Source organism: Micromonospora sp. NPDC023956 (assembly GCF_040639195.1).
Classification (GTDB): domain Bacteria; phylum Actinomycetota; class Actinomycetes; order Mycobacteriales; family Micromonosporaceae; genus Micromonospora.
The window spans coordinates 451,522-658,954 of record NZ_JBEZZN010000002.1 but is presented as its reverse complement, the minus strand read 5'-3'; the positions used below and the strand labels follow the sequence as shown (position 1 = coordinate 658,954).

General features: G+C 72.5%; 186 protein-coding genes, 4 tRNA genes, 3 pseudogenes and 1 riboswitch (1 of these 194 cut by a window edge). Of the genes and pseudogenes, 113 read left to right on the top strand and 80 right to left on the bottom strand.

What is annotated here, in order from left to right:
• Positions 1-199 precede the first annotated feature (199 nt).
• The 8 genes from AB0F58_RS05545 to rpmH form a co-directional block, all read right to left on the bottom strand.
• Complete coding sequence (locus AB0F58_RS05545; RefSeq protein ID WP_357138260.1) at positions 200-1,255, bottom strand: ParB/RepB/Spo0J family partition protein; 1,056 nt, start codon at positions 1,253-1,255, stop codon at positions 200-202.
• A 27-nt stretch (positions 1,256-1,282) separates the two neighbouring features.
• Positions 1,283-2,659, bottom strand: a complete 1,377-nt coding sequence (locus tag AB0F58_RS05540; protein WP_357138257.1) for a ParA family protein — start codon at positions 2,657-2,659, stop codon at positions 1,283-1,285.
• 375 nt (positions 2,660-3,034) lie between these two features.
• Positions 3,035-3,742 carry a 16S rRNA (guanine(527)-N(7))-methyltransferase RsmG gene (gene rsmG, locus AB0F58_RS05535; RefSeq protein WP_357138752.1) on the bottom strand — a complete coding sequence of 236 codons (708 nt, stop codon included), beginning with the start codon at positions 3,740-3,742 and terminating at the stop codon, positions 3,035-3,037.
• Positions 3,743-3,854: 112 nt separating this feature from the next.
• Entirely contained in the window at positions 3,855-4,433 is a 579-nt protein-coding gene (locus tag AB0F58_RS05530) for a R3H domain-containing nucleic acid-binding protein (protein ID WP_357138254.1), read from the bottom strand.
• Between the two features lie 213 nt (positions 4,434-4,646).
• Positions 4,647-5,627, bottom strand: a complete 981-nt coding sequence (gene yidC / locus AB0F58_RS05525; protein ID WP_357138252.1) for a membrane protein insertase YidC — start codon at positions 5,625-5,627, stop codon at positions 4,647-4,649.
• 3 nt (positions 5,628-5,630) lie between these two features.
• Entirely contained in the window at positions 5,631-5,870 is a 240-nt protein-coding gene (yidD, locus tag AB0F58_RS05520) for a membrane protein insertion efficiency factor YidD (protein ID WP_357138749.1), read from the bottom strand.
• 44 nt (positions 5,871-5,914) lie between these two features.
• Entirely contained in the window at positions 5,915-6,331 is a 417-nt protein-coding gene (gene rnpA, locus AB0F58_RS05515; RefSeq protein ID WP_357138249.1) for a ribonuclease P protein component, read from the bottom strand.
• A 35-nt stretch (positions 6,332-6,366) separates the two neighbouring features.
• Positions 6,367-6,504 (bottom strand): 50S ribosomal protein L34, encoded by a 138-nt coding sequence (rpmH, locus tag AB0F58_RS05510; RefSeq protein WP_357138246.1) that lies wholly within the window; start codon positions 6,502-6,504, stop codon positions 6,367-6,369.
• Between the two features lie 678 nt (positions 6,505-7,182).
• On the opposite strand from rpmH, the gene dnaA reads away from it, so the two are divergent.
• The 5 genes from dnaA (at position 7,183) to AB0F58_RS05485 (ending at position 13,815) form a co-directional block, all read left to right on the top strand.
• On the top strand, positions 7,183-8,982 hold the full coding sequence (gene dnaA / locus AB0F58_RS05505) for a chromosomal replication initiator protein DnaA (RefSeq protein ID WP_357138243.1): 1,800 nt from the start codon (positions 7,183-7,185) through the stop codon (positions 8,980-8,982).
• An 848-nt stretch (positions 8,983-9,830) separates the two neighbouring features.
• Positions 9,831-10,964, top strand: coding sequence for a DNA polymerase III subunit beta (gene dnaN, locus AB0F58_RS05500; RefSeq protein ID WP_357138240.1), 1,134 nt, complete (start codon positions 9,831-9,833; stop codon positions 10,962-10,964).
• Positions 10,965-11,007: 43 nt separating this feature from the next.
• Positions 11,008-11,880, top strand: coding sequence for a phosphogluconate dehydrogenase (NAD(+)-dependent, decarboxylating) (gnd, locus tag AB0F58_RS05495; RefSeq protein ID WP_357138238.1), 873 nt, complete (start codon positions 11,008-11,010; stop codon positions 11,878-11,880).
• Positions 11,881-11,897: 17 nt separating this feature from the next.
• Entirely contained in the window at positions 11,898-13,031 is a 1,134-nt protein-coding gene (gene recF, locus AB0F58_RS05490) for a DNA replication/repair protein RecF (protein WP_357138235.1), read from the top strand.
• A gap of 271 nt (positions 13,032-13,302) precedes the next feature.
• Complete coding sequence (locus tag AB0F58_RS05485) at positions 13,303-13,815, top strand: DciA family protein (protein ID WP_357138746.1); 513 nt, start codon at positions 13,303-13,305, stop codon at positions 13,813-13,815.
• Positions 13,816-13,885: 70 nt separating this feature from the next.
• On the opposite strand, the gene AB0F58_RS05480 is transcribed toward AB0F58_RS05485, so the two are convergent.
• Positions 13,886-14,440, bottom strand: a complete 555-nt coding sequence (locus tag AB0F58_RS05480; RefSeq protein WP_357138233.1) for a hypothetical protein — start codon at positions 14,438-14,440, stop codon at positions 13,886-13,888.
• Positions 14,441-14,973: 533 nt separating this feature from the next.
• Here AB0F58_RS05480 and gyrB point away from each other — a divergent pair.
• The 7 genes from gyrB to AB0F58_RS05445 all read left to right on the top strand — a co-directional run bounded on the left by gyrB (position 14,974) and on the right by AB0F58_RS05445 (position 21,860).
• Positions 14,974-16,920 (top strand): DNA topoisomerase (ATP-hydrolyzing) subunit B, encoded by a 1,947-nt coding sequence (gene gyrB, locus AB0F58_RS05475; protein ID WP_357138230.1) that lies wholly within the window; start codon positions 14,974-14,976, stop codon positions 16,918-16,920.
• A gap of 128 nt (positions 16,921-17,048) precedes the next feature.
• Positions 17,049-19,571 (top strand): DNA gyrase subunit A, encoded by a 2,523-nt coding sequence (gyrA, locus tag AB0F58_RS05470; protein ID WP_357138227.1) that lies wholly within the window; start codon positions 17,049-17,051, stop codon positions 19,569-19,571.
• Between the two features lie 3 nt (positions 19,572-19,574).
• Positions 19,575-20,459: a DUF3566 domain-containing protein gene (locus AB0F58_RS05465; RefSeq protein WP_357138224.1), complete on the top strand. Its 885-nt coding sequence runs from the start codon at positions 19,575-19,577 to the stop codon at positions 20,457-20,459.
• Positions 20,460-20,610: 151 nt separating this feature from the next.
• Positions 20,611-20,684: transfer RNA gene (locus AB0F58_RS05460), tRNA-Ile, on the top strand.
• 40 nt (positions 20,685-20,724) lie between these two features.
• Positions 20,725-20,853, top strand: a complete 129-nt coding sequence (locus AB0F58_RS05455; RefSeq protein ID WP_211296303.1) for a DLW-39 family protein — start codon at positions 20,725-20,727, stop codon at positions 20,851-20,853.
• Positions 20,854-20,887: 34 nt separating this feature from the next.
• A tRNA-Ala gene (locus AB0F58_RS05450) sits at positions 20,888-20,960 on the top strand.
• Between the two features lie 90 nt (positions 20,961-21,050).
• Positions 21,051-21,860 (top strand): GNAT family N-acetyltransferase, encoded by an 810-nt coding sequence (locus tag AB0F58_RS05445; protein ID WP_357138221.1) that lies wholly within the window; start codon positions 21,051-21,053, stop codon positions 21,858-21,860.
• Positions 21,861-21,939: 79 nt separating this feature from the next.
• On the opposite strand, the gene AB0F58_RS05440 is transcribed toward AB0F58_RS05445, so the two are convergent.
• The 3 genes from AB0F58_RS05440 to AB0F58_RS05430 all read right to left on the bottom strand — a co-directional run bounded on the left by AB0F58_RS05440 (position 21,940) and on the right by AB0F58_RS05430 (position 28,378).
• Positions 21,940-23,001: a phosphotransferase gene (locus AB0F58_RS05440; protein ID WP_357138219.1), complete on the bottom strand. Its 1,062-nt coding sequence runs from the start codon at positions 22,999-23,001 to the stop codon at positions 21,940-21,942.
• 92 nt (positions 23,002-23,093) lie between these two features.
• Positions 23,094-23,885: an MBL fold metallo-hydrolase gene (locus AB0F58_RS05435; RefSeq protein WP_357138215.1), complete on the bottom strand. Its 792-nt coding sequence runs from the start codon at positions 23,883-23,885 to the stop codon at positions 23,094-23,096.
• Positions 23,886-23,962: 77 nt separating this feature from the next.
• Positions 23,963-28,378 carry an HAD-IC family P-type ATPase gene (locus tag AB0F58_RS05430; RefSeq protein ID WP_357138213.1) on the bottom strand — a complete coding sequence of 1,472 codons (4,416 nt, stop codon included), beginning with the start codon at positions 28,376-28,378 and terminating at the stop codon, positions 23,963-23,965.
• 361 nt (positions 28,379-28,739) lie between these two features.
• Here AB0F58_RS05430 and AB0F58_RS05425 point away from each other — a divergent pair, with 361 nt between their 5' ends.
• The 3 genes from AB0F58_RS05425 (at position 28,740) to AB0F58_RS05415 (ending at position 30,985) form a co-directional block, all read left to right on the top strand.
• Positions 28,740-30,110 (top strand): MFS transporter, encoded by a 1,371-nt coding sequence (locus tag AB0F58_RS05425; protein WP_357138210.1) that lies wholly within the window; start codon positions 28,740-28,742, stop codon positions 30,108-30,110.
• Positions 30,111-30,176: 66 nt separating this feature from the next.
• Positions 30,177-30,359: a hypothetical protein gene (locus AB0F58_RS05420; protein WP_357138207.1), complete on the top strand. Its 183-nt coding sequence runs from the start codon at positions 30,177-30,179 to the stop codon at positions 30,357-30,359.
• Between the two features lie 74 nt (positions 30,360-30,433).
• The gene (locus AB0F58_RS05415; protein ID WP_357138204.1) at positions 30,434-30,985 is read left to right on the top strand and encodes a YbaK/EbsC family protein; all 552 of its coding nucleotides are present in this window, start codon (positions 30,434-30,436) and stop codon (positions 30,983-30,985) included.
• 77 nt (positions 30,986-31,062) lie between these two features.
• On the opposite strand, the gene AB0F58_RS05410 is transcribed toward AB0F58_RS05415, so the two are convergent.
• From AB0F58_RS05410 to AB0F58_RS05395, 4 genes are all read right to left on the bottom strand, one after another.
• Complete coding sequence (locus AB0F58_RS05410) at positions 31,063-31,698, bottom strand: DsbA family oxidoreductase (protein ID WP_357138744.1); 636 nt, start codon at positions 31,696-31,698, stop codon at positions 31,063-31,065.
• A 79-nt stretch (positions 31,699-31,777) separates the two neighbouring features.
• Entirely contained in the window at positions 31,778-32,206 is a 429-nt protein-coding gene (locus tag AB0F58_RS05405) for a SufE family protein (protein ID WP_357138201.1), read from the bottom strand.
• Between the two features lie 76 nt (positions 32,207-32,282).
• Positions 32,283-32,708, bottom strand: coding sequence for a CBS domain-containing protein (locus tag AB0F58_RS05400; protein ID WP_357138199.1), 426 nt, complete (start codon positions 32,706-32,708; stop codon positions 32,283-32,285).
• Between the two features lie 58 nt (positions 32,709-32,766).
• Complete coding sequence (locus AB0F58_RS05395; RefSeq protein ID WP_357138196.1) at positions 32,767-34,533, bottom strand: proline--tRNA ligase; 1,767 nt, start codon at positions 34,531-34,533, stop codon at positions 32,767-32,769.
• Between the two features lie 162 nt (positions 34,534-34,695).
• On the opposite strand from AB0F58_RS05395, the gene AB0F58_RS05390 reads away from it, so the two are divergent.
• The 5 genes from AB0F58_RS05390 to AB0F58_RS05370 all read left to right on the top strand — a co-directional run bounded on the left by AB0F58_RS05390 (position 34,696) and on the right by AB0F58_RS05370 (position 39,059).
• Positions 34,696-35,463: an SGNH/GDSL hydrolase family protein gene (locus AB0F58_RS05390; protein ID WP_357138193.1), complete on the top strand. Its 768-nt coding sequence runs from the start codon at positions 34,696-34,698 to the stop codon at positions 35,461-35,463.
• 4 nt (positions 35,464-35,467) lie between these two features.
• Positions 35,468-35,917, top strand: coding sequence for a hypothetical protein (locus tag AB0F58_RS05385; protein ID WP_357138190.1), 450 nt, complete (start codon positions 35,468-35,470; stop codon positions 35,915-35,917).
• A gap of 46 nt (positions 35,918-35,963) precedes the next feature.
• The gene (locus AB0F58_RS05380) at positions 35,964-36,866 is read left to right on the top strand and encodes a sulfurtransferase (protein WP_357138187.1); all 903 of its coding nucleotides are present in this window, start codon (positions 35,964-35,966) and stop codon (positions 36,864-36,866) included.
• Positions 36,867-37,005: 139 nt separating this feature from the next.
• Positions 37,006-37,635 (top strand): TetR/AcrR family transcriptional regulator, encoded by a 630-nt coding sequence (locus AB0F58_RS05375; RefSeq protein WP_357138742.1) that lies wholly within the window; start codon positions 37,006-37,008, stop codon positions 37,633-37,635.
• 59 nt (positions 37,636-37,694) lie between these two features.
• Complete coding sequence (locus tag AB0F58_RS05370) at positions 37,695-39,059, top strand: biotin carboxylase N-terminal domain-containing protein (protein ID WP_357138184.1); 1,365 nt, start codon at positions 37,695-37,697, stop codon at positions 39,057-39,059.
• 75 nt (positions 39,060-39,134) lie between these two features.
• Here the strand turns inward: AB0F58_RS05370 and AB0F58_RS05365 are convergent, their stop codons facing one another.
• Positions 39,135-40,079 (bottom strand): hypothetical protein, encoded by a 945-nt coding sequence (locus AB0F58_RS05365; protein WP_357138181.1) that lies wholly within the window; start codon positions 40,077-40,079, stop codon positions 39,135-39,137.
• A gap of 1,120 nt (positions 40,080-41,199) precedes the next feature.
• On the opposite strand from AB0F58_RS05365, the gene AB0F58_RS05360 reads away from it, so the two are divergent.
• The 4 genes from AB0F58_RS05360 to AB0F58_RS05345 all read left to right on the top strand — a co-directional run bounded on the left by AB0F58_RS05360 (position 41,200) and on the right by AB0F58_RS05345 (position 47,859).
• Positions 41,200-42,111: a hydroxymethylglutaryl-CoA lyase gene (locus AB0F58_RS05360; RefSeq protein ID WP_357138740.1), complete on the top strand. Its 912-nt coding sequence runs from the start codon at positions 41,200-41,202 to the stop codon at positions 42,109-42,111.
• A gap of 227 nt (positions 42,112-42,338) precedes the next feature.
• A complete protein-coding gene (locus tag AB0F58_RS05355) occupies positions 42,339-43,871 on the top strand; it encodes an acyl-CoA carboxylase subunit beta (protein WP_357138179.1) in 1,533 nt (510 codons plus the stop codon).
• Between the two features lie 79 nt (positions 43,872-43,950).
• Positions 43,951-45,105 (top strand): acyl-CoA dehydrogenase family protein, encoded by a 1,155-nt coding sequence (locus AB0F58_RS05350; RefSeq protein ID WP_357138176.1) that lies wholly within the window; start codon positions 43,951-43,953, stop codon positions 45,103-45,105.
• A 171-nt stretch (positions 45,106-45,276) separates the two neighbouring features.
• A complete protein-coding gene (locus AB0F58_RS05345) occupies positions 45,277-47,859 on the top strand; it encodes a helix-turn-helix domain-containing protein (RefSeq protein ID WP_357138173.1) in 2,583 nt (860 codons plus the stop codon).
• Positions 47,860-48,233: 374 nt separating this feature from the next.
• On the opposite strand, the gene AB0F58_RS05340 is transcribed toward AB0F58_RS05345, so the two are convergent.
• Entirely contained in the window at positions 48,234-48,773 is a 540-nt protein-coding gene (locus AB0F58_RS05340; protein WP_357138170.1) for a MarR family transcriptional regulator, read from the bottom strand.
• A 520-nt stretch (positions 48,774-49,293) separates the two neighbouring features.
• Between AB0F58_RS05340 and AB0F58_RS05335 the strand changes: the two genes are divergently transcribed.
• On the top strand, positions 49,294-50,772 hold the full coding sequence (locus AB0F58_RS05335) for a glutamate--cysteine ligase (protein WP_357138167.1): 1,479 nt from the start codon (positions 49,294-49,296) through the stop codon (positions 50,770-50,772).
• Positions 50,773-50,781: 9 nt separating this feature from the next.
• Here AB0F58_RS05335 and AB0F58_RS05330 read toward each other — a convergent pair whose 3' ends face one another.
• Positions 50,782-52,242, bottom strand: a complete 1,461-nt coding sequence (locus tag AB0F58_RS05330) for a hypothetical protein (RefSeq protein WP_357138164.1) — start codon at positions 52,240-52,242, stop codon at positions 50,782-50,784.
• A gap of 203 nt (positions 52,243-52,445) precedes the next feature.
• On the opposite strand from AB0F58_RS05330, the gene AB0F58_RS05325 reads away from it, so the two are divergent.
• On the top strand, positions 52,446-53,210 hold the full coding sequence (locus AB0F58_RS05325) for a PASTA domain-containing protein (RefSeq protein ID WP_357138161.1): 765 nt from the start codon (positions 52,446-52,448) through the stop codon (positions 53,208-53,210).
• Here the strand turns inward: AB0F58_RS05325 and AB0F58_RS05320 are convergent.
• Both AB0F58_RS05320 and AB0F58_RS05315 read right to left on the bottom strand, forming a co-directional pair.
• A complete protein-coding gene (locus AB0F58_RS05320) occupies positions 53,179-53,604 on the bottom strand; it encodes a hypothetical protein (protein ID WP_357138158.1) in 426 nt (141 codons plus the stop codon). The genes AB0F58_RS05325 and AB0F58_RS05320 overlap by 32 nt on opposite strands.
• Before the next feature lie 137 nt (positions 53,605-53,741).
• Positions 53,742-54,029 (bottom strand): hypothetical protein, encoded by a 288-nt coding sequence (locus AB0F58_RS05315; RefSeq protein WP_357138737.1) that lies wholly within the window; start codon positions 54,027-54,029, stop codon positions 53,742-53,744.
• Positions 54,030-54,727: 698 nt separating this feature from the next.
• Between AB0F58_RS05315 and AB0F58_RS05310 the strand changes: the two genes are divergently transcribed.
• From AB0F58_RS05310 to AB0F58_RS05300, 3 genes are all read left to right on the top strand, one after another.
• Positions 54,728-55,609, top strand: a complete 882-nt coding sequence (locus tag AB0F58_RS05310; protein ID WP_357138156.1) for a helix-turn-helix transcriptional regulator — start codon at positions 54,728-54,730, stop codon at positions 55,607-55,609.
• Positions 55,579-55,800 (top strand): DUF397 domain-containing protein, encoded by a 222-nt coding sequence (locus tag AB0F58_RS05305; protein WP_357138734.1) that lies wholly within the window; start codon positions 55,579-55,581, stop codon positions 55,798-55,800. The genes AB0F58_RS05310 and AB0F58_RS05305 overlap by 31 nt, the downstream gene beginning before the upstream one ends.
• 324 nt (positions 55,801-56,124) lie before the next feature.
• Positions 56,125-56,535, top strand: coding sequence for a hypothetical protein (locus AB0F58_RS05300; protein WP_357138153.1), 411 nt, complete (start codon positions 56,125-56,127; stop codon positions 56,533-56,535).
• Here the strand turns inward: AB0F58_RS05300 and AB0F58_RS05295 are convergent.
• The gene (locus AB0F58_RS05295; protein ID WP_357138149.1) at positions 56,500-56,724 is read right to left on the bottom strand and encodes a hypothetical protein; all 225 of its coding nucleotides are present in this window, start codon (positions 56,722-56,724) and stop codon (positions 56,500-56,502) included. The genes AB0F58_RS05300 and AB0F58_RS05295 overlap by 36 nt on opposite strands.
• Positions 56,725-57,192: 468 nt before the next feature.
• On the opposite strand from AB0F58_RS05295, the gene AB0F58_RS05290 reads away from it, so the two are divergent.
• Entirely contained in the window at positions 57,193-59,049 is a 1,857-nt protein-coding gene (locus AB0F58_RS05290) for a S8 family serine peptidase (RefSeq protein WP_357138147.1), read from the top strand.
• Between the two features lie 52 nt (positions 59,050-59,101).
• Here the strand turns inward: AB0F58_RS05290 and AB0F58_RS05285 are convergent, their stop codons facing one another.
• The 3 genes from AB0F58_RS05285 to AB0F58_RS05275 form a co-directional block, all read right to left on the bottom strand.
• A complete protein-coding gene (locus tag AB0F58_RS05285) occupies positions 59,102-59,905 on the bottom strand; it encodes a WecB/TagA/CpsF family glycosyltransferase (protein WP_357138144.1) in 804 nt (267 codons plus the stop codon).
• Entirely contained in the window at positions 59,902-60,975 is a 1,074-nt protein-coding gene (locus tag AB0F58_RS05280) for an NAD-dependent epimerase/dehydratase family protein (protein WP_357138141.1), read from the bottom strand. The genes AB0F58_RS05285 and AB0F58_RS05280 overlap by 4 nt, the downstream gene beginning before the upstream one ends.
• Positions 60,976-61,086: 111 nt before the next feature.
• Positions 61,087-61,172: transfer RNA gene (locus tag AB0F58_RS05275), tRNA-Leu, on the bottom strand.
• Positions 61,173-61,382: 210 nt separating this feature from the next.
• On the opposite strand from AB0F58_RS05275, the pseudogene AB0F58_RS05270 reads away from it, so the two are divergent.
• The 7 genes and pseudogenes from AB0F58_RS05270 to pknB all read left to right on the top strand — a co-directional run bounded on the left by AB0F58_RS05270 (position 61,383) and on the right by pknB (position 70,361).
• Positions 61,383-62,170: pseudogene (locus AB0F58_RS05270) on the top strand (DUF3662 and FHA domain-containing protein).
• A 6-nt stretch (positions 62,171-62,176) separates the two neighbouring features.
• The gene (locus tag AB0F58_RS05265) at positions 62,177-62,665 is read left to right on the top strand and encodes an FHA domain-containing protein (protein WP_088981322.1); all 489 of its coding nucleotides are present in this window, start codon (positions 62,177-62,179) and stop codon (positions 62,663-62,665) included.
• Complete coding sequence (locus AB0F58_RS05260; RefSeq protein ID WP_357138139.1) at positions 62,662-64,080, top strand: BofC C-terminal domain-containing protein; 1,419 nt, start codon at positions 62,662-62,664, stop codon at positions 64,078-64,080. The genes AB0F58_RS05265 and AB0F58_RS05260 overlap by 4 nt, the downstream gene beginning before the upstream one ends.
• Positions 64,081-64,165: 85 nt before the next feature.
• On the top strand, positions 64,166-65,596 hold the full coding sequence (locus AB0F58_RS05255) for an FtsW/RodA/SpoVE family cell cycle protein (protein ID WP_357138733.1): 1,431 nt from the start codon (positions 64,166-64,168) through the stop codon (positions 65,594-65,596).
• Positions 65,593-67,104, top strand: a complete 1,512-nt coding sequence (locus AB0F58_RS05250) for a penicillin-binding protein 2 (RefSeq protein WP_357138136.1) — start codon at positions 65,593-65,595, stop codon at positions 67,102-67,104. Before AB0F58_RS05255 ends, AB0F58_RS05250 begins: the two co-directional genes overlap by 4 nt.
• Before the next feature lie 3 nt (positions 67,105-67,107).
• Positions 67,108-68,544: a protein kinase gene (locus AB0F58_RS05245; RefSeq protein WP_357138134.1), complete on the top strand. Its 1,437-nt coding sequence runs from the start codon at positions 67,108-67,110 to the stop codon at positions 68,542-68,544.
• Positions 68,541-70,361: a Stk1 family PASTA domain-containing Ser/Thr kinase gene (gene pknB / locus AB0F58_RS05240; RefSeq protein WP_357138131.1), complete on the top strand. Its 1,821-nt coding sequence runs from the start codon at positions 68,541-68,543 to the stop codon at positions 70,359-70,361. The genes AB0F58_RS05245 and pknB overlap by 4 nt, the downstream gene beginning before the upstream one ends.
• Before the next feature lie 12 nt (positions 70,362-70,373).
• Here pknB and AB0F58_RS05235 read toward each other — a convergent pair whose 3' ends face one another.
• Genes AB0F58_RS05235 through AB0F58_RS05220 form a run of 4 tightly spaced genes read right to left on the bottom strand, consistent with a single transcriptional unit; the run spans position 70,374 to position 73,614 of the window.
• Complete coding sequence (locus tag AB0F58_RS05235; RefSeq protein WP_357138129.1) at positions 70,374-71,024, bottom strand: aminodeoxychorismate/anthranilate synthase component II; 651 nt, start codon at positions 71,022-71,024, stop codon at positions 70,374-70,376.
• Positions 71,025-71,028: 4 nt separating this feature from the next.
• The gene (locus AB0F58_RS05230; RefSeq protein ID WP_357138126.1) at positions 71,029-71,304 is read right to left on the bottom strand and encodes a hypothetical protein; all 276 of its coding nucleotides are present in this window, start codon (positions 71,302-71,304) and stop codon (positions 71,029-71,031) included.
• Positions 71,305-71,308: 4 nt separating this feature from the next.
• Entirely contained in the window at positions 71,309-72,817 is a 1,509-nt protein-coding gene (locus AB0F58_RS05225; protein ID WP_357138123.1) for a class E sortase, read from the bottom strand.
• Positions 72,814-73,614 carry a DUF881 domain-containing protein gene (locus AB0F58_RS05220; protein ID WP_357138120.1) on the bottom strand — a complete coding sequence of 267 codons (801 nt, stop codon included), beginning with the start codon at positions 73,612-73,614 and terminating at the stop codon, positions 72,814-72,816. Before AB0F58_RS05220 ends, AB0F58_RS05225 begins: the two co-directional genes overlap by 4 nt.
• 216 nt (positions 73,615-73,830) lie before the next feature.
• Here AB0F58_RS05220 and AB0F58_RS05215 point away from each other — a divergent pair, with 216 nt between their 5' ends.
• Positions 73,831-74,094, top strand: a complete 264-nt coding sequence (locus tag AB0F58_RS05215) for a cell division protein CrgA (protein ID WP_357138117.1) — start codon at positions 73,831-73,833, stop codon at positions 74,092-74,094.
• A 367-nt stretch (positions 74,095-74,461) separates the two neighbouring features.
• On the top strand, positions 74,462-76,618 hold the full coding sequence (locus tag AB0F58_RS05210) for a (Fe-S)-binding protein (protein WP_357138115.1): 2,157 nt from the start codon (positions 74,462-74,464) through the stop codon (positions 76,616-76,618).
• 93 nt (positions 76,619-76,711) lie between these two features.
• Here the strand turns inward: AB0F58_RS05210 and AB0F58_RS05205 are convergent, their stop codons facing one another.
• Positions 76,712-77,386, bottom strand: a complete 675-nt coding sequence (locus AB0F58_RS05205; protein WP_357138112.1) for a GPP34 family phosphoprotein — start codon at positions 77,384-77,386, stop codon at positions 76,712-76,714.
• Between the two features lie 64 nt (positions 77,387-77,450).
• On the opposite strand from AB0F58_RS05205, the gene AB0F58_RS05200 reads away from it, so the two are divergent.
• The 4 genes from AB0F58_RS05200 (at position 77,451) to AB0F58_RS05185 (ending at position 82,421) form a co-directional block, all read left to right on the top strand.
• The gene (locus tag AB0F58_RS05200; RefSeq protein WP_357138109.1) at positions 77,451-78,821 is read left to right on the top strand and encodes a hemolysin family protein; all 1,371 of its coding nucleotides are present in this window, start codon (positions 77,451-77,453) and stop codon (positions 78,819-78,821) included.
• Complete coding sequence (locus tag AB0F58_RS05195; RefSeq protein WP_357138106.1) at positions 78,814-79,854, top strand: hemolysin family protein; 1,041 nt, start codon at positions 78,814-78,816, stop codon at positions 79,852-79,854. Before AB0F58_RS05200 ends, AB0F58_RS05195 begins: the two co-directional genes overlap by 8 nt.
• 129 nt (positions 79,855-79,983) lie before the next feature.
• Entirely contained in the window at positions 79,984-81,000 is a 1,017-nt protein-coding gene (locus AB0F58_RS05190; RefSeq protein ID WP_357138104.1) for an NlpC/P60 family protein, read from the top strand.
• 235 nt (positions 81,001-81,235) lie between these two features.
• A riboswitch (cyclic di-AMP (ydaO/yuaA leader) is annotated at positions 81,236-81,368 on the top strand.
• A 159-nt stretch (positions 81,369-81,527) separates the two neighbouring features.
• Entirely contained in the window at positions 81,528-82,421 is an 894-nt protein-coding gene (locus AB0F58_RS05185; RefSeq protein WP_357138101.1) for an NlpC/P60 family protein, read from the top strand.
• A gap of 82 nt (positions 82,422-82,503) precedes the next feature.
• On the opposite strand, the gene dcd is transcribed toward AB0F58_RS05185, so the two are convergent.
• Positions 82,504-83,082: a dCTP deaminase gene (dcd, locus tag AB0F58_RS05180; RefSeq protein WP_357138098.1), complete on the bottom strand. Its 579-nt coding sequence runs from the start codon at positions 83,080-83,082 to the stop codon at positions 82,504-82,506.
• Between the two features lie 95 nt (positions 83,083-83,177).
• Between dcd and AB0F58_RS05175 the strand changes: the two genes are divergently transcribed.
• Positions 83,178-83,735 carry a pyridoxamine 5'-phosphate oxidase family protein gene (locus tag AB0F58_RS05175; RefSeq protein ID WP_357138095.1) on the top strand — a complete coding sequence of 186 codons (558 nt, stop codon included), beginning with the start codon at positions 83,178-83,180 and terminating at the stop codon, positions 83,733-83,735.
• A gap of 64 nt (positions 83,736-83,799) precedes the next feature.
• On the opposite strand, the gene AB0F58_RS05170 is transcribed toward AB0F58_RS05175, so the two are convergent.
• Entirely contained in the window at positions 83,800-84,783 is a 984-nt protein-coding gene (locus AB0F58_RS05170; RefSeq protein WP_357138093.1) for a zinc metalloprotease, read from the bottom strand.
• A gap of 288 nt (positions 84,784-85,071) precedes the next feature.
• On the opposite strand from AB0F58_RS05170, the gene AB0F58_RS05165 reads away from it, so the two are divergent.
• Positions 85,072-85,145, top strand: a tRNA-Gly gene (locus AB0F58_RS05165).
• Between the two features lie 200 nt (positions 85,146-85,345).
• On the opposite strand, the gene AB0F58_RS05160 is transcribed toward AB0F58_RS05165, so the two are convergent.
• Complete coding sequence (locus AB0F58_RS05160) at positions 85,346-85,822, bottom strand: hypothetical protein (protein WP_357138730.1); 477 nt, start codon at positions 85,820-85,822, stop codon at positions 85,346-85,348.
• 86 nt (positions 85,823-85,908) lie between these two features.
• Between AB0F58_RS05160 and AB0F58_RS05155 the strand changes: the two genes are divergently transcribed.
• Positions 85,909-86,337, top strand: a complete 429-nt coding sequence (locus AB0F58_RS05155) for a hypothetical protein (RefSeq protein ID WP_357138090.1) — start codon at positions 85,909-85,911, stop codon at positions 86,335-86,337.
• Between the two features lie 108 nt (positions 86,338-86,445).
• On the opposite strand, the gene AB0F58_RS05150 is transcribed toward AB0F58_RS05155, so the two are convergent.
• Positions 86,446-88,440, bottom strand: coding sequence for a cell wall-binding repeat-containing protein (locus AB0F58_RS05150; RefSeq protein ID WP_357138088.1), 1,995 nt, complete (start codon positions 88,438-88,440; stop codon positions 86,446-86,448).
• A 358-nt stretch (positions 88,441-88,798) separates the two neighbouring features.
• On the opposite strand from AB0F58_RS05150, the gene AB0F58_RS05145 reads away from it, so the two are divergent.
• The 4 genes from AB0F58_RS05145 to AB0F58_RS05130 all read left to right on the top strand — a co-directional run bounded on the left by AB0F58_RS05145 (position 88,799) and on the right by AB0F58_RS05130 (position 95,958).
• A complete protein-coding gene (locus tag AB0F58_RS05145; RefSeq protein ID WP_357138085.1) occupies positions 88,799-90,811 on the top strand; it encodes a cell wall-binding repeat-containing protein in 2,013 nt (670 codons plus the stop codon).
• 227 nt (positions 90,812-91,038) lie between these two features.
• Positions 91,039-92,916: a cell wall-binding repeat-containing protein gene (locus AB0F58_RS05140; protein ID WP_357138082.1), complete on the top strand. Its 1,878-nt coding sequence runs from the start codon at positions 91,039-91,041 to the stop codon at positions 92,914-92,916.
• Positions 92,917-92,991: 75 nt separating this feature from the next.
• Entirely contained in the window at positions 92,992-94,968 is a 1,977-nt protein-coding gene (locus AB0F58_RS05135) for a cell wall-binding repeat-containing protein (protein WP_357138080.1), read from the top strand.
• 105 nt (positions 94,969-95,073) lie between these two features.
• Positions 95,074-95,958 (top strand): LLM class flavin-dependent oxidoreductase, encoded by an 885-nt coding sequence (locus AB0F58_RS05130; RefSeq protein ID WP_357138077.1) that lies wholly within the window; start codon positions 95,074-95,076, stop codon positions 95,956-95,958.
• 19 nt (positions 95,959-95,977) lie between these two features.
• On the opposite strand, the gene AB0F58_RS05125 is transcribed toward AB0F58_RS05130, so the two are convergent.
• Together AB0F58_RS05125 and AB0F58_RS05120 are read right to left on the bottom strand one after the other, a co-directional pair.
• On the bottom strand, positions 95,978-96,379 hold the full coding sequence (locus AB0F58_RS05125; RefSeq protein ID WP_357138075.1) for an ASCH domain-containing protein: 402 nt from the start codon (positions 96,377-96,379) through the stop codon (positions 95,978-95,980).
• A gap of 244 nt (positions 96,380-96,623) precedes the next feature.
• Entirely contained in the window at positions 96,624-97,175 is a 552-nt protein-coding gene (locus AB0F58_RS05120) for a phosphoribosyltransferase family protein (protein WP_357138072.1), read from the bottom strand.
• A gap of 170 nt (positions 97,176-97,345) precedes the next feature.
• Here AB0F58_RS05120 and AB0F58_RS05115 point away from each other — a divergent pair, with 170 nt between their 5' ends.
• The 4 genes from AB0F58_RS05115 to AB0F58_RS05100 all read left to right on the top strand — a co-directional run bounded on the left by AB0F58_RS05115 (position 97,346) and on the right by AB0F58_RS05100 (position 101,790).
• Entirely contained in the window at positions 97,346-97,993 is a 648-nt protein-coding gene (locus tag AB0F58_RS05115; RefSeq protein ID WP_357138069.1) for a septal ring lytic transglycosylase RlpA family protein, read from the top strand.
• 95 nt (positions 97,994-98,088) lie between these two features.
• Positions 98,089-99,216, top strand: a complete 1,128-nt coding sequence (locus AB0F58_RS05110) for a PP2C family protein-serine/threonine phosphatase (protein ID WP_357138066.1) — start codon at positions 98,089-98,091, stop codon at positions 99,214-99,216.
• A 116-nt stretch (positions 99,217-99,332) separates the two neighbouring features.
• Positions 99,333-101,189, top strand: coding sequence for an acyl-CoA dehydrogenase (locus AB0F58_RS05105; RefSeq protein ID WP_357138062.1), 1,857 nt, complete (start codon positions 99,333-99,335; stop codon positions 101,187-101,189).
• A gap of 331 nt (positions 101,190-101,520) precedes the next feature.
• Positions 101,521-101,790, top strand: coding sequence for a DUF6458 family protein (locus AB0F58_RS05100; RefSeq protein WP_088981302.1), 270 nt, complete (start codon positions 101,521-101,523; stop codon positions 101,788-101,790).
• Positions 101,791-101,899: 109 nt separating this feature from the next.
• On the opposite strand, the gene AB0F58_RS05095 is transcribed toward AB0F58_RS05100, so the two are convergent.
• Positions 101,900-102,427 (bottom strand): histidine phosphatase family protein, encoded by a 528-nt coding sequence (locus AB0F58_RS05095; protein ID WP_357138059.1) that lies wholly within the window; start codon positions 102,425-102,427, stop codon positions 101,900-101,902.
• Between the two features lie 115 nt (positions 102,428-102,542).
• On the opposite strand from AB0F58_RS05095, the gene AB0F58_RS05090 reads away from it, so the two are divergent.
• Positions 102,543-102,824 carry a DUF6458 family protein gene (locus tag AB0F58_RS05090; RefSeq protein ID WP_357138726.1) on the top strand — a complete coding sequence of 94 codons (282 nt, stop codon included), beginning with the start codon at positions 102,543-102,545 and terminating at the stop codon, positions 102,822-102,824.
• A gap of 61 nt (positions 102,825-102,885) precedes the next feature.
• Here AB0F58_RS05090 and AB0F58_RS05085 read toward each other — a convergent pair whose 3' ends face one another.
• The gene (locus AB0F58_RS05085; RefSeq protein WP_357138723.1) at positions 102,886-103,509 is read right to left on the bottom strand and encodes a hemolysin III family protein; all 624 of its coding nucleotides are present in this window, start codon (positions 103,507-103,509) and stop codon (positions 102,886-102,888) included.
• 153 nt (positions 103,510-103,662) lie between these two features.
• Between AB0F58_RS05085 and AB0F58_RS05080 the strand changes: the two genes are divergently transcribed.
• Genes AB0F58_RS05080 through AB0F58_RS05070 form a run of 3 tightly spaced genes read left to right on the top strand, consistent with a single transcriptional unit; the run spans position 103,663 to position 105,960 of the window.
• Positions 103,663-104,373 carry an allophanate hydrolase subunit 1 gene (locus AB0F58_RS05080; RefSeq protein WP_357138056.1) on the top strand — a complete coding sequence of 237 codons (711 nt, stop codon included), beginning with the start codon at positions 103,663-103,665 and terminating at the stop codon, positions 104,371-104,373.
• Positions 104,370-105,218: a biotin-dependent carboxyltransferase family protein gene (locus tag AB0F58_RS05075; protein WP_357138053.1), complete on the top strand. Its 849-nt coding sequence runs from the start codon at positions 104,370-104,372 to the stop codon at positions 105,216-105,218. The genes AB0F58_RS05080 and AB0F58_RS05075 overlap by 4 nt, the downstream gene beginning before the upstream one ends.
• Positions 105,202-105,960 carry a 5-oxoprolinase subunit PxpA gene (locus tag AB0F58_RS05070; protein WP_357138050.1) on the top strand — a complete coding sequence of 253 codons (759 nt, stop codon included), beginning with the start codon at positions 105,202-105,204 and terminating at the stop codon, positions 105,958-105,960. Before AB0F58_RS05075 ends, AB0F58_RS05070 begins: the two co-directional genes overlap by 17 nt.
• Before the next feature lie 130 nt (positions 105,961-106,090).
• Here AB0F58_RS05070 and AB0F58_RS05065 read toward each other — a convergent pair whose 3' ends face one another.
• Positions 106,091-106,528, bottom strand: coding sequence for a VOC family protein (locus AB0F58_RS05065; protein ID WP_357138047.1), 438 nt, complete (start codon positions 106,526-106,528; stop codon positions 106,091-106,093).
• 1 nt (position 106,529) lies between these two features.
• Positions 106,530-107,114 carry a DinB family protein gene (locus tag AB0F58_RS05060; protein ID WP_357138044.1) on the bottom strand — a complete coding sequence of 195 codons (585 nt, stop codon included), beginning with the start codon at positions 107,112-107,114 and terminating at the stop codon, positions 106,530-106,532.
• 61 nt (positions 107,115-107,175) lie between these two features.
• Between AB0F58_RS05060 and AB0F58_RS05055 the strand changes: the two genes are divergently transcribed.
• A complete protein-coding gene (locus tag AB0F58_RS05055) occupies positions 107,176-108,135 on the top strand; it encodes a YafY family protein (protein ID WP_357138042.1) in 960 nt (319 codons plus the stop codon).
• Positions 108,136-108,160: 25 nt separating this feature from the next.
• On the opposite strand, the gene AB0F58_RS05050 is transcribed toward AB0F58_RS05055, so the two are convergent.
• Positions 108,161-109,999, bottom strand: coding sequence for an NHL domain-containing thioredoxin family protein (locus tag AB0F58_RS05050; protein WP_357138039.1), 1,839 nt, complete (start codon positions 109,997-109,999; stop codon positions 108,161-108,163).
• A gap of 704 nt (positions 110,000-110,703) precedes the next feature.
• Here AB0F58_RS05050 and AB0F58_RS05045 point away from each other — a divergent pair.
• Positions 110,704-112,320: an RICIN domain-containing protein gene (locus tag AB0F58_RS05045; protein WP_357138036.1), complete on the top strand. Its 1,617-nt coding sequence runs from the start codon at positions 110,704-110,706 to the stop codon at positions 112,318-112,320.
• 88 nt (positions 112,321-112,408) lie between these two features.
• Here the strand turns inward: AB0F58_RS05045 and AB0F58_RS05040 are convergent, their stop codons facing one another.
• The 6 genes from AB0F58_RS05040 to AB0F58_RS05015 form a co-directional block, all read right to left on the bottom strand.
• A complete protein-coding gene (locus AB0F58_RS05040) occupies positions 112,409-115,111 on the bottom strand; it encodes a hypothetical protein (RefSeq protein ID WP_357138033.1) in 2,703 nt (900 codons plus the stop codon).
• 343 nt (positions 115,112-115,454) lie between these two features.
• Positions 115,455-115,598, bottom strand: coding sequence for a hypothetical protein (locus AB0F58_RS05035; protein WP_357138030.1), 144 nt, complete (start codon positions 115,596-115,598; stop codon positions 115,455-115,457).
• A 216-nt stretch (positions 115,599-115,814) separates the two neighbouring features.
• Complete coding sequence (locus tag AB0F58_RS05030; RefSeq protein WP_357138720.1) at positions 115,815-117,281, bottom strand: dihydrolipoamide acetyltransferase family protein; 1,467 nt, start codon at positions 117,279-117,281, stop codon at positions 115,815-115,817.
• 5 nt (positions 117,282-117,286) lie between these two features.
• Positions 117,287-118,276, bottom strand: a complete 990-nt coding sequence (locus AB0F58_RS05025) for an alpha-ketoacid dehydrogenase subunit beta (protein ID WP_357138027.1) — start codon at positions 118,274-118,276, stop codon at positions 117,287-117,289.
• The gene (gene pdhA / locus AB0F58_RS05020) at positions 118,276-119,457 is read right to left on the bottom strand and encodes a pyruvate dehydrogenase (acetyl-transferring) E1 component subunit alpha (protein ID WP_357138025.1); all 1,182 of its coding nucleotides are present in this window, start codon (positions 119,455-119,457) and stop codon (positions 118,276-118,278) included. Before pdhA ends, AB0F58_RS05025 begins: the two co-directional genes overlap by 1 nt.
• Positions 119,458-120,056: 599 nt before the next feature.
• Positions 120,057-120,632 (bottom strand): hypothetical protein, encoded by a 576-nt coding sequence (locus tag AB0F58_RS05015; protein WP_357138023.1) that lies wholly within the window; start codon positions 120,630-120,632, stop codon positions 120,057-120,059.
• 145 nt (positions 120,633-120,777) lie between these two features.
• Here AB0F58_RS05015 and AB0F58_RS05010 point away from each other — a divergent pair, with 145 nt between their 5' ends.
• Positions 120,778-121,386, top strand: coding sequence for a phosphatase PAP2 family protein (locus AB0F58_RS05010; RefSeq protein ID WP_357138020.1), 609 nt, complete (start codon positions 120,778-120,780; stop codon positions 121,384-121,386).
• 45 nt (positions 121,387-121,431) lie between these two features.
• Here the strand turns inward: AB0F58_RS05010 and AB0F58_RS05005 are convergent, their stop codons facing one another.
• Positions 121,432-122,118: an NUDIX domain-containing protein gene (locus AB0F58_RS05005; protein ID WP_357138017.1), complete on the bottom strand. Its 687-nt coding sequence runs from the start codon at positions 122,116-122,118 to the stop codon at positions 121,432-121,434.
• A 72-nt stretch (positions 122,119-122,190) separates the two neighbouring features.
• On the opposite strand from AB0F58_RS05005, the gene AB0F58_RS05000 reads away from it, so the two are divergent.
• Both AB0F58_RS05000 and AB0F58_RS04995 read left to right on the top strand, forming a co-directional pair.
• Positions 122,191-123,255 (top strand): SPFH domain-containing protein, encoded by a 1,065-nt coding sequence (locus AB0F58_RS05000; RefSeq protein WP_357138015.1) that lies wholly within the window; start codon positions 122,191-122,193, stop codon positions 123,253-123,255.
• Positions 123,252-124,169 carry a hypothetical protein gene (locus tag AB0F58_RS04995; RefSeq protein ID WP_357138012.1) on the top strand — a complete coding sequence of 306 codons (918 nt, stop codon included), beginning with the start codon at positions 123,252-123,254 and terminating at the stop codon, positions 124,167-124,169. The genes AB0F58_RS05000 and AB0F58_RS04995 overlap by 4 nt, the downstream gene beginning before the upstream one ends.
• Positions 124,170-124,268: 99 nt before the next feature.
• On the opposite strand, the gene AB0F58_RS04990 is transcribed toward AB0F58_RS04995, so the two are convergent.
• The 3 genes from AB0F58_RS04990 to AB0F58_RS04980 are packed head-to-tail and all read right to left on the bottom strand — an operon-like array spanning position 124,269 to position 129,014.
• Positions 124,269-125,480, bottom strand: a complete 1,212-nt coding sequence (locus AB0F58_RS04990; RefSeq protein ID WP_357138008.1) for a hypothetical protein — start codon at positions 125,478-125,480, stop codon at positions 124,269-124,271.
• A gap of 46 nt (positions 125,481-125,526) precedes the next feature.
• Positions 125,527-127,206 carry a GTPase gene (locus tag AB0F58_RS04985; protein WP_357138717.1) on the bottom strand — a complete coding sequence of 560 codons (1,680 nt, stop codon included), beginning with the start codon at positions 127,204-127,206 and terminating at the stop codon, positions 125,527-125,529.
• Positions 127,207-127,211: 5 nt separating this feature from the next.
• Entirely contained in the window at positions 127,212-129,014 is a 1,803-nt protein-coding gene (locus AB0F58_RS04980) for a GTPase domain-containing protein (protein ID WP_357138005.1), read from the bottom strand.
• 196 nt (positions 129,015-129,210) lie between these two features.
• Between AB0F58_RS04980 and dnaK the strand changes: the two genes are divergently transcribed.
• The 5 genes from dnaK (at position 129,211) to AB0F58_RS04955 (ending at position 133,955) form a co-directional block, all read left to right on the top strand.
• Positions 129,211-131,067, top strand: coding sequence for a molecular chaperone DnaK (dnaK, locus tag AB0F58_RS04975; protein WP_357138002.1), 1,857 nt, complete (start codon positions 129,211-129,213; stop codon positions 131,065-131,067).
• Positions 131,068-131,114: 47 nt separating this feature from the next.
• The gene (gene grpE, locus AB0F58_RS04970; RefSeq protein ID WP_357137999.1) at positions 131,115-131,786 is read left to right on the top strand and encodes a nucleotide exchange factor GrpE; all 672 of its coding nucleotides are present in this window, start codon (positions 131,115-131,117) and stop codon (positions 131,784-131,786) included.
• Positions 131,787-131,871: 85 nt separating this feature from the next.
• Positions 131,872-133,050: a molecular chaperone DnaJ gene (gene dnaJ, locus AB0F58_RS04965; protein ID WP_357137996.1), complete on the top strand. Its 1,179-nt coding sequence runs from the start codon at positions 131,872-131,874 to the stop codon at positions 133,048-133,050.
• 50 nt (positions 133,051-133,100) lie between these two features.
• Positions 133,101-133,541: a MerR family transcriptional regulator gene (locus tag AB0F58_RS04960; RefSeq protein ID WP_357137993.1), complete on the top strand. Its 441-nt coding sequence runs from the start codon at positions 133,101-133,103 to the stop codon at positions 133,539-133,541.
• Positions 133,542-133,727: 186 nt separating this feature from the next.
• Positions 133,728-133,955, top strand: coding sequence for a hypothetical protein (locus AB0F58_RS04955; protein ID WP_357137991.1), 228 nt, complete (start codon positions 133,728-133,730; stop codon positions 133,953-133,955).
• 156 nt (positions 133,956-134,111) lie between these two features.
• Here the strand turns inward: AB0F58_RS04955 and AB0F58_RS04950 are convergent, their stop codons facing one another.
• The 3 genes from AB0F58_RS04950 to AB0F58_RS04940 form a co-directional block, all read right to left on the bottom strand.
• The gene (locus tag AB0F58_RS04950; RefSeq protein ID WP_357137988.1) at positions 134,112-134,537 is read right to left on the bottom strand and encodes a hypothetical protein; all 426 of its coding nucleotides are present in this window, start codon (positions 134,535-134,537) and stop codon (positions 134,112-134,114) included.
• Positions 134,538-134,714: 177 nt separating this feature from the next.
• Positions 134,715-135,920, bottom strand: a complete 1,206-nt coding sequence (locus tag AB0F58_RS04945) for a cation:proton antiporter (RefSeq protein ID WP_357137986.1) — start codon at positions 135,918-135,920, stop codon at positions 134,715-134,717.
• A gap of 7 nt (positions 135,921-135,927) precedes the next feature.
• The gene (locus tag AB0F58_RS04940) at positions 135,928-136,428 is read right to left on the bottom strand and encodes a TrkA C-terminal domain-containing protein (RefSeq protein ID WP_357137983.1); all 501 of its coding nucleotides are present in this window, start codon (positions 136,426-136,428) and stop codon (positions 135,928-135,930) included.
• A 36-nt stretch (positions 136,429-136,464) separates the two neighbouring features.
• Here AB0F58_RS04940 and AB0F58_RS04935 point away from each other — a divergent pair, with 36 nt between their 5' ends.
• The 14 genes from AB0F58_RS04935 (at position 136,465) to AB0F58_RS04870 (ending at position 149,327) form a co-directional block, all read left to right on the top strand.
• The gene (locus AB0F58_RS04935) at positions 136,465-137,553 is read left to right on the top strand and encodes a hypothetical protein (protein ID WP_357137980.1); all 1,089 of its coding nucleotides are present in this window, start codon (positions 136,465-136,467) and stop codon (positions 137,551-137,553) included.
• 98 nt (positions 137,554-137,651) lie between these two features.
• On the top strand, positions 137,652-140,246 hold the full coding sequence (gene clpB, locus AB0F58_RS04930; RefSeq protein ID WP_357137977.1) for an ATP-dependent chaperone ClpB: 2,595 nt from the start codon (positions 137,652-137,654) through the stop codon (positions 140,244-140,246).
• Between the two features lie 43 nt (positions 140,247-140,289).
• Positions 140,290-141,183 (top strand): hypothetical protein, encoded by an 894-nt coding sequence (locus tag AB0F58_RS04925; protein ID WP_357137974.1) that lies wholly within the window; start codon positions 140,290-140,292, stop codon positions 141,181-141,183.
• Positions 141,184-141,267: 84 nt separating this feature from the next.
• On the top strand, positions 141,268-141,897 hold the full coding sequence (locus tag AB0F58_RS04920) for a DUF4178 domain-containing protein (RefSeq protein WP_357137973.1): 630 nt from the start codon (positions 141,268-141,270) through the stop codon (positions 141,895-141,897).
• Between the two features lie 2 nt (positions 141,898-141,899).
• The gene (locus tag AB0F58_RS04915) at positions 141,900-142,424 is read left to right on the top strand and encodes a DUF2617 family protein (protein WP_357137971.1); all 525 of its coding nucleotides are present in this window, start codon (positions 141,900-141,902) and stop codon (positions 142,422-142,424) included.
• A complete protein-coding gene (locus AB0F58_RS04910) occupies positions 142,421-142,846 on the top strand; it encodes a DUF4247 domain-containing protein (RefSeq protein WP_357137968.1) in 426 nt (141 codons plus the stop codon). Before AB0F58_RS04915 ends, AB0F58_RS04910 begins: the two co-directional genes overlap by 4 nt.
• A gap of 126 nt (positions 142,847-142,972) precedes the next feature.
• On the top strand, positions 142,973-143,395 hold the full coding sequence (locus tag AB0F58_RS04905) for a DUF350 domain-containing protein (RefSeq protein ID WP_357137965.1): 423 nt from the start codon (positions 142,973-142,975) through the stop codon (positions 143,393-143,395).
• Positions 143,395-144,159, top strand: a complete 765-nt coding sequence (locus tag AB0F58_RS04900) for a hypothetical protein (RefSeq protein ID WP_357137962.1) — start codon at positions 143,395-143,397, stop codon at positions 144,157-144,159. The genes AB0F58_RS04905 and AB0F58_RS04900 overlap by 1 nt, the downstream gene beginning before the upstream one ends.
• Positions 144,156-145,727: a polyamine aminopropyltransferase gene (locus tag AB0F58_RS04895; protein ID WP_357137960.1), complete on the top strand. Its 1,572-nt coding sequence runs from the start codon at positions 144,156-144,158 to the stop codon at positions 145,725-145,727. Before AB0F58_RS04900 ends, AB0F58_RS04895 begins: the two co-directional genes overlap by 4 nt.
• Positions 145,728-145,853: 126 nt before the next feature.
• Complete coding sequence (locus AB0F58_RS04890; protein WP_357137957.1) at positions 145,854-146,669, top strand: hypothetical protein; 816 nt, start codon at positions 145,854-145,856, stop codon at positions 146,667-146,669.
• A 74-nt stretch (positions 146,670-146,743) separates the two neighbouring features.
• Positions 146,744-147,352 (top strand): hypothetical protein, encoded by a 609-nt coding sequence (locus tag AB0F58_RS04885; protein ID WP_357137954.1) that lies wholly within the window; start codon positions 146,744-146,746, stop codon positions 147,350-147,352.
• A gap of 10 nt (positions 147,353-147,362) precedes the next feature.
• On the top strand, positions 147,363-148,187 hold the full coding sequence (locus AB0F58_RS04880; RefSeq protein ID WP_357137951.1) for an SDR family oxidoreductase: 825 nt from the start codon (positions 147,363-147,365) through the stop codon (positions 148,185-148,187).
• A 166-nt stretch (positions 148,188-148,353) separates the two neighbouring features.
• Positions 148,354-148,893, top strand: a complete 540-nt coding sequence (gene pyrE / locus AB0F58_RS04875; protein WP_357137949.1) for an orotate phosphoribosyltransferase — start codon at positions 148,354-148,356, stop codon at positions 148,891-148,893.
• 56 nt (positions 148,894-148,949) lie between these two features.
• On the top strand, positions 148,950-149,327 hold the full coding sequence (locus AB0F58_RS04870) for a metalloregulator ArsR/SmtB family transcription factor (protein ID WP_076468717.1): 378 nt from the start codon (positions 148,950-148,952) through the stop codon (positions 149,325-149,327).
• A gap of 1,366 nt (positions 149,328-150,693) precedes the next feature.
• On the opposite strand, the pseudogene AB0F58_RS04865 reads toward AB0F58_RS04870, so the two are convergent.
• Positions 150,694-151,395 (bottom strand): annotated as a pseudogene (locus AB0F58_RS04865) (VTT domain-containing protein); the annotation flags it as partial.
• Between the two features lie 229 nt (positions 151,396-151,624).
• Positions 151,625-151,837 (bottom strand): hypothetical protein, encoded by a 213-nt coding sequence (locus AB0F58_RS04860; RefSeq protein ID WP_357137946.1) that lies wholly within the window; start codon positions 151,835-151,837, stop codon positions 151,625-151,627.
• Positions 151,838-152,024: 187 nt separating this feature from the next.
• Between AB0F58_RS04860 and AB0F58_RS04855 the strand changes: the two genes are divergently transcribed.
• The gene (locus AB0F58_RS04855; RefSeq protein ID WP_357137943.1) at positions 152,025-152,396 is read left to right on the top strand and encodes a phage holin family protein; all 372 of its coding nucleotides are present in this window, start codon (positions 152,025-152,027) and stop codon (positions 152,394-152,396) included.
• 250 nt (positions 152,397-152,646) lie between these two features.
• Positions 152,647-153,672: a class II fructose-bisphosphate aldolase gene (gene fbaA / locus AB0F58_RS04850; protein ID WP_357137940.1), complete on the top strand. Its 1,026-nt coding sequence runs from the start codon at positions 152,647-152,649 to the stop codon at positions 153,670-153,672.
• 77 nt (positions 153,673-153,749) lie between these two features.
• Here fbaA and AB0F58_RS04845 read toward each other — a convergent pair whose 3' ends face one another.
• Complete coding sequence (locus tag AB0F58_RS04845) at positions 153,750-154,967, bottom strand: hypothetical protein (RefSeq protein ID WP_357137937.1); 1,218 nt, start codon at positions 154,965-154,967, stop codon at positions 153,750-153,752.
• A 287-nt stretch (positions 154,968-155,254) separates the two neighbouring features.
• Between AB0F58_RS04845 and AB0F58_RS04840 the strand changes: the two genes are divergently transcribed.
• Positions 155,255-155,686: a DUF3151 domain-containing protein gene (locus tag AB0F58_RS04840; protein WP_357137934.1), complete on the top strand. Its 432-nt coding sequence runs from the start codon at positions 155,255-155,257 to the stop codon at positions 155,684-155,686.
• A gap of 177 nt (positions 155,687-155,863) precedes the next feature.
• Here the strand turns inward: AB0F58_RS04840 and AB0F58_RS04835 are convergent, their stop codons facing one another.
• The gene (locus AB0F58_RS04835; protein ID WP_357137932.1) at positions 155,864-157,642 is read right to left on the bottom strand and encodes a chromosome partitioning protein; all 1,779 of its coding nucleotides are present in this window, start codon (positions 157,640-157,642) and stop codon (positions 155,864-155,866) included.
• A 39-nt stretch (positions 157,643-157,681) separates the two neighbouring features.
• On the opposite strand from AB0F58_RS04835, the gene AB0F58_RS04830 reads away from it, so the two are divergent.
• Positions 157,682-157,846, top strand: a complete 165-nt coding sequence (locus tag AB0F58_RS04830; protein WP_357137929.1) for a hypothetical protein — start codon at positions 157,682-157,684, stop codon at positions 157,844-157,846.
• Positions 157,847-158,377: 531 nt separating this feature from the next.
• On the opposite strand, the gene AB0F58_RS04825 is transcribed toward AB0F58_RS04830, so the two are convergent.
• A complete protein-coding gene (locus AB0F58_RS04825) occupies positions 158,378-159,394 on the bottom strand; it encodes a hypothetical protein (protein ID WP_357137926.1) in 1,017 nt (338 codons plus the stop codon).
• Positions 159,395-159,519: 125 nt separating this feature from the next.
• Between AB0F58_RS04825 and AB0F58_RS04820 the strand changes: the two genes are divergently transcribed.
• Together AB0F58_RS04820 and purD are read left to right on the top strand one after the other, a co-directional pair.
• Entirely contained in the window at positions 159,520-160,809 is a 1,290-nt protein-coding gene (locus AB0F58_RS04820; RefSeq protein WP_357137923.1) for an adenylosuccinate synthase, read from the top strand.
• Between the two features lie 180 nt (positions 160,810-160,989).
• Complete coding sequence (gene purD, locus AB0F58_RS04815; protein WP_357137919.1) at positions 160,990-162,240, top strand: phosphoribosylamine--glycine ligase; 1,251 nt, start codon at positions 160,990-160,992, stop codon at positions 162,238-162,240.
• Between the two features lie 87 nt (positions 162,241-162,327).
• Here purD and AB0F58_RS04810 read toward each other — a convergent pair whose 3' ends face one another.
• The 4 genes from AB0F58_RS04810 to AB0F58_RS04795 all read right to left on the bottom strand — a co-directional run bounded on the left by AB0F58_RS04810 (position 162,328) and on the right by AB0F58_RS04795 (position 167,285).
• Positions 162,328-163,890, bottom strand: coding sequence for a N,N-dimethylformamidase beta subunit family domain-containing protein (locus AB0F58_RS04810; RefSeq protein ID WP_357137916.1), 1,563 nt, complete (start codon positions 163,888-163,890; stop codon positions 162,328-162,330).
• A gap of 72 nt (positions 163,891-163,962) precedes the next feature.
• Complete coding sequence (locus AB0F58_RS04805; RefSeq protein WP_357137915.1) at positions 163,963-165,558, bottom strand: AMP-binding protein; 1,596 nt, start codon at positions 165,556-165,558, stop codon at positions 163,963-163,965.
• 58 nt (positions 165,559-165,616) lie between these two features.
• Positions 165,617-166,831 (bottom strand): acyl-CoA dehydrogenase family protein, encoded by a 1,215-nt coding sequence (locus tag AB0F58_RS04800; RefSeq protein WP_357137912.1) that lies wholly within the window; start codon positions 166,829-166,831, stop codon positions 165,617-165,619.
• 1 nt (position 166,832) lies between these two features.
• Positions 166,833-167,285 carry an SCP2 sterol-binding domain-containing protein gene (locus tag AB0F58_RS04795; RefSeq protein ID WP_357137909.1) on the bottom strand — a complete coding sequence of 151 codons (453 nt, stop codon included), beginning with the start codon at positions 167,283-167,285 and terminating at the stop codon, positions 166,833-166,835.
• Between the two features lie 118 nt (positions 167,286-167,403).
• Between AB0F58_RS04795 and AB0F58_RS04790 the strand changes: the two genes are divergently transcribed.
• The gene (locus AB0F58_RS04790) at positions 167,404-168,042 is read left to right on the top strand and encodes a TetR/AcrR family transcriptional regulator (RefSeq protein WP_357137906.1); all 639 of its coding nucleotides are present in this window, start codon (positions 167,404-167,406) and stop codon (positions 168,040-168,042) included.
• A 3-nt stretch (positions 168,043-168,045) separates the two neighbouring features.
• Here the strand turns inward: AB0F58_RS04790 and AB0F58_RS04785 are convergent, their stop codons facing one another.
• From AB0F58_RS04785 to AB0F58_RS04770, 4 genes are read right to left on the bottom strand one after another with little or no spacing between them, the layout of a single operon-like run.
• Positions 168,046-169,419: an adenylosuccinate synthetase gene (locus tag AB0F58_RS04785; RefSeq protein WP_357137903.1), complete on the bottom strand. Its 1,374-nt coding sequence runs from the start codon at positions 169,417-169,419 to the stop codon at positions 168,046-168,048.
• The gene (locus tag AB0F58_RS04780; RefSeq protein ID WP_357137900.1) at positions 169,416-170,396 is read right to left on the bottom strand and encodes a hypothetical protein; all 981 of its coding nucleotides are present in this window, start codon (positions 170,394-170,396) and stop codon (positions 169,416-169,418) included. The genes AB0F58_RS04785 and AB0F58_RS04780 overlap by 4 nt, the downstream gene beginning before the upstream one ends.
• Positions 170,397-170,406: 10 nt before the next feature.
• A complete protein-coding gene (locus AB0F58_RS04775) occupies positions 170,407-171,390 on the bottom strand; it encodes a serine/threonine protein kinase (RefSeq protein ID WP_357137899.1) in 984 nt (327 codons plus the stop codon).
• Complete coding sequence (locus AB0F58_RS04770; protein ID WP_357137896.1) at positions 171,387-172,139, bottom strand: NUDIX domain-containing protein; 753 nt, start codon at positions 172,137-172,139, stop codon at positions 171,387-171,389. Before AB0F58_RS04770 ends, AB0F58_RS04775 begins: the two co-directional genes overlap by 4 nt.
• A 146-nt stretch (positions 172,140-172,285) precedes the next feature.
• On the opposite strand from AB0F58_RS04770, the gene AB0F58_RS04765 reads away from it, so the two are divergent.
• On the top strand, positions 172,286-173,380 hold the full coding sequence (locus tag AB0F58_RS04765; protein WP_357137893.1) for a helix-turn-helix transcriptional regulator: 1,095 nt from the start codon (positions 172,286-172,288) through the stop codon (positions 173,378-173,380).
• Complete coding sequence (locus AB0F58_RS04760) at positions 173,377-173,925, top strand: hypothetical protein (RefSeq protein WP_357137890.1); 549 nt, start codon at positions 173,377-173,379, stop codon at positions 173,923-173,925. Before AB0F58_RS04765 ends, AB0F58_RS04760 begins: the two co-directional genes overlap by 4 nt.
• Positions 173,926-173,971: 46 nt before the next feature.
• On the opposite strand, the gene AB0F58_RS04755 is transcribed toward AB0F58_RS04760, so the two are convergent.
• Positions 173,972-174,823 carry a MaoC/PaaZ C-terminal domain-containing protein gene (locus AB0F58_RS04755; protein ID WP_357138714.1) on the bottom strand — a complete coding sequence of 284 codons (852 nt, stop codon included), beginning with the start codon at positions 174,821-174,823 and terminating at the stop codon, positions 173,972-173,974.
• Positions 174,823-176,202: a 3-oxoacyl-ACP reductase gene (locus AB0F58_RS04750; RefSeq protein WP_357137887.1), complete on the bottom strand. Its 1,380-nt coding sequence runs from the start codon at positions 176,200-176,202 to the stop codon at positions 174,823-174,825. The genes AB0F58_RS04755 and AB0F58_RS04750 overlap by 1 nt, the downstream gene beginning before the upstream one ends.
• A 55-nt stretch (positions 176,203-176,257) precedes the next feature.
• On the opposite strand from AB0F58_RS04750, the gene AB0F58_RS04745 reads away from it, so the two are divergent.
• The 6 genes from AB0F58_RS04745 (at position 176,258) to AB0F58_RS04720 (ending at position 182,326) form a co-directional block, all read left to right on the top strand.
• A complete protein-coding gene (locus tag AB0F58_RS04745; RefSeq protein ID WP_357137884.1) occupies positions 176,258-177,550 on the top strand; it encodes an acetyl-CoA C-acetyltransferase in 1,293 nt (430 codons plus the stop codon).
• Positions 177,551-177,720: 170 nt separating this feature from the next.
• A complete protein-coding gene (locus AB0F58_RS04740) occupies positions 177,721-178,569 on the top strand; it encodes a glycohydrolase toxin TNT-related protein (RefSeq protein ID WP_357137881.1) in 849 nt (282 codons plus the stop codon).
• Positions 178,570-178,647: 78 nt separating this feature from the next.
• A complete protein-coding gene (locus AB0F58_RS04735) occupies positions 178,648-178,899 on the top strand; it encodes a hypothetical protein (protein ID WP_357137878.1) in 252 nt (83 codons plus the stop codon).
• Positions 178,900-179,028: 129 nt separating this feature from the next.
• Positions 179,029-179,544, top strand: coding sequence for a SigE family RNA polymerase sigma factor (locus AB0F58_RS04730; protein ID WP_357137876.1), 516 nt, complete (start codon positions 179,029-179,031; stop codon positions 179,542-179,544).
• Positions 179,541-180,860 carry a hypothetical protein gene (locus tag AB0F58_RS04725; protein WP_357137873.1) on the top strand — a complete coding sequence of 440 codons (1,320 nt, stop codon included), beginning with the start codon at positions 179,541-179,543 and terminating at the stop codon, positions 180,858-180,860. Before AB0F58_RS04730 ends, AB0F58_RS04725 begins: the two co-directional genes overlap by 4 nt.
• A gap of 173 nt (positions 180,861-181,033) precedes the next feature.
• Positions 181,034-182,326, top strand: a complete 1,293-nt coding sequence (locus AB0F58_RS04720) for an MFS transporter (RefSeq protein WP_357137870.1) — start codon at positions 181,034-181,036, stop codon at positions 182,324-182,326.
• Between the two features lie 56 nt (positions 182,327-182,382).
• Here the strand turns inward: AB0F58_RS04720 and AB0F58_RS04715 are convergent, their stop codons facing one another.
• The gene (locus AB0F58_RS04715) at positions 182,383-183,111 is read right to left on the bottom strand and encodes a VOC family protein (RefSeq protein WP_357137867.1); all 729 of its coding nucleotides are present in this window, start codon (positions 183,109-183,111) and stop codon (positions 182,383-182,385) included.
• A gap of 188 nt (positions 183,112-183,299) precedes the next feature.
• Here AB0F58_RS04715 and AB0F58_RS04710 point away from each other — a divergent pair, with 188 nt between their 5' ends.
• A complete protein-coding gene (locus tag AB0F58_RS04710) occupies positions 183,300-183,764 on the top strand; it encodes a GNAT family N-acetyltransferase (protein WP_357137864.1) in 465 nt (154 codons plus the stop codon).
• A 29-nt stretch (positions 183,765-183,793) separates the two neighbouring features.
• On the opposite strand, the gene AB0F58_RS04705 is transcribed toward AB0F58_RS04710, so the two are convergent.
• The 3 genes from AB0F58_RS04705 to AB0F58_RS04695 are packed head-to-tail and all read right to left on the bottom strand — an operon-like array spanning position 183,794 to position 185,964.
• A complete protein-coding gene (locus AB0F58_RS04705) occupies positions 183,794-184,981 on the bottom strand; it encodes an MAB_1171c family putative transporter (protein WP_357137861.1) in 1,188 nt (395 codons plus the stop codon).
• 3 nt (positions 184,982-184,984) lie between these two features.
• Complete coding sequence (locus AB0F58_RS04700; RefSeq protein WP_357137858.1) at positions 184,985-185,503, bottom strand: hypothetical protein; 519 nt, start codon at positions 185,501-185,503, stop codon at positions 184,985-184,987.
• Positions 185,500-185,964, bottom strand: coding sequence for a helix-turn-helix domain-containing protein (locus tag AB0F58_RS04695; protein ID WP_357137855.1), 465 nt, complete (start codon positions 185,962-185,964; stop codon positions 185,500-185,502). The genes AB0F58_RS04700 and AB0F58_RS04695 overlap by 4 nt, the downstream gene beginning before the upstream one ends.
• Positions 185,965-186,377: 413 nt before the next feature.
• Here AB0F58_RS04695 and purB point away from each other — a divergent pair, with 413 nt between their 5' ends.
• Positions 186,378-187,802 (top strand): adenylosuccinate lyase, encoded by a 1,425-nt coding sequence (purB, locus tag AB0F58_RS04690; protein WP_357137853.1) that lies wholly within the window; start codon positions 186,378-186,380, stop codon positions 187,800-187,802.
• A 28-nt stretch (positions 187,803-187,830) separates the two neighbouring features.
• On the opposite strand, the pseudogene AB0F58_RS04685 reads toward purB, so the two are convergent.
• Positions 187,831-188,386: pseudogene (locus tag AB0F58_RS04685) on the bottom strand (YbjQ family protein).
• An 80-nt stretch (positions 188,387-188,466) separates the two neighbouring features.
• Positions 188,467-189,153, bottom strand: a complete 687-nt coding sequence (locus AB0F58_RS04680) for a DUF1986 domain-containing protein (protein WP_357137850.1) — start codon at positions 189,151-189,153, stop codon at positions 188,467-188,469.
• 372 nt (positions 189,154-189,525) lie between these two features.
• Here AB0F58_RS04680 and purS point away from each other — a divergent pair, with 372 nt between their 5' ends.
• From purS to AB0F58_RS04660, 4 genes are all read left to right on the top strand, one after another.
• Complete coding sequence (purS, locus tag AB0F58_RS04675; protein ID WP_357137848.1) at positions 189,526-189,789, top strand: phosphoribosylformylglycinamidine synthase subunit PurS; 264 nt, start codon at positions 189,526-189,528, stop codon at positions 189,787-189,789.
• Entirely contained in the window at positions 189,786-190,469 is a 684-nt protein-coding gene (gene purQ / locus AB0F58_RS04670) for a phosphoribosylformylglycinamidine synthase subunit PurQ (RefSeq protein ID WP_357137845.1), read from the top strand. Before purS ends, purQ begins: the two co-directional genes overlap by 4 nt.
• Before the next feature lie 73 nt (positions 190,470-190,542).
• Positions 190,543-193,242, top strand: a complete 2,700-nt coding sequence (gene purL / locus AB0F58_RS04665) for a phosphoribosylformylglycinamidine synthase subunit PurL (protein WP_357137843.1) — start codon at positions 190,543-190,545, stop codon at positions 193,240-193,242.
• Between the two features lie 4 nt (positions 193,243-193,246).
• Positions 193,247-194,002 (top strand): 2-phosphosulfolactate phosphatase, encoded by a 756-nt coding sequence (locus AB0F58_RS04660; protein WP_357137841.1) that lies wholly within the window; start codon positions 193,247-193,249, stop codon positions 194,000-194,002.
• A 187-nt stretch (positions 194,003-194,189) separates the two neighbouring features.
• Here AB0F58_RS04660 and AB0F58_RS04655 read toward each other — a convergent pair whose 3' ends face one another.
• On the bottom strand, positions 194,190-196,121 hold the full coding sequence (locus AB0F58_RS04655; RefSeq protein ID WP_357137837.1) for a carboxypeptidase regulatory-like domain-containing protein: 1,932 nt from the start codon (positions 196,119-196,121) through the stop codon (positions 194,190-194,192).
• Between the two features lie 201 nt (positions 196,122-196,322).
• Between AB0F58_RS04655 and AB0F58_RS04650 the strand changes: the two genes are divergently transcribed.
• The 5 genes from AB0F58_RS04650 (at position 196,323) to amcA (ending at position 201,097) form a co-directional block, all read left to right on the top strand.
• The gene (locus AB0F58_RS04650) at positions 196,323-196,685 is read left to right on the top strand and encodes a sterol carrier family protein (protein WP_357137835.1); all 363 of its coding nucleotides are present in this window, start codon (positions 196,323-196,325) and stop codon (positions 196,683-196,685) included.
• A gap of 153 nt (positions 196,686-196,838) precedes the next feature.
• Positions 196,839-198,404: an amidophosphoribosyltransferase gene (gene purF / locus AB0F58_RS04645; RefSeq protein WP_357137832.1), complete on the top strand. Its 1,566-nt coding sequence runs from the start codon at positions 196,839-196,841 to the stop codon at positions 198,402-198,404.
• Positions 198,405-198,497: 93 nt separating this feature from the next.
• Positions 198,498-199,655 (top strand): phosphoribosylformylglycinamidine cyclo-ligase, encoded by a 1,158-nt coding sequence (gene purM, locus AB0F58_RS04640; protein ID WP_357137829.1) that lies wholly within the window; start codon positions 198,498-198,500, stop codon positions 199,653-199,655.
• A gap of 133 nt (positions 199,656-199,788) precedes the next feature.
• On the top strand, positions 199,789-200,892 hold the full coding sequence (gene amcB, locus AB0F58_RS04635; protein WP_357138711.1) for a cyclophane-forming radical SAM peptide maturase AmcB: 1,104 nt from the start codon (positions 199,789-199,791) through the stop codon (positions 200,890-200,892).
• Positions 200,861-201,097 carry a multiple cyclophane-containing RiPP AmcA gene (amcA, locus tag AB0F58_RS04630; protein ID WP_357137826.1) on the top strand — a complete coding sequence of 79 codons (237 nt, stop codon included), beginning with the start codon at positions 200,861-200,863 and terminating at the stop codon, positions 201,095-201,097. The genes amcB and amcA overlap by 32 nt, the downstream gene beginning before the upstream one ends.
• Positions 201,098-201,241: 144 nt before the next feature.
• On the opposite strand, the gene AB0F58_RS04625 is transcribed toward amcA, so the two are convergent.
• A complete protein-coding gene (locus tag AB0F58_RS04625) occupies positions 201,242-201,457 on the bottom strand; it encodes a DUF3073 domain-containing protein (RefSeq protein WP_357137823.1) in 216 nt (71 codons plus the stop codon).
• Positions 201,458-201,797: 340 nt separating this feature from the next.
• Positions 201,798-202,880: a Glu/Leu/Phe/Val dehydrogenase gene (locus AB0F58_RS04620; protein WP_357137820.1), complete on the bottom strand. Its 1,083-nt coding sequence runs from the start codon at positions 202,878-202,880 to the stop codon at positions 201,798-201,800.
• Positions 202,881-203,055: 175 nt separating this feature from the next.
• On the opposite strand from AB0F58_RS04620, the gene AB0F58_RS04615 reads away from it, so the two are divergent.
• Positions 203,056-203,895, top strand: coding sequence for a hypothetical protein (locus AB0F58_RS04615; RefSeq protein ID WP_357137817.1), 840 nt, complete (start codon positions 203,056-203,058; stop codon positions 203,893-203,895).
• 251 nt (positions 203,896-204,146) lie between these two features.
• Positions 204,147-204,356, top strand: coding sequence for a BldC family transcriptional regulator (locus tag AB0F58_RS04610; protein ID WP_007073996.1), 210 nt, complete (start codon positions 204,147-204,149; stop codon positions 204,354-204,356).
• 97 nt (positions 204,357-204,453) lie between these two features.
• On the opposite strand, the gene AB0F58_RS04605 is transcribed toward AB0F58_RS04610, so the two are convergent.
• The gene (locus AB0F58_RS04605; protein ID WP_357137815.1) at positions 204,454-204,831 is read right to left on the bottom strand and encodes a PPOX class F420-dependent oxidoreductase; all 378 of its coding nucleotides are present in this window, start codon (positions 204,829-204,831) and stop codon (positions 204,454-204,456) included.
• A gap of 54 nt (positions 204,832-204,885) precedes the next feature.
• Here AB0F58_RS04605 and AB0F58_RS04600 point away from each other — a divergent pair, with 54 nt between their 5' ends.
• Entirely contained in the window at positions 204,886-205,665 is a 780-nt protein-coding gene (locus AB0F58_RS04600; RefSeq protein ID WP_357137812.1) for a class I SAM-dependent methyltransferase, read from the top strand.
• A 60-nt stretch (positions 205,666-205,725) separates the two neighbouring features.
• Here the strand turns inward: AB0F58_RS04600 and AB0F58_RS04595 are convergent, their stop codons facing one another.
• Positions 205,726-206,007, bottom strand: a complete 282-nt coding sequence (locus AB0F58_RS04595; protein ID WP_357137809.1) for a hypothetical protein — start codon at positions 206,005-206,007, stop codon at positions 205,726-205,728.
• A gap of 91 nt (positions 206,008-206,098) precedes the next feature.
• On the opposite strand from AB0F58_RS04595, the gene AB0F58_RS04590 reads away from it, so the two are divergent.
• Both AB0F58_RS04590 and AB0F58_RS04585 read left to right on the top strand, forming a co-directional pair.
• Positions 206,099-206,956, top strand: coding sequence for a 3-hydroxyacyl-CoA dehydrogenase family protein (locus AB0F58_RS04590; protein WP_357137806.1), 858 nt, complete (start codon positions 206,099-206,101; stop codon positions 206,954-206,956).
• 85 nt (positions 206,957-207,041) lie between these two features.
• Positions 207,042-207,433, top strand: partial view of an enoyl-CoA hydratase/isomerase family protein gene (locus tag AB0F58_RS04585; RefSeq protein ID WP_357137803.1) — the 5' portion only. Its footprint extends 349 nt past the window's final position; 392 of the gene's 741 nt are visible here — the first part of the coding sequence; the start codon lies at positions 207,042-207,044; the stop codon falls past the right edge of the window.

Here is a 207,433-nt window from a genome sequence, read left to right as displayed (position 1 = left end):
GCGGCGGGCGGCGGGCGGCGGGCGGCGGGCGGCGGGCGGCGGGCGGCGGGCGGCGGGCGGCGGGCGGCGGGCGGCGGGCGGCGGGCGGCGGGCGGCGGGCGGCGAATAGAAAACGACCGCGAGCCGGGTGAGGTTCCGGGTCGCGGTCGTTTTCTGCTCGCGGAGGACGAGGTGTCTCCGCTTCTCTTCGTCACGAGGCTCAGGCCTCGGGGTCCTCCTCCTGCCCGACCCCGATGAGTCCGACGATCCGTTCCAGGTCGTCCACCGTGGCGAACTCGATCGTGATCTTGCCCTTGTTCCGGCCAATGTCCACCTTGACGCGGGTGTCGAAGCGGTCGGAGAGGCGGTCGGCGAGATCGGTCAGGGCGGGTGCGTGTGCTTTCGGTCGACGCCGAGCTGCCGGCGTCTTGGTCGTACCCTCCTCGCTGAGCGCGAGAGAGACGATCTCCTCGGTCGCCCGCACCGAGAGCCCTTCGGCCACGATGCGCAGCGCGAGCTGTTCCTGGGCCTCGGACTCGTCGAGGCTCAGGAGAGCGCGGGCATGCCCGGCGGAGAGCACCCCGGCCGCCACCCGCCGTTGCACCTGGGGCGGCAGGTTGAGCAGTCGGATGGTGTTGGAGATCTGCGGACGGCTCCGGCCGATCCGCCGGGCCAACTCCTCGTGGGTCGCCCCGAACTCCTCCAGCAACTGCTGGTACGCAGCCGCCTCTTCGAGCGGGTTGAGGTTCGCCCGGTGGATGTTCTCCAGCAGGGCGTCCCGCAGCATCGCGTCGTCGCGGGTGTCCCGGACGATCGCGGGGATGCTCTCGCGGCCGACGGCCTGAGCGGCCCGCCACCGCCGCTCGCCCATCACCAGCTCGTACTTCTCGCCGTCGAGCTGGCGGACCACGATGGGCTGGAGGAAGCCGACCTCCTCGATCGAGGTCTTCAACTCCTCCAGCGCCTCCTCGTCGAAGACCTGCCGGGGCTGCTTCGGGTTGGGAAGGATCGAGTCGACCGGAATCTCGGCGAACCGGGCTCCCGGCACCGGCGAGAGCGGAATCGCTGCGGGCAGCGCCTCCGGTACCGCAGCGGTCACCGACGGGGTGGCAGTGGCCGGTGCCCCGTCGTCGGTGGGGATGAGCGCAGCCGTGCCCATGGCAGGAACGGCCTCCGGTGCGGGTGTGGGTGTCGCGGTCTCCGGCGTCTCCACGGGACCGGTGGGGATCAGTGCCCCCAGCCCTCGGCCCAGCCCGCCACGCGGACGGTTCTTCATGCGACGCCTCCCAGCGACTTGCCCGCACTACCCATTCCGGCTCACCGGCTCCTTCACCCCGCGCTCGGCGATCTCCTGCGCGGCTGCGAAGTAACTGGTGGCACCTCGTGAACCGGGATCGTAGGTCATCACCGACTGGCCGTAACTCGGGGCCTCGGAGACCCGCACGTTACGGGGGATGACCGCCTGGAGCACCTTGTCCCCGAAATGGTTCCGGACGTCCTGCTCGACCGCATCCGCCAGACGGGTACGCCGGTCGTACATGGTGAGCAGGATCGTGGAAACCTCAAGGGTCGGGTTCAGGTGCTTACGAACCAGGTTGATGTTGTTGATGAGCTGGTTCAGTCCCTCCAGCGCGTAGTACTCGCACTGGATCGGGATGAGCACCTCCTGCGCGGCCACCAACGCGTTCACCGTGAGCAGACCGAGCGACGGCGGGCAGTCGATGAAGACGTAGTCGAAGTGTCCCGGATAGCCGGCGATGGCTCGGGCCAGCCTCGATTCCCGGGCCACCACCGAGACCAGCTCGATCTCGGCGCCCGCGAGGTCGATGGTGGCCGGCACGCACCACAGGTTCGGGATGCCCTCGACCCCTTGGGCGACCTCCTCCAAGGGCACGCTGTCGATCAGACAGTCATAGACGTCCGGCACACCGGTGTGGTGCGGGACGTTCAGTCCGGTCGAGGCGTTGCCCTGTGGGTCCAGGTCGACCACCAGGACCCGGTTCCCGTGCAGGGCGAGCGCCACCGCCAGGTTCACCGTGGTCGTGGTCTTCCCCACGCCACCCTTCTGGTTCGCGACGCACATCACCCGGGTCCGCTCGGGGCGCGGCATGGTGACCTCGCCACTGGGATTCAGGATCTGCACGGCGCGCATAGCCTCCATAGCCAACGGTGGGTCATCCTCTTCGCGCGTCGGGGTTTCACGTGAAACGTACGCGTCGCCGGCCGATTCCCCGTACGGAGAGCCGGTCGGCGACGTGGGCGTGTCGATGGTGCCGAGTGGCGGCCCGGAGACCGCCGCCGGACCGGGTTGCAGCGGTACCGCAGGCACCGGAACGGGTTCGGGGGGATTGAGGGCACCCACGACCGGGTGGACCGGATCGTGGCCTCCCGCAGGATCGGATCCCCGGTATGGCCGGCCGCGTACGCTCTCCGGCCGGCGCGTCACGGGGTCATGGTCGGCCGTGGACTGTCCACCGTCGTAGCCGGACCTCAGCCGCCCTCCGTAGACCGTTCCGTCCCGGGAAGGGGGCGGGGCCGGGTCCGAGGGTCCGACGCCGTCGTGGCGGCGGGGACCCGACCGGGCCACCCCGGTTTCACGTGAAACAGGGGCGACCGAGGCGGATTCCGCCCGTTGACCGGTCACCCCGGGATCGTCGTCGTACCTGCCGTCGTCATGCACCTGTCATCCCTGCCCGCTCCGGATGGTCGGCCCGCATACCGTCGCTGCCGCATGTGCCCGCTCCACGAAGCGTACGGCCCGGCGGGGGCGGCCGGGACCCGGCGACACCGGCCGTCGTCCGCCCCACACTATCGACGCGCGGCCAGCCTACGGCGGACGGGCGGAGAAGGTCCATGCCGAGAAGCTCGGCTGTCGAAGGTCCCGCACAGGTTCAACGAACCAACCGGGTGGCCGGACCCCGGTCGGCCCGGTTGGTGTTGCCGCCCATTCCCCGAGGGTGCGGCACCGGAGTTGGCGTCCGTTCGGTCGCTCCACCACACGCGGCGGTCCAGGCCGCTCGTCGGGCCCGTCGGCCGGGCCCGGGTTTCGTCCGCCTCAGCGTCCCCGGGGCCGGCCGCCGCGGCGCTTCGCCCGGCGCGCTTTGCTCACCGGGCCGACCACCCGCTCCCGCACGATCTCCACAACGGTCGTCGGGGGGTCGATCACGTCGACACCGCACCGGTACACGGCAGGTTCCCCACCGCCGAGCCGCTCCACGCTGGCCGCGTGCTCAGCGATCTCGTCCGCGACGGAGGAGCCCTTGAGCGCGAGAATCCGTCCACCCCGGACGGTCAGCGGCAGGCACCAGAGGGCCAGCCGGTCGAGAGGAGCCACCGCCCGAGCGGTGACCACGTCGGCGCTGAACGGGTCGACGTCACCGCCACCGGAGGCGGCCTCGGCGCGGCCCCGGAACACCCGGACCATCCGGGTCAGTCCGAGTCCTTCCACCGCCTCGATCAGGAACGCGGTCCGACGGGCGAGCGGTTCGACCAGCGTCACGCGCAGATCCGGACGAGCGATGGCGAGCACCAGGCCGGGCAGCCCCGCCCCGGAGCCGACGTCGATGACCGTCGCGCCCTCGGGAATCCGCTCGGCCACCGCCGCACAGTTGAGCAGGTGCCGGTCCCAGATCCGGGGTGCCTCCCGGGGACCGATCAGGCCGCGCACCACGCCGTCGGTGACGAGCAGCTCGGCGTACGCGGCGGCCAGGTCGAGCCGGTCACCGAAGAGGGTCCGCGCCGCATCCGCCAGCTCCGGAGGCAGTACCGCGTCCCCGGCGGAGGGGAGGGTGGACGTTCGGGGGTCGACCGGCGACGGCCCGGGTGCGGTGTCACCCGGGCCGGGAACGCCAGCCGTGGCGTCGGAGGTCACCCGGTCAGTCCGCCGGCCGGACGATGATCCGCCGGTTGGGCTCGACACCCTCGGACTCACTCTCCACCCCGTCCATGGCGTTCACCACGTCGTGCACGCACTTGCGCTCGAACGCGGACATCGGCTCCAGCCGCACCGGCTCGCCGTACTCCTTGACCTTCTCCACCGCGTTCTTGGCGACGGCGGCCAGTTCCTTGCGGCGGTTGGCCCGGTAGCCGCCGACGTCCAGCAGCAGCCGGCTCGGCGTACCGGTCTGCCGGAACACGGCCAGCCGGGTCAGCTCCTGGAGCGCCTCCAGGGTCGCCCCGCGCTGCCCGACCAGGTTCTGTAGGCGCGCCCCGACCACCTCGACGACCGGCCTGCCACCTGACACCAGCTCGTCGATGTCCCCGTCGTAGTCGAGGATGTCGAGCAGACCTTCGACGTAGTCCGCCGCGATCTCGCTCTGCCGGAACAGATCGCTGTCGGCCGGAGCCTTCTTCCCACGCACCTCGGGCTCGGTCACCTCCGCCCCGGTCTCCGCGATCGGAGCAGCGTCCTCGTCCGGGGACTTGTCAGTGCGGGGGATGCTGGTGTCGGTCACGGTTCATCTCCGTACTTCGTTCGGGCGGACCGTCGGGTCCGTTGGTTTCCCGGCGGCGGCGCAGGGTCTCGCCGGTGCCACCGGGCACGTCTGTACGGGCAGTGTCGCCCGTGACCGCGCGGTCGCGCGGGAGATCCGTCCCGGCGGCGGCGGTGAGCCCGTGGTACGGATCCGGCCGCCGCCGGGCGGACCCGGCGGCGGCGCGTGGACCAGTCAGCCCTGCCGCTTGGCGGGCCGGTTCTTCTTCGGGTTGACCGGCTTGGCGCCCGGCTTCGGACCGGCGACCTTGGGGGTGGTGGGCTTCACCGGAGCCGGCGCGGGCTTGGCCCGACCCAGAAGGCCCCCGGCCTTGGCCGGCTGCGCCGTGCTACGGCCGCTGGCACCCGCCTTGGCGGTCACGCTCGGCGGCGGCGGGTACTTGCGGAGTACCCACTGCTGCTGGCCGAGGGTGAACAGGTTGTTGGTGACCCAGTAGATGATCACACCGATCGGGAAGATCGCACCGGAGATCAACAGCGAGAGCGGGATGCCGTAGAGCATGAGTCGCTGGATCATGCGCTGCTGCGGGTCCTCCGCCCAGCCGGTCTTGAGGATCATCTGACGGCTGGTCAGGTAGGTGGTGCCCATCATCACCAGGACCAGGACGCCGGCGATGACCTTGACCGTGGTGCCGTTGGCACCGAGCCGGGACAACTCCTCGGCGGTCGAGCCGAACTTGCCGGCGATCGGGGCGGTGAAGATCGACGCCGCGGACGCGCTCTCGAACTGCTGGACCGTCCAGCCGTACAGGGTCTTGCCCTGGTTGGCGGGGTCGAGGCGGCGGAGCACGTGGAAGAGGCCCAGGAAGACGGGAATCTGGAGGAACATCGGAAGGCAGCCCATGAGCGGGTTGGCCTTTTCCTTCCGATAGAGCTCCATCATCTCCTTCTGGAGCGTCTCCCGGTCACCCTTGTGCTTCTCCTGGAGCGCCTTGACCTGCGGCTGCAACGCCTGCATGGCCCGCTGCGACTTGATCTGCTTGACGAAGACCGGGAAGAGGATCACCCGGACGGTGACCACCAGGAAGACGATGGCCAGGATCCAGGCCCAGTTCGTGCCCGCCACCGGGCCGTCCGCCACCCCGATGGCGTCCCACGCCGAGTGCCAGGCCAGCAGGATCCACGAGATCGCGAGGTAGATCCAGTCGAGACTCAATTCTCAGGCTCCAGTCTCATCGGCGCGGCGGCGGCCGCCCGGCTCCGGCACCGGGTCATACCCACCGGGGTGAAAGGGATGGCAGCGCAGCAGCCGCCGGATCGTCAGCACGGTCCCCCGGAACGCGCCGTGCCGGGTGACGGACTCCAGACCGTACGCACTGCACGACGGGTGGAACCGACAGCGGGCCGGCAGTGCCGGGCTTATCCAACGACGGTACGCGATGATGGGTCCGACCAGGATCCGGGCACCGAGTGTGGTGGGCCGGGGCGTGGCGGAACCGCTGCTCACCGGGACCGCCGGCTACGGGGCGCCCGTGCCGAGGCGACGGCCGCGTCCAGGTCGGCGCCGAGCTGGACGTAGCTCGCCCCGGCCGCTGCGGGGAGTGCGCGTACCACGACGGTGCTGCCGGGTGGCAGCGTGGCGAGCCGTTCCCGGACGAGATGCCGCAACCGGCGACGGACCCGGTTGCGGACCACCGCCGGCCCGACCGCCTTGGACACGACGAAGCCGGCGCGGGTCGGTGCGGAGGACTCCTCCACACCCGCTGCCCGCGCCGGCTCCGGCGAAGACGGTGCCCCGGCTCCGGGTGTCAGAGGCAGAGCCAGGTGGACGACCACCGCGCCACGGCCGGCGCGACGCCCACCACGGATCGCTGCGGCGAAGTCAGTGCTGCGCCGCAGTCGCTGCGCGGCGGCCAGCACGACTGCCCACGTCCTCCGAACGGACCCGGCCGCCGTCAGGCCGACAGGCGGGCGCGGCCCTTGGTGCGACGGGTCGAGATAATGGCGCGGCCGGCGCGGGTACGCATGCGCAGCCGGAAGCCGTGGGTCTTCGCGCGCCGGCGGTTGTTCGGCTGGAAGGTGCGCTTGCTCACGTCAGGCTCTCCGTTTTCCGTACGCCCCGCGCGGGGGATCGCTCGGGGTGTGTGGTGGTCCAGGCCGGTTGGTGGCCTACGATCGGCGCTGCCCGATGATGCGGGACCTCGACGATGCGGGCACCACGACCGCGGACAGCAGGCACCCATCACCCTAGCAGGAGGGCGACAGAGCAGCCGTTCCACCCTACGCAGGGCAGCAACGACGGTCAAACACGCCCCGACCCGTCGCCCGGCACCCCTCGAAGGGCGTCGGACGGCGCGACGCGCCCGGGTGCGAGCGGGGGTTTTCACTGATACCGACAAGGGGCACACCGCCCCGCCGGTTGAAGCGGTACCGACAACGCTGTTAGCGTGCGCGCTTGCGGTCCGCGTCGTGATCGAGGTCGGAATCCGGTCGGGATCCCACACCACTGACAGGCAAGACCGGACCGGGCGGTGGATCGTTCGGCACGGTGAACCCGCTTCAGCACCCGTTCAGGCAGGGGGCAGGTCCCACCCGCATCTGGCGGACGGCCACAATCGGTCGGTACACAGGCTGTGGATAACCTGTGGATGGCGACCGTCCAGCCGTCCGGGCGGATGGTGTTCCAGCCGCTCAGACGCGGTGGCGGGCCCGGGACGGCCGACTGGGAGAGCAGCGGCGGCCGGGAGCAGAGGCGAGGGGGTGGCACGACGGTGGCCGGAACGACCGACCTTGCCGCGGTGTGGACCGCGACGACGGACGAGCTCGCCGACGAGATCATCTCGGCTCAGCAACGTGCCTACCTGCGGCTGACCCGGCTGCGCGCGATCGTCGAGGACACCGCGCTGCTCTCCGTGCCCGACGCCTTCACCCGGGACGTGATCGAGTCCCGGCTCCGCCCGGCGATCACCGAGGCACTCAGCCGTCGACTCGGCCGACCGATCCAGGTGGCGGTCACCGTCCGGGTCGCCGAGGACGGCACGGGCCGTCCGGCGGGCACCGTGTACCGCAGCGTGCCCGAGGCCGACGCACCCGAGCTGCCCTTCCCCGGCTACGACGCCAACCCCGGCCACGCCGAGGTGCCGGCCCCGTTCCGGGAGGTTCCGCCGCCGGCGTTCCACCCGGACGAGGAGGACGGCCCCGACCCGCAGACCGACCCGTCCCGGGGCGGACCGGCCGGCGACGACGCCCGACGGCTGATCCCCACCAGCCGGGGCGGTCAGGAGGCCCTCTTCACCGCCAGCTTCGCCGAGTCGCTGCGCGGCGGACCGCCCGGGGCGGACCGGCGGGGCTACGACGACCGTGCTGACCGCGGCCCCGACCAGGGGCGCCCGTACGACCAGCGGTACCGCGACGACACCGGTCCGGTACGCGACCGGCTGCCCCGCGACGGCGGCACCGACAGCGGGCCGGGGCGTGGTGGCGTGGACCACCGGCCGGGCGGCCGGGACGACCGGCGGCTCCCCGGTGGGGCGGAGAGCGGCGGGAACCGGCTGAACCCGAAGTACATGTTCGAGACGTTCGTCATCGGCTCGTCCAACCGGTTCGCCCACGCGGCGAGCGTGGCGGTGGCCGAGTCGCCGGCCAAGGCGTACAACCCGCTGTTCATCTACGGCAGCTCGGGGCTGGGCAAGACCCACCTGTTGCACGCGATCGGGCACTACGCCACGACGCTGGGCAACGCCCGGTCGGTCCGGTACGTCTCGACCGAGGAGTTCACCAACGACTTCATCAACTCGCTGCGGGACGACAAGACCAGCGCGTTCCAGCGCCGCTACCGGGACGTCGACATCCTCCTGATCGACGACATCCAGTTCCTGGAGAACCGGGAGCGGACCCAGGAGGAGTTCTTCCACACCTTCAACACCCTGCACAACGCCAACAAGCAGATCGTGATCACCTCGGACCGGTCGCCGAAGCAGCTCGCCACCCTGGAGGACCGGTTGCGGACCCGGTTCGAGTGGGGGCTGCTGGCCGACATCCAGCCGCCGGACCTGGAGACCCGGATCGCGATCCTGCAGAAGAAGGCCGCCCAGGAGCGCCTGTACGCGCCCCCGGACGTGCTGGAGTTCATCGCGTCGCGGGTGTCGAACTCGATTCGGGAACTGGAGGGCGCGCTGATCCGGGTGACCGCGTTCGCCAGCCTGACCCGGTCCACGGTCGAACTCTCGCTCGCCGAGGAGGTGCTGCGGGACTTCATCCCGGACGGCGCCGGCCCGGAGATCACCGCAGACCAGATCATGGTCTCCACCGCCGACTACTTCGGCGTCAGCCTTGAGGATCTGCGCGGCCACTCCCGGTCCCGGGTGCTGGTCAACGCCCGCCAGGTGGCCATGTACCTCTGCCGCGAGCTGACCGACCTCTCGCTGCCCCGGATCGGCCAGGCGTTCGGTGGACGGGACCACACCACGGTCATGCACGCGGACCGGAAGATCCGTCAACAGATGGCCGAACGCCGGTCGCTCTACAACCAGATCGCCGAGCTGACCAACCGGATCAAGCAGACCTCCTGAGCCCTCGCTGCGGCCGGTACGCCGCAGTTGCTCCGCTACGTCGGCCGCCCGCCGGTCGACGAACGGCACCGTCATCGACGCCCGGCCCGACGGCCGGGCGTTTCCGTCTCCACCGTCGGTCGCCCCGCCCCGGTTTCCACCCCGCCCCGGGCTGTGCAGCCACGTCCCGGAGGGCTGCGACGTCCCCACAGCCCCTCGGGTTGTCCACAGCGGAGCCGACTTGTCCACAGCAAGTTATCCACAGGCAGTGGATAACTACCGTCCGCCCCGGAGCAGTTACCCACAGGTTGTGGAAAAACCCTGGGGACGAGCCTGTGGACGAGTGTGGACAGGCCGATGGTTGTCCACCGGTCGCGGGCTGCCTGTGGACAGCCTGTTGAAGGTTCTGGGGACAACGGCTGTGGAAGCTGGTCCGCTCGTCCACAGGGCTGGGGAGAAAGTCGGTGGATAACCGGTGGATAACCGGTGGACAACGGTGGACAACTCCGCGCCGAACGAGGCCTGTGGACAAGTAGCTGAGTTTTACCCACGGTTCTCCACAGGTAAACCACCGGTGGATAACGCGTCTGAGCTGGGAAAACGCGACTTATCCACAGTTTGCACAGGTGCTACGAAGACGATGGGTTATCTCTTTGAAGAGAACAAAAACCAATCATCACCGTTGGACTTCCTGTGGATCGTTGCCTGCCGGCCCCCGACCCGAGCAGGTTGGCAGCAGAAGCACGGGGTCGGACGCACAGCCGATGCCCCCGCGCCCTAAGGTGCGATGGGTACCCGCACGGTCGGGCGGGACGGTGGGCAGCGGTCGGCATGAGAGAGTTGTCGCTGACGTCGACGCGGAGGCATTAATGAAGTTCCGAGTGGAGCGCGACGCGCTCGCCGAGGCTGTGGCGTGGACCGCGAAGAGCCTCCCCAACCGGCCGTCCGTACCGGTGCTCGCCGGGGTGATGCTCCGGGTGACCGACGGCAACCTGCAGGTCTCCGGCTTCGACTACGAGGTCTCCAGCCAGGTCACGGTCGAGGTGCAGGGCGACGCCGACGGTGCCGCGCTGGTCTCCGGGCGCCTGCTGGCCGAGATCACCAAGGCCCTGCCCGGTAAGCCGGTCGACATCGCCGCCGTCGGTGCGCACCTCGAACTGGTCTGCGGCAGCGCCCGGTTCACCCTGCCCACCATGCCGGTCGAGGACTACCCGAGCCTGCCGGACATGCCGGAGAGCGCCGGCACCGTGGACGCCGCCGCCTTCGCCGCAGCGGTCGCCCAGGTCGCGGTGGCGGCGGGCCGGGACGAGACCCTGCCGATGATGACCGGCGTCCGGCTGGAGCTGAACGGCGACACCCTCGCCATGCTCGCCACCGACCGCTACCGTCTCGCGCTGCGCGAGATGCAGTGGCGGCCGGACGACGCCGGGATCAGCATCAACGCCCTGGTCCCCGCCCGGACGCTGCACGACACCGCCAAGGCGCTCGGTCCGCTCGGCGGCGAGGTGACCCTGGCCCTGTCCCAGGGCGCGGCCGGCGAGGGCATGATCGGCTTCTCCGGTGGCACCCGCCGGACCACCAGCCGGCTGCTCGACGGCGCGAACTACCCGCCGGTCCGGTCGCTCTTCCCGCCGAGCCACAACGCCGAGGCCCGGGTGTCGGTGAGCACCCTGATCGAGGTCGTCAAGCGGGTCGCCCTGGTCGCCGAACGGACCACCCCGGTGCTGCTCAGCTTCAGCTCCGACGGGCTGGTCGTGGAGGCAGGCGGTACCGAGGAGGCCCGGGCCAGCGAGGCCATGGACGCGACCTTCACCGGCGACGCGCTGACCGTCGGCTTCAACCCGCAGTACCTGATCGACGGTCTGACGAACCTGGGTGCCCAGACCGCGATGCTCTCCTTCGTCGACGCGCTGAAGCCCGCCGTCATTTCCCCGGCCGGTGAGGATGGTGAGGTCATTCCGGGGTACCGGTACCTGATCATGCCGATCCGGGTTTCCCGCTGATCGCGCACACACCCCGAACCAGAACCACCGGAGGTAGGTACAGATGCAGCTCGGCCTGGTAGGACTCGGCCGCATGGGCGGCAACATGCGCGAGCGGCTGCGCGCCGCCGGGCACGAGGTGGTCGGCTTCGACCACAACGCGGAGCTGAGCGACGTCGCCTCCCTGACGGAGCTGGTCGAGAAGCTGGCGGCGCCCCGCGCGGTCTGGGTGATGGTGCCCGTCGGCGTCACCGACGCCACCATCGACGAGCTCGCCGGCCTGCTCGACTCCGGCGACATCATCATCGACGGCGGCAACTCGCGCTTCAGCGACGACGCCCCGCGCGCCGAGCGGCTGAACGAGCGCGGCATCGGTTACCTCGACGTCGGCGTCTCCGGCGGGGTGTGGGGCCGGCAGAACGGCTACGCGCTGATGGTCGGCGGCGCCGAGGAGCACGTCGGGCAGCTGATGCCGATCTTCGAGGCGCTCAAGCCCGAGGGCGAGTTCGGCTTCGTGCACGCCGGGCCGGTCGGGGCCGGGCACTACGCCAAGATGGTGCACAACGGCATCGAGTACGGCCTGATGCACGCCTACGCCGAGGGCTACGAGCTGCTCGCCGCCTCCGAGCTGGTGACCAACGTGCCGGGGGTCTTCAAGTCCTGGCGTGAGGGCACGGTGGTCCGCTCCTGGCTGCTGGACCTGCTCGACCGGGCCCTCGACGAGGACCCGGAGCTGGCCGAGCTGAGCGGCTACACCGAGGACACCGGCGAGGGCCGCTGGACGGTCGACGAGGCGGTCCGGCTGGCCGTGCCGCTGAACGTCATCACCGCCTCGCTCTTCGCCCGGTTCGCCTCCCGCCAGGACGACTCGCCCGCGATGAAGGCCGTCGCCGCGCTGCGCCAGCAGTTCGGCGGGCACGCCGTCCGCAAGCGCTGACCGGCGTCCGCCCCACCGTGTACGTCCGCCGGCTCGAACTCGTCGACTTCCGCTCCTACGAGCGGGTCGACGTCGACCTCGAACCGGGGCCGAACGTCCTGGTCGGGGCGAACGGGGTCGGCAAGACCAACCTCGCCGAGGCGCTCGGCTACGTGGCGACCCTGGACAGCCACCGGGTCGCCACCGACGCGCCGCTGGTCCGGCTCGGCGCCGAGTCGGCGGTGATCCGCTGCGCGGTGGTGCACGAGGGCCGGGAACTCCTGGTCGAGCTGGAGATCGTCCCCGGCAAGGCCAACCGGGCCCGGCTGGGGCGGTCCCCGGCGCGCCGGGCGCGGGACGTGCTCGGCGCGCTGCGGCTGGTGCTGTTCGCCCCGGAGGACCTCGAACTCGTCCGGGGCGACCCGGCCGAACGCCGTCGTTACCTCGACGACCTGCTGGTGCTCCGCCAACCCCGGTACGCCGGGGTGCGGGCCGACTACGAGCGGGTGGTCAAGCAGCGCAACGCCCTGCTGCGGACCGCGTACCTGGCGCGCAAGACCGGCGGGTCCCGGGGCGGGGACCTCTCCACCCTGGCGGTGTGGGACACCCACCTGGCCCGGCACGGGGCGGAACTGCTCGCCGGGCGGCTGGAGCTGGTCGCCGCGCTCACCCCGCACGTCACCAAGGCCTACGACGCGGTCGCCGCCGGGCGGGCGTCCGCCGGGATCACCTACCGACCGTCGGTGGAACTGGGCGAGGCGGTGCCGGACCGGACGGCCCTCACCGAGGCGTTGACCACCGCGCTGGCCGAGTCCCGGACCGCCGAGGTGGATCGCGGGACCACCCTGGTCGGCCCGCACCGCGACGATCTCGCGCTTACCCTCGGCCCGCTCCCCGCCAAGGGGTACGCCAGCCACGGCGAGTCCTGGTCGTTCGCGCTCGCCCTGCGGCTGGCCGCGTACGACCTGCTCCGCTCGGACGGGATCGAGCCGGTGCTGGTGCTCGACGACGTCTTCGCCGAGCTGGACGCCGGCCGCCGGGAGCGGCTGGCGGACCTGGTCGGCGGAGCCGCACAGCTCCTGGTGACCTGTGCCGTCGACGACGACGTGCCGGTGACCCTGCGGGGCGCCCGCTTCCAGGTCGGCGAAGGGACGGTACGCCGTGTCGGATGACCCGATCCCGCCCCGTCCCGCCGCCGGTCCGGCCCGTTCCCCCGCCCGGGACGCCGGGACCGGCAGCCGGCGGGCGGCCGGCTCCGGCGACCGGTCCGGCGGGCCCCGACCGTCCGGTGGCCGGCGGGCGGCCGGCTCCGGGGACGGGACCGGTGGGCCCCGGCCGACCGGCTCCGCGTCCGACCGGGCCGGTCGGGACGCAGGCGACGGTGGGACCGGCACCACGTCCGGCGGACGTCCGCCGGGAACCGGCGGGAGTACCGGTGCCGACCTGCCGGCCGAGTCGTCCGGTCCGCAGCTGGCCCGTGCGGTGCTGGACGCGGCGAAGGCCCGGCGCGCGGCGACCGCCCCCAGGCGGCGCAGCGCGCTCGGCGGGGGTGACGACGGCCAGCGGCGACTGCGCGGCTACTCCGGTCCGGGACCGGATCCCCGGGACCCGCAGTTGCTCGGCGTGGTGCTCGGCCGGCTGATGAAGGCCCGGGGTTGGGAACAGCCGGCGGCGGAGGCCACCGTCTTCGGCGCCTGGGAACGGGTGGTCGGCCCGGAGATCGCCCAGCACAGCCGGCCGGTGAAGCTGGAGAACGGGGAACTCACCGTCGAGGCCAGGTCGACGGCCTGGGCCACCCAGCTCCGCCTGCTGGCCGGTTCCCTGCTCCAGCAGATCGCCCGTGAGGTGGGCCACAACGTCGTCCGCAGACTGCACATCCACGGTCCGGCCGCGCCGTCCTGGTCCCGGGGGCCCCGACGCGTGCGTGGCCGGGGGCCCCGGGACACCTACGGCTGAGCTGCCCCGACCGACCCGGGCGGCACCGACTCCGGTGCCGGCAGGTGGTCCGGAACCGGGGACGGGCCGGTCAGGTGGCGGCGTAGACGGCGAAGCTGCGGTCGGCGCAGCGGCGGTAGAACGCGGCCAGGACGGCCAGCTCGGCGCAGGTGAAGTTCCACTGCGGCGGGTCGCCGGCCTCGTCGCGGAGTCCGTCGAGCCGGCTGTCGAGCCACCGGAGCTGCTGCTCGGCGAGTCGGCCGTCGGCCAGCAGGTCCCGCAGGACGGCGCTGACCGAGTCGAAGGTGACCGACTCCCCGTGCTCGCGGTGCCGGGCGACGAACCGCTCCAGCCCGTCGGCGATCCAGGCGCAGCCGTCCGGATCGATCACCGGATCCTCGTCCTCGGCGGCGTTCTCCGTGGCGTAGAGCACATTTTCCAGGCCGAGCAGGAGGTCCACCAGCTCGGTGTACGCGGTCGCCCGCACCGTGCCGGTCTTGGCGATCAGCTCGGCGAGAGCCGCGGTCGGCGCGGAGATGCGGGGCATCTCGACGATCTCGCCGAAGTCCACGAACTCGGCCGGTGCCACCGGGTCGTAGAACCGGCCGGTCCGCGGCCAGACCACCGCGACGTTGTCCAGCCCCATCGGGCGTCACCTCTTAAGTGCACGTGTCGAAGCCAGTCGGTCCGATCGTCCGATTCTGCCGTCTGGAGATCAAGAGCGGCACCCCGGGTGGCGCCGCCAAGGTACGACACCGTGCGTGCTCCGCGCGACCCCGGGGCGTACTCGTCGCGGGTGGTGGCGGTGAGCCGACCGTCGGCAACCGCGCCCGCGATCAGGGCCGCTCGTGTAGGGGGAGTCGCAGGAGGCGCGATTCGGGCCGCAGCGGAGGTCTGAGCCGCCTTCAAGGGGTGCCGAGTGGTGGTTCTGTCGGCTGCGCACAGTAGGATTGGAGGCGAGACGAAGATCTGACGCGGAGCGACGCCACGGACCCGGCCGGGCCCCGACGCGCCGCGTCGCATCGAGTTGATCGCGATCCGCGGGCAACCGCGGCGACCGGCGTTCGGCCCGTACCCCGGAATATATCTGGTGCCGGTCCGCGCGCCCGACGTCGCGTCCCGCCGAACCCGCGTCCGACGCGCCCTCCCGGCGCGGCCGGCGCGAGAAAGTGGCCGAGGGTGGCAGCGCAGAACAAGCAGGAGTACGGCGCCGAGTCGATCACCGTCCTCGAAGGGCTGGAGGCGGTCCGGAAGCGGCCCGGCATGTACATCGGGTCCACCGGGGAACGTGGTCTGCACCACCTGGTCTGGGAGGTCGTCGACAACGCGGTCGACGAGGCGCTGGCGGGTCACTGCGACACCATCGACGTGGTGCTGCTGGCCGACGGTGGCGTCCGGGTCACCGACAACGGCCGTGGCTTCCCGGTCGACCTGCACCCCAAGCTCAAGAAGCCCGGCGTCGAGGTCGCGCTGACCGTGCTGCACGCCGGTGGCAAGTTCGACGGCAAGGCGTACGCGGTCTCCGGTGGTCTGCACGGCGTCGGCGTGTCCGTCGTGAACGCGCTCTCCACCCGGATGGCCGTGGAGATCCACAAGTCCGGTTTCGTCTGGCGGCAGCAGTACCACAACTCCAAGCCGAGTCCGCTGGACAAGGGCGAGACCACCGACCGCACCGGTTCGACGGTCTGCTTCTGGCCCGACCCGGACGTCTTCGAGACGGTCGACTTCGACTTCCAGACCATCTACCGCCGGATTCAGGAGATGGCCTTCCTCAACCGGGGCCTCACCATCCACCTTCTCGACGAGCGGGTGCCCGAGGAGGAGGACGGCCGCCAGCGCGAGGTCACCTTCTGCTACAAGGGCGGCATCGCCGACTTCGTCCGCCACCTCAACGCCTCGAAGACCCCGATCCACAAGACGGTGGTCGAGTTCGCCGGCGAGGAGGAGGGCATGTCCCTCGAGATCGCCATGCAGTGGAACGAGTCCTACGGCGAGTCGGTCTACACCTTCGCGAACACCATCAACACGCACGAGGGTGGCACCCACGAGGAGGGTTTCCGCGCCGCGTTGACCAGCCTGGTCAACAAGTACGGCGCCGAGAAGAAGCTGCTCAAGTCGGACGAGAAGCTCTCCGGTGAGGACATCCGCGAGGGGCTCGCCGCGATCATCTCGGTCAAGCTGGCGAACCCGCAGTTCGAGGGGCAGACCAAGACCAAGCTCGGCAACACCCCGGTGAAGAGCTTCGTCCAGCGGGTCTGCAACGAGTGGCTGGTCGACTGGTTCGACCGGAACCCGGCCGAGGCGAAGGTCATCATCACCAAGGCGTCGCAGGCCGCCCGGGCCCGGATCGCCGCCCAGCAGGCCCGGAAGCTGGCCCGCCGCAAGTCGCTGCTGGAGTCCGGCTCGATGCCGGGCAAGCTCGCCGACTGTCAGTCCACCGACCCGCGCGAGTCCGAGGTCTTCATCGTCGAGGGTGACTCGGCCGGTGGCTCGGCCAAGCAGGGTCGTGACCCGCGTACCCAGGCGATCCTGCCGATCCGGGGCAAGATCCTGAACGTGGAGAAGGCCCGGATCGACCGGGTGCTGAAGAACAACGAGGTCCAGGCGCTGATCACCGCGCTGGGCACCGGCATCCACGACGACTTCGACATGGAGAAGCTGCGCTACCACAAGGTGGTGCTGATGGCCGACGCCGACGTCGACGGCCAGCACATCCAGACCCTGCTGCTCACCCTGCTGTTCCGCTTCATGCGTCCGCTGGTGGAGCTGGGGCACGTCTACCTGGCCGCCCCGCCGCTCTACAAGATCAAGTGGAACAAGAAGGGCGACGACGCCCAGTACGCCTACTCCGACCGGGAGCGGGACGGGCTGATCGCGCTGCGCCAGCAGAAGAAGGCGAACGCCAAGCCGGACGACATCCAGCGGTTCAAGGGCCTCGGCGAGATGAACTACCCGGAGCTGTGGGAGACCACGATGAACCCGGCGACCCGAACCCTGCGTCAGGTCACGCTCGACGACGCGGCGACCGCCGACGAGCTGTTCAGCGTCCTGATGGGTGAGGACGTCGAGGCGCGCCGCTCGTTCATCCAACGGAACGCCAAGGACGTGCGCTTCCTGGACATCTGACGGATGCCGGTGGGCCGCCGGGAAGCTCCCGGGGGTTCACCCGTCCACAGAGTTATCCACAGCTTCGACGGTATCCACAGCCGTTATCCACAGCACGAAAACGACTCTGAGTCTGATAAGGGTTAACAGTGACCGATACTCCCGAGTCCACCCCTAACGAACCGGAAACCCCGGAGGCCGCCGCCGCGGTCGTGGCGCAGCACGACCGGATCGAGCCGGTCGGCCTCGAGGTGGAGATGCAGCGCTCCTACCTCGACTACGCGATGAGCGTCATCGTCGGGCGGGCGCTGCCGGACGTCCGGGACGGGCTCAAGCCGGTCCACCGCAAGATCCTCTACGCCATGTTCGACTCCGGCTACCGGCCGGACCGCGGCTACGTGAAGTGTTCCCGGGTCGTCGGTGACGTGATGGGGCAGTTCCACCCGCACGGCGACTCGGCGATCTACGACGCGCTGGTCCGGATGGCGCAGCCCTGGTCGCTGCGGTACCCGCTGGTCGACGGAAACGGCAACTTCGGCTCGCCCGGCAACGACCCGGCCGCCGCGATGCGCTACACCGAGTGCAAGCTCGACCCGCTGGCGATGGAGATGCTGCGGGACATCGACGAGGACACCGTCGACCTCCAGGACAACTACGACGGCCGGGCCAAGGAGCCCACCATCCTGCCGTCGCGGATCCCGAACCTGCTGGTCAACGGGTCCGAGGGAATCGCGGTCGGCATGGCCACCAAGATCCCTCCGCACAACCTGCGCGAGATCGGCGCGGCCGTCCAGTGGTGCCTGGAGCATCCGGAGGAGGACGAGGCCACCACGCTCGACGCGCTGCTGGAGATCGTCAAGGGCCCGGACTTCCCGACTCACGGCCTGATCGTCGGTACCACCGCGATCCAGGACGCCTACCGGACCGGCCGCGGCTCGATCAGGATGCGCGCGGTGGTCGAGGTCGAGGAGGACAAGCGGGGCCGGCCCTGCCTGGTCGTCAGCGAGCTGCCCTACCAGGTGAACCCGGACAACCTGGCCGAGCGGATCGCCGAGCTGATCAAGGAGGGGAAGCTCGGCGGCATCGCCGACATCCGGGACGAGTCCTCCGGGCGTACCGGTATGCGGATCGTGCTGGTGCTCAAGCGCGACGCGGTCGCCAAGGTGGTGCTGAACAACCTCTACAAGCACACCCAGCTCCAGGAGACCTTCGGCGCCAACATGCTGGCGCTGGTCGACGGGGTGCCGCGCACGCTCAACCTGGCCCAGTTCATCCGTTACTACGTCGAGCACCAGATCGAGGTGATCCGGCGGCGGACGGCGTTCCGGCTGCGCAAGGCCGAGGAGCGGGCGCACATCCTGCGGGGTCTGTCCAAGGCGCTCGACGCGCTGGACGAGGTGATCGCCCTGATCCGGCGCTCGCCCACCGTCGAGGACGCCCGGCAGGGCCTGATCCGGCTGCTGACGATCGACGAGATCCAGGCGACCGCGATCCTCGACATGCAGCTGCGCCGTCTCGCCGCCCTGGAGCGGCAGCGGATCCTGGACGACCTGGCGAAGCTCGAGATCGAGATCGCCGACCTGAAGGACATCCTGGCGAAGCCGGAGCGGCAGCGGCGGATCGTCTCCGAGGAGCTGGGCGAGATCGTCGCCAAGTGGGGCGACGAGCGGCGGACGAAGATCGTGCCGTTCGACGGCGAGGTCTCGATGGAGGACCTGATCGCCCGCGAGGACGTCGTGGTCACCATCACCCGCACCGGGTACGCCAAGCGGACCAAGGTCGACCTCTACCGTTCCCAGCGGCGCGGCGGCAAGGGCGTCAGCGGTGCCACGCTGCGGCAGGACGACATCGTGAGTCACTTTTTCGTCTGCTCGACCCACGACTGGATCCTGTTCTTCACCAACAAGGGGCGGGTGTACCGGGCCAAGGCGTACGAGCTTCCGGAGGCCAGTAGGGTGGCCAAGGGCCAACACGTGGCCAATCTGCTCGCCTTCCAACCGGAGGAGCAGATCGCACAGATCATCGAAATCCCGAACTACCAGGTAGCCCCCTATCTGGTACTGGCCACGAAGAACGGCCTGGTGAAGAAGACGAAGCTCGAGGAGTTCGACTCCAACCGCTCGGGCGGAATCATCGCGATCAACCTGCGCGACGAGGACGAGCTGGTTGGCGCGGCCCTGTGCGCGCCGCACGACGACCTGCTGCTGGTGTCGAAGAACGCCCAGGCGATCCGGTTCAACGCGAGCGACGACGCGCTGCGACCGATGGGACGGGCCACCACGGGTGTGATCGGCATGCGCTTCAGTGACGAGGACGAACTACTGGCCATGGAGGTCGTCCGGGAGGGCATGGACGTCCTGGTGGCCACGAACGGGGGATACGCGAAGCGGACCCCCATCGAGGAATACCCGGTGCAGGGCCGGGGAGGTAAGGGCGTGTTGACCGCGAAGATCACAGAGCGCCGTGGGGGACTCGTCGGCGCCGCCGTGATCAGCCCGGACGACGAGCTCTTCGCGATCACCAGCAACGGTGGCGTCATCCGGACTCCGGTGAAGCCTGTACGCCGTACGCGGGATCGGAACACAATGGGGGTCAAGCTGATGGACCTCCCGGACGGCGTAACTATCGTGGCGATTGCTCGCAATGCCGACGAGCCTGACGAACAGGACTAGTTGATGACGGAGACACAGGCGAAGTCGGGGAACAAGGGGACCTCGGCCAAACCGGTCGACGAGGATGCCGCGAAGGGCGGTGCGCCCGCGTCCGGCCGCGCCGCCGTGGGCCGGGCCACGGTCCCCGCCGACGCGCCTGCCCCGAAGTTCACCCGGGCTCCGGGGATGGCACCGCCGCCGGACAAGCCCGCCGCCGCGGAAGACGCGGAGAAGGGTGACCGGACCGAGGCGATCACCATCGACGCGCCGACATCGGCCGGCACGACACCGACCTCCGGTGCGGCCCGTCCGGCCGGGACGACACAGCCGATCCCCACGAAGGCCGCCCAGACGGCGACCACCGGCACCCAGCCGCGGATCGGCGGCGGTCCCCAGCCGGACTCCGCGCGACCGGGCGTCGCCCGGCCCAACGGCGGGGGACTGCCGGCCGGGGTCGGCGGTGCCGCGGCGGTCGGAGCGGCCCGGGTCAACGACGCGGTACGCGCCGCGCGCAGCTCGGTCAGTTCCGCGGCCTCGCGCGGCCCCCGTCGGGCCCGGCTGAACCTCAAGCGGATCGACCCGTGGTCGGTGATGAAGTTCGCCTTCGCGGTCTCCGTGGTGCTCTTCATCGTCGTGGTGGTCGCCACATCGGTGCTCTACCTCGCCCTCGATGCGATGGGCGTGTTCCAGAGCGTCAACGAGAGCCTGACCGACCTGGTCAGTGCCGGCGGTGGGCAGGGCGCCGACGGCTTCCAGATCACCGCCAAGGGCGTGATCCTCAGCTCGGCGCTGCTCGGGCTGGTCAACGTCGTCCTGTTCACGGCGCTCGCCACGCTGGGGGCGTTCGTCTACAACGTCTGCGCCGACCTGGTCGGCGGGGTCGAGCTCACTCTCGCCGAGCGGGACTGAACCGGTCCGGGAGACAGCTGACGCCGGGGCACCGCGTAAAGCGGTCGCCCCGGCGTTGGCCGTCGGGGTACGTTCGTCAGCGACGGTGCGCGAGGCCCGACCCCGATTTTGGGCGGGACGAGCGGATGGGTTAATGTTGCTCGTCGCACACGGGGCTATAGCTCAGTCGGTTAGAGCGCAGAGCTGATAACTCTGAGGTCGCTGGTTCGATTCCAGCTAGCCCCACCGCACACCGTCCGACGGCAGTCGAGCGAGGGGACGCCCCATGGTGAAGAAGCTTCTGTTGCTGGTCGGCGTGGTTGGCGTGGCGGTTGTCGTTGCCCAGCGGATCAAGGCGTCGAACGACGAGCGCGCCCTGTGGCACGAGGCGACCACCGCTCCCGACCTCCGATAAGGTCCGGCCCGGGCGGGTTCTCTCCCGCCCTTCCGGGGCCCTAGCTCAACTGGCAGAGCACTGCCTTTGCAAGGCAGGGGTTAGGGGTTCGAGTCCCCTGGGCTCCACCCAGCTCCCGTGCTGATCACGGGTCTTGATCTTCTCAGCGACTCGCTTTCCGGTGGAACGTCGACCGAACGAGCCATTACGCTCGCGCGATGCCGGTACGCCCCCATCCAGAAGACCTCGCGGACTCGCTGCTCGTCGCCGATGATGGCACGGCACTGGCCCGGATGACCATCCGTGACGAGGCGGGGAACCGGATCGCGGCCAAGGTCAGCCCGCTGCCCGGGACGGTACGGAGCCGACTGGCCGAGCAGGCCCGCCGTGATCTCGCTGGCTTCCGGCTGGAAACCTCCGACGAGGGCCTGGTGGCGGCATTGACAGCCGACGGTCTCCAGTTGCGCAAGGCCGCGACCGAGATGCGTCACGGACTGGACCAGCTCCCCGATCCGGCCGTGCTGCCTGCCGGGTGGTCCCTGGGCAGTCCCGGTTGGGACGACGACCTGGCTGGAGAACTGGCGGCCACGTATGGCCCGGATCATCCGGACGGGCGCTGGCGGGACGGTCACTCCGAGCAGATCCGGGCCATGTTCGACCACGGTGATCCGGTAAGACCGCTGCTGGCAGCCTCGGCCCGGCTGGTGGACCCGGACGGACGCAGCACCGGCCACGTCCTGTGTGCCGGGCCGGTGCCGTGGACCGACGATGCCTGCGCCTGGATCCTGAACCTCGCCGTGGCGCCTCGCGCACAGGGCTGCGGGTTCGGCCGCGCACTGCTCACGCACGCGTTGCGCGGGGCGCGCGAGGCGGGGCTGCCGGCCGTCGGCCTGTCGGTGACGGACGGGAACCCGGCCCGCCGCAGCTACGACAGCGCGGGGTTCCGCCCGCTCGCCCGGGTGCTCTCGGTGTGTCTGCCCGCCGCCTCCGATCCGCCGCTTTCCGTCCCGGCCGGGCGCCCGTCGTAAGAACACGGGATCCGGGCAGCGCGAGCAGGCGGCAGCGGCAGGAGGGGCGACCGGACCGGAGCACCGGTGGACCGGCGGGTCAGGACGGCGAGGTATCGCCCCGGCCACCGAGATGCCGGACCAGCCTCTGCAGGATCTTCCAGCACGCCTCGTCGTCGGCGCTGCCGGTGTGGGGTCGGCGGAACCGGTCCACGTCCACCGCGAGGTCCTTGAGGTCCCACTGGATCCGGTACAGCTCCAACAGCGAGGGCTCGGGGGGTACGCCGGTCGCGTCGGCGTACGCGGCGAGGACGGACCCGTCGCCGGGGTCGAGGTTCCACAGGTCCCGCTCGCGGGGTGCGACCAGAGCGGTCTCCCAGTCGATCAGTAGCCAGCCGTCCGCGTCCCGCATGGTGTTGCCGGGGTGGGGCTCGCCGTGGGTGAGCACCGCCCGGTCGCCGTACCCGCGCGCCTCGGTGGCCAGGGTGTCGTACCGGTCGAGCAGCCGCCGGATCGGGGCGGCGTGCACGGCGAGCAGGTCGGCGACGGGACGGGCGTACGGCCCGCAGCCGGGGACGGGGCCGGCCCGCAGCGCGTCGTCCAGCGCGTCCCGGTGCGCGACGGTGAGGTCGTCGACGGCGGCCTGCCGGCGTACGTGCGCCGGGGCGGTGTGCACCGCGACCAGCATGTCCAGGACAGCCCGGCGGTGCTCGGCGCTGGGAAAATCACCCCAGGTGAAGCTCTCGCCGGCGACGTGCGGGTAGAGCGCCAGGCCGAACCGCTCGCCGACGCGGGTCAGCGGTTCACCGTCCACCGTGGGTACCGGAGCCACCACGAAGCTGCGCCCCCGGCCTCGACGCGCGACGGAACCGGTCCGGTCGGCTTCGGTCCCGCCGAGGGCGGCGTGCAGGGCGACGGTCGTGCCGAGGGCGGCCCGGAGCCGGTCGTATGCCCGGTCCAGTGGCTCGTCCTGTCGGTGCCGCCGCAGCTCCAACTCGTCGACGGTGGCGAACCACCGGTCGCCCTGGACGGTGCCGACCTCCCAGTGGTGGCTGCCGAACCCGACCGGTCGGTACGTGATCGTCTCGACGTCGACCCGCCAGGCGCTTCCCAGGGCGGCGACCAGGGTTTCCTCGGTGAGGCCGGCGGGCGCGCTGAACATCCCGTCACGGTACGAGCGGTGGCCGACCCGGCCAACCGGATTGTGTCCGGGCAGGCCCGGTACGCCGTGCCTGTCCCGTCGGGACCGGGCCGTCAGCGCAGCGACGTGCGTTCACCCCGGACCACCGTGCGGACCTGGTGGGCGAAACCCCGGCGGCGGGCCTCCGCCAGGAAGTGCCGCAGCGGGGACCGGAACACCCCGTAGTCGTCGTAGTGGATCGGGACGGTGAGCGCGGGCCGGATCAGCTCGACCGTGTCGGCGCCCTGCTTCGCGTCCATGGTGAGCAGGATCCCGGCGATCCGGGTGCCGCCGAGGTGGATGAGCATGGCGTCGATGCCGGGGAAGCGGGCCGGTATCTCGGCGAGCACCGGCCGGTGCAGCGTGTCGCCGGTGACGTAGAGCCGGAACTCCCGACGGCCGTCGCGTTCCAGGTCGATGACCGTGCCCATGACGTCGGGCAGCAGCCGGTCGAGCAGCCCCGGGCCGTGTCGCCCCGGCACGGCGGTCAGCCGCAGGGTGGCCCCGTCCCGGGTGAGCTCCCGGGATGCCCAGGTGGGCAGGCCGTCCGCCGCCCGGAACCCCCAGCGACGCAGCCTCCGCTCCGCCTCCGGCGTGGTGATGATCGGCAGTCGTCGGTCGAGTTCCCGGCGGGCGACCCGGTCGAAGTGGTCACCGTGCAGGTGGGAGAGGACCACCGCGTCCAGGGTCGGCAGCTGGGCGATCCCCAGCGCCGGGTCGGTACGCCGTTTCGACCAGAGCCCGTGACCGAGGTACGCCCGCTGTCCCCGGTGCAGGAAGTTCGGGTCGGTCAGCAGGGTGAACCCTCCGATGTCGAGCACCGTGGTCGCGGTGCCGACGAACGTGACGCTCGCGTCCGTGGTCATCCGTGTCACCTCCTGGGTGGCCGTACCCCGGCAGGGCGGGGGCAACCGTGCCACCGCTGTCGGTGGCCGGACGACCGTCAGGACGGCGGTCGGGGCAGGCGGTCCACCAGCCGACTGAGCGCGCCGTTGCCGAGGGTGGCACCGACGGCGGAGCCGGCGGCGATGGTCCAGCCGACCGGTCCCAGTGGCGTGCAACCGAAGAACTGGCTGACCCCGGGGGTCTGCACCACCGCGACCAGGGCGCCGACCGAGGCGGCGGTGGAGACGAGCACCATCGGGCTGGTGCCTCCGGCGAGCACGGTCTGCCCGAGCTGGGTGCCGACCAGGGAGGCGAGGGCCACCGTGCCGGCCCGCCGTTCGCTGCCCGTCCACCGGGCGAGCGTCCAGCCGGCGGTCGCCCCGACGGTGGTGGCGGCGGCCCGTAGCCCGATCTCCCGGGTCAGGGTCTCCCCGAGGGAGGTGTCCGGGCCCTCGCGCAGCAGCTGGTCGCCGTGGTGGTCGCCGGGCGGCCGGACCGCGATGGCCATCGCCGGCACCAGGTCGGTGAGGAGGTTGACCAGGAGCAGTTGCCGGCCGGTGAGTGCCGAGCGGCCGGTCGCGGCGGCGGTGAGCACGCTGAACGCGATCTCCCCGAGGTTGCCACCGACCAGGATGCTCAGGGCGTGGCGGACCGACGACCACATGGCCCGTCCCTCGACCAGGGTGGCGATGATGGTCTCCAGCCGGTCGTCGGTGACCACCAGGTCGGCGGCGGCCCTGGCGGCGGGCGTGCCCCGCTGGCCGAGGGCGATCCCGACGTCGGCCAGGCGGATCGCGGGTGCGTCGTTCGCGCCGTCCCCGGTCATCGCGACGACCCGGCCGCACTTCTGGAGCGCCTGGATGATCCGGACCTTGTGGGTCGGGGTGCAGCGGGCGACCACGTCGGTGCGGGCGAGCCGTTCGGCGAGTGCCTCGTCGTCGAGCTGGTCCAGCTCGGTGGCGGTGACCACCCGCTGATCGGTGTCGGTGCTGATGATCGAGGCGATCGCCTCGGCGGTCGCCGGATGGTCACCGGTGATCATGATCGTGTGCACCCCGGCCTGCCGGATCCGGTGCACGGCCGGCGCGGCACTCTCCCGCACCCCGTCGGCGAGGGTCAGGTAACCCACGAAGGCGAGGTCGCGTACCTCGTCGTCGGTGACCTCCCGGTCGGTCATCCGCCGTTCGGCGACCGCGAGCACCCGGTGCCCGGCCCCGGCCCGCTCGGCCAGGGCGTCCTGCAACCGGGTCCGGTCGGCGTCGGTCAGGGGCCGCTCGGCACCGTCGGCGTCCCGGCGGCGGGTGCAGCGCGGCAGCACCCGCTCCGGGGCACCCTTCACGCTGAGCAGCAGGCCGTCGTCGATCTCGCCGAGGGTGGCGTGGTACCCCCGGGACGGCTCGAACGGCAGTCCACCGACGGATCGCCAGCCGCCGGCGCCGACCCGTTCGGTGACCCCGTCGGCGGTCCGGGCGCCGGTGCGGATCGCCCGGTCGGTCTGCTCCGACAGTTCCGCCGGATCGGCCGCCTCCGGGGTGGCCCGCAGCGCCGTCGCGAGCGCCGCCCGCAGGGAACGCGTCCCGTCCAGCCGGTCCACCGGGGCGTACCGCTCGCCGTCACCGATCCCGGCCAGGCGGAGTTGCCCCTCGGTCAGGGTGCCGGTCTTGTCGAAGCAGAGCACGTCCACCCGGCCCAGCGCCTCGATGGTGCGTGGATTGCGCACCAGCGCGCCGTGCTCGGCGAGCCGCCGGGCCGCCGCGAGCTGCGCCGCACTGACCAGGAACGGAAGACCCTCCGGCACCGAGGCGACGGCCAGGTTCGCGGCGGTCGCCGCGGTTTCCGCCAGGGGTACGCCCCGCAGCAGTCCCGCCCCGGCCACCGAGATCGCCGAGACGGCGGCCAGCGGAAGCGCCGCCTTGGTCAGGGTGCCGAGTCGGGCCTCCACCCCGCCGGCCGTCGGCGCCTGGCGGGCCATGGCCAGACTCCGTCCCGCCTCGGTGTCCTCGCCGGTGGCGACCACCACGGCGGTGCCGTGCCCGGCGGCCACGGTGCTGCCCTCGTAGAGCATCGAGCGTCGGTCGGCGACCTCGGCGGCCACCACCGGTCGGTCGGTCTTGGCGACCGGCAGCGACTCGCCGGTGAGCGACGACTCGTCGGCCTCCAGCCCCACCGACTCCAGCACCCGGCAGTCGGCGGGCACCGCGTCGCCCGGATCGAGCAGGATCACGTCGCCGGCCACCAGGTCCTCGGCGGCGACCACCTGCTCGCTTCCGTCGCGCCGGACCCGGGCGGTGACCGCCGTACGGGCGAGCAACGTCGCCAGGGACCGTTCGGTGTTGCGCTGGTGGACCGCCCCGATCAGGGCTGACCCGCCGACCACCCCGCCGACCAGGGCCGCGTCGACGACCGAGCCGAACGCGGCGGAGAGAGCCGCCCCGGCGGCGAGGACCGGGGTGAGCGGGTTGGCGAGTTCGTCGAGCAGCGCCCGGAGCAGGCTGCCGTCCTCGGAACCGCCGCCGGTGCCCCGGCTCCGCCGGCTGGCCGCCTGGCTTGCGCTCAGTCCCTCCGGTCCGGTGTCGAGCCGATCGAGGACCGCGTCGACCGGCATCAGGTGCCAGGCGGTGACGGGTGGGGCCGGGGTGTCCGTCGGGGCGGGCAGCCGCCGGGCCCGCCAGACGCCGTGCGCGAAGGCCAGCGCCGCCGCACCGTTCACGGCGGAGAGGGCCTGGTTGGGCAGTCGCTTCCGATCGGCGGTGAACGCCGCCAGCGCGCCGAGCCCGACACCCATCTCGGTGAGCCGGATGTTCTGCTTGGCCATCCGGCGGGCCACCCCGGCCGCCTCGACGACCAGCGCACAGGTTCGCAGGTCGGTGCCGACGAGCAGGTGCGCGCCCCACGGGGGCGGGTCGTCGGGCCCTCCGACGCCGAGGCCGCAGTCGGAGACGCCGAGCGCCGCCCGGTCGGTGGAGACCAGCATCACCACCGCGCCGTCGAACTGGAGGGCCCGCACCGTCTCGGCGACGCGGGGACCGCCGGGCAGGACGGCGTCGGCGAAGTCGTACCGCCGGTCGGCGTCACCGGCCACCACCAGCCGCAGTCCGGCCCTCCGGGCGGCGGCCGACAGGGCGTCGACGCCCGGCGCCGGCTCGGGCTCGGCCCGCAGCACCGCCGCCAGGGACTCCCCGTCGGCCAGCCCGAGCAGCAGGCCACCGGTGTCCCGCAGCCGCCGGCTGGCGTCGGTGTCCCCGGGGTCGCGCGCGTCGAGCCGGTCCAGCGGGGCGAGCCGCCAACCCCCGGCCTCCCGGCACCGCCGTGGTGCGGCCGGGTCGAAGAGGGCGAAGGCGTGGGCGGCGATCTCCTCGGCGTCCGTGTCGGCCAGCGGGGCCAGGTCGACCAGGGCGCCCCGGGTCGAGCCGAGCACGGTGGCGTCCAGGACCAGCGTGTCGATCCGGTCGAGTTCCCGCAGCACCGCACGGTCCATCGCGATGACGCCCCGGCGGGCCAGGATCCGGCCCAGTTGGGCGGCGTACCCCTCACGGCCGGAGCCGGGGGCCTTCGGGAGGGTGGAGAGGGCCAGCGCGGCGGCCCGTTTCGCGCCCACCACGGGCAGCGCCGCCGCACCGGCGGCGGCGCCGGCGAGGAGGATCCGGTTGAGGTAGCGCTCGACCGGCCCGTCCGGCTTGGCGCGTGGTCGGCCCAGCGTGGGCGCGCGGGCGACGGCCCGGTCCGGGTCGCCGGTCAGCTGTGGCTCGGCCCGCTTCCAGGCGGTCTGCTGGGCGTGGGCCTCACCCCACTGCACGATCCGCTGTGCCCCGTCGAGCACCAGGCCGGTCCAGCCGCCGGCGAGGCCCTGGAGGACTGCCTCGGCGAGCGGGAAGAGCAGGTCGGCCCGGGGGTCCGCGCGCAGCCCCCGGTTGGCCAGGGCGTGCAGTTTCGGGTGCATGTCGATGGCGCCGAGGAGTCCGGGGACCTCTCCGGGCAGCGGGGTGAGCGGCAGGATCCGGGTGGCGGCGGAGAGGGTCAGACCGAGGACGTCGGAGGCGAGCGCGCCGAGCGTGCGCGGGGTCCGCGGACCCTCCTCGGGCGGGTGGGGCGGGGGGATGTCCGGGTCCGGTTCGTGGTCGCAGCGGCGCTCGACGCGTTCGATCGTCCGGACCAGATCACGGAGCCGGGGCTCCGGCGGCTCGACGGCCACCACCACCCGGCCGGACGGGGCGTTGACCCGGGCCCAGTGCACCCCGGGCAGCTTCTCCAACGCCGTCTCGACCTGGCGGGCCAGGGAGTCGCCGCCGTCCTGGCAGACCCCGTGCACCTCGATGTGGTGCCGTCCCGGCCGGGACCAGACCCGCCGGGAGGTGAGCCCGGCGTTCCGGGCCAGGTGGACGGCGGCCGCGCCCGCGCTCCGGGACACGTCGCCCACCAGCCGCGGTACGGCGGACGGGACGACCCGGTCGGCGATCCTGCCCAGCGGGATCATCCGACGGTACGACCGGCCACGAGCCGGTCCGGGCCTCCGCCGTCGTCGTGCAGGTCGTACGCCATCTCGCCTCCCACGCCTCGCTCCGCGCGGACTGGCTTCCCGAGCTTCGGCCCGTCATGCCCGGCGACGGGTGATTTTTCGGGTCGAACCGGTTCCCGGCGGAGTTGGCAGCACCAGCCCGGCCCCGGGCACACGAGCAGGCCCGCCGGACGAGCGGCGGGTGGACGTCGCGCTGCTCAGGGAGGTGACGCCACCGTCGGACAGGTCGCCCACCACGAGCCGCGGCGCGGGATGGAGGGCGAGATCCGGGTCACGGTGGGATTGACCTGAAGTCGGGTTGAGGGCTCAGGGTGGGCGGATGGTCGTCGATTCGGCGCCGCCCGTCGTGGCGGATCGGCTGCTCGCCGCGCCCCTGCGGGCGATAACGGTGGGCAGCGTGGCGTTGATCTCGCTGCTCGCCTTCGAGGCGCTGGCGGTCGGGACCGCCATGCCCACGGTCGCCCGTAGCCTCGACGGCCTGGCACTCTACGGGCTGGCCTTCGGCGGGGCGTTCGCCTCGGGGGTGCTCGCCATGGTGCTCTCCGGCATCTGGTGCGACGCCCGTGGGCCTGGGGTGCCGATGTGGCACGGGGTCGCCTGGTTCGTCACCGGGCTGCTGCTCGCCGGCACCGCGCCGGTGATGGAGATGCTGGTCGTCGGGCGGGTGGTGCAGGGCTTCGGCTCGGGGCTGCTCTCGGTCGCGCTCTACGTGATCGTCGGCCGGGTGTACCCGGAGGCACTGCACCGGCGGATATTCGCGGCGTTCGCCGCCGCGTGGGTCGTACCGTCGCTGGTCGGACCGGCCCTGGCCGGACTGGTCGTGGAACACGTCGGCTGGCGCTGGGTCTTCCTGGCGGTCCCGGCCGTCGCCGTTCCGGCGGTGCTGCTCGTCCACCCGGGATTGCGGTCGCTCGGCGTGCCGGTCGGCACCCGGGCGCCCCGGGACGCCGGGGCCCGGATCGGCTGGGCCTGCGGGGCTGCGGCGAGCGCCGCACTGCTGCACTACGGGGGGCAGCAGCGCGGTCCGCTCGCCGTCGGTCTCGTGGCCGCCGCGTTGGTCGGGCTGGCCGGGTGCGCGCCACGCCTGCTACCGGCCGGTGTCCTGCGCGCCGGTCGGGGGCTGCCCACCGTCGTCGGGCTGCGGGGGCTGGCGTCGGCGGCGTTCGTCGGGGCGGAGGTGGTGATGCCGCTGCTGCTGTCCCGGGAGCGGGGGCTCTCCCCGACCGCCGCCGGGATCGCCCTGACCGTCGGGGCGATCGCCTGGTCGGCGGGCTCCTGGTTGCAGGGACGGCTGCCCGAACCACGTTCCCGGGCGACGCTGCCGCGCGCCGGGCTGGTCTGCATCGCTGCCGGCATCACGGGTTTCGCCCTCACGGTGTGGCCGGCCGTCCCGGTGCCGGTCGGTCTTCTCGGCTGGGCCCTGGCCGGGCTCGGCATGGGGCTGACCTACCCGTCGCTGTCGGTGCTCACCCTGGAGTTGTCCGCCCCCGGTGAACAGGGACGCAACAGCTCCTCCCTGCAACTCGGCGACGCGCTCTGCGCCGCCGCCGTGCTGGCGCTGACCGGCGCGCTGCTCGCCGCCGGTTCGGGGCCGGACCCGGCGACCTACGTCGTCGCCCTGGCGGTCTCCGCCGGGCTGGCGCTGCTCGGCGCGGTGGTCGCCGGACGGGTCGTGCCGGCCGCCGGCTGACACCCGTCCGGGGGACGCTGGTCGGATGAACCCGTCCCCGGCTCACGTTCGCCCTACCGTGGCCGCATGCTCACCTTGGCCTTCGTCACGATCCTGTACGTCGCCGGATTCGTCTTCCTCTACGGCGTGATCCGGCTGGCCGTCCGGCACGCCCTGGAGGACCTGGACGCCCGCCGGGCGGAGGCGCTGCGACCCGGCCCGCCGCAGGAGCGGCCCTTCGTGCCGGAGAGCTTCCTCGCCGGTAGCTGACCGGGACCGGCGGAGCCCGGCCGGAGGTCCCCGACGGGTGTTTCCGCTGGCCGGATGCGAGGATCGCCGGTGTGATGGGAACGCTGGAGACGCAGCCCGCAGGTGACCGGCCGGACCTGCTCGCGCCGCCGGTCGCCGCCGCGCTCGGACGGTGGCCCGCCGACGCCCCGGTCGACGTGGCGCAGGTGCTGGTCGCGCCGATCGACGCCACGCTCGCCGACACCGCCGCCTTCTGCGCCGCGTACGGGGTGGGGTTGGCCGAGTCGGCCAACTGCGTGGTGGTGGCCGGCAAACGGGAAGGCAGCGTCCGCTACGCGGCGTGTGTCGTCCTCGCCACCACGCGGGTCGACGTCAACGGAACAGCCCGACGGGCGCTGGACGTCCGGAAGGCGAGCTTCGCCCCGATGGCCGACGCGGTCGAGTCGACCGGGATGGAGTACGGCGGCATCACCCCGATCGGCCTGCCCGACGGGTGGCCGGTCCTGGTGGACAGTCGGGTGGTCGCCGTGCCGTACGTGATCGTCGGGTCCGGCGTGCGGCAGAGCAAGATCGCGTTGCCGGGAGCGGCGCTCGCTGCGCTGCCCCACGCGCAGGTGGTCGAAGGGCTGGCCACGCCGGTCAAGTGATCGACCCGCGCCGATGTTGTTGCACGTGAAACATCGGGCGGCCCTGTGCAGTGGCATCGGGCGTCGCGCCCGTGCGGTCAGTCGGCCGAGGATTCCCGGCGCTCCACTTCGGCCAGGGCGGCGAGGAGCGTCTCCGGCTCCTGGGCACCGCTGACCACGTACCTGCCGGCGAGGACGAAGGTCGGCACGCTGGTCACCCCGATGTTCCGGGCCTCCGTCAGTGCCGCCCGCAGTTCGGCGACCCCGGTGTCCGAGTCGAGGAGATCGCGGACCTCGGTGGCGTCCAGGCCGACCGTGCCGGCGAGCGTGGCGAGGTCAGCGCGCGAGCCGATGTCGACGCCGTCGGTGAAGTGCGCCCGGAAGAGCGCCTCGATCATGTCTGCCGCTCGCCCCCGTCCGTCCGCGAACCGGATCACCCGGTGTGCGTCGAAGGTGTTCGCGGTGAGCGCCCGGTCGAAGTCCAACGTCAGCCCCATCCCGGCGGCCACCCCGGTGACGTGGTCCGCCATCTGCCGGGCTCGTTCCACCCCGCCGAACTTCGCGCCCAACCCCTCGATCAGCGGTCGGGGTCCGGACACCGGGCTCGGATCCAGCTGGAACGGCCGGTAGCGGAGGGTGACCTCTCCCTGGTAAGCCGCCAGGGCCTGCTCCAGCCGGCGCTTCCCCACGTAGCACCAGGGGCAGACCACGTCGGCGTAGACCTCGATCTCCATGCCCCGGGTCAACCCGCCGCCCGGCGCATCTGTTCCCGGTGCCGGTCCGGCGGTCACGCCCTGCTCCGTCGGCGTCGCCTCAGCCGGCCTGTTCGCGGACCTGGCGCTTGAGTCGGGCCAGGATCGCCGTGCCGCCGCGCACCCGCAACGGGCTGATCGCCTGGGCGAGCCCCATCCGCTGGTACAGGTCGTCCGGGACGGCGAGCACCTCGTCGGCACTGGCCCCGGCCAAACCCTCGGCCAGGATGCCGGCGAAGGCCCGGGTGGTGGGCGCCTCCGGCGGACAGTCGAAGAGAGTCGTCACCGTCCGGTCCGGGGCGACCCGGGCGCGGAGGAAGAACGCCGTCTGGCACTCGGGCACCTGCTCCATGCCCTCGTGGCCCACCTGCTCCGGCGGGAGCGGAGGAATGACGTCGGCGAACTCCAGCAGCATCTCGAGCACCACCTCGCGCGGGGCGGCGGCGAAGTCGTCGACGATCTCGGCAAGCTTGACCGGCATCTCGGGCATCCCGCCAGGCTACCGGGGTGGTTGCCGAGGTCCCCTCCTGCCGTTCTCCGTCGAGGAGAGGGCCCCGGCAACCACCTCACACCACCGGTGCCTTCTCGCTGATCTCGCTGAGCGCGGAGTTCGGATCCAGCTGCATCGCCAGGTCGCCGAGGGAGACGATCCCGACCAGTTTGCGGTCGACGTCGCAGACCAGGATCCGCCGGACGCCGCGCTCGCGCATCAGGGTCGCCGCCTCGGAGGCGGCACAGTGCTGCTCGATCATGACCACCTCACGGGTGATGATCGAGCCGATCGTGGTGGTGGCCGGATCGAGGCGTTCGGCCACCGCGCGGACCACGATGTCCCGGTCGGTGAGCATGCCGGCGAGAGTGGCGCCGTCGGTGACCACGACGTCGCCGATGTCCGCCTCCTTCATCACCCTGGCCGCCTCGTCCAGGGGCGTCTCCGTCGACAGGTAGACCACCTGTCGGGTCATCACGTCACTGACCCGGTAACCGGACATCGAGAGCCTCCGAGAATTGACCCAGCAAATATGTCAGCCGTACCCAGTGGTGGCATTGCTACACCAGGTCGGCCGGCATCCCGCACGATTCGGTGAGCGTGCTGACCAGTTCGGCCACCGGCAGCTCCGTACGGTCGCCGCGGAGGCGGTCGCGCAGTTCCACGTACCCGTCGGCGAGACGGCGGCCGACCACGACGGTGCGCGGGATGCCGACCAGCTCGGCGTCGGTGAACTTCACCCCGGCCGAGACGTGCGTCCGGTCGTCGACCAGCACCCGCAGGCCGGCGGCGGCGAGACGTCCGCCGAGGTCGAGCGCCGCGTCGAGCTGCGGCCCCTTCCCCGCCGCCACGAGGTGTACGTCACACGGGGCGACCGCCACCGGCCAGCACAGTCCCCGCTCGTCGTGGTGCTGTTCGGCGATGGTGGCGACCAGCCGGGAGATCCCGATGCCGTAGCAGCCCATCAGCGGCCGGACCGGCTTGCCGGCCGGACCGAGCACGTCCACCGCGAACGCGTCGGTGAACCGGCGGCCGAGTTGGAAGACGTGCCCGACCTCGATGCCCCGGCGCATGGTCAGTTCTCCGTCGGGGCAGGCCGGGCAGGGGTCGCCGGGGCGTACGTCGGCTGCCTCGATCGTGCCGTCGGGGACGAAGTCGCGTCCACAGACGACGTCGACCGCGTGCCGCCCCGGCTCGTTGGCCCCGGTCAGCCAGGCGGTGCCGTCCACCACCCGGGGGTCGACCAGGTAACGGATGCCGAGCTTCGCCATGACCTGCGGGCCGAGGTAGCCCCGGACCAGCTCCGGCCGGTCGGTGAACCCGTCGAAGACGGTGACCGTCGCCGGGTGCAGGGCTGCGCCGATCCGCCGCAGGTCCACCTCCCGGTCGCCGGGCACCCCGACCACCAGCAGCTCCGCCTCGTCCGCGCCGGGCCGACGGAGCGAGAGCACGACGTTCTTCAACGTGTCGGCGGCGCGCCAGTCGTCCCGCCCGCCGAGGCGGCGGGTGTTGGCCAGGTCGACCAGGGCGGCGATGGTCGGGGTGTCCGGGGTGTCGTGGACGGTGGCCGGCGGGTGCGCGGCCGGGTCGCCGGCCGGCGGGGCGGGCGTGGTCACCGCCTCGGTGTTGGCGGCGTAGTCGCAGGCGGTGCAGGCGACGTAGCTGTCCTCGCCGACCGCAGTGGTGGCGAGGAACTCCTCCGAGGCCGAACCGCCCATCGCCCCGGACATCGCGCTGACCACGGTGTACTCCAGTCCCAACCGGTCGAAGATCCGCCGGTACGCCGCCCGGTGCCGGCCGTACGCCTCGCGCAGGCCCGCCTCGTCCAGGTCGAACGAGTAGGCGTCCTTCATCAGGAACTCGCGCCCGCGCAGCAGGCCGGCCCGGGGCCGGGCCTCGTCGCGGAACTTGGTCTGGATCTGGAAGAGCGTCACCGGGAGGTCCCGGTACGAGGTGAACAGATCCTTGACCAGCAGGGCGGCCAGTTCCTCGTGGGTCGGGCCGAGTAGGTGCGGCGCGCCGCGCCGGTCGGTCAGGGTGAAGATGTCGTCGCCGTACTCGGTCCACCGCCCGCTGGCCTGGTACGGCTCGGCCGGCAGCAGCGCCGGGAAGTGCACCTCCTGGCCGCCGATCGCGGTCATCTCCGACCGGACGATCTCGGTCACCCGGTCCAGCACGAGTTTGCCCAGGGGCAGCCAGGTGTAGCCGCCCGGCGCTGCCCGGCGTACGTAGCCGGCGCGCAGCAGGAGCCGGTGGCTCGGCACCTCCGCGTCCGCCGGGTCCTCCCGCAGGGTCCGCAGCAGCAGGGTCGACATCCGCAACATCATGGGCGCAGCGTACGGCGGAGGACCGGCCCGACCATCCGAATTGTCGGGTGCGGTGGCCCACGTTCGACCCCACGCCGACGCCGGGCCGGTGGTGGTCGGTGCGAGACTGGTTCCCGCTGTGACACCGGGACTCGACGGCACCGGACGACGGGGAGGGACGACGTGCGCTGGCGCAGCTTCGTGGCGTTGGGGGACAGCTTCACCGAGGGTATGGACGACGCGTACCCGGACGGCACCTACCGGGGCTGGGCCGATCTGGTGGCCACCCGGCTCGCCGCCGAGGCCGGCCCCGATTTCCGGTACGCCAATCTCGCCGTCCGGGGCAAACTCTTCCCGCAGGTGGCGGCCGACCAGGTGCCCGCCGCGCTGGCGATGCGCCCGGACCTGGTCAGTCTCGCGGCCGGCGGCAACGACGCGCTGCGCCGCGGGTTCGACCCGGAGGCGCTGGTCAGCCGCTTCGACGACACGGTCCGGCAGTTGCGGGCCGGGGGTGCGGACGTGCTGCTGTTCCGGTTCGCCGACGTGATGGCCCGCCTGCCCGGTCAGCGCATGGTCGCGCCCCGGACGCAACTGCTCAACCGAGCGGTCGGCGAGACCGCCGAGCGGCACGGCGCGATCCTGGTCGACCTGTACGCCGACGACACCTACCTCAATCCGCTGCTCTGGAGCACCGACCGGTTGCACCTGTCGGCAGCCGGGCACCGGCGGGTGGCCGGGCAGGTGCTGACCGCGCTCGGGGTGGGCTGTGACGAGGAGTGGCTGCTCGTCCCCCCGCACCCGGAGCCGACGCCCTGGCTGGCCGCCCGCGCGGCCGACCTGCGCTGGGCCGGCCGGCACCTGGCCCCGTGGGTGAAACGGCGGTTGACCGGCCGGTCCTCCGGCGACCTCGTCACGGCGAAGCGGCCGCAACTCGGCCCGGTCCCGGACTAGCGCCGTGGCGACCACCGTCCACGCGGCCACCCGGCTGCGGCACGGGTCCGACGGCGAACCGGTGGCCGGATGGGCCGTGGTGGTGAACGGCGACCGGATCGCCGCCGTCGGGCCGGTCGACGAGCTGCGCGGGGCGTATCCGGGGGCCCGAGTGCGGTGGTGGGTCGGCACGCTCGGCCCGGGGCGGGTACACGCCGGCCCGCTCCCGCCGGCCCCGACCCCCCGGGAGCGGGTGCACGTGTTGTTCCGACTCGGTGCGACCGCCGTGTTGGCGGACCATCTCGACGAGCCCGGCCTGCGGGCCGTGGTCGAGCGGAGCGACGTGGCCGTGCTGGCCGCTCCCGGACCGGTGACGCTCGCCCCGGGTGGGCGGGCCGACCTGACCGTGCTGGCCGACGACGGCCGCTGCGTCGCCACCGTGGTCGCCGGCCGGCTGGTGCACCGCCGGGCCTGAACCGGTTCCCGCGCCGACTGTCCGGATCGGGCGTACCTTGGGGCTCATGGCCGTGCCGAGCGATCCGAACCCCCGTCTCCAGTCGTACGCCGACCCGCAGCGTCTCGTCACCACCGAGTGGTTGGCCGGGCACCTCGGCACCGAGGGCCTGGTCGTGGTGGAGTGCGACGAGGACGTGCTCCTCTACGACACCGGCCACCTTCCCGGGGCAGTCAAGATCGACTGGCACCTGGAGCTGAACGACCAGGTCACCCGGGACTACCTCGACGCGAAGAGCTTCGCCGAACTGTGCGCCGCCAAGGGCATCGGCCGGGACGACACGGTGGTCTTCTACGGGGACAACTTCAACTGGTGGGCCGCGTACGCCCTCTGGGTCTTCACGCTCTTCGGTCACCGTGACGTCCGCCTGCTCGACGGTGGACGGCAGAAGTGGATCGCCGAGGGACGCGAGACGACCCGGGAGAAGGTGGCCCGCCCGCGCGCCGAGTACCCGGTGCCCACCCGGGACGACGCGCCGGTCCGGGCGTTCCGCGAGCAGGTGATGGCGCACGTGGCGGCCGGTCTGCCACTGGTCGACGTCCGGTCCCCCGGCGAGTACACCGGCGAGATGCTGCACATGCCGGACTACCCGCAGGAGGGTGCGCTGCGCGGCGGGCACATTCCCGGCGCGGTGAACAAGCCGTGGAAGTCGGCGGCGAACGAGGACGGGACGTTCCGCGCCCCGGAGGAACTGCGCGCGATCTACGCCGACCAACTGGGGCTGAGCCCGGACGACGACGTGATCGCGTACTGCCGGATCGGCGAGCGGTCCAGCCACACCTGGTTCGTGCTGCGGCACCTGCTCGGCTATCCGCAGGTGCGCAACTACGACGGCTCGTGGACCGAGTGGGGCAACCTGGTCCGGGCCCCCGTCGTCCAGGGCGACCAGCCCGGCGGCCTCAACCCGTGACGGCAGCCGGCCGCCGGGCCGGGCCGGGTCGCCCCGCCCGGCCAGCCGCACCGAGCGGGTTCGCCGGGGTCGTGCCGGCCCCGGCGGGCAAACCATTGGCGGCGGGCGGTTGACATCGGATTACGCTTGCCGGGTGACGGTGGAGCAACAGGCGGTACGGGGCCGGACGAACGGGACGAACGGTACGACGGGTACGGGCCGGCGACGGTCCCGCCGGGACGAGATCCTGGACATCGCGGTCGGCCTCTTCGCCGCCCGGGGGTACCACGGCGTCTCCATGGACGACATCGGCGCGGCGGCCGGCGTGACCGGGCCGGCCCTCTACCACCACTTCGCCGGCAAGGAGGCGATGCTGGCCGCCGCTCTGATCCCGGTCAGCGAGGGGCTGCTCGCCGGTGGCCGGGAGCGGGCCGGCGGTCACCCCGGTGATCCGCGTGCCGTGCTGGAGTCGTTGATCGACTTCCACGTCGACTTCGCGCTGGCGCACCCGGCGGTGATCGCGCTGCACCTCAACGAGCTGGACCGCCTCCCCGACGAGCCCCGACGGACGATCCGCCGGTTGCAGCGGCTCTACGTGGAGGAGTGGGTGAACGTGCTGACCGCGCTCCACCCCGGCCTGCCGGACGGGGAGGCCCGGGTGCTCGCCCACGCCGCGTTCGGTCTGATGAACTCGACCCCGTTCCTCGGCGGTGAGGTGGACCGGCGTCGCCGGGCTGAGCTGCTGCGCGGCGCGACGCTCGGCGCCCTGCTGGCGCGGACCGAGTCGTAGCGGACGGCCGACACGTGGTTTCCTGACATCGTCCACCACCCCAGGACGATGGAGGAAACATGATCGAGTCGCTGCTGGTCGCCAACCGCGGCGAGATCGCCCGCCGGATCATCCGTACCGCCAAGCGGCTCGGGATCCGGACGGTGGCGGTCCACTCGGAGGCGGACGCGGGACTCCCGTTCGTCACCGAGGCAGACGAGGCGGTGTGCGTGGGACCGGCCAACCCGGCCCAGAGCTACCGCAACGCCGAGGCGATCATCGCCGCCGCCAAGTCCACCGGCGCCCAGGCGATCCACCCCGGCTACGGCTTCCTCTCCGAGAACGCCGACTTCGCCCGTACCGTCGAGGCGAACGGGCTGATCTGGGTCGGACCCGGCGCGGATGCGATCACCGCGATGGGCGACAAGATCAATGCCCGGAACCTGATGGCGGCGGCCGGCGTTCCGGTCGCGCCCGGGACCACCGAGCCGGCAGCCGGGCTGGACGCGGCGGTGACCGCGGCGGCGCAGATCGGCTACCCGGTGATGGTCAAGGCGGCGGCCGGGGGCGGCGGCATGGGCATGGGCGTGGCCGTCGACGAGGCCGCGCTGCGGACCGAGTACGACAAGGTGCGCAGCTTCGCCGAGCGGATGTTCGGTGACGGCTCGGTGCTCATCGAGCGGTACTTCCCCCGGGTACGTCACGTCGAGGTACAGATCCTCGGCCTGGCCGACGGCCGGGTGGTGGCCCTGGGCGAGCGGGAGTGCTCGGTGCAGCGGCGCAACCAGAAGCTGGTCGAGGAGTCGCCCTCCCCGGCGGTCTCGCCGGAACTGCGGGAACGACTCCTCGCCGCGGCGGTCCGGGCCGGCGAGGCGGTCGGCTACCGCAACGCGGGCACGGTCGAGTGTCTCCTGGTGCCGCGTCAGCACGGCGTCGAGGGGGACGCCGGAGCCGAGGAGTTCTTCTTCCTGGAGATGAACACCCGGCTCCAGGTGGAGCACCCGGTCACCGAGCTGGTCTACGGGGTCGACCTGGTCGAGGAGCAGCTCCGGGTCGCCGCCGGCCTCGCGCCGACCTTCGACCCGGACGCGCTCGCCCCGACCGGACACGCCATCGAGCTGCGGATCAACGCGGAGGACCCGAAGCGGTTCCTGCCCGGCCCGGGTGCGGTCAGCACCTGGACCGAGCCGACCGGTGCGGGTGTCCGCGTCGACTCCGGCTACGTCGCCGGCAACACGGTCACCCCGTTCTACGACTCCCTGATGGCGAAGCTGATCGTCTCCGGTGCGGACCGGGCCGAGGCGATCGAGCGGGCCCGGACGGCGGTGGCCGGTTTCGAGATCGTCGGCCCGAAGTGCAACCTGCCCTTCTTCGCCGAACTGCTGGAGAACGCCGAGTTCGTCTCCGGCGACTACGACACCGGCATCGTCGGCCGGATGCGCTGACCGCTGCCGGTCGCGCGGATGTGCTGACGGGTACCGGTCCCCGGTCGGGTGGCCCGACCGGGGACCGGGCGTTCGTCAACCCGGTGGCCGCCGCCAGGCCGTGTTCGGCGCGGCGGACCCGGCCCCCGGCTGCGGGAACCGGTCGACCGGACGTGCCGACGGGGTGTGGCGATCGACCGGACCGGCGGTGGTCCGGAGCCTGCCGTGCCCGAACTCGTCCATCCGGAAGGTCACCCCGGCGGGGCCGGACGACCGGGGGGCCACCAGGTCGGCCCGGCCAGAGCGTCGGGGTACCGGACCCTCGTCCAGCCTGCTCAGGCGTCCGAAGTGTCCTTCGTTCCGACCGGTACGGGGCGGCGGGGAGCCGTCGTCGTTCACCCCGTCCGACGGCGGCTCGGCCCGCTGTGGGGGGCCGGTCAGCTGCGCGAGGTCGGCCCGGAGCCGCAGGACCTCCGCCTGGCTGGCGTCCAGCCGGTCCCTGAGTTCGGTCTGCTGTCGCTGGAGCATCTCGACGAGGGGGGCCTCGCCGGCTCCGGGGGCCGGTGCCGGGACCGGGTCGGGGGCATCCGGGAGGAAACCCTTCGGGTAACGGCCCCGGGCCGCCCGGTAGAGGGTGGCCAGCCGACGCCGGGTCACCCGCTGCTCGTCGGCCGGAACCAGGTGCCGGACCAGCAGTTCCACCATGAGCCAGCGCGGACCCCGGCTGCGTACGCCGAAGTTCCAGGACAGCTTCTTCCGTAGCCGCCGCAGGTTGCCCTCGTCCTTCCTGGCCCGCCGGACCGCCTGCTCGCCCTGCGGTCGGGCCTGGGCGCACGCGATCTCGACGGCGGCCCGCCGCCAGGTGTCGACCGGCCCGATCCCGGCGTGCTGTTCCACCAGGTCCCTCACCGCCAGGGCGTAGGTCGCCACCTCGCTGTCGCCCCAGTACCGGGTGAGCTGCTCGGCGAGCCGATCACGGTCGGTCAGCCGGTGTCGGGTCCGCCGCCGGTGCCCGGACGGCACAGCGTTGTCGTTGGTCATGTCGGTCCTTCCACAGAGCACATGACTCGGACCCGTATTTGTACATCTTCCGATCAAAGACCGTGGCCGATAGCTCCGGTCGTCGCGGAACGACCGCCGCGCCGCCGTCCGGATAGGACACCTGACGTTCCCACGGTAACCGGATCAGCCGTGCTGCCAACGAATCCGGCCAGAAAAGCCGGCCAGAAAAGTCCTCGTCATCCGGCTGTCCGCCGGGCACCGCCCGGCCTGTTGATCGTTGGAGAAGCGGGCAGGGAACGGTGGCGGTCGAGTGGTTCCCGGCCCGTCGGAAATGGTCCGCCGGACACCGGCCCGGCAACGAAAGATCAACGAAAGGACGGTGGATGAACGACGACGCGGGACGTTGCCCGATGACCCGGCGCCGGACGGTCCGAGGGCTGCGGATGGCCTCCCTGGGGACCGACGCCGCACTGGTGGTCGCGACACTGTCGGGCCGAGAGGACATCAGCGCCTGCGCCGGTGCCCTCTCGGCCGCATTCCGGTGCGCTGCTGAGCTCTTGGAAGGACCGTCGCAGCGCTGATCCCGGACGGCGTACGGATGGTCGGCGCCGGACTCCGGCGCCGACCGTCACGCCGTGACCCAACCTATCGACCATCGCCGGGGCGATCCATCACGTCGGATCAGCATGGACGTTGGGGTGGACCGATCCGGCAGGGCGGCGGACAGGACGCCACGGACGGGCTAATCCGATCGGGTGAGCGACGCACCTGTGGTGCGATCCGGGGCCGGCGACCTCGGCTAAGCGCGCGCTGCGGCGGCAGTTCCCTGCGTCGTCTGCGACTCCGTGGGTCGTCTGCGACTCCGTGGGTCGTCTGCGGCTCCGTGGGTCGTCTGCGACGACCCGGCGCGGCCGGGCGGGCGGACAGCCGGTGCGGCTGCCCGGGAGAGCGAGCGAACCGTGGCTCCGGCGCTTCCGACGTCCGGGCGGCTGGCATCGGCCACCCCGGCTCTGCTTCCCTGGGAGGGACGTCGTCCCGTTGCCGGCCGACCCCCGCCCCGCGCGGGGCGGTGACGGGCACCGGGCGACGCCGCAGCCCGGCCGATGCGGGCGCCGGAGGGACCAGAGACCACGTCACAGTGAGGTGACCGATGAGCCAGATGCCAGACTCCGTGTCGATCCGCGAGGTCGGACCGCGCGACGGGCTCCAGAACGAGGAGCCGATCCCGACCGACGCCAAGGTGCGGCTGCTCGACGCCCTCTCCGGCACCGGCGTACGGCGGATCGAGGCGGTGTCGTTCGTGCACCCGAAGGCGATTCCGCAGATGGCCGACGCCGACGAGGTGTGGCGGCGGGCGACGAGGACGCCGGGGGTGCGCTACTCCGCGCTGGTACCGAACACCCGGGGCGCGCAGCGGGCTCTCGCCGCCGGGTTCGACGAGATCGAGGTGGTGGTCTCCGCGAGCGACACGCACAACCGGCGCAACGTCAACCGCTCGACGGAGGAGTCGCTGGACGACATCGCCGAGTTGATCGACCTGCTGCACGGCGCGGGCGCGCAGGCCGAGGTGATCGTGGCGACCAGCTTCGGCTGCCCGTACGAGGGGGACACCGACCCGCGCCGGGTCGCCGGCATCGTCGACCGGGTGGTCCGCGACGGCGCGGACCGGGTGGCCTTCGGTGACACCACCGGCATGGCGACCCCGCGCCGGGTCCGGGAACTGCTGACCGAGGTACGCGACCGCAACGCGCACGTCCCGGTGCTGCTGCACTTCCACAACACCCGGGGCACCGCGCTGGCGAACATGCTGACCGCGCTGGAACTCGGGGTCACCGAGTTCGACGCCAGCGTCGGCGGTCTCGGCGGCTGCCCGTACGCGCCGGGAGCGAGTGGCAACCTGGCCACCGAGGAGGCCGTGCACATGCTGCACGACATGGGCGTCGACACGGGGATCGACCTGGACGCGCTGCTCGAGGTGGCGGAGCTGGCCGAGCGACTGGTCGGCCGGCAACTCCCCTCCGGCGTCCTCCGCGCCGGCCCCCGATCCCGGCTCACCCCGCTCCCCAGCTGACCCCGAACCCGGGCCCCGCCACGATCCACTCCATTCCGCCGATATCGCGCCGTCCGGCGCCACCGGACACCCCTGTTTCGGCGCAATGGAGTGGATCGTGGCGGCCGGTGTGCCGGACTCGCCCGTGCCGGTGTGCCGGACTCGCCGGGAAGGGCGAGGATCGGATAGCCTAACGATCGTTCAGTTCGGTGGGGCCGGGCGGCCCGCAAGGCGGCGAGGGGGTCGGCGTGACGCTCGACGGTGAGGCACTGGAGCAGCTCCGTAAGCGGGTCCGGGCCGGCGGCGCGGACAAGTACCACGCGGCCAACGCGGCCAAGGGCAAGCTCTTCGCCCGGGAGCGGGTCGCGCTCCTGGTGGACGAGGGCTCCTTCGTCGAGGACGGCCTCTACGCCAACGCGCTGGCCGAGGGCCTGCCGGCGGACGGCGTGGTCACCGGCACGGCCACCATCGACGGGCGGCAGGTCTGCCTGATGGCGAACGACTCCACGGTCAAGGCCGGGAGTTGGGGCGCGCGGACCGTCGAGAAGATCATCCGGATCATCGAGCGGGCCTACGACACCGGCGTGCCCATGGTCTACCTGGTCGACTCGGCCGGCGCGCGGATCACCGACCAGGTCGAACTCTTCCCCGGCCGGCGGGGCGCCGGCAAGATCTTCTGGAACCAGGTCCGCGCCTCCGGCTCGATCCCGCAGGTGTGCGCGCTGTTCGGGCCGAGCGCCGCCGGTGGGGCGTACATCCCGGCGTTCTGCGACGTGGTCGCGATGGTCGAGGGCAACGCCAGCATGTACCTCGGCTCCGACCGGATGGTCGAGATGGTCACCGGGGAGAAGACCACGCTGGAGGCGATGGGCGGGGCCAAGGTGCACTGCGCCGAGTCCGGCGTGGGCCACTTCCTCTGCAAGACCGAGGCCGAGGCGCTCGACGTGGTCAGGCGCTACCTGTCGTACCTGCCGGCGAACTGGACGCAGGCGCCGCCGGCCGCCCCCGCCGTCGCGGCGTCGGCCAAGGTCGACCTGGCCGCGCTGGTGCCGGCGAGCGAGCGCCAGGCGTTCGACATGCGCCGGTACGTCAAGGGCCTGCTCGACGACGACTCCTTCTTCGAGATCCAGGCGCTCTGGGCCAAGGAGCTGACCATCGGCTTCGGCCGGCTGGACGGCGAGGTCGTCGGGGTCGTCGGCAACAACTCGATGTTCAAGGGCGGGGTGCTCTTCGTCGACTCGGCCGACAAGGCCACCCGGTTCGTGCAGCTCTGCGACGCGTTCAACGTGCCGCTGCTCTTCCTCTCCGACGTGCCCGGGTTCATGGTCGGCAGCGCGGTGGAGAAGCAGGGCATCATCCGGCACGGCGCGAAGATGATCACGGCGATCTCCGAGGCGACCGTACCGAAGATCTGCGTGGTGGTGCGCAAGGCGTACGGCGCGGGTCTCTACGCGATGGCCGGCCCCGGCTTCGAGCCGGACGCGACGATCGCCCTGCCCACCGCGAAGATCGCGGTGATGGGCGCGGAGGCCGCGGTGAACGCGGTCTACGCCAACAAGATCGCCGCGATCGAGGACGAGGCCGAGCGGGCCGCCTTCGTGGCCGCGAAGCGCGAGGAGTACGAGCGGGACATCGACGTCGTCCGGCTCGCCAGCGAACTCGTCGTCGACACGATCGTCGAGCCGCACGAACTGCGGGCCGAGCTGATCCGCCGGTTCACCGCCGCGCGGAGCAAGGACCGCCACTTCTCCCGGCGCCGGCACGGCGTCACCCCGGTCTGACCCCAGGGCGTCGGTACGACCCCGCTGCGTCCGGCGTCACGAGCGTCCGGCGGCAGCCTGTCCCACACAGGAGGAATCCATGGACTTCCGGCTCACCGAGGAGCAAGAGGCGCTGCGGGAGAGCGTCCGGGACTTCGCCCGGGACGTGGTCGCGCCGGTCATCGCCGAGCACTACGAGCGGCACACCTTTCCGTACGAGGTGATCCGCCAGATGGGCAAGATGGGACTCTTCGGGCTCCCCTTCCCGGAGGAGCACGGCGGCATGGGCGGCGACTACTTCGCGCTCTGCCTCGCCCTGGAGGAACTGGCCCGGGTGGACTCCAGTGTGGCGATCACCCTGGAGGCGGCGGTCTCGCTCGGCGCGATGCCGATCTTCCGGTTCGGCACCGAGGAGCAGCAGCGCAGGTGGCTGCCGAAGCTGCTCAGCGGTGAGGCGCTGGCCGGCTTCGGGCTGACCGAGCCGGGCACCGGTTCGGACGCCGGGGGCACCCAGACCCGGGCGGTCCTGGACGAGAGCACCGACGAGTGGGTGATCAACGGTTCGAAGGCGTTCATCACCAACTCGGGCACCGACATCACCGCGCTGGTCACCGTCACCGCGGTCACCGGCCGCCGGCCGGACGGCACGAAGGAACTGTCCACGATCATCGTGCCCTCCGGGACGCCGGGGTTCACGGTCGCGCCCGGATACTCCAAGGTCGGCTGGAACGCCTCGGACACCCACGAGTTGACCTTCGACGACTGCCGGGTGCCGGCGGAGAACCTGCTCGGCGAGCGGGGCCGGGGCTTCGCCCAGTTCCTGCGGATCCTCGACGAGGGGCGGATCGCCATCGCCGCGCTCGCCGTCGGCCTCGCCCAGGGCTGCGTCGACGAGTCGATCAAGTACGCGAAGGAGCGCCACGCGTTCGGCCAGCCGATCGGCAACTACCAGGCGATCCAGTTCAAGATCGCCGACATGGAGATGAAGGCGCACACCGCCCGGCTGGCGTACTACGACGCCGCGGCGCGGATGCTCGCCGGTGAGCCGTTCAAGCGCCAGGCTGCCATCGCGAAGCTGCACGCCAGCACCGTCGCGGTGGACAACGCCCGGGAGGCCACCCAGATCCACGGCGGGTACGGGTTCATGAACGAGTACCCGGTGGCCCGGTTCTGGCGGGACAGCAAGATCCTGGAGATCGGCGAGGGCACCAGCGAGGTCCAGCGCATGATCATCGCCCGCGACCTGGGTATGTGAGAGACGACCACGAGCAGGATCCCGGGTACGCCGGAAGCGGTGATCGACAGGTGGTCGGTCCGGGACCTTCGCTGATCAGACCGGCTCTACTGTCGGATATCCTGTGGCGCTCGGTCGGCAGCACGACGGTCGACTGTCGAACGTCGTACCGGGTCCGTACGCTTCCTGCCCATGGCTCCCGATCATGGTCGTTCGCGGAGTTCGGCCGGTGGTGCCGTCCTGCCGGCACTGCTGCGCGGGCACCGGCTCGCCGCCGGCCTCACCCAGGCCGAGCTGGCGACCCGGGCCGGAATCGGCGTACGCACCGTCCGTGACCTGGAGCGGGGCCGCTCGTCCCGACCCCAACGGACCACCGTCGACCTGCTCGCCGACGCGCTGGGGCTGAGCGGTCCGGACCGGGCCGCCTTCCGGGCTGTCGCCCGGGGCCGGACGCCGACCGAACCGCCCGAGGGAACGGCCCCGCCGGTCGCCGTGCGCCCGCCGGCCGGGATCGCTCCGCCCGCCGGCGCCCCGACGCCCGCCGTGCCCGTGGCGCGGTCCGGGGTCGAGGAAACCGACCCGTTCCGCCGACTGTCCGCGGACCTGCCGCCCCCGGTCGACCTGATCGGCCGGGACCACGACCTCACCGAGCTGACCCGGCTGCTCCGGCGCGACCGTGGCACGCCCGTGGTGAGTCTGGTGGGGCTGGCCGGGGTCGGGAAGTCGGCCCTGGCCATGGCGGTCACCCGTCGGGTGGCGGACCGGTACCCCGGCGGGGTCGCGGGCGTGCTGGTCGGTGAGGGCTCCGACGCCGGGTGCGTGCTCTCCGCGGCGGCGGCGGTCTTCGGTGCCACCGGCCCGGCCGAACTCGTCACCCGGCTCACCGGCGTTCCGGCGCTGCTGCTGGTGGACGCGGTGGAGCGGGCGCCGGAGGCGGTGGCCGAGGCCCTGGACCAACTGACCCGGATCCTGCCCGAGCTGCGGGTGCTCGCCACCGGCCGGCACCCGGTCGGCCTGCCCACCGAGCGGGTCTGGCCGGTGCCGCCGCTCGACGTGCCACCGGAGGACAAGCCCGGAGCGGACCCCTCGGGCCTGGCCGGGTACCCGGCGGTGCGGCTCTTCACCGCCCGCCTGGCACAGGTACGCCGGGAGCCGCCCGCCCCGGCGGAACTGCCCGCCCTCGCCGCGCTGGTCCGTCGACTGGGCGGTCTGCCACTGGCCATCGAGCTGATGGCGGCCCGGGGCCGGATCCTCGACCTGAACGAGTTGCTCGACCGGTACGGCGACCGGGTCCTCGACCTGGCTCCACCGTCCCCCCGTGGAGTGGCGGTGACGGTGACCCTGCGCGAGGCGGTCGCCACCAGCTACCGCCTGCTCGCGCCGGACGAGCGGACGGCGCTGCGCCGCCTCGCCGCCTTCCGCAACCGGTGGTCCGTCGGCATGGCCGAGGAGATGCTCGCCGGGGAGGGGGCGGAGGCGACGGCCGACCCGGTGCCGCTGCTCGACCGTCTCCTCGAACTCGGCCTGCTGAGTGTCCGGGGCACCGGGTCGTTCCGGTTCCGGCTGCTGGACGCGGTGCGCGACTTCGCCACCGAGCAACTGGTGGCGGCCGGTGAGGAGGCAGCCGTACGACGTCGGCACGCGCAGATCGTCCTGCGGCTGGTGGTCCGGGCCGAGCCCGAGCTGACCGGTCCCCGCATGATCGGTGCCCTGCACCGGCTGGACGAGCTGACCAGCGACGTCGTGGCCGCCCTCGGCCACGCCTCCGGCGACGATCCGCACACCGCCCTGCGCATGGCGGCGGGACTGTCCCGGTGGTTGCGGCTGCGCGGACGGGACGGGGCGGGGCGGCAGTGGCTTCGCCGGCTCCTGGCCGATCCGCGTACCGCCGACGCGGATCCGGCGGTACGGGCGTCGGCCACGCTCGGGCTGGCCCGGCTCACCGCCGTGCACGGCGTCGAACCGGTGGACGTCCCGGCGGCCCGGGACGCGCTCGCGGTCTTCCGGAGCCTCGGGGACGTCGCCGGGGAACTCGACGCGCAGGGTGTCCTCTGCACGCTCCTGATCTGCGCCGGCGCGCACGACGAGGCACGCGAGCAGGCGGAGGCCACGCTGGCGATGGCCCGCCGGCACGACCGGACCCGCGACATGGCGATCGCCCAGCGCAGCCTGACCTGGCACGACGTCCGGGCCGGCGACCTGGCTGCGGCGCGGCGTCGGCTGGCCGCGGTCGACCGGTTGGCGAGCCAGTGCGGGGAGCAGCGGATCCGGGTGCTGGCCCGGACGGACCTGGCCGAGGTGGCCCGCCTGGAGGGGCGGTACGCCGACGCGGTCGAGCACGGGCGCCGGGCTCTCGCGGCACTCGTGGAACTCGGTGAGCCGGGACACCGCCGTCGGGCCTTGGGCACGGTGGGTCTCGCGCTCGCCCAGGACGGACGGTTCGTCGAGGCGGGCGAGGTGCTGGCGGAACTCCGGGCGACCGTGCCGGCGCAGTGGGGGCCGGACCGCGTCGAGGACGGCTTCTCCGCACTGCTGGAGGCGACCATCGCCCTGCACCGGGGGGACCGGGACGTGGCGGCGGAGTGGTTCGCGGCGGCGGCGGAGGCGGTCGGCCGGGCCCGGCGTGGTGCCGTGGAGGCGTTGGTCGGACTGGCTGCGAGCACCGGTGACGGCACGCTGCTCGACCGGCTGGACAAGGTCTGCCGGGAGAACGGGATCCGGCTGCTGCCGCAGGAGGAGGCGTTGCTCTACGTCCTGACGGCGGCCCGCCCCTGAGTAAGTGCCGGCCAGTCGGTCGGTGGAGACCGGGCCAGCTGATGTCGGGTGCCGACGGATACCGGTGCAGCGGAGGCGTCGGATCGGCAGAACATCGGGCGGCGGGACACCGGTAACGGTGGTCGTGCGGTCTGCCACGGACCGTCGTCTGTTCCGGGAAGGCGCGAGCGAAGAAGCCCCCTTTGTGGTGCTACCCCTCGCTCATCGCTCGCGCCCTCACCCCCCGGTATCCCCGCTGAAAGAAGGTTAGCGGGGCCCCTTCGACGCTGTTGTCCATTTCCTCCGGGATGATGGTGGGCGTCGGCCAATTCTGCCGGTCGTTCTGCCGGTGCGCGCCCCCGCTGCCACCGACCGGGCGACCTGTCGAGGTCCGGCTATCGCCGCCGCCCGGAACGGACACCGGAATGCTCCGGTTCCATCGTTTCCGCATTACCGGGATCGGTGGCCTGGCTGCCTGCGGTGGCGCCCGGGTGCACCGCGTCGCGAACCTTGCGGAGTGCGTGCAGCAGCGCGGCCAGCTCCTGCGGTTCGAGCTGGCCGGTGAACCACTGCTCGATGATCCTCAAGTGTCCGGGCAGGGTCTCGTTGAGCCGGTCCAGGCCCGACCGGGTCACCACCGCATACGAGCTGCGACGGTCGGAGGGGCAGGCCCGGCGGCAGAGCAGCCCGTCCCGTTCCATCCGGTCCACCACCCGGGTGACCCCGCTGGTGGAGAGGGAGGTCTGTGCGGCCAGATCGGTCATCCGTAGCTGGTTTCCCGGTGACCGGGCGAGTCGGGTGAGTACTTCGAATTCGACAGCGGAAAGGCCGTTTTCCTCGTATTGCGTGGCGAATCGGGTCGACAGGCCGGCATGTGCCTCGACGAGAAGGCCGACGGCGGTGATCCGGGGGTCGTCGAAGACGTTCTTGGTCACTCGGGCATCCTATCAGTCATTGACGAGGAAGATTTTGCACAGTGGATAGCTGCTAATGCAATTAACTGTCGGGTGGCCGGGGTGGCGATCCGGGTGTCCGGCACTTGTTGGACGCCCGAGGGTGGCCATTTCGTCGCGTGGCACCACCATGCTGGCCCAGGGTCACAAGTGGATCGGGTTTCACTGGTCGGGCGAGGTCGGGCGGAACACCCCGGGCGACTCCAAGGCATCAACGAACGTGGATAAAAGGTAGGGTGACCGTACCGGAGGGGTGGGTCGTCTGCGGCGGGGCGGGTGCGATTTGTCACGGGTTGCTCGTTGATCGTGCTGTGCCGTGCCGGCCCCGATCGGGTAGGGATACGGCGGGCGCCTTCCCGCCGGACCATGGCCGCGGCCCGTGTCGAACACGGGGTCGTGACCGCTGGTCCCGGCGAGGGCGGTGCTCCTAACGTGGAAGTTCGGAACGCGCCGTCGCCGGTCCCCCGGACCGTGTCGACCGCGCCTCGCGCCGGGAGGACAGATGGGCAGGGACGTCGCGCAGGGCGCCTTCTCCCGAGAGGACCGGGTCCGCTACCGGCAGAAGGTCCGACGGTGTCTGGACGTGTTCGCACTGATGCTCGACGACTTCGGCTTCGACGCGGACCGTCCGATGACCGGACTGGAGATCGAACTCAACCTGGTCGACTCGGCGGCGGAGCCGGCGATGCGGAACGACGAGATCCTCGCCGACATCGCCGACCCGCTCTTCCAGACCGAGTTGGGCCGGTTCAACCTGGAACTCAACGCCAACCCCCGGCTGATCGGCGGCCGGGGCTTCACCGAGTACGAGGAGGACCTGCGGGGCAGCCTGAACCGGGCCGGTGAGCGGGCGGCGGACTCCGACGCCACGATCGTCATGGTCGGGATCCTGCCGACCCTGACCGAGCGGCACCTGGTGGCCGAGAACCTCTCCACCGACGAGCGCTACCGGGCGCTCAACGACCAGATCGTGGGTGCCCGGGGCGAGGACATCGAACTCGACATCCGGGGGGTGGAGCGGCTACAGACGCACACCGACTCGATCGCCCCGGAGGCGGCCTGCACCAGTCTCCAGTTCCACCTCCAGGTCGCCCCGGACAGCTTCGCCGACTACTGGAACGCCTCCCAGGCCATCGCCGGGGTCCAGGTCGCGGTCGGGGCGAACTCCCCCTACCTGTACGGCCGTCAGCTCTGGGCGGAGACCCGGATCGCCCTCTTCGAGCAGGCCACCGACACCCGACCGGACGAACTGAAGGCCCAGGGGGTACGCCCCCGGGTGTGGTTCGGTGAACGGTGGGTGACCTCCATCTTCGACCTGTTCGAGGAGAACGTCCGGTACTTTCCGCCGCTGCTGCCGATCTGCGACGACGAGGACCCGGTCGACGTGCTGCACAGCGGTGGGGTTCCCGAGCTGAGCGAACTGCGCCTGCACAACGGCACCGTCTACCGCTGGAACCGGCCGGTCTACGACGTCAAGAACGGCCGTCCGCACCTGCGGGTCGAGAACCGGGTGCTGCCCGCCGGCCCCACCGTGGTGGACATGCTGGCCAACGCGGCCTTCTACTTCGGGCTCGCCCGTGGTCTCGCCGAGTCCGACCGCCCCATCTGGAGCCAGCTCACCTTCAGCTCGGCCGAGGAGAACTTCCACGCCGCCGCCCGGCGCGGCATGGGCGCGGTGCTGCACTGGCCCCGACTGGGCGACGTGCCGGTCACCCAACTGGTGCTCGACGTCCTGCTGCCGAAGGCGGCGACCGGGTTGGACCGGTTCGGCGTCGACCCGGCCGAGCGGGACCGGTTGCTCGGCATCATCGAGCAGCGCTGCCGGACCGGCCGCAACGGCGCGGTCTGGCAGACCGAGACGGTCTGGGCGGCGGAGCGGCACCGGGGGATGGACCGCGGCGCGGCACTGCACCACATGGTCCGGCGCTACGCCGAGTTGCAGGGCACCAACGAGCCGGTGCACACCTGGCCGGTCGACTGAGACCGGCAATCAGTCCCGGGCCCGGCGGGCCCCGGTCCGGCCCCGTGGGCGGGGCTCCGCCGTCGGCCCGGCGGTGGAGGGGGTGCCGGGCCCGTCGTCCGGTCCGTCCGGGTCCGCTACGGGGGCGGGCTCGTCGCTGCTGCCGCCCGGGGCGCTGGCCGGCACGCTGTCGGCGAGCGGCTCCGCCCGGCGCGGCCGGGGTACCTTCGGCGTCGCCCTGCCGGCCCGACGTCGCCCGGTGCCGGCGTCGGTGGCGGTGGCTGCCCCGCCGGGGTCGGCCGCTGCGGTGTCGGCGGTGTCCGGAGCACCGCCGGTCGGACCGGAACCGGCAGCGGGGAAAACGGCACCGGCCGGCTCCGGGCCGACGTCCACCACCCGGGGCGTCCCGGTGGCGTCGCGCGCTACGGCACCGACGTCGGCGGTGGCGCTGACGTCCGCCTCCTGATCCGGACCGGACGCGGCCGGTGCTGAGGTTTCCCCCTCGGCCGCCCCGATGGTGGCACCGGTCCCGGTCCCGGGCGCGTCGGTGTCGGCCGGTGCCTCGGCGTCGGGACGGAGAGCTGCGGTGGCCGCGTCCCGTCGCTGGGCCAGCGCGGCGACGAGGACCGAGCCGGCGAGCCCGTTGACCACCGCGTACGCGGCGACGAGTTGCGCGGTGACCTGCTCGGCGCGGAGCTCGGGCAACCGGGGGAGGGTCAGCAGGTAGGCGACGGCGACCAGGAACGGCCCCGCCGCGCCGGAGGCCGCCGCCCCGACGCGTCGGTACGTCGACCGGGCGGCCCGACGCGCTGTCAGCGCGCCGATGACCAGGGCCGAACCCAGCGGCAGCACTACCGCCAGCCAGGAGAGGTGGTCAGCGGCCCGGAACCCCGGTCGGTCGGTGGCGAGTTGCCAGAACCCGAGTTGGACACCGGTCATCCCACGGCCCGCGAGGACTCCGTCCACGACCGCGACCACCGCGAGCGACCAGAGCCAGCCGATGCTGGCGACGATGTTGGTGGCGGCCGGGGGCGAGCGTTGCGCCCAGACCGCGACGAGGAAGCCGGCCAGCAGGCCCGCCCCGGTGTAGGCGGCGGCCATGGCCTGTGGCGCGGCGGTGTCGGTCGGGACGGCCGCGCGGGCCGGGACCGCCACGAGAAGCACGGTCACCAGCGCGCCGAGTGCCCCGGCCAGGGCGCACAGGACACCGCCCGGACCGGTGCCTGCGCGGTCCCCGGGAGTGGCGCGGGTTCCGGTGGCGGCCAGGCGCTGCGCACCCACCGCCCCGGCGATGGTCGAGGTGGCCGCGATCCAGGTGGCCCAGCCCAGGCTCGCCGCCCAGAGCGTCCCGGACGATCCGCCGACCCCGGACTCCGGGGGCGTCCAGCTGACGATGCCCAGCCCGTACCCGATGCCGAGTTGGGCGGCACCCGCACCGGCGGCGATACCGAACGCGGTCGCCGACGTTCCTCCCCAGCCCCGTACGGCCATGCCGGGCAGCGTAACGCCCTGCGGCCCGTACGGCGACCTGGTGACCGGGGACAGTGGCAGGTCGCCGACGGTGGAGCCGTCACCCGGCCGCCGGTCACCGGGGCGGAGGACGGTCCGCACCCACCTTTCCGGGGCCAGCACCGTTGAGTAGGTAGTTCGGGGTGTTGCGGGCCGGTGGTCCGTCCGGTCGGGAAGGACGTGCCATGAGCGACGACCGTCACGAGTCGTGGACCGGAGAGGTCCCCGGGAACGGTCCGGGACGGATCCCGCCGTCGGACGGTTCTCCACCGCCCCGGGGGCGGGACGGCGCCGGGCGCGCGGAGTCGGCGGCGGCCGGGGACCCGACCCGGGTACGACCCGCCGCCGTCTGGTCGGGTCGGGCGGAGGTCCCGCCGCCGAGGTCGCTCCGGCAGCCGGAAACCCCGACCGATTGGTACGACGAGGAGCACGGCGACCGACGGTGGTGGATGCCGATCCTGGTGGCCTCGGTGGCGCTGGCCGTCCTCGCCGTCTTGGGGCTCGGCCTGTGGCTGGTCGTCCGCAGCGGACCGGGCGGTACGCCGTCCGCGCCCCTGCCCTCGCCCAGTGCCGAGCCGCCGACGGCCGGACCGTCGACCCCGCCGGGCACCGGGGTGGCGACCACGCCGGCCCGGGTGCCCATGCCGGACCTGGTGGGGCTGCCCCGGTCGGTGGCCGAGGCCACGCTGGACCGGCTGGGGCTGGGGTACCGGTCGGAGTTGCGCACCTCGGGCCGGCCGGCCGGGACGGTGATCGGGACCGAGCCGCAGGCGGGCGAGCGGGTTCCGCTCGGCACCGACGTCACCCTGGTCGTCTCCGAGGGCGGCGACCCGGTCCGTCCGTCGACGGCCGTTCCGACGCCGAGCCCCACGCCGGCGCCCACCCGCACCCCGACCACCGGTGCGACCGGTCGGGCGGTCACCACATCCGGCGGCGCGACCCCACGATGACCAGGCCGGTCAGGGAGATGGCCATCCCGAGCAGACCGGAGAGGACCAGGGACCGGTGGAGGTTCTCGGCCGGGTCGCCCGATCCGGTAGTCGGCGGCCGAGCGAGGTGGCCGGCTGCGGGGCCGGGCGGTGGCTCCGACCCCGTCCGCGGGGACGGTGCGTCGCCCGACCGCCCTGCGGCTGCCCCGACCGGCGGGTCCGCACGGCCGGACGCGGCCGGCTCCGGGCGTCCGCCGCCGGCGGCCGGGGACTCGTCGTACGCCGACGGGCCCGGTCGGGGCGGCGGGACGGGAAGCTGGGTGGTGGAGTGGGCCGGCACCCGGACCACGACCACGAGTGCGGTCGCGGCGCCGATCAGGACGAGAAGGCCGATGGCGTAGCTGGTACGGGACACGGAACGTGAACGGGCGGCGGTGCGGTTGAGCATGGTCATCCCAGGGTCTGGGTCCGGGACGCGCGGGGTTTCACCTGCCGGGGTGGGCCCACCCAGTCTATGGACACCGCCCACCCGGTATCGGGGAAACGCCCAGCTCAGCTCACGCGGACCGGGGTTCTGGCCGCCGGCCGCCGGGTGGTCCGGACGGTGTGCGGCCGGGGTTCGGGGGCGGCCTGCACCCGCACCAGCCCGGCACGTTGCACGAAGATGGATCGTCGGCTGACCGCGTCTCCCGCCGCGTTCAGCTCGTAGCCGTCGAGCCAGAGCCAGCCGTCGAAGGCCGGCCAGTCCAGCACACGGATCACACGGAACAGAATCGACCGGCGAAACTGCACACTCGCCGCACGAGTCACGTGCATTACGTCACCAGAGCGGGGAAGCACATTGGCTCCTGTCAAGATCGGCCGGCGGACGGGCCGGCGAAGGTGTGAACAGGGAGCCGGCCCGGACGCGGTGGTGCCGCTCGGGCGGACCGGCATGGTGAGGCGGGGCTGGCCGGGTCGTACCCGCGGTGGCGCGTAGCGCCCGACCAGCACCCGGTGCTTCCGGTTACCGCTCCCGTCGCCGAAGCCGACAGGCGTCCAGCGGCGAGGTCCTTACCCCGGAGGCGATGTTGTTTGTCCTGGTCGGGTGGAATCTGTCCTGGTCGTCCGGGACGCGGCGACCGCGTTCCGGAACCAGATCAGAACGGTGAGTGACCCGAGCCATGCCGACAGACTGCACGAGTAGGGGAGCACATGCAAGTTGCACGTCGACTTTTGCCGATACCTGAACGGCAGACCCGCGGGATGCCCTCGATCGTCGGCGCTTGATGCCGTGGTCAGGGAACCGGCACACTGGACGCCGGTTTTTTGCCGCCGCGGCCGGCTGATGACCGCGACCATCCCCCGCCGCGAACGATCGCCCGCCGGTCGACGGTCGCGCCCTCGGCGGGCGAGCCAGTGCGGGCGCGATCGACCGGAGGTACCCCGGTGAGCGCGAGAAGTGCTTACCAGCTCCACCACCGTACGAACGGGGCTGGGACATGGTGTGGAAGAAGCGTGCCGGCGGAGCGTGAAGCCGTGGGCAGGGGGTCGATCCGGTGAGTGAGCGCCGGAGCCCGACGATCCGGCGTCGCCGGCTCGGCGCGGAACTGCGCCGGCTGCGGGAGGGCGCCGGGATCACCATCGAGGCCGTGGCCGAGCGGCTGGAGTGCTCGGCGTCGAAGGTTTCGCGCATCGAGACCGGGCACACCTCGGTGACCCCACGCGACGTGCGGGACATGCTCGCGATCTACGGGGTGTCCGAGGTCGAGAGCGAGGAACTGGTCCAGATCGCCCGGGAGGCGCGTCAGCGGGGCTGGTGGCACCCGTACAGTTCGGTGCTCTCCGGGGCGTACGTCGGGCTGGAGGACGCCGCCGGGTCGATGCGGGCGTACGAGCAGCAGGTGGTGCCGGGACTGCTCCAGACCGCCGACTACGCCCGAGCCATGATCGAACTCGCCCGCCCGGACATGCCCGCCGACGAGGTGGACCAACGGGTGCGTGTCCGTTCCAACCGCCAGTCGTTACTGACCCGGGATACTCCGATCGATCTTTGGGTGGTGCTCGATGAGGCGGTGGTGAGCCGGCCGGTGGGTAGTGACGAGGTGATGCGGGCGCAGATGGCCCGGCTGGTGGAACTGGCCGAGCTGCCGAACATCACCATCCAGGTGCTGCCCTTCCACGTCGGGGCTCATGCGGCCATGGACGGGTCGTTCACGATCCTCGACTTCCCCGAGCCCGGTGATCCGGATGTCGTGTACGCGGAGAATGCCACGGGTGGGCTCTTCCTCGAGAAGAGCGACGAGCTTCAGCGTTACAACTACATCTTCGACCAGATTCGAACCCAGGCCATGCGACCGGAGGCGTCCATCGCACACATCGCAGAACTGGCAGAGGAGCCGTTGTGGAAATGGCGACCAAGAGGGTCCCCGCGGACCTGACGCACGCATCGTGGTTCAAGAGCTCGCGCAGCGGGCCGAACTGCGACAACTGCGTGGAGGTGGCGTTCGTTACCGGGGCGGTCGGAGTCCGTGACTCGAAGGACCCGACCGGGCCTGCCCTGGTGTTCGCCCCGGGTGACTGGCTCGCCTTCGTCGGCGGCACCAGGCGTGTGGCGTTCGGCCGAGGCTGACCGCCCGACAGACCGGCCGACGTGACGGCGGTGGGACCCGGCTCCGGACCGGATCCCACCGCCGCCCGGTGTGACAGTGTGGCGCGGTTTCCCGCCCCGGCAGCCAGCCCGGGGCGAGGGCCGCGCCCTCGTCGTGCCCGTCGTCGGTCCGGGCCCGCGCGGCACCGGGAACAGCCCCGCGCGGGCGGCCCGTCGGCCCGGACGGGGGTCCCGCGCGGCGGCCCCGGCACCCGTCGCCACTTCCGTCCCATCTCGTTGTACCTCTCGTCATCGGCCGAGCGGTCGGCCAGGACGGATCCGCAACCGAGCGAGGCAGGTGGACGGATGACGACGATCGGATCTGACAACCTCACCAACGGGCCGGGCAAGCCGGAGCGGTTCGGCGGCAAGTACCGGGGTGCCCGCCGGGACACCGTCCTGACCGAGGTGGTCTCCACCGACCCCGATCTCGGGGGTCGGGAGGGCGGCAGCGTGGGCGCGCCCGACCAGGCCGGGCCGCTGTCCCTGCCGTCGCTGGACACGAACCCGCTCACCGAGCCGTCGTTCCCGCCGGCCGGCTGGCCGGTCGAGCCCAGCGAGGAGTTGGCGGACCATCCGCTCCTGCGCGGCCTGCTGCTGGAACTGCCGCCCCGGGGCAGCGTGCCGCCGCCCGGCTGGCTGGACCGCTGGTTCGAGGCGACCCGGGCGATTCTGGAGCTGCTATACGTGCAGGGCGGCGGGCGCGGCGGACGGTGAACCCACCGCCGTCTCCGGGCCGGCCGGTCCACCGCTGCCGGGTGCCGTCCGGACGACGAGTCGACCGTGTCGCAGCGCGTGCCGTACCCCGATCACCGCGATGCCGAACAGGCCCAGGGCGAGAGCCGGTCCGGCGAGCGGGGTGCCGGCGTCCGGGCCGAAACCACCGGTGGCGACCACGGCCGGCACCAACGCCAGGCCGGTGAGCTGGACGGGGAGCCCGACCAGCGGATGAGCCGCGTGGGCCCGTAGGCCGGGCGGGACGGGTACCTGGGGCGCCGGCGAGCACGACCGCCGCCATCAGGCCGAGGCCGGTCAGACTCAGGACGATCAACCATCCGGTACGCCGCCGGAGGGCGCGTACCCGGTCCAGCCGGGGCAGCCCGTCGGCGACCACGCCAGCGGCGAGCCAGACCGTCAGGACGGGCAGCAGGGCGACCAGGTGGCTGTCCATAGCGGACACCTTTCCCGTTCGGCGGCCCGCCGAATCCGGGCGGCCCCGGTTCGTCGACGGTTCCCGTCGGGACCATCCCCCCGAGTTATTGATAGTTCGATATGTTTCGTTGTACGTAGGTAGCGGCCTAGCCTCAGCTTGATCGGCGATCTTCTATCTCCCTGAGTGGGGGGACGGCGTGCCGGTCGGAGGGAGGTAGGGAGATGCGTCTCCCACGCAGGTCGATTCTGGTCGGGGTGGCTGCCATGTCGATGGCGGCGACCGCCGCACCGGCCCTGGCAGCCGAGCCGGTCGGCGCGATCCTGAAGGCCGGCGGCGCCACCGCCGTGGCCGACAGCTACATCGTCGTGTTCAAGGACACCACGGTTGCCCGGACCACGGTGAGCGACACCGCCAAGCGGCTGGTCGGCAAGCACGGTGGTCAGGTCGCCCGGACCTACAGCGCCGCGCTGCGCGGCTTCGAGGTCCGCGTCGACGCGAAGACCGCGGCGCGGATCGCGGCGGACCCCGCCGTCGCGTACGTCGAGCAGAACCACACGGTCAGCATCGCGGCCACCCAGAACCCGACGCCGTCCTGGGGGCTGGACCGGTCCGACCAGCGGGCGCTGCCGCTGGACAACTCGTACACGTACCCCGGTACGGCGAGCAACGTCACCGCCTACATCGTCGACACCGGCATCCGGACCACCCACACCGACTTCGGTGGCCGGGCGGTCTGGGGCACCAACACGGTCGACACCAACAACACCGACTGCAACGGGCACGGCACGCACGTCGCCGGCACCGTCGGCGGTACGGCGTACGGCATCGCCAAGGGCGTCAAGCTGGTCGCCGTCAAGGTGCTCAACTGCCAGGGCAGCGGCACCAACGCCGGCGTCATCGGCGGCGTGGACTGGGTGACCGCGAACGCGCAGAAGCCGGCCGTGGCCAACATGAGCCTCGGCGGCGGCGCCAACGCGACGCTCGACACCGCGGTCCGCAACTCGATCGCCTCGGGCGTGACCTACGGTCTGGCCGCCGGCAACAGCAACAACGACGCCTGCACCGGCTCGCCGGGCCGTACCGCCGAGGGCATCACGGTCGGCTCGACGACCAACACCGACGCCCGGTCGTCCTTCTCGAGCTTCGGCGCCTGCCTGGACATCTTCGCGCCGGGCTCGTCGATCGTCTCGGCCTGGAACACCAACGACACCGCGACCAACAACATCAGCGGCACCTCGATGGCCACGCCGCACGTGGTCGGCGCGGCGGCCCTGGTGGTCGGTGCCAACCCGACCTGGACCCCGCAGCAGGTCCGCGACAGCCTGGTCAACAACGCCACCAACGGCGTGGTGACCAACCCCGGAGCGGGTTCGCCGAACAAGCTGCTCTACGTCGTCAACGGTGACACCCCGCCGCCGACCAACGACTTCTCCGTCTCGGTCTCGCCGACCTCCGGCTCGACCGCGCCGGGCGGCTCGGTGACCGCCACGGTCAACACCGCCACCACCAACGGTTCCGCCCAGTCGGTGAGCCTCTCGGCCAGCGGGCTGCCGTCCGGGGCGACCGCCTCGTTCGTCCCGGCGACCGTCACCTCGGGTGCCTCCTCGGCGCTGACCATCAGCACCTCGGCGAGCACCCCGCCCGGCACCTACACGGTGACCGTCACCGGCACCGCGACCTCGGGCAGCAAGACCGCGACCTACTCGCTGACGGTGACCGGCAACGGCGGCGGCAGCTGCACCGGCACCAACGACACCGACGTGGCCATCCCGGACCCGGGCACGGCGACCAGCTCGATCACCATCTCCGGCTGCGGCCGGGCCGCCTCGGCCACCTCGACCGTCGCGGTGAACATCTCGCACACCTTCCGTGGTGACCTGGTCATCGACCTGATCGCCCCGGACGGCACCGCCTACCGCCTGAAGAACAGCAGCTTCTTCGACGGTGCGGACAACGTCATCGCCACCTACACCGCCAACCTGGCCGGTGAGGCTGCCGACGGCACCTGGAAGCTCCAGGTGCGCGACGCCTTCCGCAACGACAGCGGCACCATCAACACCTGGACGCTGACCCTCTAGGCGTCACCACCGCAGGGGCCCCTCCGGCCGGAGGGGCCCCTGCGCGTGCCGGTCAGACCGCGAAGCTCGACGGGCGCTCGTTGGCCGGGGCCGGCGGGCGGGCCTTCCACAGGCCGGTCTTCTGGGCGGCCAGCCGGCCGAGGTAGGCCGGGTTGAGGATGACGTACCGCTTCCAGAGCCGCTTCGGCTCCAGCCCGAGCCGCCAGAACCACTCCAGCCCGGCGCGCTGCATCCACGGCGGTGGCGTACGCAGCAGCCCGGCGTGGTAGTCGAAGGCCGCGCCGACCGCCATCAACGGCATGTCCAGCAGCGGACGCATGGCGTACGTGAAGATCTCCTGACGCGGGCAGCCCAGCCCGACCAAGACGAGCCGGGCCCCGCTGGCCCGGATCCGGTCGGCGATCTCGACGTCCTCGCCCGGCTGGACCTGGCGGAACTTCGACGGCTCCACCCCGGCGATCTTCAGGTCGGGGAACATCCGCTCCAGCGCCGGGATCAGCCGGCCGAGGGTCTCCTCGGTGGAGCCGTACAGGTAGACCGGCAGCCCCTCGGTCGCGAACCGGGCGAGCACGTGCAGGGTGAGCTGCGGGCCGTAGACCCGGTCGGTGAGACCGGCGGAGTGCAGCAGGTTGAGCGCCCAGCGCACCGGCTGGCCGTCCGGGGTGACCACGTCGAAGGAGTTCAGCCGGGCGTTGTGCGCCGGGTCGAGGACACCGGTCATCACGCCGTGCACGGCCAGCGCGGTGAGCGCCAGCGGGCGCCGGTCGTGGGCGGCCCGGACCACCTCCTCGGTGGCGGCGGCGTAGTCGGTGGCGTCCACCAGGACGCCGAGCACGTTGCGCTTGCGCGAGGTCATGACTGCGGCACCCACTTCTCGACGTTGGCCTCGTGGATCTCGCGGAGGATCATCGGTACGTCGTAGACCTGCTTCCAGTCCGGGTAGTCCCGCTGGAACGCCTCGTTCGACCCGATCCACCACTTGTGGTCGCCGACCCGGTTCGCCTCGACGTACTCGGTGATCATCTCCTGGCCGGTGATCTCCTCGGCCAGCGCGAACGCCTCCCGGTTGGAGGTGTTCGAGTGTCGGCCGCCGCCGAGGTTGTACACCGCCGCCGAGCGCGGGTTACGGAAGAACGCCTCGAACGCCGAGACCACGTCCGAGCTGTGGATGGCGTCCCGGACCTGCTTGCCCTGGTAACCGAAGATCTTGTACGTCCGGCGTTCCATGTTGCAGCGCATCACGTACGCCAGGAAGCCGTGCAGTTCGGTGGCGGAGTGCGCCGGGCCGGTCAGCGTGCCGCCCCGGAAGCAGGCGGTCCGCATGTCGAAGTAGCGGCCGTACTCCTGCACCATCACGTCGGCGGCGACCTTGGAGGCCCCGAAGATCGAGTGCAGGCAGGCGTCGATCGACATGTCCTCCCGGATGCCCTGCTCGTACGGGTGGCCCGGCTCGATCTCCCAGCGCGTCTCCCGCTCGACCAGGGGCAGGCTGTTCGGCCGGTCCCCGTAGACCTTGTTGGTCGAGCAGTGGATCACGGGGGCGTCGATGCAGTGCTCCCGGACGTTCTGCAGCACGTTGAGCGTGCCCGCCGCGTTGACGTCGAAGTCGGTGAAGGGGTCCCGCACCGCCCAGTCGTGCGAGGGCTGCGCGGCGGTGTGGATCACCACCGCCACGTCGCGGCCGTACCGCCGGAAGAGCGCCGCCAGCGCGTCCCGGTCCCGGATGTCGATGCCGTGGTGCGAGTACGCCGCGCCCAGCTCGTCGGCGAGACGGCGCACGTTCCACGCGGTGGACGCCTCCGCGCCGAAGAACTCCTGCCGCATGTCGTTGTCGATGCCGACCACCTGGAGACCGAGACCGGCGAAGTGCCGAACCGCCTCCGAGCCGATCAGACCGCCCGAACCGGTCACCACCGCGACACTCACACGTCACTCCACGGGTCATAGGGGGCAGAAGAACCACCGGAGCATAACGTGACGGTTCGGGCCGTCCTGTAGACGCGACGAGGGCCCCGCTGCTGCGGAGCCCTCGGCTTCTGGTGGGGAAGGAGGGAGTTGAACCCTCACACCCTTTCGGGTACACGGACCTGAACCGTGCGCGTCTGCCATTCCGCCACTTCCCCGTGGCATGACCCGAATCACTCTAATGCGTGCCGCCCTCGCCATCGCTGGTGGGGTGGCCCGAACATCGTACGTGCTCCCGGCCGTTGCCACGATCGGTTACCGTTCGTGGCGGGGAGAAGAGTAGCACGGCGATCAGGGCCCGTCCGAACGGGCCGACAGCAGGCGGCCGAGCGGCGTGTGAGCTGCGCGAGCGATGGCCGGATACCATCATGTCCTCGGGACCCGAGGAGGAGCCGTGAGCGTGCTGCAACGCTTCGAGAAGCGTCTGGAAGGCCTGGTCGAGGGAGCCTTTGCCAAGGTCTTCAAGGGTGTAGTCCACCCCGTGGAGATCCTCAACGCCATGCAGCGGGAGGCTGAGGCGCACAAGGCGATCCTCGCCGGTGGGCGCACCCTGGTGCCCAACCGCTACGTGATCGATCTCTCGCCGTACGACCACAGCCGGCTGGCACCGTACGCCGCCGCGCTCGCCCAGGAGCTGGCCCAGTCGCAGGCCGAGTTCATCGGTGAGCAGGCGTGGACGGTCTACGGCGACGTGATCGTCGAGATCGAGCGGGGCGAGGGGCTGGACACGGGGATGTTCCGGGTCACGGCCGAGGTGTACACCGGCGGCGAGGTGGCCCCGGTCTCGGCACCCGGCTACGACGCCGGCCCGCCCGGATACCCGGCGTACGACCAGGGCGGCGGCTACGGCCCGCCCCCCGGCCACGGCGGCGCGCGCAACGTCCGGCTGGTCTCCGGCGACGGACGGACCTACCCGCTCCAGATGGGCTCCACCGTGATCGGCCGGGGTGACCAGGCCAACCTGCGCCTGCCCGACGTCGGCATCTCCCGGCGACACGCCCGGCTGGACTTCGACGGTGGTCAGGTCGTACTCACCGACCTCGGCTCGACCAACGGCACGATGGTCAACGGCCAGCGCGTCTCCGCCGTCGCGCTGAACCCGGGTGACATGATCCAGCTCGGCACCACCACCCTGACCTTCCGCGTGGACGGCTGACCCGCCTTGCCCGAGCTCGTCATCACCGTCGCCCGGTTCGGATTCCTCATCCTCCTGTGGATCTTCGTGTTCACGGTGGTGGGGGTGATCCGGCGGGACCTCTTCGCAGGTGCTCGGTCCGGCCGGTTGGTGGCCGCCCCCCGTGCGGTCGGCGCCGCCACCAACCAGGCAGCGGCGAAACCGGCCAAGGTCAAGCGGGGACGGGCCGCCCACCAGCTCGTGGTCACCGCCGGGCAGCTCGCCGGCACCCGGATCACCCTGGGCGAAGCGCCCATCACCATCGGCCGGGCGGAGGATTCCACCCTGGTCATCACCGACGACTACGCCTCCGCACGGCACGCCCGGCTGCTGCCCCGTGACGGGCAGTGGTTCGTGGAGGACCTCGGCTCGACTAACGGCACCTACCTGGATCGCGCTAAGGTCACCGGACCAACCCCCGTCCCCCTCGGCGTGCCGATCCGGATCGGCCGCACTTCTCTCGAATTACGGCCATGACTCTGACCCTGCGCTATGCGGCCCACAGCGACCGCGGTCTGATCCGAGACGGTAACCAGGATTCCGTCTACGCCGGACCGCGGCTTCTCGCCGTCGCCGACGGCATGGGCGGCATGGCCGCCGGTGACGTCGCCAGCAACATCGTCATCGGTGCCATGGCGCCGCTCGACGAGGACGTCCCCGGGGACGCGCTCGTCGACGCGTTGCGACAGGCCGTGGACACCGCCAACCAGCAGCTCCGCGACACCGTGGACGCCAATCCCCAGCTCGAGGGGATGGGCACGACACTCACCGCGATCCTCTTCTCCGGCACCAAGCTCGGCATGGTCCACATCGGCGACTCCCGGGCCTACCTCCTCCGCAACGGGGAGTTCGCCCAGGTCACCAAGGACGACACCTACGTCCAGATGCTCGTCGACGAGGGACGGATCAGCGCCGAGGAGGCGAGCAGCCACCCCCAGCGCTCGTTGCTCACCCGGGCCCTGGACGGCCGCGACATCGACCCGGAGTACAGCGTCCGCCAGGTCCTCGCCGGCGACCGGTACCTCATCTGTAGCGACGGCCTCTCCGGCGTGGTCAGCGCGGAGACCATCGCGGACTCCATGCGTGAGTACACCGACCCGCAGCAGTGTGTCGAGCGACTGGTGCAGCTGGCGCTCCGCGGCGGCGGGCCGGACAACATCACCGTGATCATCGCCGACGCGACCGACCACGACATCGTCGAGGCCAGCCCGATCGTCGGCGGCGCGGCGGCCCGTGACCGGGGCATGGCCACCTCGGCGGACGTCTCCACCCCGGCGGCCCGCGCCTCGGCCCTGAACGCGCCCCGGCCGTCGGCTCCCGAGGAGCCCCCGGCGAACCGCGACGACGAGCCGGAGCGCCGCCGGCACCGGCCGGTACGCACCGCGCTGCTGCTGGTCGTCCTGCTCGCCATCCTCGGCGGCGGCCTCTTCGCCGGCTGGAGCTACACCCAGCGGCAGTACTACGTCGGCGCCACGGACGACGGGCAGCTCGCCGTCTTCCAAGGCGTGCCCGGCCAGATCGCCGGTCTCGACCTCTCCAACGTGCACCGCACCAGTGCCGCCGACCTGGAGGATCTCACCCCGGCCGCGCAGGAGCGGGTCAAGCAGGGTATCCAGGCCAAGAACGAGTCGGACGCCACCCGGCGGCTGGCCGAGCTGACCGACGACGACCCGGCCAACCCCAACCTGAAGCCGGTCTGCCCGCCGAGCCCCACCGCCACCCCCGGCGTGACCACGGCGGCGCCCTCGACGACTCCGGCCAGCCCGCCCGTCGGTGGCCGGGTCACCCCGACGCCGTCGGCCGTGCCGAGCGTCACTCCCACCCCGGACGCCCTGCCCACCGATGCGGTTCCGCCGGTCCTCGAACCGGCGGGATGTCGGTCGCCCGAGTGAGCGCCGGCCCGACCCCGAGGACCCGCCCGTGACCGCCCAGGCCACCCCGGCAGTCTCGCCCGGCACGACGGGCGAGCAGCCCGGCCTGCGCCTGGCCCGTGCCCGACGCAACGCCGAGCTGTCCCTGCTCGCGGTCGCCATGGTGCTGGTCGCCGCGTACGGGGGCATGGTCGAGGCGAACCTGCTCGACGAGATCACCGGGGACTTCTGGATCCCGGCCGTCGCGCTCAGCGCGGTCTTCCTCGGCCTGCACGTGGTCATCCGCTACCTCGCCCCCTTCGCCGACCCGGCCCTGCTGCCCGCCGTGGCCCTGCTCAACGGCCTCGGCGTCGGCTTCCTGCGCCGGCTCGACCTGGCCGACGCGCCGGCCACCGAGCGGGCCGACCTGGCGATCTTCGCCGGTACCGGCGGACGACAGTTGGCCTGGACCCTGGTCTCGGTGATCCTCGCGGCGGGGCTTCTGGTGATCATGCGTGACCACCGCTCGGTCTCCCGGTACGCGTACACGCTGGGGCTCGCCGGCATCGTGCTGGTGATGATCCCGGCCGTGCTCCCCAACCGGTTCTCCGAGATCAACGGTGCCAAGCTCTGGATCCGGATCGGCAGCTTCTCCATCCAGCCCGGTGAGTTCGCCAAGCTCGCCCTGCTGGTCTTCTTCGCCTACTACCTGGTGCGTAAGCGCGAGGTGCTCTCGTTGGCCAGCCGGCGCTTCCTCGGCATCGACTTCCCTCGCGGCCGGGACCTCGGCCCGGTGGTCGTGGTCTGGCTGATCAGCCTCCTCGTGCTCGTCTTCGAGAAGGACCTGGGCACCTCGCTGCTGTACTTCGGCATGTTCGTGGTCACGCTCTACATCGCCACCGAACGGGTGAGCTGGCTGCTCATCGGTCTGCTGCTCTTCTTCGGCGGCGCGTACCTCGCCTACTTCCTGGGCAGCGCGGTCGGGGGACCGTTCGCCAACTTCTACCTGCGCGCCGAGATCTGGCTGGACCCGTTCGCCGATCCGCTCAACGACGGCTACCAGTTGGTGCAGGGGCTGCTCGCCCTCGGTACCGGCGGCCTCTTCGGGGCCGGTCCGGGCGGCGGCGCCCCGGACGTGCTGCCCGAGGTGCAGAACGACTTCATCTTCGCCGGCATCGGTGAGGAGATCGGCCTCTTCGGCCTCTCCGCCCTGCTGGTGGTCTACCTGCTGATCGTCCAGCGCGGTCTGCGGGCCGCGCTCACCGTCCGGGACTCGTTCGGCAAGCTGGTCGCCGGTGGCCTGGCCTTCACCCTCGGCCTCCAGGTCTTCGTGATCGTCGGTGGGATCAGCGGGCTCATCCCGCTGACCGGCCAGACCACGCCGTTCCTCTCCGCCGGTGGTTCCTCGCTGATGGCGAACTGGCTGCTCATCGCCACCCTGCTGCGGATCTCGGATGCCGGCCGGCGTCCGGTCTCCGGTGGGTCGGCCGCCCGACCGGGCAGCAACAACCCGCCCGAGCAGCTCCACGGTGCTCCTACGGAGGTGATCCGCCCGTGAACGCACCGCTCCGCCGGGTCGGCGTGGTCGTCCTGGTTCTCTTCGGCCTGCTCTTCCTCAACCTGAACTGGATCCAGGCCTACAAGGCCGACGAGTACCGCACCAGCGACTACAACGGCCGGGTCCAGGTCGCCGAGTACGACCGCAAGCGCGGCAACATCGAGGCCGGCGGCACCCCGGTGGCCACCAGCAAGGAAACCAACGGCAGCCTGAAGTACCTGCGGACCTACCCGGCCGGGGCGAAGTACGCGCACGTGCTCGGCTACAAGCCGGTCAACCTTGGGAACACCGGCATCGAGCGGGCCGAGAACGACTTCCTCGCCGGCACCAGCGACCAGCTCTTCGCCGACCGGTTCCGGGACATGCTCCGGGTCACCGGCGAACCGTCCGGCGGCGGCAACGTGCTGCTCTCCATCTCCAAGCGGGCGCAGGACACCGCGTTCACCCAGCTGGCCGACAACAAGGTGGGTGCGACCCGGGGCGCGGCGATCGCGCTGGACCCGCGCACCGGTGCGGTCCAGGCCCTGGTCTCCATGCCCAGCTTCGACCCGAACCCGCTGGCCAGCCACAACGGTGGCGAGGCGTCGGGGGCGTACAACAAGCTGGAGGGCGACCCGAACGGGCCGCTGAAGAACCGCGCGTTCGGGGAGACGCTGCCGCCCGGCTCGACCTTCAAGATCGTGGTCGCCGCCGCGGCGCTGGAGAGCGGGGTCACCAAGGAGACCGCCATTCCGGCCGGCCCCAGCTACACCGCTCCGACCTCCGGTACGCCGATCCGCAACGCCCACCCGTCGATCTGCCCGGAGGACGAGGTGACCCTGATCAACGCGGTCACCGAGTCGTGCAACACCGGTTTCGCGAAGCTGGGCGTCCGGCTCGGGGCTGACACGATCAAGGAAAAGGCCCGGCAGTTCGGCTTCGAGCAGGAGGACCTGACCGTCGGCCACCTCGACGAGGCCGGCCTCCCGGTCGCCGCCAGCCGTACCGGGGACATGAAGAACCCGGACGGTGGTGACGACCCGGCCGGTCTGGCCCAGTCGTCGATCGGTCAGTTCGACGTCCGGATGACCCCGTTGCAGGGCGCCCTGATCGCCGCCACGGTGGCGAACAACGGCAGCCAGATGCGGCCCTACCTGGTCCAGCAGCGGCTCGGCCCGGACCGGACGACCAACTACTACACCGCCGACCCGAAGCAGCTCCGGCAGCCGGTCAGTGGCCAGGTCGCCAACGACCTGCGGGACATGATGGTCAACGTGGTGAGCGAGGGCAGCGGTCGCAACGCCCGGATCAGCGGGTACACCGTCGGCGGCAAGACCGGCACCGCGCAGGCCGGGGAGAACACCGACGACCACGGCTGGTTCATCGGCTTCGCCCTCGACAAGGACGGCAAGCCGCTTTCCGCCGTCTGCGTCATGCTGGAGTCGGCCGGCGAAGGCGGCAGCGCCGAGGCGGCCCGGATCGCCGGGCGGATCATGCAGGCGGCCATCGCGGACCCTGGAGGGCGGTGACACATGCTCAGCCCCGGCGTCCAGCTCGGCAACCGCTACCGTCTCGACGAGCGGATCGCCAGTGGTGGCATGGGCGACGTCTGGCGCGGCACCGATCAGGTGCTCGGCCGGGTCGTCGCGGTCAAGAGCCTGCTTCCCGCGTTGCTGGACGAGCCGGGGTTCGCCGAGCGCTTCCGCGGCGAGGCACGCACCATGGCGACCATCAACCATCCCGGTGTGGTCGACATCTACGACTTCGGCAGCGACCAGCAGATCGCCTTCCTGATCATGGAGTACGTCGAGGGGGACGCCCTCTCGGCGACGCTCAACCGGGTCGGCCGGCTCACTCCGGCGCGGACGATGGCGCTGGTGGCCCAAGCCGCGGACGCCCTGCACGCCGCGCACGGCAAGGGCATCGTGCACCGTGACGTGAAGCCCGGCAACCTGCTGGTCCGGCCGAACGGCACGCTGGTGCTGACCGACTTCGGCATCGCCCGTTCCGAACTGGTCGGCCAGCTCACGGCCGCCGGGTCGGTGCTCGGCACCGCCTCGTACATCTCCCCGGAGCAGGCGGCGGGCGCGGTGGCCACCCCGGCCTCGGACGTCTACGCCCTCGGGGTGGTCGCCTACCAGTGCCTCGCCGGTCGCCGGCCGTTCGAGGGGGACAACCCCCTGGAGATCGCGATGCGGCACGTCCGGGAGACCCCGCGTCCGCTCCCGGCGGACATTCCCCCGACGGTCCGCGCCCTCGTCGACCGGGCCATGGCCAAGGATCCGGCGGCCCGTTGGGCGAGCGCCGCCGCCCTGGCCGGCGCGGCCCGGCAGGTCAAGGCAGCGCTCGCCCACCAGAACCGCCCCGGCGGACGGGCGCGGCCGGTTTCCGTCGCCCCCTCGTCCCCGGCGACCCCGCCGGCCCGGGCACAGGTTCCGCCGCCGCAGCGACAGCAGCCCAGGCCGCCGGTGGGGCCGCCGCCGCAGGCCCGGCCGCCGACAGTGTCGCGTCCGGTCGCCTCGGTGCCGGTGTCCCCGCCCCGCAACGCGCCGCCGATGGCGCACCGCCCGGTCGCCCCGCAGCCGGTCAACCAGTCGCGTCCACCGATGGCGCCGCCCGGCTACCCCCGGGGCGCGGCCCCCGTCCCGTCGGCTCCGCCGCGCCAGGTCGGGTACGCACACCAGCCCGGTCCGCCGCTCGCGTCGGAGAGCGGGCCGCGGGCCCGTGCGGTTCTGGTCGTCATCGCGCTCGCCGTACTGGTCCTGATCTGTTCCGGCGTGATTTCCTACAGGTTGCAGGACGATTCGAAGGCCAGCTCGGCCGGCCTTCTCCGGTCACCGAACGTGATGTCCGGGGTGCCGACAGCCAGCGGAGATGACGACGGGATCCCGTCGTCGTACCGTCGGGTGGGACTGCCCGTGCCGGGTGGCGACGGGACGACGACGAGCGAAGGACGACAGACGCGATGACTGCGCAGGCCCGCCTGCTGGGTGGCAGGTACCAGGTCGGCGAGCTCCTCGGCTACGGCGGCATGGCCGAGGTGCACCGCGGTCGCGATCTGCGGCTCGGCCGGGATGTCGCGATCAAGATGCTCCGGACCGACCTGGCCCGGGACGAGACCTTCCAGATGCGGTTCCGCCGGGAGGCGCAGAACGCCGCCTCGCTCAACCATCCCGCCATCGTCGCCGTCTACGACACCGGCGAGGAGAAGGCCCCGACCGGCGAGACCCTGCCCTTCATCGTCATGGAGTTCGTCAACGGACGGACCCTGAAGGAGGTCCTCGGCGCGGAGGGCCGCCTCCAGCCCCGGCGTGCGCTGGAGATCACCGCCGACATGTGCGCGGCGCTGGAGTTCAGCCACCGGCACGGGATCATCCACCGGGACATCAAGCCCGGCAACGTGATGCTCACCCTGACCGGCCAGGTCAAGGTGATGGACTTCGGCATCGCCCGGGCGCTGGCCAGTGGCGCGACCACGATGACGCAGACCAGCGCCGTGATCGGCACTGCCCAGTACCTCTCCCCCGAGCAGGCCCGGGGCGAGGCGGTCGACGCCCGCTCCGACGTCTACGCCGCCGGCTGCGTCCTGTTCGAGCTGCTCTGCGGCCACCCGCCGTTCGTCGGTGACAGTCCGGTCAGCGTCGCGTACCAGCATGTCCGGGAGGCTCCGCCGACGCCGAGCGACATCAACCCGGACGTCACCCCGTCGATCGACGCGATCGTGCTCAAGGCGCTGTCGAAGAACCCGCTCAACCGGTACCAGAGTGCCGGGGAGATGCGGGCCGACCTCCTCCGGGCCGCCGCCGGGCGTCCGGTGGCCGCCACCCCCGTGCTCCGCGAGGACGACACGGCAGCGATGGGACCGGCACCCGCGGCGGCTGCCTTCCCGGCTGCGGCGACCGCTCCGCAGACCCGGCAGATCCCCGCCCGGGTGGGGGATCCGCGTCGACGCCGCGCCTCCTCCTGGGTGATCGCCACCCTGGCCGGTCTGGGCGTGCTCGCGGTCATCGCCCTGGTCGCCGGTCTGCTCCTGCTCCAGAACCGGGAGACCACCGTCCAGGTCCCCACCCTGCTCGGCAAGACCCGGGACGTGGCGACCGCCGAGCTGACCAACGCCAAGTTGCGTCCCCAGGTGGGCGAGCCGGTGCTCAGCAGCGACTGCAAGAAGGACACCGTCGCCCGGCAGGAGCCGCCGGCCGGCGAGGCGGTCGAGGAGAACGGGACGGTCACGCTGCACATGTGCGGCGGCAAGCCGGTGGTCACCATCCCGGGCAACCTGGTCGGGTCCCGGTTCGAGAACGTCGAGGCGCAGCTCAAGGCGCTGAAGCTCGTCGTGGACCGGAAGGACGTCAACAGCGACGAGCCGGAGGGCCTGGTCGTCAAGCTGACCCCGGCGTCCGGCAAGACCGTCGAGGAGGGCGGCAAGGTCGTCGTCGAGGTCTCCCGGGGCAACGTCCGCCAGGTGCCGGACGTGGTCGGCGAGAGCCAGGAGGACGCCGAGGAGGAGCTCAAGGAGGCCGGCTACCAGGTCAAGATCCGTGAGGGCGGTGAGGTGCCGAAGGATCGGGCCGGGCGGGTGACCAGCCAGAGTCCGGGCGGCGGGACGTCGCTGGCCCGGGGACAGACGGTGACCATCACGGTCAGCCAGCCGGAGCCCGAGCCGGACCCGAGCACGCCCCCGACGGAGGGGCCGACCCCGACCCCGACGCCGACCGACGGTGGCCGCGGTGGCAGCCTGCCGTTCCCGACCGCGCCGCCCCGCGACGACGTCTCCCGCCAGAACTGACCCCGGCGCCGGTCAGGCGGTGGCGAAGGCGGCCAGGCGGCGGGCGTCGACCTCGGCGGCCAGTTCGGGAGCCCGCTCCCGGGCCGCTGGGAAGCCGCACGTGGCGAGCCAGTTGGCCAGCATCAGGTGACCGCCCTCGGTGAGGACGGACTCCGGGTGGAACTGGACCCCCTCGATGGGCAGGGTGCGGTGACGCATCGCCATCACCACGCCGGTGCCGGTCCAGCCGGTCACCTCCAGCTCGTCCGGCAGCGTCTCGGGCAGCACCGCCAGGGAGTGGTACCGCGTGGCGGTGAACGGGTCGGGCAGCCCGGCCAGGACACCGGCCGAGGAGTGCCGCACCAGCGAGGTCTTGCCGTGCAGCAGCTCCGGGGCGCGGGCCACGGTGGCACCGAAAGCCTCACCGATCGCCTGGTGGCCGAGGCAGACGCCGAAGATCGGCAACTCGCCGGCGTACCGGTGGACGACATCGAGACAGATGCCGGCCCGGTCCGGACTGCCCGGACCGGGGGAGAGCAGGATGCCGGCCGCGCCGACCCGACCCACCTCGTCGACGTCGATCTCGTCGTTGCGGCGTACCTCGCACTCCACCCCGAGCTGGCCGAGGTACTGCACGAGGTTGAAGACGAACGAGTCGTAGTTGTCGATCACCAGTACGCGCATCGACTCACCTGTCCGGAGAGGGGGGCGGGGTGTTGTTCTGCTCCGTGTCGTACGGCAGGTCGTGATCGTCGCCGGAGGGCTCGTCGCCGGTGACCCCGGAGTCCCCACCGGGTACCTCGGCGTCCTGGGTGACCTGCACGTCGTCGAAGGGGAGCAGCGGCTCGGCCCAGGGGAAGACGACGTACCAGAGCAGCGCCACCGTCGCCGTGGTGAGCAGCACCGAGCCGATCAGCTTGCCGGGGAGCCCGAAGGGCAGCTTCCGCCAGATCCATCCGTACACGACCTCAACCCTCCAGCTCGGCCGGGCTGCCCGCCGACTTGTCCTGTGAGCGTTCCAGCTCCGCGTGGATGATCAGCCGCTGGTAGTTGTCGAACTTCGGGTTGCAGGTGGTGAGGGTGAGCATCCGCCGGGTCGGCTTGGCCCCGAGCTGACCGGGGACCGGGGCGACCACCTCGACCTGCGAGGGCTTGACGATCCGCGACTGGGAGACGCGGTAGACGTACCACGTGTCCTTGGTCTCGACCACGATCGCGTCGCCGTCGTCCAGCTCGTCCAACCGCCAGAAGGTGGCCCGGTTGCGGTGCCCGGCGACGGAGAAGTTGCCCAGTTCACCGGGCATGGCGCTGTCCGGGTAGTGCCCCGGGGCGTACCGGATGTCCTTCTGGTTGACGCCCTCCACCACGACCCAGTTCTTGTCGATGCCGGGGATGTGCAGCCCGGCGATCGGTTTGCCGTGCACCGGCGGCGCCGGTGTGCTGCGGGAAGCCGGGGGCGCGGACGGCGCGACGGTGGGGTCGCCGGTCGGGCCCCACACCTGTTCCAGTTGCTGGCTGAGGTCGTTCTGGTGAGCGTCGACGATGGCGGACTTGCCCCACACCTCGTACCCGGCGAAGAGGAGTACCACCAGGCCGAAGGTGATGAGGACCTCACCGCTGACCCGGATGCCGGTGCGCAGCCGGGACCAGAACGTCGGACGGGTCAGCTCGGAGTAGACGCTGCGGTAGCCCTTCTCGGTCTGCTCCGGGCGTAGCTGCACCACCCGCTCGCCCCGGCGGGGCTGGGGCGGCGGACCGGCCTCCGGTCGGGCGGCGGCCGGTTCGTCGTCGCGGGCCGGGAGACGGGGGACCGCACCCATCAGGGCCGTCGTGTCGAGAGCCGGCGTGGGTGCGTTCGGCCGGACGGCCTGCGGGCCACCCGCCCCGGGCGTCCGGTCGGGTCGACCCACCGGGTTCCGGTCGTCGAGCGGCCGGGCGGGGCTAGGGTCGTCGAGCGGCCGGGTGGGGCTGCGGTCGGCGGCGGGCCGTGTCGTCGCCGGTACGGCCGGGATCTGCGCGGTGGGCTCCTCACCGCGCGGGCCGAGCGCCGCGATGACCACGGTCGGCCCCTCGATGTCGTCGCCCGATCGTTGGCCGCCGGCCGCCCCGGCGGGGCCGCCCGGGGCCGGGTGCCGGGCCGGGCCGTGGCCGGTCGGGGGGCCGGTCGGATCCGGCCGCCGGGCCGGGCCGGGCGTGGCGGGACGGATGCTGTCCGCACCGGCAGCCGCCGGTGGTCCCGGCGGCTGCGTCGACGGACGCGGAGCGGTCGGGGGTGCCCACGGTGGCGGCGCGGGGCGGGCCGGTGCGGCCGGCGGCGGACCGGGACGCGGCGGCACCGGGTCCGGCCAGCGCCCGGCGGCGGGCGGTCGCGGCTCGACGGCGCGGTCCACCCGGGGAAGGACGGCGGTGGGTTCCTCCGGATGACCGGCGTGGTGCCAGCCCTGGCGGGTTTCGCGGTCGTCGGAGGTCCCGGTCACCGGGGAACCTTCGCCGAACGGAGCGCTGTCGAACCCTCGAACGCCGGCACGCTGACCGTGGAGACGGTTTCGCGGTAGCCGAGCTGGTAGTGGTCGACCGCGTCCTTGAACAACCGGACTCCCTCGGAAGCGGCGAGGGCCCGCTGGAGGGCAGCGGGGTCGCCGATCGCTACGATCTTGAACGGAGGGGAGTACACCCGGCCGTGCAGCAGCAGGGTGTTACCTACGCAGCGTACCGCGCTGGTGCTGAGGACGCGGACGTTCATGATTGACATGGCCTCCGCTCCGCCGGCCCAGAGCGCGTTCACCACCGCCTGGACGTCACTCTGGTGGACGACCAGGTCGTCGTTGCTGGCTCCCCCGGGCAGGCTCTCGAGCCGCCGGGCGTCGTCGAGTTCGACGGTGACCCCCGAGCCGGTGAGTGCGGTGAACCCGGCGGACTGCCGGCTGGCCGCCGCGCGACCCCGTTCCGCGGCGATCGGCTGGTCGGTGTCGGCGAGTTCCTCGGTCTGCCGTTCCACGTCCGCCCGGAGCCCTGCCGCCTGCGACTCCCGCGCCTCCACCCGTTGCCGGGTGTCGTCGATGAGCTGGGTGAGCTGCGGCCGGCGGTCCTCCCGGAGGGCGGTGCCCCCGGCGGTGGTGGCGGTGGTGGTGAAGAGCAGGCCCGCCGCGGCGGCGATCAGCGGTACGCCGAGCGACCACCCCGGGCGTCGTTGGCGCGGTCGTCGGGGCAGCAGTCCGGCTACTGCCCGCCGGAGCACCTTCTGCCAGGACGCCGCGCCGGACGTGTACTCCACCGAGCGCTCCTTTCCCTGGTGTCACCCGTCAGAACGGGTTCGGCACCCGACCAGTTCCGCTCTTTTCGGTCACTACCCGCATTCGATCGACCCCGTTCATGGCCTGAACGGTCGTCTCGGACTACGCTAGCTGTCGAAACATTATTGGCCATGGACCGTCGCCCTCGCGCCCGGTTGTCAGGCCGGACGAGGTCGTATCCCCTCTTGGAGAGCGTCGTGCCCAAGTCACAGGTCCGCAAGAAGAAGGTGTACACCCCGCCCACGGACGTGCGTCCGACGGCGACGGCAGCGACGCGGAAGCCCAGCCCGGTCTGGTTGCCGATCCTGGCGGTCGCGCTGATCGTGTTCGGTATCGGCTGGCTGGTGGTCTACTACCTCTCCGAGCAGGCCTATCCGGTCGCCGCGTGGGGTTACTGGAACCTGGCGGTCGGCTTCGGTGCCATGGTCGCCTCGCTGGCGGTGCTCTCCCGCTGGCGCTGAGCGCCGACGGTCACCGTGGTCCCGGTCCGGCCCCCGACCTCTACGGGGTGGCCGGGCCCCGGCATGCCCTGGCCGTGGCGGTCGTCGCCGTGGCTGGCCGAGGGCGCGTCATGCCGGGACGTCACCATGCGGAACCCCTGATCGGCGCAGGTCGGCCAACCCTTCTAAGGTGTCCGCAGGGCGGCGTGGCCCGATGCGAGGTTCCTCACGTTACTACTGGGTAACCTTGCGCGTAGGCTGCACTGCATGACCGAGCGGAGCGAGGTCATCGGCCGGTCAGGGAGTCGCGGTGGTCAGCCGGCCACGTGACGCCCCGACACCGGTCGCCGAACCGCTCGCCAGGCAGTAGACCGGGGAGGCCAACGCTATGGGCAGCGTCCAGCTCGTCACGACGATCCTCGCCGCCGCCATCACCGCACTGGCGGTGTGGCTGGCCGTCCAGGCGGTGTTGCGGATCGTGGCTGTCGTCCGGCTCGGGCAGCCGGATCCCACGCGGCTCGGCGACCCGCTCACCCGGACCAGGACGATGCTGGCCGAGACGGTCGGGCACACCCGCATGCTGCGCTGGAGCGTGGTGGGGGCGGCGCACTGGTTCGTCATGGTCGCCTTCGTCGTGCTGTCGCTGTTGGTCCTCGAGGCGTACTTCGAGGTGGTCTCGCCCACCGGCGGCCTGCCGTTGATCGGCGGTTGGGCGGCGTACGGTCTGGTCACCGAGCTGATCGCCATCCTCGGTGTGGTCGGCATCGTGGTGCTGATCGCGATCCGGATCCGCAACCGCCCCAGCCGGCCGGGCAACCGTTCCCGGTTCACCGGCTCGACCATGTGGCAGGGCTACTTCGTCGAGGCGGTGGTCCTCGCCGTTCTGGTCATGGGCTTCCTGATCCGGGGTTTCAAGGTCGCCACCGACCACTTCGAGTACCCGGTCTGGGCCACCCCGGTCAGCCACGCGGTCGGCGCGGTGCTGCCGAACTGGGAGGCCGGGGTCAGCATCGCCGCCCTCGTCAAGATCATGATTTCGATGACCTGGCTCATCGTGATCGCGCTCAACGTGACCATGGGCGTGGCCTGGCACCGCTTCCTGGCCTTCTTCAACATCTTCTTCAAGCGTGACCCGGGCCGGGCCGGCTCCGGTCTCGGCGCGCTCCGCCCCATGACGAGCAACGGCAAGCCGCTCGACTTCGAGGAGGCCGACCCCGAGTCCGACCAGTTCGGGGTGGCCCAGGTCGAGCAGTTCACCTGGAAGGGCCTGCTGGACTTCAGCACCTGCACCGAGTGCGGTCGCTGCCAGTCGCAGTGCCCGGCCTGGAACACCGGCAAGCCCCTCTCGCCGAAGCTGCTCGTGCTCAGTCTGCGCGACCACGCGTACGCCAAGGCCCCGTACCTGCTGGCCGGGGGCGGCAAGGACCTCACCGGCGAGGAGAAGGCCACCGCGGCCCAACTCGCCCACGTGGACGTGCTCGCGCTCGCCGAGGCGGAGAAGCCGTTGATCGGTGGGGCCGAGGAGGGCGGGGTCATCGACCCGGACGTGCTCTGGTCCTGCACCACCTGCGGCGCCTGCGTGGAGCAGTGCCCGGTCGACATCGAGCACGTCGACCACATCGTCGACATGCGGCGCTACCAGGTGCTGATCGAGTCGAGCTTCCCCTCCGAGGCCGGCGTGATGCTGCGCAACCTGGAGAACAAGGGCAACCCGTGGGGTGCTCCGCAGAACACCCGGGAGGACTGGACCAAGGGCCTCGACTTCGAGGTGCCCCGGGTCGGCGAGGTGGAGGACTTCGAGTACCTCTTCTGGGTCGGCTGCGCCGGGGCGTTCGAGGACCGGGCAAAGAAGACCACCCGGGCGGTCGCCACCCTGCTGCACGAGGCCGGTGTGAGCTTCGCCATCCTCGGCGAGGGAGAGACCTGCACCGGTGACCCGGCCCGCCGGATCGGCAACGAGTTCGTCTTCCAGATGCTCGCCCAGCAGAACGTGGAGACCCTGAACGAGGCGTTCGAGGGTCGGGAGAAGGCCAAGCGCAAGATCGTCGCGACCTGCCCGCACTGCTTCAACACCCTCGGCAACGAGTACGGCCAGCTCGGCGGCGAGTTCGAGGTGGTGCACCACACTCAGCTCCTGGCGCACCTGGTGTCGACCGGCAAGCTCACCCCGGTCCAGCCCGTCGACGGCGGCGTCACCTACCACGACCCCTGCTACCTGGGCCGGCACAACCGGGTCTTCGCCCCGCCGCGTGAGGTGCTCGGCTCCTCCGTGCAGGAGGCCGTCACCGAGATGCCCCGCAACAGCGAGCGCTCCTTCTGCTGCGGTGCCGGCGGCGCCCGGATGTGGATGGAGGAGAAGATCGGCAAGCGGATCAACGTGGACCGGGTCGAGGAGGCGATGGCCACCGGCGCGAAGACCATCGCGGTCGGCTGTCCGTTTTGCTCGACGATGCTCAGCGACGGGGTCAACGGCAAGGGGGCCGGCGAGCAGGTCGAGGTCGTCGACGTCGCCAGCGTGCTGCTCCGCTCGGTCAAGCCGTCGTAGCACCGCGCCGCGACCGTCGGCAGACCGCGACCGTCGGCAGTGCCGAACCGCCAGCAGACCGGACGGTCGCCGGCTGAGCCGGCCTGCCGGGCCTCAGGAGGCCGTGGTGGTGGAGATGACCGCGGCGGTCGCGGTGGCCGCGATGAGGGCGGCCTGGGTCTCCTCGACGGCCCGGCGGGTCGCGGCGGAGGCCCAGCTGCCCTCGCCGATCTCCTTCAACCGCCGCTTGACCTGGTCCTTCGGCAGGTCCCGGAAGAGCTTCCGGTCCAGGCCCACCGCCCGGGTGAGACTGACCAGCGCGGCGGTCCGCGCCGGTACCGGCCCGTCGGTCGCCACCGCGAGGTGCATCCGCTGCCGGGCCGAGGCCTCGGCCGCCGGCTCCACTCCGGTCGTGGACGGGAACCGGGTACGCGGGAAGAGCCCCAGCACCCGGCCCGCCTCGCGGCGCAGCACCCCGGCCTCGACCAGCTCGTCGAGGACCGGTCCGCGCAGGTCGCCGCTGAGCCGGGTGATCCAGTCCTTCGGCCGCCGCCGTTTCGCCTCGGCACCGATGCGGGTGAGTGCGGCGTCCAGCGTCGGCTGCCCGAGCGGGCTCGGGTCGACCACCACCACCCGGTCGTCGGCCACCTCGATCCGGCCGGCGAGAGTCAGGTCCAGCAGTACCGCCCCGGCGAGGCCGTAGCCGAGATTCGGGGTCCCGACGCGGTCCACCCCCTCGTCGTCGTACGCCAGCAGGGCCAGTTCGTGTGCCAGGGTCAGATCGGCCATGGCTCGACGGTAACGGGAAGCCGCGATCCGGGCAGTGTGCGTACTCGTCCGGTAGCACTCGGTCATGGGAGAATCTGGCCGAGGTGAGACGGTCATCGACGGTCTGGTGCTGGCCACGCTGCTACCCCTGCTCGGCTTCCTGCTGCTGACCGGGGGCAACGCGTTCTTCGTCGCGGCCGAGTTCTCCCTGGTCACGGTGGATCGCGTGGAGATCGACCGCCGGGCGGACGCCGGCGACGGTCGGGCCGGGACGGTCCGACGGGCACTCCGGGAACTCTCCTTCCAGCTCTCCGGGGCGCAGCTCGGCATCACCATCACCGCGCTGCTCACCGGGTACCTCGCCGAACCGGCGCTCGCCCGGCTCGTCGCGCCGCTGCTACGTCCACTCGCGGGGGACGCCACCGACCGGTTCACCCCGCTGCTCGCCCTGGCGCTGGCGACCCTCGTCTCCATGCTCGTCGGCGAGCTGATTCCGAAGAACGTCGCGCTGGCCCGGCCGATGCCCGCCGCGCTCGCCACGGCGGCCGGAATGCGGGCCTTCTCCCGGTCGCTGGGCTGGCTCGTCCGGGGGCTGAACGGTTCGGCCAACTGGTTGGTCCGCCGGTTGGGCGTGGAGCCGCAGGAGGAGCTGGCCAGCGCCCGCAGCCCGGACGAACTCGGGCTGCTCGCGGCCATCTCGGCGCGGGCGGGGGCGCTGCCGTCGGAGACGGCGACGCTGATGCGGCGCACCATCCGCTTCGCGGACAAGCGGGCCGCCGAGGCGATGACGCCCCGGGTCGACGTGGTCGCGCTGCGGGCCACGGCCACCGTGGCCGAGCTGCTCGCGTTGGCCCAGCGGACCGGGCGTACCCGGTTCCCGGTCTACGAGGAGACCCTGGATCTGGTGACCGGGGTGGCCGCCGTGCCGGACGCCCTCGGCGTCCCCCTGATCCGCCGCGCGGTGACCGAGGTCGGGCAGATCGCCCGTGACCCGGTGTACGTGCCGGAGAGCCTGGACCTCGACGGGGTGCTGGCCGCGCTGAAGGCCGCCGGGGCGGACCTGGCCATCGTGGTCGACGAGTACGGCGGCACTGACGGGGTGGTGACCGTCGAGGACCTGGTCGAGGAGCTGGTCGGCGAGATCGCCGACGAGTTCGACCCGGCCGCCACGCCGGAGGCCGGGCCGGCGGAGCCGCCCGTGCCGGGCGGAGCCCGGACCCTCGTGGTGGACGGGGTGCTCCGCGCCGACGAGCTGGCCGAGCGGACCGGCTTCCGGCTCCCCGAGGGGCCGTACGAGACGCTCGGCGGCTTCCTGATGGCCCGGCTCGGGCGCATCCCGGCGGCCGGCGAGACGGTCGCGGAGGACGGGTACGAGTTCGCCGTGATCCAGGTCGACCGGCACCGGGTCGAGCAGGTGCGCGTGCTCCGCACCGAGGCGGCCGGTAACCGTGGCTGAGCTGTTGGTCGGCGCCGTCCTGCTGCTCGGCAACGGCTTCTTCGTGGGCAGCGAGTTCGCGCTGATCGCGTCCCGCCGTACCGTGATCGAACCGCTCGCCGCCACCTCGGTGCGGGCCCGGTGGGCGCTGTCGGCGATGAACCAGATCCCGTTGATGATCGCGGGCGCCCAGCTGGGCATCACCGTCTGCTCGCTGGGGCTCGGCGCGATCGCCGAGCCCGCCCTGGCCCACCTGCTGGAGCCGGTCTTCCACGCGGTCGGTCTGCCCGCGCGGGCGGTACACCCGGTGGCCTTCGTGATCGCCCTCGGCGTGGTGGTGTTCCTGCACACCGTGGTCGGCGAGATGGTGCCGAAGAACCTCACCCTGGCCGGGCCGGAGCCGTCCGCGCTCTGGCTGGGACCGGCGATGCTGGCCTTCTGCCTCGCCACCAAGCCACTGCTGCTGGCGATGAAGTGGGCGTCCCGGCGGGTGCTGCGACTCTGGCGGATCGAGGCGGCGGACGCGGTGAAGACCGTCTTCACCGCCGAGGAACTGGCCGGTCTGGTGTCGCAGGCCCGCACCGAGGGGCTGCTCGGTTCCACTGCACACGCCCGGATCACCGGTGCGCTCGCCCTGCACACCCGTACCGCCGCCGACGCGTTGCAGCCCTGGGCCACGGTGACCACGGTGGCCGACGACGTCTCACCGGCCGCGCTGGAGGTGCTGGCCACCCGTACCGGACGGTCGCGCTTCCCGGTGGTGCAGCGCGCCACCCGTCGGGTGCTCGGTTTCGTGCACGTCAAGGACGTGCTCGGGTACGTCGGCGCGAGCCGTCGTGCGCCGGTGCCGGCCGAGGTGTACCGGCCGTTGGCCGCGGTGCCGCCGGACCGTACGCTGGCCGACCTGCTGCTCTCGATGCGCCGGGAGCGACGGCACATGGTGTTGGTCACCGACGGGCGGCGCCCGCTCGGCGTGGTGACCCTCGACGATGTCCTGACCGCCATCGTCGGCGGTTCCGGTACGGTCGGTGTCCGCGTGACGAGCGGAGCGTGATGTGCGGACCCCTCGCCTTGATATCGCCCCGTAGCTTCCCTAATGTGGGGCACCGGCCGCTGTGGATCGTCTGCCCCGCCATCCTCTCCCTCGCGGGGCGCCCGGTGGTCTGGTCGCCAAAGGAGTTCGGTGCCGGTGGCAACCCTGCCCCCTCAGCGTCACGCACCGGATCGGCTCCCCACTCGTCCGGGTGGGCTGCGCCGGTTCGTTCGCACCCTGGTCACCCTGTCCGCCGTCGCCATGGTCGGCGTCGGCCTCCTCGCCGCTCCCGCGCACGCCGCGCCCACTCCCGAGGAGATCGAGGCGCAGATCGACAAGCAGTGGGAGCAGCTGGAGCCCACGATCGAGAAGTACAACGAGGTTCGTAGCCAACTCAAGGTCAACCAGAAGAAGTCGGCCGACCTGCAGAAGAAGATCGAGCCGCTCGCACTGCAGAGCGACATGGCCATGAACCGGATCGGTGCGCTGGCCTCCCGGCACTACATGACCGGCCCGTCCCAGGAGATCGGGGCGCTGCTGGTCAGCGCCAAGCCGGGCACCCTGGCCGAGCAGATCGGCATGCTCGACCGGCTCGCCGCCCACCAGCGCAAGGAACTTCAGGGCGTGGTGGAGATCCGGACCCGGTACGAGACCGAGAAGCAGAAGCTGGACACCCTGATCACCAGCCAGGTCCAGCAGCAGAAGGATCTGGCGACCAAGAAGACCAAGATCGACGCGGAGATCAAGCGGCTCCGGGCCTCCATGCCGAAGACCGTGGTCAGCGCCCCCGGCTGCCCGCTGATCAAGGGCGTGATCAGCAGCGCCGCCAACACTGCCATCAAGACCGCCTGCGCGCAGGTCGGCGACCCCTATGTCTGGGGCGCCACCGGGCCGAACTCCTTCGACTGCTCCGGGCTGACCCAGTACGCCTACAAGGCCGCGGGTATCCACCTGACGCACTTCACCGGCGCGCAGTGGCGCGAGACCAAGACGATCAGCCGCTCCGAGGCCCGCCCCGGTGACCTGGTCTTCTTCTTCAGCGACCTGCACCACGTCGGGCTCTACCTGGGCAACGGCATCATGGTGCACGCCCCCCGGGCCGGGAAGCCGGTGCAGGTGGCCAGCATCAGCCACATGCCGGTCGCGGGCTTCCGCCGCCCCTACTGACCGATTCCGACGAAGGGGTCCCCGGCCGCCGGCCGGGGACCCCTTCGCGTTCGGGCGAACGAATGGCGCCCACAGTGGTTACTGTCGGAAATCAGCAGGTGGCACTCCCGCCAAGCGTGTTGCGGTTCGACGGGGGTCGTCTCTAGCCTCGGCACTTGCCGAGCCGGTGACAGGTCCGCCAATCGGAGGCGGCAACGGCTCGACACCGCCGAGTCGCACGACGTACGTCGCCACAGGAGAAACCTCGCCACACCAGAGCGAGCCGGGGAACCACCAGCACCATCGGGGTGAATCCGTACCCACGGTAGGGCGCTCCCTTCCCGCCCGAACCCGTCAGCTAACCCGGTAGGCGGTCAACGGAAGAAGGAGTACGGAGCCCGGTGGCACACCATGCCCCGCGGCCACCGTCCGTCCGGTCGGCTCCGGCTGCCCGGTCGACGGCTGCGCCGCGTCCATGCTGGTCCCGCTTCAACACCGTCGTCACCGTCCTCGTCGGAGCCGCCGTCCTCGTGACGGGTGGCGCCGGCGTGGCCCACGCCGAACCCTCGGTCGCCGAGATCGAACGCCAGATCGACCGGGAGTGGAACGCCCTCGAACCGGTCATCGAACAGCACAACGCCACCCGCCAGGCCCTCGCCGTCAAACGGCGGCAGGCGCAGGCGCTCGCCGACCGGATCGAGCCGCTGAGCCGCCAGGTCGACCAGGCGATGAGCAAGGTCGGCGGGCTCGCGGTACGGGCGTACAAGGGTGAGAACGCCTCCGCCCTCAACGCCATGCTCGCCAACCCGTCCCCGGCCACCGTCGTCCACCAACTCGAACTGCTCGACCAGTTCGCCCGTCGGCAGCAGGCCGACATCCGGCACGTGGTCGAGCTGCGGAACCAGCTCAGCGCCCGCAAGGACCCGCTGGACCGGCTCATCGCCCAGCTCAGCCAGACCGATCGCCAGCTGGACGCGAAACGACGGCAGATCGACGCCGCCATCACCCGGCTCCAGAAGGTGCGCCTGAAGGCGTACGACAACGGCGCCGGCACCAGCCTGCGCCCCGCTGCCTGCCCGACCGCCTACCCGGGCGGTGCCGCCGGACGCGCCGTCACCTTCGCCTGCGCCCAGATCGGCAAGCCCTACGTCTGGGGAGCCGAGGGACCCGACGCGTACGACTGCTCCGGGCTCACGCTCGCCGCCTGGGCGCGCGCCGGGGTCGCCCTGCCGCACAACGCCGCCCAGCAGCGGCGGGCGACCGCTCCGGTGGGCCGGCGCGAGCTACGCCCCGGCGATCTCGTCTTCTACTACTCCGACCTGCACCACGTCGGCATGTACGTCGGCGACGGCTGGCTGGTGCACGCCTCCCGGGCCGGCGCACCGGTCAAGATGAAACGGGTCGACGACGGTCCCGTGCACAGCTACGGCCGCCCCGGCTGAGGTGGTGACAGGGGTCCCCTGTTGCCGCTCTCCCGGGCAGCAGGGGACCCGGGCGCGCGCGACCGCAGGCCGGGGGTGCCGGTCAGCGGGTGGGCCAGGTGCGCCAGTTCCGCCAGGCCCGGCTCGGGGTGGGGCCGCGCTGCCCCTGGTAGCGGGAGCCGTAGACGGCGGAGCCGTACGGGTGCTCGGCCGGCGAGGAGAGCCGGAAGATGCAGAGCTGACCGATCTTCATGCCGGGCCAGAGCGTGATCGGCAGGTTGGCCACGTTGGAGAGTTCCAGCGTCACGTGACCGGAGAACCCCGGGTCGATGAAGCCGGCGGTCGAGTGGGTGAGCAGCCCGAGCCGGCCCAGGCTCGACTTGCCCTCCAGCCGACCCGCGAGCTGGTCACCCAGCGAGATCACCTCCAGCGTGGAGGCGAGCACGAACTCGCCGGGATGCAGCACGAAGGGCTCCCCCTCGGGCACCTCCACCAGCGAGGTGAGGTCGTCCTGCTGCAACGACGGGTCGATGTGGGTGTAGAGGTGGTTGTTGAAGACCCGGAAGAGCCGGTCCAGGCGTACGTCGATGCTGGAGGGCTGTACCAGACTCGCGTCGAACGGTTCCAGCGCCAGCGTGCCAGCCTTGATCTCGCTGACGAGGTCCCGGTCGGAGAGCAGCATCGCACCACCCTATCCAGTGCCGAGGTTGCCACGATCCTGCGGGTGACCAGCGCGTCGGAGTGCTTTTTCGTACGCGTGTTCGATAGAATGCCGGTATGGCTTCCTGGTCCGAGTTCGCCTCCGACGAGCCCCGCCTCGCCGACGCGATCCGCCTCCTCATGCAGCAGTACGGCCCGGGCTTCGGCTACCTGGCCACGGTCCGGTCAGACGGTGGCCCCCGGGTCCACCCGGTCTCCCCGGTCATCACCGACGAGGGGCTCTTCTGCTTCGTCATCGACTCGCCCAAGCGACGTGACCTGGAACGCGACGGGCGGTACGCGCTGCACTCGTTCCCGCCGGAGGAGAGCGACGACGAGGCGTACGTGGCCGGGCACGCGCGTCCGGTCACCGACCAGGCACGGGTGGCCCGGCTGGCGGAGTGCTTCCGGGCCGAGCCCCGGGCGGACTGGCGGTTGTTCGAGTTCACCGTCGACGTGGCGATGCTCGCCCGGCGCGATCACGTCGGGCCGGAGGTTCTCGGCGCCGGGCCGGGCGGCGACCCGGCGGTGCAGGTCTGGCTGGATCCCCGGGCGAGTGACCCGGCGGCCGGCCAGCCGTCCGTACCAGGGCCACGGGCCGGGCGGCGACGGGCCGCGCACCGGGCCGCGGCCTGAACCCCGACACGCCGATGCCGGCTCCGCGGGGCGGAGCCGGCATCGGAACGTTACGTCGGGTACGTCAGGCGGCGCGATAGGCGTTCCACGCGGTCAGCATCCGGCTGGCCTGCCCGGTGGTGAACTGGTACATGCACGAGTCGTACGTGTAGTCCATGAAGTTGGTGATCGGGTCCAGGCCGGCGGTGGCGCAGGTGTCCCGGCCGGTCGGGCACTCGAACGCCGGCTCGGCCTCCGCCGGGGTGTCCGAGACGCTGTCGCCGGAGCCGGAGCAGCCGCCCTGGAAGGTGTGGTACAGGTTCAGCCAGTGGCCGACCTCGTGCGTGCCGGTGTCGCCCAGGTTGTAGCTGGTCGCGGTGCCGCCCGGCAGCGACTCGCCGAGCACGACGACGCCGTCCATGCTGCTGAGCCGGCGGGTCGGGAAGGTCGCCCAGCCGAGCAGGTCGTCGCTCAGCTCGCCGAGGTAGAAGTTCAGGGTGCCCTTACCGCCCTCGCGCAGCGAGGTCTTCATCGAGCGCTCGGCCGAGGAACCCTGCACGATCGGGTACCACGCCGGGTTGATGACCCGGTTGATCTCCTGCAACTGGAAGGCGAACGCGGTGCCCGTGCCGCCGGTCGCGCCGCTGAAGGACTGGTTCAGCACGTTGATCTGCGAGTTGATCATCGAGTCCGGGATGTTGCCCCCGGCCCGGGTGCTGTCCCGCTGGATCACGTGCACCACGACCGGGATCGTGATCGAGGCCATCGCCGTCGGCGCCTGCTGGAGGTCGGTCCGCTTGGCCCGTGCGGCCAGCACGGAGGCGAGGTCCGCCTCGCGCTCACGGACCTGCTGCGGGGTCAGCTCGTTCGGCTCGTGCTTGGCGACACCACCGACCTTGACCTTCGAGTGGGCGTGGGTGTCGGCTGGCGCGACGCAGGCCTCATCCGCGTGGTCGGCGTGCGCTGCCGCCGGAGCGACACCGATCGCCCCCGTGCTGAGCAGCAGGGCGAGGGTCGTGGTCGCGACACCGGCCACACGCCGGGTCAGCAGGTTGGGACGACGTCCCATGTGTCCACCTCTTTCTGCCGGCGTGACGGGAGGTGCGTCACACCGCGGCTGAGAACGTTGGGCAGAGGTTACAGCCCATAGACACATTTGAGAATGGGCATGCGTTACCGCGCGGTAACTTCTCGTCATCTCCGGTCGTCGAAGCTCCCCTCGGCGCCCCGCCGGGCACCCGTCCCGGCGGGTCGAGGCCCGGCGCGGCTCTCCTCGGCTCTCCCCGGCGGCGCGGGCAGACCAAGACGGGGTACCTTGGTGCGGACGGTCAGCCGCTCAGGTACAGTGGTGCCGCCTGCGGGTGTAGTTCAATGGCAGAACATCAGCTTCCCAAGCTGACAGTGCGGGTTCGATTCCCGTCACCCGCTCCACCACGAAGGCCCTGGTCGGGACGCAAGTCCAGCCAGGGCCTTCGATGTTCCTCGGGCCGTGAGCATCCGGCGGGCCATCCACGGGCCACGGGCACGCTTCCTGCCCGCCTTCTTGCCCTTGGCCTCCAGCCTGTCCGAGGTGCCGGCCGCCGCCTTCTCTTGGCCTTCGGACACCGAGCGGGCGCCGCAGTCCTTGGCACCTAACGGGGGGATGGGGGCAGACTGGCGGCCACCGCCTCGCGAACCGCGCGCTCGTACTGGTCTCGACGGAACACGAACGGACCGAAGTCCCCATAGTCGCGCTGGGGGCGGTGGGGCTGTGAGAAGTTGCGCCACATCACCGAGTCCTCGGTAGTAGTCACCTGGGCTTCCAGAGGCCAGCAGCCGACCTCGCCGCAGTCGCAACCGAGTAGGGCGATCACGCCTTGCCTGGACCGGTAGGCGGAGTCCGATCGTCCGGTGAGGTAGGCAGCCAGGTCACCGGAATTGAAGTGATCGAGAACGATCCCGGCATACGCGCCGGGCACATCGTGGCCAGCGGCGTGCTCGAAGCCCGAAACCAGGTCCACCAAGCTCACGGTGTCGACGTACGGCAATAACTCGCGCGCCGGGTCGGGACCCTGGCCCCACGGACGGATCTCAAAGTGAACCTTGCGAATCAGCGGCTGAGTTGGCACAAGGTCCAAGTCTGCCGCAGGGTCGCCGTGTGGCCGTACCGCCCGCATCCAGTCCGCATGAGGCCGGCGGACAGCAGGCGAGTGGCGTGAGACGAACTCCCCTCGCCGCCGATGCAGCAGCCCTCGGCCGCCTGATCACGCAGGATCACGGCCTCGCCGAGGTTTCGTACATCGACGCCGCCTACGCTGTCGCGGTGAATGCGGGCATGGTGTGGCGGTTGTACCACCAGGGCGAGCTGGTAGGCGAGATCGACGAGCAGAGTCACGACTTCCCGTGGACGTACGGCCGGTTCCGCCCGCTGCCGGGGTTCGAGCCGCTGCGTCCGCTCTTCGTCGCGTGGAACGTCGCCGTCGACGCGGAGGACGACGAGGCCATGGAACGGGCCTACGAGGCCGTACGGGCGGCCGTCACGTTGACCCACCCGGACGGCCATCAGGTTGCCGAGTTCCTGCTGAGCATTGAGGACGACGAGGTCGGCTTCCGCTGGCACGACGAGCCGGTGGGGTCCGGCTGAGGCACTGGCCGAGGCCGCCGAGCGCCTCGTCGCCGTCCCGCCACTGTCGCTTCGAATAACAGGGGCCCCGCCGAACGGCGGGGCCCCTGTCGCGGATGTGGCGTGGCGTTACTTCTTCAGCCGCTCCTTGGCCGCCTTGACAGCGGCCTCCAGCTCAGCCCGGGTACGCGGACCGTCGACCGGCGCTGCGGCCCCGGTCGCCCGCTGGCCGGACGTCGCCGTCGTACCGGCGGTGCCGCGGTAGACGTCGGTGGTGTTGGACTGCGAGGTGTAGCCGGCGGGACCGCTGATGACGGTGCCGAGGCCCTGCGCCTGGATCGTGTTGACCACCGGCGCCGAGCCGAAGACCAGACCGGTGTGCACCGAGCCGCTCGTCTCGTCCCCGAGGTACCACGGCTCGAAGCCGAAGTAGTCGGCGGTGCCCAGGGTGAGGATCAGCGGACCGTCGAGCGAGGCCATGAGCGCCCCGCCGGCCAGGGCGTCCGGCCAGTTCATGCCGGTGGCGAGCCCGATGTGGTTCTGACCGCCGAAGAACGCCCACGCGGTCAGCAGGGCGGTCTCGAAGCGGCTGTCGCCGTAGAGCGGCACGGAGCCGTACGGCTTGGTCGCGGTCGCGCCCTGGAGGCCCACGCCGACCACCACCGACGACCCCGGCAGGGCGTCGAGGTAGCTCTTGGTGGCTACCGGCAGGAGGTTGTCGTTGGTCAGCACGACCACCGCCGACGTCCCCTTGCCGGGCAGGTTCTGCGCTCCGGCGGCGGCACCGGCGGACAGCGCGTCCGGGAAGTTCATCCCGGTGGCCACCAGCACGGTGTCGGGCGTCGGGTCGATGGCGTTGGCGATCGCCACCGACGTCGAGAAGCGGTCGGTGCCGGCGAGCCGGACGGTGCTGAAACCGAGCGCCTTGACCTGCCGCTCCACCTCCGCCGAGATCGCGCCGGCCGCGCTGCCCAGAAGGTAGACGGTCTTGCCGGGGGCGAGGATGCGCGTGATCTCGTCGGCGGCGAGCGGGTCGAGGCTGGTCCGCGGGGTCATCAGCAGCGGACCCTGCTTGGCGGCGGCCAGCGCCGAGCCGCCGAGCGCGTCGGCGAAGGTGTCCGATCGGGACAGCACCACGGAGTCGGCCTTGGCCCGCTTGTCGCCGGCCACACCGACGGTGGCCCAGTGCGAGCGGGCGATGGCGGCGGCGGTGCTGTACCGGTCGGTGCCGGCGAGCCGGACCACCCGGTCCTGCCTGCGCGGCTGCACGTCCGGTTCGCCGGTGAGGCCGCTGACGAGCGCCGGGTTGGGCTGGCTGCCGTTGGCCGGCGCGGTGGCGACCCCGGTGCCCTTACGGAAGGCCAGGGTGGTGCCGTTCGGGTACCAGACCGGGTCGCCGTGGGTGGCGGGGTTGTCGGTGACCTGGACGAGGTTGCCGCCCGAGGTGTTGGAAACCCAGATCTGACCACCCCGGACGAACGCCACCTTCGTGCCGTCCGGCGAGAGCGTCGGGCTGGCGGCGTTCGAGACGATCAGCGTGTACGTGCCGCCGTCCAGGAAGCCGATCTCCGGCGTACCGGTCGGGTTGCCGCTGCCGTCGTTGGCCTGCCGCTGCACCACGATCCGCTGGCTGCCGTTGGTGTCGGGTTGGCTGTAGTGGTGGCCGTCGTTCGGCGAGCGCCGGACCACGTCCCAGCCGTACGTGCTGACGGTTTCCTCGAGACGCCAGGGCTCGCCGGCCGGCTTGGCGGCCCACACCACCGTGGACCCGTCGCCGACCCATTCCGGATCGGCCCGCTGTACGCCCGGGTCGGGGTCGGCGATGGGGTAGACGCTCTCGCCGTCGTCCCCACGGATGGTGGCGATGTCGCCGGAATCGGCGACGAAGACCGCCCGGCTGGCGTCCGGCGACCAGGCGGCGTCCGAGATCGTGTACTCGTCGGTGCCGACCAGGCGGCCGTTGGTGGTGGTGATGTAGTGCGTGCCGTTGCTGGCGGTGAGCAGATGGCCGGGGGCCGCGTGCGTGGCGTGGGCCGTGCCGGCGCCGCCGAAGAGGGTGGTCGCGCCGATGGCGAGCACGGTCGCGCTGACCGTGGAACGACGCAGAAGACTGGTTCGGGGCAAGAAGGCTCCTCGAATGGGGTGTGCCGCGCGGCGGCGATGCCGCTCAGGGACGACGGGCCCACTGTAGAGGTGCCCTGCGACAGATGGTTGGCCCGGCCGGGCTCGGACGGGCCGCCTCCGCCGACCCCGGCCCGGTTCGGACCGGGACGCGGATCGGGGCCCGGCGGAAGATACGGCCGGCACCGAACGGACGTCGGGCCCGGTCAACCGTTCGGCCAGACCGTGTCACCGGTGGTGCTCCGGGGCAGCGCGAAGGCAGGAAGATCCTTAAGGTTCTGCACAGATGCGCCGCCCCGTGCCGGATCAGCCGGCGAGCGGGTGAACCCACCACGGCGCACTTCTTCAGCGGGGAGTTCCCTTGCCAGCATTCTTTCGCAGGTCCGTCGCGCTCGCGTCGGTCCTCGCGGTGGGCCCCGGTGCCCTGGCGATCGGCGGGACAGGTGCCGCCGCCAGCCTGCCGGGCAGCAACAACGTCCTGACCACCAGCAATGGTGGTACCTCGATCACCGTCTTCAACCCGGCGGGCGTGGTGCGCAACCCGGTCCCGGAGGCGATGAAGGAGGTGAGCTGGTCGCCGGACGGCAGCATGGCGTCGTACGTCGACCCGGAGAACGGCATCAGCATGGTCCGCTGGAACGGGGCCAGCGCGTGGTACCAGGTTCCGCCCGCGCCCGGCGTGGTCCGGAGCAGCCCCGTCTGGCGGGGCACCGGCGGCAGCGTCGTCTGGGCCGAGAAGCAGAGCGGCTCCCGGTGGCGGATCCGGCACACCACCAGCACCTCCGGCGTCGACTTCGGCGCGCAGCTCTCTCCGGAGGACGGGAAGCACTACCTGAACCCGGACACCGGACCCGACCTGCGGGTGGTGTTCCAGCGGCAGGACGACACCAACGGTCAGCCCGGCGGGGTGTCGTCGGTGGTCCTCTACGACCCGTCGAAGCCGCAGGCCGAGCGGGTCACGGTCGTCGACGGCAACGGCTCGAACCCGGCGTTCTCGCCGGACGGCACGAAGGTGGCGTTCGTCCGCAGTGGCCAGATCGTCGTCTCCGACCTGGCCGGCGAGAACGAGGTCGCGGTGACCGCCAACGCTGCCGCGCACGACCACCCCACCTGGTCACCGGACGGGAAGACGATCGCCTTCCGGCAGGGCACCGGGGTGGCGCAGGCGGCGGCCGACGGGTCGCAGGCCGCCCAGCCCGCCTGGGTCGCCACCAGCGGTTCCGGGATTCCGGCGTACCGGCCGCAGCGGAAGGACCGGGCGGCGCGGCTCGCCGGCACCAGCCGGTTCACCACGGCCGTCCGGGTGTCCCAGTCGCACTGGAAGACCGCTACCGACGCGGCGGACCAGCGGGAGCAGGCCGGTGCGGTGGTGCTGTCCCGGTCGGACACCTTCGCCGACGCGCTGAGCGGTTCGGCGCTGGCCGCGGCGAAGCGGGGGCCGTTGCTGATGACGCCGCCGACCAGCCTGGACGCGGACACCCGTTCGGAGATCGAGCGGGTGCTCGTCCCCGGTGGCACGGTGTACCTGCTCGGTAGCCCCGGCGCCATCTCGACCGGCGTGGAGAACGCCGTCCGCGCGCTCGGCTTCACCGTCAAGCGGGTGGCGGGCCAGGACCGGTTCAGCACCTCGGTGGCGATCGCCAAGGAGATCGACCCGACGCCGGACCTGGTGCTGCTGTCGACCGGCATGAACTTCCCGGACGCGCTCGCGGCCGGGGCCGCGGCCGGCTCCTACAACACGCCGGGCTCCACCACCTCCGCCGTGGTGCTGCTCACCAACGAGGCGGTGCTGCCGGCATCCACCAAGGCGTTCCTGGACACCCTCCCGGCGGGCGACCGCACCATCTTCGGCATCGGCCGGTTCGCGGCCCAGGCGGCGACCAGGTACGACGGGGACGCCGTACCGGTCTGGGGCGAGAACCGGTACGAGACGGCCGCGGTGACCGGCTGGACGTTCTTCGGCGGCCAGCACCACGCCGGGATCGCCACCGGCGTCAACTGGCCGGACGCGCTCTCCGGCGGGGCGCTGATGGGTGTGCTCAACGGTCCGCTGCTGCTGACCCCGGGCACCGCCCCGGACCTGGGACTGGACGCGGAGATCCTGCTGGACCACTCCAGCGGCTCGATCCGTACCGCGCTGGTCTTCGGATCCGCGCCGGTGGTCAGTGACCGGCAGCTCCAGCAGGCCGGCCACTGGATCAGCGGCCCGCTCGGCGCGTCTGTCGTGGTCAACCCGACCGACGTGGGCCTGGGCTCCCGTACCGGAGCGGACTCCCGCGCGGCGGCTCCCGCCGGGCAGCGGTTCGTGCGTACGCCGGAGGAGGCCGCGGCTGCGGCCCGCTCGGTCCCCGAGCGGCTGGGCGCTGCCCGCTGACCGATCGGTGGTGACGACAGGGGCCCGGTCCGGATGGACCGGGCCCCTGTCGTTCCGGGCGTCGATGCTGGTCAACTGCCGAAAATGGGGGCGGCGGATCGGCGCTCGGCGCTCTATCGTGATCTTCGCTGCGACCTGACCGGATCGGCCGGTCCCGTGGTCGCGGCGCTCTCGGGGGTTCTCGCGTGTCCTTCTCCAGTTCTCCTTTCATCCGTAGCCCGCTGGCGATGGTCTCGGCCCTCACCCTCGGCGCGGGGGTACTCGTCGGCGCCGGGCCCGCCGTGGCCAGCCTGCCCGGCCTCGGCAACGTCCTGACCACCAGCAACGGCGGGACGTCGATCCGGTTCCACTTCGACCCCGACCGGACCGCCGTCAATCCGCACGACGAGCCGGTGCGCCACGTCTCCTGGTCGCCGGACGGCAGCGTCGCGGCCTACGTGGACCCGAGGGGCGGCATCGCCACCTTCCGCCTCACCGGCGAGGGGGTCTTCCCCCGGTTCCTGCCCGAAGGGAACGCCCTCCGGGAGAGCCCGACCTGGCAGGGGGACGGAGCCAGCCTGTACTGGGCGCAGAAGCCGGTCGGTGAGCCCTGGCAGATCCGTACCGCGCCCAGCACGGCGTTCGACGGCGACCGGCAGGTCAGCCCGGACGACGACCGGCACTACCGCAACCCGGACGCCGGCCCGGATCACCGGGTGGTGTTCCAGCGCCAGGCGGACGACGGCACGGGCCAACCGACCGGACCGGCCAGCGTGGTGCTCTACGACCCGGCGAAGCCGGCAGCGGAACGGGTCACCGTGGTCGACGAGAACGGCAGCAATCCGGCGTTCTCGCCGGACGGCACGAGGGTGGCGTTCGTCCGGGCGGGTCAGATCGTCGTGGCCGACCTCGCCGGGGCCAACGAGGTCGCGGTGACCCGGACCGGTGCCGTGTACGACAACCCGGTGTGGTCCCCGGACGGCCGGACCATCGCCGTCAACCAGGGCACCGCCGTGGTCACCGCCGCCGCCGACGGCTCCCAGGCAACGGCCCCGGTCCGGGTGGCCAACTCCAACGGGGTGCCGGCGTACCAGCCGCGTCGTCGGGACCGGGTGGTCCGACTCACCGGGCAGACCCGGTACACCACCGGCGTCGCGGTCTCCCGGTCCCACTGGCGTACCGCCGCGGACGGGTCGGATCGGCGGGAACGGGCGGGCGCGGTGGTGCTGTCGCGGTCGGACACGTTCGCGGACGCGTTGAGCGGTTCGGCATTGGCGGCGGCGAAGCGGGGTCCGCTGCTGATGACGCCGCCGACGAGCCTGGACGCGGACACCCGGGCGGAGCTGCTGCGGGTGCTGTCGCCGGGCGGAACGGTGTACCTGCTGGGCAGCCCGGGTGCGATCGCCACGGAGGTGGAGGACGCGGTCCGGGCGCTCGGGTTCACCGTCCGGCGGGTGGCCGGGGCCGACCGCTTCGGCACCTCGGTCGCCATCGCGAAGGAGATCGACCCGACGCCCGACACGGTCCTCCTAGCGACCGGGATGGACTTCCCGGACGCGCTCACCGCCGGGGCCGCCGCGGGAGCCCTCAACCGGCCGGGCGGCACCGGGTCCGCGGTGGTGCTGCTCACCAACGACCACGTCCTGCCGACGGAGACGCGTGGCTTCCTGGACACCCTGCCGGCGCGCGAGCGCACGATCCACGGTGTCGGCCGGTTCGCCGCCGAGGCCGCGACCGGGTACGACCCCGAGGCCGAGCGCCTGATCGGCCCGGACCGGTACGGCACCGCGTACCGGGTCGCCGAGGCGTTCTTCGCGGGCCCGACCCACGTGGGGCTCGCCACCGGCATGGACTGGCCGGACGCGCTCGCCGGTGGTGCGTTGGTGGGCGCGCTCGGCGGTCCGCTGATGCTCACCCCGGGCACCGCCCCGTACCTGGACGACTCGGCCGCCCAGACGTTGACCGGGGCGAGCGGCAGCATCCGTGAGGTGCTGGTCTTCGGCTCCACGGCGGTGGTCAACGAAGCGCAGCGCGCCAGCGCCGGCCGGTTCGTCAGCGGCCCCCTCGGCTTCACCTCCGTCACCAACGCGACCGACGTCCGGACGACCACGGCCGTCCGGCCGTAGCTCCGGTCGCGGCGCGAATCGATCATGGGAGTCACCAGATTGTCCCCGTCACTCATCCGTAGACCGCTGGCGCTCGTGCCGACCCTCGCGGTCGGGGCCACCGTCCTGGTCGCCGGGGCGCCGCCCGTCGGTGCCAGCCTGCCGGGCACCGGCCAGGTACTCACCATCAGCGACGGCAGCAGCTCGGTGCAGGTCGTCAACGGCACGTCCCGGACCACCCTGACCAATCCCGACGGCGAGGCGATGCGGGATCCGTCCTGGTCACCCGACGGCAGCCGGCTGGTCTACCTGGCTCCGGACGGCAGGCTCAAGTCCCTCCGGTACACCGGCGCCGACTCGGTCCGGGAGGTCAACTTCCAGACCTACCCCGACGTCGAACGGGCCAGCACGTCCTGGCTGGGCGACGGCGGTTCGGTGGTCTGGGCGGAGAAGTGGAACACCTCGTCGTTCGCGCGGTGGACCATCCAGCTCGCCGAGAGCACCTGGACCGGCGGCAGCGAGACGATCTCCGAGTACGGGAAGCACTACCGCAACCCGGACGGCGGTCCGGGCCAGCTGGTGGTCTTCCAGGCCGAGGAGGACGACGGAACCGGGCAGCCGACCGGCCAGCCGGCGGTGCTGCTCTACGACGGCAGCCGGCCGGAGTACAACCGGGTGAGCCTGGTCGACAGCCACGGCGGCAACCCCGCGATCTCGCCGGACGGCCGGCGGGTGGCGTTCGTCCGGAACGGCCAGATCGTCACCTCCGACCTGACCGGCGGCGACGAGGTGGTGGTCACCAGCAACCCGGCGGTCCACGACCATCCCACCTGGTCGCCGGACGGAACGACGATCGCCTTCAGCCAGGGGACGACGGTGGCCGTCGCACCGGCCGACGGCTCCGGTGCCGCCACGCCGACGGTGGTCTCCACCCGGGGTGGCGTGCCGGCGTACCAGCCCCGCCGCCGCGACCGGGTGGCGCGGCTCTCCGGCGCGGGCCGGTTCGACACGGCGGTCCAGGTGTCCCGGTCGCACTGGCGGACCGCCGGCGATCCGGCCGACCGGCGTGTGCAGGCCGGCGCGGTGGTGCTGTCCCGGTCGGACATGTTCGCCGACGCGCTCGGCGGCTCGGCCCTGGCCGCGGCGAAGCGCGGTCCGCTGCTGCTGACCACGCCGACCGGCCTGGAGGCGACCACCGGTACCGAACTCCGCCGGGTGTTGCCCGCCGGTGGCACGGTCTACCTGCTGGGCAGCCCCGGCGCGCTCTCCGCCGAGGTGGAGACGGCGGTACGTGAACTCGGCTACCAGCCGAAGCGGCTCGCCGGTACGGACCGGTTCAGCACCGCCGTGGCGATCGCCAAGGAGATCGACCCGGATCCGTCGAGTGTCTTCCTCGCCACCGGCATGGACTTCCCGGACGCGCTGGCGGCCGGTACGACCGCCGGGGCCGACCTCATCCCGGGCGTTCCCCGGGGCGTCGTGGTGCTCACCAACGGCACCGCCCTGCCGACGGCGAGCCGGGAGTACCTCGACTCGCTGCCCCGGAAGCCGCTGATCTGGGGCGTGGGCCGCGCGGCCGGCGCCGCCGCGCTCTCCTACGACGCCGACGCGTTCGACCTGGTCGGAGTGGACCGCTACGACACGGCGGACTACGTCGCCATGATCTTCTTCGCCGGCCACCGGTACGCGGGGGTCGCCACCGGTGCCGACTGGCCGGACGCACTGGCCGGTGGGGCCCTGATGGGCGCACTGAACGGGCCGCTGCTGCTCACCCTCGGCACGGCCGCCGACCTCAACCCGTACACCCGGGACCGGATCGACGAGACGAGCGGTGCGGTGCACACCGGGCTGGTCTTCGGTTCGCCGGCGGTGGTGAGCGACCGGCAGCTCGCCCAGGTGGGCAGCGCGCTCGGCGGCCCGCTCGGCGCCACCGCCGTGACCAACCCGACCGACGTGGCGGTGCCCGCCCCCGGTACGCCCACGGCGGCCAGGGCGGCGACGGTGCGCGCCGGCCAGGAGGCGGTCCGCGAGGCGGTGGAGGCCGAACTGCGGCGGGCGCGACAGGGGCGCTGACCGCAGGAGCGACCCGCGCGGGGCCCGGCCGAGTCGGCCGGGCCCCGCGTCGTACTTTCGGAGGTGCCGGGCGGCGGATCGGTCGGAACTCCCGGGCCGTAGGGTGTGATCATGCGCATCGGCATCGTCATCCTCCCGGACCAGCGTTGGTCCGAGGCGCAGCGGCGCTGGCGGCAGGCCGAGGAGTGGGGTTTCGACCACGCCTGGACCTACGACCACCTGGGCTGGCGCGACCTGGTGGACGGTCCCTGGTTCGATTCGATGTCGACGCTGACCGCCGCCGCGTTGGTGACCTCCCGGATCCGGCTCGGCACCCTGGTCGCCTCGCCCAACTTCCGGCACCCGGCGGCCTTCGCCCGACAGGTGACCACCCTCGACGACATCTCCGGTGGCCGGCTGCTGCTCGGCATCGGTGCGGGTGGCATCGGCTTCGACGCCACCGTGCTGGGCGGGGACACCCTGCCCCCGCGCCGCCGGGTGGACCGGTTCGGCGAGTTCACCGAACTGCTCGACCTGGTGCTCCGGCAGGACGGCGTGACCTGGCGCGGCGAGTGGTTCTCCGCGGTCGACGCCCGGAACAACCCCGGCTGCGTCCAGATGCCGAGGGTGCCGTTCGTGGTCGCCGCCAACGGCCCCCGCTCGATGCGGCTGGTCGCCCGCTTCGGGCAGGGCTGGGTGACCACCGGCACCGGCGGTGACGATCTGGAGAGCTGGTGGGAGTCGGTGGCGGCGCTCGCCGCCCGGTTGGACGCGACCCTCGACGAGGCCGGACGCGATCCCGCCACCCTGGACCGCTACCTGTCGTTGGACGCCGCCCCGGTCTTCTCACTGACCAGCGCGGATTTCTTCGCCGACGCGGTCGAGCGGGCCGCCCGGCTCGGGTTCACCGACGTGGTGACCCACTGGCCCCGGCTGAGCAGTTGGTACGCCGGGGACGAGAACGTGCTCGCCGAGGTCGCGCAGATCCTGCCCGAGCTGCGCCGCAGCTGAGTCGTCGGCCGCGCGGTCGTCAGCCGGTTCCGCCGGTGGGGGCGCCACCCGGCTCGGCACCGGTGGGGGTGTCACCCGCCCCGGCCGACACGAGGCGGAGGCGGACGCAGACGACGGGCGTGTCGTCGGTGACCGTGCTCCCCTCGCCGGCCCAGAAGGTGCGGTGACCGGTCCGCCAGTGCTCGAGATCCCGGTGCCCCTCTCCTTCGGAGCGGGCGAACTCCCAGGTCACGTCCGCGAAGCGGACCACGTCGACGGCGGTCACCTCGACGACACCGACCAACGCGTCGTGGTCGTCGACCAGCGCCAGCCGTTCGCCGACCTGCTCCAGGTCCTCGCCCTCCGTGGCGTACTCGCTGAGCAGCCCGGTCGTCGCGGTCTTCTCGCCGGACAGCACGAGCGAGTTCAGTCTGGCGCGCATTCGGCCGGGCGTGCCGAGAGCGAGAGTGCGCAGGTCACCGATCCGTGGCCACATTCCGCCGAGGCTACGCGACCGACGGTCCGACCACCGCCGCATTTCCGGCCGCCCGGGAGCGGCGGGACGGGGGCGGCGCGGCGGCCGGCGTGCCCGCGCACGACCGCCGGGCTGCCGGGCGGTGGGCCGCCGGGCTGCGGGGACGGGGCGGTGGGCCGAGCCCGGGGCCGGGTGGCGGCGGGGCACCCGGTCAGGGACTGAGGCGGTCGGCGTGGAGCAGGGCCCGGACGCGCAGTTCGGCGCTCACCTGCGCTGGGCAGTCGGCGACCACCACGGCGGTACCGACCGGTTCTGCGCCCCGCGCCGCGCAGAGTTGGTAGAGCGCCCGGACCTGCGCGCCGGTGGCGAGCCAGTCGTCGACGACCAGTACCCGGTCGCCCGGCCCGAGGTGCCGGTCGCGGACACCGAGGGTGACCCGGCGTCCCCGGAAGTCGGGCGTGCTCTGCGCCCAGGTGGTCGGTCCCGGCGGCTGCCGTCCGGCTTCGGGCTTCTGCGCGGGCACGAAGCCGACCCCGAGTGCGGTCGCGGCGAGCGGACCGAGAAGCAGACCGGTGACGGCGGGCGAGACGACCATCGTGGGCGCGCTGGCGCGGAACGGTGCGACCAGCGCCGGGCCGAGCCCGGCGAGCACGTACGGGTCACGCCACCAGCCCGAGACGTCGCTGACCAGATGGCTGCTCTCCGGACCGGGGTCCGCCCAACGGAACAACTCGACGAGGCGCTGGCTCAGCTCGGTGGACACCGCTTCATCCTGCCCGTCCCCCCTCGGGGCCGGCGGTGCGACCCCGCCTCGGATGATCGGTTACACGTATGCCCGCAAATCACTACATATGCCCATGATCGGGTTGACTTCCGAAGTGCTTCTCTCGTTACGGTCCGAGCCGGTTCGTAGGTAACGGGAAGGACGGGTCGATGGCCGGTAGGCATGCTCGGATTCGGATGTTCTCCTCACCGGCCGGCGTCGCGGCGTCTGTCGCCGTCGCCGTCGCGGTGGCCGTCGGCGGCACGGTCGGTGCGGTCCACCTGACCTCGGCGGAACCGGAGGTCGCCCAGCCGGGACCGGTCGCCCCGACGGCGGTCCCGCCGTTGCCGGCCAGTCCCGCTGCGTCCCCGTCGTCGGTCAGCCCCGCCCCGGCGCGCACCGGGTCGCCGAACGCCACCCCGGCTCCCGCCCGGTCGACGGCCGCCTCGCGGAGCAAGCCCCGGGTGACCTCGACACCGTCGAAGCGGGCCACCGCGAAGCCTGCCGCGCCGAAGCGGACCGCCCCGACGGTGGTCGCCAGCGGCACCTGTGGCGCGTCCTTCTACGCCGAGGGTCAGTTGACCGCGAACGGCGAGAACTTCGACCCGTCGGCGATGACCGCCGCGCACAAGACGCTGCCGTTCGACACCCGGGTACGGGTGACCAACCCCGACACCGGAGCCTCGGTGACCGTACGGATCAACGACCGGGGACCGTACATCGACGGTCGTTGCATCGACCTGTCCCGGGCGGCGTTCGGTGCGATCGCCTCGCTCGACCTCGGCCACCTCACCGTCTCCTACGAGGTGCTCGGCTGAGCCGGGTCGCGGGTCGGCTGTTCCGAGAGGTCCGCGCGGTCAGAACCGGCTCGGACGACGGGTCAGGGTCATGCGCTGATCAACCTCCATAGGGCATGCTGTGCTGCGTACGCACGCATCCCCTACAGCGGTTCCGTAGACCGCTGACCCCCGGATCCCGCGCCGGTCTCGGCGCGGCCCTCATCCTGCTCGGGTTCGTCTCCGCCGTCGAGGCGGCGGACGGCACCGGCGCTCACTACCTCGGTCTGATGGCTGCCGCGCCGGTGCTCGCCGCGGTCTTCGCCACCTGGCGGGTGGTGCTCGGAGCCGGTGCGGTGGCCACTCTGGCGGCGGTGGCGTTCGCGCTCTCCGAGCCGGGCGTCTCGTTGGACACCGCGACCAGCGTCACCGCGATCGCGGTGGTGACGGCGCTCGTGGCGGTGGTGGCCGGGATGCGGCAGCGGCTGACCGAGCAGATCGCCGAGTTGTCGAAACTGGCGTCGGTCGCCCAGCAGGCGGTGCTGCGTCCGCTCGGTCCGCAGGTCGGGACGCTCGCCGTGGCGGCCCGCTACATCTCCTCCACGGCCACCGCGGAGATCGGCGGCGACCTGTACGAGGCGATCGACACCCCGTACGGCGTGCGGATGATCATCGGTGACGTGCGGGGCAAGGGGCTGGACGCGGTCCGGTTGGCCAGCATCGTGCTCGGCTCGTACCGGCACGTGGCCCACGAGCGGGCCGACCTGCGCGCCGTCGTGTCGGACCTGGACCGCGCGGTGGCCCGCAGCGTCGGGGACGAGGACTTCGTGACCGCCGCCGTGGTCGAGGAACGGGGCGGGACGCTCACCATCGTCAACTGCGGACACCCGTCGCCGCTGCTGCTGCGCCGGGGGTGCGTGATCCCGCTCGAACCGCCCGCGCCCGCGCCCCCGCTCGGCTTCATGCCGGTGGTCCAGCCCCGGGTGGAGCGGCTGGAACCGGGGGACCGGTTGCTGCTGTTCACCGACGGCCTCGGCGAGGCCCGGCGGGACGGCGAGTTCTTCCCCACCGCCGACCGGGCCTGGCGGCTGCTCGGCCACGGGACGGTCGCCGACGGGCTGGCCTCGCTGGAGACCGCCCTGGTCGAGTGGGTGTACGGCCGGCTCGACGACGACATCGCCCTGGTCCTGATGGAGTACGCCGGCCCCCGCAGCGCCGCGACGGTGGCCGTACCGAGCTGGGAGGTCGGCGCCACCGAGGGCTGAATGCCCGGTGTGTGTCCGCTGTCACTTTCGTCACGTGGCTTGTCGCTGCCTACCCACGAGTAATACAGTCTGGGTTACTGATCGGTAACACCTGTCCGGAAGCGGGGCCAGTGATCATGACCCACTACAAGAGCAACCTGCGGGATCTCGAGTTCAACCTGTTCGAGGTCTTCGGGGTGGACCGGGTGCTCGGCCAGGAGCCGTACTCGGATCTCGACGTCGACACCGCACGGAGCTTCCTCGCGGAGATGGACCGGCTCGCCCGCGAGGACCTGGCCGCCAGCTATACCGACAGTGACCGCAACCCCCCGGTCTTCGACCCGGCCACGCACACCGCCCCGCTGCCGGAGTCGTTCAAGAAGTCGTACCAGGCGTTCATGGACTCGGAGTTCTGGCGGCTGGACCTCCCCCCGGCGCTGGACGGGACCAACGCGCCCCGGGCGTTCTGGTGGTCGATGGCCGAGCTGATCCTCGGCGCCAACGCCCCGGTCTGGATGTACGCCTCCGGCCCGTCCTTCGCGCACGTGCTGCTCGTCGAGGGCACCGAGCAGCAGAAGAAGTGGGCCAAGCTGTTCGTCGACAAGAACTGGGGCTCCACGATGGTGCTCACCGAGCCGGACGCGGGCTCGGACGTCGGCGCCGGCCGGACCCGGGCCATCCCGCAGCCGGACGGCTCCTGGCACATCGAGGGCGTCAAGCGCTTCATCACCTCCGGTGAGCACGACCTGAACGAGAACATCGTCCACTACGTGCTGGCCCGCCCGGTGGGTGTCGAGGGCGTCGGCGGACCGGGCACCAAGGGCCTCTCCCTCTTCGTGGTGCCGAAGTACCACTTCGACGAGGAGAGCGGCGAACTGGGCGAGCGCAACGGCGTCTTCGCCACCAACGTCGAGCACAAGATGGGCCTGAAGGTCTCCAACACCTGCGAGATGACCTTCGGTGAGCACGGCGTACCGGCCAAGGGCTGGCTGCTGGGCGAGAAGCACGACGGTATCCGGCAGATGTTCATGATCATCGAGAACGCCCGGATGATGGTCGGCTCGAAGGCCATCGCCACCCTCTCCACCGGCTACCTGAACGCCCTCGAGTACGCCAGGAGCCGGGTGCAGGGCGCCGACCTGCTCCAGATGGCCGACAAGACCGCGCCCCGGGTCACCATCACCCGGCACCCGGACGTCCGCCGCTCGCTGATGCTCCAGAAGGCGTACGCCGAGGGCCTGCGCGCCCTGGTCTGCTACACCGCCTCCTGGCAGGACCAGGTCGCCCTCGCCGAGGCGGCCGGGGACGAGGCCGCGACGAAGACCGCGAAGCAGGTCAACGACCTGCTCCTGCCGCTGGTCAAGGGGGTCGGCTCGGAGCGGGCGTACGAGCTGCTCGGGCACGAGTCCCTGCAGACCTTCGGCGGCTCCGGTTTCCTCCAGGACTACCCGATCGAGCAGTACGTCCGGGACTCCAAGATCGACACCCTGTACGAGGGCACGACCGCCATCCAGAGCCTCGACCTCTTCTTCCGGAAGATCGTCCGGGACAAGGGCAAGGCGCTGATGACCGTCTCGGGTGAGATCCAGGAGTTCATCGCCAGCGAGGGCGGCAACGGTCAGCTCAAGGAGGAGCGGGCCGCGCTCGGCAAGGCGCTCGCCGAGGTGCAGACCATCCTCGGCGTGCTGACCGGCTGGCTGGGCGAGGCGCAGGCCGGTGAGCCCCGTGCCCTCTACAAGGTGGGCCTGAGCAGCCGGCGTCTGCTGCTGGCGCTCGGTGACGTGGTGGTCGGCTGGCTGCTCCAGCGGCAGGCGGACGTGGCCCTGCGCGCCCTGGTCGGCGAGGTCTCCGCCACCGACCGGGCGTTCTACACCGGGAAGGTGGCCGCGGCGAGGTTCTTCGCCCGCGAGGTGCTGCCCCGTATCGGCTCCGACCGGCGGATCATCGAGAACACCGACCTCGACCTGATGGACCTCCCGGAAGAGGCCTTCTGACCCCGATGTCCTGATCTCCCCCGACGGCCGGCGCGCACCCTCGCGCCGGCCGTCGCCGTGGTGTCCGGGTGCGGCGCGGTGCCCGGCGCACTCCTCGTACCGGCCGTCGCCGTTCCCGCTCGGCCAGTTTCGCTCGGCCGTTCATGCTCGGCCGATGGCGCTCGGTCGTTCCCGCTCGGCCGGTCGCGCCCGCGCTCGCCGAGGCTCCCGTGGGCTGCCCCGGCCAGGGGTAGGGGCCGTCAACACGGGTATGCGTGCCGGACCGTCGTCCCGGACCCGCGACGGTGTCCGGCAAGGGCCCAGAGCCATCGCACAGGGGAGTGCAGCGCACATGGGCATTGGTAGCGGCATCTTTCTCATCACACTGGGAGCGATCCTGACGTTCGCCGTACGGGCCAACGTCTGGTGGGTCGACCTGCGCGCCGTCGGTTGGGTGTTCATCCTCGCCGGCCTCGCCGTCCTGCTCACCACGCTCTGGTTCTGGCAGGACCGGCGGAAGCGGGCCCGGACCCTGATCGTGGAGGAGAACCGGTTGTCCCATCCGACCGCGATGATGCCTCCGCCGCCCGACCCGCCGCCGCCGACGGCCCCACCCTCCTGACCCCGCCCACGCCAGCGGTCCCGAGGGCGGGTCGAGAGTCCACGCTCAGGCGCGGGCGGCGATCGGGCAGCCCGCGGTCAGGGGCGGGCGGCGATCGGGCAGCGCACGCTCAGGCGCGGGCGGTGTGTCGGGCGGCGATCGGTGCGGGCGTGCCGCCGAGGTCGGCCCACGCTCCGGTCACCCGGTGCACCACCACGCCACTGGTCCGCAGTCCCTCCCGCTCGGCGCCGGTCGGGTCGAGCGCGATCGACACCAGGGAGATGCCGGGATTGTGGCCGACCAGCAGGATCGTGTCCGCGTCCGGTGCGGTGGCCCGGAGCAGGTCCAGCAGGTCCGCGGTGTCCGCCAGGTACACGGCTGACTCGTAGCGGACCTGCGGCGTCGCACCGTCCCCCGTCGACACACCGGCCATCCCGCTCGCCGCGGCCTGCCAGGTCTGTCGGGTACGCCGGGCGGGCGAGCAGACCACCACGTCGGGCCGGAAGCCGTGCCGGGCCACCCAGGCACCGGCAGCGGCGGCGTCGGCGTGTCCGCGTTCCGTCAACGCCCGTTCCCGGTCGGCGATGCCATCCGGGCGTTCCGCCTTCCCGTGCCGGAGTAGTACCAGGGTGCGTTCGATGGCCCTACCGTCCGTCATGGTGCCAGCTTGCCTGATTGGGGATCTTCGCGCTCGGGTAAGTCGATGGGTGCCGCACCCTCATCCAGTGGCCGCGGCGGCAACGGAACGCCAGAACGCCAAGGAGGGCGACACGATGGGCATCGGCAGCAGTATCTTCCTCATTGCGCTGGGCGCGATCCTCGCATTCGCGGTCGACGCCGACCTGGGTTGGCTCAGCCTGAACACCGTCGGCTGGGTGTTGATGCTCGCCGGCCTGGTCGGCCTGATCATGACCGCCTACTTCTGGAACACCCGCCGTCGGACCGTGGTGGCCGCGCCGCGCGAGCGGGTCGTCCAGGAGCGCGTCGTGCCGGTGCAGGACGACCGCGTGGTCCAGGAGTACCGCGAGGTGCGCCGCCCCGGTCAGCAGGTCTGACCCCCGTCTGCTCACCCGGGGCTCCGTGCACGTCGCGGGGCCCCGGACGCACGTCCGGCCGTCAGGCGAAGAGGGCGAAGTAGATCGCGATGTGGTGGCAGAGCGCCGCGACCAGCGTGCAGGCGTGGAAGAACTCGTGGTGCCCGAAGACCGTCGGCCACGGGTCGGGCCGGCGCAGCGCGTAGAAGACCGCGCCGACGCTGTAGATCGCTCCGCCGACGGCCAGCAGCGTCAGGGCGGCGACCCCGCCCCGGTGCAGGACGTCCGGCACGATGGCCACCGAGACCCAGCCGAGCGCCAGGTAGAGCGGGGCGGAGATCCAGCGCGGCGCGTGCGGCCAGACCAGCTTCAGCGCCACCCCGCCCAACGCGCCGCCCCAGACCAGCGTGAGCATGATCGTCGCCGCGCGGCTGTCGAGCAGCAGCAGGCAGAACGGCGTGTACGTGCCGGCGATGAACACGAAGATCATCGAATGGTCCATCCGGCGCATGACCTGGTAGCCCCGCTCCGACCAGACCCGCCGGTGGTAGAGCGCGCTGGTGCCGAAGAGCCCGCACACGGTGAGGCTGTAGACCAGGCAGCTCGCCAGCGGTGCCCACCCCGGCCGGGTGGCGGCGATCGCGCAGAGGACGGTGCCGCAGACCAGGGCGACGAAGAACGCGTAGGTGTGCAACCAGCCGCGCATCCGCGGCTTGCCGATGTCGACCGGCCTGAGCCGTATTCTGGTCGGGTTGGTCACACCCTCAGGCTACGGCACCGTAGGTTACTTCTAGGTAGTGGACTCGGTCACCCGTGCCGGTGCGTGCGCGGTCGCCCCGGGGTCCGCCAGGATGGCGGCATGCGGATCCGTCCCGTCGGCGCGCACGCGCTGCTGCTCGACTGCGCCGAGCCCGACCCGAATCCCGATCGGGACGGTGGCTCCCGCCTCGGACCCGGGGACGGGGACGCAGACGGCTCGGCGAGCGCGATGCGTCGGGTGGTCGACCCGGCCGGGTGGGTCGAGGCCTGGCGCGCCGAACTCTGGCGACGCCGGGAGGCCGGCGAACTGGCCGCCGTCGAGATCGTCCCGGCCGCCACCACCGTGCTGCTCGACGGCGTACCGGACCCGACGGCTACCGCCGCCCGGATCACCTCCTGGGCCCCACGGTCCCCTGCCGGCACCGGCAGCACCCGCACCGTCCGGGTGCCGGTCAGCTACGACGGGGAGGACCTGCCCCGCGTCGCCGGCCACTGGGGCGTGGACGTGCCCGAGGTGATCCGCCGGCTCACCGCCGCCGAGTTCCGGGTCGCCTTCTGCGGCTTCGCGCCGGGCTTCGCGTACCTCACCGGACTGCCGGCGGAGTGGTCGGTGCCCCGCCTGGACAGCCCCCGGCCCCGGGTGCCCGCCGGTTCGGTCGCCCTCGCCGGGCCGTACGCCGGGATCTACCCGACCGCCTCGCCCGGCGGGTGGCTGCTGGTCGGCCGGACCGACCTGCCCCTGTTCGACGTGCACGCCGACCCGCCCGCCGCGCTCACCCCGGGCAGCCGGGTCCGGCTGGAGGCGGCATGATCGAGGTGCTCCGGGCCGGAGTGCTCACCACCGTCCAGGACCAGGGCCGCCCCGGCTGGGCGCACCTCGGGGTGCCCCGGTCGGGAGCCCTCGACGCGGCGGCGCTGCGCCTGGCGAACCGGCTGGTCGGCAATCCGGAGTCCGCCGCCGGCCTGGAGATCACGCTCACCGGGTGCGAGCTGCGGTTCCACCATGCCGGCACGGTCGCGGTCACCGGCGCGGCGGCCGACGTACGGGTCGACCGTCGACCGGCGGACCCCGGCCGCCCGCTGTCGCTGCCCGCCTCCGCGGTGCTGACCATCGGCCCCACCCGTCAGGGGCTGCGCAGCTACCTCGCCGTCTCCGGCGGGATCGCGGTCGAACCGGTGCTCGGCAGTCGCGCCACCGACACGCTCTCCGGCCTCGGCCCGCCCCCGGTCCGCGACGGCGACCGGTTGCCCCTCGGCCCGGTCACCGGTCCCCCCGCCCCGGTGCACTTCACCGCCTTCCCGGCGCCCACCACCGAGGTGCGGCTGACGCTGCGCCCCGGCCCCCGGCACGACTGGTTCACCCCCGCCGCCCGGCACCGGCTGCTGCACACCCCGTACCAGGTCAGCCCGGTGAGCGACCGGATCGGTGCGCGACTGGTCGGCGCGACCCTGCCCCGCGCGGTGGCCGGCGAACTGCCCAGCGAGCCGATCGTGCTCGGAGCGGTGCAGGTGCCGGCGGACGGTCAACCGTTGATCTTCCTGGCCGACCATCCCACCACCGGTGGATACCCGGTCATCGGGGTGGTGGACGACGTCACCCCGCTCGCGCAGGCCCGCCCGGGGACTACCGTCAGGTTCCATGGACCTCAACGCTGATCTCGGAGAGGGCTTCGGCATCTGGCGGCTCGGCGACGACGAGGCGCTGTTGGAGCTGGTCACCTCGGCCAACGTCGCCTGCGGCTTCCACGGCGGCGACCCGTCGACCATGCGTCGCGTCTGTGCCGGCGCCGCCGAGCGGGGTGTCGCGATCGGCGCCCAGGTCGGCTACCGGGACCTCGCCGGCTTCGGCCGCCGGCACATCGCGTACGCCTTCGAGGAGCTGCGCGACGACATCACCTACCAGCTCGGCGCGCTGGAGGCGTTCTGCCGGCCGTACCGGACCCGGGTCCGGTACCTCAAGCCGCACGGCGCGCTCTACCACGCCGCCGCCGGTCAGGAGCCGCAGGCCGCCGCCGTGGTCGCCGCGATCCGCGACCACGACCCGGAGCTGCCGGTCCTCTGTCCGCCCGGTTCGGTGCTCGCCCAACTCGCCACCGGAGCCGGGCTGCGGGTGGTGGCCGAGGGCTTCGCCGACCGGGGCTACCTCGCCAACGGTGCCCTGGTGCCCCGCTCCGCCCCCGGTGCCCTGGTCACCGACCCGCAGGAGATCGCCGCGCGGGCCGTCCGGATGGCCACCGAGCGGGCCGTGATCGCCGTCGACGGCAGTGTCCTGCCCTGCCCGGTCGAGTCGATCTGCCTGCACGGCGACACTCCGGGCGCGGTGCAGGCCGCGGCCCTGGTACGCGCCGCCCTCATCGACGCCGACGTACCGCTGCGCCCGTTCGCCGATGCGCGGTAGCGCGTCCTGACCGGCCGGCGAGCCGGACAGCCCGGCCGTCGGGCGGCCGGTCAGTCCGTCGTCGGGCGGTCGGTCCGTCGTCGGGCGGTCGGTCCGTCGTCGGGCGGTCGGTCCGTCGTCGGGCGGTCGGTCAGTCCAGGCAGAACTCGTTGCCCTCGGGGTCGGCCATCACGATGTGACCGGTGCCGAGCGGCGGATCGGGCTCGTGGCGTTCGAGCCGGGTGGCGCCGTGGGAGACGAGGCGCTCGGCCTCCGCCTCCAGCGCCGCCATCCGTGCCTCGCCCTGGAGTCCCGGGGCGGCTCGCACATCGAGATGGACGCGGTTCTTGACCTGCTTGCCCTCCGGCACCCGCTGGAAGAACAGCCGCGGCCCGGCGCCGTCGGGGTCGGCCACCGCCGAGGCGTCGTTGCGCCTCTCGGGCGGTACGCCCATCGCCTCCAGTGCCTGCTCCCACGACTCGAATCCGCCGGGCGGGGCCTGCAACCGGTAGCCGAGGGCCTCGGCCCAGAACGCCGCCAATCCGGCCGGGTCGGCGCAGTCGAAAGTGATCTGAACGTCGCGGGCCATCTCAGTCCGTCTCCTGTCGGGTCTTCCGGTGGCTGTGCAGATGGAGGTCGCGGAGCAGACACACCTCGGACAGGTGGTGGATCAGCTCCCGGTTGATGTGCAGCACCAGCGCGGCCATCGGGCGCTCGGCGTACGGTCCCTCCGCCGCCCCGCACGGGCGGGCGAGACCGGTCTCACCGAGCGACTCGACGCCGGCCTGCCACGTGGCGTACTCCGTGTCGAGCTGGGCCAGCGCCTCGGCCGCCGTCGGGGCGTACTCGAACGACTGGTAGTCGGTGGGCGCGCGACCGAAGTGCGCGGCGTTGCGCACCGCGAGCACGCCGACGATCACGTGCCCGAGTCGCCAGGCGATCGTCGTGAACGGTGCCGGGTCGGGCTCCGGAAACGCGAAGTCGATGGTCATCGCGCCGGCCCCGGCGAGTACCGGTGCGGTGCCGGTGCCGCGCGGACGCACGTTCCAGCAGTCGGGTGTCGGCTCCCAGAAGTACTCCTCGTCGGTGAGTCCGTCGAGGCGGTTCCGCAGATGGTTGGTCCAGTGCCAGGCGAGCTGGTCCCGGAGCAGGGGGTTCCAGGTCTGGTCGGTCATGGCTCCAGCCTCCCCCAGATAGCGGACAGATGCGTTCCGTGATCCGTGCGACGATCGGCGCGTGACCGTTGAGGCAACGACCCAGCGGGTGCTGCGGTTGCTGGCGCTGCTGCAACAGCGGCCGTCCTGGACCGCCGCCGAACTCGCCGCCGAGCTGCGGGTCACCGACCGCTCGGTACGCCGCGACGTGGAGCGACTGCGCACCCTCGGCTACCCGGTGCACGCGACCGCGGGCGTCGGCGGCGGCTACCAGCTCGGTGCGGGCACCCGACTGCCCCCGCTGCTCCTCGACGACGAGGAGGCGATTGCCACGGCGGTCTCCCTGCGCCTGGCGACGGGGGGCACGGTCGCCGGGGCGGGCGAGGCGGCCCTGCGGGCGCTCGCGAAGCTCGACCAGGTGATGCCGGCCCGGCTGCGCGCCGAGGTGCGGGCGGTGCACGGCGCCACCGAGACCCTGGTCGGCCCGGCGGCGGAGATCGACGCGGAGGTGCTGGTGACGCTCGCTCGGGCCTGCCGCGACGCCGTACGGGTGCGGTTCCGGTACGCCGGCCGCGACGGCGGGGAACACGAGCGCACGGTCGAGCCGGTGCGGATGGTCACCACCGGCCGACGCTGGTACCTGATGGCCCGGGACGTCGACCGCGACGACTGGCGCACCTTCCGGCTGGACCGGATGCGTGCGGTGACGGCGACGACCTGGCGCTTCCGGCCGAAGGAACATCCCGACCCGGTCGCCTACGTGCAGCGGTCCGTGACCCAGGCACCGTACCGGTACCTCGCCCGGGTGCGCGTGCACGCCCGGCCCGATCAGGTGCGGGAGATGGTGCCGCCCCAGGTGGGGCGGGTGGAGGACGACCGCGACGGCTGGTGCGTGCTGATCGTCGGCGGGGACGACCCGAACTGGCTCGCCGCACACGTGGCCCGGCTCGGCTTCGAGGCGGAGGTGCTGGATCCGCCGGAGCTACGGGAGGCCGCCGCCCTGCTCGCCCGCCGCCTCGCGGCGATGGCCGGAGGCGGCTGACGCCCCCGGCCCTGCCGCGCGACAGCTAGGCGTCCAGCCCGCGCAGCACCAGCGGGAGCCGGGCCGGGGCGTCGTCGACCACCCGTACCGGCACGCCCCAGTCCTGCCGGGTCAGGTGGCACGCGCCGTGCTCGTCGTGCACGTCGCAGGTGGCTGCCTGGGCGGTCACCTGGAGCACCCCGGCGCGGACGGCCGGGTCCACCACCAGCCGGCGGGACAGGTCGGTGCCGGTGCCGGCGCCCTCCGTCAGCAGCTCCGGCGGGGAGGCCGAGACCACCAGCCGGGTCGACGGGCCGAAGCTCTCGTCCATCTTCTGACCGGGCGGGGGCGTGAAGATCACGTCCAGGGTCACCTCGCCGGCGGCGATCTCGGTGGGCAGGCGCTCGGTCCGGTGCCGGGGGCCGTCCACCGTGCTCGCCCCGACCGCCGAGAGCGCACCCGGAGCGAGCCGGGTCAGCCGGTGCGCGGCCGACTCGACCACCAGGACGTCACCGGCCGGGGTCAGCACCACGTCACTCGGCTCGGCGAGCCCGTCGGCGACCGTCGAGACCGTCCGGGTCTCCGGATCGAAGCGCCGCACCGCACCGTTGTACGTGTCGGCGACCAGCACCGAGCCGTCGGGCAGCGCGCACACGCCGAGCGGGTGCTGGAGCAGCGCCTGGTCGGCCGCACCGTCGACGTGCCCGAAGTCGAAGAGCCCCTGCCCGACCGCCGTACCCAGAACGCTGTTCTCGACGTAGCGGAGGGAACTGGTCTCGCTGTCGGCCACCCAGAGCCGCCGGCCGTCGGCCGAGACGGAGAGCCCGGAGGGCTGCGCCATCCACGCCTCGGCCACCGGACCGTCCCGCAGCGCCTCGACCGTGGTGCCCGCGTACATGCCGGCGGTCCGCTTGATCGGGTCGAACCACCAGAGCTGGTGGATGCCGGCCATCGCGACGACGAGCCGGTTCTCGTACCAGGCCAGGTCCCAGGGGGAGGAGAGGTCGATGGAGCGGGCGTCGTGCGCGTGGTCGTCGACCGTCGAGCGCCACTGCCGGCCGGTGCCGGCGACGGTGACCACCTCACCGCTGTCGAGGCGCACCCCGCGCAGCAGGTGGTTGACGGTGTCCGCGACCACCAGGTCGTACCCGGCGACCTCGGCGACCTGCGCGGGCAGCAGACAGAGGCCCTGCGGCTCGGAGAAGGAGGCGGTGCCGGCCGGCCCGTCGGCGCTGCCCCGGGCACCGGTGCCGATCCGGCGGACCACCGTCTCACCGTCGGGGGCCAGCTCCACCAGCGAGTGCCGGGCCGAATCCGACACCAGCAGGTTCCCGCCGTCGAGCAGCACGGCCTTGCCGGGGAAGCGCAGGGTCGTCTCGGGTTCCACCGGCGGCACGTACGGCCCGTCGCCCCGGTGCAGCGTCCCCTTGGCCTCGTGTACGGCGATCAGCTCGTCGATCAGCCGGGCCAGCCCCTCGGCGTGGCCCTCACCGGCCATCGTGGCGACCACGTACCCCTCGGGGTCGACGACCGCCAGGGTCGGCCACGCCTTCGCCGCGTACTGCTGCCACATGTCCAACTCGGGGTCGTCGAGGACGGGGTGGTGCACCCCGTACCGCTCGACCGCCGCCGCGAGGGCGTCCGGGTCCTTCTCGTGCTCGAACTTCGGGGAGTGCACGCCGACGACGACCAGCACGTCGCCGTACTTCTCCTCCAGCGGGCGCAGCTCGTCCAGCACGTGCAGGCAGTTGATGCAGCAGAAGGTCCAGAAATCCAAGATCAGAATGCGACCGCGGAGGTCCCGCAGGGTCAGATTCCGTCCGCCGGTGTTCAACCACTGGCGGCCCCTCAGTTCGGGTGCACGGACGCGCGGTGTCGTTCCCATGTCTGTCAGCCTGCCATGCCAGCCCGGAGCGAACGCGGACGCCGTGATCCGACGACCCTCGGCCTGCCGGGCGCGAAAGCGCCCGTCCCTCACCGGGGCGGGCGCTTCTTGCTGTCTGGCGCACAGCGCCCAGAGGTGATGCCTCGGCAAGCGTCATGACCGGCAGGCCCCGCAGAGCGGCGACATCGCGGCCGGCGCATCCTCAGGGCGGATGTAGCTCAGGGTGAGGTGCGTGCGGCGGAGTCCAGGCGTCGGGTCGGAGGTTCCGGGCCGGTTCGAGGCCGTGAGTACGGGCGGCCATGCAGACGTATATATCAATGCGACTGAATGTGCAAATGGGGCACGACGGTCGGTCATGTGGCCGTAGCTCGATCGATCGTCCCCTGTGCTGGTTCGGTCCCCTCTGCTTGGCGTGAGTCGATCGTCCCAGGTCAAGCTGGGGGCGGAACGCCCCGTCGGACGGTCGAGGTGCGTCAGGTCCGCAACGGGTTTCCCGTCATCCAGAACAGACCCGACGTCGTCGCCGGTCGCCGTTGTGGGGCATCTCTCGTGGCGCTGCTCGCGCCGATATTTATCGACTAGCATCGACGCGCTGACAATCCCATTAATCGTTACGTGGGATTTTCGTGATGGCTTTGATCACTGCGTGTCCTCAGTGTGGAGGAGCCGGCAGTGCCGTCGGAGCCACGGGGAGAGGATGCCGGATGAAGCAGGCAGGAAGGCACGGCCGCCTGGCGGGGGCGCTCGCGGCGGTGATGACGGTGGCTGTCGGGCTCGTGGTCGCACCGACCGCACCGGCCGGTGCCGTTCCCGGTGGGACAGCGGCGGCACCACCCCTCCAGTGCGTCGACAACGGCAGCAGCGGCCATCGGGTGCAGGTGCTCTACGCGTACGAGCCGGGCAGCAGCCGGTTCGCCGAGCGCGAGCCGGCGATCCGGGCGGCGGCCTGGGTGGCCCAGCAGAACGTCAACGACAGCGCCCGGCGCGACGGCGCGCAGCGGTGGATCCGGTTCCTGACCGGCAGCACCGGGTGCCACCTGACCATCGACCAGGTGCAGGTGCCGGCGGGTACCGACGCCGCCGACAACCTGGTCCCGCACCTCCGGTCGGTGGGGTACGACGCCGACAACCGGAACTACCTGATCCTGTTCGAGAACCACCGGGTGAACTGCGCCGGCGCGAGTTCGGAGCCGATCACGAGCCCGAGCGCGCCGGGCACCGGCAACCAGCGCAACAGCGTGACGTCCTGGGTCGCCTTCCAGCCCTCCTGCTTCACCGGGCACACCTTCACCCACGAGCTGACTCACGCCCTGGGCGGCGTCCAGGCGGACGCTCCGCACTTCGACGGCGGCGGGCACTGCACCGACGGCAACGAGACGCTCTGCCAGAGCGACTCGCCGACGGTCTGCACCGACCCGCTCGCCGTGCGGCTGCTCGACTGCGGCCGGGACGACTACTTCGCCGTCAACCCGCAGGGCAGCTACCTGCCGACGCACTGGAACGCCGCGACCGACAGCCTGTACCTCCAGGCGGGCAGCTCGGTGTCGCCGATGACCACGATCCCGGCCCTGCCCCCGCAGGTGCTGCGGGCCACCGACGTGGAGGGCAGCTCGCTGGTGCTCAGCTACCTGCCGAGCATGAAGCCGGTCGGTTCCGGTCACACCGTCGACTACCAGGTGCTGCGGAACGGCACGGTGGTGGCCACCGTGCCCGGCTGGCGCACGTCGGTGCGGCTGACCGGCCTGCCCACGAACACCACGGCCACCTACAACGTCCGGCAGCGGGTCACCTACGGCGGTGTCACCCGTACGTCGGCGGACTCACAGTCGCTCAGTGTCACCACCAACAGCGGTACGGCCCCGGCCGGTGAGGTCGAGAACGGCGCCACGATGATCTTCGCCAACGACGTGGTGGACGGCTCGGGCGCCAACCTCGCCATCGACGTGCTCGGCTTCAGCGAGGCCGACAACGCCACCGTCATCCAGTGGCCGCAGAACGGCGAGGCCAACCAGCAGTGGAAGATGACCTCGGCCACCGGCGGCACCTACACCCTGACCAACAACCACAGCCTGAAGTGCCTCACCCCGCTCGGCGGCGCGACCACCGCCGGTACCCCCGTGGTGCAGGCGACCTGTTCCGGCGCTGCCGCGCAGCGGTGGACCTTCACCGGGCTGACCGGGTTGACGTACCACATCAAGGCCTCGTCCGGCCTCTGTGTCCAGTCGGTGGGGGCGTCCACCGGCGCGCTCGTCGCACTGGAACTGGCCACCTGCTCCACGACCCAGCCGACCCAGCGTTGGACGACCAACCGGACCGCCTGACCGGAGCCGATGGCCCGGACCTCCACCGGTCGGGGCAAACGGAACGTGCGGCGGACCGGAGGGTCCGCCGCACGTCGTCGTTCGGTCCTCAGCCGGCCGTGGCCGGTCCGAGGCAGAGCACCCGGGTGGGGGAGGTACCGCGCAGGTCGACGCGCGGCTGGGTCGGGTCGGTGCACTTGGTCTTGTCGTCCACCTTCGAGACGACCTTGTACGCACCCTGCTCGCCGCAGTCGGCCGCCACCGCGCCGTCACCGGCCTGCTTGACACAGGAACCGACGGCCGGGTTGAAGGCGGGCTCGTCCGAGCCGCCGAGCTTGCCGAGCGCCCAGAGCGCACCGAGCGGCACGACCAGGATGAGCACCGCCGCGGTGAGCACCGCCATCAGTACCCGTCCGTTGCGGACCTTCGGGGTCGGCGGCTCGGCCGGCTTGCTCTCGGTCGCGTCCGGCTTGAAGGCGTCGAACCGGCCCTGGTCGCCCTGGGGCGCGTCGCCCAGGTCCCAGAGTGGACGCTCCGGCTGGTCGCCCGGGGTCGGGAAGGCCGCCGGGAAGCCCCGGGTGGCCTCCGGAGCGCCGTGGCCCGGGTCGTGGCCCATGGCGCCGGGGCTGACCGGTGCCGCCGACCCGCCGTAGCGGTCACCGGAACGGCTCGGCTCGCCGTGCGGCTTCGTGCCGTTGACCGGGCGCTGGTTGGTCACCGGGTCGTTGAACGTGGGCACACCGGACGGGAAGGGGGGCAGTGCCGGCTGGGGAACGGGCGGCGCGGACGCGGCGGCGGCCGGGGCGTCCCCGAAGCCGGGCCGGTCGTGCTGCTGGTCGCGCTCGTCGAACCGGGGACCCGGTCCGGTGTCGAACCGTCCCGGACCGTCGAAGCGGTCACCCGGGCCACCGTCGAAACGATCCCCCGGCCCGCTGTCGAAGCGGTTGCCCATCCCGCCGTCGAAGCGGTCCGCCGGTCCGCCGTCGAAACGCTCGCCGTGACCGGCGTCGAAGCGGTCACCCGGCCCGCTGTCGAAACGCGGGCCGCTGTCGAAGCGGGGGTCGGCACCGCCGTCGAAACGCGGGCCGCCGTCGAACCGGGACTCGGGCTCGCCGTCGAACCGACCACCGGTGTCGCCGTCCGGGCCGAACCGGTGGGGTTCCGGCTGACCGCCGTGATCGGCCTGGTCCGGACCGTCGGCGGGCCGGGCCGGTCGGCCGTAGACCCGGGGCTGCGGGGCCGGCAGGGAGGGCTGTTGCAGGGCCTGGTCGGCCGGGGGCAGCACCCGGCTGGCGACCGGCACGGAGGCGCTGGCCGAGACGCTGCCACCGGCGTCGCCTCCGGTGGACTCGGGTGAGGTACGCGGGTGCGGGATGACCTGCGCACCGGCCTGGGCGGCCTCGGCTCCCCAGGCGTCGCCCGGTTGCGCGTCGTACCCGCTCTCGCGCCCGGCCTGCTCACCGTAGGACGGCTGGTCGGCCGGCGCGGCGAACGGTGCCGGCGGCGCGTAGTCGGTCGGGGGCGACGCGGCCAGGCTGGCGCCGGGAACCCGCGCCTCCTGCGGCGGCAGCGGAACGGCGTTGGCGGGCGAGATGCCCGGCCCCGGTGCCGGCTGGTAGACCGGCGCGTTCTCGGCGCGGGACGGTTCCCAGCCCGCCGGGGCGGGCTCCGCCGGGGCCGGATCGGATCCGGCCTTGCCCCACACCTCGTCGGCCGACCACGGCTCCCCCTCCGGTACGACCGGACGGGCGGGGACGGCGTCGTCACCGGGGCGGACGGCTCCGGCGCCCCAGGCCGGGACGTCGGCGCGGCCCACCGATGCGGTGGCGCGGGCCGGCGGCGCGGGCGGCTCGGCCGGCGGCCAGGCCTCGGTCGGTCGGGGCTGGTCGCCCGGCGTGTCCCAGCCGGACTGCGCCGGCTCCGACTGGTGCGGCACGGACGCGGCGCCCCAGGCGGCCGTCGGCGGTTGCTCGTCGGCGGGGCTCCACGGTGGGGACTGCTGGCCGCCGGGCTGCGGAACGGGGGGCGGGCCCCAGGGAGCCGGCTGCGGATCAGCCGGGGGGCGGACGGATGCCGCGCCCCGGGCCACCGGAGGCTGCTCGCCCGGCTGCGGACCGGGAGCCCGGCCCCAGTCGCCCGGCTGCGGCTGCTCGCCCTGCGTGCCCCACTCGGCCGGCTGCTCGTTCTGCTGGCCCCAGGCCGCCGGCTGCGGCGGGGTGCCCTGCGGGCTCCAGGCGGTCGGCGGCTGGTCGCCGGCCGGCCCCCAGGGCGCGGGCTGTTGTGGACCGCGGGCTGACGGCTGCTCGCCGGGGGGTGCCGGCCACGACTGCTGCGCGGCGCCCGGACCCGGCCAGTTCTGTGCGGGGGACTCGCCCGGCGCGCCCCAGCCGGGCTGCGCCCCACCCTCCTGCGGGGACTCGCCCCGGGGCGGGGCCTGGGGTACGGGGGCCCAGGCGGTGGTCGGCTGCTGCTGCTCGGCCTGGGGGTTCCAGGTGCCCGGCTGGGCTTGCCCAGCGGGGCCACCCCACGGCGGCTGGCCCGGTCCTCCCGGCGGCCCCCACGGGCCGGGCTGGGATTCGCCGGGTGCCTTCCATCCCACGGTCGGCGGCGCCTCACCGGGCGCGCTCCATGCCGGAGCGGGGGGGTTCGGTCGCGCGGCCGGCGGTGGCGGTGCCCAGCCCAGGTCGGGGGCGGCTGTGCCGTACCCGTTCTCCTGCTGCGCTGACCGGTCGCCGTACGGCGCCGATCCACCGGCGCCCGGCGACACCTCGTCCGGCTCCTGGCCGGGGTGGTGCGGGCCCTCGGACGTCATGGCTGCGCCTCCTCCATCACATGTCGGCCGCCGACGCCGCTCGGGTGCCGCCGGCTTGCTCGCCGGCACAGCCGGCTGGCCGGGCCGTGCCGCGCTTCCCCGCACCGTATCCGGTGGCCGCCCGTGGCGCTCTGGGAGCACCGACCGTCACTTTGCGTCGCCGTGCGGTGTCGAGCGGTTTCTATCCGACCGGCACCCTCCGGCAGGGGCGGGAACGACCGTGCCCCACCGTACCGGGCGCTCGTACGAGGGCGGAATCCCGGTGCCGAAGGGTCTGAAAGCCGACGACCCGCCCGGGTTCCGGGCGGGTCGTCGGTCTGGAGGAGAGGAGAAGGCGTCGCCGTCAGCGCAGGGTCATGTGACGCTGGGCGATCGCGATGATCTCGTCGCGGACCGCGGGCGAGTTGGCGGAACGCAGCGCGTGCTCGATGGCACGGGCGCGGCGGTTGGCGTCGCGGCGGCTGCGGATGCGGTCGATCATGCTCATGGGTCTCTCCTCCTGGCTATTCGGTTGTCAGCCCGTCGTGCCTCTATTCAAGCGCAGACCAACGCCAAATTCCAACGATTCAAAGGTGAGCTGAGACACCGGCCGAACAATCGAAGGTTGACGGGGGGTTGAGCCGAGGTTTCCAGTGGTCTCACGGTAACGGCCGGTGTGCCGGGAGTAACCCCCGGCGCACCGGCCGTCGTGGCCGTGGACGTGTCAGGTCCAGGCGAGCAGCGCCGCCTCCGGATCGGTCAGGAAGTCACCGATGTCCCGCAGGAACTTCGACCCGAGCTCGCCGTCGATGATCCGGTGGTCGAAGGAGAGGCCCAGCGTGGTCACCTGACGCGGCTTGACCTTGCCCTTGTGCACCCAGGGCAGGTCGCGGACCGCGCCGAACGCCAGGATGGCCGACTCGCCCGGGGGCAGGATCGGCGTACCGGTGTCCACTCCGAACACCCCGACGTTGGTGATGGTCAGCGTGCCGCCGGACATGTCGGCCGGAGAGGTCTTCCCCGCCTTCGCCGTCTGCACCAGGGCGGTCATCGCGTCGGCCAGCTCCCGCAGCGAGAGCCGCCCCGCGTCCTTGATGTTCGGCACGATCAGGCCGCGCTCGGTGGCCGCCGCGATGCCCAGGTTGACGTACTCCTTGACGACGATCTCGTCGCCGGCCCAGGTCGAGTTGACCATCGGGTGCCGCTGGACCGCCAGCAGCACCGCCTTGGCGACCAGCAGCAGCGGCGAGACGCGGACGTCCCGCCACTCCCGCCGGGCGCGAAGCCGGTCCAACGCCCTCATCGCCCGGGTGACGTCCACGGTCAGGAACTCCGTGACGTGCGGGGCGGTGAACGCCGAGGCGGACATGTTCTCGGCGGTGAGCTTGCGCACTCCCTTGACCGGGATGCGCCGTTCGCGGTCCGCGCCGAAAGCCGCCGCCGTGGTCGTCGCCGGGGCGGCCTGCGCGCCCGACGCCGCCGGGACGGCCCCGTCCGCCGCCCGCTGGACGTCCTCCCGGGTGATCGAGCCGAGCGGTCCGGACCCGGTCACCGTGGTGAGGTCGACCCCGAGGTCCCGGGCGAGCTTGCGTACCGGCGGCTTGGCCAGCACTGGCGCACCGGCCGACCCGTGCCCGTTGGGCGCTGGGGCCGGGTGGGGCACGGCCGGGGCGGTACGGGCGACCGGCACCGCCGGCGCGACGGCCACCGGCTGCACCGGCACCGACGGGGTGGCCTGGGCCGGCACCTGGGTGGTCGCCTTACGGGGGCGGCGCTTGGCGGCCGTGCTGCGCGGCCCGTAGCCGACCAGCACCGCGGTCCGGCCGCCCGGCGCGGGACCACCGATCAGGCCGGGCTCGACCGCTCCCTCGCTCGGTGCCACGTCCACCGCGGCCAACGCGGCGGCCGACGGGGTGGGGGTCGGCTCCTCCACCGGCCCGGCCCCCGGGTCGGTGTCGATCGCGATGATCGGCGTGCCGACCTCGACCGTCGAACCCTCCGGATGGAAGATCGACCGCACCTGCCCGGCCCACTTTGCCGGGATCTCCACCGCCGCCTTGGCCGTCTCGACCTCGACGATCGGCTGGTTCAGCTCGATGGTGTCCCCGACCTTGACCAGCCAGGCCAGGATCTCGCCCTCGGTCAGCCCCTCGCCCAGGTCGGGCAGGTTGAACTCCTTGATTCGCGACATGCCGCTCACCAGCCGAAGGTGCGGTCGACGCCGTCGAGCACCCGGTCGAGATCCGGCAGGAACTCCTCCTCGACCCGGGACGCCGGGTAGGGGATGTCGTAGCCGGTCACCCGCAGCACCGGGGACTCCAGGGAGTAGAAGCACTCCTCGGTGACCCGGGCCGCGATCTCCGAGCCCAGGCCCAGGTTGCCCGGGGCCTCGTGCACCACCACGCAGCGGCCGGTGCGGCGTACCGAGTCGTACACCGGGGTCAGGTCCAGCGGGGAGAGCGTGCGCAGGTCGATGACCTCCAGCTCGCGGCCGTCCTCGGCGGCGGCGGTCGCCGCGTCCAGGCAGGTCCGCACCATCGGGCCGTACGCCAGCACGGTGGCGTCCGTGCCGGGCCGCACCACCCGGGCCGCGTGCAGCGGGTACGCCTCCGACAGCGGGGCGTCCAGCTCCACCGGGCCCTTCTCCCAGTAGCGCCGCTTCGGCTCCAGGAAGACGACCGGGTCGTCCGAGGCGATGGCCTGCTGGATCATCACGTACGCGTCCTGCGGGGTGGCGCAGGAGACCACCTTCAGCCCGGCGGTGTGCGCGAAGTACGCCTCCGGCGACTCGGAGTGGTGCTCCACCGCGCCGATGCCCCCGCCGAACGGGATGCGGATCACCATCGGGATGTTCAGCTTGCCGCGCGAGCGGTAGTGCATCTTCGCCACCTGCGACACGATCTGGTCGTAGGCGGGGTAGACGAAGCCGTCGAACTGGATCTCGCAGACCGGCCGGTAGCCCCGGATGGCCAGGCCGACCGCGGTGCCGATGATGCCGGACTCGGCCAGCGGGGTGTCGATCACCCGCTGGTCACCGAAGTCCTTCTGGAGCCCGTCGGTGATCCGGAAGACGCCGCCGAGCTTGCCGACGTCCTCGCCCATGATGACGACCTTGGAGTCCTGCTCCAGGGCCCGGCGCAGGCCGGTGTTGAGGGCCTTGCCGATGGAGAGCGTCTCCGTGGCCATCAGTGGGCACCTCCCTCGAACGACGCCTGGTACTTCGTGAACTGGGCCCGCTGCTCGTCCAGCTCGGGAGACCCGTTGGGGTAAACGTGGTCGAACATCGTCACCGGTTCCGGGTCCGGCATGGCCAGCACCCGTTCCCGCAGGTGTACCGCCTCGCGGCGGGCCTGCTCGTCGACCTCGGCGAAGAAGTCGGCGTCGACGATCTTCTGCTTCTCCAGGAACGCCTTCATCCGGGCGATCGGGTCCTTGGCCTGCCAGGCCTCGACCTCGCTGGCGATCCGGTACCGGGTCGGGTCGTCGGAGGTGGTGTGGGCACCCATCCGGTAGGTGTACGCCTCGATCAGGCTCGGGCCCTGTCCGCTCCGGGCGTTGTCCAGCGCGTGCCGGGTCACCGCGTACGAGGCGAGCACGTCGTTGCCGTCCACCCGGATGCCGGGGAAGCCGAAGCCGCCGGCCCGGCGGTAGAGCGGGACGCGGGTCTGCCGCTCCAGCGGCTCGGAGATCGCGTACTGGTTGTTCTGGCAGAAGAAGACCAGTGGCGCGTTGAACACGCTGGCCCAGACGAACGCCTCGTTGACGTCGCCCTGGCTGGTCGCCCCGTCACCGAAGTAGGCGATCACCGCCTCGCCGTCGTCGCCGCCGGTCCGGCCGTCCATCGCGACGCCCATCGCGTACCCGGTCGCGTGCAGGGTCTGCGCCCCGATCACGATCGTGTACATGTTGAACTTGAACTCGTTCGGGTCCCAACCGCCCTGGTCGACACCGCGGAAGAGGCCGAGCGGCATGATCGGGTCGATGCCCCGGCAGTAGAGGACGCCGTGTTCCCGGTAGGTGGGGAAGGCCATGTCCTGCGGGCGCAGCGCCCGTCCGGAGCCGACCTGGGCCGCCTCCTGGCCGAGCAGGCTGGCCCAGAGGCCCAGCTCGCCCTGCCGCTGCAACGCGGTCGCCTCGGCGTCCAGCTTCCGTACCAGCACCAGGTCCCGGTAGAGGCCGCGGTACTCCTCGTCGGAGAAGTCGACGCGGTACTCGACACCGTCCGGTCCGATGACGCTCTCGATCCGCTCACCCTCGGGGGTGAGCAACTGCACCAGCTCCGGGTCGGCGCCCTTCGCCGCGGCCCGCTTGGATCTGGGTGCCGCCCGTCTGCTGCGGGTGGTGGCCCCGGGGTCGCCCTTTGCCATCCGTCTCTCCCTGTCGTGTCTGCGCCGGCACCGGGGATTGCCCGACCGCGCAACTCGTGCGCCCGCCCGGCAGGTGCCGAGGGGTCTCCTGGCAGCCGCTCCTGGCCCCTTTGTGGGGGTTGCCGCGCGGCGTGAGCCGGATTCTGGCCGAACCCGGTTCGGGAGCGACGGCAGCCGGCCGAGCCTCCGCGGGTGTGCGGGGGCCACGGCTGCGTCGCCGTCGTGGGTCCATATTCGCAGAGAGAGGTGAGCGGGCCCACACTACGCCCGCTCTGATCGACGACGGCCTGTCCGCGCACCGGCTCCGGGGAGGCTGCGGCGGGTCGGCCGGCCGGGAATCGGACAACAGGTGTGTCGACACGCTGTGCAGGGTGGCGGACGGAGGGTGACTGGTCCAGGCTGATTCGGGGGAGAAATGGCCGCCGGGGAGCGGCTCGTCCCGTTCCACCTCGCGACCGACCAGGAGGGGGGGCCACGGTGTCCGAGAACGACGGTCCCGGTCCTCCGCTGTCCGGACGGCATCGCGGCGTCGGGTCCACCGGCTACCGGCGGGTCATCGGTGTGCACCGCGCCCCGGGCCACCCCGGCCCGGCACGGGGCTACCTGTTCACCGTCGCCCTGCTCGCCGGCACCGCCTCGATGCCGATCGTCGCCGCGATCAGTGCCGGTTCGGCCACCGTGGGAGGCACCACGCCACCGAACGCCGGTACCCCGTTCCTTCCCACCCCCTCCCTGGGGCCGGTGGTGGTCGGGCCGCCCGGTCCGGCGTCCCCGACCGTCGTACCCGTCCCGAGCCGCTCGGCGGGCCGCGTTCCGTCCGCCGTACCGGTCGGGAGTGGGTCACCTTCCGTGTCCGAGCGCCCGGACGTACCGCCGGACCGGCCGACCCCGTCGAAGCCCGCGCCGACCCGGCCGACGGTGGCCCCCACGCCGCCGACGCCGGCCCCGACCGAGTCCCCGGATCCGGGCCAGGAGCCCCCGCCGACCCCGGAACCCACCCCGACGCCGAGCAGCACGTGCGCCGAGCCGGCCGGTTCGACCTGCTCGCCCGATCCGGTCGAGCCGACGCCGTCCCCCGTTCCCGCACCGTCGTCCGCTCCGGGCGGTACGGTGACGCTCGGCGACCACCGAGGTGGCCCGGCGTCCGCCGTCCGCTGACGCGCGTCGCCGTCCACCGCGACCTGCCGGCCGGTGTCCTGGTGGCCCCGGCGTCGACCGCACGCCGATCGTCGACCGCACGACCGGCCGACGAGGTGCCTGCCGGGCCGCCCTCGCCCCGGAACGTGAGGACAGATCCTGAGTACGCCAGACGACCGGCCGGTGACCGCGGACGGTGCCGCACGACCCGGCACGGGCGGGTGGCTGGCGCGGATCGTCACCGAGGCCACCGCCCCGGCGGTGCTGGTCACCGTCCTGCTGGTCGCGGTCGGCTGGCACAGCGCCCGCAGCGGTCTGGGCGGCCTGGGCTGGGGGCTGCTCGCCACCCTCTTCGCCAGTGGCGTGCCGATCGCCTACATCCTCGGCGGGGTACGCCGGGGCCGGCTGACCGACCACCACGTCCGGCTCCGCGAGCAGCGCCGGATCCCGCTGCTGGTCGGCCTCGCGTCCAGCGCCGGCGGGCTCGCCCTGCTCGCCGCCCTCGGCGCACCCCGACCGGTGCTCGCCCTGGTGGCCGCCGGAGTGGTCGGGCTGGTGGTGGCGGTGTCGGTGAGCCACTGGTGGAAGATGTCGATCCACTCGGCGGTGGCCGGGGGAGCGCTGGTCGTCCTGGCGTCGACCTTCGGGCCGGGGCTGCTGGCCGGCGCGCCCCTGCTCGGTCTGGTGGGCTGGTCGCGGGTACGCCTGGGCGACCACACGGTCGGCCAGGTGGTCGCCGGTGCCGCCCTCGGTGCCCTCGTCGCGGTCACCGTCTTCACGCCCCTGCACTGACCTGCTCGGCGCGCCGAGGCGCGAGGTCGGGCCGACGGGCCAGGGCTAGGTGGACGGGCGGAGCATCGGCGGGTGCAGCAGGGTCGCGGGGCCGCGCCGGAAGAGCTGGGCCGGACGGCCCCGCTCACCCTCGGTGCTCCGTCCCACCGACTCGACGAACCCCGGGGTGCCGGTGACCTTGCGATGGAAGTTGCGCGGATCGAGTGCGGTGTCCCAGACCGTCTCGTAGACCGCGCGCACCTGGGCGACGGTGAACTCGGCCGGGCAGAAGGCCGTCGCCAGTGGCGTGTACTCCAGCTTGGCCCGGGCCCGTTCCAGCCCGTCGGCCAGGATCCGGCCGTGGTCGAAGGCGAGCCGCGCCCGGTCGATCCGGTTGACCGGCAGCCAGTCGGCGGCGGCTGCGTCGGAACCGGCCACCGGGGTCGGCAGGTCCGGCAGGAGGGCGAGCCAGGCGACGGTCACCACCCGGCCGCGCGGGTCCCGGGTGGGGTGACCGTACGTGCCGAGCTGCTCCAGGTGCCCGGCCGGCTCGGGCAGGCCGGTCTCCTCGGTCAGCTCGCGGGCCGCCGCGTCGAACAGGTCCTCGTGGATGCCCACGAACCCGCCCGGTAACGCCCAGCAGCCCTCGTACGGCGGAACCCCCCGACGGACCAGCAGCACGTGCAGCTCGTCGGCGCGCACGGTCAGCACCACCAGGTCGGCGGTCACCGCGAACGGAGGGTAGTCGGCCATGTATTTATCACCACCTTGACGATAAAGTACCAGAAGCTTTATCGTCGTGGAGACGAAAAAGGGGAGGACGGCATGGCTGACGTCTCGCGGCGGCTCTTCCTGCGACACCTGCGCGGCACTCCGACGAGCTGGGTCCGGCACTCCACCGGTGGCCGGGTCCGGCGGGAGGGCACCGGCCTGTCCTTCTGGTACCGGCCACTGCACGCCGTGCTCAGTGAGGTCCCGGTCGACGACCGGGAGCTGCCCCTGCTCTTCCACGCCCGGACCGGGGACTTCGCCGACGTCACCGTGCAGGCCACGGTGACCTACCGGGTGGCCGACCCGGCGCTGGCCGCCACCCGCCTCGACTTCTCCATCGACCCCCGTACCGGCGCGGCGCGGGCGCGACCGCTGGACCAGGTCGCCACGCTCCTCGCCGAACTGGCCCAGCAACCCGCCCTCGACCTGCTCGCCCGGGTGCCGTTGGCCGAGGCGCTCACCACCATCGCCGGAGTCCGGGAGGCGGTCTCGGCTGCCCTCGGCGCCGAACCCCGACTCGTCGACGTCGGGGTCACCGTGGTCAGTGCCCGGGTGGTCGCCATCCGCCCCGAACCCGAGCTGGAACGGGCACTCCAGACCCCCACCCGCGAGGCGGTGCAGGTCGAGGCCGACCGGGCCACGTACGCCCGCCGGGCCCAGGCTGTCGAGCAGGAACGCTCGATCGCGGAGAACGAACTCCAGAACAAGATCGAGCTGGCCCGCCGGGAACAGCAGCTCGTGGAGCAGCACGGCGCGAACAACCGCCGCCGCGCGGAACTGGACGCCGCCGCCGACCTCGCCGCCGCCCAGGGCAAGGCGGAACGCGAGAAGGTCGCCAACGCGACCGCCGCCGACCGCGCCCGGGTGCTCTCCACCGCCGAGGCCGAGAAGGAGCGCGTCCTCGCCGCCGCGAAGGCCGACGGGGTCCGCGCGCTCGGCCGGGCCGAGGCCGAGGCGGAGGCGGCCCGGCTGGCCGCGTACGCCCAGCTCCCGGTCGAGGTGCTGCACGCCCTCGCGGTGCGCGAGCTGGCCGGGAAGCTGCCGCAGATCGGTCAGCTCACCGTCACCCCGGACCTGCTCACCGACCTGCTGACCCGGCTCGGCGGGACCGACCGGTGAGCGCCACCCTGGCCCCCCGGGTCGTCGTGGTGAGCCGTCGCAGCGAGTTGGACGGCCTGCTCACCCGGCACGGCACCCATGCCGCGGCGGCCTGGTACCTGAAGGCCCGGGGCGGTGACCTGGCCGAGGTCATCCACCGGCACGAACTGCTCCACACCGCGCTGACCACGGTCGGTGCGGCCGTTCCGGCCGACTGGCGGCGTGGCTCGGTCGACCGGGACGACCTGCCCCGCTTCCTCTTCGCCCCGGAGGACGTCGTGGTCGCGGTCGGCCCGGACGGGCTGGTCGCCAACGTCGCCAAGTACCTCGACCGGCAACCGGTCGTCGGGGTCGACCCCGATCCCGGCCGCAACGCCGGTGTCCTGGTCCGCTCCGCCCCCGCCCAGGTGGCCGACCTGCTCCGGGCGGTCGTCGCCGGGCGGGCCGCCACCGAACGGCGGACCATGGTGCGCGCCCTTCTCGACGACGGACAGGAACTGGTCGGTCTCAACGAGGTGTACGTCGGACACGTCTCCCACCAGTCCGCCCGTTACCTGCTCGCCGAGACCGCCGACGGGCGGACCCGCCGGGAGCGGCAGTCCTCCTCCGGGCTGGTGGCGGGCAGCGGCACCGGAGCGACCGGCTGGTGCGCGTCGATCGCCCGGGACCGTCCGGACCCGCCCCGGCTGCCCACCCCGGACGAGTCGGCGCTCTGCTGGTTCGTCCGGGAGGCCTGGCCGTCCCCGGCCACCGGAGCCAGCCTCACCGCCGGTCGGCTGGGCGCGGACGACACCCTGGAACTGACCACCGAGTCCGAGGGCATGGTCGCCTTCGCCGACGGCCTGGAGGCGGACCGGCTCACCCTGGCCTGGGGCCAGCGGATCACCCTCTCCGTCGCCGCCCGCCACCTGACCCTGGTCACCGGGGCCCGGTAGTCCCGCCCGGTGGCGGCGGCGGGGCGGTCGGTCGGTGGCCGGGGACCCGGCGCGGCAGGAAGCGACAGAGGGGTCCCGGGTGGCGCCCCGGAGCGGGAGTCAGTCGTCGGTGAGGTGGTGGCGGTTGGCCTCGATCCAGGCGTCCAGGGCCTCCGGATCGTCGGGGTCGACACCGTCGGCCATCAGCTGGGCGACCGCCGCCGTGGCGGGACTGCGTCGCTCACCGGTGCTGTAGAGCCGGGCGAACTCCGGGACCATCTCCTCGATCGCGGTGTCCGTCTGGCTGGCCGCCGGCTCGGGCAGGCCGCGTCGCCGGGCGGCGTACCCGGCCCAGCCGCGCAGCACTCGCGGGAGCAGGGCGGCGTCGTCCATGTCCAGCACGGCGCGCCGGTGCACCCAGTCGAGCAGGAACAGCTCGGCCACCATCGGGCTCCACCGCAGCGGGTCGGCGTCCGGGAAGCTGGCCGCGTGGTCCAGCAGCAGGCTCAGGCAGAAGTGCAGGGACGCCAGCTCGGGGCCGTCCATGGCGTCCAGACCGAACCGGGCGGCCTCCGGCGAGGCGAGGAACTGGCGTACCAGCTCGGTGCGCTCCGCCGGGGTGAGCGGTTCCGGGTCGACCGGGGCCCGGACCGGGCGGGGCAGCAGCGCCAGCCGGGCTCCGGCGATCGTCCGGTCGGTGGCGAGGGACCCCTCGCCGGGCAGGTCGCCGAGGTCGTCGGTGACCGCCAGGTGGCGGGACACCTCGCTGTGCAGCCGGGCCGGGTCCTCCGTCCGGAACCAGGTCAGCTCGTCGGTGGCGCACATCTGCCGGACCTGCTCCAGGATCCGCTCGGCCGGTCCGCCGACGAAGATGTCCTTGGTGATGCCGATGTTGTGGTCGACCAGGGCGACCATGGCGTGCTCCGGCCCGCCGGCCGTCTCGTCGTACGCGAAGGTGGCGAGGTAGGAGGTCTGGTCGCCGTACACGTCGCCGTAGGCCCAGCAGCCGGTGAGGTGCACCCGACCGAGCTGGTCGGACCAGGCCGGGGCCTGCGCGCCGGGCTTGACCCGGTCGGCGCCCTCGGCGTCCGGCACGAGCCGGGCGAAGACCTGCCGGATGGTGGTGGCCGAGGCGGTCCGGCGGCGGGACGTGGCGGCGAGGAAACCGCTGACGAACTCCCGTACGGCGGTGCTGCGGTCGGACTCCGCGACCGAGTAGACGCTGCCGAGCAGCGCCGTGCCGAGCATCTCGGCGTCGAGGGCACAGTCGAGCCGGCTCACGTCGCGGGCTGCGTGCAGTACCGCGTCGTAGGGGGTGTGAGTCGTGGCCATGGATCGACCCTACGCCGCCGAAACCCCGGCGGGAGGAAGGCCGGGATCACTTCTTTCCGGCCGCCACCCGCAGTGCGTCCCGGGCGTCGGCGTACGAGCTGAGCACCGCGCGTACCGGGGTCAGCACGTGCTCCTCGCCGACCTCCGCCACGGCGGCGGTGAGCCGTCGCTCCGCGCGGAGCCGGGTGCGCCGGGCCGCCCAGCGGACGACCGGCCGGGTCACCGCCGCGACCAGCAGTCCGACGAGCAGCCCGCCGAGAAGCAGCAGCGACGGCAGGGGCACCTCGCCGACCATCGGCTCGTCCGGATCGGGCAGCCCGAGAGCGCGCAACGCGTACCCGAGCACCAGCCAGGCCAGTCCGGCGACGGCGGTGAGGGTCACCAGCCACTGGAGCGCGCCGACCAGCCGCCACCACAGGGGCCGTTCCGGCACGCCGAGGTCGGTGCCGGCGACCGCCCGGTCCAGTGCGTCCGGTACGTCGCCGAGGCGGGACCGCGCCGCACCGGTGACCGCCGCCGGCCAGGGCCCCGGCAGGTCTCCTCCGGCCCGCTCGGCCACCGCCCGGACGGCCAGCCCCAGCGCCGAACGCTGGGCGGCGGTCGGATCGGGTACGGAGGTCGCGGCGACCGGCTGCTCCGTCGGCTCGTCGGTCGTGCCACCCGTGCCGGGCAGGTGCAGTCGGCGCAGCGGGTCCGGTCGCAGGCGACGCCAGCCGCGCACCACTGGCCAGCCGGTGACACCCGCCGCCCGGTGCCGGTACGCCCCCTCGACCGCCGCGGTCACCGCCGGCACCCCGGCCGTCCCGGCGAGCGCACTGGTCAGGGCACGGGTGCCGGTGGCGTCCGGCCCGGTACCGGCTGCCTCCGGGCCGACCAGGTCGCCGAGGCGCTCCACGACGGTGTCGACGTCGCCGGCCAGCCGGCGCAGGGACGCCTGCCGCTCGGCGACCGTCGACTCCAGGCTGGCCCGCAGCTCGGTGGTGCCGGAGCGGTCCACGGCGGTGGTGGCGAGCAGCGGCACCCCGGGCAGGCCGTCGGCGTCGAGCAGCCGGCGCAGGTCGTCGAGGACCCGGGGCAGCTCGGCCGGGGCCAACCGGTCGGCCTGGTTGAGCACGACCAGGGTGACGTCCCGGTGCCGGTGGAACTCGCGCAGGTACCCGGTGTGCACCAGCCGGTCGGCGTACTTCTGCGGATCGACCACCCAGACGACCAGGTCGACCAGGCCGAGCAGCCGGTCCACCTCCAGCCGGTGGGCTTGCTGGACCGAGTCGAAGTCGGGCAGGTCGAGCAGGACCAGGCCGTGCAGGGCGGACTCGTCGTCGCCGTCCAGGGCGCTCTCCCGGATGAACCGGTGCCGGGGCAGCACGCCGATCCAGTCGAGCAGGCGGTTCGCGCCGTCCAGCGGTCCCCAGACGCAGGCGTGCGCCACGCCGGTGGTGGGCCGGCGGACCCCGACCGGGGAGAGGTCCAACCGGGCGAGCGCGTTGAACAGGCTGGACTTGCCGCTGCCGGTCGCCCCGGCCAGGGCCACCACGGTGTGGTCGCGGGAGAGGGCGAGTCGGGTGCCGGCCCGTTCGACGAGGGTGTGCGCCGGGACGAGCCGCTCGTCGGGGAGGTGGCCGTCGACCGCGGCGAGGAACCGGCGGACCGCGTCGAGACGCGTGATCAACTCGTCCGGGTCGACCCGCCGCCCGCCCCGGAGCGCCTCCCGCATCCGGCCGACCATCCCGGTCACCGGGTCACGTCCAGGTCGCCGCGCTCCCGGGCGTCGGCCACCCGCGCGGCGGCGGCCCGCAGCGTCGCGGCGGTGTCCGCCTCGGGCCGGGCGCTCGCGGTACGGGCGAGGAAGCGGGCGGCCTCCTCGTCGAGCAGTGCGTCGACCCGTTCCAGCAGGTCGCTCCGGGCACGGCGGGCGAGGTTGCGGACCGCCTGGTCACCGAAGATCGCCTGGAGCACGGCCTGCGCGGCGACCGTGGTGCCCGCACCGGTGGCCACCTCCAGTCCGGTCGGCACGAAGGCGGTCGAGGCGAACACGGCGATCATCACCGCGAGGCCGGTGGCGTTGACCGCGTACGCCGCCGTCCGGGCGACGAAGCGCTTGTCCCCGCCCTCGGTGCGGACCAGCTCCAGCACGCCCCGCTGCCAGTCGCGGACCAGCCGCTCGGCGCGGTCCGGCAGGTCGGCGGAGGGATGCACCAGCTCCGGTTCGAGCAGCGCCGTGCCGGCCGGGTGGGCCCGCCACCCGGTGTACGCGCTCTCGGCCGCCTCGGCGGCCACCCCGCGCAGCAGGGTGACCAGTTGGGACTCGATGGCGTCGCGCAGCTCGCTGGCGGGGGCCGGTCGTCCGGTGACCGTCGCGACGATCCGGTCGCGGAGCCGACCGATCCGCGCCTCCAGGGTGCGGAAGAACTCCCCGGTGCCGACGAACTCCTGCCAGCGGGCCAGCACCTCACCCCGGAGCAGCCGACCGTCGGAGAGGCCCTGCTCGACGGTGCGCCGGGCACCCCGGTACGCGGCCCGGACCCGGTCGTCGAGCGCGTCGGCGGCGGTGACCTGCTCGTCGGCGGCCTCGGCGAGAGTTCCGGTGATCGGTCCGAGGGCGGCGAGCGCGCCGTCGAGGGTCTGCCGGACCACGGCGGCACGGGCCTCGGCGTCGGCGGCGAGCCGGGCGAACCACTCAGCCAGCGGGGCGGTCACCTGAGCGGGCAGCAGCCCCTGGCCGTCGACCTGCGTCTCGGGCAGGACGAAGAGCGGCGCCGCGCCGAGGTCGTGGGTGGCGAGCATCTCGGCGAGGTGCGCGGAGACCTCCTCGACGGCCTCCGGGGGCACCCGGTCCAGGACGAGGGCGATGGCCGCCCCCCGGGCCCGGGCGTTGTGCAGCAGCTCCCAGGGGACCGCGTCGGCGTACCGGGCGGCGGTGGTGACGAAGAGCCAGAGGTCGGCGGCGGCGAGGAGCTGCCCGGCCAACGCCCGGTTGGCGTCGACCACCGAGTCGATGTCCGGCGCGTCCAGGAAGGCCAGGCCGGGCGGGAGCGCGGGCGCGGTGACCAGTTGCAGCGCGCGCGGGTCCTCGCTGGGCTCGCCGGTCCGGGTCAGGCCGGGCAGCAGCTCACCCTGACGGAACCAGACCGAGTCGGCCGGGTTGCAGACCAGCACCGGCGACCGGGTGGTGGGCCGGAGCACCCCGGCGGCGCTGACCCGGGCCCGGACCAGGCTGTTGACCAGGGTCGACTTGCCCGCGCCGGTGGATCCGCCGACCACGACCAGCAGCGGGGCGTCGAGCCGGGCGAGCCGGGGCAGCAGGTAGTCGTCGAGTTGGTCGGCGAGGGCGGCGGCGTTGCGCCGGGCCGGTTCGGCGGTGGGCAGGTTGAGCGGGAACCGGGCGGCCACGGTCGCGGCGCGCAGGCCGGCGAGGGCGGCCGGCAGGGCGCTCCCGGTTGTGCCGGGCGGGTCCTCCGCGGCGGTGTCCGGGCCGGTGCGGGCGGCGACGGCGGGCGCGCCGGGTTGGGTCACGGGTTCCCCGGGCGTCGTCACCGCTAAAGCGTGCCCGACCGGTGCAAGGGAAGACAACAGCGGGTCCCCGGGTTAAGGGTTGCGTCGGGGCGGCTCAACCCCGACTTGACGATCGCGGCGGGCGTGGCACTATTGAGTCAAGTCCACTCAACTTGCGGTGGGTGCTCTCCGGGCGGTGCCCGTCACCTGCTCAACGTTACGAAGCGAGGAAGCGAAGATGGCACGTGCGGTCGGTATCGACCTCGGCACGACGAACTCCTGCGTCAGCGTTCTCGAGGGCGGTGAGCCCACCGTCATCGCCAACGCTGAGGGCTCGCGTACGACCCCGTCGATCGTCGCGTTCGCCCGCAACGGCGAGGTGCTCGTCGGCGAGGTCGCCAAGCGTCAGGCGGTGACCAACCCGGACCGGACGATCCGGTCGGTCAAGCGGGAGATCGGCACCAACTGGACCGTCGACATCGACGGCAAGAAGTACACCCCGCAGGAGATCTCGGCCCGGACGCTGATGAAGCTGAAGCGGGACGCCGAGGCGTACCTGGGCGAGCAGATCACCGACGCGGTGATCACCGTCCCGGCGTACTTCAACGACGGCCAGCGTCAGTCCACCAAGGAGGCCGGCGAGATCGCCGGCTTCAACGTGCTGCGGATCGTGAACGAGCCGACCGCCGCCGCCCTGGCGTACGGGCTGGACAAGGGCTCCAAGGAGCAGACCGTCCTGGTCTTCGACCTCGGTGGTGGCACCTTCGACGTCTCCCTGCTGGAGCTGGCCGAGGGCGTCGTCGAGGTCAAGTCCACCAGCGGTGACAACCAGCTCGGTGGCGACGACTGGGACCAGCGGATCATCGACCACCTGGTGAAGACCTTCCGGGGCGAGCACGGCATTGACCTGGGCCAGGACAAGATGGCCCTCCAGCGGCTCCGCGAGGCCGCCGAGAAGGCGAAGATCGAACTCTCCGCCGCCACCAACACCAACATCAACCTGCCGTACATCACCGCCGGGGCGGCCGGCCCGCTGCACCTGGACGTGACGCTCAGCCGCGCCGAGTTCCAGCGGATGACGCAGGACCTGCTGGACCGCTGCAAGGGCCCGTTCGAGCAGGCCGTCAAGGACGCCGGGATCAAGGTCTCCGACGTCGAACACGTGATCCTGGTCGGCGGCTCGACCCGGATGCCGGCCGTGACCGACCTGGTCAAGCAGCTCACCGGCAAGGAGCCCAACAAGGGCGTCAACCCGGACGAGGTCGTCGCCGTCGGTGCCGCACTCCAGGCCGGTGTGCTCAAGGGCGAGGTCAAGGACGTCCTGCTGCTCGACGTGACCCCGCTGAGCCTGGGCATCGAGACCAAGGGCGGCATCTTCACCAAGCTGATCGAGCGGAACACCACCATCCCGACCAAGCGGTCCGAGGTGTTCACCACCGCCGACGACAACCAGCCGTCCGTGCTGATCCAGGTCTTCCAGGGCGAGCGGGACATCGCGGCCTACAACAAGAAGCTCGGCACCTTCGAGCTGACCGGGCTCCCGCCGGCCCCGCGCGGCGTGCCGCAGATCGAGGTCACCTTCGACATCGACGCCAACGGCATCGTGAACGTGCACGCCAAGGACCTGGGCACCGGCAAGGAACAGAAGATGACCATCACCGGCGGCTCGTCGCTGCCGAAGGACGACATCGAGCGGATGCGCCGGGACGCCGAGGAGCACGCGGAGGAGGACAAGCGCCGCCGCGAGGACGCCGAGGCCCGCAACCTGGCCGAGGCGCTCCAGTGGCAGACCGAGAAGTTCCTCGCCGAGAGCGGCGACAAGCTGCCCGGCGAGAGCCGCGACCAGATCAACGAGGCGCTCGGCGAGCTGCGTGGCGCGCTCGGTGGTCAGGACATCGAGAAGATCAAGTCGGCCCACGAGCGGCTCGCGCAGGTCTCCCAGCAGGCCGGTTCGCTGCTGTACGCGCAGCAGCAGGGTGAGCAGGGCGAGCAGCCGGGCGCGGCCGGGGCAGCCGGTGGCGCGCCGGGCGGTGCCCAGGCCGGTGCCGACGACGTGGTCGACGCCGAGATCGTCGACGAGGACGGGAAGAAGTGACATCCCACCTCGTCACGAACCCACGGCAGAGGGATTGAGGTAGCCGCATGACGGACAAGCCACGAGCCGTCGACCCGGAGGAGACCCCCGGTTCGGTGCCGGGTGACTCCGGGACGCCGGCCGACCCGGGCGGGGACGGACCCGACTCCTCGGCGGGCCTGGTCGAGGAGGCCGAGGTGGTGGTCGACGAGGTCGAGTCGACCCTCGACGAGACCGCCTCGGACGGCGCACCGGTGGTGGACTCCCCGGCGCCGCCCGCCGACGGCGGTCCGGCCGTCCCGCTCGGGGCCGAGCTGGCGGCGCTCCGGGCGGAGCTGGAGGAACGCACCCGGGACGTGCAACGGGTCTCGGCCGAGTACGCCAACTACCGCAAGCGGGTGGAGCGGGACCGGGCCCTGGTGGGCGAGCAGGCGACCGGCGCGGTGCTCACCGCGCTGCTGCCGATCCTCGACGACCTCGACCGGGCGCGTGAGCACGGCGATCTGGTGGGGCCCTTCGGCACGGTGGCCGAGCAGCTGACCACCGCGCTGGGCAAGTTCGGGCTCACCGTCTTCGGTGAGCAGGGCGACCCGTTCGACCCGACCCGGCACGAGGCGGTCGCGCACCAGACCTCGGCCGAGGTCAGCGAGCCGACCTGCGTCCAGGTGATGCGCCGGGGTTACCAGCTCGGCGAGCGCCTGCTGCGGCCCGCGATGGTCGCGGTCGCCGATCCGGAGTAGTACGAGACCGTGACCGGGTCCTCCCGGCCGCCCGCACCGGGTGGCCGGGAGGACCGGTACACGTCGGGTGGAAGGGGGTGGATCGGTGAGTTCCAAGGACTGGCTGGAGAAGGACTTCTACGCCGTGCTCGGCGTGGACAAGTCCGCCTCCTCGGACGACATCAAGAAGACGTACCGGAAACTGGCCCGGGAGTCCCACCCGGACCACAACCCGGACGACCCCGGGGCGGAGGAACGGTTCAAGGCCGCCTCCGAGGCGTACAACGTGCTCTCCGACGACAAGCGACGCCGGGAGTACGACGAGATGCGGGCGCTCTTCGGCTCGGGCGCGTTCCGGCGCAACGCCCGGGGCGCGGGCGGCGGCGGGGCACCGTTCGACGTGTCCGACCTGTTCGGCGGCGCGGGTGGTGGTGACCGCCGGTTCGGCGGCGCCAACTTGTCCGACCTGTTCGGTTCGGTGTTCCCCGGCGGCGGCGGGGCCGGCCCCGCGCGACCGCGTGGCCCGGCCCGGGGACGGGACGTCGAGGCCGAGGTCGCGCTGGACTTCGACGACGCGGTCCGCGGGGTGACCCTCCCGCTGACCCTGCGCGCGCCGGGGGTCTGCGACACCTGCCACGGGGACGGGGCCAAGCCCGGTACCCGGCCGGTGCCCTGTTCCCACTGCAACGGCTCGGGCATGGTGAACCGCAACCAGGGGTCGTTCAGCTTCGCCGAGCCGTGCCGCGCCTGCCAGGGCGTCGGCTCGATCGTCGAGGAGAAGTGCCCCGAGTGCCGGGGCACCGGCGGGGTCACCAAGACCCGTACGCTGAATGTCCGTTTTCCTGCCGGGGTGGCCGACGGGCAGAAGATCAGGCTGGCCGGCCGGGGCGAGCCGGGTGAGCGCGGCGGTCCGGCGGGCGACCTCTTCGTACACGTGAAGGTGCGTCCCGACGACCTGTTCGGGCGGACCGGGGACGACCTGACCCTGACCGTGCCGATCACCTTCGCGGAGGCGGCGCTCGGCACCGACCTGCGGGTGCCCACGCTGGACGGCGCGGTGACCCTGCGGGTGCCGCCGGGCACGCCCGGCGGACGGGTCCTGCGGGCCCGGGGCAAGGGCGTGGTCCGCCGCGACGGGCAGGCCGGTGACCTGCTGGTCACCCTGGACGTGGTGGTACCGGCCCGGCTCTCCGACGAGGCCCGGACGGCGTTGGAGACGTTCGCCGCGCACACCCCGCCGGCGGCCCGGGAACATCTCGACGCGCGGGTGCGTCGCTTCAGTTAGCAGTGCGTCGGTCCGGTTGGCACGGTGAGGTACACGCGGAGGTGAGCGGGATGGCGGACGGGTTCGTCGGCTCGGGTGACCCTGCCTACGACGCCAAGGTACTGATGATCTCGGTCGCGGCACGGATGGCGGGCATGCACCCCCAGACGCTGCGGCAGTACGACCGGCTCGGGTTGGTGCAGGCGGGCCGGGCGGCCGGTGGCGGTCGCCGGTACAGCGTCCGGGACGTGGTGCTGCTGCGCGAGGTGCAGCGGCTCAGCCAGGACGACGGGGTCAACCTGGCCGGCATCAAGCGGATCATCGGCCTGGAACAGCTCCTGGAGCAGGCCCAGGCGCGGCTCGCCGAGCTGGAGACGGAGCTGGACGCCGCGTACCGGCGGGTCGCCGAGCTGGAGGCGATGGCCCGGTTCCCCGGCCGGGAGATCGTTCCCACCACCCGCACCTCCACCGCGCTGGTGGTCTGGCGACCCCGCCGCTCCACCGACCGCTGACCCCGGACGACCCGGCCCGGCCCGCCCGGCACTCCCGCCGCGGACCGGGCCGGCCGCGTTCCGGGGAACCGCCGTCTCGGCCGGCTGCACCCGACTAGCCTCTGAACCAGGTTCGGTCCGCACCAGCCGGGCCCACCGTCGCGGTTGAGCAGGTCCACGGACGGGTGACGGCGAGGGGGGAGGCGCATGGCGGAGCCGGCGCGGAAGGTGGCACAGCAGGCGGAGGAACGCCTGGACCGGGTCGCCGACACGGTGCGGGAGAAGTTCGACGCGATCACCGGGGGGCGGTTCGCCGGCAGGGCCGGCCCGGTCGTCGAGCGCCGGCACCCCGCCGAGGACGGAGCGACCGCAGACCGGTCGGCACCGCCGCCGGAGCCGCGTGGGAAGGGCCGGAGGTCCGACAGACCCACCTGAGCCACGGGCCGGGATCCACGGGGGGTCCCGGCCCGTTCCCGTCCAGGGTCGGACCGGGTTCCGGGCCGGTGGTCCGGGCTGCGGCGGATCCGCCGCGTGGCCGACTCAGCCGATCCCGGTGGTCCGGGCCGTGGCCGATCCGCCGCGTGGGTCGGCTCAGCCGATCCGGCGGTTCTCCCGGACCAGGCCGCCCTCGCACCAGTCGTGGTAGTCGAAGAGGTCGGGCCGTTCCATCAGCATCCGGGCGTTGTAGGCCCAGATGCGGACCAGTTGGTCACCGGTCAGCTCGGCCTGCTCGACCAGCTTGCGCAGGCGGCGCTTCGGGTGGGCACGGAACTGGGTGCGGATGCCGTCGGCGGCGTAGATGTAGAGGCAGTGCAGGGCGAACCGCCGGGCCGGGCAGGCCGGGTCCATGGCCAGCTCGAACAGGGTCGGGACCAGGTGGTCACCGGCGACGAGCAGGTCCCAGTCCGGTGGCATCGAGGTCAGCGGCACCGAGTCCGGTTGGTACGCCCACGTCCGTAGCTCCGCCGGGGACGGGTCGACGGGGTTGGCGAAGCCGGGGAACGTCGACTCGGGCACGTACCGGCAGCCTTCCGCTCGTGCCCGCGGGGCGTACCGGGTGTCCGCGGGAACCTGGTGTGCTGGGGCGACACGGTAGCGCGGCCCGGCGCGGCGACGGAAGACCTCGGCGGGCCGGATCTGGCGAGGAGTCGGCAGGCCGATCCCCCTCCGGGGAATCGACCCGCCGACGTCGACTCAGTCCGTGGCCGGGACCGGTTCCACCGGTCGGGCTGCGGCCCGACGCCGCAGCCACTGTTTGAACCAGGCGAAGTCCGGCAGGCGGGCCAGCATCGGGCCGGTCACCACGGTGATCAGCACGTACGCGGTGGCGAGTGCGGCCAGCCCCGATGGAACCTCGCCGCTGGCCACGGCCAGCCCGGCGATGACGATGGAGAACTCCCCCCGGGGCACCAGCGCGAGTCCCGCTCGCCACCGACCGGGTTCGGCGATGCCGGCCCGGCGGGCGGCCAGGTAACCGGTGATCGTCTTCGTGCCCATGGTGACCACGGCCAGGGCGAGCGCCGGCAGCAGGACGGGCGGGATGTCCCGGGGGTCGGTGACCAGGCCGAAGAAGACGAAGAAGACCGCGGCGAAGAGGTCCCGCAGCGGGGTGAGCAGCTCGGTCGCGTGGTGCGCCACCGGGCCGGAGAGCGCGATACCGACCAGGAACGCGCCGACCGCGGCGGACACCTGGAGCTTCGCCGCGATGCCGGCGACCAGCAGGGTCATCCCGAGCACCCCGAGCAGCAGCGCCTCCGGGTCCCTGGCGGACATCGCGGTGGAGATGAGGTGGCCGTACCGGATCGCCACGACCAGCACCAGCAGCACCGTACCGACGGCGACGGCCAGGGCGATCCCGCCGCCCAACAACCCGACGCCGGCCAGCAGCGCGGTGACCAGCGGCAGGTAGAGCGCCATGGCCAGGTCCTCGATGACCAGCACCGAGAGGACCACCGGTGTCTCCCGGTTACCGACCCGGCCCAGGTCGGCGAGGACCTTGGCGATCACCCCGGACGAGGAGACCCAGGTGATGCCGGCGAGCACCACCGCGGCGATCCAGTCCCAGCCGAGCAGCAGCGCGAAGGCCGCGCCGGGCAGGGCGTTGAGGACGGCGTCGATCAGGCCCGCCGGGGCGGCCGAACGCAGGTTGCCGACCAGCTCGTTCGCCGAGTACTCCAGGCCCAGCATGACCAGCAGGAGGATGACGCCGATCTCCGCACCGACGGCGAAGAACTCCTCGCTGGCGTGCATGTCCAGGATGCCGCCGTGTCCGACGGCGAGCCCGGCGAGCAGGTAGAGCGGGATGGGAGAGAGGCCGATGCGGCGGCTGAGCCGGCCGAGGAGGCCGAGCAGGAACAGCAGCGCCCCGACCTCGATGAGCAGTGTCGTGGAGTCGTGCATCCGCGCCTCAGCCGTCCGGGTCGCTGTCGGCGAGGATGGCTGTGACGCCGTCGAGCCCCTTGCGGGTGCCGACCACGACCACCACGTCACCGGCCGCGAAGCGGAAGGTGGGGTCGGGCGAGACGTTCACCTCGCCGCCGCGCAGCACCGCCACGATGGAGGCGCTGGTGCGGGTCCGGGCCTTGGTGTCGCCGAGCCTGCGGTTGACGTACTTCGACCCGGCCGGAATGGCGATCTGCTCGGTGAGCAGCCCGGCGGCCTGCTCCCGCAGCCCGGTGAGCTGCCCGAGCATCAGCGACGCACCGAGGATGTCGGCCAGCGCCTCCGCCTCGTCGTCGGTCAGCGGTATGTCGTGCTGGCAGGAGTCGGGATCATCGGGGTCGTAGAGGACAAGGTCACGTCGGCCGTTGCGGTGGGACACCACGCCGAGCCGGCGTCCGGACTCCGTCAACAGGTCGTGACGTACACCGATTCCCGGTAGGGCAGTCTGTTCGACACGTACTCGCACGGCGGTCACGGTACGGTACCGGCGCGAAGGAGGGCCATGACCGAGCGGCGTTGTCGGTGGCTGGTCACACTGTTGCTGGTGCCCGCCGTGGCGGGTTGCTCGATCGGCGACGTCCGGCGTCGACCGCCGGCTCCACCGGTTCCTGCCCCGTCGGCACCGGCGGAGACGCTGCCGCCGGCCTCCTTCGACGAGGTACGCCAGGTGCGGGTCGCCGTGCCCGAACGGTACGACCAGCCGTACGTCGAGTTCGCCGACGCGCGGCACGGTTACGCCCTCTTCGCCGCGTGCGACGGGGCACCGCCCGCTCCCACCTGCCCGGCCCTGCTCTACGGCACCGCCGACGGCGGCCGGTCCTGGCGCGAGCTCCGGCATCCCCGCCCCGCCGCCGACAACCAGCAGCTCTACACCGCCAACGGTCTGCTCGTGCTGCTCAGCGAGCCGCACGGTTGGTACACCTCGACCGACGGCGGCACCACGTTCACGCACTCCGGCTCCGCGCCCCCGGTCTGGGTGGGGGCGCAGGGCCGGTTCCAGCTCGTCGAGGCCACCGGGAAGGTCGCCGAGTGGGACGGCCGCCGGCTGCGGCCCCTGGCCACCCAGCCGGACGTACCCGGGACCAACACGGTCGCCTCGCGGGACGACCGGATCGTCGTGGCCGGGATGCACGACGGCAGGCCGGCCGCCGCGGTGTCACCCGACGGGGGACGGCGCTGGCTTCGGCTGGCGGTGTCCCCGCCCCACGGCGAGGTTTCCGTGCTCCGGGCGGTGATCGACGCGACGGGCGCGGCGTGGCTGATCGGGGAGCGTCCGGACCGGACGTCCTTCCCGGCGCTGTGGCGGGAGGGCGGTCCGGGCTGGGAACTGGTGCACCCCGAGGACCGGCCGGAGCGGATCCGTTCGATGGTTCCGGTCGGCGGCGGCATGGTCGTGCTGACCGGTCCGGGCGGGGCCGGGATGGTGGCCAACGACCGGTATCACCGGATGGCCTGGCCGCTCACCCCGGAGCACCACCTCACCGTGCTCGCCGACGGCACGCTCTGCGCCCGCGGGCCGGGCGACGTCGTCCTGACCAGCGGCCTGCCCTTCGGACAGCACTGGATCCGGGTGGTCCTCGGCCACCGCTGATCCTTCATGTGACTCGGCTCACACCTCTGAAGTTGAGTGGAATAGGCTCAACTCTGGTTGTGTCTCTCTCAGTGGACACGCCGATTCCGGGGGAGCCCATGAACACGGAACGCCTCACCACCAAGAGCCGCGAGGTCATCACCGGTGCCGTCGCCCTCGCCAACCAGCGCGGGCACGCCACCGTCGAACCCTGGCACCTGCTGCTGTCACTCCTGGACACCGCCGGCTCGACCGCCGCCGGCCTGCTGCGCGCCGCCGGGTCCGACCCGGTCGAGCTGCGCCGGGTCACGGTACGGGCGATCGACGCGCTGCCCGCCGCGCGCGGTTCCAGCATCGCCGAGCCGAGCCTGTCCCGGGAGTTCGTCAACGCCATCGGGGCCGCCGAGCAGATCGCCCGGCCGCTCGGCGACGAGTACACCTCCACCGAGCACCTCCTCGCCGGACTGGCCCGGGTCGGCGGCGCGGTGGCCGGCGCGCTGAAGGCCGCCGGTGCCACCGAGGAGAACCTGGTCACCGCCTTTCCGACCATCCGGGGCGGGGACCGGCGGGTCACCACCGCCGACCCGGAGCAGACCTATCAGGCCCTGGAGAAGTACGGCGTCGACCTGACCGCCAGCGCCCGCGACGGCAAGATCGACCCGGTCATCGGGCGGGACTCGGAGATCCGCCGCGTCATCCAGGTGCTCTCCCGGCGTACCAAGAACAACCCGGTGCTGATCGGCGAGCCCGGCGTCGGCAAGACCGCCATCGTCGAGGGCCTGGCCCAGCGGATCGTCGCCGGGGACGTGCCCGAGTCGCTGCGGGACAAGAAGCTGGTCTCGCTCGACCTCGGCGCGATGGTCGCCGGGGCGCAGTACCGGGGCCAGTTCGAGGAGCGGCTGAAGTCGGTCCTGGAGGAGATCAAGAACTCCAACGGGCAGGTCATCACCTTCCTCGACGAGCTGCACACCGTGGTCGGCGCGGGCAAGGGCGAGGGCTCGATGGACGCCGGCAACATGCTCAAGCCGATGCTGGCCCGGGGCGAGCTGCGGATGGTCGGCGCGACCACCCTCGACGAGTACCGCGAGCACATCGAGAAGGACCCGGCCCTGGAGCGTCGCTTCCAGCCGGTGCTGGTCGGCGAGCCGACCATCGAGGACACCATCGGCATCCTGCGCGGCCTCAAGGAGCGCTACGAGGTGCACCACGGCGTCCGGATCACCGACGCCGCCCTGGTCGCCGCCGCGTCCCTGTCCGACCGCTACATCACCGACCGGTTCCTGCCGGACAAGGCGATCGACCTGGTCGACGAGTCCGCGTCCCGGCTCCGGATGGAGATCGACTCCCGACCGGTCGAGGTGGACGAGATCGAGCGGGCGGTCCGCCGGCTGGAGATCGAGGAGATGGCGCTGGCCAAGGAGCCGGACGCCGCCTCCGCGGAGCGCCTCGAACGGCTGCGCAAGGAGCTGGCGGACAAGCGCGAGCAGCTCACCGCGCTCTCCGACCGCTGGAAACTGGAGAAGGACCACATCACCAAGCTCTCCACCGCCAAGGAGGAGCTGGAACGGCTCGGTGGCGAGGCCGAGCGGGCCGAGCGCGACGGCGAGCTGGAACGCGCCGCCGAACTGCGGTACGGCCGGATCCCCGCGCTCAAGACCGAACTGGCCACGGCCGAGGAGGAGCTGGCCCGGCTCCAGGCCGACGGCGCGATGCTCAAGGAGGAGGTCGGCGCGGACGACATCGCCGCCGTGGTCGCCTCCTGGACCGGCATCCCGGCCGGCCGGCTGCTCGAGGGCGAGACCGCCAAGCTGCTCCGGATGGAGGAGTCCCTGGGTACCCGGGTGGTGGGTCAGCCCGAGGCGGTCGGCGCCGTCTCCGACGCGGTCCGGCGCGCCCGAGCCGGGGTCGCCGACCCGGACCGCCCGACCGGCAGCTTCCTCTTCCTCGGCCCCACCGGTGTCGGCAAGACCGAGCTGGCCAAGGCGCTCGCCGAGTTCCTCTTCGACGACGAACGGGCCATGGTCCGCATCGACATGAGCGAGTACGGCGAGAAGCACTCGGTCGCCCGGCTCGTCGGTGCGCCGCCCGGCTACGTCGGGTACGAGGAGGGTGGACAGCTCACCGAGGCGGTGCGCCGCCGGCCGTACTCGGTGATCCTGCTGGACGAGGTGGAGAAGGCCCACCCGGACGTCTTCGACATCCTGCTCCAGGTGCTCGACGACGGCCGGCTCACCGACGGCCAGGGGCGGACGGTCGACTTCCGCAACGCCATCCTGATCCTCACCTCCAACCTCGGCTCGTCGGTGATCAGCGACCTGACGCTCGCCGAGGAGCAGCGCCGGGAGGGTGTGCTCGCGGTGGTCCGGTCGCACTTCAAGCCGGAGTTCCTCAACCGGCTGGACGACATCGTGGTCTTCGCCGCCCTGCACGGCGACGACCTGCGGGCCATCGTGGACATCCAGCTGGAGCGGATGCGGAAGCGGCTCGCCGACCGCCGCCTCGGCCTGGAGATCACCGAACCGGCCCGCGTCTGGCTCGCCGAGCACGGCTACGACCCGATCTACGGTGCCCGTCCGCTGCGCCGCCTGGTCCAGTCCGCCATCGGTGACCAGCTCGCGCGGGCCCTGCTCGCCGGCCAGATCCGCGACGGCGACACGGTCCGGGTCGACCTCGCCGACAGCAAGGAGTCCCTGACCGTCACCTCCGCTCGCTGAACGGGACTGCCGGGGATCGGTGATCACCCGTACCCTCCCCGGCATGACCCCCGCTCCGGTCGAGCCGCTCCGACCGACCCGGCCCACCGCCGTCACCGTCGCCTTCTGGCTGCAACTGGCCACCGTCGTCGTCCTGCTCGCGGTGGTCGGTCTGACCGTGGCCGGGGCCGTGCAGTTCGACGGCCACATCGACCGGGCGGCGGCGCGGGTGCCCGACGCCGATCCGGACGAGGTGAGCGGCGAGCGCTTCGGCAACGTCTTCACGACGGTGCTGGTCTGCCTGCCGGCCCTGGTGCTGGCGGGATGGCTCGCCGCCACCGCCCGGCCGGTACTGCGCGGTGGCGGCACGGCCCGGGTCCTGGTCTTCGTGGCCGGTGGGGCGCAACTGCTGTGCGGTGTCGTCCCCGGATGCCTCGGCTTCGCCTTCCTGCCGTTCCTGATCGCCGGCGAGGAGTGGGCGGCGCCGGACGTCGGCCCGGACGGGGAGCCGCTGTGGGAGGAGTCCGAGTTCCTCGAGACGCTCTACGGCAGCGCCGACGTCGGCGTCGACGGGCTCGCCCTGGCCGGTGGCCTCGGTTCCGGGGTCGCCCTGCTGCTCAGCCTGGCGGTGGTACTGCTGCTCGCCCTGCCGCCCGGCAGCCGGTACTTCCGGGCGGACGAGAGGGAACGGCCCCCGGCGCAGCCCGGCTCGTGGCCCTGGCCGGGCGCGGCGGTCACGCTGCCCACGTACGGCGGTCCGGTCCCGGTCGTGCCCGTCGTGCCGGCGGGGTACCCGGCGCCCCCGGTCGTGCCCTTCGTGCCGCCGGGGTACCCGACGCCCCCGGTGTACCCCCTGCCCCCGGGATACCTGATCTGCCCCGACCCGTCCCGACACCTGCCCCCGCCGACGCCGGCCGAGGAGTCGCCGAACCCTCCCCCGGTCACGCCCGGTAGCTGATCGATCACTCAATCGCGCTGCTGTTTGCGCAGGTGCGCGCGGTTGTTACCGTCAGGCGCCGACGCGTAGGAAGGGCGGGCGACGATGAACGGGACACTGGCGTACCTGGTGACGGCGGTGGGCTGCCTGGTCGGCGTGGTCGGGCTGGTGGTCGCCCTCGTCGCGCTGCGCCGCTCCCGTCAGCGTCCGTCCGCGCCGACCGTCGCCGACCCGTTCCGGGACCACGACGCGGACGCCCTGCGCGGCGATCCGCGCCGGCTGCGCCCCGGCGACCTCGTCGAGATCCGGCAGGTGACCTACGCGGTACGCGGCTCGCTGCACCTCACCGAGGGCGGCTGGAGCTGGGACGAGCACCTGCTGGACACCGCGGACGGCACCCGGCGGTGGCTCTCCGTGGAGGAGGACCCGGACCTGGAGCTGGTGCTCTGGACCGCCGAGCCGGCCGCCACCGTCACCCCCGGCCCGCCCACCGTCGATTTCGACGGCCGGCGGTACCGCAGCGACGAGTCGGGCCAGGCCCGCTGGACCGCCACCGGCACCACCGGACTCGCGCCCACCGGCAGCGTCCGGTACCACGACTACACGGCCCCCGGCGAGGCCCGGCTCTCCTTCGAGAAGTACGGCGACGCCGACTGGGAGGTGGCCCGGGGCGAGCTGCTGCGTCGGCCCGAGGTGATGGTCTACCCGCAGGCCGGCCCGGAGAAGGTGGGCTGAGCGTGCTGGTCAGCCTGGACGCGCCGTACGTCGACACCAGCGCCGCCGATCTCAGCCTGGCCCTGGGTGGCCCGGAACTGTCCGCCCTGTACGTGCTCGACCTCGACCTGCCGGGTGGCCGGCGGATCCGGCTGCGCCTGCTCGGCGCGTCCCACCAGGTGCTCCTGCGCGGATCCGCGCCGGCCGGGACGCCCGGCACGGTCGTGCTGGCCGAGACGGTGGCCTGCCTGCCGGGCCGGCGACCCGACCTGCCCAGCGAGGTGCACCAGCCGGCGGACGGCTACTCGTTCACCGCGACCGTGCTCCGGCCGGAGCCGGGTGGGCTGAGCAGCCGGGTCGCCGCCCTCCGTGCCGACCTGGCCGACGACCCGCACGCCCTGGTCGGCGTCTTTCCCGGTGACCCGGACGCGGTGACCGCCCTGGCGGTCGTCCCCGATCCGGCGTCGGACACGGTGCGCTGGCGCACCTGGCACGCGTACCCACAGACCAATGAGCTGGTCCTGACGAATACGGTGGTGACACTGTGACGTACCGACGGTGGTTCGTGGTGGGCGCGGCCTTCGCCGTGATCGGCGTACTGGTCGCCGCTTTCGCGATCTTCTACGGCAACTTCTCACCCCGGGGCTACGTCGAGGACCGGTACACCCGGGCCGCCAGCCGGGACATCGGCGGGGACGCGGTCGCGTACACCTCCCCCAAGCGGCCGAGCGAGGTGGCGGACGAGGTGACCGACACCTGGAAGCCGGCCGACCAGTACGTCGACGGCAGCGGGGTGTACCTGCGCTACGACGACGACTCGGTGGTCATCCTGCCGGTGGCGGCCGGATCGCTGATCCTGCTCGAACGTGTCTCCACCGCCTATCCCCGCTACCGCTCGACGGTGGGTAACAGCTGGGGCTGGGGGCGCGGCAGCACCGTCCGTGGCGGCGGCCCCGGCAGCGGCAAGTGATCCCGCCGCTCCACCCACCGCCCGGGTGACCGGGACGCCGCCGGTGTGCCGGCGGCCCGCGATCTCACCGTCCGCCCCGGCGGCGGCGGTGACCGACGACAAACCCCTCATCCTCGGAGTCCCACCGTGCAGACCCTCGTCAACGATCTGCTGGTCACCCTCGCCTACGGGGTGGTCGGTGTCGTCCTCATGGGCATCGGCTACGTCCTCGTCGACGTGGCCACCCCCGGCCGGCTCAACGAACTGATCTGGACGCAGCGCAACCGGAACGCCGCGCTGCTGCTCGCCTCGAACCTGGCCGGCGTCGGCATCATCGTGGTCGCCGCCATCGCCGCCAGCGAGGACGACTTCGTCCTCGGCATCGTCGGTGCCGCTTCGTACGGGATCCTCGGTCTGGTCATCATGGCCGCCGCGTTCGTCCTGCTGGACGTGGCGACGCCCGGCAAGCTCGGCGAGATCCTGGTCGACCCGCAGCCGCATCCCGCCGTCTGGGTCAGCTCGGTCATCCACCTCGCCACCGGCGCGATCATCGCCGCCGCGATCAGCTGATGGCCGGAGCGACACCCGCGAAGAAGGCGTCCTCGACCGCAGGGGCCGTCTGGGCGGTGGTGATCACCGTCGTGGTGGTCGGTGCGTGCGTGCTGCCCGCCATCCTCAACCGGGGCTCCACCGACTTCGTCCCGGCACCCAACACGACCGAGCGCACCGACACCGTGGTGGTGCTCAAGCGTGCCACCGAGGCCCAGGACGTCTGCTACGGCTGGGTGCTGGAGGAGGTGGGCCGCACGGTCAGCGTGGGATCGAACCTCGGTGAGGGCACCCCGGTCGACGACCCGCGGTGCCTGCGCTGGGTTCAGGTCGTGGCCAACGTGAACTGGACGTCGGAGAGCAGCGAGTCCAACGACTACGCCTTCGTCGACGTGGTGGGCTCCCGCGACTTCGACCGCAGCGACCTCTTCGTGGTGGAGCAGGGCCTGAAGCGGTTCGGGCTGGACGACAAGGCGTTCGTCGACGAACCCGGCTGGGCGACCACCCGGGCCGCGGTCGTCCTTCCGCTGTTGCTGGCCGAGCAGGGCCTGGCCGATCCGGCTCCGGTCGCCACCGCCGCCCCGGACGCGGCCGCGGCCCCGTTGCCGGGAACCAGCAGCGACCTGTGGCGGGACCGCTGGGGCTACTTCGCCGCCGTCGCCGGCCTGCTGCTGGTCACCGCGATCCTGCTCACCGTCGGCTTCGTGCAGCGCGGCCGGGAACGCCGGACGGCTGCGCAGGCCGTGGCGGGCACGGGCGTCCGGCACAACCGGAAGAGGCCGTGAGCGCCACCCAGGCACCGGAACGTCCGCGCTGGCGACTGGCCCGCGCGGCCGTTCTGCTCGCGGTCTTCGTCTGCGCCGCCTGCGGCCTGGTCTACGAACTGGCCCTCGTCGCGCTGGGTAGTTACCTGATCGGTGACACGGTGGGCCAGGCGTCGATCGTGCTCGGCGTGATGGTGTTCGCGATGGGCGTCGGCGCGCTCGCCGCGAAGCCGCTCCAGTCCCGGGCCGCCGCCGCGTTCGCCCTGGTCGAGCTGCTCCTGGCGCTGCTCGGCGGGCTCTCGGTGCTCGGCCTCTACGCGGCCTTCGCCTGGCTGGACCTGTACGGGCCGGCCCTGGTCGGCACCGCGTTCGTGCTCGGGCTGCTGATCGGCGCGGAGATCCCGCTGCTGATGGTGCTGCTGCAACGGATCCGGGAGCAGGCCGCCGGCAGCGCGGTGGCCGACCTGTTCGCCGCCGACTACGTCGGCGCGCTGCTCGGGGGGCTCGCCTTCCCGTTCCTGCTGATCCCGGTCTTCGGGCAGCTCAAGGGGGCGCTCGTCGTCGGCGCGGTGAACGCCGTCGCCGGGGTGGTCCTGGTGGTCACGGTCTTCCGGCGGGAACTGAGCCGCCGGGCACACGTCGCGATCACCGTCGGGTCCGTCGTGGTCGCCCTCTGCCTCTCCTACGCCTGGGTCACCGCGCGGGACTTCGAGGTGACCGCGCGGCAGCAGCTGTACCGGGATCCGGTGGTGCACGCCGAACGCAGCCGCTACCAGGAGATCGTGCTCACCCGGTCGGTGAGCGAGGTCGGCCACGAAGCCTCCGACCTGCGCCTCTACCTCAACGGTGACCTCCAGTTCAGCTCGGTCGACGAGTACCGCTACCACGAGGCGCTGGTGCATCCCGCGCTACGCGGCGCGCGCGGCGAGGTGCTGGTGCTCGGCGCCGGGGACGGGCTGGCCGTCCGGGAACTGCTGCGCTACCCGGACGTGCGCCGGGTGACCGTGGTCGACCTGGACCCGGCCGTGGTGGCGCTGGCCCGGAGCGAGCCGCAGCTGCGCCGGCTGAACGACGACGCCTTCGCCGACCCCCGGGTACGGGTGGTGCACGCCGACGCGTTCGGCTGGCTGCGTACCGCCGGGGACCGCTTCGACGTGGTGGTGGCGGACCTGCCCGACCCGGACGAGACGGCCACCGCGAAGCTCTACACCGTCGAGTTCTACTCGTTGGTGCGGGCGGTGCTCGCCGACACGGGCCGGCTGGTGGTGCAGTCCGGTTCGCCGTACTTCGCACCCCGGTCGTACTGGTCGATCGAGGCGTCGGTCCGGGCGGCCGGTTTCGTCACCCGGCCGTACCACGTGGACGTGCCGTCCTTCGGCGACTGGGGGTTCGTGCTGGCCGCCCCCGGTTCGACCCCGCCCGTGCTGGAGTTGCCCGCCGACGTGCCGTCGCTGCGGTTCCTGGACGCCGGCACGCTCGCCGCCGCCGGGAACTTCCCCGCCGACCGGCGCCGGGTCGACGTGCCCGCCTCCACCCTGCTCCAGCCGAAGGTGCTCGAGTACGCCCGCGTGGAGTGGCGGGGCTACTGACCGGGTTGCCGGTGCGGCCAACTGGGTAGGGCAGGGCGAGCGTCGCCCGGCGGGTCCGTCCCGTCCGTCCCGTACGGCTGGCCGAATGCCGTTACGGTGTGGTGGCGATCCAAGGGAAGGAGAGTCGTGGCCGAAACCCACAGCACCCCGGCCCGGGCGCGCCCGGGCAGCGTGACGATATCCAGCTACCTGCTGATCCTGGTGGCCGTCATCCAGGTGATCAACCTGATCCTCACCCTCGCCACCCTCAGCGACACCCGGCGGGTACTGGAGGACGCGTACCGCGACAGCTCGGTCAACGGGATGGACGCGGCCGCCGACTTCGCCACCGTCGTCGCCGTCGGGGCGGGCATCGTCACCCTGCTCCTGGCGGTGGGGCTGGTGGTGCTGGCGCTGCTCAACAACCGGGGGAAGAACGGCGCCCGGATCACCACCTGGGTGATCGGCGGGCTCCTGCTCTGTTGCAGCGGTGGCACCCTGATCAGCGGCGCGGCCGGCTCGGTCAGCGGTCCGGTCGGCGGTTCCAACGCCGACATGCCGAGCCAGGAGGAGATCGCGCGCCGGCTGGAGGAGGCCCTGCCGTCCTGGTACTACCCGGTCAGCACGCTGGCCAACGTGATCGCGGTGCTCGCCCTGATCGCAGCCCTGGTGCTGCTGGCCCTGCCCGCGTCGAACCAGTTCTTCCGCAAGCAGCAGCCGGCCTGGGAGCCTCCGGTCCCCGGCGCCTACCCCGGCTACCCGTCCTCGGGGACGCCGGGCTACCCGCCCCAGGGCCAGCCGGGCTACCCGCCCGCCCAGGGCCAGCCGGGTCAGACCCCGTCCGGTGAGCCGGGTTACCCGCCCGCCCCGGGCTACCCCCCGTCCGGCAGCGGGCAGGCGGAGCAGCCGCCGGCCTCCGGCGACCAGAACCCACCCGGTGATCGGCCACCGTCGGCAAGCTGACCACCGATAAGCGGGACGTACGACGATCCCTCCGAGTAGGTTGCAACGCGACGCCTACCCGGAGGGATCGCCTCGTGTCGGAACAACCGCCCCGACGGCCGCCCGTGGTCGGGTTCGCCGCCGGGCTGCTCCTCACCATGGCTGCCGCCGGGGTCGCGTACGCGGTGGCCGGCCTGTTGGCCCTCGACGGCACGGTCGCACGTTTCCGGTCCGCCACCGCGGACGCCCCGGACCGGGGCGCGGTGGACGGTGTGGTGACCCTGGTGCGGACCACCACGGTGTTGACCGCCGTGCTCGCGGTGGCGGTCGGGGCGATGCTCGTCGCGCTCGCCCTCGGCCTGTTCGCCGGGCGCTCCGGGACGCGTACGGCGACGTGGGTGGTCTGTGGCCTCGGCCTGCTCGCCGGCTGCGGTGCGTTCGTCCTCGTGGTCGGGCAGCGGCTCACCCCGCTCCGGCTGGACGCCGACGAACGCACCGTCGCCATGCTGCTGAACGCCCTCACCGACGCCTATCCGCACGGCTGGATCCCGCTCAACGTGGGGCTTTCGATCGGTCAGGTGCTCGGTTACCTTGTGGTAGCCGTGCTGCTGGCCCTGCCGTCGGTGAACGCGTATCACCGGCGACGGCCGGCGTCGCGGCCCGTGCCACGACTGTTCACCGCCCAAGCCGCCCCGCCCAGATGAGGATCCGCCCGTGCCCGCGACGCCCGACCCGGTCACCCCCGGCCGTACCGCTCCGATCGCGGTGGTCACCGGGGCGACAGCCGGTATCGGGGCGGCGTTCGCCCGCCGGCTGGCCCGGGACGGGTACGACCTCGTCCTGGTCGCCCGGGACGCGGACCGGCTCAGCGGGTTCGCCGCCGAGCTGACCGAGCGGCACGGCCGGACGGTGGAGATCCTGCCGGCCGACCTCTCGACGGAGGACGGCTGTGTCGCCGTGGAGCGGCGGCTGACCGACGGCCACCCGGTCGACCTGCTGGTGAACAACGCGGGGATCGCACTCACCCGGTCCTTCCTGCGGACCACCGTCGAGGACGAGGCCCGGCTGCTGCGGCTGAACGTGACGTCGGTGATGCGGCTGACCCACGCGGTGCTGCCGACGATGATCGATCGACGTCGGGGCGCAGTGATTAATGTCTCTTCCGTTGCGGGTTTCGGTGCGCTCGAGGCCGGCTCGACCTACTCCGCCACCAAGGCCTGGGTGACCAACTTCAGCGAGTCGGTCGGGCAGGCCGCCCGCCCGAACGGCGTGCGAGTGATGGCCCTCTGTCCGGGTTTCACCCGTACCGAGTTCCACCAGCGGGCGGGGATCGACATCTCGTCGATGCCCGGCTGGATCTGGCTCGACGCCGACGCAGTCATCGACGAAGGCCTACGCGACCTGCGAAAAGGCCGCCTGGTGAGCGTTCCGGACTGGAAATACAAGCTCGCCGTGGTGGCGTTGCGGCACACCCCGCAGCGGCTGCTGCACCGGCTCACCCGGAGCACCAAGGTCCTCGTCGGACGCGGCGGGCGCTGACCGCTGGCGTACCAGGTGGACCCGGCACGGCCGGCCGGTGACCACCTGTGATCCGCAGCTCGGTCGCACAGAGTAAGTGAACATCGCCACTCGTCGTCGCCCGCAGGGCTGACCGAGGGCGGCCCCGACCCACGGCTCCCAGACTTGAGCAGTACCCTTGGGCGCCATGGGGGACCGCGACGACCTGCGTAAATTCATCTCCGACCTGGCCGTGGTCCATGGGCGGGTGGTGCTCTCCTCAGGGCGCGAGGCAGATTGGTACGTCGATCTGCGTCGCGTCACGCTCCATCACCAGGCCGCTCCGTTGGTGGGACGGGTCCTGCTGGACCTCACCGCCGACTGGGAGTTCGACGCGGTCGGAGGCCTGACTCTGGGCGCCGACCCGGTCGCTCTGTCGATGCTGCACGCCGCAGCGGCGACGGAACGACCGCTGGACGCCTTCGTGGTGCGCAAGGAAGGTAAGGCGCACGGGCTGCAACGCCGCATCGAAGGGCCTGAAGTATCCGGGCATCGGGTATTGGCGGTGGAAGATACCTCAACGACCGGTGGGAGTGTACTCACCGCAGTTGAAGCGTTACGTGAGGCAGGGGCCGAGGTCGTCGGCGTAGCGGTTATTGTTGATCGAGGCGCCGGTGACGCCGTACAAGCAGCCGGACTGGCCTACCGGGCGGCCTATACGTTGGCTGACCTCGGCCTTGTGGCCTAAAAGTTTGCCGATTCGGATTGCGGATATGCAGGCGTTTCGATGCTGCTGGTGGAAGGATGGAAAACGTGGGAACTGCGTTGGCTGAAATGACTATGCCTCAGATCTCGCCGCTTGCCGGCGAGCCGATCGAACGTGCCGATGCCGAGCGGCTTGCGGGGGTCCTCAAGGCCCTCGCCGACCCCGCCCGGCTGCGGTTGCTCAGCCTGATCCAGTCGGCTCCCGAGGGCGAGGCGTGCGTTTGCGACCTGACCGCGCCCCTCGGCCTCTCGCAGCCGACGGTCAGCCACCACCTGCGTATCCTCACCGAGGCCGGCTTGCTGGAGCGGGAGAAGCGCGGCGTGTGGGCGTACTACCGGCTGGTGCCGACCGCGATCGCCACGATCGCCGACCTGCTGACCCCGCCCCGGAAGCGCGCCACCAAGAAGGCGCGCTGACCCGTTCCGGTCGTCTGGTGCCGCTCCTACGGGAGAGACACCAGGCAGCCGGGAGGGTTGGACCGGTGCGGTACCGACCGGCCGTCGGAACCCGGCGGCCGTCGTCGGAATGCCTGCCGCCGGTCGGGACGGTCCCCGGCCACCCGTGACGAACGGGTGCGTCGCACGGACCACGTCCCGACCGGCTCGCGGGGTCTGCTTCGGTGCGCCGTACGGGGTACTCCCCGGCCGGCCCACCTGGTGTCCCCGCACGCCCTGCGCGGTGCTCACCGACCGGCTCGTGCGGTCAGCTCGGTGCGCCGCCGTGCGGGTTGCTCGAACCGTGCGCCGGCACCGCGCCTGCGCTTCCGGTCAGCTCGGTACGCGCGGGTTGCTCCCGAGCGGGGCGAGGCCCGACCGGCGGTGATCTGCCATGCGGTCGGCGGCCGAGGGCACCGGCCGCGAGCTGCCCTGAGCGCTGTCCCGAGCCGGCCGGCGCGGCCGGATCCGGTTCACCACGCCCGGTTCACCACGCCCGGTCTGCACTGACGGGCGTGCAACGGACCGGGCTTTTCTGGCGTCCGGGTGCGCCGAGTCGCCCGGCTCGCAGCACGGCGGCCTCCGACCCACCGGTCCGCCGGACCCGGACCCCACCGGTGGCCGTTCCCGGTGCCGGCCGGTACGGCGCGACTCCGGGAACGGCCGGTACGCCGCGTCAGTGGCGGCCGTACTGCTGACCGCCGTGGTGGGGCTGCTGGCCGCCGTAGGGCGGCGGTGCCGGCCGATCCTCGTACGGCTGCCCCTGGCCCGGGGACTGCTCGTCGCGGTAGGGCTGCTCGGAACCGTAGGGCTGTCCCGTCCACCGGGTCTGCTCGTCGCCGTGGGACCGGCTGGCGTCGTAGGTCTGCGGACTCCCGCCGTACCCCGGCTGCACGCTCCCGTACGGCTGCGGAGCAGCGCCGCTCCCGTACGGCTGCGGAGTGTCGTAGCCGGGCGGAGGGCTGTCGTACCCGGGCTGCGGGCCACGGGGGTACTGCTGCTGCTGACCGCCGTACTGCTGCTGACCCCCGTACGACGCGCCGCCGTAGGGCTGCTGACCACCGCTCTGGTACGGCTGGTCGCTCTGGTACTGCCCGCCCCGGTACGGGTCGCCACCGCCCTGCTGGGGCTGGCCACCGTAGGGCTGCGGATTCTCCCGGTACGGCTGCGGGTCCTCCCGGTACGGCTGGCCGCCGTACTGCTGGCCGCCGCCGTAGACCTGGCCACCCCGGTGCTGCGGCGCACCGCCGCCGTAGACCTGACCGGCACCCGGCTGGACCCGCTCCCCGTACGGCTGGGTGTCGTCGTTCGAGTACGGCTGGCCGCCGTACGGCGACTGCTGGTCCGCGTGGTGCTCGCGGGTCTCCCGGATCGCCTCCTCGGCGGCGGCCTTCTCCTCCGGGGTGCTGCCCCGCTTCGCCGCCATCCGCGCCCGGAGCAGCTCGACCCCGATCGGGACCACCGAGATCACCACGATGAGGATCAGGATCGCCTCGATGTTGGCCTTGACGAACGGGATCTGCCCGAGGAAGTAGCCGAGCACGGTGACCCCGGTGCCCCAGAGGATGCCGCCGATCACGTTGTAGATCACGAAGGTGCGGTAGTCCATCCGGCTGACCCCGGCCACGATCGGGGTGAAGGTCCGCACGATCGGCACGAACCGGGCCAGCACGATCGAGCGGGCACCGTACTTCTCGAAGAACTCGTGTGCCTTGAGGACGTTCTCCTGCTTGAACAGCTTGGAGTTGGGCCGGCGGAAGAGGGCCGGCCCCACCTTGCGCCCGAAGGCGTAGCCGACCTGGTCACCGGCGATCGCCGAGAGAGTGATCAACAGGCAGACCAGCCACAGTGGGTAGGTGATGTACTTGCCGTCGGCGGTGAGCAGGCCGGCGGTGAACAGCAACGAGTCGCCCGGCAGGAAGAACCCGATCAGCAGGCCGGACTCGGCGAAGACGATGGCCAGGATGCCGAGCAGCCCGAACGTCGAAATCAACCACTCCGGGTCGAGCCATTCCGGCCCCAGGGCCAGGGTGGTGGTGGGCGTCGGCACGAGGTGACCTCCGGGATCTGCCAGTTGGGGGTGGCGGGTACGCCACCGGCGACGGCACCCGGTAAGTCTAGGTGGCATCGAACGGCCCCGACGCTCGACGCCACAGGCCCCTGACCGGGCGGCGTCCCGCCGGCTCGCACGCAGCGGCAGGGCGCGTCGCTGCGACCGCTCGCGGCGAAGCTGACGTCCGGTGCGGACGGCACCCGGTCAGGGGACCGTCCGGCGTGACTCAGCGGTAGTCGTCCTCGTCGACGGCGACGGTCCGGGACTGCTCCACCGCGTCCCAGTCGGCGACCTCGAGACCCCGGTGCGGTTCGGTGTCACCGTCGTCCGGGCCGACCGCCGTCGCCTGCTCCACCGCGTCGGCAGGGGAGGCCTCGGGATCCCGCTCGTCCGGGGTGAGATGGTCGCCGGGGGTGAACTCCTCGTCGGGCTGGCCCATCGTCCCTCCTTCGCGTCGTGCCGGCGCTACCTAGAACACCGTACGGGCTGACACTCCTGCCCACCGGCGAGCGGCGCCAAACCGTCCGCTGTTGATCCGCGCCGTGGGCCAGGTCGGTGCCGCGGAGGCCCCGGGCGAGTCGCTGGATTGCTCCACCGGCCGTCTCTCCCGGTGCCAGGATGAGGCCGTGGGTTTCCTGATCCGGCTCGTCATCAGCGCGGTGGCGCTCTGGGTCACCACGCTGGTCGTGCCCGGCGTCGAGGTGAACGGCCGGTCCGGTCCGCACACCGCGCTGACCCTGCTGGTGGTGGCACTGATCTTCGGTCTGGTGAACGCGGTGCTCAAGCCGGTCATCCAGGTCGTCGGCTGTGTGTTCTACCTGCTGACCCTGGGCCTGTTCGCGCTGGTCGTCAACGGTCTGCTCTTCCTGTTGACGGACTGGATCGCCAGCAAGCTCGACCTGCCGTTCCAGGTGGACGGGTTCTGGCCGGCCTTCTGGGGGGCGATCGTGGTGGCGGTGGTGAGCTGGCTGATCAGCGTCGTCGTCCGCGAGCCGTGACCGGTACCGCCGTCCGGCACGGCGGGAGGGCCGCGCACCGCCGTCCGGCACGGCGGGAGGGCCGCGCGCCGCCCGGCACGGCGGTCGGCCGCGTGGGACGGGACAGGTCCGACGATCCGGGCGTCTTCCGGGTCGGTTGTGTCCGCACCGGCCGGCTACGGGATACTTCCCGCGGAGGACAGCGCGGTCTCGCAGCCATGGAAGACAGTCGGCCGGCACGGCCGAGAGCGGTAGTTAAGGAGCGTTTGACATGCCCATCGCTTCCCCTGAGGTCTACGCGGAGATGCTGGACCGCGCCAAGGCCGGTCGGTACGCGTACCCCGCCATCAACGTCACGTCCTCGCAGACCCTCAACGCCGCGCTGAAGGGCTTCGCCGACGCGGAGAGCGACGGCATCATCCAGGTCTCGACCGGTGGCGCCGAGTACCTCTCCGGCCCGACCATCAAGGACATGGTCACCGGTGCCGCCGCGTTCGCCGCGTACGCCCGCGAGGTGGCCAAGAACTACCCGGTCAACATCGCCCTGCACACCGACCACTGCCCGAAGGAGAAGCTGGACAAGTTCGTCCGGCCCCTGATGGCGATCTCCAAGGAGCGGGTGGCCCGGGGCGAGGAGCCGCTGTTCCAGTCGCACATGTGGGACGGCTCCGCCGTGCCGGTGGCGGAGAACCTGGAGATCGCCGAGCAGCTCCTCTCCGACGCCGCCCAGGGCAAGATCGTCCTGGAGATCGAGGTCGGCGTGGTCGGCGGCGAGGAGGACGGCGTCGAGAACGCCATCAACGACAAGCTCTACACCACCGTCGAGGACGGACTGGCCATGGTCGAGGCGCTCGGCCTCGGCGAGAAGGGCCGCTACATGGCGGCCCTGACCTTCGGGAACGTGCACGGCGTCTACAAGCCGGGCAACGTCAAGCTCCGCCCCGAGGTGCTGAAGAACATCCAGGAGGCGGTCGGCGCCAAGTACGGCAAGGAGAAGCCGCTCAGCCTGGTCTTCCACGGCGGCTCGGGCTCGCTGCTCTCCGAGATCCGCGAGGCGCTCGACTACGGCGTGGTCAAGATGAACATCGACACCGACACCCAGTACACCTTCACCCGCCCGGTCGCGGACCACATGTTCCGCAACTACGACGGCGTGCTGAAGGTCGACGGCGAGGTCGGCAACAAGAAGCTGTACGACCCGCGGGTCTGGGGCAAGGCCGCCGAGGCCGGCATGGCCGCCCGGGTCGTCGAGGCCTGTGAGCACCTCCGCTCGACGGGCACCACGCTCGCCAAGTAGCGCACCGCGCCACCCGGCAAGCCGGCTGGTCGGTAGCGGGGGTCCCCGGTCGGGACAGAGGGACCCCCGCTACCGCGTCAGGCGGGAGCGCCGATCAGGGCGCGGGCCGCCTCGGCGACGTCGTCGGTGAGGTGGATGGTGCCGGAGAGGTCCCCGAACGGCGACGCGGCCAGCAGCGGACGCAGCAACGACTCCACCGGCAGCTCCCGGGTCCAGTACTCCCGGTCGAGGAAGACGTACGCCCCGCTGGCTCCGTCGGTGCCGTAGAACGTCTTCGTCGCGGCCTGGAAGACCTCCTGCACGGTGCCGGCCCGACCCGGCGCGAAGACGATCCCGCCCCGCGCCAGCCGCAGGATGGTGTCCTCCCGGATCGCGTTCGAGAAGTACTTCGCGATCTTCCCGGCGAAGAGGTTCGCCGGCTCGTGCCCGTACAGCCAGGTGGGAATGGCCAGCCCGCCGGTGCGGGCCCAGTCCAGGCTGGAGGGTTCGCCGGACGGCCGGGGCAACGTCTCGACCGGGGCGTACCGCTGGCGCACCTCCAGCGCCACCGCCGTGTAGCGGTCGTGGTCGGTGAAGTCCGGCGCGGTGGCGAGCAGGTCGATCGCCGCCGCCAGCGCCTCCGCCGGGTGCGAGGCGAGGTACGCGCCGAGGTTCGCCGCCTCCATCACCCCCGGCCCGCCGCCGGTGACGATCAGCCGGTCGGCCCGTGCCAGCTCCCAGCCGAGCATCGCCGCCATCCGGTACGGCGCGCTGCCGCGCGCCACCGCGTGCCCGCCCATGACGCCCACCACCGACTGTGGTCCGTGCCGAGCGAGCCAGGCGCGGGTGGCGTCGGCGAGTGCGTTGTCCACGCCGTGATCGTGCAACCGCTGGCCGAGCGCCTCCTTCACGTCCGGCAGCGCACCGCCGTGTGCCCGGAAGTGTTCGTACACCCGGGTGTCGTACATGCCGGCGAAGCCACCCTCGGCGAAGCCGGCGGCCAGCTCCTCGGGGGTGTAGAGGTGCGACGGCTGGGTCGGGTAGGGCAGCCCGGAGAAGGGCGGCACCACGTTCGCGCCACGGCGCACCAGGTCCGCGCCGACCTCGCGGGAAGCGAACCGGCAGCCGACGAAGAGCGTCCCGGCGACGTCCGTGCCGGTCAGGTCGGGTACGGGAGAGAGGTCGAGACGGAGTCCCTGCACGGTCAGGCCGGCCAGGCTGCCGCTGGCGAGCCGCCGGTCGAAGGCGGCGCGGGTCTCGATCTCGTCGGGGGCGGTGTGCGGCTCGATGACGTCCGCGGGTGGTGGGGTCGGCACGAGATCATCGTGCCCAGCCCGGTCAACCGGTCAAACCAACCGGTGCGGTCGCCCGTCCCGCCGCCCGGACGGCGGGAGCCCGGCGACCAGGCTCGTCGGGCTCCCGTGGAACCAGGGTCGTCGGGCTCCCGTGGAACCGGTTCCTGGGGAGGATCCGGAACATCATTCGTAGCCCAGGTGAACAGCGGTCGACATCGGCCCCAGGCGTGGCCGGGACTCAGCCGTTGCGTCGACGACCTGGGCGGACCCCCTCGCAGGCCGATGGTCGGAGCGGGTTGAATGAGACGATGCAGAACCTCTTGCCAGAGCCACCGGCCACCCTCCTGCCCGTCCACGACGAGGCCGAGGCAACGCTGGCCGCCGCCCACGAGGCGGACACCGACGAGGCGTACGCCACGGTGGCCGCCCGATTCCCGACCTTCAGCGCGGGCTGGGCCACGCTGGCCACCCGGGCGCTTGCGCAGGGCCAGGTCGTCCCGGCGTACGCGTTCGCCCGGACCGGTTACCACCGGGGTCTGGACCAGCTCCGTCGCAACGGTTGGCGCGGGCACGGCCCGGTACCGTGGTCGCACGAGCCGAACCGGGGCTTCCTCCGCTGTCTGTACGTGCTCTCCAGGGCGGCTGACGAGATCGGCGAGGCGGACGAGGCGGCCCGGTGCGCCCAGTTCCTCCGCGACTGTGACCCGGCCGCCGGCGACGCCCTCGCCAGCGACGACTGAGGCGGTGACGGGGACCCCTGCCACCGCTTCTCCGAGTAGCAGGGGTCCCTACGGGTGCCCGGCGCCGCAGGCCCGACGGGTGCCGAGGGAGCCGAGCGCGTCGTGGCCGCCGCCCGCCCCCGGAACGGCTCGGCGGCGGGCGGCCCGAGTGACCCGGGCGGGCGGGGTGGCGACCGCTCAGAGTCCTTCGGCGACTGCGGCTGCGATCTTCAACCAGGCGTCCCGGGTGGCCGAGGAGAGTTGGCCGTACCGGATCGGCTCGCCGGTGTCGATCAACCGCTCGTACGGCGCGAGCAGCACGGCCCTGGTCCGGGCCGAGAAGTGCTCCTGGATCGCCGGCAGGTCGATCTCCTTCCGGGACGGGGGCATCGACACCACCGTCACCGCCTGCCGCACCAGCCGCTGCCGCCCGCTCTGCTCCAGGTGGTCGAGCATCCGCGCCGCAGTCTCCGCCGAGTCGTTCCGGGCGGACATGGTGACCACCAGTTGGTCGGTCGCGTCCATCGCGGCCTGCCAGTTCTGCGCCCGGACGTTGTTCCCGGTGTCCACGAAGATCAGCTTGTAGAACCGGCTCACCACGTCCCGGATCTCGGCGAACGCCGAGGCGGTCAGCATCTCGCCACCGGTCGCCGACTCGTCCGAGGCCAGTACGTCGAACATCCCCTCGCCCTGGGACCGGACGTACTGCGACAGGTCGCCCACCCGCCCGTGCGCGCCCTGGAACTGGGCGAGGTCACGCAGCATGTCCCGGACCGTCCGGGAGTGGAAGTCCTGCTGGGCCCGCATCCCCAGGGTGCCCTGGGTCTCGTTGTTGTCCCAGGCCAGGACATAACCGCCGCGCTTCTGGCCGAAGGTCATCGCGAGCAGCAGGATCGCCACCGTCTTGCCGGCCCCGCCCTTCGGGTTGACCACCGTCACCTGACGGAGGCCGCCGAAGTTGCGGCGGACCATCTCGATGTCGTGCTTGACCTCCTGCTCGTGCCGTCCAGGAGGAAGCTTGACCAGCCCCAGGGAGGTCCGGTTCACCACGGCTCGCACGCCCATGGTCGCCACCGGGTCGGCGGGGCGGGCCTGCCGTCGCCGGGCGAAGTCCTCGGCGGTCGGTGTCGCCCCGTCGGACCAGAGCGGTTCCGAGTAACTCCCGGGTGCCGTCGGCACCCGGGAGGACAGCTCCGCCGGCACCCCGCCCGGCTGCCCGGGAGCCGGGTACTGCTGGCCGACCGACGGGCTCGGTGCCGTCGGCCCCTGGGCTGCGGTTGCCCAACCGCCGCTCGCCGGCCAGCCGGGGGTTGCCGGAGCAGTCGGCAGCGGTGCCCAGCCGGACGGGGACGCCCCGCCGGCCGGTGCGGGGGTGGGGTTCCCCGGGTACGCCTCGACCGGCGGCCCGGCCTGCCCGTCCGGCCAGGTGGTGTCCCCGGGCCCGGGTGCCGGCCCGCCGCGGTGCGGACCACCGTCGAAGTGGTGCACGTCGGTCGGAAGATTCGGCGGTGCCCCGGACAGCTGCGGCTCAGGCCCGAACCCGGTGGCCGGTCGGCCCGTGCTCGGTGGCAAGGCCTCGTACGGTCCACCGTCGCCGGCTGCCGCACCGCCACCGTCGGTCGGTGGCGCGTCGTCGGCCCGTGCCGACGCGCTGCCGGGCGGAAGCGGTCCGCCGCTGACCGGGGGCGACGGCAACGAGTACCAGCCGGGAACGCTGTCGCCCTCGACCTGCTGCTGGCGTGGCACCGGCGGATGGACCGCGACCGGCGCGCCGGTCGAGCGCTGCGGCGGGAGCGCCCACGGCGAGTCCGCCTGCGACCGTGTCGTGCCCGACGGCCGGGCCGCGCGGGGAGCACTGTCGTCGGTGACCGGCTGCGGGGCGGCGGTGGCGGTCGGGCCGCCGGCGGTGGCTGTCGGGCCGCCGGCGGTGGCTGTCGGAGCGACCGTCCCGTGGACCACCGGCGGGTCGGGGCTCAACGGAGCGGCGGGACCGAGGTCCCCAGCCGCCCCCGGAGGATGCTGGGCGACCGTCGGGCCGTCACCGGCCAGCCGGTCGGCTGCCGCTTCGTCGTGCGGGTCGCCCGCCGGACCGTCGACGGCCGCACCGACCGGACCGTCGGCCGCCGGCGCGCCATCCCGGCCGCCGGGGCGTGCTGTGCCGTCCGGGCTGCCGGGGGCTGATCCACCGTCCGGGCCGTCGTCGGGCGGGACCGCTTCGGACGGGGCCGCTTCGGACGGGACCGTGCCGAGCGGGAGCGTGTCGAGCGGCGTACCGGTGGAGTGCGGCACCGGGGGCCAGCCGGGATGTCCGTGCGGTGCCCACACCGTCGGGTCGCCCACCGTCGGGTCGCCCACCGTCGCGGCGTCGCCGGTCGGCGGACGGGTCGGCGGGGGTGCCGGTCGTGGAACTGTTCCATCGGCAACCGGCGCCGGAACCGGAAGCGGGCCCGGTTCCGGAAGCGGAGCCGGGACGGGTGTCACCGGGACCTGCGGCGGTCCCCAGTGCCGGGCGGTATCGCGGGCCACCGGGTCGACGTCGGCCCGGCCCGGATCCGGCGGCCAGAGCGGTTCGATGTCTCGTTCGGGTACCGGTCCCCCCTGGTGACCCGGCAGACGGACCCGGTCGGCGTTCTCGTGCACCACGGTTCCTCCCCCTGTCCTCCTGCCGAGGATAGGCCCTGAAAGTCGCCCATCCGGTGCGGAACCGGGCGGTCAGGCCGTGTAGACCGCCCAGGCTCCCGGCTCGGTCCACCAGGATCGCTTCCGGCGCAGCTCACCCTCGGCCCCGTCGTCGAGGTACGGCACCCGCTCGTCCCGGGGTACGACGGCGACCGCCCGGCCCCGCGCCCGGCGTACCTCGAACCGGACCCGCTTCCTGCCCAACAGGGTGCGGGCCACCACGGGAACGGCCACCGCCACCTCGACCACGCCGTCGGTCGGATCCGGGTCGGTGAGCAGGGGTAGACCGTCGAGTCGGGCGTACCCGTCGGCATTGCCGATCGCGCAGGCCAGCAGGGGGTCGTCACCGGAGGTGAGGACGGCGTCGTCGACCTCCACCCGTCCCCGCCAGTAGAGCGGTCGACCGGACTCGTCCGAGGCCCCCAGCAGCGCCCCGTCCAGGGTCACCGAACCGCCGTCGTTGCGCAGCAGATCGAGGCGGCGCACCGAGCCGTCCAGCACCGCGGCGGCCACCGCCGCCGGATCCCGGGGCAGCCCGAGTCGCGCCGCGAGGTCACGCTGTGTCGTGGCCCGCGCCGGATCGAGCGGCAGGACACCGATCGGGGGCAGATCCGGCACGGTACGGTTGCCGGCCAGGTCGGCGGGGCGACGGCTGGGCGGTGGGGCGTACCGGCGGACGAGCCGGCGGACGACGGCGCGCAGCTGGGCGTCACTGGCCGTGGCGACGATCAGCCGGGTCTTGGAGTCGGGGTCGGGCCAGGTGAGGCCATCGGGTCGGGCCGGGGCGTCGAGCCGGGCCAGCACCTCGTCGATCTCGGCGTCCGAGCGGGCGGTGACCGCCGTTGTCCGGGCCCCCCGCTCGGTCAGCGCGTCCGCGCAGGCCAGCACCGGCACGCGCGGTGTCTCGCAGCGTTCGGCGGCCTCCGGTGCACAGTGATCGGCCGGCTCCGTACCGGTCTTCCCGTCGGCGCCACAGCAGCCGCCACCGCTGCCGCACGCCCCGGCGGCGTCGCGCTCCGAGCCGAGGGTGAGCAGCACCACGTCGTACACGGAAGAGGGCCTCCTGCCTCGTCGCGCAGCCCCTGCCGGCTGCGCCTCCACCACTTGTTAGCCTGACACCTCGGGCTCGCCACGCGGTCGCCACCTGGCACCCGAGCCCCCTGGAGGCGGTGAAGATGCCAGCGATCGTGCTCCTCGGTGCTCAGTGGGGCGACGAGGGCAAGGGCAAGGTTACCGACCTGCTGGGTGAGCGGGTCGACTACGTCGTGCGCTACTCGGGCGGCAACAACGCCGGCCACACCGTGATCACGCCCGACGGCCAGAAGTACGCCCTGCACCTGATGCCGTCCGGCGCGCTCTCGCCGAGCGCGATGATCGTGATCGGCAACGGCGTGGTGGTCGATCCGAAGGTGCTGCTCGGTGAGATCGACGGTCTCGCCGAGCGGGGTGTCGACGTCTCCCGCCTGCGGATCTCCGGCGACGCTCACCTGATCATGCCGCACCACCGGGCGCTGGACCGGGTGGTCGAGCGGTACCTCGGCTCGTCCCGGATCGGCACCACCGGCCGGGGCATCGGCCCGGCGTACGGCGACAAGGTCGCCCGGATGGGCATCCGCCTCCAGGACCTGCTCGACCCGGGCATCCTGCGCAAGAAGCTCGAACTGGCGCTGCGCGAGAAGAACCAGATCCTGTTCAAGGTCTACAACCGCAAGGCGATCGACGTCGAGGCCACCGTCGAGGAGTACCTGGCCTACGCCGAGCGGCTCCGCCCGTACATCGCCGAGACCCGGGTGATGCTCTGGGACGCCCTGGACCGGGGCGAGACGGTGCTGCTGGAGGGTGCCCAGGCCACCATGCTCGACATGGACCACGGCACGTACCCCTTCGTGACCTCGTCGAACCCGACGGCCGGTGGGGCGTGCGTCGGGGCCGGCATCCCGCCCACCGCGATCAACAAGGTGATCGCGGTCAGCAAGGCGTACACCACCCGGGTCGGTTCCGGGCCGTTCCCGACCGAACTCTTCGACGACAACGGTCAGCACCTGCGGAAGGTCGGTCACGAGTACGGCACCACCACCGGCCGGGAACGCCGCTGCGGCTGGTTCGACGCGGTGGTCGCCCGGTACGCCTGCCGCCTGAACGGGGTCACCGACCTGGTCGTCACCAAGTTGGACGTGCTCACCGGCCTGCCCAAGGTGCCGATCTGCGTCGGGTACGACATCAACGGCAAGCGGTTCGACGACATGCCGATGACGCAGACCGACTTCCACCACGCGACTCCGGTCTACGAGGAGCTCGACGGCTGGTGGGAGGACATCACCAAGGCCCGGACCGAGGACGAGTTGCCGGAGAACGCCCGCCGCTACATCGCCCGCATCGAGGAGCTGTGCGGCACCCGGGTCAGCGTGGTCGGCGTCGGCCCCGGCCGCGAGGAGAACGTGCACCGCCACCCGCTCCTGCCCTGACCTCCACCGGGTTCCGGAGTTGTCCACAGGGCGGGGCGGGTTGTCCACAGGGTGTGGGTAGCGTGGCCGGCGGTGCAACCACCCTGTCGACCGGGCGGGCGGTGGCGGGAACTGAGACCGACGTCCCGGTGCACCTCATGATCAACAGCCGTGGGGTGGGGATCGGTAGGATCGGGGCCCGTGCGGGTACTTCTGGTGGGATCGGGTGGACGGGAACACGCGCTGGCGCTCGGGCTGGCGGCTGATCCGTCCGTCGAACGACTGATCGCGGCACCGGGCAATCCGGGGATCGCGGGTGTGGCGGAGCTTCGGCAGGTCGACACCGCGGATCCGGCGGCGGTGTCCGGGCTGGCCGTCGAGGAGGGCGTCGACCTGGTGGTGATCGGGCCGGAGGCCCCCCTGGTCGCCGGGGTCGCCGACGCGGTCCGCGCCACGGGGGTCGCCTGCTTCGGGCCGTCCGCCGAGGCCGCCCGGCTGGAGGGGTCGAAGGCGTTCGCCAAGGACGTGATGACCGCCGCCGGGGTGCCCACCGCCCGTGCGTACACCTGCACCGACGAGGCGGGCACCGCTCGGGCGCTGGACGAGTTCGGGGCGCCGTACGTGGTGAAGAACGACGGGCTGGCCGCCGGCAAGGGTGTGGTGGTCACCGACGACCGGGCCGCCGCGCTCGCCCACGCCGCCGAGTGCGGGCGGGTGGTGGTGGAGGAGTACCTCGCCGGGCCCGAGGTGTCCCTCTTCGTGGTGACCGACGGCGAGGCGGCGGTGCCGCTGCTGCCGGCGCAGGACTTCAAGCGGGTCGGTGACGGCGACACCGGGCCGAACACCGGCGGCATGGGTGCGTACGCTCCGCTGGCCTGGGCCCCGCCCGGCCTGGTCGACCAGGTGATGCGGGAGGTGGTGTACCCGACGCTGGCGGAGATGCGCCACCGGGGCACCCCGTTCGCCGGTCTCCTCTACGTCGGGCTGGCGATCACCACCGCCGGGCCCCGCGTGATCGAGTTCAACGCCCGGTTCGGCGACCCGGAGACCCAGGTCGTGCTCGCCCTGCTGGAGTCGCCCCTCGGCGGGCTGCTGCACGCGGCGGCCACCGGCACGCTCGCCGCGCATCCGCCGCTGCGCTGGCGCGACGGCGCCGCGGTGACCGTGGTGCTGGCCGCCGCGAACTACCCCGGCCCGCCACGTACCGGCGACGTGATCACCGGCGCGGAGCGGCCCGGCGTCATCCACGCCGGCACCGCCCGCCGGGCCGCCGACGGCGCGTTGCTCTCCGCCGGCGGTCGGGTCCTCTGCGGTACGGCCACCGGTCCGGACCTGGCCGCCGCCCGGGACGCCGCGTACGCGCTGGTCGACGGGGTGGACCTGCCCGGCTCGCACCACCGGCGGGACATCGCCGACGCGGCGGTACGCGGGGCCGTCACCCTGCCGGCCTGACCGGCGGCACCCCGTCAGGACGGCGCTCTCGCCGTCTGCCGGGAGGTCCGGTCACCCGGCTCTCCCGGTGCGGGTGACTGCGATCGGTCACCGGGGGCGGACCATCCGGTCCATCAGGTTGACGGTGGCCCGCTCGACCCGTTCGTCGCGGTGTTCGGCCCGATCCAGGGCCATCGTCCAGAACAGCGTGCCGGCGGCGAAGACCAGGCCACCCTGCGGCGTCTCGTAGAGGTGGGTGTTCTGCACCCGCTGCAACCCGGAGCGCGTCCGGTACCGGCCGGTGCCGAGGGTGACGCCGGTGACCCCGGTGGGCCTCGGGTGCCCGGGGACGACGCCGTCGGCCTCCCCGCCGACCAGGCCGGGGATCCGGTCGCCGTCGGCCACGCCGCTGCCGGCCCAGAACCAGTGCTGGGCCGAGGCGACCACCAGCGGCTGCGGGGTGGCCACGATGCCGTTGTACTGGATCCCGAGCAGCCCCTGCTCGGCGTGCGTGCCGTCCCGGGCGACGTGGCGCCAGTAGGTCGTCGGTCCGGCGGCGTCCACGCCCGGGTCCGGTGACGTCTTGTAACAGGTGACCAGCCGCTCGGGTCGCCCGTCGGCGGAGGAGCCGAGCCGGATGTGCCAGTAGACGCTGTTCGCGGCGAGGAAGGCCAGACTGGTTCCGGCCGCCACCGCGCGTTCCGCCGCGACCCGCATCGGTCTGGACCAGTACTCGTCGTGGCCGCAGAACACCACGCCCCGGTGCCGGGTCAGGTCGAGCCGACCGCTGTGCAGGTCCTCGGTGGTGGCGTACGTCAGGTCGTAGCCCCGCCGTTCCGCCCAGCGGATGAAGTCGTGGTCGCGGTCGAGGTGCTTGGGCCAGCCCTCGCCCGCGTACGGGCGGTCGTACGAGACGTCGAAGGCCCGCCGTTGGTAGTCCAGCGCCCCGTCGCGGTAGCCGTAGTAGAGACTCCGGCCGGTCGTGCCGTCCATCGGCCACTGGTTGTACGCCTGGTACGTGGTGAACGGCAGCACCACGCAGAGCGTCGCGGCCCGGCGGTCGTCGCGTACCACGAAGGGGGCGTACCCGCGCCAGCCCCTGGCCGAGGTGAAGATCGCCTGGTAGAGCCCGGAGGTCCAGTCGTCGGGGATGCGCAGCGTCCAGGAGACCGGCCAGCGGCAGACCAGCGCCCCGGTCACCGGGTCGGGGGCGGGCACCGGCTGCGGCCCGCCGGTCAGCTCGGGGCTGGTCAGTAGCTCCCGGGCACCGGCCTCGCCGTACCAGCCGAGTCGGACGACCGTGATCCGGTACGCCCCGGCCGGGGCGACCGCGACGTGGAAGTCGATGGTCTGACCGTGGGCGACACTGGTCGCCGAGGCGTACCCCTGGATCTGCCGGCGACGGTCGTCGACGCCCGGCCGCCGGCTGTCGGGAGGTGGCCAGGTGTGGCCGGAAGCCTGGTTCTCCCGGACGACCGGGACGGAACCGGGGGCCGGGTCCGCACCGGTGGAGGTCGGCACGGAGCCGGTGGAGATCGGGGCCGGCGAGCCGAGCCGCCCCGCGACGACCCGTCGGTCGCCGGAGGCCGTGGGCCAGAGAGCACCGGCGGTCGCTGCGGAGGCGCCGAAGGCGAGCAGGCCGAGGGCACGACGGCGACGAACTCCTGCCATGGCAGCTCCTGGACATCACGGACGAGGAGGAAGGCGACCGAAGGTACCACTGTGGACGGAGCGCGCGGACGCTCAGTCGAGATGACGACGAAGTTCCCGGGTCACGACCTTGCCGGTGGCGTTCCGGGGCAGGGCCGCGACGAAGCTCACGTCCCGGGGTACGGAGAACCGGGCGAGATGGTGTCGAACGTACTCGCGTACCGCCTCCGGGTCGAGGGACTCGCCGGGGTGCAGGCTGAGGAAGGCCGCGAGACGTTGACCGTACGTGTCGTCGGGAACGCCGATCACCGCGACCTCGCGCACCTGCGGGAGGCGGGCGAGCAGCTGCTCCACCTCGGACGGGAAGACGTTCTCCCCACCGGAGACGATCATGTCGTCGGCGCGGCCGTCGACGAAGAGCAGCCCCTCGGTGTCGAGTCGCCCGAGGTCACCGGTGTCCAGCAGGCCGTCGTGGGGGGCCCGGCCGGCGCCCGAGGTGTACCCCTCGAAGAGCATCTCGTTGCCGACGAGGATCCGTCCCACCCGGCCCGGCGCCACCGGCTGCCCGGCCCCGTCGACGATCGCCACCCGGGTGCCGTGCGGCGGGCGGCCTGCGGTGGCCGGGTGGGCGCGCAGGTCGGCGGGGGTGGCGATGGAGGCCCAGGAGACCTCGGTGGAGCCGTACAGGTTGTAGAGGACGTCGCCGTAGCTGTCCATGAAGGCGTGGGACACCGCGCCGGGCAGCGCCGAGCCGCTCACCGCCACCACCCGCAGCGGTGGACGGGGCCGTGGCGGCGGGACCTCCAGCAGCCGTTGCACCATCACCGGTACGGCGAACAGCGCGTCGCAGCGCTGGCCGGTCAGGGCGGCCACCGTGGCGGCCGGGTCGAACCGGCGGTGCAGCACGATGGTGGCCCGCAGCGCGAAGGACACCTGGAGCGCGGCGTACCCCCAGGTGTGGAAGAGCGGCGCGGCGATCAGGACGCGGTCGTGGACCCGTAGCGGGATCCGGTCGATGATCGACACCAGTGGCCCGAAGCCGCTCGGGGTGGGGCGTCGGGCTCCCTTCGGCGCGCCGGTGGTGCCGGAGGTCAGCACGATGGTCCGCCCGCCCCGGGCCGGCGGGACGAGGGTGTCCGGCGTCGCCCCGGCGACCAGGTCGGCGAGCCCGCGCTCGTCCACCCGCTGCGCCCCGCGGCCGGCGAGGGCATGATCGGCTTCTCCGGCGGTGGCCAGGTCGGGGATCCGGTCGGCGAACTCGTCGTCGTGCACCAGCACCCGTAACCGCTGCTCCTCGGCGACGGTGGCCAGCTGACCGGCGGAGAGCCCGGTGTTGACCAGGACGGCGTCCGCGCCGAGCAGGGTGGTCGCCACCATCGCCTCGACCAGGCCGGTGTGGTTGCGGCAGAGCAGCCCCACCCGGTCCCCGCCGCGCACCCCGAGCCCCGACCGCAGCCCCCGGGCCAGCCGCTCGGACCGGTCGAGCAGGGTCGCGTAGCTGGTGCCGGTGCCGTGCTCGTCGACGACCGCGATCCGCTCCGGATCCCGGGCGGCGGCCTGGCGCAGCTCGCCGGCGAGGCTGAAGCCCCACCGGCGAAGCGCGTTGAGCTGGGCGGCGACCCGGACCGGGCCGCCGGGGGCGAGCAGCCCTCGCCGGGCCAGCGTGGCGATGACGAACGGCAGACCCATCCCGGCTCCCCTTCCGCGCTGCGCTCTACCGCCTGCCCTGCCCGCGACGTCGAGGTGGTCAGCGGACCTGGACGCCGGAGATGGCTCGGGCGATCACCAGTCGCTGGATCTCCGACGTGCCCTCGAAGATGGTGTAGATCTTGGCGTCCCGGTACCAGCGTTCGACGGGATGGTCACGGAGGAACCCGGCCCCGCCGAGCAGTTGCACCGCCTTCTCGGTGACCGCGACGGCCACCTCGCCCGCCTTCAGCTTGGACATCGAGCCCTCCCCGGCGGCGAACGGCTTGTCGTTTCGCCCCATCCAGGACGCCCGCCACACCAGCAGCCGGGCCGCGTCGATCTCCATCTTCATGTCGGCCAGCGCGAAGGCGACCGCCTGGTTCTCGATGATCGGCCGGCCGAACTGGATCCGGGTCCTCGCGTAGTCGAGGGCGTACTCGTAGGCGGCCCGAGCCACCCCGATCGCCTGCGCGCCGACCGTGGGGCGGGAGAGCTCGAACGTGCGCATCGCCGCCTGGCCGGAGGCGCGCTGGCCGGAACGGGCCCGGTCGAGGCGGTCGCGCAGGGCGTCCCGCCCGCCGAGCAGGCAGCGGCCGGGCACGCGTACCTCGTCGAGGAAGACGTCGGCGGTGTGCGACGCGCGTAGCCCGAGCTTGCGCAGCTTGCGGGTGGCGTGCAGCCCCGGCGTGCCCGGTGGCACGACGAACGCCGCCTGCCCGCGCGAGCCCAGCGTGGGGTCGACCGACGCGGTGACCACGTGCACGGCGGCGATCCCGCCGTTGGTGGCGTACGCCTTCTGCCCGCGTAGCACCCACTCGTCGCGGGCCTCGTCGTAGGTGGCCCGGGTGCGCATCGCGCCGACGTCGGAGCCGGCCTCGGGTTCGGTGGAGCAGAACGCGGCGACGGCCGGGGACTCCGGGTCGCCGAAGCACTGGGGCACCCACTCGACGAGTTGGTCCGGGGTGCCGGAGCCGTAGATGGCGGCGACTGCGAGGGAGGTGCCGAAGATGCTCAGCCCGATGCCGGCGTCACCCCAGAAGAGTTCCTCGCTGGCGATCGGGAGGGAGAGGCCGGTGGGGTCGCCGAAGCAGGTGACGAGGAACTCGAAGCCGTAGAGCCCGACCTTCGCCGCCTCCTGGATGACCGGCCACGGGGTCTCCTCCCGCTCGTCCCATTCGGCTGCGGCCGGGCGCACGACCTCGGCGGCGAAGCCGTGCACCCAGTCGCGGAGATCCCGCTGTTCCTCGTTCAGGTCGAGCGAGAACTCGGACATGTCAGCCCTTGGGGATGTCGAACAGGTTGGGGATGTTGGCGGCCAGGCCCAGGTCGCCCTTTGCCTTGAGCTTGCCGGTCATGAACATCATGGCCGGGTTGGCCGCACCGGCGACGATCTTGAGGAACTCGACCGGACCGAGGGTCAGGGCCAGCTTCGGCTCCCGCTCGGGGGTGGAGTTGACCGTGCAGGTGCCGTTCTCGATGACGACCTCGTAGGTGTCGGAGCCGCCGTCCGGCCGTCCGGTGATGTTCCAGTGCAGCACCGCGTTGGTGGAGCCGGCCTTCTCGGCGCGGAACAGCGACGGCATCCGGCTGAACACCTCGTCGAGGACCGTGCCCCGTAGGTCGCTCGACATCACCTCGGCGATCTTCTTGTCCGGGGTGGACTTGACGAGCTTGGCGAACTCCTTGGGGCCGTACGAGGAAAAGGTGGCCGGATCGAAGTCAGTCATGGAAAACCTTCCGGACGTCGTGAGCCGTCCCACCGCGCGGGTTCCGCGTCGGTCCGGGCGCACGGGTAGATTTGCCTACTCTAGCGTAACCTTACGCACGAGTAGGTATGCTCGCAAGGTGTCCAGCCCTCCCGCGTTCCGCCGTCTCCCGCGCGCCGTCCGTGAGCAGCAGATGCTCGACGCGGCCGTCCGCGCCTTCTCCCGCCGCGGCTTCCACGCCGCCAGCATGGACGAGATCGCCGAGGACGCCGGCATATCGAAGCCGATGGTCTACGCGTACCTGGGGACGAAGGAAGCGTTGTTCGTCGCCTGCCTGCACCGGGAGGGCACCCGCATGGTGGAGGCGATCGCCGGGGCCGCCGCCCCCGACCTGCCGGCCGACGAGCGGCTCTGGCGGGGACTGCGGGCGTTCTTCGGGTTCGTCGGCGCGCACCGGGACGGCTGGGTGGTGCTCTACCGGCAGGCGCGGGGCGAGCAGCCGTTCGCCGGGGAGCTGGCCGCGATGCGCAGCCGGATGGTCGAGGTGGTCGCCGGCATGCTCGACCACGCCCTGCTCGCCCGGGGGCGCGAGGTCCGCGAGACCGACCTGGAGGTGATCGCGTACGCGCTGGTCGGCGCGACCGAGTCGCTGGCCGACTGGCTCGCCGACCATCCCGAGGCCGACCCGGCGAAGACCGCCACCCGGATGATGAACATCGCCTGGCTCGGCGCGGACCAGCTCCTGCGCGGCGAGACCTGGCGTTCGCCCGCCGACTGAGGGCTACCGGGCAGCCGGGACGGGCCGGTCGCCCACCCCGGCTGGGCGCGGCCGTGCCGTCCCGGCCGGCGACGACCGCTCCGGCCACGCCCGGCCGCCGTCGGCCGGCGACGACCGCCCCGGTCCGGCCGGCCACGCCCGGCTGCCGTCGGCCGACACCGGCCGCTTGTCCTCGGCGGTGGGGCCGTGCGAGGTGAGCACCACCGGGGCGCCGAGCGCGTCGGCGACGCCCGCCGCCCAGTCGCCGGGTGCCGGGTCGTACACCGGGCGGGCGGCCAGCAGACGCCCGGTGAGCGCGGCCTGCCGGTCCAGGTCGCCGGGAGGACCGACCGGCAGTCGGTCCAGCCCGTCGTAGCGGCGGCAGATCCGCAGCGGCCGGTCGGTGAGATCGAGGTGGGTGAGGGCCAGCCCGTCCACCCCACCGGCCACCTCCAGGGCGTACCGGTGGGCGACCGCGTCGAAGTGACCGAACCGGAAGCGGCCCTGCCACGGGTTGCTCGGGTTGCGCGGGTCGGTCAGCGGCAACGCCCGGTCCTCGGTGACCAGCGGACCCGGCCCGTGCCGGGTGGTGACCGTCCGCAGCACGCCCAGCCGTCGGGCGGTCCCGGCCAGGCCCGCCTCGGCGAGCAGCGCCTCCGCGTTGGCGAAGGTGGTGGTGCTCCACGTCGTGTACGGGTGGAAGCCGTGCCACTCGTCTAGCAGCACCCCCTGCGCCCCCTCGAAGACGCAGGTGCCCGCCCGCAGCACCCCGGCCAGGTGGGACCGGTCGACCACCGCCACCCGGTCGGCGAAGCCGGTGAACGCGGGCAGGCAGTCGGCGACCGGTGGCGCGTCCAGCGGGCCCAGCTCGGCGGTCAGCCGGTCGCGCAGCCGGGTCAGCCGGTGCCGCAGCAGCTCCGGGTCGTGGCAGTCGGCCACCCGGGGGGCGTCGTCGGGGTGGGCGAGACCGTACGCGACCGTCTCGCCCACCCCCAGCCCGCAGGAGCCGTGCCGGTCGGCTCCCCGGGCCAGTTCCCGGGCCCGGTTGGCGGCCCGGTGGTACGGCGTGGCGAGCAGCGCCTCGCCGTCGACGGTGAGCCGGTCGAGGGCGTCCGGTACCCCGACCGAGGTGAGATGGTCGGCCTCGGCGGCCAGTGCCAGCGGGTCCACCACCACGTGCCGGGACAGGTGGGTCCGCACGCCGGGACGGAACGTACCTGCCCCGAACTGCGCGAACGTGTGCTGCCGGCCGTCGGCGAGCACCACGTTGTGCGCCGCCTGCGCGCCCCCGTTGAACCGGACGACCGTGTGCACCGGCCGGGTCGCGCAGAGCCAGTCCACGACGGTGCCCTTGCCGGCGTCGCCGTAGCCGAGGTCGACCACCATCACGTGGTTCACAGCCGGGTGACCCCTCCGGTCGCGCCGCCGCGCGGGACGGGCAGGGCCGAGGTGGTGGGCAGTGCCGAAACCACCGTGCGCCGGCCGCCGCCCATCCGGGCCAGCGCCTTGGACACCGTGCCGGTGGCCGCCGACCCGTGCCGGTCCAGGTCGCGCAGGCCCTCGTCGAGGTCGATCGCCTCCTCGCCGAGCCCGACGGTGAGCGCGATGGTCTCGCAGACCGCGTCCAGGTCGTCCAACTCGATGGCGTTCTGCCCGAGCAGGTCGCGCCAGAAGTCGAGCACCTTCCGGTTACCGGAGTAGTGGCTGCCGGCCGGGAGGAGGTAGTAGGTGTCCCAGCGCCGGGTCACCTCGTCGACGATCTGACGTACCGGCACGTCCTCGCCCAGGTCGTCACCGACCACCCGGGACACCTCGCGGCGCTTGACCTTCCCGTACGCCAGCTCGTCGCCGATGATGAAGAGGTAGCCGCGCCGGCCGCGCTTCTCCCACGAGTCGGTGACCGTGTGCCGGGCCATGAAGTACATGGCCAGCTCGTACGACTCCATCATCTGACCGCCCCCACCGCCCTCCAGCACGATCCTGCCGAGGTGGTCGTCCATCCGGTTGTCCGACTCGAACTGCCCGACCTGCAACGGCACCCGGTCACAGGTGGCGTCGCCGATCGCGCCGAACATGACCTGCGGGTCGCGGGCGTAGCCCTGGCGCAGCAGCAGCCCGAGCAGTTGCGGCAGCTTGGCCTGGAGGGCGCGCGGCACGTGTCCCATCGAGCCGGTCACGTCGAAGAGGACCGCGATGGGGGTCGACTGCGGGTGCTCGGTCGAGTCGCGGCTCTCCCGGGTGGCCCCGCGCGGGTCGAGGTCGGGGTGCACGGTGCGGGCCCCGCTGTCGCTGTAGGAGAAGGCGCTCGTCCCGGTGGCCTTCCGGTACCGCTTGGCGGCGTCGTACACGTCGGTGGACCAGATTCCGCTGCCCATGGCAGCCTCCCTAGGGGTTGAGGGTGAAGGGTCGGAAGGTGCGCGGCCCGTAGAGCCGCTCCAGCACCTCGTCGAGTTCGTCGAGCAGTCGCCAGGCGTCGTCCGGCCGGGCCCGCAGGAACCGGTGCCGGCAACCGTTGGCGAAGGCGAGCAGCTCACGGGGGGCACGGCCCCCCATCAGCCAGGTCATGCAGCCGGCGGCCATCGCGATGTCGCTGCCCGGCCCGCAGGGTTGCCTCGTGGTGACCTCCTGCGGGTACCACTCCTCGTGGCCGGGCACGAGCGCCGGGACGGCGGTGTCCGGCTCCGCCGAGAAGCACCAGTCGACCAGCACCACGCCGTGCGCGTCCGGCTCGATCAACACGTGTCGAGGGAGCACCGCGCCGTGCACCACGCCGGCCCGGTGGGCCAGGCCGATGGCGACCAGCAGCCGCCGCCACATCCAGGCCGCGTCCCGGCCGTCCAGCCCGTCCGGGTACGCCCGGCGCACCTCCTCCAGGCTGTGCAGATTCGGGACGGCGGCCAGCACGTTGATCCGCCGCTCCGCGCCGGTGGCCGCGTCCCGGTGCCGGAACGAGTCGACCAGCCGGGGCACGTACGGCAGGTGGCGCGGGTCGCCCCGCTCCTCGATGGTCCGCAGGGCGTGCGCCTCGCGGGCCAGCAGATCGTTGTCGGCCGGATCGCGGGGCAGCTTGAGCAGCCGGTCCGTGCCGACGTCGTACAGGTCGGCCAGGTCGCCGGAGTACGCCAGCCGCCCCAGCCGGTAGTCGCCGAGCCGGATCCCCGAGCCCCGGGTGGCCGCCCGCCAACGGTCGGTGACCTGCATGAACGCGTCGGTGGCGGCGGCGCGTATCCGGTCGTCGGTCGCGCCGAGCCGGTCCGGGTGCAGGGCCGCGACCAGCGTGCGGTACCGGTGGGCCGGGGCGTCGGTGCCGAACAAGTCGTCGTCGCTGCGCGCCGCCGCGACCAGGCGGATCGCCTCCTCCGTCCTCACCGGATCTCCTCCTCCCGGGCGGGGCGCAGCAGCGCCGGGTGGAGCAGCCGGGCGTCACCGGCCCGGTAGAGCTTCGCGCGCGGCCCGCCCCGGGCCCCGCCGCGTTCGGTGCTCGCGCCGGTGCTCTCCACGAAGCCCGGTACGGAGAGCACCTTGCGGTGGAAGTTGCCGGCGTGCAGCGACTGGCCCCAGACCGTCTCGTAGACGCCGCGCAGCTCGCTGATGGTGAACTCGGCGTCGAGGAAGCGGGTGGCCAGCGGGGTGTACTCCAGCTTGGCGCGGGCCCGTTCCAGCCCCTCGTCGACGATCCGGGCGTGGTCGAAGGCGAGCTGCCGGTTGCCGAGCGCGTCCACCGGCAGCCAGGCCGCCTCGGCGGCGTCGCTGGCGGCGACCGGGTCGGGCAGGTCGGGGGCGAACGCCAGGTGGGCGATCGAGACGACCCGCATCCGGGGATCCCGCCCCGGGTCGCCGTAGCTGCCGAGCTGTTCCAGGTGGACGCGGTGCATCCGGTCGTCGCCGAGGCCGGTTTCCTCGGCCAGTTCCCGCCGCGCGCCGGTGGCCAGGTTCTCGTCCGGTTGGACGAAGCCGCCGGGCAGCGCCCAGTGCCCGGCGTACGGCGGCTGGCCGCGGCGGACCAGCAGCAGGTGCAGGGCACCCTCGCGGATGGTCAGCGCGACCACGTCCACGGTCACCGCCACCGCCGGGTACGCCGAGGGGTCGTACCCGGCCAGGAACTCCTGCTCGTCCACGTGTCTGTCGCTCTCAATCGGAGAATAACTCGAACTGAGAACAACTTACCGCGCGACTGCCCGGCTGTCGAGCCCTGGAATGACATCCCGCCAACCGCAACTGTGTTGTAGCCCACTGCGATGGCAGGATGTGCGATTATCGCACTATGGCTGGGGACCAGGACTGGCGTCGGATCGGCGAACAGGTACGGCAAGCGCGTCTGTCGATGGGCAGATCCCAGCAGGAACTCGCCGACGAGGTGGGCCTCGATCGGACGATGCTGGTCAAGGTCGAGGCCGGCAACCGGCGTCTGGACGGGCTGGAGCTGGCCCAGCTGTCCCGCGTGCTCAAGGTGTCGATGGAGTATCTGATCGAACCGCAACCTGCGGTGCTGTCCCGTCGGGCAGCGGTACTGAGTGAGGAGACCGACACCGAGGCGGCCCGTTCGACTGAGCGCTTGGAGATCGCGCTGGTCGAATGGTTGCGCAACGTGCAGCAACTCGTCGGTCTCGGCGTGCTGCGTCCGGCCCCGCTACTCCGCTACCCGGCAAGCGTGACGTCGGAACAGGACGCGCGGCAGGCGGCCCGATGGCTGCGGCAGCAACTGGGCCTCGGTGACGAGCCGATCGGCAGCCTGATGGACATCTGTACCTGTGCCGGTCAGTGGGTGCTGGTGACCGACCTGCCCGGCGACGGCGCGTCGCTGATCGACGCGGAGCTCGCCGTCGCCGTCGTGAGCACGAAGGGCGACCCCGGTCGCCGGCGAGCCACCGCTGCGCACGAGCTGGGTCATCTGATCATTGGTGACGAGTATTCCAGCGATCTGGGCGTGAGTACCTCTCGCGCGGACCGGGAGGCGGCGATCGACGCCTTCGCGGCGGAGCTGCTGCTACCCGCTGACGCACTGGCCGCCCGGAACGCCGGTTCGATGACCCGGACCGAGCTGATCGGCTATGCCGCCCGGTACCGCACCTCCTGGTTGCTGGCACTGCGGCAGGCCGAGCGGGCAGGGACGGTCGATGCGGCGACCCGGAAGGCGTGGAGCCATCCCCGGCCCACCCACGCCGAGTTCATGGAGGCTGTGGGGTGGGTGCCGCAGCCTGATCTCGCATCGGTGCGGGTACCGCCTCTGTACGCGCAGGCAGTGATGGACGCCTGGCGGGCGAACCAGATCACCCGGGTCAGAGCGATAGAACTGATGCACGGCCAGCTCACGGAGGCAGATTTACCAGAAGAGGACGACCTGGAGATCGCACCGTGAGCCTGTCGGCAGGAGCGACCGACGTTCTTGTGCTCGACACGATGATTCTGCACCACTTCACGCTCGCCGACCGGTTGGACGTGCTCCAGGACCTGTTGCTGGAGGCCGATTGCTGGACGACGCAGGTGGTGGTCGAGGAGTTGCGGGTGAGCGCAGTGAGCCGTTCCGAGTTGACTGCCGCCTGCGAGGTCGACTGGCTGCGTAAGGCGCAGCTGGACACCCTTGACGAAGTCCGGTGCTTCACCAGGTGGGCCGCCCGACTCGGTGCCGGGGAACGCAATCTCGGCGAGGCGTCCGTCCTGGCCGCCGCTGAGTTACGGCAGGGCGTGGCGATCACGGACGACGGAGACGCGAGGAGAGTGGCCCGCGCTCACGGTGCGAGGGTGCACGGCACGATCTGGCTTCTCGCTGCGTCGTGCCAGAAGGGCAAGCAGACCGAGACAGCGGCTGGCAACCTCATCGACGCCCTCCGGGCCACAGACGCCCGGCTCCCCTGCTCCGGCGCCGACTTCCCGACCTACGCCCGCAGGCACGATCTGCTGTAGATCGTTGTCGAGCCCTGACTCCGTGTGGACCGGAGGGCTGATCCGGTCAGGTGACCTGGCCGACCAGGTGGGGGCGGCCGGTACGGGCGTCGTGCAGGAAGAAGCCGCCGTCGGGGGTGGTGCTGAAATTGACCGTCGACGGCAGCGGGACCGGCAGCTTGAACGCCACCTCCACCGTGTACGCCGCCGGCAGGCGGGACGCCAGCGCGGCCAGGCAGCGGGCTTTGCTCCACATGCCGTGCGCGATCGGACGCGGGTAACCGAGCAGCCGTGCGCCCAGCCGCGAGGTGTGGATCGGGTTGTGGTCCCCGGAGACCCGGGCGTAGTCCCGGCCCACCCGCGGACCGACCCGCCACCGGACCGGTCCGGTGGGAGCCGGTGCCCACTCGCCCTGCTTCCGCTGGCCGCCGGTCGCCGACCGCTCCCGACCGAGGTACGTCGACACGCCCCGCCACACCTCCGCCCCGTCCACCGAGGCGACCAGCACCACGTCGAGCTGTCGGCCGCGTGGGTGCGGACGCAGGTTCTCCGCGTACGTGGTGAAGTCGAGCGTCTCGCCCGCGTCGACCGGGCGGTGCACGGTGATCCGGTTGCCCACGTGCACCACCCCGGCCAGCGGGATCGGGAAGGCCGGATCGCTGATCAGGCGCAACGCCAGCGGGAAGCCCAGGACGTGCGGGTACGTCCCGGGCAACTCGTCGGTCAGCCGGAACCCGCAGACCCGGTCGTAGTCCGCCAGGTGCGCCCGGTCCACGGTGACGCCCTGGACGCTCAGCGCAACGTCCGGCAGCTCACCGGAGCGCCGGCCGCCCACCCCGGGCAGCGCGCCGAGCACCGCCCGCCGGTAGAGCGGCCCTGACGCGGGCAGCTGCGGCAGCTCGATCTCCCGCCTGCCCATCACGCCCCCAGCAGGCTCTGGCCGCAGACCCGGACCACGTTGCCGGTGACCGCGCCGGAGGCGGGCCAGGACAGCCAGCCGATGGTCTCTGCGACGTCCACCGGCAGGCCGCCCTGGGACATGCTGTTCATCCGGCGGCCCGCCTCGCGCAGCGCCAGCGGGATCCGGGCGGTCAACCGGGTCTCGATGAACCCGGGGGCCACCGCGTTGACGCTGATCCCCCGGTCGGCCAGCGCCGGGGCGAGCGAGTCGACCAGCCCGATCACGCCGGCCTTGCTGGTGGCGTAGTTGGTCTGGCCCCGGTTGCCGGCGATCCCGGCGATCGACGAGACCGAGACGATCCGGCCACCGCGCGGGATCAGGTCCCGCTCCAGCAGTACGTCGTTGATCCGCTCCTGGCTGGAGAGGTTGACGTCGATCACCTGGTCCCACCGGTCGGTGTTCATCCGGGCGATGGTCCGGTCCCGGGTGATGCCGGCGTTGTGCACCACCACGTCCACCCGGCCGTGCCGGGCGGCGAGGTGGTCGGCGAGGCGGGCGGCGGCGTTCGGCGCGGTCAGGTCGAGCTGTACGGCGCTGCCGCCGACCTCGTTGGCGACGGCGGCCAGCTCGTCCCCGGCCTCCGGGATGTCCAGCACCGCCACCTGCGCGCCGTCGCGCGCCAGCACCCGGGCGAGCGCCGCGCCGATGCCCCGGGCCGCGCCGGTGACCAGGACGACCTGCCCGTCCAGCGGCCGGTCCCAGTCGGTCGGGGCGGTGGCCGGGCCGGTGCCGACCCGGATGACCTGCCCGGAGACGTACGCCGAGCGCCCGGAGAGCAGGAACCGCAGGGTCGCCTCCAGGCTGGTCTCCGTGCCGGCGTCCCCGTCGGCGGTGACGTACACCAGTTGCGCGGTGACGCCCCGGCCGAACTCCTTGCCGATGCTGCGGGTCAGCCCTTCGAGGGCCCGCTGGGCGGTCGCCTCGCGCGGGGTGGCGCACTGCGCGGGTGGGGTGCCGAGCACCACCACCCGCCCGCTGGCGTGCAGCGACCGGGCGTACGGGTGGAAGAAGTCGTAGAGCTGCCGCAGGCCGGTCGAGTCGGTGATGCCGGTGGCGTCGTACACCAGGGCCCCGAAGCGGGTGTCGGCGGACGCGGCGGCCTGGTCACCCCCGGCGGCCGGGTCGGCGACGGTCGGCTCGACCCCGGCGGTGCGGAGGATCCGGCCGACCGGCTCGACGAGGCGGCCCCCGGTCGCGGCACCGAGCAGGGCGGGGCCGGTCAGCAGCGGGTCGCCGGGGCGGTGCCGGCGCAGGCGGGGCGGATCGGGCAGTCCGAGGCGCTTGACCAGCGCGCGGCCGGCCGCCGATTGGACGAAGCTCGCGTACCTGTCGGTCATAGGCGTAGCCTACTGGTGAGTAGGGTTGGGGCAAGTGTTTCGAGGAGGCGGGATCGTGCAGAGCATCCGACGGGTCGCGGTGATCGGCGGGAACCGGATCCCCTTCGCCCGGTCCAACTCGCGCTACGCGAACGCGTCCAACGCCGACATGCTCGGCGCGGCGCTGGACGGGCTGGTCGCCCGGTTCGGCCTGGCCGGGCAGCGGCTCGGCGAGGTGGTCGCCGGGGCGGTGCTCAAGCACTCCCGGGACTTCAACCTGACCCGGGAGGTGGTGCTCGGCTCGAAGCTCGACCCGCACACCCCCGCGTACGACATCCAGCAGGCGTGCGGCACCGGGCTGGAGGCCGCCATCCTGGTCGCCAACAAGATCGCCCTCGGGCAGATCGACGTCGGCGTGGCGGGCGGGGTGGACACCACCTCCGACGCCCCGCTCGCCGTCAACGAGGAGATGCGGCGCACCCTGCTCCAGCTCAACTCGGCCCGCACCCTCGGCCAGCGGCTGAGGATCGCCGCCAGGCTCCGCCCGCACCAGCCCTTCAGGCCGGAGATCCCGCGCAACGCGGAACCCCGTACCGGGCTGTCGATGGGCGAGCACGCCGCCCGCACCGCCCTGCGCTGGGGCGTCGACCGGCAGGCCCAGGACGAGTTGGCGCTCCGCTCGCACCAGCGGCTCGCCGCCGCGTACGACCGGGGGTTCTTCGACGACCTGGTCACGCCGTACCTGGGGCTGACCCGCGACCAGAACCTCCGCCCGGACTCCACCCTGGAGAAGCTCGGCGGCCTGAAGCCGGTCTTCGGCACCCGGGGCGCGGACGGCGGGCTGGCCACCATGACCGCCGGGAACTCCTCCCCGCTCACCGACGGCGCGTCCACCGTGCTGCTGGCCAGCGAGGAGTGGGCCCGGGAGCGGAGCCTGCCGGTGCTCGCCTGGTTCACCTGGTCGCAGACGGCGGCGGTGGACTTCGTGACCGGTGACGAGGGGCTGCTGATGGCCCCCGCGTACGCGGTGCCCCGGATGCTCGCCCGTGCCGGGCTGACGTTGCAGGACTTCGACTACTACGAGATCCACGAGGCGTTCGCCTCGCAGGTGCTGGCCACCCTCGCCGCCTGGGAGTCGCCGGAGTTCTGCAAGGAACGGCTGGGCCTGGACGCGCCGCTCGGCACGATCGACCGGGACCGGCTCAACGTCAACGGTTCGTCGCTGGCGGCCGGGCACCCGTTCGCCGCGACCGGTGGCCGGATCGTCGCCACGCTGGCGAAACTGCTCGCCGAGAAGGGCGGTGGCCGGGGGCTGATCTCGATCTGCGCGGCCGGCGGCCAGGGCGTCACCGCCATCCTGGAGCGCTGACCGACGCACTCGTGATGCGTGGAGTGCTGGCGTACGCCGCACCCCCCTGATCACCCGGCGGCCCGGGACGTCGCTCCGCCTTTCAGGCGCAAAAGGTGCAAAACCCGACGATCAGCCACGGAATTCCCGACGATGGGTACATCTGACCCGTCATTCCGGGAGGTGCCCCCGTGGCGATCGACCGTCGACTCCTGGCGCTCCTTGCCGGCGTCACCCTCGTCCTACTGCCCCTGCCCGCCCAGTCGGCAGCCGGGGCGCCGGAGCACGCGGCGGTCACGCCGGCCGCTCCGCCCGACGCCGGCGGCGACGACGACCAGCGTCCCCGTCCACCGGCCGGCCGGCGCGGCGAGCAGCAACCGGCACGAGCCGACGGGGAACAGCCGCCCGCCTCACCCTGCCGGCCGGGTACGCCCCCCGTCGCGCCACCCACCACCACCTACTACGGGGGCAACCCGCTCCTCGGCCCGTCGCGCGCCCCGACGGCCGACCCGGTCGGGCCGCTGCTCGCCGGCTACCAGCGCTTCGGCGCGCTCGCCCGGCAGGACTTCCTCGACCAGTACGCCAACGCCGCCCAGGACGCCTACGTCTACCCGCCCGCCGGTGGCTTCGTCGTCGCCCCGGACGGCCGCCCGGTGAAGGTCGCGCAGACCCTGCTCCCCGGCTACCGGCTGGATCGGTTCGGCTTCCCCGGCGGCGGCTACCTCGCCCCCCTCGGCACGCCGTTCGGCTCCCGCGCGCTCCCGCCGTCGAACCTGAACACCCCGGAGAAGGCGCCGCTGGCCAACTACCACGTGTACTGCGTGCTCAAGGCGTTCACCGTCGACTCCGGGCCGACCGCGCCCTGGTTCGCCCAGCCCGGTATGGGCACCCAGTACAAACTGGAGCGTCGTCACCTGCCGGCGGCCGGCGCGCAGCTCAGCGTCACCTGGCTGATCCAGCACGGATATCTGGTGGAGGAGGACCTGACCGCCACGTCCGGCCGCCGGTGCGACGCCGCGACCGGCGTCACCACCTGCTGAGCGGCGTACGGTCACCCTGCCGGCGGCTGTCGTCGTGCTGCCGGGGCTGTGGTCGCGACCGAGGACGGGAGACAACCGGTGGATCGGCGCGAGCTGCGCAACGTCCTGCTGCACACCGGGCTCTCCCCGGAGGCCTTCGAACTCGAGGACGTCCACGAACACGTGCCGCTCCCACCGGACTTCTGGTTCCTGCGCCGGGCATCCGACGGTCGGTGGGAGATCGGCCTCTACGAGCGCGGCGTGCACGACGTCCGCGAGACCCACGACACCGAGGATGCCGCCTGCCGTGCCCTCCACCACGCCCTGACCGGCCGCCCCGCCCCCGGGTGAGAGCGGGCCGCGTGGTTCGTGGCGGCGGACGGGCCGCAGCGGGGCCGTCTGCCACCACGGTCGAGGCAACCCGGGGGACGGGACCTTCCGTCTCCTGGGCATGACGGCGACAAAGGGCTCCGCGCGGTGATGCGCGCGGACGAGGAGGAGTACCGGCAGTTCGTGGGGGCCCGACTGGAGCAACTACGCCGGACGGCGTACCTGCTCTGCCGGGACTGGCATACCGCCGACGACCTGGTCTCGATCACCTTCGGCAAGCTCTACCGCCACTGGCGGCGGGTCCGCGCGGCGGAGAACATCGACGCGTACGTGCGCGGTGTGCTCACCAACGCCTGGCTGGACGAACGTCGGCGGCCGTGGCGGCGCGAGTGGAGCGTGGACGAGGTCCCGGAGGACGTGGACCCGAACCCGTCCGAGCCCACGCTCGCCGACCGGGAGATGCTGCTCGACCTGCTCGGGCAGCTTCCCGCCCGGCGCAGGGCGGTGGTCGTCCTGCGCTTCTACTGCGACCTGTCGGTCGAGGAGACCGCCGGAATTCTCGGCATCAGCACCGGCACGGTCAAGAGCCAGGCCGCGCGCGGCCTCGACGCGCTGCGCGCCCTGGCCACCAACCCGGCCGGACGACCCAGGGGGGAGTGGGCATGAGCTACCGACAGGCACTCGACGAGGCGATCGGACAGCCGCCGGTTTCGACTGTCGACATCGACCGGATCATCTCCGGACAACGGCGGGCCCGGAAACTGCGGATCTGGGGAACCAGCGGAGCCGGCGCGGCGGCTGTCCTGGCGGTGACCCTCACCGCGGGCCTGCTGGGAGGGCCGGAGCCGTCGCCCACCCCACCGGCCGCGCCGCCGTCCCCGTCCCCGTCGGTCCCGCCGGTCCCGTCGCATCCGCCGGCTCCGAAGATCACCACCGTGGCCGGCAGCGAGGCGGACTGGCAGCGCCTGGAGGCGGCCGTGGAGGCCTCGCTCAAGCGGGTCGCGCCGGGCATCAGGTGGCCGAAGTCGACCGCGCCCGACATGGAACGGCCGGGCTGGCAGGCGGAACGGGGCGGCTGGACCACCCTGGACCAGTTCTCGGTCAGCGGCGACGTCGCCGCCGACGGAAAGCGCGGTCACCTGCTACTCGTGGTCAGGCGGCAGGGCCTGCTCGGCTTCCACTCGGGCCGCTGCGAGCGGGAGCTGACGAAGGTCAAGACCGAGTGCACCGAGATGGCCGGCCCGGCAGGCTCACGGATCAGGATCAGCAGCCGGAACATGGGGAGCCGGGTCACCCCGCCCCGTGAGGTGCAGGTGTTGCGGGCCGACAACTCGGCGCTGCACCTGGTCCTGCAGGGGCACACGACGCCGGGGCCGCTGCCGTTCACCGTCGAGCAGATGCTCACCATCGCCACCGATCCGACCCTGAACCTCGGCACGCTGCCGCCCGGCGTCGAGATGCCGGTGCAGACGCTGCCGCCGAGCGTGCCGGCCGACCCGGCCCAGCAGGAACGGCTCGACAAGGCGGTCTTCGCCGCGCTGCGAGCCCAGCTCCCGGACGTCACGTCGGATGGATCGAAGCCACTGGAAGAAGGGTGGACGGGTAACGGTGGCGACAACAACCGCGACAACTACTGGGGCCAGGCCAACCTCACGACCGGAGGGACCCGCGGCCTCTTCTCGGTACAGATCTGGCGCAAGCCACCCGACTCCGCCAGCCTGACCTGCGGTAAGCCGACGGGCAACTACAGCTGCCGAATCGGCACCGGCCCGAACGGCGAGCAGTACCGGTTCGTCACCAACCTCGCCGGACGGGGCAACACCCCCCGCACAGGGGAGCGGATGATCGACGTGCGACGCCCGGACGGTTCCCGGCTGCACGTCAGCCACTCCAGTGGCGGTCCCGGGCCGACCTTCGCGCTGACCGAGCAACAGCAACTGGCCGTCGCGCTCAGTCCGACGCTCACCCTCACCGCCCGGTGACGACGGCCCGTGCTGGCGGTCGACTGAGGCGGCAGCCCCTGCGAGGTCGGGGTCAGCGGAACGGACCTGGTGCTGCGACGCTGTCATGGGAACGGGCTGTGGTCCACACTGGAGCCTGCGCCGCACCTGCTGTGGTAGAAGCGGTTGCCCGCCGCAGAGACCGCTAGGAGAACATGTCTCGATCGCCCCGTCTCGGACTCCTCCGCGAGCCCGACTTCCGCCGCTTCTTCGCCGCGACCGTGGCCGGCCAGCTGGCCGACCGGTTCGTGTTCCTCGCGCTGCCGCTGGTGGCGATCGTCTGGCTGGAAGCGGACGAGTTCGAGGTCGGTGTGCTGACGGCAATGACGACGGCCGGATCGTTGCTGATCGGGCTGCCGGCGGGCGCGTGGGTCGACCGTTGGCGCAAGCGCACGATCATGGTCAACACGGACCTGCTGCGGGCCGTGCTGCTGCTGCTCGTACCGCTTGCCTGGTGGGCGGACGCGCTGACGATCTGGCTGCTGTTCGCGGTGGCGCTCGCCCACGGCCTGCTGACCGTGCTGTTCGACGTCGGCTACACCAGCTACCTGCCGGCGCTGGTCGGCCGCGAGCACCTGGTCGAGGGCAACGCGAAGATCGCCGCGGTCCGCTCCGCCGTCAGCATCAGCGGCCCCGGCGTGGCCGGGCCGCTGGTCGCCTGGCTCGGCGCGCCCTTGACGCTGGTCGTGAGCTGCGCCGGAATGCTGCTGTCGGCGCTGGGCGTGCTGCGGATCCGTACGCCGGAACTGCGGCCACCGGGCGGCGCCTCCCGGCGCCTGGTGCGCGAGGTCGCGGAGGGGCTGCGTTTCGTGCTCGGCCACCCGCTGCTGCGGCCGATGCTGATCACGGACGGCATCTTCAGCCTCTTCCTCGTCACGTACCAGACGATGCTGTTGGTGTTCCTGTCCCGGCACCTGGGCCTGGGCTCGTTCGGCATCGGTCTGGTGCTGTCCGTGATGGCCTGCGGAGGGTTCACCGGGGCGCTGCTGGCCCGCCGCCTGATCGCCCGGATCGGGTCCGGACCTGCCGTCTGGCTGGCTCCGCTGTGCACGGCACCGTCCGCCGCGTTGATGCCGATGGCCCGGCCCGGCTGGCTGCTCTGGCTCGCCATGACCGGGCTGGCCCTGGTCTCCGCAGGCGGCGTGGTCCGACTGATCGCGCAGGTGGGCCTGCAACAGGCCGTCACACCGGACCGCCTCCTCGGCCGGATGAGCGCCACCGTCCGCTTCGTCCAGTGGGGCAGCATGCCGATCGCGGGCCTGCTCGGCGGCACGCTGGGTGGGCTGCTCGGCGCGCCGGCCGTGCTGTGGATCGGCGCGGCCGGGATGACCGTCGCGTTCCTGCCCGCGCTGCTCTCGCCGCTTCGGGCGACGCGCGAGCTTCCGGCCATGACGGCGGCCGGGTCGTCGGCGGCTGCGGCGAGCGGGTCGACTGCCGCACGGACCTAGGTCGCGTCGCACGGTCCGGGATGGTCGCCGTGGTGCGCGGCTGGCGAGGGTGCGGGTCAGCCCGGGGTGAGGAGGCAGAACTCGTTGCCCTCCGGGTCTGCGAGGACGCTCCACGGGACGTCGTTGCCCAGGTCGATGGGGGTGGCGCCGAGAGTCCGCAGTCTGGCCGCCTCGGCCGCCAGGTCGTCACCCGGGTATGGGCGGACGTCGAGATGGACGCGGTTCCACCCGGTCTTCACGTCCGGCGTGCGGAGGAACTGCAGGTACGGGCCGACGCCCTTGGCCGAGCGCAGTACCGCGTTGTGGTCGGTCACCCTGTGCACGGTCCAGTCCGTGGCCTGGCCCCAGAAGCGGGCCATGGCTCGCGGGTCCGCGCAGTCGACCACCACCGTGGCGATCGGTCCGGTGTCCTGGTAGAGCGAGTCCAGCACGCAGAACTCGTTGCCCTCCGGGTCGGCCATGACCGTCCACGGGACGTCGCCCTGCCCTACGTCGGCGAGCGTCGCGCCGAGATCCTTGAGGCGCGCCACCAGCTCCGCCTGGTGGGCCGCCGAGGTGGTGGCGAGGTCGAGGTGCACCCGGTTCTTCACCGTCTTGGGTTCCGGAGAGACGATGAGGTCGAGGCAGACGGCGACGGGGTCGGGGTAGACGAAGCCCTCGGGTTCGAGGTTGATCACGCCGGGCCCCTCGCTGGAAACCCCCCAGCCGAGCGCCTCCGCCCAGAAACCGCCCAGCGCGGATTCGTTCCGAGCCTTCATGTTGACCTGCACGAGCCGCGTTGCCATGTCGACGATGCTAGGGCCGGTCGGGCCGGCGGTGGGGCCCGGAGGGGAGCCCACCGGCGAGTCAGGGGCGCCGGCCACCGGTCCCCTCGCCGCCGTCGACGAGCGGCTGACCTATCCGGTGATAACCGGTGGTCCCGTCAGGCCGGGCCGTGCTGTGCTCCCCGCGACGTTCGTGGGAGGAGTGGCGCGTGGAGCTGGTGCGGATCGACCCGCAGACCGCCGGAGCGGTGGCGGGGTGGGCGTCCTCGGTCGAGGAGACCCGGCGGTGGTGTTCCCGGGACGAGGTAACCCCGGAGACGGTCGCCGGCTGGGCGGCCGATCCGGAGGTCGAGGCGTACGGGCTGGTGGAGGCGGGCGAGCTGGTCGGGTACGGCGAGCTGTGGCCGGAGGACGACGAGGTCGAGCTGGCCCGGCTGATCGTCGCCCCGGCGCACCGGGGCCGGGGCGTGGGCCGCCGGCTGGTCGCCGCGCTGACCGGCGAGGCGGTACGCCGGCAGCCGGCGGTCTTCATGCGTGTGCACCCCGCCAACACCCCCGCCCTGCGCTGCTACGCCGCCGCAGGGTTCCGCGAGGTGCCGCCGGAGCAGGCCGACGAGTGGAACCGGGGTCAGCCGGTGGCGTACACCTGGCTCCGCCACGGGCCCGCGGCCTGACCGCGGTCGTCGCCCGCCACCCCCGGCGGTCAGGTGTCGTCGGAGGTTTCCCGGACGGCGGCGCCGACCAGGGGTGAGGTGGCGAACGCGCGGGCGACCCGGGCGAGCTGTTCGACCTCGCGTACCTCGTCGAGGGCCGGATCGGGCGGGCCGGGCAGCTCCGGGTGGCGGGGGCGGACGTCGGCGCGCATCGCGGCGAGCGCGGCGCACAGCTTCGCGGCCTCGACCACGGCGGCCAGGTCGTCGCCGCCGAGGCCGCCGGCCTCCGCGTGCCGGCGGGCCCGGTCCCCGACAGCTTCGCTGAGGTACGGCCGCAGCACCAGCCGGGCGTCGTAGATCTCGATGACCCGGCGGTGCAGCCGGTCGGCCGGTCGCCACCAGCGCCGGTCGTGGGCGAGGCGCACGGCCGGTACGGCGGCGCAGAGGGCGGCCCAGAGCGGGCGCAGCTGCCGGAGCAGCCGGATCCGGTGCGCGGTGCCGGGGACGGCGGCGAGCCAGGAACCCCAGGCGGGCATGGTGAGCCCGCCGATGACGAGCAGCGCCCCGGTGCTGGCGCTGATCGGGACGAGCCATTCCACCCGGGGCAGGTCGTTCCAGCAGAGAGCGGCGACCACGTCGCGGACGCGGACCAGGGTGTACACCAGCCCGACGGCGGCACCCACCGCCGTGGTGCGCAACCCCCGGCGCAGCCAGCCGGGTCCGACCAACCGGGCGTACGGCCAGCAGATGCGGATGATGTCGACCAGTCCCGCCGAGAAGGCGGCGAGGTACATCAGCAGGTAGGCGGCGAGCTGCGGCCGGTTGGCGTAGGTGGCCACGAAGTCGGTGCTGTGGGTGTCGGTCGGGCCGACGCCGCAGAACAGCACCCCGAGCACCAGGACGACCACGGCGAGGGTGACCAGGCGGTACCGGCTGTGCCGGCTGGCCCGCTCGGGCGGATTGGTCCACCAGAGCAGCAGGACCTGGATGCTGGTGGAGAAGCCGACCACGCAGAGGTGGGCGATGAGCGCGGCGATGTTGTGGACGCCGATGGCCCGGTCGGCGAACGCCCAGACGGCCGGCGTGGAGACGGTGAAGGTCAGCGCCAGCAGAGCGAACGTGCTGGTGACCGCGTGTCGGGCCGGGTTACCGGTGCCGTCGCGCAGGGTGCCGGCCAACCGTACGCCGGCCGCGGTCCAGGCCAGGACGGCCAGCCCCGGGTAGAGGAGGTCGTGCACGCCTCACAGCCCGCCGAGGGACTGCCGGATCCGGTCGACGACCGCCGCGGTCGACGGGTCCGCGTCGACGACGGGCGGGGTCTCCCGGCGGGCGGAGTGCTTGCGGAGCAGGTCGGCGATCATCTCGGCCTCCCACTCGGCCCGCTCGTCGTAGCCGGGCATCCGGCCGAGCACCGAGGTGACCATGTCGGGGTCGAGGGTCGGCATGAGCAGGCGGGTCAGGTCGCCGGCGTTGACCGGTCGGGCGGCGTGCCCGGCGAGCAGGTGGCCCAGCTCGTGGGCGACGATGTGCCGCTGGTGCAGCGGGCTGGTCCGGTTGTCGTACGCCACGTAGTGACTCTGCGGTGTGGAGATCACGATGCCGCAGGGCGCGTCGGTGGGCAGGGGGAGGGGCAGGAGCTGGACCGGTCGGTCGAGGCGCTCGGCCACGGCACCGCAGAGCGCCGCGCTGTCGGCCGTCGCCGGGATCCGGATACCGCTGGTGAGGCGCGTCAACCGTCGTTTGGCACGCCACCCGGTCATGACCGTCCGTCCGCCGTCGTTCCGGGGTCCCCGCCGGCGAGCCCCTCCAGCTCCAGGCAGCGGTCCACCATCTGCTGGATCACCTGCTGGCTGGCCGGTGAGAGGCCCTTGTGCTGGAGGACGGTTCGCAGGGACACGTGCTGTACCTGGAGTTTGCGCAGCGCGTCCAGCGTGCGCAGGTCGGCGATCGTGTGCCGGGCCTGCTCGTCGTCGAAGAAGTACGCCGGACTCACCCCGAAGAACTGCGCCAGCGCTTCTATGTGCTCTTTGGTGGGGTTCGTCCGGCGACCGGTCCGCAATTGCCAGACGTACACGTCGGAAATGGACCCCCCGGCTGCCCGAATTGCGCTTGCCACGTCCCGGTTGCTGTGTGGGGTCTCCCGACCGGCCGGTCGGATCGTGTCGAAGAGCAGGTTGAGCCGGTCCGCGAACGACGTGCCGCCCTCGGCTGTGCTGCTCACGGCGTCACCTCCGCCATCAGGAAGCTGTGATTAATTGTCCAGTCATGCTATTAACGTCAGTTGACGCCCTCGGCGCTCCATCGTAGGCTCATCGATGTTGGCGCGTGGTTGGGGCCTGGTCGCCATCTCATTCCGGTATCGCGCGTCGGGGGGACAGGCGTCGATCCGGGAATGCAGAGGCCGGCATCCACGGGGGGAGATGCCGGCCTCTGCACGCACCTTAGCGACGCGCTCCGGCCGGTGCAACGGCTGGCGAGAGATCCAGTCCCAGCGGGGGCGTCCCGATCCCGTCCGGGGTGCGGCCGGACGGGATCACGAAACGCCGCGCCGGGTCCGCCGAGCCCGTACGACCGCCGCCGCGAGGGCGCTGACCTGGGTGGGACGCTGCCCTGCGCGTACCGGAGAATGGCCGGGTGACGACGATCCCGAACGTGCTCGCCAACCGTTACGCCTCCCCCGAGCTGGTCGCCCTCTGGTCCCCGGAGGAGAAGGTCCGCATGGAACGGCGGCTCTGGCTCGCCGTGCTCCGGGCGCAGCGCGACCTCGGCGTCGCGGTGCCGGACGGGGTCGTGGAGGCGTACGAGCGAGTGCTGCCCGACGTCGACCTGGCCTCGATCGCGGACCGCGAGCGGGTCACCCGGCACGACGTGAAGGCCCGGATCGAGGAGTTCAACGCGCTCGCCGGGCACGAGCACGTGCACAAGGGGATGACCTCGCGGGACCTCACCGAGAACGTCGAGCAGCTCCAGGTCCGCCGCTCGTTGGAGCTGGTCCGGGACCGGGTGGTGGCCGCGCTGGCCCGGCTGGCCTGGCTCGCCCACGAGCACTCCGGTCTGGTGGTGGCCGGGCGCTCGCACAACGTCGCCGCGCAGGCCACCACGCTGGGCAAGCGTTTCGCGTCGGCCGCCGAGGAGCTGATCATCGCCTACGAGCGGCTGGTGGACCTGATCGACTGGTACCCGCTGCGCGGGATCAAGGGGCCGGTCGGCACCGCCGCCGACCAGCTCGACCTCTTCGACGGGGACGCGGAGAAGGTCGCCGAGCTGGAGCGGCGGGTGGCCGAGCACCTCGGGTTCAGCCGGGTGCTGGACAGCGTCGGGCAGGTCTACCCGCGCTCGATCGACGTGGCGGTGCTCGCCGCGCTCTCCCAGGTGGCTGCCGCTCCCTCCTCGCTGGCCACCACGATCCGGCTGATGGTCGGGCAGGAGCTGGTCACCGAGGGCTTCAAGCCGGGCCAGGTCGGTTCCAGCGCGATGCCGCACAAGATGAACACCCGGTCCAGCGAGCGGGTCAACGGCTTCGCGGTGATCATCCGGGGCTACCTGTCGATGGTCGGCGAGCTGGCCGGCGACCAGTGGAACGAGGGGGACGTCTCCTGCTCGGTGGTGCGCCGGGTGGCCCTGCCGGACGCCTTCTTCGCCGCCGACGGGCTGTTCCAGACCTTCCTCACCGTGCTCGACGAGTTCGGGGCGTACCCGGCGGTGATCGAGCGGGAGCTGGAGCGCTTCCTGCCGTTCCTGGCGACCACGAAGATCCTGGTGGCGGCGGTGCGCCGGGGCGTGGGCCGCGAGGTGGCGCACGAGGCGATCAAGGAGCACGCGGTCGCGGTGGCGCTGGCCATGCGGGAGCGGGGCGTCGCCGGCAACGACCTCTTCGACCGGCTGGCCGCCGATCCCCGCCTCGGGCTCACCCGGGCCGAGATCGACACCCTGGTCGCCGACCGGGCCGCCTTCGTCGGGGCGGCCGGGGCCCAGGTCGCCTCGGTCACCGCCCGGATCACGAAGATCGTCACCGAGCACCCCGAGGCCGCCACCTACTCCCCGCCCCCCATCCTCTGACCCCGCCCGCCGGGGTCAGGAGCGCGGGTCAGGGGCGCGGGGTCGGGGTTTCCGCGGCGGTGGAGAGGTCGGGGGCGCTGGGCGCCTCGGGAAGCTTGCCCGGGGCCTCGGCGATACCCGCCTGGTGGGCGGTGTCGGCCGCGACGACCGGCTGGTCCGGGGGCATGGTCTCGGGCGCCCGGGGTACGGCGACCACCGCGGTCCCGTAGGCGCACACCTCCATCCACATCTCGCCGCAGTCGCGGCTGTCGAACCGCATCCCGAGCACGGCGTTCGCGCCGAGCCGGCGGGCCTCCTCGCCGAGCCGGGTCACCGAGTCGGTACGCCAGCGGGTGAGGTTGTCCGACGCCATCGGGTCGTACGCGCCGCCGCGCAGGTTCTTCACGCCCTCGCGGTAGGGGTTCCGTGTCCTGGCCATCGAGGAGACCACTTCGCCGAGAACCTGGCGGATCTCGTAGCCGGGCAGCGTATCCGTCGTCACGACCAGCACGTCATCGATGCTGGCACCCGCCCCGGTGGGCGGTCTGCGAGCCGTGTTCACCTCGCCGGATGCTGCGAAACGGCGCGGCGCGGACGGCCGGCACGAGCCGGGCCGTCCGCGCCGAGTCGGCACGACGGGTGGGAAGGCGGTCAGCGGGGTCGCATCCCGCTCACCCGGGCAGGGTCAGACGCCGGAGACCGAGGTGATCCAGGCCCGGTTGTACGCGACACTGCCGTAGTTCTGGATGCTCCGGCCGTCGGCGGTGGAGGCGACGCCGACCTGGCGGCCGTTGTAGAACTGCGGGCCGCCCGAGTCGCCCCGCCACGCGTTGCCGTTGATCCGGCTGCTCCGGATCGCCTGGCCGCCGTACGCGTCGGTGGTGAGACCGGTCACCTGCACGCTGGCGGTCTTCATCTGGGGGGAGGCGGAGCAGCCGCTGTAGCAGGTCATGCCCCAGCCGAAGATGGTGTTGGTCGAGCCGGTCGGCGGGTTGGCGGTGGCCAGCGAGACGTACGAGGTGCTCACCGGGCTCGACAGGCGCAGCAGCGCGAGGTCGTAGCGGCTGTAGGAGGCGCTGACGGTGCGGGTGGTGCCGCCGGAGGCGTGGTACACGCTGCCGACCCGGACGGACATCGTGCCGTTGACGCAGTGCCGGGCGGTGAGCACCCAGTCGGCGGCGATCACGCTGCCGGAGCAGGTGAAGGAGCCGTTGGCGAACACCGCAGCGGCCCACGGCGCGGAGGAGACGAGGCTGCCTCCGATGATGTACGGGGTGACCGGGGCCGGCTCGGCGGCCACGGCGGGCGAGCCGAGGCCGATCATGCCGACGAAGGCGGCGCTGACTGCGGCGACCAGGGAGCGGATTCGCATGGCGGGGGACTCCTTCACGGGGTTTACCGGGAACCGGGTGGGGAGAGCCGTCGACGGCCGGTGGATCCGCCGGACGGCCAGCGCTTCATCGATATCTGTCGACGTACAGTAGGGGTTCCGCGCGTCCACGGACAAGAGTCCTATCGATACTGATCGCTACATATCAGTTGCCCGGGTGCCCCTGCGGAAGGCGGCACGGGTCGGCCGACACGACCCGCCCGGTGCTGGCCTCCGGCTGTTGCGCTCGGTAATGTGGATCACCTCGCGGGCTGCCGCCGGCCGGTGCGTTCGGACCGCTATCTGCCAGGTAGGCTGGCTGCGCTCGCCCGTTGTGGGTCGGCACCCAACTGCGTACACAGTCAGGAGTGCCCAGTGCCTCGCGTCGTCGTCGACGTCATGCTCAAGCCCGAGATTCTCGATCCGCAGGGCCAGGCCGTCGCAAACGCGCTGCCGCGGCTCGGCGTCGGTGACGTCGCCTCCGTCCGGATCGGTCGGCGTGTCGAGATCGAGTTCACCGGTGAACCGGACCTGGACCGGGCTCGGGAGATCGCCGACAAGCTGCTCGCCAACCCGGTCATCGAGGACTTCACCGTCCGCCTGGTCGAGGCCGACGACGCCGTGGAAACGCGGCCGTGACCGCCCGCATCGGCGTGGTGACCTTCCCCGGTTCGCTCGACGACGGGGACGCCGCCCGGGCCGTCCGGATCGCCGGCGGTGAGCCGGTCCGGCTCTGGCACGGCGACGCCGACCTGCACCGCGTCGACGCCGTGGTGCTGCCCGGCGGGTTCTCCTACGGCGACTACCTCCGGTGCGGGGCGATCGCCCGGTTCGCCCCGGTGATGGAGACGATCGTCGACGCCGCCCGGGGCGGACTGCCCGTGCTCGGCATCTGCAACGGCTTCCAGATCCTCTGCGAGGCGCACCTGCTGCCCGGCGCGCTCACCCGCAACCAGCACCTGCACTTCCGCAACCGGGACCAGATCCTCCGGATCGAGGCGACCGGCACCGCCTGGACGAACACGTACCAGGCCGGCCAGGAGATCCTGATCCCGGTCAAGAACGGCGAGGGCTGCTACGTCGCCGACACCGCGACCCTGGACCGGCTCGAGGGCGAGGGCCAGGTCGTCGCCCGGTACCTCGGCGGCAACCCGAACGGGTCGCAGCGGGACATCGCCGCGATCACCAACTCCGCCGGCAACGTGGTCGGCATCATGCCGCACCCGGAGCACGCGGTGGAGGCGCTCACCGGCCCGTCCCTGGACGGCCTCGGCTTCTTCACCTCGGTCCTCAAGCACCTGGTGGGAGCGCCGGCGTGAGCCAGCCCCACCGGATCACCGGTCGGCTCAGCCACCCCCGACGCGGTGGCCACGAGCGCAACGAGGAGAGGTCATGACCACCCACCCGGACCCGGCGGCGCACCCCACCACGGGCGCCCCGGCCGAGCCGCGTCCGGTGGCCGACGCCCCGGCCGGCCCCGTCGCCTCCGCCGCCCCGTTCGGCCGTCTCGACACCGTGCCCCGGGCCACCGACACCCCGGGCGAGTTGCAGCCCTACGCAGAGCTGGGGCTCCGGGACGACGAGTACGACCGGATCCGGCAGATCCTCGACCGGCGTCCCACCCAGTCCGAACTGGCGATGTACTCGATCATGTGGAGCGAGCACTGCTCCTACAAGTCGAGCAAGGTGCACCTGCGCCAGTTCGGTGAGAAGGCCCCGCCGAGCGACCGGCTGCTCGCCGGCATCGGCGAGAACGCCGGCGTGGTCCAGGTCTCCGACGACCTGGCCGTGACCTTCAAGGTCGAGTCGCACAACCACCCGAGCTTCGTCGAGCCGTACCAGGGTGCGGCGACCGGTGTCGGCGGCATCGTGCGGGACATCCTGGCCATGGGCGCGCGTCCGGTCGCGGTGATGGACCCGCTGCGCTTCGGCGCGGCCGACCACCCCGACACCGCCCGGGTGCTGCCCGGCGTGGTGGCCGGCGTCGGCGGCTACGGCAACTGCCTCGGCCTGCCGAACATCGGCGGCGAGGTGGTCTTCGACCCGTGCTACCAGGGCAACCCCCTGGTCAACGCGCTCTGCCTCGGCGTGCTGCCGGTCGACCGGCTCCAGAAGAAGGAGGCCGCCGGCCCCGGCAACGTCGTGGTGCTGATGGGCGCCAAGACCGGCCGGGACGGCATCGGCGGCGTGTCGGTGCTGGCCAGCGCCACCTTCGACGAGGGCAGCGAGAAGCGCCGCCCGTCGGTGCAGGTCGGTGACCCGTTCATCGAGAAGCTGCTCATCGAGGCGTGCCTGGAGCTGTACGACGCCGAACTGGTCGTCGGCATCCAGGACCTCGGCGGCGCCGGGCTCACCTGCGCGCTCACCGAGACCGCCGCGGCGGCCGGCACCGGCATGCGGGTCTGGCTGGAGCGGGTGCCGCTGCGCGAGCCCTCGATGGAACCGCACGAGATCCTCGCCAGCGAGTCCCAGGAGCGGATGCTGCTGGTGGTCGAGCCGGAGAAGCTGGAGGCGGTGCTCAAGACCTGCGAGAAGTGGGGCGTACTCGCCACCGCCATCGGCGAGGTCACCGCGCCGTCGCCGGACGGGCAGCCCGGCCGGCTGTACGTCACCTGGCGCGACCAGCTCGTCGTGGACGTCCCGCCCGGCTCGCTGGTCGACGACGGGCCAGTCTACGCCCGCCCGATGCGGGAACCGGCCGACCTGATCCTGCTCCAGGCCGACCGGGCCGAGACGCTGCCCCGACCGGCCACGCCGGACGCGCTGCGGGAGACCCTGCTCCGCATGATCGCGTCGCCGAACCTCTGCGACCGCACCTGGGTCACCGAGCAGTACGACCGGTACGTGCTGGGCAACACCGTGCTCGCCCAGCCGGAGGACTCCGGCGTGATCCGGATCGACGAACGCACCGGGCTGGGCGTCGCCCTCTCGGTGGACGGCAACGGTCGGTACGCCCGCCTCGACCCGTACCACGGCACCCGGCTGGCGCTCGCCGAGGCGTACCGGAACGTGGCGGTCACCGGTGCGAAGCCGATCGCGGTCACGAACTGCCTGAACTTCGGTTCCCCGGAGGACCCGGGCGTGATGTGGCAGTTCGCCGAGGCGGTGCGCGGTCTCGCGGACGGCTGCCAGGAACTGGGCATCCCGGTGACCGGCGGCAACGTCAGCTTCTACAACCAGACCGGCGCGGCGGCCATCCACCCGACCCCGGTGGTCGGTGTGCTCGGCCTGCTGGACGACGTCGCCACCCGGGTGCCGATGGGCTTCGCGACCCGACCGGCGAACGAGCACGACCTGATCTTCCTGCTCGGCGAGACCCGTAACGAGCTGTCCGGCTCGGAGTGGGCCTGGGTGACCCACGGTCACCTCGGCGGCATCCCGCCCCGCGTCGACCTGGCCCGCGAGCAGGCGCTGGCCGAGCTGCTGGCCGAGGCCGCCCGGGTCGGGCATCTCAGCTCGGCGCACGACCTCTCCGACGGTGGTCTCGCGCAGAGCCTGGTCGAGTCCTGCCTGCGGCGGGGCGTCGGAGCCCGGATCGCCCTGCCGGACCAGTTCGCCACCGGCTCGCTGCCGTTCGTCTACCTCTTCAGCGAGTCCGCCACGCGGGCACTGGTCTCGGTGCCGCGCGGCCACGAGAAGGCGTTCAGCGCCCTGTGTGCCGAGCGCGGAGTGCCGGCGGAGGCGATCGGGGTCACCGACCCGACCGGCGGCGTGCTGGAGGTGCGCGGGCAGTTCCAGGTCGGCCTGGACGAGCTGCGGGACGCCTACACCGCGACCCTGCCGGGGCTCTTCGGCGCCGCCGAGGTGGTCGACGTCCCCGCTCCGGCGACCGGGGTGGCCGGGGCCGCCGAGGCGGTGTCCGTGGCCGGGGTGGCACCGGTCGGGGACACGGTCGCCGACGGTTCCTCTGGTGCGGCTGACGAGTACGGCGCGGAGGCGGTCGCCGGTTCCGCGTCGGCCGTCGACGCCGCGTCGGCCGGGGGGACCACGCCGGCCACGGAGCGCGTCGCGACCGGGGCCGACCCGGTCGAGAGCGACCCGGGGGCGACCGCCGACGGGGACGGGGAGAACACCGCCACCGACCGGCGCTGAGGCGGTGTCCGCGCCGGTCCACACCCAGCCCGGTACGGGTGCCCGGTTCGACTGGGGACTCGCCGGCGCGGCGGAACTCGGTCGGGTCTGCGCCGCCCTGGTGGTGGTGGACGTGCTCTCCTTCACCACCTCGGTGGAGGTCGCGGTCGCCCGGGGGATCCGCGTCCACCCGTTCCCCTGGGGCGAACAGGCTGCCGACTACGCCCTGCGGGTGGGCGCGGTGGCTGCGGTCGGCCGGCATCAGGTGACCCGTGACCACCCGTGGTCGCTCTCGCCGGCGGCGCTGCGGACCGCACCGGTCGTACCCGATCTGGTGCTGCCGTCGCCGAACGGCTCGGCGATCTGCGCGGCGGCCAGCGCGACCGGGCTGCCGGTGGTGGCGGCCTGTCTGCGCAACGCCGACGCCGTCGGGCACTGGCTGCGCGGGCGGGGGTACGGCACCGTCGACGCGCCGATCGGCGTGGTCGCCTCGGGCGAGCGCTGGCCGGACGGCTCGCTGCGCCCCTCCGTGGAGGACCAGCTGGGCGCGGCGTGTGTGCTCGACGCGCTCTCCGGGGTCCCGGGCGGGCTCTCGATCGAGGCGGCGATGGCGCTCGCCGCGTTGGCGAGCACCCCCGACGTGCCGGCCGCTGTGCGGGGCTGTGTCTCCGGGCGGGAACTCGTCGAGCGGGGCTTCGCCGACGATGTCGACATCGCGGTGGAGGTCGGGGTCTCCCCGGTGGTGCCGGTGCTGCGCCACAGCGTCTTCTCCGCGATCTGACCCGCGCACCCTCCGCCCCCACGTGCGCCCCACGCGCGACCGGCCCCGTCGCCGCGCCCGAGCCGAGCACGGACACCCGCCCCCTGCTGGTGGCCGCCGACGCTGACCACACAGACTTCGGCGGCGAGGTGGGAGATCCACATCGCCGCCGAAGCTGGTCGTGTCGCCGGGGCGAGCCCGGTTCGGGTCAGTCGTCCAGCCAGTCCAGGCGGCGGTTGCCCCGGTCCTGCTGCGGGGGCTGGCCGTCCCGGTCCCGACCACCCTGCTGCTGGTCGTAGTCGCCGTAGCCCTGCTGCTGCTGGCCGTAGCCGTAGCCGCCCTGCTGCGGGTCCTGGCCGTAGCCACCCTGCTGGCCGCCGTAGCCACCCTGCTGGTCGTAGCCACCGCGACCGTAGCCGGCGCCCTGCTGCTGGCCGTAGCCGTAGCCTCCCTGCTGCGGGTCCTGGCCGTAGTCGCCCCGGGGAGCGTCCTGGCCGTAGCCGGGGCCCTGCTGCTGGCCGTAGCCGCCGTAGCCACCGGTCGGCTCCTGACCCCGGCCGTAGCCGGTGCCCGGATCCTGGCCGTAGGTCCCGTCGGCGGGCTGGTAGGTCGAGGTGGGGTACGGGTCCGCAGGCGGCGTGTAGGCCTGGGTGCCCTCGGAGTAGCGACCGGTCGGCTCGTCGTACCGTTCGCCGTAGCCGCCGCCCTGAGCCGGCGGGGTGTAGCCGCCCCCCGGAGTGCCGTAGTCCTGCTGGCCGCCGTAGCCGCCGCCGGAGGCCGGTGCGGTGCCGTACGGGCTGCCGGAGGAAGGGGCGTTCCCGTAGCCACCGCCCGAGGCGGGCGCGGTGCCGTACGGGCTCCCCGACGAGGGGGCGTTCCCGTAGGGACCGCCGGAGGAGGGCGCGGCGCCGTAGCCACCGGTGCCGTAGCCACCGGCCTGGGTCGGGGCCGCGTCGCCGTAGCCACCCCCGGACCAGCCACCCTGACCGGCCGAGCCGTAGCCCTGTCCGGGCTGGGGCGGTGGCGCGCCGTACGGGTCCGGCGGGACGTCGTCGACGAGCGGCCGGTTGTGCATCATCGTGGGCGCGTCCGCGAGGGAGGCGCCACCGACCATGGTCGCGTCGGGGCCGACCCGGTTCACCACCCGGGTCGCGTCGTCCGCGCCACCGCGGAGCGCCCCACGTGCCGCCGGGGTCGCCGCCGCACCTCGGACGTCGTCGGCGTCCTCGTCGTCCGGGCTCTCCCGGCGCCGCATCCAGAGCAGCACGATGGTGCCGACGCCGATGGCCACGAAGAGGCCGCCGAGGATGATCAGCAACCAGGAGTCGAACCCGCCGGAGTCCTCCTCGGCGGCGTTGGTCGCCGCTCCGGGAGTGGCGCCGGGCTCCTCGGTGGGCTCCTCGACCGGGTCCTCGGTCGGTACCGGCTCCTCGGTGGTGCCCGGCGTGGGGGAGGCGGTCGCCTCGACCGGCAGGGCGAGGGAGATCCGCTGCCCGGTCATGTTCTGACCGGCGCTGGCGTTGATCGTGACGGTCTTGCGGACCTCGTTGAAACTCGCGCCGAGGACGATCTGACCGGGGGTGATCGGGTTCTGCGCGGAACCGTCGAACCGCCAGTCGCCGTCCTCGTCCGTGGTGGTCGTGTACTGGTGGCGCTGGGAGTCCATCAGGGCCACGGTGGCGTTGGGCACCGGCTTGCCGTTGGCGGTGTTGGTCACCTTGCCGGAGATCCGCCGTACGGTCTGGTTCTGCGACGGCGTCGGATCCGCCGGACGGGCCTGCACGGTCAACGAGAAGTTGGCCGTGGCCGGGCCGGAGTCGGCCTCGACCCGGACGGTCACCGAGCCGTTGGCGGCCCGTGCCCCGTCGCTCGCCTTGAGGGTGAGCAGGACGGACTTCTGCTGACCCGGCTGGTCGAACTCGACCTCGCCGTTGCATCCCGAGCAGCTCACTCCGGACGGCAGCCCGGTCACGCTCAGCCGGGCCTCTTCGTCCTGCCCGCCGGGGTTGACCTGCACCGTGACGGTAGCGTCGCCACCGGCCTGGAGGGTGACCGATCCGGGGGAGACGCTGACGTTGGCGGCGAGGGCGGGTGTGGCGGGGATGGCGAGCAGGGCGCCGGTTACCAGCGCTACGACCACACCGGCCCGTTGGTTCCAGGCTCGTCGGTGTGTTGACACGTCCACCGCCTTCCGGTCTGACTTCCCCGGCCCGGTGGGGGCAGGGCCCCGGGGATCATCACGGTTTGAATAACGCCGTCGGCAACTATGCCTTGTCGGGCCGGACGAGCGCGACCCAGGGCCAACGTCGGTAACCCTACTGGCGGGTCGTATCGTCCCGTCGTGTCCTCTCCGCACATAAAGTCCGCCGCGGTCACGGCGGCTCTGACGGCGCTCGACGAGGGGCGTACGCCCGAACGGCCGGTCCTCCGGGAGGCGGTCCGGACGCTGCTGGCCGTCCTCGCGGAGCGCGCCCCCGGCCGATCGGTGGAGGTGCGGGTTCCACCTTACGGCGCGATCCAGTGCCTTCCCGGCCCGCGACACACCCGCGGTACGCCACCCAACGTCGTGGAGATGTCGCCACCGGTGTGGCTCGCGCTCGCGTCGGGACGGCTGGAGTGGGGGGCGGCGGTCACGGAGGGTCGCGTTCAGGTGAGTGGGGTGCGGGCGGATCTCTCCGCCCATCTCCCGCTGGAGCTGGGATGATCACCATCCGTCGATGACCGATAGGAGTGGTTTCGTGACTGTCGGTATCACTATGGCCTCGCGTACACTGTGAGTCGACGTCCCGGCAGACCGCGTGGATCCGCGTGCACGACACCACCCCAGCCAGACAGAACAGCAACGAGGGAGCGGCAGGTGCCCCGAGGCGACGGCCGGCTGAGCCACGACCTGGACCCGCAGCGGCCCGGCCCCCAGGATGCCTGTGGCGTCTTCGGGGTCTGGGCGCCCGGGGAAGAGGTCGCCAATCTCACCTATTTCGGGTTGTACGCGTTGCAGCACCGTGGCCAGGAGGCGGCCGGCATCGCGGTGAGCGATGGTTCCAGCGTCGTGGTCTACAAGGACCTCGGCCTGGTCGCCCAGGTCTTCGACGAGCCGACCCTGGCGAGCCTGCGCGGCCACCTGGCGATCGGGCACACCCGCTACTCGACCACCGGCGGCTCGACCTGGGAAAATGCCCAGCCGACCATCCGTTCCACCAGCGCCGGCACCACCGTCGCGCTGGCCCACAACGGCAACCTGGTGAACACCGCCGACCTCCAGGGGGAGGTCGCCGAGCGGGGCCTCGGGTCGGACGGCTCGACCAACGACACCTCCCTGGTGACGATGCTGCTGGCCAGCTACCCCGACCTGTCCGTCGAAGCGGCGGCGTTGAAGGTGCTCCCGAAGCTGCGCGGGGCGTTCAGCTTCGTCTTCATGGACGAGGCCACCCTCTACGCTGCCCGGGACCCGCACGGCGTCCGTCCCCTGGTGCTCGGCCGGCTGGAGCGGGGCTGGGTGGTCGCCAGCGAGACCGCCGCCCTGGACATCGTCGGGGCGAGCGTGGTGCGCGAGGTCGAGCCGGGTGAGCTGATCGCCATCGACGCCGACGGGCTCCGGTCCACCCGGTTCGCCGCCCCCGAGCCCAAGGGCTGCCTCTTCGAGTACGTCTACATCGCCCGCCCGGACGCCACCCTCGCCGGGCGCAACGTGCACGCCACCCGGGTGCAGATCGGCCGCCAACTGGCCAAGGAACATCCGGTCGAGGCGGATCTGGTCATCCCGGTGCCGGAGTCCGGCACCCCGGCCGCGATCGGGTACGCCGAGGAGTCCGGCATCACGTACGGCGCGGGTCTGATGAAGAACCCGTACGTCGGGCGGACCTTCATCCAGCCCTCGCAGACCCTGCGCCAGCTCGGCATCCGGCTCAAGCTGAACCCGCTGCGGGAGAACGTGCGCGGCAAGCGGATCGTCGTGGTGGACGACTCGATCGTGCGCGGCAACACCCAGCGGGCCATCGTGCGGATGCTGCGCGAGGCGGGCGCCCTGGAGGTGCACGTCCGGATCTCGTCGCCACCGGTGAGCTGGCCCTGCTTCTACGGCATCGACTTCGCCACCCGGGCCGAACTGCTGGCCAACGGGCTGGACAACGAGGGCATCCGCCGGTCCATCGGGGCCGACACCCTGGGTTACGTCTCGCTGTCCGGGCTGATCGCCGCGACCGAGCAGCCGAAGACCCGACTCTGCCGGGCGTGTTTCGACGGGGAGTACCCGATCGAGCTGCCGGCCGGAAACCTGATCGGCAAGCACGTGCTCGAGGGTGTGGGCCGCCGGGTCACCGGCACCGCGCCGGAGACCGCCCGTTCCGCCCCCCGGGGTGCGGAGCACGGCGGCACTCCACCACTCGTCGCCACTCCGGGCGGCGCGACCGTACACCGCTCATAGCACCACCCGGCGCGGGTCGCCGGCGGCATTGATCGACGGGTCGACGGGACCCGCCGCGGTGCCGGCACCGCGAGGACCACAAAGGGGAGAACCGTGACGCACGTGTCCGAGCGCAACGGCGCAGCAAGCAGCAGCCCGTCCGGCACCGGTGGCGAGCGCCAGCCCTGGACGGCCGGGACGGGTCGTGGGGCCCGTAAGCGGTCGGCGTCGTACGCGGAGGCGGGGGTCTCGATCGAGGCGGGCGACCGCGCGGTCGAGCTGCTCAAGTCCAAGGTGCGGCAGACCCGGCGGCCCGAGGTGATGGGCGACCTGGGCGGCTTCGCCGGCCTGTTCCGGCTGGACACGAAGAAGTACACGAACCCGATCCTCGCCTCGTCGACCGACGGGGTGGGCACCAAGCTGGTCATCGCCCAGCAGCTCGACATCCACGACACCATCGGCATCGACCTGGTCGCGATGGTCGTCGACGACCTGGTGGCGTGCGGGGCCGAGCCGCTGTTCCTGCTCGACTACATCGCCTGCGGCGAGGTCGTGCCGGACCGGGTCGCCGAGATCGGCGCGGGCATCGCCGACGGCTGCCGGTACGCCGGCTGCGCCCTGCTCGGCGGGGAGACCGCCGAACACCCGGGTGTGCTCCGTCCCGACGAGTACGACGTCTCCGCCACCGGTGTCGGCGTGGTCGAGGAGAGCGAGATCCTCGGTCCAGACCGGGTCGAGACGGGCGACGTGGTGATCGCGATGCGCTCCTCCGGCCTGCACTCCAACGGCTACTCCCTGGTCCGGCACGTGCTGCTCGGCGCGGGCCGGATGCGGCTCGACGTGGTGATCGAGGACTTCGGCCGGCAGCGCACCCTCGGCGAGGAACTGCTCACCCCCACCAAGATCTACGCTCAGGACTGCCTGAAGCTGATCGCCGAGGCCGAGGTGCGGGCCATCGCCCACGTCACCGGCGGTGGTATCCCCGGCAACCTGGTGCGGGTCCTGCCGGAGACCGTCGACGCGGTGGTCGACCGGGCCAGCTGGAAGCCGCAGCCGATCTTCGACCTGATCCAGGCCAAGGGCCGGATCGAGGACTCGGAGATGGAGTCCACCTTCAACATGGGCGTCGGCATGTTCGCCATCGTCTCCGCCGAGGACGCCGACCGGGCGCTGGCCACCCTGGCCGGCCGGGGGGTCGACGCCTGGCAGGCCGGCGAAATCATCGAGGGCACCGGCAACGTGCGGATGGTGGGCCAGCACACCCGAGGGTGACGGTCACCACGTGACGATCAGTCGTACACCCGATGAGGGGTTCACCCGGACAGCCATCGCCGCCTAGCCTGAAGGTTCCTCAGGTGAGCGGCGAAGGAGGGCGATGCCTGTCCGGCAGCGGACGTTCAGCGGGATGCGCGGTGTCGCCGCCGTCCCGACGTACGTCGTGATGCAGCCGACCACGCTCTGCAACCTGGACTGCCGGTACTGCTACCTCCCGCTGCGCGCGGCGGACCGGCGGATGCCCGTCGCGGTCGCCGAGGCGGTGGCGAGGGCGGTCGACCCCTGGGCCGAGCGCAGCCGGTTCTCGGTGGTGTGGCACGGCGGGGAGCCCCTCGCGGCCGGGCGCGAGCACCTCGCCGCGCTGATCGCGCCCTTCGGCCCGGCGGTCGAGCATCACGTCCAGACCAACGCGACGCTGATCGACGACGACTGGTGCGCGTTCTTCACCGAGCACCGGGTGCGGGTCAGCGTCAGCGTGGACGGCGGGCGGCAGCGCAACGCCGAGCGGGTCACCCGGGGTGGCCGGCCGGCGTACGACCGGATCGTGCGCGGGGTGGCCGCGCTGCGTCGGCACGGGCTGCCGTTCTCCGCGCTCGCGGTGGTCAGCCGACCGGAGCCCGGTCTCGCCACCGAGCTGTACGACTACTTCCTCGGCCTCGGGTGTGACGTGCTCGGGGTCAACATCGAGGAGACCGAGGGGGTGAACCTCCGGGGCAACGCGCACGACGCCGCCACGGTGACCGCCTTCTGGGCCGAACTGGTCGCCGCCTGGCGTCGCGATCCCCGGATCCACCTTCGGGAGGTGGAGTGGTCCCTGCGGTACGCCTCGGCGATCCTGGACGGGACCGCCGACGACGTGCTGCCCCGGCGGCTGGACCCGATCCCCACCGTCGCGTACGACGGGTCCGTGACCTTGCTCTCCCCCGAGCTGGCCGGCTTCTCCGATCCCCGCTACGGGGACTTCAGCAGCGGGAACGTGCTGGACACCCCGCTGGCCGACATCCTGGCCGCCGCGGAGCGGACGTCCTGGGTCGGCGAGTTCCTCAGCGGCGTCGAGGCGTGCCGCGACTCCTGCCCGTACTTCGGCTTCTGCGGCGGCGGTCACGCCGCCAACCGCTACTTCGAACAGGGGCGCTTCGACGGTACGGAGACCGAGCACTGCCGCAACAGCAAGATCCGCCTACTCGAGGGAGTGTTGGAACATGCCCGAGATCATCAGCCACCGGCCGCCTGAGCCGGTCGGAGGGAAGCCCACGGACGTGGTCGCGGAGCGGGTACACGAAGCCGAGGCGGGCCTTACCGCCCTGCTCCACGAGGCTGAGGCGGCACGCCGGCTCCGGGCTGAGGTCTCGGGTGGCGACGGGGCCAGCGCGGTCTGCGCCTGGAACCACTTCGAGAACATCCCGACGTTCTACAACTGGAACAACCGACCCAGGTGAGACGCAGGGGACGATCGAGGACCTGCCGGGGCGCGCCGGACGGCGGGCACGGCAGGCCCTCGATCGTCAGTTGGTACAGCCGGATCCCGCCGGGCACATGCGTGAGCACGCGGGCCTTACCGCGTGCTCAAACGTGACCGAGGGTCAGCGGGCAGGACGAACCCAGGGGTCCGAGTCTCCGTCCGGATGGTCCTCGTCATCGTCGTCGACATACTCTTTGTAGTCGTCGTCGAAGTCGTGGTCCGACTTGCCAGCACCCGCCAGTTCACGCTGCAAGGCGGTGAGGTCGGTGTTCGGGGAGTGGTACTTCAACTCCCGGGCCACCTTTGTCTGCTTGGCCTTAGCACGGCCGCGCCCCATGGCTCGACCCCCTCGCACAGAATTCGGGGCAGCCCGAAGGCGGGCCCCGATGACGTCAGGCATCTCTCGTGGCTCTTACGGTACATGGGGATGCCCACGTTCGGCACCTCGGGTTACCGTCGACCGGCCCTGCGCGTCGCAGTCAACCAGCCGTTACGAAGTGTACCCGGTAAGGAGTGCCCTCGGACGTGGGCGTGACGCTCGGGACAGTGGTCGTCGCCGGTCCGTGACGGCGACGGTCGGCCGATACGAAAATCCCGACGTAGCCCGGTAAAACAGTACGAACGGCCCAACGGGGACGGATCGGGTCGTACCGCCCCGCCCCCGGGAACCGGACGGTTCAGGGCAGCAGGATGGTCCGGAGCCGTCCGACATCGGCCATCCGCCGCTCGGCGAGCCGGTCCGCGGCCTCGGCCGGCGGTACCCCGTCGGCGTCGGCGAGCTGGAGGATCTCCCGGGTGGTGTCGTAGATCCGGGTGGCCCGCAGCTTGGCCCGCTCGAAGTTGAAGCCGTCGATCTCGTCGGCAACCTGGATCACCCCGCCGGCGTTGACCACGTAGTCCGGGGCGTAGAGGATGCCCCGCTCGGCGAGGAGCTTCTCGATGCCCGGGTGGGCGAGCTGGTTGTTCGCCGCCCCGGCGACCACCTTCGCCCGCAGCGCCGGCACCGTGTCGTCGTTCAGGGCACCGCCCAGCGCGCAGGGCGCGTACACGTCGATGTCGGCCGTGACCAGCGCGGAGGCGTTCGGGACCAGCTCGACCTGGGGGTAGGTTTGCCGGGCCCACTCGCAGGCCCGGGGGTTGACGTCGGTGGCCACCACCCGTGCGCCGTCGTCGATCAGGTGGCCGGTGAGGTGTCGGCCGACCTTGCCCAGACCGGCCACGCCGACGGTGCGTCCGGCGAGCGTCGGGGTGCCCCAGACGTGCTCGGCGGCGGCCCGCATGCCCTGGAAGACGCCCCAGGCGGTGAGGACGGACGAGTCGCCCGCCCCGCCGTGCTCGACGCTGCGGCCGGTGACGAAGCGGGTCTCCCGGGCGATCACGTCCATGTCCGCCACGTAGGTGCCCACGTCGCAGGCGGTGTAGTAGCGGCCGTGCAGCGACTCCACGAAGCGGCCGTAGGCGCGCAGCAGCGCCTCGCTCTTGAGCTTCTCCGGGTCGCCCCAGATGACCGCCTTGCCACCGCCGAGGTCCAGCCCGGCCAGCGCGTTCTTGTAGGCCATGCCGCGCGACAGGTCGAGTACGTCGGCGAGGGCCTCGGCCTCACTGGCGTACGGGTAGAAGCGCGTCCCGCCGAGTGCGGGGCCCAGCGCGGTGGAGTGGATCGCGATGATCGCCCTCAGCCCGGTCTGCTTGTCCTGGCAGAAGACGACCTGTTCGTGTCCGGACGAGCCGGGGTCGTCGCTGCTCGCGAATACGCCCATGACTGCTCCTGGTCTCGGTGTGTGTCCTTGTGGGACAGGAACCTGGCGGTGGCCGGCGGGATGGTGCCGGCGCTGCCGAGCCTAGTCCTCGATCGTCTCCGTAGCGCCTCCCGCGGCCGACGCGGATCAGGGACGTCAGCGCGGTCCGACCGGGCTCTCGTGGGAGGATCGCGCCGTGCCGTCGCTCTTCGCTTCATATCTGCGTGTGTACGAACCGCTGACCGCCTTCGACCGGGAGCGTCAGGCGTACTGGCGCCGGTACGCGCGCCAGGGGCGGGCGGTGACCCCGCAGGAGGGGCCGGTCCGGCAGCGGACGGCCGTGATCGAGGCGCTCGGCGCGGGCTGGACCCGCCTGCCCGACCTGCCGGACGAGGCGTACGTGCTGGAGGCCGGCGAGGCGATGCTGGTCTGCCCGTGGAACCTGCGGGTCCGGGTGGCCGAGGCGGCGCTGAGCGCGCGGGAGGGCGTGCCGGCGGTGCTCGCCGACGCGTTCGTCCCACCGGTGCTGGCCGGTCAGGCGAAGGCCGTGGTGGAGGACTGGCGCAGCGGTGCCCGGGTGCTGGAGCACGGGGTGCCCCGGCTGCACGAGCAGATCTCCACCTGGGGCGTGCCGCTGCGCTGGTTCGTCCTCGTCGACCCCGAGGAGCGGGAGTTCGGCGTCGAGCCGGGGCGTCGGGTGCTGCGCTACCGGACGGAGATGTCCAAGGCCCGTCGGCGGTCCTCGCGGGCCCTGTCGGTGCTGCGCAAGTCGGTGGGGGAGGTCCCGATCACGCAGGCGGTCGAGGAGGCCGCCCGCTGGCTGGAGGAGTTCCATCCCCGGTCGATGGTGGAACTGGACTACGGCGGCCTGGTGGACCTGCTTCCCGAGGAGACTCTCCGGGCCGACGACTCGCCGGCCCTGGTGGCGACGGGGCTGGCCGGGCTGGCCCGGGGCGAGGCCGAGGAGGCTTCGGCGGCGTACGACAAGCTGGTCGCCCGGTGGCGGGCGGTGCAGCTACTGGAACGGTGCAACTAGCCCAAAGACTCCCAAAAGAGGACCACAATGAGAGCCGAGTTCGTAATTGGCGCATCACGAACCGTGATCATGAGTCCGAATAAGGTAGTTTCTGGGGCATAAAAGTCGTATAAATCGGGCATGGTTCATCCGTCCGTCTAGGGACCTTCGGCCGTTCGGCCCATGTCGGACATCGGGGACTAGCCGGACCATGGGAGACGCGTCGGCCGGCGGGACCCCGGCCGGTGTCTATACACGTGGAGGAGTGACCGATGGCATCGCGAACGCACGAACCAGAGCCGCTGCTCACACCGGCCGAGGTGGCGTCGATGTTCCGTGTCGACCCGAAGACCGTGACCCGGTGGGCGAAGGCGGGCAAGCTCAGTGCGATCCGCACCTTGGGCGGGCACCGTCGTTACCGCGAGTCGGAGGTACGCGCTCTGCTCCAGGGCCAGATCCCCCAGCAACGCCAGGGGGACTGACCCGGACGGCACAGGAGACGTTCGGATCAGGGGCGGCGGACGAGAGTCCGCCGCCCCTGATCATGTCCGGGACCGGTGTCCGCCGCCGGCCCGGCGCTCAGTCCAGGGTCACCCGTACGCCCACCGTGCCCTGCTCGCCCCGGCGCAGCCGGCTGCCGAGCAGGGTCAGCCGGCCCAGCAGCCGGTACTTCTGCTTGAGCAGGCTCCGGATGCGCCGGGTCTCGGCCGGGCCGCAGAGGGTCGCGTGCCCGCTGGTCGCCGGTCCGTGGGGACGCCCCCGGACGTCGCACGGCGCCACGGTCACCGCCGGATCCCGCCGGATCCGCTTGACCTTGCCGGAGTCGGCGACCGTCCAGATGGACAGGGCCTCCCCGTCGCGCACCGCCCAGACCGGGGTGGGCACCCCACGACCGTCCCGTCGGAACGTGGTGAGCAGGACGTATTTCTCCGCTGCCAGGTCGTCGAGATCAGTCACGCCGCCACGATACGGCGGACCGGCCCGGCCGGTACGGCGGATAGCGTGCAGCCTATGAGTGGCGAACCACGGATCGGTGACGTCTTCGGCGCGATGCTCACGGACGCGTACGCGGTGGAGACGGGAACCGGGACCCGGCCGCTGGCCGGTGGGCGGCTGCCCCGCCCGGTCATCGAGATCATCGAGCGGGACGACGGGCTGATCAACGGCGCGCCGTCCGCGCACTACTTCGCCGGCCCTGCGGACTGGCAGCCGTACGACCACCGGGCGGTGAGCCGGGTCCGGGGCGCCACGCTGGACGTCGGCGTCGGCGCGGGCCGGATCGCGCTGCTCCTCCAGGATCGGGGCATCCCGGTCACCGGCCTGGACACCTCGGCCGGGGCGCTCGCCGTCTGCCGCCGACGCGGTGTCCGGGAGCTGGTGCACGGCACGGTCGACGCGCACGTGGCCGACGGGCGGCGGTACGACACCTTCCTCCTGCTCGGTAACAACCTCGGGCTGCTGGAGGGGGTGGAACGGGGCCGGGCGCTCCTGGCCTCGCTGGCGGCGATGGCCCGACCGGGCGCCCAGGTGATCGCGCAGGGCACCGATCCGTACGGCACCCGGGACCCGGTGCACACCGGCTACCACGAGCGGAACCGGCGGCAGGGGCGGCTCGGCGGTCAGTTGCGGCTACGGCTGCGCTACCGGGAACTCGGTACCGACTGGTTCGACTACCTGGTCTGTTCCGCCGGGGAACTCGGCACCCTGGTCGAGGGCACGCCCTGGCGGCTGGTCGAGGTCGACGACGCCGACGCCCCGTACTACCTGGCTCTCCTCCAGCTCGCCGGCTGAGGCGGCGGCAAGGTCCCCTCCGCACCGGGAAGCGGTGCGGAGGGGACCTCTGCCTGTACGTCAGACCTGGACGGTCGGGGGGAGCTGCCGGGGCGGCAGGCCGCCGTCGCCGTCGACGACCTCGTCCGGGGTGCCGTCCTCGTCGATGTCGACCATCGTGATGTCGACCTTGCCGTCGTGGTCGGTGTCGAACTGGAAGAGATCGGCGCGACCGTCCCCGTCCGTGTCGATCACCCAGACGTCGGTCCGCCCGTCGTTGTTGGTGTCCGCTCGGAGCAGTTCCACCCGCTGGTCACCCCGGGTCTCGACGGTCTCCGACGGTTGTCCGGTCGCCTCGTTCATCGAACGTCCTTCCCTTGGTTGACGGCCGCAGTACCCGGTTTCCGCCGCCCCCACGCATGCCGGGCGGAACGCGGCTGCATAGGGTCGGCACATGAACGATCGTTTCGTCGTCGTCGGGGCCGGCACCATGGGGCTGGGCATCGCGTACGTGGCGGCCGGGGCGGGGCACGCCGTCGAGCTGGTGGAGGTGGATCCGGACCGGGCCGCCGAGGCCCCGGTGCGGCTGGCGTCGCTCTGGGAGCGGGCCGTCCAGCGCGGGAAACTCGGCGCCGACGAGGCGGCGGCGAACCAGGAGCGGCTGGTGGTGCGCACCTCGCTCGCCGAGGTGGCCGCCGGCCCCGGGGTGCTCGTGGAGGCCGTACCGGAGCGGCTGGAGCTGAAGCGGGCGGTGCTCGCCGAAGCGGCGGCACTGCGGCCGGCGCTGCTGGGCAGCAACACCTCCAGCATCTCCATCGGCGAGCTGGCGGCCGGCCTGGACCGGCCGGAGCGCTTCGTGGGGTTGCACTTCTTCAACCCGGTCTGGGCGATGGCGCTGCTGGAGGTCGTGGTCGGCCCGGCCACCTCCGCGGAGACCACCGACGCGGCCGTCGCGCTCGCCCGCCGGCTGGGCAAGGACCCCGTCGTGGTACGCGACCTGCCCGGCTTCGCCACCTCCCGGCTCGGGGTGGCCCTGGGGCTGGAGGCGATCCGGATGGTCGCCGACGGCGTGGCCAGCCCCGCCGACATCGACAAGGCGATGGTGCTCGGCTACCGGCACCCGGTGGGGCCGCTGGAGCTGACCGACATCGTCGGGCTCGACGTGCGACTGGACATCGCCCGTACCCTCCGCGCCGCGTACGGGGACCGCTTCGCGCCGCCGCCGCTGCTGGAGGAGATGGTCGCCCAGGGCCGGCTCGGGAAGAAGTCCGGTCAGGGCTTCTACCGCTGGCAGGACGGGGTGCGGCAGTGAACGACCGAACCACGGTCGCGGAGGGTGGGACGGGCGTGGTGAGCATGCTGGCGAGCCGCGCGGTCGCGAAGGGAGGACCGGCACGATGAGTCTGCGGATAGAGGAGCTGCCGGACCGGCTGGTGGTGACGCTGGACCGGCCCGAGAAGCGCAACGCCATCGACGCGGACCTGATCGGCCGGCTGCACGAGGTCTGCGCCGAGTTGGAGGCCCGGCCCCGGCTGCTGCTGCTCACCGGCGGAACGGACGGCATCTTCGCCGGTGGCGCCGACATCGGCCAGCTCCGTGAGCGGGGGCGGCTGGACGCGCTCGCCGCGATCAACTCGGCGGCCTTCGCCCGGATCCGGGCCCTGCCGATGCCGACCGTGGCGGCCGTGGACGGGCCGGCGCTGGGCGGCGGCGCGGAGCTGGCGTACGCCTGTGACCTGAGGGTGTGTACGGCACGGGCGGTGTTCGGCCAGCCGGAGGTGCGGCTGGG

Excerpts from the sequence above, each read along its gene's own strand:
- AB0F58_RS05545 (WP_357138260.1), bottom strand. The coding sequence starts at position 1,255 with ATGAAGAACCGTCCGCGTGGCGGGCTGGGCCGAGGGCTGGGGGCACTG.
- dnaN (WP_357138240.1), top strand. The coding sequence starts at position 9,831 with ATGAAGTTCCGAGTGGAGCGCGACGCGCTCGCCGAGGCTGTGGCGTGG.
- gnd (WP_357138238.1), top strand. The coding sequence starts at position 11,008 with ATGCAGCTCGGCCTGGTAGGACTCGGCCGCATGGGCGGCAACATGCGC.
- AB0F58_RS05480 (WP_357138233.1), bottom strand. The coding sequence starts at position 14,440 with ATGGGGCTGGACAACGTCGCGGTGGTCTGGCCGCGGACCGGCCGGTTC.
- AB0F58_RS05465 (WP_357138224.1), top strand. The coding sequence starts at position 19,575 with ATGACGGAGACACAGGCGAAGTCGGGGAACAAGGGGACCTCGGCCAAA.
- AB0F58_RS05455 (WP_211296303.1), top strand. The coding sequence starts at position 20,725 with ATGGTGAAGAAGCTTCTGTTGCTGGTCGGCGTGGTTGGCGTGGCGGTT.
- AB0F58_RS05445 (WP_357138221.1), top strand. The coding sequence starts at position 21,051 with ATGCCGGTACGCCCCCATCCAGAAGACCTCGCGGACTCGCTGCTCGTC.
- AB0F58_RS05440 (WP_357138219.1), bottom strand. The coding sequence starts at position 23,001 with ATGTTCAGCGCGCCCGCCGGCCTCACCGAGGAAACCCTGGTCGCCGCC.
- AB0F58_RS05435 (WP_357138215.1), bottom strand. The coding sequence starts at position 23,885 with ATGACCACGGACGCGAGCGTCACGTTCGTCGGCACCGCGACCACGGTG.
- AB0F58_RS05430 (WP_357138213.1), bottom strand. The coding sequence starts at position 28,378 with ATGATCCCGCTGGGCAGGATCGCCGACCGGGTCGTCCCGTCCGCCGTA.
- AB0F58_RS05425 (WP_357138210.1), top strand. The coding sequence starts at position 28,740 with ATGGTCGTCGATTCGGCGCCGCCCGTCGTGGCGGATCGGCTGCTCGCC.
- AB0F58_RS05420 (WP_357138207.1), top strand. The coding sequence starts at position 30,177 with ATGCTCACCTTGGCCTTCGTCACGATCCTGTACGTCGCCGGATTCGTC.
- AB0F58_RS05415 (WP_357138204.1), top strand. The coding sequence starts at position 30,434 with ATGGGAACGCTGGAGACGCAGCCCGCAGGTGACCGGCCGGACCTGCTC.
- AB0F58_RS05410 (WP_357138744.1), bottom strand. The coding sequence starts at position 31,698 with ATGGAGATCGAGGTCTACGCCGACGTGGTCTGCCCCTGGTGCTACGTG.
- AB0F58_RS05405 (WP_357138201.1), bottom strand. The coding sequence starts at position 32,206 with ATGCCCGAGATGCCGGTCAAGCTTGCCGAGATCGTCGACGACTTCGCC.
- AB0F58_RS05400 (WP_357138199.1), bottom strand. The coding sequence starts at position 32,708 with ATGTCCGGTTACCGGGTCAGTGACGTGATGACCCGACAGGTGGTCTAC.
- AB0F58_RS05395 (WP_357138196.1), bottom strand. The coding sequence starts at position 34,533 with ATGATGTTGCGGATGTCGACCCTGCTGCTGCGGACCCTGCGGGAGGAC.
- AB0F58_RS05380 (WP_357138187.1), top strand. The coding sequence starts at position 35,964 with ATGGCCGTGCCGAGCGATCCGAACCCCCGTCTCCAGTCGTACGCCGAC.
- AB0F58_RS05370 (WP_357138184.1), top strand. The coding sequence starts at position 37,695 with ATGATCGAGTCGCTGCTGGTCGCCAACCGCGGCGAGATCGCCCGCCGG.
- AB0F58_RS05365 (WP_357138181.1), bottom strand. The coding sequence starts at position 40,079 with ATGACCAACGACAACGCTGTGCCGTCCGGGCACCGGCGGCGGACCCGA.
- AB0F58_RS05360 (WP_357138740.1), top strand. The coding sequence starts at position 41,200 with ATGCCAGACTCCGTGTCGATCCGCGAGGTCGGACCGCGCGACGGGCTC.
- AB0F58_RS05350 (WP_357138176.1), top strand. The coding sequence starts at position 43,951 with ATGGACTTCCGGCTCACCGAGGAGCAAGAGGCGCTGCGGGAGAGCGTC.
- AB0F58_RS05345 (WP_357138173.1), top strand. The coding sequence starts at position 45,277 with ATGGCTCCCGATCATGGTCGTTCGCGGAGTTCGGCCGGTGGTGCCGTC.
- AB0F58_RS05335 (WP_357138167.1), top strand. The coding sequence starts at position 49,294 with ATGGGCAGGGACGTCGCGCAGGGCGCCTTCTCCCGAGAGGACCGGGTC.
- AB0F58_RS05330 (WP_357138164.1), bottom strand. The coding sequence starts at position 52,242 with ATGGCCGTACGGGGCTGGGGAGGAACGTCGGCGACCGCGTTCGGTATC.
- AB0F58_RS05325 (WP_357138161.1), top strand. The coding sequence starts at position 52,446 with ATGAGCGACGACCGTCACGAGTCGTGGACCGGAGAGGTCCCCGGGAAC.
- AB0F58_RS05305 (WP_357138734.1), top strand. The coding sequence starts at position 55,579 with ATGGCGACCAAGAGGGTCCCCGCGGACCTGACGCACGCATCGTGGTTC.
- AB0F58_RS05300 (WP_357138153.1), top strand. The coding sequence starts at position 56,125 with ATGACGACGATCGGATCTGACAACCTCACCAACGGGCCGGGCAAGCCG.
- AB0F58_RS05290 (WP_357138147.1), top strand. The coding sequence starts at position 57,193 with ATGCGTCTCCCACGCAGGTCGATTCTGGTCGGGGTGGCTGCCATGTCG.
- AB0F58_RS05285 (WP_357138144.1), bottom strand. The coding sequence starts at position 59,905 with ATGACCTCGCGCAAGCGCAACGTGCTCGGCGTCCTGGTGGACGCCACC.
- AB0F58_RS05260 (WP_357138139.1), top strand. The coding sequence starts at position 62,662 with ATGACTCTGACCCTGCGCTATGCGGCCCACAGCGACCGCGGTCTGATC.
- AB0F58_RS05245 (WP_357138134.1), top strand. The coding sequence starts at position 67,108 with ATGCTCAGCCCCGGCGTCCAGCTCGGCAACCGCTACCGTCTCGACGAG.
- pknB (WP_357138131.1), top strand. The coding sequence starts at position 68,541 with ATGACTGCGCAGGCCCGCCTGCTGGGTGGCAGGTACCAGGTCGGCGAG.
- AB0F58_RS05235 (WP_357138129.1), bottom strand. The coding sequence starts at position 71,024 with ATGCGCGTACTGGTGATCGACAACTACGACTCGTTCGTCTTCAACCTC.
- AB0F58_RS05210 (WP_357138115.1), top strand. The coding sequence starts at position 74,462 with ATGGGCAGCGTCCAGCTCGTCACGACGATCCTCGCCGCCGCCATCACC.
- AB0F58_RS05205 (WP_357138112.1), bottom strand. The coding sequence starts at position 77,386 with ATGGCCGATCTGACCCTGGCACACGAACTGGCCCTGCTGGCGTACGAC.
- AB0F58_RS05200 (WP_357138109.1), top strand. The coding sequence starts at position 77,451 with ATGGGAGAATCTGGCCGAGGTGAGACGGTCATCGACGGTCTGGTGCTG.
- dcd (WP_357138098.1), bottom strand. The coding sequence starts at position 83,082 with ATGCTGCTCTCCGACCGGGACCTCGTCAGCGAGATCAAGGCTGGCACG.
- AB0F58_RS05175 (WP_357138095.1), top strand. The coding sequence starts at position 83,178 with ATGGCTTCCTGGTCCGAGTTCGCCTCCGACGAGCCCCGCCTCGCCGAC.
- AB0F58_RS05170 (WP_357138093.1), bottom strand. The coding sequence starts at position 84,783 with ATGGGACGTCGTCCCAACCTGCTGACCCGGCGTGTGGCCGGTGTCGCG.
- AB0F58_RS05140 (WP_357138082.1), top strand. The coding sequence starts at position 91,039 with ATGGTCTCGGCCCTCACCCTCGGCGCGGGGGTACTCGTCGGCGCCGGG.
- AB0F58_RS05125 (WP_357138075.1), bottom strand. The coding sequence starts at position 96,379 with ATGCGCGCCAGACTGAACTCGCTCGTGCTGTCCGGCGAGAAGACCGCG.
- AB0F58_RS05115 (WP_357138069.1), top strand. The coding sequence starts at position 97,346 with ATGGCCGGTAGGCATGCTCGGATTCGGATGTTCTCCTCACCGGCCGGC.
- AB0F58_RS05110 (WP_357138066.1), top strand. The coding sequence starts at position 98,089 with ATGCTGTGCTGCGTACGCACGCATCCCCTACAGCGGTTCCGTAGACCG.
- AB0F58_RS05105 (WP_357138062.1), top strand. The coding sequence starts at position 99,333 with ATGACCCACTACAAGAGCAACCTGCGGGATCTCGAGTTCAACCTGTTC.
- AB0F58_RS05100 (WP_088981302.1), top strand. The coding sequence starts at position 101,521 with ATGGGCATTGGTAGCGGCATCTTTCTCATCACACTGGGAGCGATCCTG.
- AB0F58_RS05095 (WP_357138059.1), bottom strand. The coding sequence starts at position 102,427 with ATGACGGACGGTAGGGCCATCGAACGCACCCTGGTACTACTCCGGCAC.
- AB0F58_RS05090 (WP_357138726.1), top strand. The coding sequence starts at position 102,543 with ATGGGCATCGGCAGCAGTATCTTCCTCATTGCGCTGGGCGCGATCCTC.
- AB0F58_RS05085 (WP_357138723.1), bottom strand. The coding sequence starts at position 103,509 with ATGCGCGGCTGGTTGCACACCTACGCGTTCTTCGTCGCCCTGGTCTGC.
- AB0F58_RS05080 (WP_357138056.1), top strand. The coding sequence starts at position 103,663 with ATGCGGATCCGTCCCGTCGGCGCGCACGCGCTGCTGCTCGACTGCGCC.
- AB0F58_RS05075 (WP_357138053.1), top strand. The coding sequence starts at position 104,370 with ATGATCGAGGTGCTCCGGGCCGGAGTGCTCACCACCGTCCAGGACCAG.
- AB0F58_RS05070 (WP_357138050.1), top strand. The coding sequence starts at position 105,202 with ATGGACCTCAACGCTGATCTCGGAGAGGGCTTCGGCATCTGGCGGCTC.
- AB0F58_RS05065 (WP_357138047.1), bottom strand. The coding sequence starts at position 106,528 with ATGGCCCGCGACGTTCAGATCACTTTCGACTGCGCCGACCCGGCCGGA.
- AB0F58_RS05060 (WP_357138044.1), bottom strand. The coding sequence starts at position 107,114 with ATGACCGACCAGACCTGGAACCCCCTGCTCCGGGACCAGCTCGCCTGG.
- AB0F58_RS05050 (WP_357138039.1), bottom strand. The coding sequence starts at position 109,999 with ATGGGAACGACACCGCGCGTCCGTGCACCCGAACTGAGGGGCCGCCAG.
- AB0F58_RS05045 (WP_357138036.1), top strand. The coding sequence starts at position 110,704 with ATGAAGCAGGCAGGAAGGCACGGCCGCCTGGCGGGGGCGCTCGCGGCG.
- AB0F58_RS05040 (WP_357138033.1), bottom strand. The coding sequence starts at position 115,111 with ATGACGTCCGAGGGCCCGCACCACCCCGGCCAGGAGCCGGACGAGGTG.
- AB0F58_RS05035 (WP_357138030.1), bottom strand. The coding sequence starts at position 115,598 with ATGAGCATGATCGACCGCATCCGCAGCCGCCGCGACGCCAACCGCCGC.
- AB0F58_RS05030 (WP_357138720.1), bottom strand. The coding sequence starts at position 117,281 with ATGTCGCGAATCAAGGAGTTCAACCTGCCCGACCTGGGCGAGGGGCTG.
- AB0F58_RS05025 (WP_357138027.1), bottom strand. The coding sequence starts at position 118,276 with ATGGCCACGGAGACGCTCTCCATCGGCAAGGCCCTCAACACCGGCCTG.
- pdhA (WP_357138025.1), bottom strand. The coding sequence starts at position 119,457 with ATGGCAAAGGGCGACCCCGGGGCCACCACCCGCAGCAGACGGGCGGCA.
- AB0F58_RS05005 (WP_357138017.1), bottom strand. The coding sequence starts at position 122,118 with ATGGCCGACTACCCTCCGTTCGCGGTGACCGCCGACCTGGTGGTGCTG.
- AB0F58_RS05000 (WP_357138015.1), top strand. The coding sequence starts at position 122,191 with ATGGCTGACGTCTCGCGGCGGCTCTTCCTGCGACACCTGCGCGGCACT.
- AB0F58_RS04990 (WP_357138008.1), bottom strand. The coding sequence starts at position 125,480 with ATGGCCACGACTCACACCCCCTACGACGCGGTACTGCACGCAGCCCGC.
- AB0F58_RS04985 (WP_357138717.1), bottom strand. The coding sequence starts at position 127,206 with ATGGTCGGCCGGATGCGGGAGGCGCTCCGGGGCGGGCGGCGGGTCGAC.
- dnaK (WP_357138002.1), top strand. The coding sequence starts at position 129,211 with ATGGCACGTGCGGTCGGTATCGACCTCGGCACGACGAACTCCTGCGTC.
- grpE (WP_357137999.1), top strand. The coding sequence starts at position 131,115 with ATGACGGACAAGCCACGAGCCGTCGACCCGGAGGAGACCCCCGGTTCG.
- AB0F58_RS04960 (WP_357137993.1), top strand. The coding sequence starts at position 133,101 with ATGGCGGACGGGTTCGTCGGCTCGGGTGACCCTGCCTACGACGCCAAG.
- AB0F58_RS04955 (WP_357137991.1), top strand. The coding sequence starts at position 133,728 with ATGGCGGAGCCGGCGCGGAAGGTGGCACAGCAGGCGGAGGAACGCCTG.
- AB0F58_RS04945 (WP_357137986.1), bottom strand. The coding sequence starts at position 135,920 with ATGCACGACTCCACGACACTGCTCATCGAGGTCGGGGCGCTGCTGTTC.
- AB0F58_RS04935 (WP_357137980.1), top strand. The coding sequence starts at position 136,465 with ATGACCGAGCGGCGTTGTCGGTGGCTGGTCACACTGTTGCTGGTGCCC.
- clpB (WP_357137977.1), top strand. The coding sequence starts at position 137,652 with ATGAACACGGAACGCCTCACCACCAAGAGCCGCGAGGTCATCACCGGT.
- AB0F58_RS04925 (WP_357137974.1), top strand. The coding sequence starts at position 140,290 with ATGACCCCCGCTCCGGTCGAGCCGCTCCGACCGACCCGGCCCACCGCC.
- AB0F58_RS04920 (WP_357137973.1), top strand. The coding sequence starts at position 141,268 with ATGAACGGGACACTGGCGTACCTGGTGACGGCGGTGGGCTGCCTGGTC.
- AB0F58_RS04900 (WP_357137962.1), top strand. The coding sequence starts at position 143,395 with ATGGCCGGAGCGACACCCGCGAAGAAGGCGTCCTCGACCGCAGGGGCC.
- pyrE (WP_357137949.1), top strand. The coding sequence starts at position 148,354 with ATGGGGGACCGCGACGACCTGCGTAAATTCATCTCCGACCTGGCCGTG.
- AB0F58_RS04870 (WP_076468717.1), top strand. The coding sequence starts at position 148,950 with ATGGAAAACGTGGGAACTGCGTTGGCTGAAATGACTATGCCTCAGATC.
- AB0F58_RS04860 (WP_357137946.1), bottom strand. The coding sequence starts at position 151,837 with ATGGGCCAGCCCGACGAGGAGTTCACCCCCGGCGACCATCTCACCCCG.
- fbaA (WP_357137940.1), top strand. The coding sequence starts at position 152,647 with ATGCCCATCGCTTCCCCTGAGGTCTACGCGGAGATGCTGGACCGCGCC.
- AB0F58_RS04840 (WP_357137934.1), top strand. The coding sequence starts at position 155,255 with ATGCAGAACCTCTTGCCAGAGCCACCGGCCACCCTCCTGCCCGTCCAC.
- AB0F58_RS04830 (WP_357137929.1), top strand. The coding sequence starts at position 157,682 with ATGCTGGGCGACCGTCGGGCCGTCACCGGCCAGCCGGTCGGCTGCCGC.
- AB0F58_RS04820 (WP_357137923.1), top strand. The coding sequence starts at position 159,520 with ATGCCAGCGATCGTGCTCCTCGGTGCTCAGTGGGGCGACGAGGGCAAG.
- AB0F58_RS04810 (WP_357137916.1), bottom strand. The coding sequence starts at position 163,890 with ATGGCAGGAGTTCGTCGCCGTCGTGCCCTCGGCCTGCTCGCCTTCGGC.
- AB0F58_RS04805 (WP_357137915.1), bottom strand. The coding sequence starts at position 165,558 with ATGGGTCTGCCGTTCGTCATCGCCACGCTGGCCCGGCGAGGGCTGCTC.
- AB0F58_RS04800 (WP_357137912.1), bottom strand. The coding sequence starts at position 166,831 with ATGTCCGAGTTCTCGCTCGACCTGAACGAGGAACAGCGGGATCTCCGC.
- AB0F58_RS04795 (WP_357137909.1), bottom strand. The coding sequence starts at position 167,285 with ATGACTGACTTCGATCCGGCCACCTTTTCCTCGTACGGCCCCAAGGAG.
- AB0F58_RS04780 (WP_357137900.1), bottom strand. The coding sequence starts at position 170,396 with ATGGGCAGCGGAATCTGGTCCACCGACGTGTACGACGCCGCCAAGCGG.
- AB0F58_RS04765 (WP_357137893.1), top strand. The coding sequence starts at position 172,286 with ATGGCTGGGGACCAGGACTGGCGTCGGATCGGCGAACAGGTACGGCAA.
- AB0F58_RS04755 (WP_357138714.1), bottom strand. The coding sequence starts at position 174,823 with ATGGGCAGGCGGGAGATCGAGCTGCCGCAGCTGCCCGCGTCAGGGCCG.
- AB0F58_RS04750 (WP_357137887.1), bottom strand. The coding sequence starts at position 176,202 with ATGACCGACAGGTACGCGAGCTTCGTCCAATCGGCGGCCGGCCGCGCG.
- AB0F58_RS04730 (WP_357137876.1), top strand. The coding sequence starts at position 179,029 with ATGCGCGCGGACGAGGAGGAGTACCGGCAGTTCGTGGGGGCCCGACTG.
- AB0F58_RS04725 (WP_357137873.1), top strand. The coding sequence starts at position 179,541 with ATGAGCTACCGACAGGCACTCGACGAGGCGATCGGACAGCCGCCGGTT.
- AB0F58_RS04720 (WP_357137870.1), top strand. The coding sequence starts at position 181,034 with ATGTCTCGATCGCCCCGTCTCGGACTCCTCCGCGAGCCCGACTTCCGC.
- AB0F58_RS04715 (WP_357137867.1), bottom strand. The coding sequence starts at position 183,111 with ATGGCAACGCGGCTCGTGCAGGTCAACATGAAGGCTCGGAACGAATCC.
- AB0F58_RS04700 (WP_357137858.1), bottom strand. The coding sequence starts at position 185,503 with ATGACCGGGTGGCGTGCCAAACGACGGTTGACGCGCCTCACCAGCGGT.
- AB0F58_RS04680 (WP_357137850.1), bottom strand. The coding sequence starts at position 189,153 with ATGCGAATCCGCTCCCTGGTCGCCGCAGTCAGCGCCGCCTTCGTCGGC.
- purL (WP_357137843.1), top strand. The coding sequence starts at position 190,543 with ATGACCACCCACCCGGACCCGGCGGCGCACCCCACCACGGGCGCCCCG.
- amcB (WP_357138711.1), top strand. The coding sequence starts at position 199,789 with ATGCGCGGTGTCGCCGCCGTCCCGACGTACGTCGTGATGCAGCCGACC.
- amcA (WP_357137826.1), top strand. The coding sequence starts at position 200,861 with ATGCCCGAGATCATCAGCCACCGGCCGCCTGAGCCGGTCGGAGGGAAG.
- AB0F58_RS04625 (WP_357137823.1), bottom strand. The coding sequence starts at position 201,457 with ATGGGGCGCGGCCGTGCTAAGGCCAAGCAGACAAAGGTGGCCCGGGAG.
- AB0F58_RS04620 (WP_357137820.1), bottom strand. The coding sequence starts at position 202,880 with ATGGGCGTATTCGCGAGCAGCGACGACCCCGGCTCGTCCGGACACGAA.
- AB0F58_RS04610 (WP_007073996.1), top strand. The coding sequence starts at position 204,147 with ATGGCATCGCGAACGCACGAACCAGAGCCGCTGCTCACACCGGCCGAG.
- AB0F58_RS04600 (WP_357137812.1), top strand. The coding sequence starts at position 204,886 with ATGAGTGGCGAACCACGGATCGGTGACGTCTTCGGCGCGATGCTCACG.
- AB0F58_RS04595 (WP_357137809.1), bottom strand. The coding sequence starts at position 206,007 with ATGAACGAGGCGACCGGACAACCGTCGGAGACCGTCGAGACCCGGGGT.
- AB0F58_RS04590 (WP_357137806.1), top strand. The coding sequence starts at position 206,099 with ATGAACGATCGTTTCGTCGTCGTCGGGGCCGGCACCATGGGGCTGGGC.